This is a genomic window from Allobosea sp. 05T438 (assembly GCF_056396025.1).
This window is the reverse complement of sequence record NZ_JBFTKQ010000002.1, coordinates 164702-387383: the sequence shown is the minus strand read 5'-3', so window position 1 is coordinate 387383 and position 222682 is coordinate 164702. Positions and strand designations below refer to the sequence as shown.

General features: G+C 66.1%; 218 protein-coding genes, 3 tRNA genes and 4 pseudogenes (2 of these 225 cut by a window edge). 125 read left to right on the top strand and 100 right to left on the bottom strand.

All coding sequences use genetic code 11. The annotated features are described in order from the left end of the window. Together AC1DIN_RS05695 and AC1DIN_RS05690 are read left to right on the top strand one after the other, a co-directional pair. On the top strand, nt 1–896 hold the 3' portion of the coding sequence (locus tag AC1DIN_RS05695) for an MlaD family protein (RefSeq protein ID WP_441468665.1). 247 nt of this gene lie to the left of the window's left edge; 896 of the gene's 1143 nt are visible here — the last part of the coding sequence; its start codon lies off the left edge, out of view; its stop codon occupies nt 894–896. Nucleotides 897–899: 3 nt separating this feature from the next. Beyond that, nucleotides 900–1496 (top strand): ABC-type transport auxiliary lipoprotein family protein, encoded by a 597-nt coding sequence (locus AC1DIN_RS05690; protein ID WP_441468664.1) that lies wholly within the window; start codon nt 900–902, stop codon nt 1494–1496. Nucleotides 1497–1612: 116 nt separating this feature from the next. Here AC1DIN_RS05690 and AC1DIN_RS05685 read toward each other — a convergent pair whose 3' ends face one another. Beyond that, on the bottom strand, nt 1613–8008 hold the full coding sequence (locus AC1DIN_RS05685; protein WP_476809003.1) for an apolipoprotein A-IV repeat region-like domain-containing protein: 6396 nt from the start codon (nt 8006–8008) through the stop codon (nt 1613–1615). Between the two features lie 223 nt (nt 8009–8231). Between AC1DIN_RS05685 and AC1DIN_RS05680 the strand changes: the two genes are divergently transcribed. The 3 genes from AC1DIN_RS05680 to AC1DIN_RS05670 all read left to right on the top strand — a co-directional run bounded on the left by AC1DIN_RS05680 (nt 8232) and on the right by AC1DIN_RS05670 (nt 9543). Then, the gene (locus AC1DIN_RS05680; RefSeq protein WP_476809002.1) at nt 8232–8600 is read left to right on the top strand and encodes an Hpt domain-containing protein; all 369 of its coding nucleotides are present in this window, start codon (nt 8232–8234) and stop codon (nt 8598–8600) included. Nucleotides 8601–8684: 84 nt separating this feature from the next. Then, a complete protein-coding gene (locus AC1DIN_RS05675; RefSeq protein ID WP_441468661.1) occupies nt 8685–9005 on the top strand; it encodes a 2Fe-2S iron-sulfur cluster-binding protein in 321 nt (106 codons plus the stop codon). A gap of 115 nt (nt 9006–9120) precedes the next feature. After that, nucleotides 9121–9543, top strand: coding sequence for a universal stress protein (locus AC1DIN_RS05670; protein WP_441468660.1), 423 nt, complete (start codon nt 9121–9123; stop codon nt 9541–9543). A gap of 3 nt (nt 9544–9546) precedes the next feature. Here the strand turns inward: AC1DIN_RS05670 and AC1DIN_RS05665 are convergent, their stop codons facing one another. The 10 genes from AC1DIN_RS05665 to AC1DIN_RS05620 all read right to left on the bottom strand — a co-directional run bounded on the left by AC1DIN_RS05665 (nt 9547) and on the right by AC1DIN_RS05620 (nt 21438). Further along, nucleotides 9547–10143 carry a hypothetical protein gene (locus AC1DIN_RS05665; protein WP_476809001.1) on the bottom strand — a complete coding sequence of 199 codons (597 nt, stop codon included), beginning with the start codon at nt 10141–10143 and terminating at the stop codon, nt 9547–9549. Between the two features lie 11 nt (nt 10144–10154). Continuing rightward, complete coding sequence (locus tag AC1DIN_RS05660; protein ID WP_476809000.1) at nt 10155–11330, bottom strand: vWA domain-containing protein; 1176 nt, start codon at nt 11328–11330, stop codon at nt 10155–10157. A 143-nt stretch (nt 11331–11473) separates the two neighbouring features. Then, nucleotides 11474–11773, bottom strand: coding sequence for an HU family DNA-binding protein (locus tag AC1DIN_RS05655; RefSeq protein ID WP_441468967.1), 300 nt, complete (start codon nt 11771–11773; stop codon nt 11474–11476). Nucleotides 11774–12068: 295 nt separating this feature from the next. Beyond that, nucleotides 12069–13148 (bottom strand): BMP family ABC transporter substrate-binding protein, encoded by a 1080-nt coding sequence (locus tag AC1DIN_RS05650; RefSeq protein WP_441468657.1) that lies wholly within the window; start codon nt 13146–13148, stop codon nt 12069–12071. Nucleotides 13149–13181: 33 nt separating this feature from the next. Next, nucleotides 13182–14105 carry an ABC transporter permease gene (locus tag AC1DIN_RS05645; protein ID WP_441468656.1) on the bottom strand — a complete coding sequence of 308 codons (924 nt, stop codon included), beginning with the start codon at nt 14103–14105 and terminating at the stop codon, nt 13182–13184. Then, the gene (locus AC1DIN_RS05640; RefSeq protein ID WP_476808999.1) at nt 14102–15166 is read right to left on the bottom strand and encodes an ABC transporter permease; all 1065 of its coding nucleotides are present in this window, start codon (nt 15164–15166) and stop codon (nt 14102–14104) included. The genes AC1DIN_RS05645 and AC1DIN_RS05640 overlap by 4 nt, the downstream gene beginning before the upstream one ends. Next, nucleotides 15159–16706: an ABC transporter ATP-binding protein gene (locus AC1DIN_RS05635; RefSeq protein WP_476808998.1), complete on the bottom strand. Its 1548-nt coding sequence runs from the start codon at nt 16704–16706 to the stop codon at nt 15159–15161. The genes AC1DIN_RS05640 and AC1DIN_RS05635 overlap by 8 nt, the downstream gene beginning before the upstream one ends. Continuing rightward, nucleotides 16690–17532: a xanthine dehydrogenase accessory protein XdhC gene (xdhC, locus tag AC1DIN_RS05630; RefSeq protein ID WP_476808997.1), complete on the bottom strand. Its 843-nt coding sequence runs from the start codon at nt 17530–17532 to the stop codon at nt 16690–16692. Before xdhC ends, AC1DIN_RS05635 begins: the two co-directional genes overlap by 17 nt. Further along, nucleotides 17529–19871, bottom strand: a complete 2343-nt coding sequence (gene xdhB, locus AC1DIN_RS05625; protein WP_476808996.1) for a xanthine dehydrogenase molybdopterin binding subunit — start codon at nt 19869–19871, stop codon at nt 17529–17531. The genes xdhC and xdhB overlap by 4 nt, the downstream gene beginning before the upstream one ends. Further along, nucleotides 19864–21438 (bottom strand): xanthine dehydrogenase small subunit, encoded by a 1575-nt coding sequence (locus AC1DIN_RS05620; RefSeq protein ID WP_476808995.1) that lies wholly within the window; start codon nt 21436–21438, stop codon nt 19864–19866. Before AC1DIN_RS05620 ends, xdhB begins: the two co-directional genes overlap by 8 nt. A gap of 117 nt (nt 21439–21555) precedes the next feature. Between AC1DIN_RS05620 and guaD the strand changes: the two genes are divergently transcribed. After that, nucleotides 21556–22875 (top strand): guanine deaminase, encoded by a 1320-nt coding sequence (guaD, locus tag AC1DIN_RS05615; RefSeq protein ID WP_476808994.1) that lies wholly within the window; start codon nt 21556–21558, stop codon nt 22873–22875. A gap of 121 nt (nt 22876–22996) precedes the next feature. Here guaD and AC1DIN_RS05610 read toward each other — a convergent pair whose 3' ends face one another. The 5 genes from AC1DIN_RS05610 to AC1DIN_RS05590 form a co-directional block, all read right to left on the bottom strand. Beyond that, the gene (locus AC1DIN_RS05610) at nt 22997–23854 is read right to left on the bottom strand and encodes a D-amino-acid transaminase (protein WP_441468649.1); all 858 of its coding nucleotides are present in this window, start codon (nt 23852–23854) and stop codon (nt 22997–22999) included. A 187-nt stretch (nt 23855–24041) separates the two neighbouring features. Beyond that, a complete protein-coding gene (locus AC1DIN_RS05605; protein ID WP_476808993.1) occupies nt 24042–25643 on the bottom strand; it encodes a peptide ABC transporter substrate-binding protein in 1602 nt (533 codons plus the stop codon). Nucleotides 25644–25851: 208 nt separating this feature from the next. Next, nucleotides 25852–28152, bottom strand: a complete 2301-nt coding sequence (locus tag AC1DIN_RS05600) for an NADP-dependent malic enzyme (protein ID WP_441468647.1) — start codon at nt 28150–28152, stop codon at nt 25852–25854. A gap of 245 nt (nt 28153–28397) precedes the next feature. After that, nucleotides 28398–28634 carry an Lrp/AsnC ligand binding domain-containing protein gene (locus AC1DIN_RS05595; protein WP_066610093.1) on the bottom strand — a complete coding sequence of 79 codons (237 nt, stop codon included), beginning with the start codon at nt 28632–28634 and terminating at the stop codon, nt 28398–28400. A gap of 112 nt (nt 28635–28746) precedes the next feature. Further along, nucleotides 28747–29571, bottom strand: coding sequence for an alpha/beta hydrolase (locus AC1DIN_RS05590; RefSeq protein ID WP_476808992.1), 825 nt, complete (start codon nt 29569–29571; stop codon nt 28747–28749). 136 nt (nt 29572–29707) lie between these two features. Between AC1DIN_RS05590 and AC1DIN_RS05585 the strand changes: the two genes are divergently transcribed. After that, complete coding sequence (locus AC1DIN_RS05585; protein ID WP_476808991.1) at nt 29708–30706, top strand: asparaginase; 999 nt, start codon at nt 29708–29710, stop codon at nt 30704–30706. A 6-nt stretch (nt 30707–30712) separates the two neighbouring features. On the opposite strand, the gene AC1DIN_RS05580 is transcribed toward AC1DIN_RS05585, so the two are convergent. Together AC1DIN_RS05580 and meaB are read right to left on the bottom strand one after the other, a co-directional pair. Continuing rightward, a complete protein-coding gene (locus tag AC1DIN_RS05580) occupies nt 30713–32083 on the bottom strand; it encodes a TIGR03808 family TAT-translocated repetitive protein (protein ID WP_476808990.1) in 1371 nt (456 codons plus the stop codon). Between the two features lie 104 nt (nt 32084–32187). Further along, nucleotides 32188–33174 carry a methylmalonyl Co-A mutase-associated GTPase MeaB gene (meaB, locus tag AC1DIN_RS05575; protein WP_476809378.1) on the bottom strand — a complete coding sequence of 329 codons (987 nt, stop codon included), beginning with the start codon at nt 33172–33174 and terminating at the stop codon, nt 32188–32190. A gap of 133 nt (nt 33175–33307) precedes the next feature. On the opposite strand from meaB, the gene AC1DIN_RS05570 reads away from it, so the two are divergent. Continuing rightward, on the top strand, nt 33308–34456 hold the full coding sequence (locus AC1DIN_RS05570; protein ID WP_476808989.1) for an alpha/beta hydrolase: 1149 nt from the start codon (nt 33308–33310) through the stop codon (nt 34454–34456). Nucleotides 34457–34590: 134 nt separating this feature from the next. After that, a complete protein-coding gene (locus AC1DIN_RS05565; protein ID WP_441468642.1) occupies nt 34591–35595 on the top strand; it encodes an alpha/beta hydrolase in 1005 nt (334 codons plus the stop codon). A 12-nt stretch (nt 35596–35607) separates the two neighbouring features. Here the strand turns inward: AC1DIN_RS05565 and AC1DIN_RS05560 are convergent, their stop codons facing one another. Further along, nucleotides 35608–36078, bottom strand: a complete 471-nt coding sequence (locus tag AC1DIN_RS05560) for an Lrp/AsnC family transcriptional regulator (RefSeq protein WP_476808988.1) — start codon at nt 36076–36078, stop codon at nt 35608–35610. Between the two features lie 134 nt (nt 36079–36212). Between AC1DIN_RS05560 and AC1DIN_RS05555 the strand changes: the two genes are divergently transcribed. Then, a complete protein-coding gene (locus tag AC1DIN_RS05555) occupies nt 36213–37496 on the top strand; it encodes a cystathionine gamma-synthase family protein (protein WP_476808987.1) in 1284 nt (427 codons plus the stop codon). A 111-nt stretch (nt 37497–37607) separates the two neighbouring features. Here the strand turns inward: AC1DIN_RS05555 and AC1DIN_RS05550 are convergent, their stop codons facing one another. From AC1DIN_RS05550 to AC1DIN_RS05540, 3 genes are all read right to left on the bottom strand, one after another. Continuing rightward, nucleotides 37608–37931, bottom strand: a complete 324-nt coding sequence (locus AC1DIN_RS05550) for a type II toxin-antitoxin system PemK/MazF family toxin (RefSeq protein WP_476808986.1) — start codon at nt 37929–37931, stop codon at nt 37608–37610. Continuing rightward, a complete protein-coding gene (locus AC1DIN_RS05545) occupies nt 37928–38149 on the bottom strand; it encodes an antitoxin MazE family protein (protein ID WP_441468638.1) in 222 nt (73 codons plus the stop codon). Before AC1DIN_RS05545 ends, AC1DIN_RS05550 begins: the two co-directional genes overlap by 4 nt. Nucleotides 38150–38221: 72 nt before the next feature. Further along, on the bottom strand, nt 38222–38959 hold the full coding sequence (locus AC1DIN_RS05540) for a DUF3750 domain-containing protein (RefSeq protein WP_476808985.1): 738 nt from the start codon (nt 38957–38959) through the stop codon (nt 38222–38224). A gap of 195 nt (nt 38960–39154) precedes the next feature. Between AC1DIN_RS05540 and AC1DIN_RS05535 the strand changes: the two genes are divergently transcribed. The 5 genes from AC1DIN_RS05535 (at nt 39155) to AC1DIN_RS05515 (ending at nt 43673) form a co-directional block, all read left to right on the top strand. Next, nucleotides 39155–40267 carry a polyamine ABC transporter substrate-binding protein gene (locus tag AC1DIN_RS05535; RefSeq protein ID WP_476808984.1) on the top strand — a complete coding sequence of 371 codons (1113 nt, stop codon included), beginning with the start codon at nt 39155–39157 and terminating at the stop codon, nt 40265–40267. Between the two features lie 26 nt (nt 40268–40293). Then, complete coding sequence (locus AC1DIN_RS05530; RefSeq protein ID WP_476809377.1) at nt 40294–41463, top strand: ABC transporter ATP-binding protein; 1170 nt, start codon at nt 40294–40296, stop codon at nt 41461–41463. A gap of 148 nt (nt 41464–41611) precedes the next feature. Continuing rightward, entirely contained in the window at nt 41612–42514 is a 903-nt protein-coding gene (locus tag AC1DIN_RS05525; RefSeq protein ID WP_476808983.1) for an ABC transporter permease, read from the top strand. Next, nucleotides 42511–43299 carry an ABC transporter permease gene (locus AC1DIN_RS05520; RefSeq protein WP_476808982.1) on the top strand — a complete coding sequence of 263 codons (789 nt, stop codon included), beginning with the start codon at nt 42511–42513 and terminating at the stop codon, nt 43297–43299. The genes AC1DIN_RS05525 and AC1DIN_RS05520 overlap by 4 nt, the downstream gene beginning before the upstream one ends. Before the next feature lie 101 nt (nt 43300–43400). Beyond that, entirely contained in the window at nt 43401–43673 is a 273-nt protein-coding gene (locus tag AC1DIN_RS05515) for a hypothetical protein (protein ID WP_441468633.1), read from the top strand. Nucleotides 43674–43737: 64 nt separating this feature from the next. Here AC1DIN_RS05515 and scpA read toward each other — a convergent pair whose 3' ends face one another. From scpA to AC1DIN_RS05495, 4 genes are all read right to left on the bottom strand, one after another. Further along, a complete protein-coding gene (gene scpA, locus AC1DIN_RS05510; protein ID WP_476808981.1) occupies nt 43738–45906 on the bottom strand; it encodes a methylmalonyl-CoA mutase in 2169 nt (722 codons plus the stop codon). Beyond that, complete coding sequence (gene thiD, locus AC1DIN_RS05505; protein ID WP_441468964.1) at nt 45903–46727, bottom strand: bifunctional hydroxymethylpyrimidine kinase/phosphomethylpyrimidine kinase; 825 nt, start codon at nt 46725–46727, stop codon at nt 45903–45905. The genes scpA and thiD overlap by 4 nt, the downstream gene beginning before the upstream one ends. Nucleotides 46728–46741: 14 nt before the next feature. Beyond that, nucleotides 46742–48715, bottom strand: coding sequence for a methylmalonyl-CoA mutase subunit beta (locus AC1DIN_RS05500; protein ID WP_476808980.1), 1974 nt, complete (start codon nt 48713–48715; stop codon nt 46742–46744). A 181-nt stretch (nt 48716–48896) separates the two neighbouring features. Next, on the bottom strand, nt 48897–49283 hold the full coding sequence (locus tag AC1DIN_RS05495; RefSeq protein WP_476808979.1) for a DUF2267 domain-containing protein: 387 nt from the start codon (nt 49281–49283) through the stop codon (nt 48897–48899). Nucleotides 49284–49439: 156 nt separating this feature from the next. Between AC1DIN_RS05495 and AC1DIN_RS05490 the strand changes: the two genes are divergently transcribed. Then, on the top strand, nt 49440–50984 hold the full coding sequence (locus tag AC1DIN_RS05490) for a helicase HerA-like domain-containing protein (protein WP_476808978.1): 1545 nt from the start codon (nt 49440–49442) through the stop codon (nt 50982–50984). A gap of 141 nt (nt 50985–51125) precedes the next feature. Here the strand turns inward: AC1DIN_RS05490 and AC1DIN_RS05485 are convergent, their stop codons facing one another. Further along, a complete protein-coding gene (locus AC1DIN_RS05485; protein ID WP_441468629.1) occupies nt 51126–52469 on the bottom strand; it encodes an Nramp family divalent metal transporter in 1344 nt (447 codons plus the stop codon). A gap of 185 nt (nt 52470–52654) precedes the next feature. On the opposite strand from AC1DIN_RS05485, the gene AC1DIN_RS05480 reads away from it, so the two are divergent. Both AC1DIN_RS05480 and AC1DIN_RS05475 read left to right on the top strand, forming a co-directional pair. Continuing rightward, a complete protein-coding gene (locus tag AC1DIN_RS05480) occupies nt 52655–54037 on the top strand; it encodes a dipeptidase (RefSeq protein ID WP_476808977.1) in 1383 nt (460 codons plus the stop codon). After that, nucleotides 54034–54615, top strand: a complete 582-nt coding sequence (locus AC1DIN_RS05475; protein ID WP_476808976.1) for an LOG family protein — start codon at nt 54034–54036, stop codon at nt 54613–54615. The genes AC1DIN_RS05480 and AC1DIN_RS05475 overlap by 4 nt, the downstream gene beginning before the upstream one ends. Here AC1DIN_RS05475 and AC1DIN_RS05470 read toward each other — a convergent pair. Beyond that, nucleotides 54585–55070 carry a hypothetical protein gene (locus tag AC1DIN_RS05470; protein WP_476808975.1) on the bottom strand — a complete coding sequence of 162 codons (486 nt, stop codon included), beginning with the start codon at nt 55068–55070 and terminating at the stop codon, nt 54585–54587. The two genes, AC1DIN_RS05475 and AC1DIN_RS05470, sit on opposite strands and share 31 nt — an antisense overlap. A 55-nt stretch (nt 55071–55125) precedes the next feature. Here AC1DIN_RS05470 and AC1DIN_RS05465 point away from each other — a divergent pair, with 55 nt between their 5' ends. The 5 genes from AC1DIN_RS05465 (at nt 55126) to AC1DIN_RS05445 (ending at nt 59862) form a co-directional block, all read left to right on the top strand. After that, a complete protein-coding gene (locus AC1DIN_RS05465) occupies nt 55126–56415 on the top strand; it encodes a DNA-packaging protein (RefSeq protein ID WP_476809376.1) in 1290 nt (429 codons plus the stop codon). 120 nt (nt 56416–56535) lie between these two features. After that, nucleotides 56536–57717 (top strand): phage portal protein, encoded by a 1182-nt coding sequence (locus AC1DIN_RS05460; protein WP_476808974.1) that lies wholly within the window; start codon nt 56536–56538, stop codon nt 57715–57717. Continuing rightward, on the top strand, nt 57714–57914 hold the full coding sequence (locus AC1DIN_RS05455) for a hypothetical protein (protein ID WP_441468624.1): 201 nt from the start codon (nt 57714–57716) through the stop codon (nt 57912–57914). The genes AC1DIN_RS05460 and AC1DIN_RS05455 overlap by 4 nt, the downstream gene beginning before the upstream one ends. 172 nt (nt 57915–58086) lie before the next feature. Continuing rightward, complete coding sequence (locus tag AC1DIN_RS05450; protein WP_441468623.1) at nt 58087–58593, top strand: HK97 family phage prohead protease; 507 nt, start codon at nt 58087–58089, stop codon at nt 58591–58593. A 21-nt stretch (nt 58594–58614) separates the two neighbouring features. Then, on the top strand, nt 58615–59862 hold the full coding sequence (locus AC1DIN_RS05445) for a phage major capsid protein (protein ID WP_476808973.1): 1248 nt from the start codon (nt 58615–58617) through the stop codon (nt 59860–59862). Nucleotides 59863–59868: 6 nt separating this feature from the next. Here AC1DIN_RS05445 and AC1DIN_RS05440 read toward each other — a convergent pair whose 3' ends face one another. Both AC1DIN_RS05440 and AC1DIN_RS05435 read right to left on the bottom strand, forming a co-directional pair. Beyond that, a complete protein-coding gene (locus AC1DIN_RS05440; protein ID WP_476764964.1) occupies nt 59869–60714 on the bottom strand; it encodes a S1 family peptidase in 846 nt (281 codons plus the stop codon). Between the two features lie 59 nt (nt 60715–60773). Beyond that, the gene (locus AC1DIN_RS05435; RefSeq protein WP_476764965.1) at nt 60774–61550 is read right to left on the bottom strand and encodes a S1 family peptidase; all 777 of its coding nucleotides are present in this window, start codon (nt 61548–61550) and stop codon (nt 60774–60776) included. An 84-nt stretch (nt 61551–61634) separates the two neighbouring features. Between AC1DIN_RS05435 and AC1DIN_RS05430 the strand changes: the two genes are divergently transcribed. From AC1DIN_RS05430 to AC1DIN_RS05345, 18 genes are all read left to right on the top strand, one after another. Continuing rightward, entirely contained in the window at nt 61635–62204 is a 570-nt protein-coding gene (locus AC1DIN_RS05430) for a head-tail connector protein (RefSeq protein WP_476808972.1), read from the top strand. 2 nt (nt 62205–62206) lie between these two features. Next, complete coding sequence (locus tag AC1DIN_RS05425; protein WP_476764967.1) at nt 62207–62545, top strand: phage head closure protein; 339 nt, start codon at nt 62207–62209, stop codon at nt 62543–62545. Beyond that, nucleotides 62542–62952, top strand: a complete 411-nt coding sequence (locus AC1DIN_RS05420) for a DUF3168 domain-containing protein (protein WP_476764968.1) — start codon at nt 62542–62544, stop codon at nt 62950–62952. Before AC1DIN_RS05425 ends, AC1DIN_RS05420 begins: the two co-directional genes overlap by 4 nt. Nucleotides 62953–62971: 19 nt before the next feature. Beyond that, nucleotides 62972–63382, top strand: a complete 411-nt coding sequence (locus AC1DIN_RS05415; RefSeq protein ID WP_441468616.1) for a phage major tail protein, TP901-1 family — start codon at nt 62972–62974, stop codon at nt 63380–63382. A gap of 10 nt (nt 63383–63392) precedes the next feature. Further along, nucleotides 63393–63737, top strand: coding sequence for a gene transfer agent family protein (locus AC1DIN_RS05410; RefSeq protein ID WP_476808971.1), 345 nt, complete (start codon nt 63393–63395; stop codon nt 63735–63737). Continuing rightward, on the top strand, nt 63734–63931 hold the full coding sequence (locus tag AC1DIN_RS05405; protein ID WP_441468614.1) for a rcc01693 family protein: 198 nt from the start codon (nt 63734–63736) through the stop codon (nt 63929–63931). Before AC1DIN_RS05410 ends, AC1DIN_RS05405 begins: the two co-directional genes overlap by 4 nt. A gap of 36 nt (nt 63932–63967) precedes the next feature. Then, nucleotides 63968–64561, top strand: coding sequence for a phage tail tape measure protein (locus AC1DIN_RS05400; RefSeq protein WP_476808970.1), 594 nt, complete (start codon nt 63968–63970; stop codon nt 64559–64561). 9 nt (nt 64562–64570) lie between these two features. Then, on the top strand, nt 64571–65212 hold the full coding sequence (locus tag AC1DIN_RS05395) for a phage distal tail protein, Rcc01695 family (RefSeq protein WP_441468612.1): 642 nt from the start codon (nt 64571–64573) through the stop codon (nt 65210–65212). Nucleotides 65213–65221: 9 nt separating this feature from the next. Beyond that, nucleotides 65222–66103 carry a DUF2163 domain-containing protein gene (locus AC1DIN_RS05390; protein ID WP_441468611.1) on the top strand — a complete coding sequence of 294 codons (882 nt, stop codon included), beginning with the start codon at nt 65222–65224 and terminating at the stop codon, nt 66101–66103. Further along, complete coding sequence (locus AC1DIN_RS05385) at nt 66100–66531, top strand: NlpC/P60 family protein (RefSeq protein ID WP_476808969.1); 432 nt, start codon at nt 66100–66102, stop codon at nt 66529–66531. The genes AC1DIN_RS05390 and AC1DIN_RS05385 overlap by 4 nt, the downstream gene beginning before the upstream one ends. Then, entirely contained in the window at nt 66531–70448 is a 3918-nt protein-coding gene (locus tag AC1DIN_RS05380) for a baseplate multidomain protein megatron (protein WP_476808968.1), read from the top strand. Before AC1DIN_RS05385 ends, AC1DIN_RS05380 begins: the two co-directional genes overlap by 1 nt. A 63-nt stretch (nt 70449–70511) precedes the next feature. Continuing rightward, complete coding sequence (locus tag AC1DIN_RS05375) at nt 70512–70835, top strand: PepSY domain-containing protein (protein WP_476808967.1); 324 nt, start codon at nt 70512–70514, stop codon at nt 70833–70835. A gap of 39 nt (nt 70836–70874) precedes the next feature. Further along, a complete protein-coding gene (locus AC1DIN_RS05370; RefSeq protein WP_441468607.1) occupies nt 70875–71543 on the top strand; it encodes a response regulator transcription factor in 669 nt (222 codons plus the stop codon). A gap of 9 nt (nt 71544–71552) precedes the next feature. Next, nucleotides 71553–72929 carry a sensor histidine kinase gene (locus AC1DIN_RS05365; protein ID WP_441468606.1) on the top strand — a complete coding sequence of 459 codons (1377 nt, stop codon included), beginning with the start codon at nt 71553–71555 and terminating at the stop codon, nt 72927–72929. A gap of 68 nt (nt 72930–72997) precedes the next feature. Then, nucleotides 72998–74101, top strand: a complete 1104-nt coding sequence (gene ccmI, locus AC1DIN_RS05360; protein WP_476808966.1) for a c-type cytochrome biogenesis protein CcmI — start codon at nt 72998–73000, stop codon at nt 74099–74101. A 41-nt stretch (nt 74102–74142) separates the two neighbouring features. Then, nucleotides 74143–74613 (top strand): cytochrome c maturation protein CcmE, encoded by a 471-nt coding sequence (gene ccmE, locus AC1DIN_RS05355; protein ID WP_476809375.1) that lies wholly within the window; start codon nt 74143–74145, stop codon nt 74611–74613. 7 nt (nt 74614–74620) lie between these two features. Then, nucleotides 74621–76600: a heme lyase CcmF/NrfE family subunit gene (locus AC1DIN_RS05350; RefSeq protein WP_476808965.1), complete on the top strand. Its 1980-nt coding sequence runs from the start codon at nt 74621–74623 to the stop codon at nt 76598–76600. Nucleotides 76601–76604: 4 nt separating this feature from the next. Further along, a complete protein-coding gene (locus tag AC1DIN_RS05345) occupies nt 76605–77081 on the top strand; it encodes a cytochrome c-type biogenesis protein (protein ID WP_476808964.1) in 477 nt (158 codons plus the stop codon). Here AC1DIN_RS05345 and AC1DIN_RS05340 read toward each other — a convergent pair. After that, nucleotides 77071–77586 (bottom strand): hypothetical protein, encoded by a 516-nt coding sequence (locus tag AC1DIN_RS05340; protein WP_476808963.1) that lies wholly within the window; start codon nt 77584–77586, stop codon nt 77071–77073. The two genes, AC1DIN_RS05345 and AC1DIN_RS05340, sit on opposite strands and share 11 nt — an antisense overlap. 289 nt (nt 77587–77875) lie before the next feature. On the opposite strand from AC1DIN_RS05340, the pseudogene AC1DIN_RS05335 reads away from it, so the two are divergent. The 4 genes and pseudogenes from AC1DIN_RS05335 to AC1DIN_RS05320 form a co-directional block, all read left to right on the top strand. Further along, a pseudogene (locus tag AC1DIN_RS05335) lies at nt 77876–78931 on the top strand (trypsin-like peptidase domain-containing protein); the annotation flags it as partial. A gap of 339 nt (nt 78932–79270) precedes the next feature. Next, the gene (locus tag AC1DIN_RS05330; RefSeq protein ID WP_149130308.1) at nt 79271–79954 is read left to right on the top strand and encodes a response regulator transcription factor; all 684 of its coding nucleotides are present in this window, start codon (nt 79271–79273) and stop codon (nt 79952–79954) included. Next, nucleotides 79938–81440 carry a HAMP domain-containing sensor histidine kinase gene (locus AC1DIN_RS05325; protein ID WP_441468601.1) on the top strand — a complete coding sequence of 501 codons (1503 nt, stop codon included), beginning with the start codon at nt 79938–79940 and terminating at the stop codon, nt 81438–81440. The genes AC1DIN_RS05330 and AC1DIN_RS05325 overlap by 17 nt, the downstream gene beginning before the upstream one ends. Nucleotides 81441–81455: 15 nt before the next feature. Then, nucleotides 81456–84410 (top strand): bifunctional [glutamine synthetase] adenylyltransferase/[glutamine synthetase]-adenylyl-L-tyrosine phosphorylase, encoded by a 2955-nt coding sequence (locus AC1DIN_RS05320; RefSeq protein ID WP_476808962.1) that lies wholly within the window; start codon nt 81456–81458, stop codon nt 84408–84410. A gap of 3 nt (nt 84411–84413) precedes the next feature. Here AC1DIN_RS05320 and AC1DIN_RS05315 read toward each other — a convergent pair whose 3' ends face one another. The 3 genes from AC1DIN_RS05315 to AC1DIN_RS05305 form a co-directional block, all read right to left on the bottom strand. Continuing rightward, nucleotides 84414–86711, bottom strand: coding sequence for a PAS domain-containing sensor histidine kinase (locus tag AC1DIN_RS05315; RefSeq protein ID WP_441468599.1), 2298 nt, complete (start codon nt 86709–86711; stop codon nt 84414–84416). A 225-nt stretch (nt 86712–86936) separates the two neighbouring features. Beyond that, a complete protein-coding gene (gene pepN / locus AC1DIN_RS05310; protein ID WP_476808961.1) occupies nt 86937–89582 on the bottom strand; it encodes an aminopeptidase N in 2646 nt (881 codons plus the stop codon). Nucleotides 89583–89762: 180 nt separating this feature from the next. Further along, entirely contained in the window at nt 89763–91208 is a 1446-nt protein-coding gene (locus AC1DIN_RS05305; protein ID WP_476808960.1) for a cation diffusion facilitator family transporter, read from the bottom strand. A gap of 92 nt (nt 91209–91300) precedes the next feature. On the opposite strand from AC1DIN_RS05305, the gene AC1DIN_RS05300 reads away from it, so the two are divergent. The 6 genes from AC1DIN_RS05300 (at nt 91301) to AC1DIN_RS05275 (ending at nt 96104) form a co-directional block, all read left to right on the top strand. Next, complete coding sequence (locus AC1DIN_RS05300) at nt 91301–91750, top strand: VOC family protein (protein WP_476808959.1); 450 nt, start codon at nt 91301–91303, stop codon at nt 91748–91750. Between the two features lie 4 nt (nt 91751–91754). Then, a complete protein-coding gene (locus AC1DIN_RS05295) occupies nt 91755–92651 on the top strand; it encodes a PfkB family carbohydrate kinase (protein ID WP_476808958.1) in 897 nt (298 codons plus the stop codon). 139 nt (nt 92652–92790) lie between these two features. Further along, on the top strand, nt 92791–93114 hold the full coding sequence (locus AC1DIN_RS05290; protein WP_476808957.1) for a hypothetical protein: 324 nt from the start codon (nt 92791–92793) through the stop codon (nt 93112–93114). A 129-nt stretch (nt 93115–93243) separates the two neighbouring features. After that, nucleotides 93244–94128, top strand: a complete 885-nt coding sequence (locus AC1DIN_RS05285; protein WP_441468593.1) for a DUF1003 domain-containing protein — start codon at nt 93244–93246, stop codon at nt 94126–94128. 161 nt (nt 94129–94289) lie between these two features. Beyond that, on the top strand, nt 94290–95330 hold the full coding sequence (locus tag AC1DIN_RS05280; protein WP_476808956.1) for an ABC transporter substrate-binding protein: 1041 nt from the start codon (nt 94290–94292) through the stop codon (nt 95328–95330). Between the two features lie 108 nt (nt 95331–95438). Beyond that, complete coding sequence (locus tag AC1DIN_RS05275; RefSeq protein WP_476808955.1) at nt 95439–96104, top strand: urease accessory protein UreE; 666 nt, start codon at nt 95439–95441, stop codon at nt 96102–96104. A gap of 145 nt (nt 96105–96249) precedes the next feature. Here the strand turns inward: AC1DIN_RS05275 and uxuA are convergent, their stop codons facing one another. Together uxuA and AC1DIN_RS05265 are read right to left on the bottom strand one after the other, a co-directional pair. Next, nucleotides 96250–97446, bottom strand: coding sequence for a mannonate dehydratase (gene uxuA / locus AC1DIN_RS05270; RefSeq protein WP_441468590.1), 1197 nt, complete (start codon nt 97444–97446; stop codon nt 96250–96252). A 47-nt stretch (nt 97447–97493) separates the two neighbouring features. Continuing rightward, nucleotides 97494–98189 carry a GntR family transcriptional regulator gene (locus AC1DIN_RS05265; protein WP_476808954.1) on the bottom strand — a complete coding sequence of 232 codons (696 nt, stop codon included), beginning with the start codon at nt 98187–98189 and terminating at the stop codon, nt 97494–97496. 163 nt (nt 98190–98352) lie between these two features. Between AC1DIN_RS05265 and AC1DIN_RS05260 the strand changes: the two are divergent. The 5 genes and pseudogenes from AC1DIN_RS05260 to dusA form a co-directional block, all read left to right on the top strand. Next, nucleotides 98353–99477 (top strand): annotated as a pseudogene (locus AC1DIN_RS05260) (extracellular solute-binding protein); the annotation flags it as partial. A 69-nt stretch (nt 99478–99546) separates the two neighbouring features. Beyond that, nucleotides 99547–100614: an ABC transporter ATP-binding protein gene (locus AC1DIN_RS05255; protein WP_476809374.1), complete on the top strand. Its 1068-nt coding sequence runs from the start codon at nt 99547–99549 to the stop codon at nt 100612–100614. After that, nucleotides 100611–101501, top strand: coding sequence for an ABC transporter permease (locus AC1DIN_RS05250; RefSeq protein ID WP_441468587.1), 891 nt, complete (start codon nt 100611–100613; stop codon nt 101499–101501). The genes AC1DIN_RS05255 and AC1DIN_RS05250 overlap by 4 nt, the downstream gene beginning before the upstream one ends. 4 nt (nt 101502–101505) lie before the next feature. Further along, a complete protein-coding gene (locus AC1DIN_RS05245) occupies nt 101506–102336 on the top strand; it encodes an ABC transporter permease (protein ID WP_441468586.1) in 831 nt (276 codons plus the stop codon). A gap of 156 nt (nt 102337–102492) precedes the next feature. After that, entirely contained in the window at nt 102493–103491 is a 999-nt protein-coding gene (gene dusA / locus AC1DIN_RS05240) for a tRNA dihydrouridine(20/20a) synthase DusA (RefSeq protein ID WP_476808953.1), read from the top strand. 23 nt (nt 103492–103514) lie between these two features. Here the strand turns inward: dusA and AC1DIN_RS05235 are convergent, their stop codons facing one another. The 5 genes from AC1DIN_RS05235 to AC1DIN_RS05215 form a co-directional block, all read right to left on the bottom strand. Further along, complete coding sequence (locus AC1DIN_RS05235; protein WP_476809373.1) at nt 103515–103988, bottom strand: VOC family protein; 474 nt, start codon at nt 103986–103988, stop codon at nt 103515–103517. 215 nt (nt 103989–104203) lie between these two features. Further along, entirely contained in the window at nt 104204–106123 is a 1920-nt protein-coding gene (locus AC1DIN_RS05230; protein ID WP_476808952.1) for a methyl-accepting chemotaxis protein, read from the bottom strand. A gap of 362 nt (nt 106124–106485) precedes the next feature. Beyond that, nucleotides 106486–106788: a hypothetical protein gene (locus AC1DIN_RS05225; RefSeq protein ID WP_476808951.1), complete on the bottom strand. Its 303-nt coding sequence runs from the start codon at nt 106786–106788 to the stop codon at nt 106486–106488. Nucleotides 106789–106792: 4 nt separating this feature from the next. Continuing rightward, on the bottom strand, nt 106793–107800 hold the full coding sequence (locus tag AC1DIN_RS05220) for a flavin reductase (RefSeq protein WP_476808950.1): 1008 nt from the start codon (nt 107798–107800) through the stop codon (nt 106793–106795). A 30-nt stretch (nt 107801–107830) separates the two neighbouring features. Then, the gene (locus AC1DIN_RS05215; RefSeq protein ID WP_476808949.1) at nt 107831–108748 is read right to left on the bottom strand and encodes an SMP-30/gluconolactonase/LRE family protein; all 918 of its coding nucleotides are present in this window, start codon (nt 108746–108748) and stop codon (nt 107831–107833) included. A gap of 169 nt (nt 108749–108917) precedes the next feature. Here AC1DIN_RS05215 and AC1DIN_RS05210 point away from each other — a divergent pair, with 169 nt between their 5' ends. Genes AC1DIN_RS05210 through AC1DIN_RS05175 form a run of 8 tightly spaced genes read left to right on the top strand, consistent with a single transcriptional unit; the run spans nt 108918 to nt 116556 of the window. Next, a complete protein-coding gene (locus AC1DIN_RS05210; protein ID WP_476808948.1) occupies nt 108918–110210 on the top strand; it encodes an NtaA/DmoA family FMN-dependent monooxygenase in 1293 nt (430 codons plus the stop codon). A 28-nt stretch (nt 110211–110238) separates the two neighbouring features. Continuing rightward, on the top strand, nt 110239–111393 hold the full coding sequence (locus AC1DIN_RS05205) for an ABC transporter substrate-binding protein (RefSeq protein WP_476808947.1): 1155 nt from the start codon (nt 110239–110241) through the stop codon (nt 111391–111393). A 58-nt stretch (nt 111394–111451) separates the two neighbouring features. Then, nucleotides 111452–112423: a branched-chain amino acid ABC transporter permease gene (locus tag AC1DIN_RS05200; protein ID WP_476808946.1), complete on the top strand. Its 972-nt coding sequence runs from the start codon at nt 111452–111454 to the stop codon at nt 112421–112423. Between the two features lies 1 nt (nt 112424). After that, on the top strand, nt 112425–113309 hold the full coding sequence (locus AC1DIN_RS05195; RefSeq protein ID WP_476808945.1) for a branched-chain amino acid ABC transporter permease: 885 nt from the start codon (nt 112425–112427) through the stop codon (nt 113307–113309). Beyond that, complete coding sequence (locus tag AC1DIN_RS05190) at nt 113306–114103, top strand: ABC transporter ATP-binding protein (protein ID WP_476808944.1); 798 nt, start codon at nt 113306–113308, stop codon at nt 114101–114103. Before AC1DIN_RS05195 ends, AC1DIN_RS05190 begins: the two co-directional genes overlap by 4 nt. 25 nt (nt 114104–114128) lie before the next feature. Next, nucleotides 114129–114836, top strand: coding sequence for an ABC transporter ATP-binding protein (locus AC1DIN_RS05185; protein WP_476809372.1), 708 nt, complete (start codon nt 114129–114131; stop codon nt 114834–114836). Between the two features lie 35 nt (nt 114837–114871). Beyond that, nucleotides 114872–115852: an NAD(P)-dependent oxidoreductase gene (locus AC1DIN_RS05180; RefSeq protein WP_476808943.1), complete on the top strand. Its 981-nt coding sequence runs from the start codon at nt 114872–114874 to the stop codon at nt 115850–115852. Then, nucleotides 115849–116556 carry a 4-carboxy-4-hydroxy-2-oxoadipate aldolase/oxaloacetate decarboxylase gene (locus tag AC1DIN_RS05175; RefSeq protein WP_476808942.1) on the top strand — a complete coding sequence of 236 codons (708 nt, stop codon included), beginning with the start codon at nt 115849–115851 and terminating at the stop codon, nt 116554–116556. Before AC1DIN_RS05180 ends, AC1DIN_RS05175 begins: the two co-directional genes overlap by 4 nt. A 40-nt stretch (nt 116557–116596) precedes the next feature. Here the strand turns inward: AC1DIN_RS05175 and AC1DIN_RS05170 are convergent, their stop codons facing one another. The 15 genes from AC1DIN_RS05170 to AC1DIN_RS05100 form a co-directional block, all read right to left on the bottom strand. After that, nucleotides 116597–117403 (bottom strand): IclR family transcriptional regulator, encoded by an 807-nt coding sequence (locus AC1DIN_RS05170; RefSeq protein ID WP_476808941.1) that lies wholly within the window; start codon nt 117401–117403, stop codon nt 116597–116599. A gap of 342 nt (nt 117404–117745) precedes the next feature. Continuing rightward, nucleotides 117746–119521 (bottom strand): CopD family protein, encoded by a 1776-nt coding sequence (locus AC1DIN_RS05165; protein WP_476808940.1) that lies wholly within the window; start codon nt 119519–119521, stop codon nt 117746–117748. 1 nt (nt 119522) lies between these two features. Then, complete coding sequence (gene copC / locus AC1DIN_RS05160; RefSeq protein WP_476808939.1) at nt 119523–119876, bottom strand: copper homeostasis periplasmic binding protein CopC; 354 nt, start codon at nt 119874–119876, stop codon at nt 119523–119525. A gap of 36 nt (nt 119877–119912) precedes the next feature. Then, nucleotides 119913–120719: an ABC transporter ATP-binding protein gene (locus tag AC1DIN_RS05155; protein ID WP_476808938.1), complete on the bottom strand. Its 807-nt coding sequence runs from the start codon at nt 120717–120719 to the stop codon at nt 119913–119915. Continuing rightward, a complete protein-coding gene (locus AC1DIN_RS05150) occupies nt 120713–121732 on the bottom strand; it encodes an ABC transporter permease (RefSeq protein ID WP_476808937.1) in 1020 nt (339 codons plus the stop codon). The genes AC1DIN_RS05155 and AC1DIN_RS05150 overlap by 7 nt, the downstream gene beginning before the upstream one ends. After that, the gene (locus AC1DIN_RS05145; protein ID WP_476808936.1) at nt 121719–122738 is read right to left on the bottom strand and encodes an ABC transporter substrate-binding protein; all 1020 of its coding nucleotides are present in this window, start codon (nt 122736–122738) and stop codon (nt 121719–121721) included. Before AC1DIN_RS05145 ends, AC1DIN_RS05150 begins: the two co-directional genes overlap by 14 nt. A gap of 50 nt (nt 122739–122788) precedes the next feature. Further along, nucleotides 122789–123325: an OsmC family protein gene (locus tag AC1DIN_RS05140; RefSeq protein ID WP_476808935.1), complete on the bottom strand. Its 537-nt coding sequence runs from the start codon at nt 123323–123325 to the stop codon at nt 122789–122791. 470 nt (nt 123326–123795) lie between these two features. After that, nucleotides 123796–124809, bottom strand: a complete 1014-nt coding sequence (locus AC1DIN_RS05135) for a PLP-dependent cysteine synthase family protein (protein WP_476808934.1) — start codon at nt 124807–124809, stop codon at nt 123796–123798. A 179-nt stretch (nt 124810–124988) separates the two neighbouring features. Next, nucleotides 124989–125219, bottom strand: a complete 231-nt coding sequence (locus tag AC1DIN_RS05130) for a hypothetical protein (RefSeq protein ID WP_476808933.1) — start codon at nt 125217–125219, stop codon at nt 124989–124991. A gap of 62 nt (nt 125220–125281) precedes the next feature. Next, the gene (locus tag AC1DIN_RS05125; RefSeq protein WP_476808932.1) at nt 125282–125494 is read right to left on the bottom strand and encodes a hypothetical protein; all 213 of its coding nucleotides are present in this window, start codon (nt 125492–125494) and stop codon (nt 125282–125284) included. Continuing rightward, a complete protein-coding gene (locus AC1DIN_RS05120) occupies nt 125491–125652 on the bottom strand; it encodes a PLP-dependent transferase (RefSeq protein ID WP_476808931.1) in 162 nt (53 codons plus the stop codon). Before AC1DIN_RS05120 ends, AC1DIN_RS05125 begins: the two co-directional genes overlap by 4 nt. Nucleotides 125653–125809: 157 nt before the next feature. Further along, on the bottom strand, nt 125810–126256 hold the full coding sequence (locus AC1DIN_RS05115) for a host attachment protein (RefSeq protein ID WP_476808930.1): 447 nt from the start codon (nt 126254–126256) through the stop codon (nt 125810–125812). Nucleotides 126257–126537: 281 nt separating this feature from the next. Further along, nucleotides 126538–128454 carry a hybrid sensor histidine kinase/response regulator gene (locus tag AC1DIN_RS05110; protein ID WP_476808929.1) on the bottom strand — a complete coding sequence of 639 codons (1917 nt, stop codon included), beginning with the start codon at nt 128452–128454 and terminating at the stop codon, nt 126538–126540. 51 nt (nt 128455–128505) lie between these two features. Further along, nucleotides 128506–129216 (bottom strand): helix-turn-helix domain-containing protein, encoded by a 711-nt coding sequence (locus AC1DIN_RS05105; protein WP_476808928.1) that lies wholly within the window; start codon nt 129214–129216, stop codon nt 128506–128508. A gap of 333 nt (nt 129217–129549) precedes the next feature. Then, nucleotides 129550–131940, bottom strand: coding sequence for a phosphoketolase family protein (locus AC1DIN_RS05100; RefSeq protein WP_476808927.1), 2391 nt, complete (start codon nt 131938–131940; stop codon nt 129550–129552). A 333-nt stretch (nt 131941–132273) separates the two neighbouring features. Between AC1DIN_RS05100 and AC1DIN_RS05095 the strand changes: the two genes are divergently transcribed. The 9 genes from AC1DIN_RS05095 (at nt 132274) to AC1DIN_RS05055 (ending at nt 137175) form a co-directional block, all read left to right on the top strand. Further along, complete coding sequence (locus AC1DIN_RS05095) at nt 132274–132789, top strand: N-acetyltransferase family protein (protein WP_476808926.1); 516 nt, start codon at nt 132274–132276, stop codon at nt 132787–132789. Nucleotides 132790–133514: 725 nt separating this feature from the next. Continuing rightward, nucleotides 133515–133724 (top strand): cold-shock protein, encoded by a 210-nt coding sequence (locus tag AC1DIN_RS05090; protein ID WP_441468576.1) that lies wholly within the window; start codon nt 133515–133517, stop codon nt 133722–133724. A gap of 136 nt (nt 133725–133860) precedes the next feature. Next, nucleotides 133861–134124, top strand: coding sequence for a 30S ribosomal protein S21 (rpsU, locus tag AC1DIN_RS05085; protein WP_476809371.1), 264 nt, complete (start codon nt 133861–133863; stop codon nt 134122–134124). 14 nt (nt 134125–134138) lie between these two features. Beyond that, nucleotides 134139–134510 carry a DUF6481 family protein gene (locus AC1DIN_RS05080; RefSeq protein WP_476808925.1) on the top strand — a complete coding sequence of 124 codons (372 nt, stop codon included), beginning with the start codon at nt 134139–134141 and terminating at the stop codon, nt 134508–134510. 36 nt (nt 134511–134546) lie between these two features. Next, nucleotides 134547–134804, top strand: coding sequence for a transcriptional regulator (locus tag AC1DIN_RS05075; RefSeq protein WP_441468574.1), 258 nt, complete (start codon nt 134547–134549; stop codon nt 134802–134804). A gap of 20 nt (nt 134805–134824) precedes the next feature. Beyond that, on the top strand, nt 134825–135082 hold the full coding sequence (locus tag AC1DIN_RS05070; RefSeq protein WP_476808924.1) for a hypothetical protein: 258 nt from the start codon (nt 134825–134827) through the stop codon (nt 135080–135082). Nucleotides 135083–135459: 377 nt separating this feature from the next. Further along, the gene (locus AC1DIN_RS05065) at nt 135460–135663 is read left to right on the top strand and encodes a DUF4167 domain-containing protein (protein WP_476808923.1); all 204 of its coding nucleotides are present in this window, start codon (nt 135460–135462) and stop codon (nt 135661–135663) included. 8 nt (nt 135664–135671) lie between these two features. Beyond that, complete coding sequence (locus tag AC1DIN_RS05060) at nt 135672–136091, top strand: hypothetical protein (protein WP_441468572.1); 420 nt, start codon at nt 135672–135674, stop codon at nt 136089–136091. A 793-nt stretch (nt 136092–136884) separates the two neighbouring features. Further along, a complete protein-coding gene (locus AC1DIN_RS05055; RefSeq protein ID WP_476808922.1) occupies nt 136885–137175 on the top strand; it encodes an acyl carrier protein in 291 nt (96 codons plus the stop codon). A 355-nt stretch (nt 137176–137530) separates the two neighbouring features. Here AC1DIN_RS05055 and AC1DIN_RS05050 read toward each other — a convergent pair whose 3' ends face one another. Then, the gene (locus AC1DIN_RS05050; protein WP_441468570.1) at nt 137531–137800 is read right to left on the bottom strand and encodes a DUF1488 family protein; all 270 of its coding nucleotides are present in this window, start codon (nt 137798–137800) and stop codon (nt 137531–137533) included. 660 nt (nt 137801–138460) lie between these two features. Between AC1DIN_RS05050 and AC1DIN_RS05045 the strand changes: the two genes are divergently transcribed. From AC1DIN_RS05045 to AC1DIN_RS05015, 7 genes are all read left to right on the top strand, one after another. Next, entirely contained in the window at nt 138461–138670 is a 210-nt protein-coding gene (locus AC1DIN_RS05045) for a hypothetical protein (RefSeq protein WP_476808921.1), read from the top strand. Nucleotides 138671–138950: 280 nt separating this feature from the next. Continuing rightward, nucleotides 138951–139295, top strand: a complete 345-nt coding sequence (locus AC1DIN_RS05040) for an ArsR/SmtB family transcription factor (protein WP_476808920.1) — start codon at nt 138951–138953, stop codon at nt 139293–139295. 12 nt (nt 139296–139307) lie between these two features. Beyond that, nucleotides 139308–139742, top strand: a complete 435-nt coding sequence (locus AC1DIN_RS05035; RefSeq protein ID WP_476808919.1) for an SRPBCC family protein — start codon at nt 139308–139310, stop codon at nt 139740–139742. Between the two features lie 82 nt (nt 139743–139824). After that, nucleotides 139825–140577, top strand: coding sequence for a DUF899 domain-containing protein (locus AC1DIN_RS05030; protein ID WP_476808918.1), 753 nt, complete (start codon nt 139825–139827; stop codon nt 140575–140577). A gap of 94 nt (nt 140578–140671) precedes the next feature. Continuing rightward, entirely contained in the window at nt 140672–141388 is a 717-nt protein-coding gene (locus AC1DIN_RS05025; protein WP_476808917.1) for a DUF1428 domain-containing protein, read from the top strand. Nucleotides 141389–141751: 363 nt separating this feature from the next. Further along, complete coding sequence (locus AC1DIN_RS05020) at nt 141752–142585, top strand: sulfite exporter TauE/SafE family protein (RefSeq protein WP_476808916.1); 834 nt, start codon at nt 141752–141754, stop codon at nt 142583–142585. Nucleotides 142586–142601: 16 nt separating this feature from the next. Continuing rightward, nucleotides 142602–143075, top strand: a complete 474-nt coding sequence (locus tag AC1DIN_RS05015; protein WP_476808915.1) for an N-acetyltransferase family protein — start codon at nt 142602–142604, stop codon at nt 143073–143075. Nucleotides 143076–143152: 77 nt separating this feature from the next. Here the strand turns inward: AC1DIN_RS05015 and AC1DIN_RS05010 are convergent, their stop codons facing one another. From AC1DIN_RS05010 to AC1DIN_RS05000, 3 genes are all read right to left on the bottom strand, one after another. Continuing rightward, nucleotides 143153–143359 (bottom strand): DUF1289 domain-containing protein, encoded by a 207-nt coding sequence (locus AC1DIN_RS05010; RefSeq protein WP_476808914.1) that lies wholly within the window; start codon nt 143357–143359, stop codon nt 143153–143155. Between the two features lie 37 nt (nt 143360–143396). Beyond that, nucleotides 143397–143645: a hypothetical protein gene (locus tag AC1DIN_RS05005; RefSeq protein ID WP_476808913.1), complete on the bottom strand. Its 249-nt coding sequence runs from the start codon at nt 143643–143645 to the stop codon at nt 143397–143399. A gap of 143 nt (nt 143646–143788) precedes the next feature. After that, nucleotides 143789–144631, bottom strand: a complete 843-nt coding sequence (locus tag AC1DIN_RS05000; RefSeq protein ID WP_476808912.1) for an adenosylcobinamide-GDP ribazoletransferase — start codon at nt 144629–144631, stop codon at nt 143789–143791. A gap of 117 nt (nt 144632–144748) precedes the next feature. Between AC1DIN_RS05000 and cobT the strand changes: the two genes are divergently transcribed. Next, complete coding sequence (gene cobT / locus AC1DIN_RS04995) at nt 144749–145768, top strand: nicotinate-nucleotide--dimethylbenzimidazole phosphoribosyltransferase (protein ID WP_476808911.1); 1020 nt, start codon at nt 144749–144751, stop codon at nt 145766–145768. A 108-nt stretch (nt 145769–145876) separates the two neighbouring features. Here cobT and AC1DIN_RS04990 read toward each other — a convergent pair whose 3' ends face one another. Both AC1DIN_RS04990 and AC1DIN_RS04985 read right to left on the bottom strand, forming a co-directional pair. Further along, nucleotides 145877–146995, bottom strand: a complete 1119-nt coding sequence (locus tag AC1DIN_RS04990) for a D-alanine--D-alanine ligase family protein (RefSeq protein WP_476808910.1) — start codon at nt 146993–146995, stop codon at nt 145877–145879. A gap of 105 nt (nt 146996–147100) precedes the next feature. After that, entirely contained in the window at nt 147101–148618 is a 1518-nt protein-coding gene (locus AC1DIN_RS04985; protein ID WP_476808909.1) for a sensor histidine kinase, read from the bottom strand. Nucleotides 148619–148778: 160 nt separating this feature from the next. On the opposite strand from AC1DIN_RS04985, the gene AC1DIN_RS04980 reads away from it, so the two are divergent. From AC1DIN_RS04980 to AC1DIN_RS04960, 5 genes are all read left to right on the top strand, one after another. Then, the gene (locus tag AC1DIN_RS04980) at nt 148779–149252 is read left to right on the top strand and encodes a thermonuclease family protein (protein WP_476808908.1); all 474 of its coding nucleotides are present in this window, start codon (nt 148779–148781) and stop codon (nt 149250–149252) included. 120 nt (nt 149253–149372) lie between these two features. Then, nucleotides 149373–149984, top strand: a complete 612-nt coding sequence (locus AC1DIN_RS04975) for a glutathione S-transferase family protein (protein ID WP_476808907.1) — start codon at nt 149373–149375, stop codon at nt 149982–149984. Continuing rightward, nucleotides 149984–150451, top strand: coding sequence for a hypothetical protein (locus AC1DIN_RS04970; RefSeq protein WP_441468554.1), 468 nt, complete (start codon nt 149984–149986; stop codon nt 150449–150451). Before AC1DIN_RS04975 ends, AC1DIN_RS04970 begins: the two co-directional genes overlap by 1 nt. After that, on the top strand, nt 150451–150918 hold the full coding sequence (locus AC1DIN_RS04965; protein WP_441468553.1) for a hypothetical protein: 468 nt from the start codon (nt 150451–150453) through the stop codon (nt 150916–150918). The genes AC1DIN_RS04970 and AC1DIN_RS04965 overlap by 1 nt, the downstream gene beginning before the upstream one ends. After that, complete coding sequence (locus AC1DIN_RS04960) at nt 150915–151550, top strand: uracil-DNA glycosylase family protein (protein WP_476808906.1); 636 nt, start codon at nt 150915–150917, stop codon at nt 151548–151550. Before AC1DIN_RS04965 ends, AC1DIN_RS04960 begins: the two co-directional genes overlap by 4 nt. A 1-nt stretch (nt 151551) precedes the next feature. Here AC1DIN_RS04960 and AC1DIN_RS04955 read toward each other — a convergent pair whose 3' ends face one another. The 3 genes and pseudogenes from AC1DIN_RS04955 to AC1DIN_RS04945 all read right to left on the bottom strand — a co-directional run bounded on the left by AC1DIN_RS04955 (nt 151552) and on the right by AC1DIN_RS04945 (nt 153683). Continuing rightward, complete coding sequence (locus AC1DIN_RS04955; RefSeq protein ID WP_441468551.1) at nt 151552–151935, bottom strand: hypothetical protein; 384 nt, start codon at nt 151933–151935, stop codon at nt 151552–151554. 165 nt (nt 151936–152100) lie between these two features. Next, nucleotides 152101–152466, bottom strand: a pseudogene (locus tag AC1DIN_RS04950) (ABC transporter substrate-binding protein); the annotation flags it as partial. A gap of 131 nt (nt 152467–152597) precedes the next feature. After that, nucleotides 152598–153683: a TRAP transporter substrate-binding protein gene (locus AC1DIN_RS04945; RefSeq protein ID WP_441468550.1), complete on the bottom strand. Its 1086-nt coding sequence runs from the start codon at nt 153681–153683 to the stop codon at nt 152598–152600. A gap of 187 nt (nt 153684–153870) precedes the next feature. Between AC1DIN_RS04945 and AC1DIN_RS04940 the strand changes: the two genes are divergently transcribed. The 3 genes from AC1DIN_RS04940 to AC1DIN_RS04930 are packed head-to-tail and all read left to right on the top strand — an operon-like array spanning nt 153871 to nt 156229. After that, nucleotides 153871–154383, top strand: a complete 513-nt coding sequence (locus AC1DIN_RS04940) for a GNAT family N-acetyltransferase (RefSeq protein WP_476808905.1) — start codon at nt 153871–153873, stop codon at nt 154381–154383. Between the two features lie 23 nt (nt 154384–154406). Further along, a complete protein-coding gene (speB, locus tag AC1DIN_RS04935) occupies nt 154407–155459 on the top strand; it encodes an agmatinase (RefSeq protein WP_476808904.1) in 1053 nt (350 codons plus the stop codon). After that, complete coding sequence (locus AC1DIN_RS04930) at nt 155456–156229, top strand: hypothetical protein (protein ID WP_476808903.1); 774 nt, start codon at nt 155456–155458, stop codon at nt 156227–156229. The genes speB and AC1DIN_RS04930 overlap by 4 nt, the downstream gene beginning before the upstream one ends. A 37-nt stretch (nt 156230–156266) precedes the next feature. On the opposite strand, the gene AC1DIN_RS04925 is transcribed toward AC1DIN_RS04930, so the two are convergent. Then, nucleotides 156267–156941 carry a spermidine synthase gene (locus AC1DIN_RS04925; protein ID WP_476808902.1) on the bottom strand — a complete coding sequence of 225 codons (675 nt, stop codon included), beginning with the start codon at nt 156939–156941 and terminating at the stop codon, nt 156267–156269. A 179-nt stretch (nt 156942–157120) separates the two neighbouring features. Between AC1DIN_RS04925 and AC1DIN_RS04920 the strand changes: the two genes are divergently transcribed. The 4 genes from AC1DIN_RS04920 (at nt 157121) to AC1DIN_RS04905 (ending at nt 160819) form a co-directional block, all read left to right on the top strand. Continuing rightward, nucleotides 157121–158323, top strand: a complete 1203-nt coding sequence (locus tag AC1DIN_RS04920) for an MFS transporter (RefSeq protein ID WP_476808901.1) — start codon at nt 157121–157123, stop codon at nt 158321–158323. Nucleotides 158324–158529: 206 nt separating this feature from the next. Continuing rightward, nucleotides 158530–159303, top strand: coding sequence for a transporter substrate-binding domain-containing protein (locus AC1DIN_RS04915; RefSeq protein ID WP_441468544.1), 774 nt, complete (start codon nt 158530–158532; stop codon nt 159301–159303). Between the two features lie 74 nt (nt 159304–159377). Next, nucleotides 159378–160106, top strand: coding sequence for an ABC transporter permease (locus AC1DIN_RS04910; protein WP_441468543.1), 729 nt, complete (start codon nt 159378–159380; stop codon nt 160104–160106). Next, the gene (locus AC1DIN_RS04905; protein ID WP_476808900.1) at nt 160103–160819 is read left to right on the top strand and encodes an ABC transporter permease; all 717 of its coding nucleotides are present in this window, start codon (nt 160103–160105) and stop codon (nt 160817–160819) included. The genes AC1DIN_RS04910 and AC1DIN_RS04905 overlap by 4 nt, the downstream gene beginning before the upstream one ends. Before the next feature lie 16 nt (nt 160820–160835). Here the strand turns inward: AC1DIN_RS04905 and map are convergent, their stop codons facing one another. After that, complete coding sequence (gene map, locus AC1DIN_RS04900) at nt 160836–161588, bottom strand: type I methionyl aminopeptidase (protein WP_476808899.1); 753 nt, start codon at nt 161586–161588, stop codon at nt 160836–160838. Nucleotides 161589–161722: 134 nt separating this feature from the next. Between map and AC1DIN_RS04895 the strand changes: the two genes are divergently transcribed. After that, a complete protein-coding gene (locus AC1DIN_RS04895; RefSeq protein WP_476808898.1) occupies nt 161723–162589 on the top strand; it encodes an NAD(P)-dependent oxidoreductase in 867 nt (288 codons plus the stop codon). A 52-nt stretch (nt 162590–162641) separates the two neighbouring features. Here the strand turns inward: AC1DIN_RS04895 and AC1DIN_RS04890 are convergent, their stop codons facing one another. After that, nucleotides 162642–163559: a DMT family transporter gene (locus AC1DIN_RS04890; RefSeq protein WP_476808897.1), complete on the bottom strand. Its 918-nt coding sequence runs from the start codon at nt 163557–163559 to the stop codon at nt 162642–162644. 22 nt (nt 163560–163581) lie between these two features. Next, entirely contained in the window at nt 163582–164721 is a 1140-nt protein-coding gene (gene solA, locus AC1DIN_RS04885) for an N-methyl-L-tryptophan oxidase (RefSeq protein ID WP_476808896.1), read from the bottom strand. A gap of 234 nt (nt 164722–164955) precedes the next feature. Here solA and AC1DIN_RS04880 point away from each other — a divergent pair, with 234 nt between their 5' ends. Further along, nucleotides 164956–166653, top strand: coding sequence for a methyl-accepting chemotaxis protein (locus AC1DIN_RS04880; protein WP_476808895.1), 1698 nt, complete (start codon nt 164956–164958; stop codon nt 166651–166653). 45 nt (nt 166654–166698) lie between these two features. On the opposite strand, the gene AC1DIN_RS04875 is transcribed toward AC1DIN_RS04880, so the two are convergent. The 4 genes from AC1DIN_RS04875 to moaA form a co-directional block, all read right to left on the bottom strand. After that, nucleotides 166699–167463, bottom strand: a complete 765-nt coding sequence (locus AC1DIN_RS04875; protein WP_441468536.1) for a hypothetical protein — start codon at nt 167461–167463, stop codon at nt 166699–166701. A gap of 10 nt (nt 167464–167473) precedes the next feature. Then, on the bottom strand, nt 167474–168943 hold the full coding sequence (locus AC1DIN_RS04870) for a hypothetical protein (protein ID WP_441468535.1): 1470 nt from the start codon (nt 168941–168943) through the stop codon (nt 167474–167476). Beyond that, entirely contained in the window at nt 168933–169526 is a 594-nt protein-coding gene (locus tag AC1DIN_RS04865) for a hypothetical protein (RefSeq protein WP_476808894.1), read from the bottom strand. Before AC1DIN_RS04865 ends, AC1DIN_RS04870 begins: the two co-directional genes overlap by 11 nt. Before the next feature lie 84 nt (nt 169527–169610). Next, the gene (moaA, locus tag AC1DIN_RS04860) at nt 169611–170624 is read right to left on the bottom strand and encodes a GTP 3',8-cyclase MoaA (protein ID WP_476809370.1); all 1014 of its coding nucleotides are present in this window, start codon (nt 170622–170624) and stop codon (nt 169611–169613) included. A 154-nt stretch (nt 170625–170778) separates the two neighbouring features. Here moaA and AC1DIN_RS04855 point away from each other — a divergent pair, with 154 nt between their 5' ends. Continuing rightward, the gene (locus tag AC1DIN_RS04855) at nt 170779–171141 is read left to right on the top strand and encodes a gamma-butyrobetaine hydroxylase family protein (RefSeq protein WP_441468533.1); all 363 of its coding nucleotides are present in this window, start codon (nt 170779–170781) and stop codon (nt 171139–171141) included. A gap of 187 nt (nt 171142–171328) precedes the next feature. Here AC1DIN_RS04855 and AC1DIN_RS04850 read toward each other — a convergent pair whose 3' ends face one another. Further along, entirely contained in the window at nt 171329–171922 is a 594-nt protein-coding gene (locus AC1DIN_RS04850) for a DNA polymerase III subunit epsilon (protein WP_476808893.1), read from the bottom strand. Nucleotides 171923–172669: 747 nt separating this feature from the next. Here AC1DIN_RS04850 and AC1DIN_RS04845 point away from each other — a divergent pair. Then, on the top strand, nt 172670–173566 hold the full coding sequence (locus AC1DIN_RS04845) for a cell wall hydrolase (protein WP_476808892.1): 897 nt from the start codon (nt 172670–172672) through the stop codon (nt 173564–173566). 84 nt (nt 173567–173650) lie between these two features. Here AC1DIN_RS04845 and AC1DIN_RS04840 read toward each other — a convergent pair whose 3' ends face one another. The 3 genes from AC1DIN_RS04840 to AC1DIN_RS04830 form a co-directional block, all read right to left on the bottom strand. Next, complete coding sequence (locus AC1DIN_RS04840) at nt 173651–174559, bottom strand: DMT family transporter (RefSeq protein WP_476808891.1); 909 nt, start codon at nt 174557–174559, stop codon at nt 173651–173653. Between the two features lie 579 nt (nt 174560–175138). Next, nucleotides 175139–175717, bottom strand: coding sequence for a L,D-transpeptidase (locus AC1DIN_RS04835; protein ID WP_441468529.1), 579 nt, complete (start codon nt 175715–175717; stop codon nt 175139–175141). 177 nt (nt 175718–175894) lie between these two features. Then, entirely contained in the window at nt 175895–176824 is a 930-nt protein-coding gene (locus AC1DIN_RS04830; protein ID WP_476808890.1) for a lytic transglycosylase domain-containing protein, read from the bottom strand. A gap of 135 nt (nt 176825–176959) precedes the next feature. On the opposite strand from AC1DIN_RS04830, the gene AC1DIN_RS04825 reads away from it, so the two are divergent. Beyond that, the gene (locus AC1DIN_RS04825; protein ID WP_476808889.1) at nt 176960–178015 is read left to right on the top strand and encodes a hypothetical protein; all 1056 of its coding nucleotides are present in this window, start codon (nt 176960–176962) and stop codon (nt 178013–178015) included. 15 nt (nt 178016–178030) lie between these two features. Here the strand turns inward: AC1DIN_RS04825 and AC1DIN_RS04820 are convergent. After that, nucleotides 178031–178105, bottom strand: a tRNA-Val gene (locus tag AC1DIN_RS04820). Between the two features lie 36 nt (nt 178106–178141). Further along, on the bottom strand, nt 178142–178831 hold the full coding sequence (gene gph / locus AC1DIN_RS04815; protein WP_476808888.1) for a phosphoglycolate phosphatase: 690 nt from the start codon (nt 178829–178831) through the stop codon (nt 178142–178144). Nucleotides 178832–179029: 198 nt separating this feature from the next. On the opposite strand from gph, the gene AC1DIN_RS04810 reads away from it, so the two are divergent. The 4 genes from AC1DIN_RS04810 (at nt 179030) to AC1DIN_RS04795 (ending at nt 182046) form a co-directional block, all read left to right on the top strand. Next, nucleotides 179030–179383: a hypothetical protein gene (locus AC1DIN_RS04810; protein WP_476809369.1), complete on the top strand. Its 354-nt coding sequence runs from the start codon at nt 179030–179032 to the stop codon at nt 179381–179383. Nucleotides 179384–179492: 109 nt separating this feature from the next. Next, nucleotides 179493–180194 carry a ribose-5-phosphate isomerase RpiA gene (rpiA, locus tag AC1DIN_RS04805; protein WP_476808887.1) on the top strand — a complete coding sequence of 234 codons (702 nt, stop codon included), beginning with the start codon at nt 179493–179495 and terminating at the stop codon, nt 180192–180194. Nucleotides 180195–180310: 116 nt separating this feature from the next. Then, nucleotides 180311–180808, top strand: a complete 498-nt coding sequence (locus AC1DIN_RS04800; protein WP_476808886.1) for a DUF2059 domain-containing protein — start codon at nt 180311–180313, stop codon at nt 180806–180808. 194 nt (nt 180809–181002) lie between these two features. Further along, nucleotides 181003–182046 (top strand): SDR family oxidoreductase, encoded by a 1044-nt coding sequence (locus tag AC1DIN_RS04795; protein ID WP_441468523.1) that lies wholly within the window; start codon nt 181003–181005, stop codon nt 182044–182046. Here the strand turns inward: AC1DIN_RS04795 and AC1DIN_RS04790 are convergent. The 3 genes from AC1DIN_RS04790 to AC1DIN_RS04780 all read right to left on the bottom strand — a co-directional run bounded on the left by AC1DIN_RS04790 (nt 182027) and on the right by AC1DIN_RS04780 (nt 185085). Beyond that, on the bottom strand, nt 182027–183526 hold the full coding sequence (locus tag AC1DIN_RS04790; RefSeq protein WP_476808885.1) for a tripartite tricarboxylate transporter permease: 1500 nt from the start codon (nt 183524–183526) through the stop codon (nt 182027–182029). The two genes, AC1DIN_RS04795 and AC1DIN_RS04790, sit on opposite strands and share 20 nt — an antisense overlap. 14 nt (nt 183527–183540) lie before the next feature. Then, on the bottom strand, nt 183541–184020 hold the full coding sequence (locus tag AC1DIN_RS04785) for a tripartite tricarboxylate transporter TctB family protein (RefSeq protein ID WP_441468521.1): 480 nt from the start codon (nt 184018–184020) through the stop codon (nt 183541–183543). A gap of 99 nt (nt 184021–184119) precedes the next feature. Next, nucleotides 184120–185085 (bottom strand): Bug family tripartite tricarboxylate transporter substrate binding protein, encoded by a 966-nt coding sequence (locus AC1DIN_RS04780; RefSeq protein WP_441468520.1) that lies wholly within the window; start codon nt 185083–185085, stop codon nt 184120–184122. A gap of 222 nt (nt 185086–185307) precedes the next feature. On the opposite strand from AC1DIN_RS04780, the gene AC1DIN_RS04775 reads away from it, so the two are divergent. The 3 genes from AC1DIN_RS04775 (at nt 185308) to AC1DIN_RS04765 (ending at nt 189567) form a co-directional block, all read left to right on the top strand. Continuing rightward, nucleotides 185308–186570 carry an O-antigen ligase family protein gene (locus AC1DIN_RS04775; protein WP_441468519.1) on the top strand — a complete coding sequence of 421 codons (1263 nt, stop codon included), beginning with the start codon at nt 185308–185310 and terminating at the stop codon, nt 186568–186570. Further along, entirely contained in the window at nt 186563–187933 is a 1371-nt protein-coding gene (gene gor, locus AC1DIN_RS04770; RefSeq protein WP_476808884.1) for a glutathione-disulfide reductase, read from the top strand. Before AC1DIN_RS04775 ends, gor begins: the two co-directional genes overlap by 8 nt. A gap of 248 nt (nt 187934–188181) precedes the next feature. Then, a complete protein-coding gene (locus AC1DIN_RS04765) occupies nt 188182–189567 on the top strand; it encodes a class II 3-deoxy-7-phosphoheptulonate synthase (protein ID WP_476794634.1) in 1386 nt (461 codons plus the stop codon). An 83-nt stretch (nt 189568–189650) separates the two neighbouring features. Here the strand turns inward: AC1DIN_RS04765 and AC1DIN_RS04760 are convergent, their stop codons facing one another. Continuing rightward, entirely contained in the window at nt 189651–190520 is an 870-nt protein-coding gene (locus AC1DIN_RS04760; protein ID WP_476808883.1) for an outer membrane protein, read from the bottom strand. A 152-nt stretch (nt 190521–190672) separates the two neighbouring features. Between AC1DIN_RS04760 and gltX the strand changes: the two genes are divergently transcribed. Beyond that, nucleotides 190673–192013, top strand: a complete 1341-nt coding sequence (gene gltX, locus AC1DIN_RS04755) for a glutamate--tRNA ligase (RefSeq protein WP_476808882.1) — start codon at nt 190673–190675, stop codon at nt 192011–192013. 169 nt (nt 192014–192182) lie between these two features. Here the strand turns inward: gltX and AC1DIN_RS04750 are convergent, their stop codons facing one another. Continuing rightward, nucleotides 192183–193505: an MFS transporter gene (locus tag AC1DIN_RS04750; protein WP_441468514.1), complete on the bottom strand. Its 1323-nt coding sequence runs from the start codon at nt 193503–193505 to the stop codon at nt 192183–192185. Between the two features lie 191 nt (nt 193506–193696). Further along, a complete protein-coding gene (locus AC1DIN_RS04745; RefSeq protein ID WP_476808881.1) occupies nt 193697–194866 on the bottom strand; it encodes a DUF2865 domain-containing protein in 1170 nt (389 codons plus the stop codon). 260 nt (nt 194867–195126) lie between these two features. Here AC1DIN_RS04745 and AC1DIN_RS04740 point away from each other — a divergent pair, with 260 nt between their 5' ends. Next, nucleotides 195127–196077, top strand: a complete 951-nt coding sequence (locus tag AC1DIN_RS04740) for a phosphoribosylaminoimidazolesuccinocarboxamide synthase (RefSeq protein WP_476808880.1) — start codon at nt 195127–195129, stop codon at nt 196075–196077. A gap of 151 nt (nt 196078–196228) precedes the next feature. Here AC1DIN_RS04740 and AC1DIN_RS04735 read toward each other — a convergent pair whose 3' ends face one another. After that, nucleotides 196229–196726, bottom strand: a complete 498-nt coding sequence (locus tag AC1DIN_RS04735; RefSeq protein WP_441468511.1) for a MarR family winged helix-turn-helix transcriptional regulator — start codon at nt 196724–196726, stop codon at nt 196229–196231. Between the two features lie 19 nt (nt 196727–196745). Further along, on the bottom strand, nt 196746–197831 hold the full coding sequence (locus AC1DIN_RS04730; protein ID WP_476808879.1) for a TRAP transporter substrate-binding protein: 1086 nt from the start codon (nt 197829–197831) through the stop codon (nt 196746–196748). A gap of 62 nt (nt 197832–197893) precedes the next feature. Here AC1DIN_RS04730 and AC1DIN_RS04725 point away from each other — a divergent pair, with 62 nt between their 5' ends. The 3 genes from AC1DIN_RS04725 (at nt 197894) to AC1DIN_RS04715 (ending at nt 200117) form a co-directional block, all read left to right on the top strand. After that, nucleotides 197894–198904 (top strand): fumarylacetoacetate hydrolase family protein, encoded by a 1011-nt coding sequence (locus AC1DIN_RS04725; protein WP_476808878.1) that lies wholly within the window; start codon nt 197894–197896, stop codon nt 198902–198904. A gap of 8 nt (nt 198905–198912) precedes the next feature. Next, on the top strand, nt 198913–199491 hold the full coding sequence (locus tag AC1DIN_RS04720; protein WP_476808877.1) for a DinB family protein: 579 nt from the start codon (nt 198913–198915) through the stop codon (nt 199489–199491). Nucleotides 199492–199583: 92 nt separating this feature from the next. After that, nucleotides 199584–200117 (top strand): hypothetical protein, encoded by a 534-nt coding sequence (locus AC1DIN_RS04715; protein ID WP_476765944.1) that lies wholly within the window; start codon nt 199584–199586, stop codon nt 200115–200117. Here AC1DIN_RS04715 and AC1DIN_RS04710 read toward each other — a convergent pair. Continuing rightward, nucleotides 200098–200649 carry a GNAT family N-acetyltransferase gene (locus tag AC1DIN_RS04710; RefSeq protein WP_476808876.1) on the bottom strand — a complete coding sequence of 184 codons (552 nt, stop codon included), beginning with the start codon at nt 200647–200649 and terminating at the stop codon, nt 200098–200100. The two genes, AC1DIN_RS04715 and AC1DIN_RS04710, sit on opposite strands and share 20 nt — an antisense overlap. 106 nt (nt 200650–200755) lie before the next feature. Here AC1DIN_RS04710 and AC1DIN_RS04705 point away from each other — a divergent pair, with 106 nt between their 5' ends. After that, nucleotides 200756–201271, top strand: a complete 516-nt coding sequence (locus AC1DIN_RS04705; protein WP_441468505.1) for a CreA family protein — start codon at nt 200756–200758, stop codon at nt 201269–201271. Between the two features lie 12 nt (nt 201272–201283). On the opposite strand, the gene AC1DIN_RS04700 is transcribed toward AC1DIN_RS04705, so the two are convergent. Continuing rightward, the gene (locus AC1DIN_RS04700) at nt 201284–201613 is read right to left on the bottom strand and encodes a hypothetical protein (RefSeq protein ID WP_441468504.1); all 330 of its coding nucleotides are present in this window, start codon (nt 201611–201613) and stop codon (nt 201284–201286) included. A gap of 321 nt (nt 201614–201934) precedes the next feature. On the opposite strand from AC1DIN_RS04700, the gene cysS reads away from it, so the two are divergent. Both cysS and cimA read left to right on the top strand, forming a co-directional pair. Next, nucleotides 201935–203449, top strand: coding sequence for a cysteine--tRNA ligase (cysS, locus tag AC1DIN_RS04695; RefSeq protein ID WP_476808875.1), 1515 nt, complete (start codon nt 201935–201937; stop codon nt 203447–203449). A 103-nt stretch (nt 203450–203552) separates the two neighbouring features. Next, entirely contained in the window at nt 203553–205151 is a 1599-nt protein-coding gene (gene cimA, locus AC1DIN_RS04690; protein ID WP_476808874.1) for a citramalate synthase, read from the top strand. A 126-nt stretch (nt 205152–205277) separates the two neighbouring features. Here the strand turns inward: cimA and AC1DIN_RS04685 are convergent, their stop codons facing one another. Beyond that, complete coding sequence (locus AC1DIN_RS04685) at nt 205278–205619, bottom strand: hypothetical protein (RefSeq protein ID WP_441468501.1); 342 nt, start codon at nt 205617–205619, stop codon at nt 205278–205280. A gap of 173 nt (nt 205620–205792) precedes the next feature. Here AC1DIN_RS04685 and AC1DIN_RS04680 point away from each other — a divergent pair, with 173 nt between their 5' ends. From AC1DIN_RS04680 to AC1DIN_RS04665, 4 genes are all read left to right on the top strand, one after another. Continuing rightward, nucleotides 205793–207703: an ABCB family ABC transporter ATP-binding protein/permease gene (locus AC1DIN_RS04680; RefSeq protein ID WP_476808873.1), complete on the top strand. Its 1911-nt coding sequence runs from the start codon at nt 205793–205795 to the stop codon at nt 207701–207703. Between the two features lie 213 nt (nt 207704–207916). After that, nucleotides 207917–208405, top strand: a complete 489-nt coding sequence (locus AC1DIN_RS04675) for a hypothetical protein (RefSeq protein ID WP_476808872.1) — start codon at nt 207917–207919, stop codon at nt 208403–208405. Nucleotides 208406–208761: 356 nt separating this feature from the next. Continuing rightward, a complete protein-coding gene (locus tag AC1DIN_RS04670) occupies nt 208762–209463 on the top strand; it encodes a phosphatidylserine decarboxylase (protein WP_476808871.1) in 702 nt (233 codons plus the stop codon). Nucleotides 209464–209541: 78 nt separating this feature from the next. Beyond that, the gene (locus AC1DIN_RS04665; RefSeq protein ID WP_476808870.1) at nt 209542–210387 is read left to right on the top strand and encodes a CDP-alcohol phosphatidyltransferase family protein; all 846 of its coding nucleotides are present in this window, start codon (nt 209542–209544) and stop codon (nt 210385–210387) included. A gap of 71 nt (nt 210388–210458) precedes the next feature. Here AC1DIN_RS04665 and AC1DIN_RS04660 read toward each other — a convergent pair whose 3' ends face one another. Beyond that, nucleotides 210459–210842 (bottom strand): hypothetical protein, encoded by a 384-nt coding sequence (locus tag AC1DIN_RS04660; RefSeq protein ID WP_476808869.1) that lies wholly within the window; start codon nt 210840–210842, stop codon nt 210459–210461. 296 nt (nt 210843–211138) lie between these two features. Here AC1DIN_RS04660 and AC1DIN_RS04655 point away from each other — a divergent pair, with 296 nt between their 5' ends. From AC1DIN_RS04655 to yacG, 3 genes are all read left to right on the top strand, one after another. Further along, nucleotides 211139–211747: a Maf-like protein gene (locus AC1DIN_RS04655; RefSeq protein ID WP_476808868.1), complete on the top strand. Its 609-nt coding sequence runs from the start codon at nt 211139–211141 to the stop codon at nt 211745–211747. An 84-nt stretch (nt 211748–211831) separates the two neighbouring features. After that, nucleotides 211832–212653, top strand: a complete 822-nt coding sequence (locus AC1DIN_RS04650) for an SDR family NAD(P)-dependent oxidoreductase (protein WP_476808867.1) — start codon at nt 211832–211834, stop codon at nt 212651–212653. Then, complete coding sequence (yacG, locus tag AC1DIN_RS04645) at nt 212646–212849, top strand: DNA gyrase inhibitor YacG (protein WP_476808866.1); 204 nt, start codon at nt 212646–212648, stop codon at nt 212847–212849. Before AC1DIN_RS04650 ends, yacG begins: the two co-directional genes overlap by 8 nt. A 24-nt stretch (nt 212850–212873) precedes the next feature. On the opposite strand, the gene AC1DIN_RS04640 is transcribed toward yacG, so the two are convergent. Further along, entirely contained in the window at nt 212874–213080 is a 207-nt protein-coding gene (locus tag AC1DIN_RS04640) for a hypothetical protein (RefSeq protein WP_476808865.1), read from the bottom strand. A 125-nt stretch (nt 213081–213205) separates the two neighbouring features. Here AC1DIN_RS04640 and AC1DIN_RS04635 point away from each other — a divergent pair, with 125 nt between their 5' ends. Together AC1DIN_RS04635 and AC1DIN_RS04630 are read left to right on the top strand one after the other, a co-directional pair. After that, nucleotides 213206–213472 carry a hypothetical protein gene (locus AC1DIN_RS04635; protein WP_441468491.1) on the top strand — a complete coding sequence of 89 codons (267 nt, stop codon included), beginning with the start codon at nt 213206–213208 and terminating at the stop codon, nt 213470–213472. An 11-nt stretch (nt 213473–213483) separates the two neighbouring features. Next, on the top strand, nt 213484–213768 hold the full coding sequence (locus AC1DIN_RS04630) for a hypothetical protein (protein ID WP_441468490.1): 285 nt from the start codon (nt 213484–213486) through the stop codon (nt 213766–213768). 840 nt (nt 213769–214608) lie between these two features. Here AC1DIN_RS04630 and AC1DIN_RS04625 read toward each other — a convergent pair. The 3 genes from AC1DIN_RS04625 to AC1DIN_RS04615 all read right to left on the bottom strand — a co-directional run bounded on the left by AC1DIN_RS04625 (nt 214609) and on the right by AC1DIN_RS04615 (nt 215491). Further along, nucleotides 214609–214684 (bottom strand) — tRNA-Phe (locus AC1DIN_RS04625). A 155-nt stretch (nt 214685–214839) separates the two neighbouring features. Then, nucleotides 214840–215247: a hypothetical protein gene (locus AC1DIN_RS04620; protein WP_476808864.1), complete on the bottom strand. Its 408-nt coding sequence runs from the start codon at nt 215245–215247 to the stop codon at nt 214840–214842. 91 nt (nt 215248–215338) lie between these two features. Then, a complete protein-coding gene (locus AC1DIN_RS04615; RefSeq protein ID WP_476808863.1) occupies nt 215339–215491 on the bottom strand; it encodes a hypothetical protein in 153 nt (50 codons plus the stop codon). Between the two features lie 340 nt (nt 215492–215831). Here AC1DIN_RS04615 and AC1DIN_RS04610 point away from each other — a divergent pair, with 340 nt between their 5' ends. Genes AC1DIN_RS04610 through selD form a run of 3 tightly spaced genes read left to right on the top strand, consistent with a single transcriptional unit; the run spans nt 215832 to nt 218537 of the window. Continuing rightward, a complete protein-coding gene (locus AC1DIN_RS04610) occupies nt 215832–216311 on the top strand; it encodes a TlpA family protein disulfide reductase (protein WP_476808862.1) in 480 nt (159 codons plus the stop codon). Beyond that, nucleotides 216308–217402 carry a transglutaminase-like domain-containing protein gene (locus tag AC1DIN_RS04605; protein ID WP_476808861.1) on the top strand — a complete coding sequence of 365 codons (1095 nt, stop codon included), beginning with the start codon at nt 216308–216310 and terminating at the stop codon, nt 217400–217402. Before AC1DIN_RS04610 ends, AC1DIN_RS04605 begins: the two co-directional genes overlap by 4 nt. Nucleotides 217403–217460: 58 nt before the next feature. Continuing rightward, the gene (selD, locus tag AC1DIN_RS04600) at nt 217461–218537 is read left to right on the top strand and encodes a selenide, water dikinase SelD (RefSeq protein ID WP_476808860.1); all 1077 of its coding nucleotides are present in this window, start codon (nt 217461–217463) and stop codon (nt 218535–218537) included. 81 nt (nt 218538–218618) lie between these two features. Here the strand turns inward: selD and AC1DIN_RS04595 are convergent, their stop codons facing one another. From AC1DIN_RS04595 to selA, 5 genes and pseudogenes are all read right to left on the bottom strand, one after another. Then, nucleotides 218619–218999, bottom strand: a complete 381-nt coding sequence (locus tag AC1DIN_RS04595) for a hypothetical protein (RefSeq protein WP_476808859.1) — start codon at nt 218997–218999, stop codon at nt 218619–218621. Between the two features lie 103 nt (nt 219000–219102). Continuing rightward, nucleotides 219103–219198, bottom strand: a tRNA-Sec gene (locus AC1DIN_RS04590). A 105-nt stretch (nt 219199–219303) separates the two neighbouring features. After that, nucleotides 219304–221121: pseudogene (gene selB, locus AC1DIN_RS04585) on the bottom strand (selenocysteine-specific translation elongation factor); the annotation flags it as partial. Beyond that, nucleotides 221118–221879, bottom strand: coding sequence for a tetratricopeptide repeat protein (locus tag AC1DIN_RS04580; protein ID WP_476808858.1), 762 nt, complete (start codon nt 221877–221879; stop codon nt 221118–221120). The pseudogene selB and the gene AC1DIN_RS04580, both read right to left, overlap by 4 nt. Then, on the bottom strand, nt 221866–222682 hold the 3' portion of the coding sequence (gene selA, locus AC1DIN_RS04575; RefSeq protein ID WP_476808857.1) for an L-seryl-tRNA(Sec) selenium transferase. It continues 590 nt past the right edge of the window; the window shows 817 of its 1407 coding nt (coding positions 591–1407); its start codon lies off the right edge, out of view — the gene reads right to left on this strand; it ends in the stop codon at nt 221866–221868. The genes AC1DIN_RS04580 and selA overlap by 14 nt, the downstream gene beginning before the upstream one ends.

Sequence of the window (222682 nt, the reverse complement as noted above, 5' to 3'; positions counted from 1 at the left end):
TCCAGGTCGCCAGCACGACGCCGTTGCGCGAGGACACCCGCGCCCGCATCGAGGCGCAGGGCCTGGCCGGCGTGGTCGCCTTGCAGCTCATCGGCGGCGCTCCGGACGCTCCGGTCCTCACCGCCAAGCCTGGCGAGCCGATGCCGACGATCATCGCCGAGCGCTCGGAGCTGCAGGACATCATCGAGACCGTGCGCAACGTCGCGCAGAAGGCCGACACGATGCTCACCTCGCTCGACGGGCTGATCAAGCAGAATGCCGGTCCGCTCAACAACACCGTCCGCAATGTCGAGAAGTTCTCGGAGGCCCTGGGCAAGAACTCCGACGGGCTCGACAAGCTGATGGCCGGCTTCAGCAATATCGCCGAGACGATTCAACCGCTCTCGCAGCGGCTTCAGACACTGAGTGAGGAGCTGACCGGGGTGGTGCGCTCGGTCGATCGGCAGAAGGTCGCGGCCATCATCGAGAACATCGACAAGTTCACGGGCGCGCTCGGCGGTTCGAGCGCCGACGTTGCGAAGGTCGTCAAGGACGCCGCCTCGATCTCCGCCAAGCTCGACAAGGCGGCCGACCAGATCGAGGGCGTATTGAAGGCGGCGCAAGGCTTCCTCAACGCCGGCTCGGGCGGGGAGGGGCGCAGCGCCTTCCAGGAGGTCGCCGACGCCGCCAAATCGATGCGCGTGCTCGCCGACAATCTCGACAAGCGCACCGCCGAGATCACGGCCGGTATCACCCGCTTCACTGGGCCGGGGCTGCGAGATGTCGAAAGCCTGGCCGCGGACGGCAAGAAGACCCTGACCGAAATCAACCGGACATTGCGCAATTTCGAGCGCAACCCGCAGCAACTCATCTTCGGCGGCAAGCCGCCGCTCCCGCAATACAATGGATCCCGCTAAGCGATGACGATCGAGGCAGCGCTCTTCCCGGCGACGAAGGCTCGCCTCACGGCCCTCATGCTGGCGGCCGGCGCCATGCTTGCGGGCTGCGGCGGTACGACGCCGACGACCTTCGACCTCTCGGCGCCGAGCGGCTTCGGCAAGGTCGGAGGCTCGCGTGCTGTGATGGTCGTGGCCGAGCCGACCACGGTGCAGGCGCTCGATTCCGACCGGGTCATCGTCAGGGATACGAGCGGGGCCCTTTCCTTCGTCGGCGGGGCGCAGTGGGCCGACCGTATCCCCGCGCTGGTGCAGGCACGGCTCATCCAGACCTTCGAGAACGCCAGCCGTATCGGCTCCGTTTCGGCGCCCGGCCAACGCATTCAGCCTGACGTGCTGCTCAACACCAACATCCGCAGCTTCAACATCGATGCCGCAAGCGGGACGGCGGTGGTTGAGATCACGGCCCGCATCGTCGGCGATCAGAGCGGCAAGATCCAGCGCGCACGCCTGTTCTCCGCCCGCGTGCCGGCCAGCTCGGTCGACGGAGCGGGCGCGGCGCAGGCGCTCGACCGGGCGCTTTCGCAGGTGCTGATCGAGATCGTGCGCTGGGCGCGTTGAGGCGATCCTCGGCTCGCCTGGAGTGAGCCGCCGACATCCTGCGCAGACCCTTCCAATGCAGAAAGGCCGCCCTCTCGGGCGGCCTTTCTCGTTCCAGTCCGCAGGGATGCGGCAGCTTACTCGAAGCGGCCGCTGGCATGCGCCAGCATGGTGTAGACCTTGCCGGTTTCCGAGGTCAGGTAGGTTTTGGCCACCATCGAGTCTCGGTCGTCCTTGGCCGCTTCGCCGAGCAGGCGCTCGAACTCGTCGATGTAGCGGTCGACCGTCTCCTTGAACTCCGGGTCGCGCCGGTACTTGCGGCGGATGTCGTCGAAGGTCTGCTGACCCTGGAGCGTGTAGAGCCGGCGGGTGAAGACGTTGCGCTCGCCGCGCTTGTAGCGATCCCACAGCTCGACGGCGGCGTCATGGTCGATCATCCGCGCGATATCGACGGAGAGCGAGTCGAGCTTCTCGATCGAATGGGTCGTCGGCTTGCTGGGTTCCGGCTGCTTGTCCTCGCGCGAGGCGCGGCTGAGCAGGTCCGAGAGCCAGCCGGCCTTGGCGGGCTGCTGCGTCGTCGCCTCGGGCTGCCGGCGAGCGGCCTCCTGAGCCGGAGCCGGGCGGCTCGGCGCAGGAGTGGGCTCGCTGCGGGGCTCCGCGCGAGGCGTGGCGGCGCGCGCCGTCTCGGCCGAGGCATCGAGCGAGGGGCGCAGCAGAGGTTCCGCGGCCGCCGGCTTCGGCTGCGGCGCCGGCGTGAAGGCCGGAGCCGACTGCGGGGCCGGGGCAGGGGCGGCGGCGACCGTGGCCTTGCGGCTGACGACGGCATCGATCGGCAGCGAGACGTCGCCGCGCCGGCCGGAACGCGTCACGATCTCGGTGAGATCGTTCAGCGCCTTGATCTGCTCGGCCACGACACGGCGCATGGCAGAGGTCGATTCCTTTGCCTCCTGCGGCAGCTCGAGCACGCCGCGCTTCATTTCCGCCCGCGTTGCCTCCAGCTCGCGCTGGATGTCGCCGGTGATGCCGCGCATGTCCTGCGCCGCCTTCTGGAAGCGGTCGGTCACCTTGGCGAGCTCGCCGCTGATCTCGGTCGAGACCTGGGCATAGGCCGAGCGCAGGGCTTCCGCCGTGAGCTCGCGCTCCTTGCCGGTCGCAGCGCGGATCGTCTCGAACTGCTGGGCGATGGCGCTCGTCGTCGATTCGGCGGAGTCGGAGAGCACGGTGCCGATCTGGCGGGCCCGCGCCTCGGCGCTGCCAAGCGACTCGTCGATCAGCGAGGCGAAGGAGCGGGTGATCGCCTCGACATCATCGGTGCGGTTGGCGATCAGCCCATGGAGCTGCTCCAGCGCATCGCGGCGCTCGGCCAGCGCCTTGCCGACGCGGGCTTCGATCTGCTCGAGACGGCCGGCAACGGCGTTGAGCGCCGCGGAGCTGGCCTGCGTCGCCTCGCTGAGCGAGGTGCCGCGATCGTCGAGCTGCCCGATCAGCGCCGTCGTCTCGCGCAGCGTGCCTTCCGAGAAGCTCTTCAGCTCGGCGATCTGCGCCGTGACCTGCTGCGAGGCGTTGCCGGCCTCCGTCATCACGGTGCCGATCACGTTCTGCAGCTCGCCGACGCGGGTCGACAGGCTGTTCTCGACGGCGGCCAGGTTCTTGTTCGCGCCGTTGACGATCTGCTGCATCAGCTTGTTGGCTTCGCCGAGGCGTCCGAGCATGCCGCCCAGCTCCTCGCGCAGCTGCTCGTTCGTGCCGACCAGTGCCTCGACCGACTGCTTCGAGCCGGCTTCGAGCGTCTCGCGCAGCGCGTTGGACGAGGCCTCGACCGCATTGGCGATGGCCGCGCCGCGGTCTCGCAGCCCGGCGACGATGGCGTTGCCGCGGCTTTCGAGCGCACGCACCACCGATTCGCCGACCGTGGCGAACTCGGCAGCCAGCGCTTCACCACGCTCATTCAACGCCTCGACGGCACCATTGCCCTTGGCGTCGAAGACTGCGCGCAGCGCCTCGACCCGTTCGTCGAGCGACTGGGTCAGCGTTTCGCCCTGCTGCCCGAGGGCCGTCACGAGACCGGTGCCCTTCGCATCGAAGACCGCGCGCAGCGTCTCGACGCGCTCGTCGAGCGACTGGGTGATCGTCTCGCCCTGGCGGCCGAGCACCTCGACGAGGCCGTGGCCCTTGGCGTCGAATGCGGTCCGCAGCGCGTCCGTCTGCTCCTCCAGGGAGTGCGCGATTGCCACACCCTGGCGTTCGAGCGCGGTGACGATGCCGCTGCCCTGATCTTCGAAGATCGTGCGCAACTGCTCGGCCCGCTGGTCGAGCGCGCCGGAGATGGCGTCGCCGCGGCGGCCGAGCGCGGCCACGATGCCGAGTCCACGGTCGTCGAACAGCGTGCGCAGCTGCTCGGCCCGCTCGGTGAGCGCGGCCGCAATGGCTTCGCTCTGCTGGGCGAGCGACGAGACCATGCCGTTGCCCTGGTTGTCAAAGAGCGCACGCAGCTCTTGCGCCCGCTCGGACAATGTTGCCGCGATGGCCTCGGAGCGTCCCTGCAGCGTCGTCGCGATTTCATCGCCACGGCTGTCGAGCGTGTGCGAGACGGTGTCCAGCCGGTTGACGACGCGCTCCTCGAAGCGCGCGACGCTCTGGTCGAGCGTGTCGGCGATCTGCAGGGCGCGGCCACCGAGCGTGGCGTTGATGCTGTCGGCCTTGTCGCTGAGCGTGCGGGTCAGCGACTCGCTCTTCGAGGTGACGACCTCGCCGATCTCGTCCGCCTTTGCCGCGAGCRCCCGGGTGACCTCGCGGCCGCCCTCGGCCAGGACGCGGGCGATGTCGACCGTGCGCTCCACCAGCGCCTCGTTGAGGGCCGTGGCCCGCGAGCCGAGGCTGCCGTCGATGCGGGCGATCAGGCTGTCGAGCGTGCCGGCGATCTCGGCGCTCTTGGCGCCCGAGCGGTCCTCGAACAGCTTGATCTGGCCTTCCATCGCGTCCGCCGCCTCGCGGGTGCGGCTGGCGAGGAGTTCGGCGGCTTCGAGGGCGCGCGTGCCGACCTTGTCGGCCAGCGAGACGCCGTCCTCGGAGATCAGCTTCTCGACCTGGGCGATGCCGCTGTGCAGCGCTTCGGTCAGATCGCGGGCATCGCCCGAGATCTTGGCGGTGAGCGCACCGCCCTGGATGAGGATCAGGTCCTCGAAGGCGCTCAGGCGTGCGCCGAGCGCCGTCTCGACTTCGCGGCCCTGCGTGTCGAAGAGCGTGGCGAGGGCCGACAGGCGGGCGCCGAGCGCGGTGTCGATATCGCGGCCCTGCGTGTCGAACAGCGTGGACAGCGACGCCATGCGCGAGCCGAGAGCGGTCTCGATCTCCCGGCCACGCTCGTCGAAGAGGCGGGTCAGCGCGTCGTGGCGCACCGCCAAGGCTTCGGTCAGAGCCTGGGCGCGGCCCTCGACCGAGCGCAGCATCGACTCGGCGTTGGCGGAAAGGGCTTCGTTGACACGTCCGCCCTGCTGGGTGAGCGCCATCACGATCTCGCGGCCGGTGCCGGCGAGCATGGTGCGCGCGTCCTCGGCATGGACCGTGAAGGTGTCGCGCAGGCCCTGCGTCGCCTCGACGACGCGGTCGGCGACATGGCGGCCGTCGACATTGATCGTCTCGGTGAGCGTGCGGGTCGCCTCGGTCATGCGGTGGGCCAGATCCTCGCTCTGCTCGCCGAGCAGGGTGTGGACCTCGCGGCCGGCGTTGACGAGGTCGCGGACCATCGTCTCGCGCTGCTCGCCGAGCAGGGCGCCGACCTTGTCGCCGGTCTCGCCGATGCTGGCGAGGAAACCTGTCTGCTGCTGCTCCAGCGCGTTCTGCGCGGCTTCGACGCTGCCGGTGATGCGCTGGGCGAGCACCATGCCGCGCTCTTCCAGCTTCTGGTCGATGCTCTCGCCGGTTTCGGCGAGGCGGGAGATCAGCGCGTTGCTGCGCTCGGCCAGGATGCCGTGCACGGAACGGCCGACATCGGCGACGCGGCTCGCCAGAGCCTGGCTCTCGCTGCCGAGCAGATCCTTGATCTCGAGGCCTGCCTGCGAAACCTTCACGGTCATCGCGCCGGCCTGCTCTTCCAGCAGGGCGCTGACGCGCATACCGGTCTCGGAGAGGCCGGAGATCAGGCGCTCGCTCTGGCTGCCGACGACATTGCCGACATCCTGACCGGCCTGGGTCAGGCGGCCGACGAGCAGGTCGCTCTCGTCGCGCAGGCGGGTCTCGACGGTATTGACGGCACCCGACACGCTGGCGACCAGCGCCTCGCTGCGCTCCGAGAGCAGCCGGGCGACATCCGCGCCGGCATCGGAGACACGGGCGACCGTAGCATCGCCTTGTTCACCCATGAGCGCGGTCAGATTGCGGCTGGCTTCGGAGACATTGGCGACGGCCGCTTCGCTGCGTTCCACGAGCAGGCGCGCCAGCTCGCTGCCGGCATCGGAGACACGGGCGACCGTGGCATCGCCTTGTTCGCCCATGAGCGCGGTCAGATTGCGGCTGGCCTCGGAGACATTGGCGACGGCCGCTTCGCTGCGTTCCACGAGCAGGCGCGCCAGCTCGCTGCCGGCTTCCGAGACGCGGGCGACAGCGGAGCCGCTCTGCTGGCCGACGAGATTGGCGAGTTCGTTGCCGGCGCCGGAAACGCGCTCGACGAGTTTCTCCGCCTGCTGGTCGAGCAGTGCGTGCACGGTCTCACCGGTTTCGCCGAGACGATCGACCAGCTTGCCGGCCTGCTCGGTGAACAGGCCGTGCACCTGGCCGGCAACGTCGGTGATGCGGCTCGTCAGGCTGTCGCCATGCTTCTCGACGGCGTTGCTCAGCGTCTCGCCGGCGTCGTTGACACGCAGGATGATCGCCTCGCTGCGCTCGCGCAGCACGTCGTCGACGGTTCGCGCGGTGTCGTTGAGACGGCCGACCAGCGTGTCGCCATGCGTGCCGATGAGGGCATGGACGCTCTCGCCGACCTGGGTGAGCCGGCTGGCGATCGCTTCGTTCTGGCGGCTGAGCAGGCTGTTGACCCCGCGGCCGACCTCGGCGAGGCGGACGGTGACGCTCTCGCCCTCGTCGGAGAGCGCGCTGCGCAGAGCTTCGCCGGACTCCGACAGACGCTTCTGCAGGGCTTCGCTCTGGCTTTCGATCAGCGCGACCATGTTGCGGCTGCTGGTCTCGAAGCGCTCCGCCGCCTCGGTCCCGCGGGCGGAGATATCCTTGGCCAGCGTCTCGCCGGTGCTCTTCAGCGTCTCGTTGACGACATCGACGCGGGCGGTCAGCGACTCCGCGACCTGCATGCCGGTCTCGCTGATGGCACGGGTGACGCCCTGTGCGCTGGCGGTCAGACCGTCAGTCAGCGAGGCGCCGGTGCGCTCCAGCGAGCCGGCGATCTCCTTGGCGCGACCGTCGAGCATGGTCGAAAGATTGTCGCTGGCGCCGGCCAGCCGCTCTGAGACCTCGCCCGAGGTCACCTGAAGTCGCTCGACGAGATCATGTCCGCGGCCGCTGATCTCCTCGACCATCCGTTCGCCGGCCCGGCCGAGCGCCTGGGTGATCTGGTCGCCCTTGGCGCTGAGGGAGCCGGTGACGCGGTCGCCGGCCTGCGTGACCGCCTCGGCGATGACGCGGCTGGCGCTGTCGAGATCCTTGGCGAGGCCGTCATGAGCGCCGCTGATCGCGAGCTTGACGCGCTCGGCATTGCCGACCACCGCCTCGCGCTGGGTGACGAGTTCGTCGATCAGCGAGCGCAGCCGGATCTCGTTGTCGGCATAGGCGCGCTCGAGCGTCGAGATCTCGCCGCGCACGATCGTCTCCAATTCGCCGGCGCGCGCCACGGCGCGCTCGATGCCGTCGCCCATGGCGGCGACCTCGCGGCGGATGGTCTGGCTGAGCGACAGGACGGAATCCGCCCCTGCGACCTCGGGCTCGGCGAGGCGCAGCGCGACCTCGGTCATCGCGCGCGAGATCAGGCGCATCTCCTGGGTACGACGATAGAGCGCCGCCAGGACGAAGAAGAATACGACCGGCGCACCGATCGAGAGCGCGAGCAGCGTCCATTCGCCGATGCCGAAATTGGCGACCGGCTCGGGGAGGCCATTGCTGAACGAGCCGTAGCGGCCGAACAGCACGAAGGCGGCGCCGCCCAGCCAGGCGATAGAGGCAAGCGCAGCGAACCAATAGGGTTTGCGCGACGGGCGCACGGCGAAGGCCTGCACCAGGGAACTGGAATCGCGGCGGTCGTCATTGGCGACGCGCGTCGTGTCGGGCGCAAGCACGGCGCTGGCGCGCGGCTGCGCCGGGGGAGGGGGTACGGGCGCGGGCTGCGCCGCGGCCGGCGCAGGCTCGACGCGTGGCAATTCGAGCTTGAGATCGCTGTCGCTGGTGGCGGGAAGCCGTGGCTCGGCGCTGACCGGCGTTTCCGTCTCGCCTTTGGCGATGTCGGATTGGGGCTGGTCGAGTCGAAGCGCCTCCTCGATCGCCGACATCGCAGCTTCAGTGGGATCCTGGAGCTTCTTGGGTCGATTCATCGTTGCCGCCTCGCCACGCTACTGACGATGGACGCGAAAGCCCGTCCCCGTCGCCCCTTGCCGCCTCTGGCCGGGATGATCGGAGACACTGCGCCCATCATTTACCAATTGGAAGGGTAGTGGAGCCCCGGACCCTTGGAAACCCATTTGAGTGCTCGATTCACAAACGTCGTTAACGCCTCGTTCACCATCGGGGCGCTTCTTGGAGCGGGTGCGATCGCCCATGTGGCGGTTCGATATTCACGAGTTGCCCATGCCCCAGAATGCGATCGATACAGAGCATCTTCACCGCCAGACCGGCGGCGATCATGAGCTTGAGCGCGAATTGCTGACCCTGTTCGCCCAGCAGTGCGTCGTGCATCTGCGCACCATCCACGGCAGCGCCGACAGGCAGGCCCGCATGGACGCGGCCCATACCCTGAAGGGCGCAGCCCGCGCCATTGGCGCCTGGCAGGTCGCCGAAGCGGCCGACCGGATCGAGCACGGTCTCGGCGACGCGGAGGCGCGCTTGGCCGACAACGCCCTGGACGAGCTGGCGCTGGCCGCCGCGGAGGCACGGGCCGTGATCGCGCGCTTCGACTGTGCGGCCTGATCGGGGCGCTGCGGCGCAAAACCCCGTTCCTTGCCGCTTTGAAATGCTCTAAGCGGGGCCGTCATCGCCCCGCCGGAGTCTCTTATGCCGAACATCACCTTCATCGACGCTCACGGAGAAAGCCGCACCGTCGAGGGCGACACGGGCTCCACGGTGATGGAGACGGCGATCCGCAACGCGATTCCCGGCATCGAGGCCGAATGCGGCGGCGCCTGCGCCTGCGCCACCTGCCATGTCTATGTCGACGATGCCTGGATGGGAGCGGTTGGGCACGCCGAGCCGATGGAAGAGGACATGCTGGACTTCGCCTTCGACGTCCGTCCGACCTCGCGCCTCTCCTGCCAGATCCGGATCAGGGACGACCTCGACGGGCTGGTCGTGCGCACCCCCGCGCGCCAGGGCTGAGCGCCGCTGACCGACGCGCGCCCGGCGCCCTGCCGCATCGCGCATTTTGCGCTGGATCATGGCGCGCGTGCTGGCAAACTCCAGAATGGTTCTGCAACCAGCCTTGGAGCATGCGATGTATAAGTCGATTCTGGTCCCCGTCGATCTCGCGGAGGCCGACCTTGCCAAGCCCGCGATCGCGGCTGCCGTATCCTTTGCCAAGGTGTCGGGCGGTGTGGTGCGGCTGGTCTATGTCCGCTCGCTGGTTCCCGTCACCTACATGGAATTCGTGCCGGCCGATTTCGATACCGAGCAGCAGCAGGATGCTGAAGCGAAGCTCGCCGAGATTGCGGCGAATGTAGACCTGCCCGCCGATCACGTCTCGGCCAAGGTGCTGATGGGCTCGGTCCATGGCGAGGTGTTGGCCGAGGCGGATGCCGCCGGCATCGACCTCATCGTCATCGGATCGCATGAGCCCGGCATGCTGGCCTATGTCATCGGCTCGAACGCCTCGGCTATCGTGCGCCGAGCCAAGTGCTCGGTGCTGGTGGTTCGCTGACCTTCAGCCCGCCCGGCCCGGAACAAGGCTGTCGGGTACCTCGCCGGTCGCGAGTTCGCGCGGCCGATTGAGGCTGACGAGCGGCCAGACCTGCCAGAACGAGGCGGCGATCAGCAGGACGCCAAGCAATCCGGCATTGGTCGCGCCCTGCTGGAAGGCCCGCAGCGAGAAGACGGTCAGCATCAGCAACGACAGCGCCCCGACCAGGGCGACACCGAGCCAGAGCGGCTTCGGCCGCCCGGCGACGAAGCGGGCGCGGGGATTGGCCCGCGCGATCGCAGCCGACAGTGCCGAGACGAAGCGGTGATAGCGCGCATCGTCGCGGTCGAGATCGGTCAGAGAGCGCCACGAGAGGTTGCCGAAGGTCACGGTCCGGCCATCGCTGAGCCGCAGCTGCGTCTTGTAGCCTTTGGACGAGATGTTGCCTGGCGCATAGACGAAGCGCACCTGCTCGACGGCGCTGAGCCTGATGCTGTCGACGCGGCGTGTCCGGTCGATCTCGAGGCTGTCGCCGACGAGCTCGTAGCTGATCTCGAACCCAACCGGCTTCGGCCGCTGGCGCCAGCTTGGGGGAGGGGTGTCGTCCAGCTCTTCGTTCATGATCGTCATCGTCAACGCGCCAGAACCCTCATGGCACCGTCCAGCCCGTCGAGCGTCAGCGGGAACATGCGCCCAGCCATCAGCCCGCCGATCTGCCGGATCGACTGGGTATAGTTCCACAGGTGCTGCTGCACCGGATTGAGCCAGACCGATTTAGGAAACCTGTTCACCAGCCTGTTCATCCAGACCTCGCCGGCCTCCTCGTTCCAGTGCTCGACCGAGCCGCCGGGCATCGCGATCTCGTAGGGACTCATCGAGGCATCCCCGACGAAGACGAGGCGGTAGTCGGAGGGGTAGGTGCGCAGAACGTCCCAGGTCGGGATGACCTGATCATGCCGGCGGCGGTTCTCCTTCCAGACGCGCTCATAAGGGCAGTTATGGAAGTAGAAGTGCTCGAAATGCTTGAACTCGGCTCGCGCCGCCGAGAACAGCTCCTCGGCCAGCTCGATATGCCAGTCCATCGAGCCGCCAACATCGAGGAAAAGCAGCACCTTCACGGCGTTGCGGCGCTCGGGCCTGAGCTTGACGTCGAGATAGCCGTGCTTGGCTGTCTCGCTGATCGTGTTGTCAAGGTCGAGCTCGTCGGCCGCTCCGGTGCGGGCGAAGCGGCGCAGCCGCCTCAGCGCGACGCGCAGGTTGCGCACGCCGAGCTCGCGCGTGTCGTCGAAATCCTTGAACTCGCGCTTGTCCCAGACCTTCACGGCCCGGAAGTTGCGGTTCTTGTCCTGGCCGATACGGATGCCTTCGGGATTGTAGCCATAGGCGCCATAGGGCGAGGTGCCGCCGGTCCCGATCCATTTGTTGCCGCCCTGGTGGCGGCCCTTCTGCTCCTCAAGCCGCTGTTTCAGCGTCTCCCAGAGCTTGTCCCAGCCCAGCGCGTCGATCTGCGCCTTTTCCTCGTCGGTCAGGAATTTCTCGGCAAGCTTGCGCAGCCATTCGTCGGGGATGGCTGCCTGCTCGATCGCCTGGCCCAGTGTCTCCATGCCCTTGAATACCTGAGCGAAGACCTGGTCGAACTTGTCGAGGTGGCGCTCGTCCTTCACCAGCGTGGCGCGAGCGAGGTAATAGAATTCGTCGACCTTGTGCTCGGCAAGGTCGGCCTCGACGCCTTCGAGCAGCGTCAGGTATTCGCGCAGGGTCACTGGGACCTTGGCGGCGCGCAGATCGGTGAAGAGGCGAAGGAACATGGAGCCAGCGTCATTCTCGGGCGGAGCGAAGCGTAGACCCGAGAATCGCGTCGAAGAGATGCCGGGGTCAAGCCCGAGCATGACGGCGAGACTCAAGCAGCGTCCACGCGAAGCGCGAACGCCGCTCGATCCCGAACGTTGGCTTACGCCACCGCGTCGGCGAGGTCCTTGGTGACCTTGAACTTCACGACGGTCTTGGCCGGAACCTTGATGGTCGCGCCCGTCGACGGGTTGCGGGCCTCGCGGGCCTCGCGCTTGGCGGCGGAGAGCTTGCCGATGCCGCCGAGCGTGACGTCGTCGCCGCTCTTGAGGGTCTTGGCGACGGTCGTGCCGAGAGAGGCCAGGATGGCGGAGACGTCCGCCTTGGTCTTCCCGGTCTCGTCCGCGATGGCAGCGATCAGTTCATTCTTGGTCATGAAATCCTCCTTGAGAAGGTGCTTCAGGCGTCGCGTGCTGGATGACGGCCGTTCATGCTCGTTTCCGACACGAGCGACCGCGACACATGGATGCTATTCGCGGCGCGCAACTCACGCAGTTGCCACGGTTATCGAGGAAAGACGATGCCCGCGGCGGTAGATACGCACAGAAAACGGCTTCGTTCCGTCGATACAAGGGCTGATAATGCCGTTTTTTAGGGGGACGCGTCCCGACGCGGACTTGGAGGCAGGACGACGAGCGCATCGCGCGAATCGCAACGCCGGCGGATTGGAAGCCCGCCGGCGTTGATGGAAAGCAGGATCAGGCCTGGATGCCGTCGACGTACCAGTCCATCTTGGAGAGCATCTCGTCGCTGGCCGTCTCGCCGGCTTTGAGGCGAATTTCGCCCTTCTGGTCCTTCAGCTCGCCCGTGAAGGGGTGCAGCGTCCCGGCCGAGATGCCCTTGATCACTTCGTCGGCGGCTGCGCGTGCTGCGGGCGTAACGGCGTCGTTATAGGGCGCGAGCCTGACGAAGCCATCCTTGATACCGCCCCAGACGTCGCCGGTCTTCCAGCTGCCGTCCATGACCTCCTTGACGCGCTTGATGTAGTAGCCCGACCAGTCGTCGACGATCGCCGTGAGATGAGCCTTCGGCGCGAAGGCCTTCATGTCCGACGCCTGGCCGAAGGCGAAGACGCCGCGCTGCTCGGCCGCCTGGAGCGGGGCGGCAGAGTCGGTGTGCTGGGTGATCATGTCGGCGCCCTGGTCGATCAGCGCCTTGGCCGCGTCGGCTTCCTTGGCAGGGTCGTACCAGGTCGAGGCCCAGACGACCTTGGTCTTGAAGTTCGGGTTCACCTTGCGGGCGGCGAGGTGGAAGGCGTTGATGCCCATCACCACCTCCGGGATCGGGAAGGAGGCGACGTAACCGGCCTGGCCCGTCTTCGACATGTGGCCGGCGATGGTGCCGATCACGGCGCGGCCCTCATAGAAGCGCGCGTTGTAGGTCGCTACGTTCTCGGCGCGCATGTAGCCGGTGGCGTGCTCGAACTTGATCTTCGGGAACTGCTTCGCGACCTGGATGGTCGGGTTCATGAAGCCGAAGGAGGTCGCGAAGATCAGCTGGTTGCCGGCCTGGGCGAGCTGGCGCAGCGCGCGGGCCGCATCCGGGCCTTCCGCGACGTTCTCGATGAAGCTGGTCTTGATCTTCGCGCCGTATTCCTTCTCGAGCGCGAGCCGGCCCTGGTCATGCGTCCAGGTGTAGCCATGGTCGCCGATCGGGCCGACATAGATGAAGCCGACGCCGAGCGGCGCCTGCGCCGAGGCGCCGCGGCCGAGGATCGGCAGGGTGGAGGCGGCGGCCGCGCCGAAGGTCAGCCTGCGGCGGGTGATGATGCTGGTCATTGTCCTGTGAACTCCTCGTTGTCGGTTGCGGCGTCAGGACGCCGAGAAGGGTTTGCCGAGGCAGGCGGGCGCGTCGAGCCGGCCGGTCTTCCGTCCTAGCGACATCATGGTCAGAACCGCAATGGTCGCAAGGTAGGGGGCCATCGCCAGCACCTCCGGCGCGAGCCAGGTGACACCGGCTGCCTTGGCCTGCAACTCCAGCGTCATCACAGCGCCGAAGAGATAGGCGCCGAGCAGCAGGCGGCCGGGCTTCCAGGCCGAGAACACGACGAGCGCGAGCGCGATCCAGCCGCGTCCGGCCGTCAGACGGTCCGCCCACATCGGGGTCAGCGCCAGCGAGAAATAGGCGCCGCCGAGTCCGGCCAGCGCCCCGCCGAAGGCGATCGCGGCATAGCGGATCGCGATCACGGGATAGCCGATGGCATGGGCGGAGGCATCGTTCTCGCCGACAGCGCGCAGGATCAGTCCCGCGCGCGTGCGGCGCAGGAACCAGCTGACGCCTGCCACGAGTGCCAGCGAGAGATAGACGAGGATGTCGTGGCCGAAGATCACCCGCAGCAGCGGGTGTTCCGAAAGTGCCGCCGGGAACACCGGCTGCAGGCGCGTCACGGTGCGCCCGACGAAGCCTGCGCCGATCAGGGAGGAGGCGCCGATGCCGAAGATCGTCAGCGCGAGGCCGGTCGCGACCTGATTGGCCATCAGCGAGAGGGCGAGCACGGCGAAGATCATCGCGGCGGCGACGCCGGCGAATGCTGCGGCGAGGAGACCGAAGCCTGTGCTGCCGGTCGAGAAGGCGACGGCGAAGCCCGCAACCGCGCCGCACAGCATCATGCCCTCGACGCCGAGGTTGAGTACGCCGGCCTTCTCGGCGACGAGCTCGCCCAGCGCCGCGAGCAGCAGCGGCGTCGAAGCCGCGATCAGGGTCATCAGGATGGAGACGAGCATGGCCGTGGTCATGCCGCTCTCCGCTTCCAGACGATGCGCCAGCGGACCAGCACGTCGGTGGCGAGCAGCATGAACAGCAGCATCGCCTGGAACATGCCGGTCGCCGCCTGCGGCAGTCTCACCGTCGATTGCGCGATCTCGCCGCCGACATAGGTCGCGGCCAGCACGATGCCGCCGAAGACGATGCCGAGCGGATTGAGCCGGCCGAGAAAGGCGACGATGATCGCCGTGAAGCCGTAGCCGACCGGGAATTGCGGGGTGAGTTGCCCGAACGGCCCGGCCGCTTCGAACAGCCCGGCAAGGCCGGCGAGCGCGCCGCTGATCAGCAGCGTTGCCCAGGTCGTGCGCGCAGCGCTGAAGCCGCCATGGCGGGCGGCGGCGGGCGCGAGGCCGACGACCTTGATCGCGTAGCCCGCCGTGGTCTTCTCCATCAGCAGCCAGGCGACGATGGCGAGGATGAGCGCGACCGGGATGCCGAGATGGACGAGCGAGCCTTCGAGCACCGTCGGCAGCGTCTGGTCGGCGGTGAACATCCGCGTTTGCGGGAAGTTGAAGCCGTCCGGGTCCTTCCAGGGGCCGCGTACGAGGAAATACAGGAACTGCACGGCGACATAGGTCAGCATCAGGCTGGTCAGGATCTCGCTGACCTGCAGCTTGACGCGCAGGAAGGCGGGGATTGCGGCCCAGGCCATGCCGCCGAGGATGCCGGCCAGCACCATGGCCGGCAGGATCCACCAGCCGGTCATGTCGTAGGTCGCGAGCGCGACGCCTGTGCCGGCGATGGCGCCCATGATGTACTGGCCCTCGGCGCCGATGTTCCAGACATTGGCCCGGAAGCCGATGGCAAGTCCGAGCGCGATCATGATGAGCGGCGCACCCTTCACGCCGATATCCGCCCAGCGCTGCGGCTCCAGGAGCGGTGTCAGGAAGATGCTCCCGACCGCATGGAAACCGTCATAGCCCATCGCGGTGAAGACGATCATACCGAGCAGCATGGTGAGCGCGATCGCGATCAGCGGGCTCAAAGCCAGCATCAGCGTGCTCGGCTCGCGGCGGCGGCGCCATTCAAGCATGAACGGCTTCCTCCGCGCCGTGGACGCCGCCCATCATCAGGCCGATCTCGTCGATGCCCAGGCTCGCGACCGGGCGCGGGGCCGAGAGGCGGCCTTCGTTGATGACGCAGAGGCGGTCGGCGAGCTCGAGCAGCTCGTCGAGATCCTGCGAGATCACCACCACGGCCGAGCCCTTGGCGGCGAGGTCGACCAGCTCCTGCCGGATCGCGGCGGCGGCGCCGGCATCGACGCCCCAGGTCGGTTGCGAAACGACGAGCACGGCCGGCTGCTGGCCGATCTCGCGGCCCATGATGAACTTCTGCAGGTTGCCGCCAGAAAGCGAGCGTGCCAGCGCGGCATTGCCGGTGGTCCTGACGTCGAAGAGCTTGATGACGCCGTCGGCGAAACGCTGGACGGCGCCGCGGCTGATGATGCCATGCGGCGCCAGCGGCAGCCGGTGGCGCGCGGTCAGGACACCGTTGTCGGCGAGCGAGAAATCCGGCACGGCGGCGTGGCCGTTGCGCTCTTCGGGCACGCAGGCGAGGCCGAGCGCCCGGCGCGCGCCGGCGCCTTCCAGTCCGATGGCCTTGCCGTCGAGTTTGATCGCTTCGGCATTGGCAGCCAGCTGCTCGCCGGAGAGCGCGGTCAGCAGCTCCGCTTGCCCGTTGCCGGCGACGCCGGCGATGCCGAGGATCTCGCCGGCGCGCGCCTCAAACGAGACGTTCTCCAGATCGGTGCCGAAGGGCGGCTCGCCTGGCAGCGAAAGCCCCCTGGCCTCCAGCCGGACAGCACCGCCGCCGGCCGTCTTGCCATGCTCGATCTTGCGGAGCTCCGCGCCGATCATGAGCTCGGCCATGCGCTTGGTCGTTTCTGCCTTCGGATCGCAGGTCGCCACGACCCGTCCTGCCCGCAGGATGGTGGCACCGTCGCAGAGCGCTTTGATCTCATGCAGCTTGTGGGAGATGTAGAGGATCGAGCAGCCTTCCGCCGCGATCTGTCTGAGCGTCGCGAACAGGCGCTCGACCTCCTGCGGCGTCAGCACCGAGGTTGGCTCGTCCATGATCAGCAGCTTGGGCTTCTGCAGCAGGCAGCGCACGATTTCGATGCGCTGGCGTTCGCCGACCGAGAGCGTATGCACCTCCCGCTCCGGATCCAGCGGCAGCGAATAGGATTGCAGGATCGCGGCGACGCGGCGCTTCAGCTCCTCGCGGTCCACCGCCTCGTCGAGCCCGAGCGCGATGTTCTCGATCACCGTCATCGCGTCGAACAGCGAGAAATGCTGGAAGACCATGCCGATGCCGAGCTTGCGCGCGGATTTGGGCGATGGGATCGAGACGGGTGTGCCGTTCCAGGAGATTGTGCCTTCGTCGGCCTGCTGCACGCCGTAGATGATCTTGACCAGCGTCGATTTGCCGGCGCCGTTCTCGCCGAGCAGGGCGTGGATCTCGCCGGGTTTGACGCTCAGGCTGATGTCTTCATTGGCTTTGACGCCCGGGAAGCTTTTGGAGATATGGGCGAGCGCCAGCCGCGGCGGCACTTCCTGCTCACGCGGCTGATTCATGTTTCGAGCGTCTCCCTTTCGCCGGCTCCCGGCGGCCAAGCAAGCAACGCACCAGCTCGGCCGCCGTCAAGGCCGCGATCACCTCCGGGCGCTTGTCGTCCACATCCGAACCGCCGATCGGGCAGGTCAGGTGCGCCAGCGTCGCACGCCGGCCACCGGCACGCAGGAAGCTGGCCTCGAAACGGGCGCGCTTGGTGGCCGAGCCGATCATGCCGACATAGGCGGCGTCGCCGCGCGCCAGCGCCGACTCCGCCAGACGGTAGTCCAGCGCGTGGCTGTGCGACAGCACGACGAAAGCTGCGTTCGCCGGCGCGCTTGCGATTGCATCGACCGGGTCGGCCATGCGGATGCAGGTGACGGCCGGTGGCAGCCCGCTCATGACGTTGTCGCGATCGTCGATCAGCGCAATCGAGAAGGGCAGGGGCGCCAGCGCATGGGCCAGGGCCCTGCCGGTATGGCCGGCACCGAAGATCAGGACAGGGGGCCGCGCCGCCGCCTCCGCCTTCTCGCGGGCGCTGATCAGGGCGATTTCGGCCGCGCCGGCATGGCGCAGGGAGACACGCACCCGCCCACCACAGCACTGCCCCATCTGCGGGCCGAGTGGAATGTCGAGCAATTGGTCCTCGGCGCCCTCGCTCAGCATATGCCGGGCGATATCGATGCAGTGGAATTCGAGCTGCCCGCCGCCGATGGTTCCAGCGATGGCGACCGAAGTGACAGCCATGCAGGCCCCAGCCTCGCGGGGCGTCGAGCCTTCGGCCGCCTCGATCCTGACGAGGACGATGCCGTCGCGCTGATGGGCCGTGAGGAAGGCGGCGAGGGTCATCGTTCCGCCTCCGCCCGGACGCGCTCGACCGCATCCAGCACCCGCTCCGGCGTCGCGGGCGCATCGAGGCGCGGGCAAATCCGGTAATCGCCGACGCTCGCGACAGCGTCGGACAGAGCGTGCAGCACCGAGATCGCCAGCATCAATGGTGGCTCGCCGACAGCCTTGGAGCGATGAATCGTCGGCTCGCGGTTCGGCGCGTTCTCCAGCAGATGCACGTTGAAGATGCCAGGCCGATCCGACGCGACGGGGATTTTGTAAGTGGACGGCGCATGCGTCCAGAGCCGGCCCTTCCTGTCCCAGACCAGTTCCTCGGTGGTCAGCCAGCCCATCCCCTGCACGAAGCCGCCCTCGATCTGCCCCTTGTCGATCGCCGGGTTCAGCGATTGCCCGCAATCGTGGAGAATATCGACGCGCTCGAACTTGTACTCGCCGGTGAGCGTATCGATCGCGACCTCGGCCGCCGCCGCGCCATAGGCGAAATAGTAGAAGGGATGACCGCGCCCGGCCTTGCGGTCCCAATGGATCTTCGGCGTCGCGTAGAAACCCGTCGCCGAAAGCTGGATGCGGGCCAGGTAGGCGGCGGCGACCAGCTCCTTGAATGCGATCTCGCGGGGGCCGATCTTCACGCGCCCTTGCAGGAAGGCGATATCCTCCGGCGCAGCCTGCCAGTGCCTCGCAGCGAAGGCCGTCAGCCGCTGCTTGATCGTCTCGCAGGCGTCGAGCGCGGCCATGCCGTTGAGATCGGAGCCGGAGGAGGCGGCGGTGGCCGAGGTGTTCGGCACCTTGCCGGTCGTCGTCGCGGTGATCTTCACCTGATCGAGGCCGATGCCGAAGGCATGGGCCACTACCTGCGCCACCTTGATATAGAGCCCTTGCCCCATCTCGGTGCCGCCATGGTTCAGCGCAACCGTGCCGTCCGTATAGACATGCACCAGCGCCCCGGCCTGGTTGAACCATGTCGCGGTGAAGGAGATGCCGAATTTCACCGGCGTCAGCGCGATGCCGCGCTTGACGATCGGGCTCGTCTTGTTGGCTTCGCGGATCGCGGCCTTGCGCGTCTGATAATCGCAGCGCTGCTCCAGCTTGGCGATGACATCGGCCGCGATATTGTCCTCGACCGTCTGGTGATAGGGCGTGACGTCCCGGCCCGGGCCGCCATAGAGATTGCGTCGGCGCACCTCCAGCGGATCGAGCCCGGTGGCGTAGGCGACTTCCTCGATGAAGCGCTCGGCGCCGACCATGCCCTGCGGCCCGCCGAAGCCACGGAAGGCGGTGTTGGAGCAGGTATGCGTGAACAGTGGCTCGGAGCGGGCGCGCACCGCCGGGTAGAAATAGCAATTGTCCATGTGGAACAGCGCGCGGTCGGTCACCGGCCCCGACAGATCGGCGTTCCAGCCGCAGCGCGCGGCGTAGACAGCATCGAGCGCATGGATGCGGCCGTCATCGTCGAAGCCGATCTCGTAGTCGCAGACGAAGTCGTGGCGTTTGCCGGTGATCGCCATGTCGTCGTCGCGGTCGGGCCGGAGCTTGACTGGGCGCTTCAGTTTGTGGGCGCAGAGCGCGGCGACGCAGGCGAAGAGATTGGCCTGCGTTTCCTTGCCTCCGAAGCCGCCACCCATGCGCCGGACCTCGACCGTCACCGCATGCGAGCCGGTGCCGAGCACGGCGGAAACCATGTGCTGGACCTCGCTCGGATGCTGGGTCGAGACAAGGACGTGCATGTCCTCATCCTCGCCGGGGATCGCCAGCGCGATCTGGCTTTCGAGGTAGAAATGCTCCTGCCCGCCGATCGCCATCGAACCCTTCAGCCGGCGCGGGCTTTCGGCGAACGCGGCAGCGACGTCGCCGCGTTCGAGCTTGAGGGGCGCGGTGACGAGCTGGCTGCCGGCTCGCCGCGCCGCAGCGATCTCGATCAGCGGTGCTTCCTCGGCGTAATCCGCTTTCGCCAGTGTCGCGGCATGGCGCGCCTGCTCGCGTGTCCCGGCGACGACGGCGAAGAGCGGTTGGCCGTGGAACAGGATGGAATCGGTCGCGAAGACCGGCTCGTCATGCAGATGCGTCGAGGAGATGTCATTGGCGCCGGGAATCTCGGCCGCCGTCAGCACGGCGACGACGCCCGGCGCGGCGCGGACGGCCTCGAGATCGAGCGATATGAGCTTGCCATGGGCGATGCTGCTCGTGCCGAGATAGGCATGCAGCAGCCCTTCGGGCGCGGCGATGTCGTCGATATAGAGCGCTTCTCCCGCGACATGCTTGGATGCGGAATCATGCGGTTGGGCGGAGCCGACCGGCCCGGTTTCCGCCACGATATCAAGCTTGCGGCGTGCGTCAGCCATGGGCGGCCTCCGCCAGCAGGCCGGCGACCCGCGTTTCCGTCTCGGGCTGTGTCGTCTCGATCAGGAAGCGACGCAGCAGGTTGCCGGCGATCACCAGTCGATAATGCGCCGAGGCGCGCATATCGTCGAGCGGCGAGAAATCCTGAGGCAGGGCGGCGATGGCGGCGCTGACGGCCTTTTCGTCCCAGGCTCGGCCGACCAAGGCAGCCTCGGCCGCAGCCGCGCGCTTCGGAATGCCGGCCATGCCGCCATAGGCGAGGCGGGCCTCGCTGATCCGCCTGTCGTTCCCGAACGTCAGCCGGAAGGCGCCACAGACGGCGGAGATGTCCTCGTCGAAGCGTTTCGAGACCTTCGAGGTGTGGAACAGCATGCCGTCTGCGAGCTTGGGGACCAGCACGGCTTCGACAAACTCGCCCGGGCGCCGGTCCTGCTTGCGGTAGTCGAGGAAGAAGCTTTCGAGCGGGATGGCGCGGCGAGTCAGTTCATCCTCACCCGTCATCGCGAGCGCAGCGAAGCGATCCAGGCGCGCGCGCTCTACGACCCCCTGGATTGCTTCGTCGCTGCGCTCCTCGGAATGACGAGAGGTCAACACCAGCGTCGCGCCCAGCGCGATCAGCGCCGGCGGCAGGTCTCCGATCGGCGAACCGTTGGCGACGTTGCCGCCGATCGTGCCGGCATTGCGCACCTGCTCGCCGCCGAAGCGCCGCATCAATTCATCGAGCTGCGGCGACAGGGCCGCGAGCGCTTCGCGCACATCGATATGACCAGCCATCGCACCGATGCGCAGATGGTCGCCCTCGTCGGTGATGGCGCGCAGCGGCTCGATCCGTCCGAGATAGATCACCGGATCGAGGCACTTCATCGCCTTGGTGACCCAGAGTCCGACATCAGTCGCGCCCGCCACCAGCGTCGCCTGAGGATGCGCGGCGACGAGTTCGGCCAGCGCATCGACCGTCACGGGGGCGTAGAAGCGCCCGCCTTCGCCTTGCAGGGACAGCGTCTCGTCATCGTTCAGGGCGATGAGGCGGCCCGCAATGGCCTCGCGCTCCTGATGGAAACGATCCGTTTCGCGCGGGGCGATCTCGTCCATGCGGCGGCCTGCGGCGATGATCGGCTCATAGCCGGTGCAGCGGCAGAGATTGCCGGCGAGCGCATCCTCGATGCGCCCGACACTCGGCTCTGCTTCGTTAAGCCTGAGCGCCAGCAGCGACATCACGAAGCCCGGCGTGCAGAAGCCGCATTGCGAGCCGTGACACTCCACCATCGCCTGCTGGACCGGATGGAGGCTGCCGTCCGCCCCCTTCAGATGCTCCACGGTGAGGAGTTGGCAGCCATCCAGCGTCGGCAGGAAACGGATGCAGGCATTGATCGCCTCATAGCGCAGCCGCCGTTTGTCGAGCCGGCCGACCACGACGGTGCAGGCGCCGCAGTCGCCCTCGGCGCAGCCTTCCTTCGTGCCGGTCATGCGCTGGTCCAGGCGCAGCCAGTCGAGCACCGTCAAGGTCGGGTCGCAGCGGTCGAGTTCGACCAGCCTGTCGCCGAGCAGAAAGCGCAAGGTCTCACGCATTCCGCCCGCTCCGCTCGCATAGCCATTTCATGCCTGCAGATTAGGCATGATCCGGCCTTGGCCGGAAGCTTCGATTTGGTGCAGATGTGATGTGGAATTGTGCCGGAGCTGCCCGACGTGACCGCCTCCACCTCCCTCCGCGCCCTGCGCGGCCGCCTCTTCTGGTTCGTCGACGACCCTGAGATCGCAGGCGAGGGCGCGCATCGCTATGTCGAGGACGGGCTGCTGGTCGTCGAGAACGGGCTGGTCAAGGCGGCAGGCGAGGCGCGGGAACTGCTGCGGACGCTGCCGGCCGATGCCGAGGTCGTCGATCACCGTCCGCATCTGATCATGCCGGGCTTCATCGACGCTCACATCCACATGCCGCAGACTCAGGTCATCGCCTCCTATGGTGCGCAGCTGATGGAGTGGCTGAACAAATACACCTTCGTCGAGGAGCAGAAGCTCGCCCAGCAGGGGCATGCCGAAAAGCTCTCGCGCTTCTTCCTCGACGAGCTTCTGGCCAACGGCACCACCACGGCGGCGGTCTATTGCTCGGTCCATCCGCAATCGGCGGAGGCCTTCTTCGCCGAATCGGAGCGCCGCAACACCCGCATGATCGCCGGCAAGGTGATGATGGACCGGAATGCCCCGGAAGCGCTGACCGATACGGCCGAGAGCGGCTATCGCGATTCGAAGGCGCTGATCGCGCGCTGGCACGGCAATGGCCGGCAACTCTACGCCATCACCCCGCGCTTCGCGATCACCTCGACGCCCGAGCAGATGGCGGCGGCCGGGAGGCTGGCGGCCGAGCATCCCGACTGCCACGTCCAGACCCATATCAACGAGAACCGGGCCGAGATCGCCTTGGCCCGTGAGCTCTTTCCGCAGGCGGCTGACTATGCCGACATCTATCGGGGCTATGGCCTGCTCGGCCCCGGAAGTCTGATGGGCCACTGCATCCACATGACCCACAATGAATGGAAGGCCTTCGCCGAGACGAGTGCGGTCGCGGTGTTCTGCCCGACCTCGAACCTGTTCCTCGGCTCAGGCCTGTTCGACTGGGTCCATGCCCGGCAGCGTGGGGTGAAGGTTGCCGTCGCGACCGATATCGGCGGCGGCACCTCCTATTCGATGCTGCGGACCATGGCTGAGGCCTACAAGGTGCTGCAGCTGCAGGGCCAGTCGCTTTCGGCCTTCGCGGCGCTGCATGCGATCACGCGCGGCAATGCCGTCGCGCTCGGCCTCGATCATCTGATCGGGAGCTTCGAAACCGGCCGTGAGGCGGATGCGGTGGTGATCGATACGGCTGCGACGCGGGCTATGGCGCATCGCATGGAGACGGTGCGCGATCTGGCGGAGGAGCTTTTCGTGCTCGTCACGCTCGGCGACGAGCGCAATGTCGCTGCGACCTATGTGATGGGGGAGAGGGTGGGGCGCGTGGAAGGCGCTCCCTGACGCCAGCCGTCATGGTCGGGCTTGTCCCGACCATCCACGTCTTCCCTGACCGAGGCAGTGTTCAAGACGTGGATGCTCGCCACAAGGGCGAGCAGGACGCCAAGGTCGCGAGAGCTCTATCTCAGCCCAGAACGCCGCCCTTGCGGGCGTAGTCGATATAGATCTCGCGCAGGCGCTGCGCGGTCGGGCCGGGCGCGCCGTTGTGGATCGTGTGGCCGTCGATCGAGGTCACCGGCATCACCAGGCTGGTCGCGGAGGTGATGAAGGCCTCCTCGGCGTCGAGTGCCTCCTCCAGCGTGAATTCGCGCTCCTCGAAGGAGAAGCCCGATTCCGCCAGATAGGCGAGCACCGCCTTGCGGGTGATGCCCGGCAGCACCTTGTTCGAAAGCGGGCGCGAGATCAGCGTCTTGCCCTTGACGATCCAGGCTGTGGAGGAGGCGCCCTCCGTCACCACGCCGTCCTCGACCAGCCAGGCCTCCTGCGCGCCGCTCTCCAGCGCGAACTGCTTGGCGAGCACGGGCGCGAGCAGGTTGACGCTCTTGATGTCGCGGCGGGCCCAGCGCAGGTCCGGCGTCGAAACGACCTTGATGCCCGTCTTCGCAGTCGGCGCGTTCACGAAGTTGCGGGCCTGGGTGAACATCACCAGCGTCGGCTGGACATCCTTCGGGAAGGGGAAGTCGCGATCGGCTGCGCCGCGCGAGACCTGCAGGTAGATGCCGCCCTCGTCGAGATTGTTGCGCTTGATCAGTTCCTCGTGGATCGCAACCAGCTCGGCCTTCGACCAGGGCAGGTCGAGCCGGATTTCGCCGCAGGAGCGTTCGAGGCGGGCCAGATGCGCCTCGCAATCGACGAGCTTGCCGCCGATCACGGCCGAAACCTCGTAGATGCCGTCGCCGAAGATGAAGCCGCGATCGAATACGGAGATCTTGGCATCCTCCTCTGGGAGGTAGGCGCCATTGACATAGACGATACGGCTCATCGCTGCGGACCTGCTGGATGGAGAGGAACGCGCCCTTCCTAGCGAAGCTTTGCGCCGGTTGCGAGCCTCAAGGCGGGGAAACGGCCCGGCGTCTGGCGCAGGGCATCGGCAGATTTTCACAACCCATCCTTCGAGACGCGGACTTGCGTCCGCTCCTCAGGATGAGGGCTTCCTAACCAAACGAGTTTCAGGGCTTCAGGCTCAGGAACCGCGTCGGGATCGCGCCGCGCAGGTTCTGCTCGAAGCCGATGAGCTTCGGCGAGACGAGATTCTTCGTCGAATAGTGCAGCACCGGGATCCAGGGTTCCTCGGCGATGACGATGCTGTCGGCCTCGCGCAGAATGACGGCGCGTCTGGCGATGTCGAGCTCGTCGGCGGCGAGCTTCATCAGCGCGTCGAATTGCGGGTTGCTGTACTTGCCGATGTTGAAGCCGGCATTGTCGCTCTGGAACAGGAACAGGAAGTTCTGCGGATCGGAGTAGTCGCCGATCCAGCCATAGCGCGCCACGTCGAAATCTCCGCCCTCGCGCAGATAGGCGAAATGCGTCCGGTAGTCGGTCTCGACGAAGCGGGTCTCGACGCCGATCGCGCGCCATTGCCCGGCGATCGCCTCGGCCGTGTGCCGATTGTTGTCGGTCGTGTTGAAGCGGAACTCGACCTGAAGCGGGATGCCGCTGCCGAAGCCGGCCGAGGCCAGGAGGCGCCTGGCCTCCTCCTCGCGCTCCAGCACCGAGGCGTAGCGGAAATCGAGCTCGGCCCGCTCACCATAATTGCCGATATGGGGCGGTACCACGCCGTAGGCCGGCAGCATCGTCCCGCCCCAGACCCGGTCGGCGATGAATTCGCGGTCGATCTGGAGCGACAGTGCCCGGCGCACGCGGGCATCGTCGAAGGGCGGCTTGGCGCTGTTGAGGATCAGGAAATACGTCGCGAGATAGGGGCCGATCCGGACCTGATCGCCAAGTCTCTGGCGCAATTGCTTGAACTGGTCGGCCGGAATGTCGGTCGTCAGGTGCAACTCGCCGGCCTGGAAGCGCCGGGCTGCTGCCACCAGATCGGAGGCCGGATAGAAGATCACCGTGTCGATCTTCACATTTGCCGCGTCGTGGAAATGCGGGTTTCGTTCGAGCCGGATATGCGAATTCGGCGCGAACTCCTTCAGCATATAGGCGCCATTGGTGATCAGGTTCTCGGGTCGTCCCGGCTCCTGCGTCGCCCGGGCCGTACTGGCGGGGTGGACGGGCAGGGCGCTCTGATGGGTCAGCAATTCGAGCAGATAGGGCGTCGGCCGTTCGAGCTTGATCTCAAGCGTCCGCTCGTCGACGGCCGAAACGCCGAGACTGTCGAGCGATGAGCCTGCCGTCGCCTTGTGGATCGGCTCGGCATTCCCAATCGGATAGAGCAGGTTGGCGTATCGGGCGCCGGTTTCCGGGTTGAGGATGCGCCGGAAGGAATAGACGAAGTCGGCGGCCCGGACCGGGTCGCCATTGGACCATTTCGCATTGGCGCGCAGGTTGAAGCGCCAGAGCTTTCCGTCCGGGCTCATCGTCCAGCTTTCGGCGACGCCGGGGACGACCTCTCCCTTCATGTTGTGGATGACGAGGCCTTCGCGCAGGTCGCGCAGCAGATGGGCTTCGGCGACCGTCGAGGTTCTGTGGGGATCGAGTGTTTCCGGGTCGCCGTCATTGCCCCGGTGGAAGACGATCCGGCCCTGGACCGCATCAGCGCGGGTCGCGGCCAGGATGGCGGCGAACGCCAGAGGTGCGGTGCGGCGCGTGACGTCGAGCATGGCAACCTCCCTCGACCGGGCGTCGTTGCGAGCGATGCCCGACAAAGGAAGTAGAACCTGCCTGAGTGAGTCTGCCAAGCGGGAAACGGCGGCGCGGCCGCGGTTTTCGCCGCCGTGAAGGGTCTGCAAAATGGGCCAGCGGCTTCGGAGACCCAAGCAGGCTCGCCAAGGCAGGCCTGCTTGGGTTTGTCAGCAGCTGGCTACAGGCTCAGCGGTTGGCCGCCTTCGCGGCGCTCTCCTGCGCCTCGACCACCGCCACGGCGGTCATGTTGACCACGCCGCGGGCCGTGACCGAACCAGTGAGGATATGCGCGGGCTTGGCGGTGCCGATCAGGATCGGCCCGACCGGCAGCGCATCCGCCATCACCTTCGCGAACTGGTAGGAGATGTTGGCGGCGTCGAGATTAGGGAAGATCAGGATGTTCGCCATGTCCTTCAGTGTCGAGGAGGGCAGGACGCGCTCGCGGATCAGCGGCACCAGCGCGGTATCGGCCTCCATCTCGCCGTCGCATTCCAGCTGCGGCGCGCGCTCGCGGATCAGCTTCAACGCCTTGCGCATCTTGAGCGAGGAGGGCGTATCGGCCGCCCCGAAATCCGAATGCGAGAGCAGAGCGATCTTGGGCTCGAGGCCGAAGCGCTGGACATGGCTCGCGGCAAGCACCGTCATGTCCGCGATCTCCTCGGCGCTCGGATCGTGCTTCACATGCGTGTCGGAGAGGAAGAAAGCGCCCTTGTTGGTGATGATCAGCGTCATCGCCGCGATGTCGCAGACGCCGGGCGCCAGGCCGATGATGTCCTTGATGTGCCGCAGGCGCGACATGAACCGGCCTTCGAGACCGGAGATCATTGCGTCCGCGTCGCCGCGCGCCACGGCAAGCGCCGCGATCACCGTGTTGTTGGTGCGGACAAGCGCGCGCGCCGCTTCCGGCGTGATGCCGCGCCGGCCGGCGATGTCGAGATAGGTCTGGACATAGTCGCGATAGCGCGGGTCGTCCTCGGGATTGACGACCTGGAAATCGACGCCGGGCTTCAGCGACAGGCCGAAGCGCTGGATACGGGTCTCGATCACGCTCGGGCGGCCGATCAGGATCGGCACGGCAAGCCCTTCCTCGAGCGCAACCTGGGCAGCGCGCAGCACGCGCTCGTCCTCGCCCTCGGCGTAGATCACGCGCTTGGGATCGGCCTTGGCCTGCTGGAACAGCGGCTTCATCAGGAAGCCGGAGCGGAAGACGAAGCGCGAGAGCTGGTCGCGATAGGCCTCGACATCGACCAGCGGCTTGCGCGCGACGCCGGTGGCCATCGCAGCCTCCGCCACGGCCGGCGCGATGCGCATGATCAGGCGCGGGTCGAAGGGATTCGGGATCAGCGAGGTCGCGCCGAAGGTCGAGGTCTCGCCACCATAGGCGCGGGCCGCGATGTCGGAGCTCGCCTCGCGGGCGAGCGCGGCGATGGCGCGCACCGCGGCGAGCTTCATCGCCTCGTTGATCGTCGTCGCCTGCACGTCGAGCGCGCCGCGGAAGATGTAAGGGAAGCAGAGGACGTTGTTGACCTGGTTGGGATAATCCGAGCGGCCGGTGCAGATCATTGCGTCCGGTCGCACGGCGAGCGCGTCCTCCGGCGTGATCTCGGGATTTGGGTTGGCGAGCGCCAGGATCAGCGGCTTCGCCGCCATGCGCTTGGCCATCTCCGGCTTCAGCACCCCGGCGGCGGAAAGGCCGAGGAAGATGTCGGCATCACCGATGACGTCGCTGAGCGTGCGGGCGTCGGTCTCCTGCGCATAGACCTCCTTCCAGCGGTCCATCAGCGTGTTGCGGCCCTTGTAGACCACGCCTTCGAGATCGGTGACCCAGATGTTCTTGCGCTGCGCGCCGAGCTCGACGAGCAGGTTGGTGCAGGCCAGGGCGGCTGCGCCGGCGCCGGAGACGACGATCTTGACGTCGGCGATCTTCTTGGCGGCGAGGTCGAGGCCGTTCAGCACCGCTGCGCCGACGATGATCGCCGTGCCGTGCTGGTCGTCGTGGAAGACCGGGATCTTCATCCGGGCCTTCAGCTGCTCCTCGATCTCGAAGCACTCCGGCCCCTTGATGTCCTCGAGGTTGATGCCGCCGAAGGTCGGCTCCAGCGCTGCGACGACCTCGACGAACTTCTCGACGTTCTTCTGCTCGACCTCGATGTCGAAGCAGTCGATGCCGGCGAATTTCTTGAAGAGGACGGCCTTGCCTTCCATCACGGGCTTGGAGGCCAGCGGGCCGATATCGCCGAGGCCGAGCACAGCCGTGCCATTGGTGATGACGGCGACGAGATTCTGGCGCGAGGTGAGCTCGGCGGCTTCGGACGGGTCGTCGACGATCGCCTCGCAGGCAGCCGCGACGCCGGGCGAATAGGCCAGCGCCAGGTCGCGCTGGTTGCCGAGCGGCTTGGTCGCCTGGATCTCCAGCTTACCGGGCCGGGGCTGGCGGTGATAGACGAGCGCGCCCGAGCGCAGATCGGTGGAGAGCGTGCTTTTCATGGCGCGATGGTCCCTGCGGTCCGAAGGATGCTGGTCGCGCGAAAGGCCATGCGGCGTCAAGCGGTCAGGATGCCTCGGCGGCCGCAGCGCGCGCGAAGATCGGGCTGCGGCCGATTGAATCAATGTGTGAACGAGGTGAATCGCCTTGTGAGCCGGCGATGACAACCTGTTGGCGCGACTCAGGAATCGCGGCCTTGAACCAGAGGATGGGCCGGGTGAATCAAAAGCTCGGCCGCGGGCGCGGCTCAGAACGCCTTGAAGGTGATGATCGTGTGCGTGTCGGCGATCTCGGGGATCGACTGCACCTTCTGCGCGACGAAATGGCCGATATCGACATCCGCGCCGACATGGAACTTGGCGAGGATGTCGTAGTTGCCGGCGGTCGAGTAGATCTCGGAAGCGATCTCGCGATCGGCCAGTTCGCTGGCGACCTCGTAGGTCTTGCCGAGCTTGCATTTGATCTCGACGAAGAAGGTTTGCATCGCTCGCTCCGAAACTCTGATGCGGTCTGGATAAGGCATCGGCCCGAAAAGTGGAATGCGGTTTTCGGACAAGGCCGATGCCGAAACAAAGGCGATCCTCAGAGTGGTGCGATCAAGCGCCCGCGAGCGCCGCAATGCGCCGCGTCATCGCATCGTTTGGGTCCGTCAGCCCGGCGATGACGGTGAAATGGTTGGCGCCGGGGATTTCCTCATAGCGCGTCGTCACGCCTTCCAGCCCCCAGACATCGACGAGCCGGCGGCTCTGCTTGTGGTACTCGGCGCTCTCCTCGCCCCCGACTACGGCATCCATCGTCAGCCGCGACGGCGCCGACCAGAACAGGGGGCTTTCGAGCTCGGCCGCTTGCATGTCGAGGCCGAGCGCCGTGTTGATGCTCGTCTCGGTCAGGGGTTTGAGGTTGTAGAGGCCGGAGATGCCATAGGCCGCCGGCACCAGATGCTCCGGCAGGTCGGCACCGACATTCTTCCAGCCGGTGGCGAGCATGCAGGCGCTGAGGTGGCCGCCGGCGGAATGGCCGGTCGCGACCACCGGCAGGCCGAAGCGCCGCCAGAGCGCTGCCGTGGCCTGCTGCAACTCCCAGACGATATGGCCGAGCTTGACCTGCGGGCAGAGATCGTAGCCGACGACCGCGACGGGCAGGCCGAGCTGGTTCAGCCCGCGCGCCATATGCGAGAAGAAGCTCCGGTCGAGCGCCTGCCAGTAGCCGCCATGGATGAACATGACGAGCGCATTGCCGCGGATCGTTTCCGGCTTGAATACGTCGTAGAGCTGCCGTTCGCCCTCGCCATAGGAGACGCCGAGCTCGCACAGCGCCGCGGCGCGGTACGCCGCGGCGTCCGTCTGCCAGCCGGCAATGATGCCGGGATGCTCCGGCACGCGGGCGCGGTTGTTGTACTCGGTCTCATAGTCCGGCGACATTGGTATCCTGCTCGGGAAGGGCACGGCTGACGGGCCTACGGTGGCAGCCGTTGGCGGTTTCCGCCAGCGCTTTTGACAGGTGGCGCGCCCGGCGCCAAAAGCGGCAATCCGCAGCAAGCGGAATCTGGAGGTCGCCATGGAAAACCCCGTCCTCGCCGAAGTCACGCGCGGCAATGTCGTCGAATCGCGTCATCGGGGGTCTGCGATTGTCATCGATGCCGATGGCGGCGTCGTCTTCGCAGCCGGCGACATCGAGCGGCCGGTCTTCCCGCGCTCGGCGGTGAAGGCGATCCAGGCCCTGCCTCTGCTGGAAAGTGGTGCTGCCGACCGTTACGGCCTGACAGAGGCGGAGATCGCGCTCGCCGTCTCCTCGCATTCCGGCGAGCCGCTGCATGCCGAGACCTCGCTCGCGATGCTGAAGAAGGCCGGCCGCGACGCCGGCTGCCTGGAATGCGGCGCGCATTGGCCCATGAACGAGGCCGTGGCGCGGGCGCTGGCGAAGTCGGGCGCCGAGCCGAGCGCCCTCAACAACAACTGCTCCGGCAAGCACGCCGGCTTCGTCTGCCTCTCCTGCAGCCTGGACGAGGATCCGGCCGGCTATGTGAAGCAGGGTCATGCCGTCCAGCGGGCGGTGCGCGGCGCCCTTGAAGAGGTGACCGGCGCCGAGCATTCCAGCGAGCGCATGGGCATCGACGGGTGCTCGATTCCCTCCTACGCCGTGCCGCTCAAGGCGCTGGCGCTCGGCTTTGCGCGCTTTGGCACCGGTCGCGGCTTCGGTCCCGAGCGGGCCAAGGCCGCCGCGCGCATCCGCGCTGCTGCGGCCGGGCATCCCTTCATGGTCGCGGGCACTGGGCGTTACGACACGCGGCTGATGGGCCTGCTGGGCGCCCGCGCCTTTACCAAGACCGGGGCCGAGGGCGTCTACTGCGCCGCGCTGCCGGAGCTCGGCTATGGCATAGCGCTGAAATGCGATGACGGCGCTGGCCGTGCCGCAGAAGTCGCGCTCGGCGCGCTGATCGCCCGCTTCCTGCCGATGGACGAGGCGACGCAGACCGCCTTTGCGCCGCTGCGCGAGGCCGTCCTGAAGAACTGGAACGGCATCGAGGTGGGGCGCATCCGCGCCCCGGCGGCCTAGGATATCTCAACGCGCGGCGTTGTTCTCGATCCTGATGCCCGCCGCTTTTGCGTCGGGCGCCTTGGCGAGATCGCCGGTGACAGGCTTGCCGTATTCCGTGCCGACGATGGCGCCGTCGCGCGCCTCGTCGATGAGGTTGTTGGCGATCAGGGCGTTGCGCTCCTTCGGCACCAGCGACACCGCGATGCCGATGCCGGCCTTGCGCACGACATTGCCGGTCGCGACGAGATTGCGCATCCCCCAGGACCATCCGAGCGAGATGCCGATCTCGCTCGCATTCTCGATGACGTTGCCGGTCACGGCCGCTTCGGCCTCGACATGGACGCCGATGCCGCCGATCGGCTCCCTGCCGTTCGGCGCGATGGCGCGCCGGGCATTGCGGATGATGTTGTTGGCGAAAACCGCCATTCGCCCGCCATGGTCGAGATTGGTGATGTTGGCGCCCTGCGCGCAGTCCTCGATCAGATTGTTGGCCATGATCGCACCCTCGAAGGCGAATTCGGCGTAGAGCGCCACTTCGCCGCAGCGGCGGCCCTGATTGCCGAGGATCTGCACGCCGGAGCCGGAATTGTTGCGGATGAAGGTCATGGCGCAGTCGCGCAGCTGGTTGCCCTCGACGATGACGCCGCCGGCCCGGTAGAGACTGATGCCGTTGCCGTTCGGCCCGTCGCCGCCGGCATCGGCGCGAATACGGCTGACGCGATTGCTGCGCAGGATCGAGCGGTCGTCGCCGGGCTGGCTCCGCCAGATCTGGATGCCATTGTTGCCGCAGTCCTCGACATCGTTCTGTTCGATAACGAGGCCCAGCGAATCGAGCGAGAACAGGGCGGAATCGCGCATGGCGTGGAAGCGGCTGGTCGTGATGCGCCCGCCGCAGCGGTGCAGGGTCAGGCCGACCGAGCCGGCCTTGGCGAAGTCGCAATCCGAGACGGTGAGCGCGCCGATGTTGTTGCCGGTGACGAGTCCTCCGCGTTGTGGCGAGGGGATGTCGAGCCCGTCGAAGGCAAGACCGGTCAGGTTTGCGCGCGCGATATTGTTGGCGACAAGCAGCGGGCTGCCGTTTGCGGTCACTAGGCGGGTCTCCCCCGGCAAGCCGACGATGCTCGCGCCTTCCGGCAGCTGGACTGAGCCGAGACGATAACGCCCGGGCGGCACCATGAGCGGCGCATTGCGCTTCGCCGCTTCGTTTACCGCCGCCTGGAACCGCCCTGACTGATCCTCCGATGCGCCCGGCCGCAGCCCGAACTGGCTGGCGTCCAGACCGAGATGGCCGAGTGGGCCGCGGGGCGGCGAAGCCGATTGCACACGGGCCGGCAGGTGGAACACAGCCGGGCCGACCAGGCCGGCAGCCAGGAAACCGCGCCGCGAAAGCACCATGGAACCTCCCCTTCGGCTCCGCCACGATCAAGCGGCGCGCCAGCCTTGCTGTCCCGATTTGGAATCGCCGCCGCGAAGAACACGCAAGATGCGGCGGGCGTCGGCTAGAGCCCGAGCGCCCGGGCGATCTCCTCGGCGGCAAGCGTCGGGGCGAGCTGGCCGGAGGAGACCGCGGCCTCGAGCTCCGGCGTGCGCGCCTTCAGGGCCGGGTCATGCCTGAGCTTGGCCTGCAACCGATCCTGCACCATCGCCCACATCCATTTGACGTCCTGGCGCCGGCGTTTCTCAGCGATCAGGCCCTTGGCCTCGAAGCGGGCGCGGTGATCCCTGATCTTGGCCCAGAGCGCGTCGAGCCCTTCTCCGGTCAGGCCGGAGATCGTCACCACCGGCGTGCTCCACAGCGTCGAGGTGGGCGCAAGGATGTGGAGCGCGGCCTTGTATTGCGCTGCGGCCGCGCGGGCTGCGGTCGCACCAGCGCCGTCGGCCTTGTTGACCGCGATCATGTCGGCGAGCTCGATGATGCCCTTCTTGATGCCCTGCAACTCGTCGCCGGCATTGGGCAGCATCAGCACGAGGAAGAAGTCGGTAAGATCGGCGACTGCCGTTTCCGACTGCCCGACGCCGACCGTTTCGACCAGGATGACGTCGAAGCCGGCGGCCTCGCAGAGCAGCATCGTCTCGCGCGTTTTGGCCGCGACGCCGCCGAGCGTGCCGGAGGAGGGGGAGGGCCGGATATAGGCGTCGGGATCGACGGAGAGGCGCGCCATCCGGGTCTTGTCGCCGAGGATCGAGCCGCCGGTGCGGGTCGAGGAGGGGTCGACCGCGAGCACCGCCACCTTGTGGCCCTTGGCCGTAAGGTAGCTGCCGAGCGCGTCGATCGTCGTCGATTTGCCGACGCCCGGAACTCCGGTGATGCCGACACGGATGGCGCGGCCGGTGTGGGGCAGCAGCCGCTGGATCAATGCCTGCGCCTGCTCGCGATGGTCCGCGCGGCGCGATTCCGCCAGCGTGATCGCACGGGCCAGCGCGGCGCGTTCGCCGGCGAGGAGCGCGTCGCCGAGCGAGTCGGCAGGAGAGATGCGGTCGGCCATGCCGCCAGTTAGCAAGCCGCTGCCGAAGGCGACAAGGCATCGCCTGCGTCGTATCTGCTTCATCACTGTGTCATGCACGCATCTTGAAGATTTGCGTGGGCGGTGAGACGACTGGGCGATGATCGGCGCGGCAATGCGGTTTCGTGGTGTGGTTTTGGCATTGTTGCTGCCGCTCGCTCTCGCAGCCTGCGCGACGCCGCGCACCCTTGCGTTGAACCAGGCACCTGCCGCCGATATCGCCGGTACCGTCGAGATCTATGTCGCGACCACGCGCGAACCCTCGGCGCAGCCGGTCTATTTCAATGGCGAGCGGGCGCCCAAGCTCTCCTTCGCCCGGCTCGACATCACGGTGCCGCGCAGCCACAAGCCCGGCAATCTGGAGCTGCCGAGCTCCGGGCCGGGCGATCCGGCGAAGCATTTCACCGCGACTTATGTCCAGCGGCTCGACCTCGCGCCCGTGATCTCGGATGTGCGCAAGGAGCTCCAGAGCCGGCCGGCCGATCAGCGCGACGTGCTCGTCTTCGTCCACGGCTACAACACGAATTTCGCCGATGCGGTCTACCGCTTCGCCCAGATCGTCTATGATTCCGGCTTCAAGGGCGTGCCGGTGCTGTTCTCCTGGCCCTCGCGCGGCGAACTCCTCGCCTATCCCTACGACCGCGAGAGCGCCTACTACTCGCGCGACTTCCTCGAAGCCAGTCTGCGCGGCATCCCGCGCGATCTCGGCTCCACACGCATGGATATTCTCGCTCATTCCATGGGCACGCTGCTGACGCTGGAGACATTGCGCCAGGCCGCGATCCGCGGCGACGGGGCCTTCGGCGGCAAGCTGCGCGACGTCATGCTGGCCGCGCCGGATGTCGATCTTGACGTCTTCAAGACGCAGATGGCGCAGATCCGGCGGCCCGTCACCGTCTTCGTGTCGGCCGACGACAGGGCGCTCGACTTCTCGCGCCGCTTCGCGGGCGACAAGACGCGGCTCGGTGCCGTCTCTGCGAAGGATACGGAGATCATCGCGGAACTCGACAAGCTCGGCGCGCGGATCATCGACCTCTCGGAGGTGTCGTCCAGCGACAGCCTGAACCACGCCAAGTTCGCTTCCTCACCAAAGGTGGTTCAGCTCATCGGCGAGCGGCTGCGGCAGGACAAGGGTATCGGTTTCGCCGGGCCGCAATTCGGCGACCGAATCGGGGATATCGCCGGCGGCGTCGTCGGCACCGTGGGCTCGACGGTCGGGCTCGTCGTCAACGCGCCGGTGACGATCCTTTCGGGCGGGCGGTGATGTCACATGGCTGCAACGGCCGGCGATCCCCGCAGCCAGGCCGCGAGGTTGCCCCATTCTGGCCGCGTTAGCCTGCCCTTAAGGGCAGGTTGGCCATTCCGGCCTCTCACGATCGATTTTGGATGCCTGCCGCCATGCCTGTCACGAGGCGCGACTTTTCATGCCGCTCGCTGGCGCTCGCCGCGCTGCTGCCGCTCGGGCTCGCCGCCTGCGCCCAGAGCGAAGCGAGCGTATCGCCCTTCGCCGAGCCGGAGCGTGCGGACGCCTCGGCGCTCGGCAAGGATCCGCGCCTGCTGGTCATGACAACCCGCAGATCTGTGGGCAATGTCGCGCCCTATTTCGGCACCGATCGCGGACCGCTGACCTTCGCCGAGGTGCGCCTGTCGCCGCCGGGACGAGGTATCTCGGGGCGCGTCTCTTCCGCCGTCAGCGGCGACTGGGCCGTGCTCGGCGTTGGCCGCGAGGTGACCAACGACGCCCCGCGCGCCTTCTCGGATGCCGCCAATGGCCGCGATGTGCTGCTCTATGTGCACGGCTTCAACGAGACCTTCGAATCGGCTGCCCGCAGCGCCGGCCAACTCTCGCATTCGCTCGAGTTCCAGGGCCGCGCGGCGCTGTTCACCTGGCCGTCCGGCGGCAAGCTCTTCGACTATGCCTATGATCGAGAGAGCGCGCTCTGGTCGCGCGACGGGTTCGTCCAGAGCCTGCAGGCGCTCGTCTCCAACCCGACGGTCGGGCGCATCCATATCGTCGCGCACTCGATGGGGACCTTCCTCACGCTGGAAGGGCTGCGCGAACTGCGCGACTCCCAGGATGTCTATGCCCGTATCGGCTCCGTCGTGCTGGCTTCGCCCGATGTCGACATCGACGCCTTCGAGCAGACGGTGAAGAAGCTCGGCCCCCTGGCCCAGCGCATGACCGTCATCATCGACCCGGGCGACCGGGCGCTCGCGGTTTCTGCCCGCATCGCCGGCGGCGTCGCGCGTGCCGGCGCCGCCGACCGCTCGCGCCTCGATGCGCTGGGCGTGCGCGTCGCCGACACGTCTGGCCGCGGCTGGAGCATGCTGCGCCACGACCTCTTCCTGTCGAACAGCGAGGTCACCCAGGTCGTCCGCCGCGCCATGGATCGCGGCGCCTGACGAGGCCAGCCCCTAGATAGGCGGCAGGCCGGAGCGCTTCTTGATCGTCGCCAGCGCGAAGTTGGATTCGACCGACTGGATGCATTTCAGCCGCGTCGCCTTCTGCTTCAGGAAGCGCTCATAGCCTTCGATGCCGTCGGTGACGACGCGCAGAAGATAGTCCTGCGAGCCGGTCATGAGGTAGCATTCGGCAACCTCGCTCCAGCTTTCGACCGCCTTCTCGAATTCGGCGATCTGCTCCTGGTTCTGTTGCGTCAGCCTGACCGAGACGAAGACGCTGAAGGGCAGGCCGTAGGCCTTGGGATCGACGACCGCCGTATAGCCCTGGATGACGCCGGTCTCTTCCAGCCGCTTGAGTCGGCGCAGGCAGGGCGTCGGCGACAGTCCGACACGCTGCGAGAGATCCTGATTGGTGATCCGCCCGTCATCGCGGAGCACCGAGAGAATCCGACGATCGATCGTATCGAGCACGATATGCTCCATTGTGCAGGTTTGTGAGCAGGAAGATGCAATCGTGAGTTTACGGTGAGCTTCATCAACCAAGCAATGGCGCTCCGATGAGATTATTCTGAACGACAGGGATTCAGCGGCGCGGCCGGAAAAAAGGGAGACAGCCCATGAGCGAAGACAGCTATCACAAGGACCGGATCGCCAATCGCCGGCTCCATCCGGAGACGTTGATGATGGGGTTCGGCTATTCGCCGGCCATGTCGGAAGGCTCGCTCAAGCCGCCGGTCTTCCTGACCTCGACCTTCGTTTTCGAGAACGCCCAGCAGGGCAAGGATTTCTTCGACTTCACCTCGGGGCGGCGCCAGCCGAAGCCGGGCGAGAAGCCCGGCCTCGTCTATTCGCGCTTCAACCATCCCAACATGGAAATCCTCGAGGATCGCCTGGCGATCTGGGACGAGGCCGAGAAATGCGCCGTCTTCGCGTCCGGCATGGCCGCGATCGCCACGACCTGCTTCGCCTTCCTGCGTCCGGGCGACACGATCCTGCATTCCCGCCCGCTCTACGGCGGCACCGAGACGCTGCTCAAGAACCAGATGGGCGCCTTCGGCATCACGCCGTTCGGCTTCACCGACGGGCTCGACATCGAGCAGATGCGGGAGGTCGCCAAGGCGGCCGCCGCCAAGGGCCGCGTCGCGATGATCCTGGTCGAGACCCCGGCCAACCCGACCAATGGCCTCGTCGATCTCGCCGCCTGCAAGGCGATTGCCGATGAACTGGAGCAGTCGCAGGGCCATCGCCCGCCGGTCGTGGTCGACAACACCCTGCTGGGCCCGAAATATCAGAAGCCGCTCAAGCTCGGTGCAGACCTGACCTTGCTCTCGCTGACGAAATATGTCGGCGGCCATTCCGACCTCGTCGGCGGCTCGATCAGCGGTTCCGAGGCGCTGGTGCGGCAGGTGAAGGCCTGGCGCGGCTCGCTGGGCACGCAAGCGGACCCGAATTCCTGCTGGATGCTGATGCGCTCGCTGGAGACGCTCGACATCCGCATGAGCCGCGCCAACGAGAACGCCAAGCTGGTGGCGGAATACCTCGAAAACCACCCGAAGGTCGCCAAGGTCCACTATCTCGGCAACCTCAAGGAGGGTGATCCGCGCAAGCCTGTCTTCGACCGGCAGTGCACCGCGGCCGGCTCGACCTTCGCATTCGACGTCAAGGGTGGCGAGAAGGAAGCCTTCGCGCTGCTCGACAACCTGCAGATCATGAAGCTCGCCGTCAGCCTCGGGGGCACCGAGACGCTGGTCTCGCACCCGGCCGCGATGACCCATTCCGGCGTCGCCAGGGAGCTGCGTGAGGAGATCGGCCTCACCGACGCCCTGATCCGCATCTCGGTCGGTATCGAGAACATCGAGGACCTGATCTCGGATCTGGCGCAGGCCTTCGAGGCGGTTTGAGGGACAGTGCCGTCATGCTCGGGCTTGATCCGAGCATCTCGGAAACCAGAATCTTCTGGTCCCGAGATTCTCGGGTCGAAGCTATGCTTCGCCCGAGAATGACGATCGGGCTCAGCCGAGGCCGAGGAACAGCGCCAGAGACCGGTTCACCGTGATCATCGTTTCCGGATCGAGATAGCCGAAAACCTGGCCGAGCCGGTCGCGCCGCACGGTCATCGCCTTGTCGACCATGATCTGGGAAGCAAGGCGCAATCCGTTCGTCGCGTCAGGCTCGACCGTCAGTCGGATCAGCGGCGCATCGACGATGTCGCTGGACATCAACAGCAGGGTCACCGTCGCCGTCAGGTCGAACGGGTCGGCCTGGACGATCAGGGCAGGGCGGGGCTTGCCGAAATCGCCGCCGAGCGCAACGGTGACAAGGTCGCCGCGCTTCATTCAGGGCTGCCGTCGAGATCTTCCAGGGCCGCGTCAAGGAAGGCATCGAGCTCCCGATCAGTACTGTCGCTGAGGGAGACAAGGCGGGCCTGACGGCGGCATTCCTCACCGAAGCCGGGCCGCCGCGTATCGGGAATCCAGATTTGCACCGGGCGCAATCCAGCCGCCCGCAAAGCGTCGCGGCGCTTCTGGACGCGTCTAGCGGTCGAACTGGCCATGCGGGTCACTCCCGGGAATGTTACATGTAACGTTTGCCGCTGCGCTCTGCAAGGCTGGCGGATGCCGGAAAGCTAAACCCCGATCCGCCCCCAGCCCGGCAGCTTCAGCGCCGGGCTGCGCAGGTCGAGCCCGGTGACGAGGCCGAGCAGGTTGATCTCGATACCCTCGACCCAGCCGACGGTGACGCCGGCGAGCCCATAGAGCGAGGCCTGGATGCCGGTGCGGCTCGCGGTCAGCCCGGCGAAAAGGCCATCGGCGCGCCAATCCTTGCCGATGGCGGTCGGCGGCAGCGCTTGCGGGAACTCGGGCACCTCCGACAGCACATGCTGGACGAAACTGTTCGAGTTCGGCCCCGGCCAGGCGAGATAGCTGCCGGGGCTTGAATAGGCATAGCTCGTCACCGCCGCACGGATGCGCGGGATCAGGCGTTCGGCGGCTTTGCCCCGGATCTCGGTCACCAGCTCCGGCATGTTGCCGAACCAGCGCCCGTCGGCCTCGCGGTGGTTGACCCGGACCGGCGTGCCCCAGCCGACCACGTCGAAGCGTGTATAGGCGCTGGCGCCCCGTTCCTTCACCACGATCCAGGAATGATGCGCGAAGATTCCACGCCAACGCCCGACGCGGGCGGCGAAGAGATGGACTGTCGCTTCCGGCTCGGCCGCGGCAGCCGGCAGGAGCTTCGCGCTCGTCCAGTCTGCGCGCTGCCAGTCCGGGGCACGCGTCTGCCAGGTCCACCAGCCCGCATGGGTTGCGAGCGGCAGCAGGAAGGCGAGCGCGAAGAACAGCAGGAAACGGCGGAGGAGGCGCATTCGGCACGGTATGTGCAGGACCCTGCGAACCGGCAAGAACAACGCCGATCACGCTTGCGTCAGCCGGCCTCGACATGCTGCAGGGGCTTTCAGCAACCCTCGGCTGTGCGCGGGCATCCGGTCGCGCCTTATGCCGGTTGATGCGGGGGTGAAAGCTGGTAGCGTGCGCGCGCCTGAGCTTGATGGAGGGGCAGATTGGGTAGGACTGTGAAGCGACTGACCGAGGCCATTGCCGCCTGTGCGGTCGGACTGGGACTTCTCGCCGCGCCGGCGGCCGCGCAGGACAAGCAGCTGCGCATCTTCAACTGGTCGGATTATGTCGATCCGGAGGTGCTCGACGCCTTCAAGAAGGAAACCGGCATCACCGTCGTCTACGACACCTTCGACCAGATGGAGACGGTGGAGACCAAGCTTCTGGCTGGCAAGACCGGCTACGACCTGATCGTCGTCACGGCTTCCTTCCTGCCGCGCCACATCCCGCTCGGCCTCTACCAGCCGGTCGACAAGGACAAGGCGCCGAACCTCAAGAACCTCTGGCCGGAGATCCAGACCCGGTTGTCCAAGTATGATCCCGGCAACAAATACGCCGTGAACTACATGTGGGGCACCACGGGGATTGGCTACAACGTCGCCAAGATCAAGGAACGCCTCGGCCCCGATGCCGTGATCGACAGCTGGAAGATCGTCTTCGAGCCTGAAACGCTGAAGAAGCTCTCCAACTGCGGCGTCCATGTCCTCGACGCGGTCGAGGAGATGTTCCCGGCGGCGCTGCGTTATCTCGGGCTCGATCCGGATTCGAAGAACGAGGCCGATCTCAACAAGGCCGGCGAGCTCCTGCGCAAGATCCGCCCGCACATCCAGAAGTTCCATTCATCGGAATACATCAACGCGCTGGCGAATGGCGACATCTGCCTGGCCGTCGGCTATTCCGGCGACATCCTCCAGGCGAAGAAGCGCGCCGAGGAGGCCAAGAACGGCGTCCAGATCGCCTATTCGATCCCGAAGGAAGGCGCGCTGATGTGGTTCGATTCCTTCGTGATCCCGAAGGATGCCGGCAATGTAGACGCGGCGCTGAAGTTCATCGACTTCGTCAACAAGCCCGCGATGGCGGCGAAGAATTCGGACTTCATCCAGTACGCCAACGGCAACATCGCCTCCAAGCCTGTGCTCTCGGCTGCGGTGCGCGACAACCCCGGTATCTACCCGTCCGACGCGGTGATGGCGCGGCTCTATACGATCACGCMCTATGACCAGAAGGCGCAGCGGCTGGTGAACCGGCTCTGGACCCGCGTGAAGACCGGCAAGTGACCGGTTCCGGACAGGTCGCCAACCCCATGAAGAAGACCTCGCCCGGCAGCGTGCGCCGGGCTTTTCAACCCTGGAACGACCCTGCGGCGAAGCCGCTGGTGGAGTTCCGGGGGGTGACCAAGCGCTTCGGCGACGTCACCGCAGTGGGTGATCTCTCGCTCGCGCTTTACCCGCGCGAGTTCTTTGCGCTGCTCGGGCCGTCCGGCTGCGGCAAGACCACGCTGATGCGCATGCTCGCCGGCTTCGAGACGCCGAACGAAGGCACGATCCTGCTCGACGGGCAGGACATCACCGGCATCCCGCCGCATCTGCGGCCGATCAACATGATGTTCCAGTCCTATGCGCTGTTCCCGCATCTCAACGTGGCCGGCAACATCGCCTATGGGCTGAAGCGCGAGGGGCTGCCGCGCGCCGAGATCGACCGGCGCGTCGAGGAGATGCTGTCGCTGGTCAAGCTTTCGGGCCTTGGCGGGCGCAAGCCGCATCAGCTGTCCGGTGGCCAGCGCCAGCGCGTCGCGCTCGCCCGCTCGCTCGCCAAGCGGCCGAAGCTGCTCCTGCTCGATGAGCCGATGGCGGCGCTCGACAAGAAGCTGCGCGAGCAGACCCAGTTCGAGCTGATGGATCTGCAGAGCGAGCTCGGCCTGACCTTCATGGTCGTCACCCACGACCAGGACGAGGCGATGACGATGGCCGACCGCATGGCGGTGATGGATCACGGCAAGCTCGTCCAGATCGGTCCACCGGACGTGATCTACGAGGCGCCGGCCAACCGGCACGTCGCGGAGTTCGTCGGCGACATCAACATCTTCGAGGGCCGGGTCGAGGCCGTCGACGGCGAACTGGTGCGCGCGGACGTGCCTTTCGTCGGCACCGTCGAACTCGACGAGGAGGCGCCGGCGCTGAAGTTGGGCGACCCTCTCATCGTCGGTATCAGGCCGGAGAAGATCGAGATTGGCCATGACGAGCCGGCGCAGGCCGTCAACAAGGTCGCGGGCGAGATCTGGGACATCGGCTATCTCGGCGACTTCACCATGATCCAGGTCATGCTCGGCGGGCAGAATAATCAGGGGGAGGGCGGGCAACTCGTCAAGGTCGCGCTCGCCAACCGCACGCGCCGGATGGCTCGGCCCTTCGCCTGGGACGACAAGGTCTGGCTCGCCTGGGACGTCGAGGCCGGCGTGGTACTGCCGCCATGAGATGGGCGGGGAAAGCCCGGCGGAGTGGCGCGTCATTCTCGAGCGGAGCGAAGCGCAGACTCGAGAATCTCCGGCAGGCAGAGGCCCCTGCGCCATCTCCGACAGGAGATGCTCGGGTCAAGCCCGAGCATGACGGCGGAACGACGCCATGAGAGCGGTCGCTTCGCTGCAGCAACTCGGCCGACTCGTCGTGGCCGTGCCCTATCTCTGGCTCGCGCTGTTCTTCCTTGCGCCCTTCGCCATCGTCCTGCGCATGGCTTTCTCACATGCTGCGACGGCACTGCCACCTTATGCGCCGCATTTCGAAGGGCTGGCGCAGCTCGGCGAATTCCTGTCCCAGCTCGATATCGAGAACTTCAAGCTGCTCGGCGACGACCCGCTGTACTGGCAGAGCTATCTCTACTCCCTGCGCATCGCTGCCCTGACCACCGTCTTCGCCCTCGCGATCGGCTATCCGCTCGCTTACGCAATGGCTTCGGCGCCGGCGCGCTGGCGCGGCATCCTGCTCGTCTTCGTCATCCTGCCGTTCTGGACCTCCTTCCTGATCCGCGTCTACGCCTGGATCGGCATCCTCAGGCCGGACGGGCTGCTCGACGCGGCGCTCGCCTTCCTCGGCTTCGAGGCGGAGCCGCTGCGCCTGCTCAATACCGAGACGGCCGTACTGCTCGGCATGGTCTATTCCTATCTGCCCTTCATGGTGCTGCCGCTCTTCGCGACGCTGGAAAAACTAGATCGCGGGCTGCTGGAAGCAGCGGCCGATCTCGGCGCCACCCCGGTCACGGCCTTCTTCACGGTGACGCTGCCGCTCTCGCTGCCCGGCATCCTCGCCGGCTCGGCGCTGGTCTTCATTCCCGCGGTGGGCGAGTTCGTCATCCCCGACCTGCTCGGCGGCCCGGACACGGTGATGATCGGCAAGGTGCTCTGGAACGAGTTCTTCTCGAACCGCGACTGGCCGCTGGCTTCGGCCGTGGCGGTCGTGCTGCTCGTCGTGCTTGTGCTGCCGCTCGTTCTGCTCCAGCGGGCACGGCTGCGACGGGAGATGGCGGCGTGACGCGGCTCGGCCCCGGATTGATCCTCGCGCTGATCGTCGGCTTCGCTTTCCTCTACCTGCCGATCCTCACGCTCGTCGCCTATTCCTTCAACGCCTCGCGGCTGGTGACGGTCTGGGGCGGCTTCTCGACGCATTGGTACGGCGCCCTGATGGCCAACGAGCCGCTGCTCGACGCCGCCTGGCTTTCGATCCGCCTCGGCGTCGTCTCGGCGACGCTGGCGACGGTCATCGGCACGCTTGCGGCGCTGGCGCTCGCCCGCCACGGCCGCTTTCGCGGGCGAACATTGTTCTCCGGCATGGTTCTGGCGCCGCTCGTCATGCCGGAGGTGGTGACGGGCCTGTCGCTGCTCCTGCTCTTCGTGGCTGTTGATGTCGAGCGCGGCTTCTGGACCGTGACGATCGCGCACGCGACCTTCAGCCTCGGCTTCGCCTGCATCGTCGTGCAATCGCGGCTCGCGGGCTTCGACCGCTCGCTGGAGGAAGCGGCGCAGGATCTGGGCGCCACGCCCTTCGTCACCTTCTGGACCGTGACCCTGCCGCTGATCTGGCCGGCGGTGGCGGCGGCCTGGATGCTCGCCTTCACGCTCTCGCTCGACGATCTCGTCATCGCGAGCTTCGCGACGGGCCCCGGCGCGACGACGCTGCCGATGCGGCTCTATTCGGCGGTCAAGCTTGGCGTTTCGCCCGAGATCAATGCCGCCTGCACGATCATGATCGCGGCCGTGGCCGTGGTGGTGATCGCGGCGTCGCTGCTGTTGAAGCGCGAGCAGTTGTCCGGAGGTTAAACGGCGGCTGAACGGCGCCCTCAAAGCTCGTTCAGCCGGGTTTTGCGAATGTCCTTCTCACGGCCGGGGAATTCTCCCCGCCACGAGACAGGACAAGGATCATGTTCCGCAATCGCGCCCGCATCGGTTTGGCGGCCCTCGCACTGGGCGGCATCGTGCTCGCCGCTTCCACCTTCGCCGGAACAGGAAACGCCCAGGCTTTCGGCGACCGTTACGAACGCGCCTATGAGCGCCCGGCTTATGGCGCCGATTGGCGGCCTGCGCCGCCCGCCGTCCACGGCTTCTGGGGGCAGCGCCGCTGGCATCGCTACTATGACGGCTACGGCATGCGGCCGCCCCCGCCGCGTTCCAGCTATGGTTACGGCTGGCGGTAAGTGTCGCCACGCCGGCTGTGACCATAGGGCGGGCGCGGCCTGAGGGCAGCGCCCGCCTTTTCTGTCATTCGGCAGCGGCGGTGTGCTGGGCGTAGCCGAGGCGCTGGTTGAGCTCCTCGAGCAGCTTCTCGGCCGCATCGGCGATGACCGTGCCGGGCGGGAAGATCGCCGAGGCGCCGGCCTCGATCAGCGCCCCGAAATCCTGCGGCGGGATGACGCCGCCGACCACGATCATGATGTCCGGCCGGCCTGCCTTGGCGAGCGCCGCCTTCAGTTCCGGCACGAGCGTGAGGTGACCTGCCGCGAGCGACGACACGCCGACGATGTGGACATCGTTCTCAACCGCCTGCCGCGCCGCCTCGTCCGGCGTGGCAAAGAGCGGCCCGATATCGACGTCGAAGCCGAGATCGGCGAAGGCCGAGGCGATGACCTTCTGGCCGCGATCATGGCCGTCCTGGCCCATCTTGGCGACGAGGATGCGGGGGCGGCGTCCGTCGGCTTCCTCGAACGCCTGGCACATCAACTGGACGCGCGTGACGGCTGGGTTCATCTCGCCGACCTCCCGCTTGTAGACCCCCGAGATCGCCTTGATCTCGGCCCTGTGACGACCGAACACCTTCTCCATCGCCAGCGAGATCTCGCCGACCGTCGCCTTGGCGCGCGCAGCCTTGACCGCGAGGTCGAGCAGATTGGCATTGCCGGCCGCGCCATTGGTCAGCGCGGTCAGCGTCGCCTGCACCTCGGTCTCGTCACGTTCGGCCTTGAGGCGCTTCAGCTTGTCGAGTTGCTGGGCGCGCACCGAGGCGTTGTTGACCTTGAGCACCTCGATCGAAGCCTCGTTCTCCGGCTTGAAGCAGTTGACGCCGATGATCGCCTGCTGCCCGCCGTCGATGCGGGCCTGCGTCTTGGCGGCGGCTTCCTCGATCCGGAGCTTGGGGATGCCGGCCTCGATCGCCTTGGCCATGCCGCCGAGCGCCTCGACTTCGCGGATATGGCTCCAGGCCTTCTCAGCGAGTTCCGCGGTCAGCCGTTCGACATAATAGGAGCCGCCCCAGGGGTCGATGATCCGGGTCGTGCCGCTTTCCTGTTGAAGCAGGATCTGGGTGTTGCGGGCGATGCGCGCTGAAAAGTCGGTCGGCAGCGCCAGCGCCTCGTCGAGCGCGTTGGTGTGCAGCGACTGGGTGTGCCCCTGCGTTGCCGCCATCGCCTCGATCATCGTGCGCGGCACGTTGTTGAACACGTCCTGCGCCGTCAGCGACCAGCCCGAGGTCTGGCAATGGGTGCGCAGTGGCAGGGACTTCTCGTTCTCAGCGCCGAAATCCTTGACGAGCTTGGCCCAGATCAGCCGCGCCGCACGCATCTTGGCGACTTCCATGAAGAAGTTCATGCCGATCGCCCAGAAGAAGGACAGGCGCGGTGCGAAGATATCGACAGAAAGGCCCGCGCGCTGGCCGGCACGGATGTATTCGACCCCGTCGGCAAGCGTGTAGCCGAGCTCGAGATCCTGCGTCGCTCCAGCCTCCTGCATGTGGTAGCCGGAAATCGAGATCGAGTTGAACTTCGGCATATTGGCCGAGGTGAAGGCGAAGATGTCGCCGATGATCCGCATCGAGGGCGAGGGCGGATAGATATAGGTGTTGCGGACCATGAACTCCTTGAGGATGTCGTTCTGGATGGTCCCCGAGAGCTTCGCCTGCGGCACGCCCTGTTCCTCGGCCGCGACGATATAGAGCGCCAGCACCGGCAGCACCGCGCCGTTCATCGTCATCGACACGCTCATCTGGTCGAGCGGGATGCCTGAGAACAGCGTGCGCATGTCGTAGATCGAGTCGATCGCGACGCCGGCCATGCCGACATCGCCGGCGACGCGCGGATGGTCGCTGTCATAGCCGCGATGAGTCGCGAGATCGAAGGCGACCGAGAGGCCCTTCTGTCCCGCGGCGAGGTTGCGTCGGTAGAAGGCGTTCGAATCCTCGGCCGTGGAGAAACCGGCATATTGCCGGATAGTCCAGGGCTGGTTGACGTACATAGTCGGGTAGGGGCCGCGCAGATAGGGCGGCAGGCCCGGCAGGCTGTCGACGAAGGGCAGCCCCTCGCGGTCGGCGGCCGTGTAGAGCGGCTTCACCGGGATATCTTCCGGCGTCAGCCAGGGTTCGGCCGCCGCTAGCTCTGCAGAGGCCGCCGTCCGGGTGGCGGAGAAGGCGAGTTTCGTGAAATCCGGGATCGCGGTCATGGCTTGCTCCCGTCGGTCCTGTCCCACCAATGGTGGAAATGATGCACCGGTCCGTGGCCGTGGCCAACCGCAACCTCGTCGGCTGCGGCGATGGCGGCGGAAATATAGCTCTTGGCGTGGCCGATCGCCTCCGGCAGGGGCAAGCCCTTGGCGAGGTTCGCCGCGATCGCAGAGGATAAGGTGCAGCCGGTGCCATGCGTGTTGCGGGTCGCAAGGCGGGGGGCGTTGAAGTGTTGTCGCGCTCCCCCGGCGAGCAGGAGCAGGTCGCTGCTGAGATCGCCGCTGCCATGGCCGCCCTTGATCAGGACATTGGCCGCGCCGAGCGCCGCGAGCTTTTCTGCCTGTTCGTCGACCGCCAGTTCCGTTTCCGCGATGCTGGAGCCGAGCAGGGCGGCAGCCTCGGGGAGGTTGGGGGTGATCAGCGTCGCGAGCGGAAAGAGATGCTTGCGGATCGCCTCGACCGCCGACGCTTCCAGAAGCCTCGCCCCCGAGGCCGCGATCATCACCGGGTCTAGCACGACGTTCTTCGCTCCGTGACGCTTCAGCCCGGAGGCGACCGTCTCGATCAGTTCGGCAGTCGCCAGCATCCCGATCTTGACCGCGCCGACATCGAGATCCTCGAAGACGGCGTCCATCTGCTGGGCGACGAAATCGCGCGGCACGGCATGGATGGCGCTGACGCCCTTCGTATTCTGCGCCGTCAGCGCCACGATGACGCTGGCGCCGTAGACCTGATGCGCCGCGAAGGTCTTCAGGTCCGCCTGGATGCCGGCGCCGCCGCTCGAATCCGAGCCGGCGATGGTGAGGGCGATGGCAGTCAAACTCATGTCTCCGGTCAGGCGCTTGCGATGGCCTGCGCGCGTTCGAGCGTCTCGACAACGTCGCAGCCCGTGAAGATGAACGATGCTACGCCGGCCTTGTTCAACGCCTCGCTCTCGGCGGGGCGCCCGGCGAGCCACACTGTTGCGCCGGCTGTGGCGAGCGCTTCGGCAGCCGCCGCGCCTTCTTCGGCATAAGACGGGTCCGAGCCGCACAGGCAGGCGAGCTTCGCACCCGAGGCGCGGAAGGCGCCGACCAGCGCGTCGAGATCGGTGGCGCCGTCCGTGGCGAAGCCGTCGCCGCTCGGCGCGGCAAGGCCGCCGGCCTCAAACAGGTTGCGGGCAAAGCCGGCACGCGCGGTGAACTCGGCGACGGAGCCCAGCGTCGCCAGGAAGACGACGGGCCGCTGCGGCAGGGCATCGGCCTTGTCGCGCAAGGCCTCGAACGGCTCCGGCAATCTGACCGAGGGCAGCGCATCCGCGCGCAGGGCCGCACCCGGCGCGATCCGGGCATCGGCTCGGCCGGCGCCGCCGACGAAGGAGCGGATGATTTCGCCCTGGTTCCGTTCGGCGAGGCTGCCGGGAGGACGCCGTTCTCTGCGGGCGACCTGCGGGACTTCCAGCACGGTCACCGCGCCCTCGCCGATATTGGGGAACTCGCTGGTGCCGGTGATCGGCTCCCGGCGCGTCGCCACCGCCTTCATGCGCGCCGCCCTCTGCCCGGCGAGCGTCTTCTGCACGGAGCCGTTGGTGAGCCCGGCGACGATGCCGCGCAGGTCGCCGCTGTTGTCCCGTTCGATCTCCTGAAAGGCCAGCCAACCCTGCTGGCAGAGCGCCTGCGTCAGTGCCTCGAAGCCGCCGGCGCCGGCGGCGGGATCGGCGACGCGCCAGAGATTGCTTTCCGCCAGGAGGATGAGCTGCGTGTTGCGCGCGACACGGCGCGCGAATGCATCGGGCAGGCCAAGCGCGGCGGTGAAGGGCTGGACGCTCAACGAATCCGCTCCGCCGACCCCGGCCGAGAAGGCGGCGACGGTGCCGCGCAGCAGATTGACCCAGGGATCGCGCCTGGTCAGCGAACGCCAGGCCGTCTCCGCATGAATCCGCGCCGGCTTCGGTGACAGGCCGCAGGCCTGCTGGATGCGGTCCCAGAGCAGCCGCGCTGCCCGGAACTTCGCGACCGTCAGGAACTCGTCGGTATCGGCGACCAGCGTGAAGGCGAGGGTGTCGCGCGCCTCTGCCAGTGAAAATCCCTGGGCTTCAAGCGTGCGCAGATAGGCGACGGCGGTGGCAAGCGCCGCGCCGAGCTCCTGCGCCTCGCTGGCGCCGGCCTCGTGGTAGGGGCGAACGTCGACAGTGATGAACGGGCCGGAGAAGCCGTGGTCCTTGAGGGCGCGAATGGTCTCAGTGAGCCGGCGCCCGACCTCGGGCCATGAGACGGCAAGCGAGCCCAGCCCGGCGAAGGCGCCGATCGGGTCGAGGCCGAATTCCACGGAAAGCTCGGTCGGTGCATGGCCGCGCTTCTCGATCAGCGCCGCCAGCAGCAAGGCGTTGATGCGGCCCTCCGGCGCAGGGTCGAGCCGCAGCCGGATCAGATCGAGCATCACGCCGTCGAGCGCGGCATCGAGAGCCGCGACATCGTCGGCGACGAGGCCGTAACCGCGCGCCGCCGGCGCACCTGCAAAGCTGATCGTCAGCGTGTCGGCGCCGCCTTCCAGATCGGCCAGCGCGAGCGCCTGGGCTTCCTTCGGCTCGGGATGGTCGAGCCGGGCGGCGACATGCCAGCGCCCGGCTTCGGCGCGCAGGGCGCGCGCGGCCGAGGCGGCGGCGGGGTAGAGCGGCTCGATGCGGATGCCGTCGGCGCTGCGGCCGACGAGCCGCTTCTCGAAATCCGCGCCCTTCAGAACCTTGTCGACCGCCGCGCGCCAGACGTCATGCGACGGCGCCGGGAAGGCGTCGAGATAGGGAAGGTCGGATGGGGCAGCCGAGTTCATGCGCGCCAATGCTCCTCTTCCGCATAGTGTGCAGCCGTGGAGTGCTGATTGCCATGGGCGCGTGCGCACCGCCATCCCTACTTCGTCGCAGGGCAGGTGCAAGAATAGGGACAAGAATACGAAAATGGCGCCGCGGTTCCGCCCTAGGACGGCGCCGCGGCGGCATCAAATTCCGATTAAATCAGACGAACTGGCCGAGGCCGGGAATGGCGCCCACGATCGCGCCCATCGCGTCCTCGCCGGCCTTCTCGCGGCCGACGGCGAACATTTCCTTCGAGACGCTCTGGATCTGGCCCATCGAGAGGCCCGCGCCCATCAGCTGGCCGCCGAGCGCCATCACGCCGCCGCCACCGCCCATCAGCCCGCCGATCGCGCCGAGCATGCCGCCCTTGGCGCCGCCTTCGGCATCCGCGAGCGCCTGCGCGCCCGGCAATGCCGCCATCAACTGGCCGATCTCGGTCGCCGGACCTTCCTTCTGCAGGAAGGCGAGGATGATGCCGACCGCCTTGCGGGCGAGTTCTTCGTTGATGCCGGCCGACGCAGCAACCCGCGTGAGCAGTTCTTCCATGGTTCCAATCCCCTCGCCAAAACGGCTTCGCCGCGAAGCCCTCCAAAAATAGTTTACATATTTACGATCTGATTCCAACGGGCTCGGGCTTCCGCCTTCTGCGTCGTTTGGTTACACCCTCCACACAGGTTCTGAGAAATCTCATAGGCGGATGCGATGGCGGATGACGGCGCGATTCTGATCGGCAAGAGCGGCAAGCCTGAAAACTTGTTGCTCAAGCTCGCCAACCGCCACGGCCTCGTGACCGGTGCGACCGGCACCGGCAAGACCGTGACGCTGCAGGTGATGGCCGAAGGCTTCGCCCGCAACGGCGTCCCGGTCTTCGCGGCCGACATCAAGGGCGATCTCTCCGGCATCGTCGCGCCCGGCGATTCCAAGCCGGCCTTCGTCAACCGGGCCAAGGAACTCGGCCTGAAATACGAGCCGGACCAGTTCACCACGGTGTTCTGGGACGTGTTCGGCGAGCAGGGCCACCCCGTCCGCGCCACGATCTCCGAAATGGGGCCGTTGCTGCTGGCGCGCCTGCTCGATCTCAACGACACGCAGGAGGGCGTGCTCAACATCGCCTTCCGCATCGCCGACGAGCAGAAGCTCCTGCTGCTCGACCTGAAGGACCTGCGCGCGATCCTGACCTTCATCGCCGAGAACGCCCAGGAGCTGACCACCAAATACGGCAACGTCACCTCGGCGACCGTCGGCACGATCCAGCGCGCGCTGCTGGTTCTGGAGAACCAGAGGGGCGATCTTTTCTTCGGCGAGCCTGCCCTCGACATCAACGACCTGATGAAGACGGATCGCGATGGCCGCGGCATCGTCAACATCCTCGCCGCCGACAAGCTGATGAACAATCCGCGGCTCTACGCGACCTTCCTGCTCTGGCTGCTCTCGGAGCTGTTCGAGCAGCTCCCGGAGGTCGGCGACCTCGACAAGCCCAAGCTCGTCTTCTTCTTCGACGAGGCGCATCTGCTGTTCAACGGCGCGCCGAAGGCGCTGCTGACGGCGGTCGAGCAGGTCGTGCGCCTGATCCGCTCCAAGGGCGTCGGCGTCTATTTCGTGACGCAGAATCCGCTCGACATCCCGGATACGGTGCTCGCCCAGCTCGGCAACCGCGTCCAACACGCGCTGCGTGCCTTCACGCCGCGCGATCAGAAGGCGGTGCGTGCCGCCGCCGAGACCTTCCGGCAAAACCCGAAGATCAAGACCGAGGAGGCGATCAGCCAGCTCGCCGTCGGCGAGGCGCTGATTTCGATGCTGGAGGGCAAGGGCTCGCCGGAAATGGTCGAGCGCGCGCTGATCGCGCCGCCGATGGCGCAGGTCGGACCCTGTACGCCCCAGCAGCGCCAGCAGGCCATCAATGCCTCGCCCGAGAAGGGCAAGTACGACACCATGATCGACCGCGAGTCGGCCTATGAAGTACTGATGAAGCGCAAGAACCTCAATCCGGACGGCTCGCCGATCGAGGCTTCGACGGGTGGCAGCGGGGGCGGCGGTATCCTCGATACGATTGGCGGCTGGCTCGGCGGCGGCGCGCCTCAACAGCGCCCGAAGACGGGGCCGGGTTCTCGCGGCGGCCCGCTGCCGCAGAGCATGGCCGAGAAGGTCATCACCTCGGCCGCGCGCTCGGCCGCGACTTCGATCGGCCGCCAGGTTGGCACCGCCATCCTGCGGGGCATTCTCGGTTCCATGTCCGGGAAGCGCTGAGCCCGGTCGTCATTCTCGGGCGGATCGAAGCGCAGACCCGAGAATCTCAGCCCCGAAAGGGCACTGGCGCCTCTTTCGGCAGGAGATGCTCGGGCCAAGCCCGAGCATGACGAGTTCATTATAGGAACGCTGTCGCCGCCGTCACGCTCCGGTCGCGAGGTCGAACAGCAGCTTGATGTTCAGCAGGATGATGATCGCGGCGACGAGGCCAGCGGTCAGGCTGAGCCAGCGCGGCGCGACCAGAGCACCCATCTTGCCCTTCGATGCGGTGAACATGACCAGCGGCACCACCGCGAAAGGCAGCTGCAGGCTGAGCACGACCTGGCTCAGGATGAGCAGTTTCGCCGTCTGGCTCTCGCCATAGATCAGCGTGACGGCGATCGCCGGCACGATCGCGACGAGGCGCGTCACCAGCCGCCGCATCCAGGCTGGCAGGCGGATGCGCAGGAAGCCTTCCATCACGATCTGCCCGGCCATGGTCGCGGTCACGGTCGAGTTGAGGCCGCAGCAGAGCAGGGCGATGGCGAAGAGCGAGGGCGCGATCGAGGCGCCGAGCAGCGGCTGCAGTAGTTCCTGCGCCTTGCCGAGTTCGGCGACGTCGGTATGCCCGGCCTTGTGGAAGGTCGCGGCGGCGAGGATCAAGATGGAGGCATTGATCAGCAGCGCGAAGCAGAGCGCGACGGTGGAGTCGATCGTCGCGAACTTCAGCGCCTCGCGCTTCTCCGGCAGCGTGTGGCCATAGGCGCGGGTCTGCACGATGCCGGAGTGCAGGTAGAGGTTGTGAGGCATGACAGTCGCGCCGATGATGCCGAGCGCGATGTAGAGCATGTTCGGGTTGGTCACGATCTCGGTCGTCGGCGCGAAGCCGCGGATCACCTCGCCCCAGTTCGGATCGGCGAGCGCGATCTGGATGCCGAAGCACAGCGCGATGACGCCGAGCAACGTGATGATGAAGGCCTCGATCCAGCGGAAGCCGCGCGTCTGCAGCCACAGGATGATGAACACGTCGAAGGCGGTGATCAGAACACCGATCTCGAGCGGGATGCCGAAGAGCAGATTGAGACCGATCGCCGTGCCGATCACCTCGGCGAGGTCGGTTGCGCAGATCGCCAGTTCGGCCAGCAGCCAGAGCGGCCAGGCCATATAGGGTGGATAGGCGTCGCGGCAGGCCTGGGCGAGGTCGCGCCCGGTGGCGATGGCGAGCCGCGCGCAGAGCGACTGCAGGATGATCGCCATCAGGTTCGAGACGAGCGCGACGACGAGCAGCGTGTAGCCGAACTGAGCGCCGCCCGCGAGCGAGGTCGCCCAGTTGCCGGGATCCATATAGCCCACGGCAACGAGATAGCCCGGGCCGAAGAAGGCCAGGAACTTGCGCCAGGACGAGGAGGTCGGCGTCACCGCGACCGTTCGGAAGACGTCCGTCAGCGAAGGTTCGCCCCGAGACCGAAGCCAGATCGAGGTGGATTCCGGGGCGCCCTGCGACATGATTGGACCTTGCTGCAACTTGTTCGCAATAAGGAGTAGCTGCCGTTCCGGGTGCTGTCAATGCAGTTGCGAAGCGTTGTCAATTAGAGTTGCGGCCAGGCCGGGCGGCAATGCATGATTGTGGGCTGACGCCCGTGCGGGCTCTTGCCATGATGGTGTCACCTGAATCGCTTCCGATGGCAGCCATGACCAAGCTCCCCGCTATTCTCGACCGTCTCGACACCGGGCTCGACGGTTCCCTCGAACGCCTGTCTTCCTGGCTCGAAATCCCTTCGATCGGCACCGACCCGGCGTTCAATGCGCAGACGCGCGCCGCTGCCGAATGGCTGAGGGCCGATCTTGAATCTCTCGGTTTCAAGGCCGAGCTGCGCGAGACTGGCGGCCATCCCGTCGTCCTCGCCCATCGGCCGAAGCCGGGCGCGCCGCATGCGCTGTTCTACGGCCACTACGACGTCCAGCCGGTCGATCCGCTGAACCTCTGGGATACCGATCCCTTCAAGCCGACCGTCCGCGAGCTGGAGCCAGGCCGCAAGGTCATCTCGGCTCGCGGCGCCTGCGACGACAAGGGCCAGGTCATGACCTTCATCGAGGCCGTGCGCGCGACGCTCGCCGAGACCGGCGACCTGCCGATCGGCCTGACGATCCTCGTCGAGGGCGAGGAGGAGTCCGGCTCGGTCAACCTTCCCGGCTACATCAAGGCCAATGCCGCCGAGCTGAAGGCCGACTACGCGCTGGTCTGCGACACCGGCATGTGGGACCGCGAGACGCCGCTGATCACCTCGACCCTGCGCGGCATGGTCTATCAGGAGGTGACGCTGACCGCGGCCGATCGCGACCTGCATTCGGGCCTCTTTGGCGGTGCGGCCTGCAACCCGATCCATGTGCTGACGAAAATCCTCGGCGAACTGCATGACGACAGCGGCCGCATCACCGTTCCCGGGTTCTATGAAGGTGTCCACGAGCCGACCAACGCCCAGAAGGCCGAATGGGCCGATCTCAACTTCACGGAAGAGGAGTTCCTCGGACAGGTCGGCCTGAAGCATTCCATCGGTGAGAAGGGGCGCATGCTGATCGAGCAGATCCAGTCGCGTCCGACCTGCGACGTCAACGGCATCTGGGGCGGCTATACGGGGGAGGGCAGCAAGACCGTCATTCCCGGCAAGGCCTCGGCCAAGGTTTCCTTCCGCCTCGTCGGCGATCAGGATCCGGTCAGGATCGCCGAAGCCTTCCGCCAGTTCGTCCGCGATCGGCTGCCCGAGGACGTCACGGCCGAATTCATCAGTCATTCCGGCTCCCCGGCGCTGGCGGTTCCGACGGATTCGCCGGTGCTCCAGAAGGCACGCAAGGCGCTCGCTGACGAATGGGGTGGGCGCGTGGTCTCGATCGGCAGCGGCGGCTCGATCCCCGTCGGCGGCGATTTCAAGCGGACGCTCGGCATCGACACGCTCTTCGTCGGTTTCGGCCTCGACGACGACCGGGTGCATTCGCCCAACGAGAAATACGACCTGTCCTCCTTCCACAAGGGCCAGCGTTCCTGGGCCCGTATCTTGCAGGCTCTTGGTTCATGAGATCGGTTTGCGTCTTCTGCGGTTCGAACCCCGGCAATGATCCCATCTACGGGGCGGGGGCCCGCGCCATGGGCGCCGAGATCGCCCGGCGCGGCCTGACGCTGGTCTATGGCGGCGGCGCCGTCGGGCTGATGGGCATCGTCGCCAACGCCGCGATGGAGGCCGGCGGGCAGGTCCACGGTGTCATTCCCAAGGCACTGAAGGACAAGGAGGTCGGCCATGTCGGTCTCACCCGGCTCGAGGTCGTCGACACCATGCACACCCGCAAGGCGCGCATGGCCGAGCTTTCGGACGGTTTCATCGCCATGCCCGGCGGCATCGGCACCTTCGAGGAATTGTTCGAGATCTGGACCTGGGGGCAGCTCGGCATCCATGCCAAGCCGCTTGGCCTCCTCAACGTCGCCGGATTCTACGATCCGCTGGCGACCTTCCTGGATCAGACCGTCGAGGTCGGCTTCCTGAAGCAGAGTCATCGCGCCATGGCGATGACCGATACCGAGCCGGCGACATTGCTCGACCGGATGGAGAACTATGTTCCGGCCGCGACCTACAAATGGATCGAGAAGGAGCAGGCCTGAGTTATCCTCGCACTCTGTGTCTCCAGGTTGTAGGAATATTGTCTTGACATCGTGACGCTGATCGTGTAGAGATCAGGAACGCTCACGAAATCCGCCCGAATGAAGCCGCCGCGCCCCCAGCCGGCGGCTTTTTCGTGCCTGCCATCGGGAAGGGACGCATGGCTGAACAGGACGGCACCACGCCGCAACCGCCCTCCCAGTCGAAGCCAAAGCGGGCGACTGTCTCCCGGCGGGCGGTGGTGGGCCAGCTCTGGCGCGCCGCCAAGCGCCAGATCGATACGCATGAGGAGCATCTCGCCGACCTGCCGAAAGGCACCACTGCAAGCGAGGCCGACGCCAAGGCGCTGGCGGTCCTTGCGCGCACCGTGCGCGAGCTGGTCGCGATCGAGGAGCCCCAGGCCGCGAGGAAGGACAAGCATACGGATGAGCCTTCCGCTGCCGACGATCTGCGACATGTCGCACAACTCCGTCAGGATCTTGCTCGACGTCTTGAAGCGCTGGCCGCTCAGGATGCGGGTGAGCCTTCTCAAGAAGCTGATGCCGACGGCGACCGCGGATGACGTCGAACTCATTCGCTGTACCTGGGACATCTGGGCACGCCCCGATCAGTTGCCGCCCGAGCCGCTGAAGCCGATCTGGCTGGTTTTGGGCGGGCGCGGCGCGGGCAAGACTCGCACCGGCGCCGAATGGGTCAAAGGCATGGCTCTGGGCCATCCGCCCTTCGCGGAGATGCCGACGGAGCGGATCGCCCTCCTCGGCGAGACACAGGGGCAGGTCCGTGACGTGATGATCGAAGGCGTCTCCGGCCTGCTCGCGATCCACACGCGCTGGGAACGACCGACCTGGCAGCCTTCGCTGCGCCGCCTGCAATGGCCGAACGGCGCGATCGCGCAGGTCTTCTCCGCCGAGGATCCAGAGGGGCTGCGTGGCCCGCAATTCGGCGCCGCCTGGTCCGACGAGCTGGCGAAATGGCCGAACCTTCAGGAGTGCTGGGACATGCTGCAATTCGGCTTGCGCCTCGGCGACAGCCCGCGCCAGGTCGTCACCACGACGCCGCGTCCGGTGCCTCTGGTCAGGCGCCTGCTGGTCGAGCCGCATGTCGCGGTCAGCCGGGCGAAGACACAGGACAACCGCTTCAACCTTGCCGCGGATTTCGTCCGAACCGTCACCGAAACCTATGGCGGGACGCGGCTCGGGCGGCAGGAGCTCGATGGCGAGATCGTCGAGGAGAGCCCGGACGCGCTCTGGACCCGCGTGATGATCGAGTCGGCTCGCGAGCGGCAGCGTCCGCCGCTCGCCCGCATCGCCGTCGCCGTCGACCCGCCGGCTTCCTCTTCACAGCGGGCCGATCGCTGCGGGCTGGTCGTGGCCGGCATCGATAGCGACGGCATCGGCCACGTGCTGGAGGATGCGACGCTCGCCGGCGCGAGACCTCATGAGTGGGCCGAGAAGGCCGTCGCGCTCTATAATCGGCACGAGGCGGACGCGCTGGTCGTCGAGGTCAACCAGGGCGGCGAGATGGTCGAGAGCGTGATCCGCGAGGTCGATGCCGGCGTTCCCGTCGTTTCGGTCAGGGCGACGCGGGGCAAATACCTGCGCGCCGAGCCGGTCGCCGCGCTCTATGCGCAGGGCCGGGTGCGCCATGCCGGCACCTTCCCGGATCTGGAGGACGAGATGTGCGCCTTCGGGCCACGCGGCCTCGAAGGCGGCCGTTCGCCCGACCGGCTCGACGCGCTCGTCTGGGCGCTAACCCATCTGATGCTCGCGCCGAAGGGCCGGCCGCGGGTGAGGGGGATGTAAGGGCGTCATTCTCGGGCGAAGCGAAGCTTCGACCCGAGAATCTCATGACGAGACAGCGCTGGTTTCCGAGATGCTCGGGGCGAGCCCGAGCATGACGGCACGTCAGAAAGCGAGATTTCCATGTTCGATTTTCTTCGCAACCTGCGCGGCGGTGCCGCGCCGGACCAGAAGCGTTCGCGCGTCGGGCCGCTGATCGCGCTGCACGAGGCTGGGCGCGCCGTCTGGACCCCGCGCGACTATGTCGCCCTGTCGCGCGAGGGCTATGAGCGCAATCCCGTGGTGCATCGCTGCGTGCGCCTGATCGCTGAAGCTGCGGCGCAGACGCCGCTCGTCGCCAAGGTCGGGGCGCGGGAGATGCCGGAGCATCCAGCGATGGCGCTGATCGAGCGGCCCAACCCGCGCCAGTGCGGTATCGCTTTCCGCGAGATGCTGTTCGGCCATCTGCTCGTCGCGGGAAACGCCTATGTCGAGGGGGTGAGCACGGGCCGCGAGCCGCGCGAGCTCTATGCGCTAAGGCCCGACCGGATGCGGGTCGTGCCCGGCCGCGACGGCTGGCCGGAGGCTTACGACTACACGGTCGGCGGCGACACGGTGCGCTTCCGGCAGGACGAGGGAGAATTGCCCCCCATCCTGCACCTGACGCTGTTCCACCCGGTCGACGACCACTACGGCCTCTCGCCGGTCGAGCCGGCGGCGAGCGCGCTCGACATCCACAACGCCGCCAGCAACTGGCACAAGGCTCTGCTCGACAATGCCGCGCGGCCCTCCGGCGCGCTGGTTTATGACGGGCCGGAAGGCGCGACGCTGACCGAGGCCCAGTTCGACCGGCTGAAGCAGGAACTGGAGGATTCCTTCCAGGGCGCCCGCAATGCCGGCCGCCCGCTGCTGCTCGAAGGCGGGCTCGACTGGAAGCCGCTTTCGCTGACCCCGGCGGAGCTCGACTTCGTTGCGGCGAAGGGCGTGGCGGCGCGCGAGATCGCGCTCGCCTTCGGCGTGCCGCCGCTGTTGCTCGGCCTGCCGGGGGACAACACCCACGCCAATTTCGCCGAGGCCAACCGCGCACTCTGGCGCCAGACCGTGATCCCGCTGGTGAGGCGCACGGCGCAGTCTCTGGCGCAATGGCTTGGCCCAGCGTTCGGCGATGACCTTTTGCTGGAACCTGATCTCGACGCGGTCGAGGCACTGGCCGACGAGCGCGAGTCGCTCTGGCGGCGCCTCGGCGCGGCGAATTTCCTCGACGACGACGAGAAACGCGAGGCGGTCGGCTACGGCCGGCGCGCCTTCGGCAAGGAGCGATCATGAACCTGCTCGACCAGATCGTTACAGCCTTCATCGGCCGGGCCGATGTCGGCCATCTCGGCCTGCTGCTCTGGGCGGCGAGCGCCTCCGGCCTCGCCTGGCTCGTCCTGCGCGAACTCACGGCTGCGAACCGCCGCTTCGACGACTTCGTCCGCGAACTCAACCGCTTCAATGCACGCCACGAGGGGGACCAGTCATGAAGGGCAGTAGCGACGCGAAACCTCCGTCGAAGCGGCAGGGGGGTGGACGGGCACAACCGGCCAAGGCGCGTCCCCAAGGGGTGACGACGGAGACTTTCAGCAGCTTCGTCCGCAACCTTGCGAAGCTGGAGGGCGGGCGTCCGCGAGCCGGCAAAGGCGGGGAGGGCGGCCAATGAGCGGCTCGCATCGGCTCCCGCTCGAATCCAAGTTGCTGCCGCTGCAGCCGGCGCGCGTCATGCCGGACGGAGTCTTCGAAGGCTATGCCAGCCTCTTCCGCATCCCCGATCTCGGCAAGGACGTGGTCGAACCCGGTGCCTTCCGCGACAGTCTCGCCCGGCGTGGCCCCTCCGGCGTCAAGCTGCTCTGGCAGCACGACCCGGCCGAGCCGCTCGGCCGCTGGCTCAGTCTCGCCGAGGACAGCCGCGGCCTCTTCGTCCGCGGCAGGCTTTCGCTCGTCGTCACCCGGGCTCGCGAAATCCACGCCCTGATGCGGGAAGGCGCGATCGACGGGCTGTCGATCGGCTTCCGCCCCGAGCGCGCCCGCAACGAGCCCCGCACGGGCCTGCGCCGGCTTGAGCGCGTCGATCTCTGGGAGGTCTCGATCGTCACCTTCCCGATGCTGCCCCAGGCCCGGATCAGTGCCGTCAAGACGGCCTGGCCCCGGCCCGCTTTCGCCTGACCATCACCCCGAGGAGAACCCATGACCCATCTCGACACTGCTCCGGAGACCAAGGCCGCCGGCGCGGATCTCGCGCTTGCCTTCGAGGACCTGCGCTACACGCTGGAGAGCTATCGCGCCGCCAATGACGAGCGCCTCGCCGGCATCGAAACCCGCCACGGCGCCGATCCGCTGACCGAGGAGAAGCTCACCCGCATCGATGCCGCGCTCGACGACACCATGCGCCGCATCGACCGGCTGACGCTGGAGCGCGCCCGTCCGTCCCTCGGACAGGACGGTCCGGCCGGCGACCCGCTCGTCGCCGAGCACAAGGCCGCCTTCGCGGCTTATGTCCGCACCGGCGAAGCCGGCGGGCTGAAGCGGCTGGAGGCCAAGGCCCTTTCCGCCGGCTCCGGCCCGGATGGCGGCTACCTGGCTCCTTCGACCGTCGAGGGCGAGATCCTGCGCCGCCTGGCCAACGTCTCGCCGATCCGTTCGCTGGCGACGGTGCGGACAATCTCGTCGGGCACCTACAAGAAGGCCTTCTCCACTACCGGCCCGGCCTCCGGCTGGGTAGCGGAGACGGCAGCGCGCCCGCAGACGGGCTCGCCCACCCTGGCTGAACTCTCCTTTCCGGCGATGGAACTCTACGCCATGCCGGCCGCGACGCAGACGCTGCTCGACGACGCCATCGTCAACGTCGACCAGTGGATCGCCGAAGAGGTCGAGAGCGCTTTCGCCGAGCAGGAGGGCGCTGCCTTCGTCAACGGCGACGGCACCGACAAGCCCAAGGGGTTCCTCGCCTATCCGAGCGTGGCCGATGCGAGCTGGGCCTGGGGCAATATCGGCGTGCTCAACACCGGTGTAGCCGGCGCCTTCGCCGCCTCGAACCCGTCCGACGTGCTGGTCGACCTAGTCTATGCGCTGAAGGCCGGCTATCGCCAGAACGCTTCCTTCGTCATGAACCGCAAGACGCAGGCCGCCGTCCGCAAGTTCAAGGACTCCACCGGGAATTATCTCTGGCAGCCGCCGGCTTCCGCCGGTGCGCCGGCGACCTTGCTCGGCTTCCCGCTGGTCGAGGCCGAGGACATGCCGAATATCGCCAACAACGCGGTCTCGATCGCCTTCGGCGATTTCCGGCGCGGCTACCTCGTCGTCGACCGGGCGGGCGTGCGGATCCTGCGCGACCCGTACTCCGCCAAGCCCTATGTGCTGTTCTATACGACCAAGCGCGTCGGCGGCGGCGTCCAGGACTTTGCGGCGATCAAGGGGCTGAAATTCGCGGTCTGAAGTTGCTCAGTGCGAAAACCACCAGCTGAAGGCAGCGCGCGGCTGGGCCGCTTCGTTCGGTTGCGCTTCGCCGCCGAATGAAAGCAGCCGCGCGCTACCCTCGGAGATCCAGCCGCGGTAATCGCTGATCGGCGTGATGGCGGTGAAGCCGCCGCAAATGCGCCGGGCGCGCGTGTTGAGCGGTCCGCTCGACCAGCTCACGATTCCCACGAGGTCCCGCGACTGCGTCGAGCCGCGCAGCACCGGGCCGCCGGAATCGCCGCGGCAGGCGCCGGCGCCCGGCGCTTCGCCGCGCGCCTCGACATCCACCGCGACCTTGACCGTGTTCTGGGTCGTATAGTTGCCGGCGTTGAGCAGCGGCGTTTCGCGCAGGCGACGGGCGGTGCGCTTGTTGTTCTCGGCCGAGAGGCCGAAGCCCGCCATGGTGACGGTTTCGCCCTGCCATAGGCCGCCGCCCAGTGTGAGCGGCTCAATGTCCTGCGGCAGCGGCTGTGCCAGTCGCAGCAGGGCGAGGTCGGTGCCGGGCTGCGTACGCGGCGTGGTGCCGGGCACGAAGCTCGGATGCGGCAGGACCGCAACCACCATCTGCCGCCGCGCCCGGAAACGGGGATCGAGGCTGACGACGCTGATCGAGCCACCGCCCATCAGGCAGTGCGCGGCCGTCAGCACGATCTCAGGCGCGATCACAGCGCCCGAGCACAACTCGCCGCGGCTGGTCTCGACCCGCACGGTCCAGGCGCGGGCGCCATGGGCATCGCGCGAGTCGGTGCCTCCGACGACAGCCAGGGCGGGCTGCGCCGTTGCGGCAGCCAGAAGGGAAAACGCGAGAGCGGCAAGCGAGCGCAGGATCATGACGTGAACCAGTGGACGGCTGATCAATCTAGGAGGTGGCGCGGCGCAGTCCAGCGTTTTCACCGGCCCCTCGACCAGCGTGCCGCTTCGCCCCATCGGGACAGTGTCGCGTCGATCCAGTGTCGCTGCGGCGCGACCAGGATGCCCTGGGTGAGGAGTCCGCAATTGCGGCCTTTCGGACCGGTCGACCAGCTGGTCACGGCGCTGATGCCGCCATCGGCGAAGATCGGTCCGCCGGAATCACCCTGGCAGGCGCTGGCGCCCGGCTGCTTGCCGACACCGGCCGGATCCGCCGCCCAGAGCAGGATGCGGCTCGGGCCATAGGGCTCGATGGCTGCCAGCGTGGCGGATCGGTATGTACCCGTGCTGCGGGCCTCGCCTTCGCGGGCGACCCCGTAACCGGCGAGCGTCACGGAGCTTCCCGCTGGAGGCAGCGGCCCGTCGATCAACTCCGCCGGGGCGAAACGCGCCGGCAGAGGCTCGGCCAGCCGGATCAGAGCGAGGTCGATCGAGCGCCGCCGGCTGCGGATCGCACCGGCATCGAACTCGGGATGCAAGCTGACTGTCGCAGGCGCGATCAGAACGGGCTCTCCCGCCTCGCGCCAATGAATGCGCAGTTCCGTTCCGCCGGCGGCGCAATGAGCGGCCGTGAGAATGGCGCGCGCCGATAGCACGATCCCGCTGCACACACCGCCGCGGGCGTTGAGGACCATCAAGGTCGAGTCGGCGGCTGGTCCGCCTTCGCGGCCGCCGACCACGGCCTGCGCGGGCAGGGGGCCGAGCCCGCAGACCGCGCTGCCGAGCGAGGCGGCGACGATCCAATTCGCGATGCGCATGAGTGCTCCTTTCCGACGGAACGCTGATAGCGCGCCGCGCTCCGCAATTGAACCGTCCAGACGATCCTTATGAAGGGGATGAACATGACGCCGCTCGCCCTGGCTCCGCCGACGGCGGAACCGGTCACGCTCAACGAGACCCGGCTATTCCTGCGCCTGGACCATAGCAACGAGGATGATCTGCTCGCCACGTTGATCACGGCCGCACGGCTGATGATCGAGGCGGCGGCGGGCCGTTGCTTGATCGAGCAGCCCTGGCGCATCGTTCTCGATCGCTGGCCCGGCAATGGCGAGATCAGGCTGCCGCTGTCACCGATCGCCCGGATCGAGGCGGCACGGGTCTACGATGTGCTCGGGGCTCCGCAACCGGTCACCGAGGCGGCGCTCACCCTGGACAGAAATGCCGACCCTCCGCTGATCCGCGTGACCGGGGAACTGCCGGAGATCGGCCGCAATCACGGCGCGATCGAGATCGACATCGTTGCCGGATACGGGGCGACGGCCGCCTCCGTTCCCGCCCCGCTGCGCCAGGCGGTGCTGAGGTTGGCCGCCCGCTGGTTCGAGGAGCGGGGCGACGTTGCCAGCCGTGACGCGCGGGCCCTGCCCAGCGCGATCGCCGCGCTGGTGGCCCCATTCCGCCGTGGAAGGCTCTGAACATGGCGAATGCTGTTCGATCTGCGATCGGCCGGCTGAGGCGTCGGCTTATTCTGGAGGCGCCGGCCTCCACGCCGGATGAGCTGGGAGGATCAACCGAAGTCTTCGAGGCGGTCGCCGCCTTCTGGGCGCAGGTCGAATGGCTCTCGGGCACCGAGCAGTGGCGCCAGGGGCGCCCGGAGCAGGTTGCGACCCACCGCGTGACGCTGCGCTGGCGCGGCGATCTCGATGCCGGCAAGCGGCTGCGCGACGGCGACCGGATCTTCGACATTCGAGCCGTTGCCGATCCCGACGGTTCGCGTCGGCGCCTCCTCTGCCTGGTGGAGGAGGTGAAGCCATGAGCGACGTGGTCCTGGCTCTGCGGGCGGCGATTCAGGCTCGCTTGACGGCCGATGCGGCGCTGACGGCGCTGATCGGTCCCGGGCGCGTCCATGATGAGGCGCCGCGCGCGACGCGCGGTCTCTATGTCGTCCATGGCGATGTCGAGGCCCGCAACGGGTCTACCGGCAGCGAGCGCGGCTGCGAGCAGGAACTCGCACTCGTCGTGTGGGCGGCGCAGAGCGCTTCCTCGCGGCAGGCCTTGGAAGCGGCAGGGCTGATCGTCGGCGCGCTCGACGACGCCGAGCTCGCTCTGGAAGGGCACTCTCTCGTCAATCTGCGTTGGCTGTCGAGCCGGCTCGCCCGCGAACCGCGCAGCGGGCTCGGCCATGTGACGATCCGCTTCCGCGCGGTCACCGAAACACTCTGACATCGGAAGGAGAAGCCGCATGGCGGCACAGAAAGGCAAGGACCTGCTGCTGAAGGCGGCGGATGGCGCCGGCGCTTTCGTCACTGTGGCGGGGTTGAGGGCGAGGCAGATCGCCTTCAACGCCGAGACCGTCGACGTGACTCATTCGGAATCGGCTGGGCGCTGGCGCGAATTGCTGGCGGGGGCGGGAGTGCGCCGTGCCAGCATCAGCGGTTCCGGCATCTTCAAGGACGAGGCCTCGGATGCCCTCGTCCGGCAGAGCTTTTTCGACGGCGTCATCCGGGACTGGCAAGTCGTCGTGCCGGATTTCGGCACGATCGGAGGTCCCTTCCAGCTGACGAGCCTCGAATATCGCGGCGACCACGCCGGAGAGGTCACGTTTGATCTCTCGCTGGAATCCGCCGGCTCGCTCGCCTTCACGGCACTCTGAGGAGGGGACGATGGTCAATCGTCATCGTGGCGAGACGACGCTCATGGTTGCGGGGGATGCCCTATCGATGAGGCTGACGTTGGGTGCGCTCGCCGAGCTCGAGCACGCCTTTGCAGTCGACAGCCTGCCGGCTCTCGGTGAGCGCTTCGTGGATGGCCCGCTCTCATCCCGCGACATTATCCGCATCATCGCAGCCGGCTTGCGGGGAGCGGGCAGGGCAATCCGGGACGAGGACGTGGCAGGCCTGTCCTTCGACGGCGGGCTGAGCGGAGCGATCAAGGCCGCGATCGCCCTGCTCGAAGCCACCTTCGGGGAGGAGGACGCCGACCGCCCTCCGCAGCCGCCGGGGGGGTGAAACCGCCGGCGGCCTTTCCCTGGAACGACGTCATGGCTTTCGGGCTCGGGCGACTGGCCTGGCCGCCAGACCAGTTCTGGGCGGCGACGCCGCGCGAGATCGCAGCCGCTCTGAACGCGCATCGCGGTGTGGCGACCAGTGCCACGGATCGCGCGGCATTGTCGGCACTCATGGCTGCCTATCCAGACAGCTGACGGCAAGTCCTGAATCAATTTCTGAAGAGGATGATCATGGCCAGCGAAGATGGCGCCGATTCCGTCCGCCCGTCCGATCTGCGGACGATGGATACGCTGACTCAATCTCTGAACAGGTCTTCGGAAAGCTTTGGTAAATCGATCGTAAATGCCTTCTCTCGTGGCGTCGTAGAGGGCAAGCGCTTCGAGGACGTGCTGCGCAGCGTCGGCCGTTCGATGACCGACAGCCTGCTCAAGACGGCTCTGAAGCCCCTCCAGACCAGCCTGTCGAAACTACTCGGGACGGGTGTGGAAAGTCTTACGGGCCTGTTCAGCGGGGGCGTCGGCTCTTCCGGTGGGAGCGTTCCCGTCAAAGCTTTCGCGGAAGGCGGCATCGTTGCCTCCCCTTCCTATTTCCCGACGGGGCGCGGGCTCGGCCTGATGGGCGAGCGCGGTGCCGAGGCCATCATGCCCTTGTTGCGCGGCCCGGACGGCCGGCTCGGCGTGCGTGCCGCGGCCGGCGGCTCGGCGCGCCCGCTCAACGTCGTCGTTCAGGTCTCAACGCCTGACGCCGAGAGCTTCCGCCGTTCGGAAGCGCAGGTCTCGGCCGCGATCGCCCGTGCCGTCGCGCGCGGCAGCCGCGCGCTCTGAGCGGAGAGCGTGATGACCGATTTTCACGAAGTCCGTTTCCCGACAGATGTGGCGCGTGGCGCGCGGGGCGGGCCTGAACGTCAGACGCAGATCGTTACGCTCGCCTCGGGCCGCGAAGTGCGCAACAGCCGCTGGGCTCATTCCCGACGCCGCTATGACGCCGGGCTCGGTGTGCGCAGCTTCGACGCCCTGGCTGCCGTCGTCAGCTTCTTCGAGGAGCGGAGGGGCCGGCTTTATGGCTTCCGCTGGCGCGATCAGCTCGACTGGAAGAGCTCGTCGCCTTCGCGGGAGCCCGCCGCGACGGATCAAGCCATCGGGGTCGGAGATGGCGCCACGAGCGTCTTCCAGCTTTGCAAGTCCTATGGCTCCGGCCCGTCAGCCTATCGTCGCGACATCGCCAAGCCATGCGAAGGAACCGTCCGGATCGCGCTCGATGGCGTCGAACAGCCGACGGCGAACTTCGCCTGCGACACCGCCACCGGGCGCGTCACCTTTGTGCCGGGCTCGGTCCCACCACCGGATGCGACGGTGACGGCGGGCTTCGCCTTCGACGTGCCCGTGCGCTTCGACATCGATGCGATCGACGTCGATCTCTCGGCGTTCGAGGCTGGCGAGATCCCGCGCATCCCCGTCGTCGAGATACTGCCCTGAGGCTGCACCATGCGCGATATCCCTGCCGCTCTGGCCGCCCATATCGAGAGCGGGGCAACCACCTTGTGCCGCTGCTGGAGCCTGACGCGCCGCGACGGGCTCGTACTCGGCTTTACCGACCATGACCGGGCGCTTGCCTTCGACGGTCTGACCTATGCGGCGGCGACCGGGCTGGAGGCCGCGGAGGCGACGGCCGAGCTCGGCTTCGCCATCGGCGGCGGCGATGTCGCCGGCGCCTTCGCGGCATCGGGCCTGAACGAGGCCGACCTTGCGCGGGGGCTCTATGACGATGCGCGAGTCCGCATCTGGCTGGTCAATTGGGCCGTGCCCGAGCAGAGGCTGCTGCTCGAGGAGGGTTTCGTCGGCGAAGTCAGGCGCGGCGAGCACAGCTTCACGGCCGAGGTGCGCGGTTTCGCCAAGGCCTTCGATGAGGAGCGCGGGCGCCTTTACCTTCGCTCCTGCTCGGCGGATCTCGGCGATGCGCGCTGCGGCGTCGCACTGGCGCCGGTTTCTGCTGAAGTCACTGCGAGCGATGGCCGCCTGGCGCTCGCCGCCGAAGGGCTTGCTTCCTACCCGGATGGCCATTTCACCGGCGGGCGGCTCGTCTTCACCGGCGGAGCCAATGCCGGCTTCGCCACGGAGGTGAAGCGGCACGGCATCGAGGGTGATCGCGCTGTCTTCCAGCTCTGGCAGGCACCGGCCGCGGCGATCCTGGCCGGCGACGATTTCAGCGTCGCGCCGGGCTGCGACAAGAGCTTCGCCACTTGCCGGGCGAAATTCGGCAACGGCGTCAATTTCCGCGGCTTTCCGCACATGCCGACGACGGATTTCATCATCGGCGGCGTCCGCCCCGGAGACGGAGCGCTCGACGGCGGGAGCCTGTTCCGATGAGGCGGGACGAGATCGTCGAGGCGGCGCGTTTGTGGCTTGGCACGCCCTATCACCATCAGGCCTCGCTGCGCGGCGTCGGTTGCGATTGTCTCGGCCTCGTCCGAGGGATCTGGCGCGATCTGCTTGGTGATGAGCCCGAGGCGCCGCCGCCCTACACGCCGTACTGGGCCGAAAGCCTGCGGCAGGAGACGCTGGCGAGCGCGGCACTGCGCCATCTCGCGCCGGTCGCGATCGCGGCCGAACGACGGGGTGACGTGCTGCTCTTCCGCTGGCGTGAGCATCTGCCGGCCAAGCACTGCGCCATCCTGAGCGAGCCTGATCGCATCATCCATGCCCATGACGGGGCGGTCGTTGCCGAGGTCGCCTTCACGCCCTGGTGGCGGCGCCATCTCAGCCATGCCTTTTCCTTCCCCGGAGTGACCGACTGATGGCGACTCTTCTCCTCCAGGTCGCAGGTGCGGCGCTCGGCACCGCGCTGGGCGGACCGTTCGGCGGCGCGATTGGCCAGGCGCTCGGCGGTCTGGCCGGCGCGACGATCGATCAGGCCTGGCTCGGCAGCGCGGGCGGCAACAAGGTCGTCGAAGGGCCGCGCCTGAAGGAGGTGAACGGCCTCGCGGCGACCGAGGGTGCATCGATTCCGCGGGTCTATGGCCGGGCACGCCTCGGCGGCCAGCTCATCTGGGCGACGCGCTTCGAGGAGGAGGTCACCGTCTCGGTCAACCGCGGCAAGAGCGGTGGCAAGGGCGGCCGCTCGAAAAAGACCTATGAGACGACCTATAGCTACCACGCCCACCTCGCGATCGGCCTTTGCGAGGGGGCGATCGCCTTCATCAGGCGCATCTGGGTCGATGGTCGTGAGCTCGACGTCAGCACCGTCGCGATGCGCGTCCATCACGGGCACGAAACGCAAGAGCCCGATCCGCTCATCGCCGCGAAGGAGGCGGGCGACGCCCCGGCCTATCGCGGCCTCGCCTATGTCGTCTTTGAGCGTTTCCCGCTCGCGGATTACGGCAACCGCGTGCCCCAGTTCGATTTCGAGGTTGTCCGCGCTGTCGAGGGGTTGGGCGGCATGATCCGCGCCGTCTCGCTGATCCCGGGAGCTGGCGAGTTCGTCTACGATACGCGGCCTGTCGGCCACGAGCCCGAGCCGGGCGTCAGCGAGGGGCTGACACGCCACCAGCTCTATGGCGGGTCGGACGTCGATACGGCGCTCGGCCATCTCCTTGCGCTTTGCCCGAACCTACGCTCCGTTTCGCTCGTGGTGTCATGGTTCGGCGACGATCTGCGCGCCGGTTCCTGCAGCGTCGCGCCGCGCGTCGAGATCCCGCACAAGCCGACGGTCGGCGCCGAATGGTCCGTCGCGGGGCTGACGCGCGCTTCGGCGCGCGCCGTCAGCCAGATCGACGGCCGCCCGGCTTTCGGCGGCACTCCCTCCGACGAGAGCATCATAGCTCTGATCCAGCGCCTGCGCTTCGATTACGGGCTCGAAGTCGTCCTCTATCCCTTCCTGATGATGGACGTCCCCGTGGGAAATGCGCTGTCGGATCCCTGGTCGGGTGGGGAGAGCCAGCCGCGCTACCCCTGGCGCGGACGGATCACCTGTGATCCGGCGCAGGGCCGCCCGGGGAGCGTGGAAGGCACAGCCGCGGCTGCGTCGCAGATCGCCGCATTCGTCGGCACGGTCGGCCCAGCCGACATGGGCCTCGCGGGCAGCGTCATCGCCTGCGCCAAGCCCGACGAGTGGTCGTATCGCCGCCAGATCATGCATTGCGCGATGCTGGCGCAGGCCGCAGGTGGCGTCGAAGGCTTCGTGATCGGTTCCGAACTGGTCGGGCTGACGCATCTGCGTGGCGCGTCCGGCTATCCGATGGCCGACCACCTCGTCGGGATCGCTCAGGACGCCAAAACCATTCTGCCCACGGCAACCCTGACCTATGCCGCCGACTGGACGGAATATGGTGCCGATGTCCGTGACGGTGGCCAGGACATCGACTTTCCGCTCGATCCGCTCTGGGCCTCGCCGGCGATCGGCGCTGTTGGGATCGACTACTATCCGCCGCTCTCGGACTGGCGTGATTCCGGGGAACACGCCGATGCTGCCATCGCGCGCGGGCCTGCTGACCTCGCCTATCTCCGCGAACGGCTGACCGCGGGCGAAGCCTTCGACTGGTGCTATGCCGATGAAGATGGCCGCGCCGCGCAGGCGAGGTTGCCCATCACCGACGGTGCCTACGGAAAGTCTTGGCTGTTCCGGCCCAAGGACCTCCATGGCTGGTGGAGCAACGCGCATATCCGGCGCTCGGGCGGAGCCGAGACCAGTGCCACGCCTTTCGTGCCAGGCGCGAAGTCGATCTGGCTGACCGAGATCGGCATCCCGGCGGTGGACAAGGGCGCCAACGCGCCCAATGTCTTTCCCGATACCCGTTCAGCCGAAGGCGGCTTCCCGCCCTTCTCCAGCGGTGCGCGCGACGATCTGGTGCAGGCGCGCGGGCTGGAAGCGATCATCTCTGGCTTCGATCCCGACCGCCTCGGCTTCGATCCCGCGCGCAATCCGGTTCATCCAGTCAGCAGCATCCGCATGGTCGACCCGGCACATATTGTCGTCTGGAACTGGGACGCCCGGCCGTTTCCCGCGTTTCCCGATCTTGGCGGCATCTGGGCGGACGGCGCCAATTTCGAGACGGGGCACTGGCTGAACGGCCGCCTGGAAGGTACCCCCGTCGATCGTCTCATCACCAGGCTGCTCGCCGATTTCGGCCTGCCGCCCCCAAACGGCATGGCTGTCGACGGCTTCGTGGACGGCTATGTGCTCGACCGGCCGCTTTCCGCGCGCCAGGCGCTTGAACCGCTCGCTCAGACCTTCGGTTTCGACGCGGTGATGGGCGCGGGCCGCATGCGCTTCGAGGGGCGGGGCGGCAAGGTCTCGCGGCTGCTCGGCCATGACGATTTCGTTACGGATCGCGACGGCGAGCCCTTCACGCTGCGCCGCACCCAGGAGACTGAGCTGCCGCTGGAGCTGCGCCTCGGCTTCAGCGACAGCGAAAGCGACTATCGCAAAGCCGGAAGCCGCTCGCGCCGCCTTGCTGGCGCGGCGCGACGGGAGGTTGCGGTCGAGATGGCCGTCGTAACCCGCCCCGCCGAGGCCCATCGCCTGGCCGACCAGCGCCTGCAGGAGGCCTGGGCCGGGCGCGAGACGCTGGAATGCGAGCTGTCGCCGCGTTGCCTCGACCTGGAGCCGGGGGACGTCGTCTCCGTGCCGGTCGATACGGGCCGCCGCCTGTTCCGGATCACGCGTATCGCCGATGGCGCGACCCGGCAGATCAGCGCGCGTGCCGTCGAACCCGCGATCTACGCGAGCGCAGGCGCGAAGGGCGGGCCTCGCCCTCCGCGGACGCCGCCGGCCTTGCCCGGCCGGCCTCTTGTGGTTCCGCTCGCTCTGCCGATCGTTGCGGCACAGCCACCGGCATTGCTCTCGCTCGCGGCTTTCGCATCGCCCTGGCCGGGGGCGCTGGCGATCTGGAGCGCCGACGAGGCCGGCTTGTTCGATCTCGGCGGCTTCGTCGAGGCTCCCTCGATCATTGGCGAAACGCTGACCGAGCTCCCGCCAGGGCCGCTCTGGCGAACCGATCGGCGTGCCGCGCTCGAGGTTCTGTTGCGCGGCGGCGTCATGTCGTCCGTGTCGTCGGATGCAGCGCTCGGCGGCGCCAACGCGCTGGCTTTGATTGGCGAGGACGGCGAGATCGAGATCGTCACGGTGGCACAGGTCGATCTCATCGGTCCGCAGCGCTTCCGCCTCTCGCGTTTCGTCCGCGGAATGGCTGGATCGGAAGCGGCTGCTTCTCGCCATCTGCCGCCCGGAGCCCGTGTCGTCGTTCTCGATGGGGCGGCTGTGACGCTGACGACGGATCTGTCCGATATCGGCAAGCAGCAACGCTACCGCATTGGCCCGGCGCGCCACGATGTCGGCGACCCGACGATGACGCAGGTCACGGCAGAGGTGAGAAGCGACGCGCTGCTGCCGCTTTCCCCGGTCCGAGCGAAGGCTCGTCGTTCGGGAGCCGGCATCCGTCTCAGCTGGGTGCGGCGCACCCGCAGCGACGGTGATTCGTGGGATCTGGCCGAGGTTCCCATCGGCGAGGAGGGCGAGCGCTACGAAATCCGCGTTCTCGACGGCGAGCTGCCCATCCATGCCGAAATCGTGAATGCGCCCGAGTGGCTCTATCCGGCTGCGCAGGAGCTCGCGCATTTCGGTTCGCAGCAGGAGGAACTTTCATTGTCTTTGGCCCAGCTCAGCACAACCGTGGGGCGAGGGCGCGAATGGCGTGGACGGATCGCCATCGCGTGATCTAGTCTAGGTTGTGGTCGGGGTGATGCATTCATGGCCCATTCACGCGGATGGGATTAGCCCATGTCGATGATGCCGGTCGAACCGATCCTCGCTTTCGCGCTCATGACCTCGCCGCCGATGCCGATCATCCGGGTCGACGATGCGACGCCAATGTCTTGCCTTTCCTCGGATGAAACGCGCGACGCCGTTGCCGACGGCCGGGTCATGCAGCCGGCCGAAGCCTCGCGCCATGCCCGCCATGCGGCTCCAGGCGAAGTTGTCCGCATCAGGCTCTGTCGGCAGGGCGACGATTTCGTCTATGTCGTCACGACGCTGAAACGCGACGGGCGGGTCGCACGCGTGACGCTGGAAGGACAATCCGGCAAGATTGCCACCATCCGCTGACTGCTTGCCGGCATCTGCACAAACTGGAGCGAACCCACCGTGAGACTGCTCGTCGTCGAGGACGACAAGGACCTCAACCGCCAGATCGTGACCGCTCTGGAGAACGCCGGCTACGCCGTCGACAAGGCTTTCGACGGCGAGGAGGGGCTCTATCTCGGCGAGACCGAGCCCTATGACGCCGTCATTCTCGATCTCGGCCTGCCGAAGGTCGATGGTGTCGCGGTGCTGCAGGGCTGGCGCCGGGCTGGCAAGACTATGCCGGTGCTGATCCTGACGGCGCGCGACCGCTGGAGCGACAAGGTTGGGGGCTTCGATGCCGGCGCGGACGACTATGTCGTCAAGCCGTTTCATGTCGAGGAGCTTCTGGCGCGCGTCCGCGCCTTGCTGCGCCGCGCGGCCGGCCATGCCACATCGGAACTCGTCTGCGGACCGGTTCGGCTCGATACGCGGGCAAGCCGCGTGGTGGTCGATGGCAACCCGGTGAAGCTGACCTCGCACGAGTATCGGCTGCTCTCCTACCTGATGCACCATCAGGGGCGGGTCGTTTCGCGCACCGAATTGGTCGAGCACCTCTACGACCAGGATTTCGATCGCGATTCCAACACGATCGAGGTTTTTGTCGGCCGCTTGCGCAAGAAGCTCGGGGTCGACGTCATCGAGACCGTCCGGGGCCTCGGCTACATCGCCGCTGCTCCGGAAAAGGTCTGATCGCGGGAGATGGTCCTCAAATCCCATCGTTATTCGCTGGGAGCGCGGCTCTTTCTCTCGGCGGCGTTTTGCTGCGTCCTCATCCTGGTCCTGGCCGGTGTCGGCCTGACCACCTTCTACCGCCGCTCGGCCGAGCGCGGCTTCGACGAGCGGCTCTCGGTCTATATCAAGCAACTCGTCGCCGATCTCGCCGCGCCGCCCGAAACGGAGCGCCAGACGGTCGGTGATCTCGGCGAGCCGCGCTTCGACCTGCCGCTTACCGGCTGGTACTGGCAAATCACCCGCCTCGATGGCGAGCGGCCCAATGTGCGCGCGTCACGGTCACTGGTCGGTGGCCAGCTGCCGAAGCTCCTCGACCAGTCGATCGCGCCCAACAGCCGCGGTCTGCGGGAGAGCTACGTTTCCGGCCCGGACGATCGCCAGCTGCGCATTCTCGAGCGCGAGATCGATGTCGGCGAGGACGGTCGCTTCACCGTTGCCGTCGCCGCGCCGGCCGATGAGATCGAAGGCGATATCCAGGATTTCCGCTTCGCGCTGGCGATGACCTTCCTGCTGCTCGGCCTTGCGCTTGTCGCCTCGACGCTAGTCCAGGTCCGGTTCGGCCTGCGGCCGCTGGTGCGCCTGCGGACCGCCGTCGGTTCGGTAAGGACGGGCGAGAGCCCGCGCATCGCGGGCCAGTACCCGCCCGACCTCGCGCCGCTCGCGAGCGAACTCAATCAGTTGATCGACGCCAATCACGAGATTCTCGATCGCGCCCGCACGCAGGTCGGCAACCTCGCTCATGCCCTCAAGACGCCGCTCAGCGTCATGATGAACGAGGCAGGTTCGGGCGAAGGGCAACTCCCGCAGACCGTTCGGACACAGACCGCGATCATGCGGGATCAGGTCCAGTATTATCTCGATCGGGCGCGGGCCGCTGCGCTGTCCGGCGCGTTGGGCGGCGTCACCGAGGTGGTTCCGTCGCTTGAAGCGCTCCTGCGGACCTTCATGAAAATTTCCCAGGACAGGGAGATCGCCGGCTCGCACGCCGTTCCGAAGACGCTGCGCTTCCGCGGCGAGAAGCAGGATTTCGAGGAAATGCTCGGAAACCTGCTCGACAATGCCTTCAAATGGGCGTCGTCGAAAGTCGAGGTCTCGCTGGAGAGTGGCAAGGCCGATGACAATGAGAAGATGGCGTTGCTGATCGACGACGATGGTCCAGGCCTCCCGCATGGTGCCATGGCGGAAGTGCTGAAGCGCGGCCGCCGGCTCGACGAGGCGACACCGGGGTCCGGCCTCGGATTGTCGATTGTCGTCGATCTCGCCAAGCTCTATGGCGGCGAGCTGACGCTGCAGCGTTCGCCGTTGGGTGGGTTGCGCGCGCGGCTCGTCCTGCCTTCGATCTAGATCAAATCCAAGCCCGCGTGACCCTTTGTCGCCATGAACTCGACCGGCCGATTCGCTAAGAACACCCTATGATGATCTGGACGATCTTTGCGGCAATGACGGGAGCGGCGATCTTCGCCTTGCTCCGGCCGCTCAGTCACGGCCAGCTTCAGGATTTCGCCGATATAGCGGATGCCAAGAGCCTCTATCGCGCGCAGCTCAAGGAGATCGACCGCGATCTCGCGCGCAAGCTGATCGCCGAGTCGGAAGCGGAGGCGGCGCGTGCCGAGGCGGCGCGCCGTCTGCTGCGGGCCGCCAACGACGAGGTTGGCCCTTCGGGCGAGACCGAGCCGTCCCTGCGGCGCCGCCGTGCCAGCTCGGCCCTGATGCTGTCGGTCGTGCCGCTCCTCGCCTTGCTGGTCTACGGGCTCTACGGCTCGCCGGGCTTCTCCGACCAGCCGCTGGCCGCGCGGCTCGAGAAGGCCGGGCCGCAGCAGGATTTCGCCGTTGTCCTGGCGCGTATGGAGGCCCATCTTGCGGCCAATCCGACCGACGCCAAAGGCTGGTCCCTGATCGCGCCGATCTATCTGAGACAGGGACGCTACGACGAGGCAGTCAAGGCTTTCGCGGCGACAGTTCGCTACGGCAAGCCCGACACCGATCTGCTCGCCGGGCTCGGCGAGGCCCGCATTCTCGAAGCCGGTGGCATCGTGACGGCGGCTGCGCGGGAAGCCTTGGCGGAAGCGGTCAAGCTCGACCCGAGCAACGCGCGAGCGCGCTACTATCTCGCCGTCGGCAAGGAGCAGGACGGCGATGGGGAAGGCGCGTTGTCCGCTCTGCAGCAACTCCTCGCCGATGCGCCGCCGCAAGCGGAATGGGCCGCTGCCGTGCGCGCCCGTATCGAGCAGATGCAGGCCGATGCCGGGCGCAAGGCGGTCGCGGCTTTACCGGAAGCCGAACGTCAGCAGGCGATCAAGGGCATGGTAGACGGCTTGGCCGCGCGGCTGGCCGCTGGCGGCGGAACGCTGCCCGAATGGAGCCGCCTGATCCGCGCCCGCGCCGTCCTCGGCGATCGGGACGCCGCGGTGCAGGCGGTGAAGACGGCGCGCGAGCGGCTGTCGCAGGATCAGGCAGCACTTGCGGCCATCGATGCCCTGGCCGATGAATTGGCCTTGAAGGAAGCCAAGCCGTGAGTGTCGCCCAGCCCACCCGCCCCATGCCGGCCAAGCGCCGCCTGACCCGGAAGCAGCGGCGCCTCGCGCTGATCGCGGCGGCTGGCGCCGTGCTGGTCTTCGCGGCCGGGCTCGTGCTCTTCGCCATGCGCGACACGATCGTGTTCTTTTACGGCCCGACGGAGATCGTCGAGAAGGGCGTAGCTCCCGGCACCCGCATGCGCCTCGGCGGCCTTGTCGAGACGGGCTCCGTCCAGCGCGGGCCGGGCCAGCGCGTCTCCTTCGCGATCACCGACAGCAAGACCGCCATGAAGGTCAGCTATGACGGGTTGTTGCCGGATCTGTTCCGCGAGGGGCAGGGCGTCGTCACCGAGGGCGTTTTCGAAGGGGCAGGGCGCTTCAAGGCGGATTCGGTGCTGGCCAAGCATGACGAGACCTATATGCCGCGCGAGGTTGCCGACACGCTGAAGAAGCAGGGGCACTGGCAGCCCGGCGGCCCCGGCGCACCCGCCGCGCCTGCGGCCAAGCCATGAGCCGGTCATGATCGTCGAGATCGGTCATTACGCGCTGGCGCTCGCGCTCGGCGTCTCCGTCATCCAGGCGCTGGTGCCGTTCTGGGGCGTCGTGCGGCATGACAGGGCGCTGGCGTCGGTCGGCAGCAGCGCGGCGCTGATCAGCTTCGCGCTGGTCGCGCTGTCGTTCGCGGCATTGGTCGCATCCTATGTCCGCTCGGATTTCTCGGTGGCGAACGTCGTCGCGAACTCCCATTCGACGCAGCCGCTGATCTATAAACTCACCTCGGTCTGGGGCAACCACGAGGGCTCGATGCTGCTCTGGGTGCTGATCCTGACCCTGTTCGGGGCGCTGGTCGCGCTGTCGCGCAACTCGCTGCCGCCGCGGCTGCGGGCCGGGACGCTGGCCGTGCAGGGGCTGGTTGCCGTGGCCTTCCTCGCCTTTCTGCTGCTGACCTCGAACCCGTTCCAGCGCCTGATGCAGGCCCCGGCGGAAGGGCAGGATCTCAACCCGATCCTGCAGGACCTCGGGCTCGCGATCCATCCGCCGCTGCTCTATATCGGCTATGTCGGCTTCTCGATCACCTACGCCTTCGCCGTCGCCGCCCTGATCGACGGACGGATCGACGCGATGTGGGCGCGGGCCGTCAGGCCCTGGACGCTGCTGGCCTGGACCTTCCTGACGCTGGGCATCGCGATGGGCTCCTACTGGGCCTATTACGAATTGGGCTGGGGCGGCTGGTGGTTCTGGGACCCGGTCGAGAACGCCTCCTTCATGCCTTGGCTCGCCGGCACGGCCCTGATCCATTCGACCGTGGTGATGGAGAAGCGCGACGCGCTCAAGGTCTGGACGATCCTGCTCGCGATCCTGACCTTCTCGCTCTCGCTGCTCGGCACCTTCATCGTTCGTTCCGGCGTGCTGACCTCGGTGCACTCCTTCGCCAGCGATCCGGCGCGCGGCCTGTTCATCCTCTTCATCCTGGTCTTCTTCGTCGGCGGCTCGCTCGCGCTCTTCGCCTGGCGCGCACCTCTGCTGCGGCAGGGCGGTCTGTTCGCGCCGATCTCCCGGGAGGGGGCGCTGGTCGTCAACAACATCTTCCTCGCCACGGCCTGCGCTACCGTTTTCGTCGGCACGCTCTATCCGCTCGTCCTGGAGATGCTGACCGGCGACAAGATCTCGGTCGGCGCGCCCTTCTACAACGCGACCTTCATCCCGGTGATGGTGCCGTTGCTGCTGGTCCTGCCGATCGGCCAGTCGCTCGCCTGGAAGCGCGGTGATCTGCTCGGCGCCGCGCAGCGCAATGCTGCCGCCTTCGGGGTCGCGGTGCTGACCTCACTCGCCGTGATCGCCTTCACCCGTGGCGGGCCGGTTCTGGCGCCCCTCGGCGTCGGGCTCGGCGTCTTCCTGATCCTCGGCGCGGCCGTCGATCTAGGCGAACGTATCGTCACGCGAGCCAGCGGCTGGAAGGCGGTGCTGTCGCGCGCCAAGGGCCTGCCGCGCTCTGCCTGGGGCACGGCGCTGGCGCATGCCGGCATCGGAGTGAGCATCATCGGCATCGCGGCTGCCGCCTGGAGCAGCGAGGCGATCACGGTCCTCAAGCCGGGCGAGCGGCTGACGAGCGGGCGCTATACGGTCGTGCTGGAGGGTGTCACGCCCCGGACCGGGCCGAATTTCCGCGCCGAAGTCGCCCGCTTCCAGCTCTTTTCGGGTGATCGGGAGCTCGCGCCGCTTGAGGCGTCCAAGCGCGTCTATACGGCCCGGGGAATGCCGACGACTGAAGCGGGAATTCGGACCGACGGGCTGAGTCAGGCCTATGTCAGCCTCGGCGAGGCGCAGGATGGCGGTGTCGCCGTGCGGCTCTACGACAAGCCGCTGATCCTGCTGATCTGGATCGGCTCGATCATCATGGCCATGGGTGGCGGCCTTTCGCTCACTGACCGGCGCTTCCGGCTGGCGGCTCCGAAGCGTGCCGCGCCGGCCGTGGCGGCACCGCAGCCGGCGGAGTAGGGCGATGCGCCGGATCATCCTCGCCATCGGCATCGCATTGTTTGCGGTTACGGCTGCATTGGCTGTGCAGCCCGACGAAGTGCTGCCGAACCCAGCGCTGGAGCAGCGCGCGCGCGCCATTTCCGGTGGTCTGCGCTGTCTCGTCTGCCAGAATCAGTCGATCGACGATTCCGACGCGCCGCTGGCGCGCGACCTGCGCATCCTCGTCCGGGAAAGGCTCGTCGCCGGCGACAGCGACAAGGCGGTGGTCGATTTCGTCGTCGCCCGCTACGGCGATTTTGTGCTGCTGCGACCGCCGTTCAATGCGCACACGGCTTTGCTCTGGGCGGCGCCTTTTGCAATTCTGCTCTTCGCCTTCATCTTTGTCTGGCGCCTGGCCCGTCGACGCCCGGCTCCGGCCGTGGAACCCGTGCGGCTCTCGGCCGAGGAAGAGGCCAAGGTTGCGGCCTTGGTCGAGTCGGAGGACAGCCTTAGTAGGTGAGCCTGCAGGAACGCATCAGCTCCTGCGCAAACACATGCTCGCTCGCTCCGGATACGCCATACATGACTCGTCCGTTCTGGGACGGCTGCGTGGAAGCATAAACGGCATAGATGCGAGCAAAGCAGGCTGCATTGCTGCCCGAATAGCCGTGGCGGGCGGCCAGGCCGAGGCCAATACGTTGGGCAATGGCTGGGGAATGCCCGGTCCCGCCGCCGCCTCGGGCCGTTTGCCGCGCCGCCATATCCTGCAGCCGGTCGATGCCGCAGCGGGAGCGCTGTTCCGCATTGTAGGCGGGGGTCGAGGCTGCGTACCAACCGCGCCGGCCGTTCGGCTTCTCGACGCCCACCGCATGCTTCGCGAAGACGCGTGCATAGCAATCGGCGTTTTCATATCCCCGCGCCTGCGCCACCCGCAGTCCGGCACTATAGGCTGAGCCCTGCTGCGCGAGGGCCGGCCCACCGAGGCAGGCCGCGACAAACGAAATTCCCCTGATACGCATCGGCATCCCCCATCCCAGAGACAGGGGGCACCGCTGGGCCGCCGGCCGTCAAGACGGTGCGCGCGGTCTTGCAATTGAATCTTACGAAACCGTCATGTTCAGGCCAAAACCGCGTAAGGCGGCCGGCATCATGGTCCTCGTCACGAACAGGGGAGAAAACCCTGACGCTCACGAGGTTCAAATTATGACGACACAGAACGAGACCCGTAAGTCCATCCTCAAGCGCGGCGCCCTTCTCGCCGGCACCGCTATCCTGGGCATCGGCCTGGCCGCCGGCATCGCCGACAGCGCCCTGATGCAGAATCACAACGCTATTGCACAGCCGATCCAGCTCTCGGGCACGCAGAGCGCGCTGCCTTCCTTTGCCGATCTCGTCGACAAGGTGAAGCCCGCAGTCGTCTCCGTCCGCGTCAAGACGCAGGCCGCAGCGGCCAGCGACGAGCAGAATCTGGACGATCTGCCGCCGCAGCTGCGCCGCTTCTTCCGCGAGCCCGGCGAGAACGACCGTCCGAACAAGCCGCAGCCGCGCCAGGGCATGGCCCAGGGCTCGGGCTTCTTCGTCAGCCAGGACGGCTATGTCGTGACCAACAACCACGTCGTCGAGAACGCCGTGGAGGTCCAGCTCGTCACCGACTCCGGCAAGACGCTGGACGCCAAGGTCGTCGGCACCGATCCGCGCACCGATCTCGCCCTGTTGAAGGTCAAGGACGCCGGTGACTACGCCTATGTGAAGCTCTCCGACGGCAAGGCGCGCATCGGCGATTGGGTGCTGGCGATCGGCAACCCCTTCGGCCTCGGCGGCACGGTCACGGCCGGCATCGTCTCGGCCCAGGGGCGCGACATCGGCTCGGGTCCCTATGACGACTTCATCCAGATCGACGCGCCGATCAACCGCGGCAACTCGGGCGGCCCGACCTTCAACCAGAACGGCGAAGTCGTCGGTGTGAACACCGCGATCTACTCGCCTTCCGGCGGCAATGTCGGCATCGCCTTCGCGATCCCGGCCTCCACCGTCAAGCAGGTGGTGGACTCGCTGAAGAAGGATGGCACGGTGGCGCGCGGCTTCATCGGCGTGCAGATCCAGCCGGTCACGGGCGAGATGGCCGATGCCATCGGCCTGAAGGAAGCGAAGGGCGCGCTGGTCGCCGAGGCGCAGGGCAATGGCCCCGCCGCCAAGGCCGGTATCCGCCGCGGCGACACCATCACTGCGGTCAATGGCGAGGTGATCAAGGACGCACGCGACCTCTCCCGCAAGATCGCGACTTTCGCCCCTGGCTCCAAGGCCACGATCACCCTGTTCCGCGAAGGCAAGTCCCGTGACGTGACCTTCGAGGTTGGCCGCCAGCCCGCGGCGTAGAGCGGGATCCGGGCAGGTTGAAGCAACCTGCCCGGTAAAGCCGCCTCTAGGATTTGGGGAAACCGCGTAGTCCGGTCGGATTGTGCAGCAAGCCGACCGGCGCGGGGCCCCAGCGAAGCAGGCAGGTCTCTTCGGTTTTCTGTCGCCCCAGCCGAGGGACAAGCCGTCGCGGCGGCAGGCCGGATGCGTATCCTCCGGCCTGCCGTTTTTCGTTTTCGAAGCACTTGCGAGTGAAGTGAAAACCGGCTCGCCTGAAGAAAAAGCGATAAGCAAAAATACAGAGCGAAGGCCGGTCCGTTTGGATCGGCGTTTGCTCTGAGCTAGGTTCGACCCATGCGACTCCTGATCGTCGAAGATGATGCCGAGGCTGCGGCCTATCTGACCAAGGCGTTCCGCGAGGTCGGCCACGTCGCCGACCACGCCGCGGACGGCCTGCAGGGCTATGCCATGGCCGAGGGCGGCGGCTACGACGTGCTGGTCGTCGACCGCATGCTGCCCCGGCTCGACGGGCTTTCCCTGATCCGCTCCTTGCGCGAACAGAAGGATGAGACGCCGGCGCTCATCCTGTCGGCGCTGGCCCAGGTCGACGACCGGGTGAAGGGTCTGCGGGCCGGCGGCGATGACTATCTGCCCAAGCCCTATGCCTTCTCCGAGCTGCTGGCCCGCGTCGAGGTGCTGGCGCGCCGCCGTGGTGCACCCGCCTCGGAGCCGACCACCTACCGCGTCGGCGAGCTGGTGCTCGATCGGCTCGCCCATCGCGTCACCCGCGAGGGGCAGGAGATCGTCCTCCAGCCGCGCGAATTCCGCCTGCTCGAATATCTGATGAAGCATGCCGGGCAGGTCGTTACGCGCACCATGCTGCTCGAGAACGTCTGGGACTATCACTTCGACCCTCAGACCAATGTCATCGACGTGCATGTCAGCCGCCTGCGCGCCAAGGTCGACAAGGGCTTCGAGCAGCCGATGATCCACACCATCCGCGGCGCGGGATACATGGTCCGTGACAACGCCCGCTGATGCTCCCGCACGACGGCGCCAGAAGTTCTTGCCGACCCTGTTCCGCACGACGGCCTTCAAGCTGACGGCGGCCTATCTCGTCATCTTCGCACTCTTCGCCGCCTTCGTGCTCGGCTATGTCGCCTGGAACGCGCAGCGCCTGCTGACCGACCAGATTCGCTCGACGATCGATGCCGAGATCCAGGGCCTGGCCGAGCAGCAGCGCCAGGGCGGCATCCGCCGGCTGGTCAACATCATCGAGCGCCGCTCGCGCGGACCCGGCGCCTCGCTCTATCTCGTCACGACGCCGGTGGGCGAGCGCATCGCCGGCAATGTCGAGGCTATCCCGCCTGGCACGCTCGATCGCACCGGCGAGAGCGAGATCGAATACGCTCGCTCCAGCGAAACGGTCGATACGCCGAGCCATGCCCTCGTGCGCGTCTTCATGCTGCCGGCCGGGTTCCGCCTCCTCGTCGGCCGCGATCTGGAGGAGCGTGATCGGCTTGGCGCCGTGATCCGCCGTGCCGCCGGCTGGTCGGCGGCGCTGGTCTTCATTCTCGGCTGCTTTGCAAGCTGGTTTGTGGCGCGCCGCGTGCTGAAGCGCATCGACGGCATGAGCGAGACGGCGCATGGCATCATGGAAGGTGACCTGAAGGGGCGCCTCGCCATCACCGGCACGGGCGATGAGCTTGATCGCCTCGCGCTGAATCTGAACGCCATGCTCGATCGTATCGGGGAGCTGATGGCGGGCATGCAGCAGGTGACCGACAACATCGCCCATGACCTCAAGACACCGCTGACCCGCCTGCGCAACCGGGCCGAGGAGGCGCTGCGCAGCGCCAAGTCTCCCGATGAGCTGCGCGCTTCGCTCGACGGGGCGATCGAGGAAGCGGACAACCTGATCCGCGTCTTCAACGCCTTGCTGATGCTGGCACGGCTGGAGGCGGGCCGCGTCAGCGAGAACATGGCCGAGCTCGATCTTTCGGAGATCGTCTCGGGAATGGCGGAACTCTATGAGCCGCTCGCCGAGGAAGCCGGGCTCGCGCTCGTCGGAGAGGTCGAACCGGATCTGAGGATCGTCGGAAACCGCGAGCTGGTCGGGCAGGCCATCGCCAATCTGATCGACAACGCCCTGAAATACGGCGGCCCCGAACAGGGCGGGGACGGTACCGTGACCATCGCCGCGAGGCGCAACGGAGCCGAGATCGAACTTTCCGTGGCCGATCACGGGCCAGGCATCCCGGAAGCCGACCGCGGCCGCGCGCTCGACCGCTTCGTGCGGCTCGACACCAGCCGCAGCAAGCCCGGCTTCGGGCTGGGCCTGTCGCTGGCATCCGGTGTTGTGCGTCTGCATGGCGGCCACCTCAGCCTTGAAGACAATGCTCCCGGGCTGCGCGTCGTCATCACCCTGCCGATGGCCGAGTCCAAGTCTGTGGAAACGCAGCCGGCTCCCGAAGCTCAAAGCTCGACAGCCGTCGCAAACCCTGCTGGCGTGCCGTCCTCCTGAGGAGGAAGGTGTGTGATGGCTGAGCGGCTCTGTGACAGGCTGGATGCGGCGCCGGTCTTGCCGGCACGCGCCAAGGCCGAGGCGCTGCTGGCGCGCGAGCTGATCGAGCGGCTGCATGACGAGGCGGCGGCAGAGGCCCTCAAGGCTCATCTGGCCGGGCATCCGCGCAGCGCCGCGCTGGTTGCGGGCGTGCTGGCGCATTCTCCGTTCCTCTCCCAGGTCATGCGTTTCGATCCGGAGGCGCTGCTCGCCTGCCTGGTGCAGGCGCCGGAGGTGCGCCGCGACGCGCTGCTCGCCCGGATCGAAGCCTTCGCCGCGGCCGGGTGCGAGACCTCGGACCTGATGCGCGAGCTGCGCCGCTTCCGCCGCGCCATGGCGCTCCTGATCGCGCTCGCCGACATCGGCGGCGTCTGGAATGTCGAGACCGTGACGGCCGCGCTGACCGCGACCGCCGACATGGCCGTGCGCCTCGCGACCAACCATGTGCTGCGCCAGGCCGCCGATCTCGGGCGGATCAACCTGGCCGATCCGGCCAATCCGGGGCCCGGCTCTGGCCTCGTCGTGCTGGCGCTCGGCAAGCACGGCGCTGGGGAGCTGAACTACTCCTCCGATATCGACATCGTCGTCTTCTTCGATCCCGAGGCGGCGGAGGCCGCTGGCGTCGGCGAACCGTCGAGCTTCTTCGTCAAACTCACCCAGCAGATCGCCCGCATCATTCAGGAGCGCACGCCGGACGGCTACGTCTTCCGCGTCGACCTGCGGCTGCGACCCGACCCGGCCTCGACCCATGTCGCGATCGCGCTGCCATCAGCCTATTCCTACTACGAGACGGTCGGCCAGAACTGGGAACGCGCCGCCATGATCAAGGCGCGCCCGATCGCCGGCGATACCGAGCTCGGCCTGCGCTTCATCAAGGATCTCGCCCCCTTCATCTGGCGTAAATATTTCGACTTCGCGACCATCGCCGACATCCATGCGATGAAGCGCCAGATCCAGACGGTGAAGGGCCACGAGACCATCGCGGTCGCCGGTCACAATGTGAAGCTCGGCCGCGGCGGCATCCGCGAGATCGAGTTCTTCGTCCAGACGCAGCAACTCGTCTTCGGCGGCCGTCGCCCGGCGCTACGGGGGCCGCGCACGCTCGATATGCTCAAGGAGCTGACGAACGAAGGCTGGATCACGCCGGCGGCTCGCGATGAGCTTTCCGAATCCTATCGCTGGCTGCGCACGATCGAGCACCGCCTGCAGATGCGCGACGACGAGCAGACGCAGACCCTGCCCAAGCCGGCGGGAGAACTCGACGCCTTCGCCCGCTTCTGCGGCTATGCCAACGCTGCCGCCTTCGCCAAGGCGCTGACGGCCCATGCCCGGCGTGTCGAGGGTCACTATGCCCTGCTGTTCGAGGAGGGGCCCAGCCTCGCCTCGGAAGCCGGCACACTCAGCTTCACCGGCTCCGCGCCTGATCCCGAGACGGTCCAAACACTCGGCAAGCTCGGCTTCCGGGATGGCATGACGGCGGCGGAGACGGTGCGCGGGTGGCATTTCGGCCGCCGCGCTGCGGTCACCAGTGCTCGCGCCCGCGAGGTGTTGACGGAATTGACCCCGGCGCTGCTCGTCGCGCTTGGCCGCACTGCCGATCCCGACGGCGCGCTCGCCCATCTCGACAACGCGTTCGTTCGCATGCCGGCGGCAGTCGAATTGCTGACGCTGCTGCGCTCGCATGATTCCCTGCTGACGCTCTTCGCCGAGATCCTCGGCAGCGCGCCGCGCCTGGCCAAGGTCGCAGCCCTGCACCCGCATGTGCTCGACGGCGTCATCGATCCGGCTTTCGGGCAGGCGGTCCTCGATGTCGACACCCTGGAACGCCGTATCCGGGCTCATGTCGGCTCGCCGCCGCCCAGCGTCGAGGACGGGCTCGACCGGCTGCGCGACGCTGCCCGGCAGGAGAATTTCCTCGTCGGCGCGCGCCTGCTTTCGGGCGTCTACGCGGCCGAGGGGGCGGGACAGGCTTATTGCGCCGTGGCCGAAGCCTGCCTGCGCGTTGCCTTCGCCAATACGCGCTCATCCTTCACGGCCGATCACGGCGCGATCGAAGGGGCCGAGACCGTCGTGCTCGGCCTCGGGCGGCTCGGCGCTGGCGAGCTCACGCCGTCATCCGACCTCGATCTCATCCTGCTCTACGACCGGCCCGAGGATGCGGCGCCGAGCGACGGCGCCAAGAGCCTCGACCCGGTGACGTGGCATATCCGCTTCACCCAGCGCCTCGTTGCGGCGCTGACGGTGCCGACGCGACGCGGCACGCTTTATCAGGTCGACATGCGCCTGCGCCCGACCGGGAACAAGAGCCCCGCGGCCACGCAGTTTGCGGGCTTCGAGGCCTATCACGCGGGCGAGGCGGAGATCTGGGAGGAGATGGCGCTCACCCGTGCTCGCGTCGTCGCAGGTGACGCCGGGCTGGCGAAGCGGGCGGAAGCCTCGATCCGCGCGATCCTCTCCCGCAAGCGCGAGCCCGCCAAGGTTGCGGCTGCCGTGGCCGAGATGCGGACCCTGATCGCCAGGGAGAAGGGAGAAAAAGATGCCTGGGATCTGAAGCTGGCGGCCGGCGGGCTGACCGATCTCGACTTCCTCGCCCAATTCCTGCTGCTGGCCTATGCCAGCGACCATCCCGGGCTGATCGTCAACGATACGGCTTCGGTCTTCGTCGCCGCGCGCGCCGCCGGCCTGCTTTCGGAAGCGGATGCCGCGGCGCTTCTGGAGGCGCACCGCCTGATCGGCGACGTCCAGCTCTGGCAACGCTTCACCGTCGAGGAAGCCTTCGATCCCAAGGCAGTACCGCCTCGCGTGCTGCGGCGGATCGCGACGGCTGTCGGAAGACCAGACGCCAAGGTGTTGAAGGCGGAGCTCGACGAGGTCCGCTCCGGCGTGCGGGCGATCTTCACCCGCATCCTGTCGCAGGCGAAGGCCGGTTGAGCCTTACGCCGCCTGCGCGGTGACGCGCTCGGCACCGCCGTCGAGCGGCAGGTGGACCATGACGATCGTCCCGGCGCCCATCGCCGAGCGCAGCCTCAGCGAGCCGCCATGCAGCTCGGCCAGCGAGCGCGCGATGGCGAGACCCAGGCCCGAGCCCTTGTAGCTGCGCACCAGATCGCCCTCGACCTGCTCGAAGGGCCGGCCGACGCGGTCGATCTTCTCCTTCGGGATGCCGATGCCGGTGTCCTCGATGAAGATGTTGAGCGCGCCGGGCACATGGCGGGTACGCACCGCGATCCGGCCGCCTTCCGGCGTGAACTTGGCGGCGTTGTCGAGCAGGTTGCTGAGGATCTGGTAGAGCGCGTGCGGATCGGCCTCGAGATGGGTGTCGAGCGGGCCCTCGAGATTGACGATGAGCTGCTTGCGCTCGATCTCCGGCTGCACCTTGAGCAGGGCCTGATCCAGCACCGGGCCGATGGCGATCTCCGACTTCTCCAGCCGCATCTTGCCGGATTCGATGCGCGACATGTCGAGAATGTCGTCGATGATGCCGAGCAGGTAGCCGCCGCTGGAGCGGATGTCGCGGACGTAGTCGGTGTATTTCTCGCCGAGCGGGCCGAACAGCCCGTTCTCCATGATCTCGGAGAAGCCGATGATGGCATTGAGCGGCGTGCGCAGCTCATGGCTCATATTGGCGAGGAATTCGGATTTGGCGCGGTTGGCGCTTTCGGCACCGGCCTTCTGCTCGAGATAGCGTTCGGCGAGATCCGCAAGCTGCTGGGCCTGGGTTTCGAGTTTCTGGCGTGAGGCCTTGAGGTCCGTGACATGGGTCATGAGCTGGTGCTCGGACTGGGTCAGCCGCTCTTCCTGCTGCTTCAGCTTGGTGATGTCCGTGCCGACGGAGACCGAGCCGCCGTCCTTGGTGCGCCGGCCGTTGATCTGGAGCCAGCGCCCGTCGGAGAGCCGCGCCTCGTAGGAGGTGGCGCCGGCGGCGCCACGCTGGACGCGCATCGGCTCCTGGTCGATCTGCGGCTGGGCGGAGCGCGCCATGATCTCGTCATAGCTCATGCCGGATTGCAGGGCATCGGCGGGGAGCTGGTGGAGCTGTTGGTACTTGGCGTTGCAGAGGATCAGCCGGTTGTCGGCATCCCACAGAACGAAAGCCTCCGAGATCGCCTCGACCGCGTCGCGCAGGCGGGCATCGGCGGTTGCGGTGCGCTCGGCCATGCGGCGCTGCTCGGAGATGTCGACGACGATGCCGACGAGGTGGCGTGAGCGGGTGCGGCGGTCGATGACGAGCTCGGCGCGGGCCTTGAGCCAGATCCACTCGCCTGAGATGGCGCGAACCCGGAATTCCTGATCGAGATGGCTGGCCTCGCCGCGGCTCACCGCATCGGCGATGGCATAGAGGTCGACGTCATCGTGATGGATGAAGCTGCTGACCTCGCCGAAGGACATGTATTCGCCGGCGCGGTCGTAGCCGAGCAGGGCATACATCGAATCCGACCAGTAGATGCGGCCGCGGGCGAGATCCCAATCCCAGAGGCCGCAATGGCCGCGGTTGAGGGCGGTGTCGATGCGTTCGCGCACGCAGTCGCAATCCTCGTCGGCGGCACGGGCGCGCTTCGACTGCAGCATGAAGGCCAGCGTGATGACGCCGAGGACGAGCCCCGCCGCGCCGAACAGAATGGCGAGGCCGGAGCGGCGGATCTGCCAGACGGAGAGGGCGCGCGAGACCGGTTGCAGCACGGCGACCTGGCCGAGCGGGGCGGCGAGGTTGCGCACGCTGGCGAAGACGTCGGTGCCGTTGGGCAGGGTGATGCGCATCACGCCGGCGCGGTCCCCGAAGACGGTGAGCGGCTGGGTCTGGCCAAGGAAGTCGGTGAGCGTGCGCTGCGTCTGACCGATCACCGGCTCGCTGGCGATCACGCGCCCGTCGGCGCCGCTGACATGGACGATGCGGCCATGAGCGGCGAGGTGGCGGGCTGTGAGGCCGGCGAGAACCGCCGCCGGCTCTTTGCCGGCGAGCGTCGCCGTGTCGAGCTCGCGGGCGACCAGCGCGGAAACCAGATCCATGTCTCCGGCGGCATCGATCAGCGCGTCGTCGCGCATCGCAGAGGTCTGCATGATCGCGCCAGCGCCGAGGATGACGAGGAAGAGCCCGACGAGGACGGGGATGGCGGTCCGGAGCGCGGGCTCGAAACCCTCGAAGCGCTGATACAACGGATGGGTCAGCGACCTCGCTACACCCAGAATCGTATCGGCGCGCACGGATGCGCAATCCGCGTTGGCACGCGACATGCCCGTCCCCCTTCGGAAAACTTTACCGTCAGTAAGATCGGGAGACGTGCCGCATCCCCGCGAATCACCGTCAGTTGAATCCGAGAGGCCGATTTTGTCTAGCCCTGAGTTGAGTCAGTTGCTTCGAATTCTCCTTTAGGTTGTGCTGTTTATCCAATGAATCCTGTGCGGGTAATGAAACGTTAATAAATTGGACAGGTCGGCGTTAACCTTTGGGAAGATGGGTCACGCGAGGGCCCTTTCGGCGATGTCGGCGACATCCCGCGACAGGTTCGGCATCCGTGCGACGGTGCTCAAGGCCTCCTGTGCCAGCCGCTTGCGGCCGGGCTCCAGCATGCGCCAGCTCTTGAACGAGCCGAGCAGGCGCGAGGCGACCTGCGGGTTGGTCTTGTCCAGCGCGATGACGATGTCGCAGACGAAGTCGTAGCCCTCGCCGTCGGCGCGGTTGAACTGGGTGAGATTGGCTGCGAAGCCGCCGATCAGCGCCCGCACCCGGTTCGGATTGCCGAGCGAGAAGGCGGGATGCTGCATCAGTTGCTTAACCCGTTCCAGCGTCTCGGGCTCGGGGATCAGCGCCTGCGCCATCAGCCATTTGTCGAGGACGAGCGGCTCGCCCGCATAAGCCGCGGCGAAGCGGGCGATCAGGGCTTCGCGCCGCTCTCCGGGGATCAGTGTCATCGCTGCCAGTGCCGCAAGCCGGTCGGTCAGGTTGTCGGCGGTAGCGAATTGCTCCTCGCACAGGCCGGCGCCCTCGGCCGGGGTGGCGAGTGCGGCGAGCCCGAGCAGCTCGTTGCGAAGCGCGCGGTGCCCGGCGGAGGCGGCATCAGCCTTGTAGGGGCCCTTTGTCGCCAGCGCCTCCCGCAAGCCAGACAACTGCGGGAGAAGGGTCGTTCCGATCGCGGCCGATAGGCTGCGATGGGCTTTGAAGATCGCGTCCGGATCGACGTCGCGGCCGATCTCGCGCGCGATGTCGGCCGGTGCCGGCAGGCGCAGCACCTGCGCAGCAAAGGCGGGATCCGCAAGCGCTTCGGCCTTGAGGAAGCCGTCGAGCGCCTGGCCGAGCTCGCCGGCTGTCGCGGTCAGCGCGCTGCGATCCGCGCCAGGCTTGCCGGCGGCGACGAGGGCGCGGGTGGCGACGGTCTGCAGAGCCTGCCAGCGATTGAAGGAATCGCTGTCGGCCGAGAACAGCCGCGCGAGATCGCCGTCCGAGAGGTCGAGTTCCAGCCGCGCGGGTGCGGAGAAGCCGCGCAGCAGCGACGGGATCGGCGGCTCGGAGACGTTGTCGAAGGTGACGGAGAGCGCGGCGCTGTCGAGGATGACGAGGCCGTCGCCGGCATAGGCGTTCGATTGCGTCTGCAGCGGCAGATCGCCCCCGGCCCCGACAAGGCCGAGCTTGATCGGCAGGACCACCGGTTGCTTGTCGTTTTGGCCGGGCGTCTGCGGCGTGCTCTGGGCGAGGTCGAGCGTATAGCGCCGGGCAGCCGCGTCGTAGCGGCCCGAGGCGACGATGGTCGGCGTGCCGGCCTGCTCATACCAGCGCGCGAAATGGCTGAGGTCCTTGCCGGAGCTTTCCGCAAAGCAGGCGAGGAACTCCTCGATCGTCGCTGCCGTGCCGTCGCAGCGCTCGAAATAGAGGTCCATGCCGCGCCGGAAGGCGTCGTCGCCGATCAGGACCTTCAGCATGCGGATGACCTCCGCGCCCTTCTCGTAGACGGTCGGCGTGTAGAAGTTGTTGATCTCCTTGTAGGCGCGCGGCCGCACCGGATGGGCGAGGGGGCCGGCATCCTCGGAGAACTGGGTCGAGCGCAGGGTGCGGACATCGGCGATGCGCTTGACCGGGCGCGAGCGCTCGTCGGAGGAGAATTCCTGGTCGCGGAAGACGGTCAGCCCTTCCTTCAGGCAGAGCTGGAACCAGTCGCGGCAGGTGATGCGGTTGCCGGTCCAGTTGTGGAAGTACTCATGCGCGATGATCGCCTCGATCGAGGCATAGTCGCCGTCGGTCGCGGTCTGCGGGTCGGCCAGGACGTATTTGTCGTTGAAGATGTTCAGGCCCTTGTTCTCCATCGCGCCCATGTTGAAGTCCGACACGGCGACGACGTTGAACACGTCGAGATCGTAGTTGCGGCCGAAGACCTTCTCGTCCCAGCGCATGCAGCGCACCAGCGAATCCAGCGCCCAGCCGGCCCGTCCCGCCTTGCCCGGCTCGACATAGACGGCGAGCTCGACCTTGTGGCCGTCGGCGGTGACGTAGTCCTGCCGGACATGGTCGAGCGCACCGCCGACCAGCGCAAAGAGATAGGCCGGCTTCGGATGCGGGTCGTGCCACATCGCGAAATGCCGGTCCGTGCCCGGCACCTCGCCGGTGGCGATGAGGTTGCCGTTGGAGAGCAGCACCGGCGCCTCGGCCTTCGCCGCTTCCAGCCTGACCGTGTAGACGCTCATCACGTCGGGCCGATCGAGGAAATAGGTGATGCGGCGGAAGCCGTCCGCCTCGCACTGGGTGCAATAGACCTTCGACGAGCGGTAGAGCCCCATCAGCTTCGTGTTGGCGGAAGGATCGACCTCGGTCTCGATCGTGAGCGTGAAATCATGCGGCGGCGGGCTCGGGATCGTCAGCGCCTGCGGCGTCACCGTATAGGCGGAAGCATCGAGCGGCTTGCCGTCGAGGGCGAGCGATTTCAGCGTCAGCTCGTCGCCGTCGAGCTTGAGCGGTGCGCCGGGCTGCCCTTCTGGATTGGGGCGCAAAGCGAGCAGGGCGCGCACGCGCGTCTTCTGCGGTTGCAGGCTGATATCGAGATCGACCGTGTCGATCAGCCAGTCGGAGGGACGGTAATCCTCGAGACGGATCAGCGGAGCATCGTCGTTGCGCATGGAAACCCTGATGGCGAAGGTCAGGGAGCGTTTCTAGAGCATGCCGGCTTGGGATGGAAACATGCCGTCATGCTCGGGCTGGACCCGAGCATCTCGTGACGAAGGAGATTCCGATGCATCTTCCGGCCAGAGATTCTCGGGCCTGCGCTTCGCTGCGCCCGAGAATGACGGCGGGAGCGCTCACACGACTGGCGAAACCGCCGGCTCGGCATGGCTGACCAGCCGGCAGACCTGGGGGCGCGCGATCCGAACGGCCCGCTCGATTGCGTCGACGGCGTCATGCACGGCCGCCACGTTCAGGGTCGGGTCGACGCGGCAGTGATAGTTCACCACCAGCCCCTTGGCGGTCTGGCGCACGCGCACGCTGTGGATGTCGTGGATCGGGCCGTCGAGCTTCGCGGCCTCGCCGGCGAGAGCCTTGCCGATGTCCTCGACCGTCTCCCAGGCGGCGTTGTGTCCGTGGGGTTGGCCGGTCTCCATCGGCTCGATATGGGTCTCGACCTCCGTCTCTCCGCCGAATTCGGCCCGGATCGCATTTTCGAGCCGGGTCGCGATCTCGTGCGCCTCGCCAAGGGGCAGATTGGCATCGACCTCCATGTCGAGGCTGACCGAGAGCTTGTCGCCGATGCTGTGGACGGTGACGTGGTGCACCGGGATCTTCAGCTTGAGCGCGATCAGGAGCACGCGTTCGAGCACCGTCTCGTCATCGACCTGCACGGGATCGGCAGTGATCGTGATCTCGGAATCCGGCTCGGCTTTCAGCAGCGCTCCGCCAAGTTCGGCCTTGATCGCGGTGACGCGCTCGAGCGGCAGCGTCCGCGAGACGCTGATGCCGATCTCGCCATGGACGCGCCCGCCGGCGGGCCGGACCCGGAGCCAGTTGATCCCGACCACCCCCGGCACGCGCCGCGCGGCCTCGCGCAGCTTTTCGCCGACTCCTTCGGGGGCGGCGTCCATCAGCGTGTCGAGGACGCGGCGGGCCAGCCTAAAGGCCGAGAAGGCGGTGTAGGCAGCGATGGCGAAGGCGGCCGCCGTGTCGGCGCGCTCGAAGCCGTACCAGACGCCGATGAGGCCGGCGAGCACGAGTGCCGAGCCGACGAAGTCGGCCGAGAAATGTGTGGCTTCACCGGCGAGCGCCTCGCTGCCGGTCTCCTTGGCAACCCGGGTGAGCGAGCGCCAGCGAATGGCATCGACCGTCATCGAGAGCAGCATCACGCCGATGACCAGCGGCGTCACCGCGACATGCTCGATCAGGTTGTTCCACAGCCGGCTGCCGGCCTCCCACAGGATCGCGCCGGCCAGCGTGAACAAGATCGCGGTCTCGACCAGCGCCGCCAGCGCCTCGACCTTGCCATGCCCGTAGTGATGCTCGTCGTCGGCGGGCTTGTCCGAGGCGCGCACGGCGAACCAGGTGAACAGTGTCGAGCCGACATCGACCAGCCCCTGAAGCGCGTCGGTCAGCAGGGCGAGCGAGCCGGAAATGATGGCGCCGACGATTTTCGCTGCGGTGAGCAGGATGGTCGCCATCACCGAAAGGATCGCGGCGCGCTGCTTGATCTGTGCGATCTGGGCGGGCGTGGCGCGCTGAGGCGGCGCCGTCACCGGGCCGTCTTGCGTTGTCGTCATGGCTCGTCCTGCTTGGCGTACCTTGGAACGCGGCAGCTCTTGCCCGAATTAGGGAAAGGATCAACCCTGTTCCCGCACAACGAGGATGAACGATGCGATATCTCCACACCATGGTCCGCGTGACCGATCTCGATCAGGCGCTTGATTTCTACGTCAACAAGTTCGGGCTGGTCGAAACCCGCCGCATCGAGAACGAGAAGGGCCGTTTCACCCTGGTCTTCCTCGCCGCGTCGGACGATCTGGCCGAGGCCAAGGCCGGCGCCTCCCGCGGCCGCCCGACGCTCGAGCTGACCTATAACTGGGACCCTGAAGCCTATACCGGCGGGCGCAATTTCGGCCATCTCGCCTATGAGGTCGACGATATCTACGCGACCTGCGAGAAGCTGATGAAGGCCGGCGTCACCATCAACCGGCCGCCGCGCGACGGCAACATGGCCTTCATCCGCTCGCCCGACAACATCTCGATCGAGCTGCTCCAGAAGGGCGATCCGAAGGCTGTGGCCGAGCCCTGGGCCAGCATGCCGAACACCGGGGCCTGGTGAGATCTTGGCCGGCGTCTTCTGCCTCGGGATCGCCACGCTCGACTATGTCTACAGCGTCGAGACCATGCCGACCCGCGGCGAGAAATACCGCTCGCGCGGGCTTGCCGTGGTCGGCGGCGGCTGCGCCGGCAACGCCTCCGTCGCGATTGCGCGGCTAGGCGGCGCCTGCTGGCTGGCGACGCGCCTTGCCGACGACCTGACGGGCGACCAGATCGTCGCGGATCTGAAGGCAGAGGGTGTCGATGCCAGCTTCGCCCGCCGCGTCGCCGGCCTGACCTCGCCGGTCTCCGCGATCCTCGTCGATGCCGAAGGCGAGCGCATGGTGATCTCCCATTCCGACCCGGCAATGCCGGAGGATGTCGACTGGTTGCCGCCGCGCTTGCCGGAGGGGGCCGACGCCGTCCTCGCCGACACGCGCTGGGGCGAGGGGGCGCTGGCGGCGCTGAAGCTTGCTCGCGCCGCCGGTGTTCCCGGCGTGCTCGATGGCGACCGCAGGCCGTCTCATCCCGATCTCGTCGGAACGGCGAGCCACGTCGCCTTCAGCCAGCAGGCATTGCGCGAGCTCTCCGGTGAGGAGGATCCGCGAGCCGGGCTCGCCAAGGTGGCTGCGGGCGTCCCCAGCTGGCTGGCGGTGACGCTCGGCAAGGAGGGCGTGCTCAATGTCGAGCGGGGCGAGGTTCGTCACAGCCCCGCCTTTCCCGTCGAAACCGTGGATACTCTGGGGGCGGGGGATGTCTGGCACGGCGCTTTCGCCCTGGCGCTTGCGGAGGGGCAGCCGGAAGCCGCGGCGATCCGATTCGCCTCCGCCGCGGCCGCCATCAAGTGCACGCGCTTCGGCGGCCGCAGTGGTGCGCCCCGTCGCGACGAGGTCGAGCTCTTCTTGGCCCAGGCGTCGCGATAACCCGATTGCCGGTGGGCGCTTCTGCGCCCGAGCTGCTGTTCGCCCGGCGACGCCCTTGGGGCGTCGCGTGCTCGTCACGCAGCTCGGGCATCTGACCGATGCGCAGCCGCGCATCGGATCAATCTCAGGAGAGAGCATCATGCTGGCGATCCAGGGTCTGAAATGCATCTACGACACCACCGGGCGGGGCTGGTCGATCGAACTCGTTCTCAAGGCCGCTGGCGAGGAAGCGGTGCGCCGTTTCGACGTCGATGGGCCCGATGATGCCGAAATGTTGATCGAAGCCTTCGAGGATTCCTCGGTCAGCGCCTTCGATCCCGAGACCGGCGAGATCGTCTTCGGTTACGAATATCTCGACCTCGATACCGACGAAGAGGACGAGGAAGGCGAAGAGGCCGCCGAGGATGACGAGGACGACGATTCGGCGGAAGATGCCGAGGATGACGAGAAGGTGAAAGCCTGAGTCTGATACCGGCTGAGAGCAGCCCGGAGGAGTCCGCTCCTTCGGGCGTTTCTGGGTCGCAAAGGCGCCCGTAGCAAATGACCGGACGCGGCGCCAAGGGCCGCGACGGGGAAGAGGCATGATGCACGCATGACGGATCTGGAGAGCGAAATTCCAGCCGTGCCGCCGGTCCCCGTGATCGAGCCGCCGGCTTCCCACAGCCCGCTCAGCAAGAAGCGCGGCATCTGCGCCATCAGCGGCCAGGAGATGGCCCGCAGGAACCTCGTCGAGATCGGTACGTTACGCCCGGCGCTCGTTGATCACATTCGCGCCGACTTCCCGGATCTTTCAGACCATGCGCTCATCAGCCTGAAGGAGCTGGCGCGTTATCGGACGCGCTATGTCGAGGAGATCCTGCGCGAGGAGCACGGCGAATATTCCGACCTCGATCGGGAGGTGGCCGAGAGCATCGCCCGGCAGGAGACCATCGCCGAGAATGTCGAGGACGATTTCGAGGAGCATCGCACGCTGGGCGAGCGCCTGTCCGACAATCTCGCGAGCTTTGGCGGTTCCTGGGCCTTCCTGATCAGCTTCGGCGTCGTGCTCGTCATCTGGATGGCGATCAATGCCGCGATCGGGGAGGGCAAGGCCTTTGACCCCTATCCCTTCATTCTGCTCAATCTCGTCCTGTCCTGTATCGCGGCAGTGCAGGCGCCGATCATCATGATGAGCCAGAAGCGGCAGGAGACGAAGGACCGGCTGCGCTCGCTCAACGACTATCAGGTCAACCTGAAGGCCGAGCTCGAAATCCGGCACCTGCATGAGAAGATGGACCATCTGATCACGCGGCAATGGCAGCGCCTCGCCGAGATCCAGCAGGTCCAGCTCGAGATACTGCAGGATACGCAGCTGCCGAAGGCCAAGCCGAAGCGGCGCAAGAAGCCGGCGGCGAAGAAGAAGCGGGCGATCTCGGGGGAGGGGCCTGCCGGATCGACTGCTGCCTCCTCACCGGCCAAACCGGAGGGCGACGGCTAGAGCTCGCGGCGTTTTGACGGCGTGGGCTCCGTGCGAATTGAGCTTGGCCTGGCGGGTGCTGATCGAATCGTGAGCCCGCGCGACAAGTAGCCGGCGCTTTCGCTTGACTCCCCATTCCACGACCGATTTCTTCGTCGGCAAACGAATCCGATGGGAGGAAAATGGTGTTCGCTTCGCGTTTCGCGCCCGCTGGTGCCTTGTTCGCAGGCCTCACGCTTTCGGTCGCTGCCCTGCCGGCCTTCGCACAGGGGCAGGTCACGGTTTATTGCTCGATCCTCGAGGAGCAGTGCCGCGAAGGCGCGGCGATGTTCGAGAAGGCGACCGGGATCAAGGTCTCGATGGTCCGCAAGAGCACCGGCGAGGTCTATGCTCAGGTCAAGGCCGAGGCGAGCAATCCGCGTGGCGACGTCTGGTGGGGCGGGCCGGGAGAGCCGCACCTGCAGGCGGCGGACGAAGGGCTCCTGGACGAGTACAAGTCGCCGAAGCTGCCGGAGCTGCATGACTGGGCGCAGCGCCATGCCGAGCAGGCGAAGTTCCGCACCAACGGCATCTATCTCGGCGCTCTCGGCATCGGCTACAACACCGAGGTGCTGAAGAAGAAGGGCGTCGCCGCGCCGAAATGCTGGGCCGACCTGCTCGATCCGAAGCTGCACGACGAGGTCCAGATCGCAGATCCCAGCTCCTCCGGAACGGCCTATGTCTTCCTGGCGACGACGGTGCAGCGCCTCGGCGAGGACAAGGGCTTCGAGTTCCTCAAGAGCCTGCACAAGAACATCAGCCAGTACACCAAATCCGGCATCGCGCCGGTGAAGGCTGCCGCGCTCGGCGAGACGGCGGTCGGCATCGCCTTCATCCATGACATGTTGACGCAGAAGCTGCAGGGCGCGCCGATCGAAACCGTCGCCCCCTGCGAGGGGACCGGCTACGAAACCGGCTCGGTTTCGATCATCAAGGGTGGCAAGAACCCCGAGGCCGCGCGCAAATTCGTCGATTTCACGCTCTCGCCCGATGCGCAGAACATCAATGCGAAGCTGAAGATCAACTCGATCCCGTCGAACAAGAATGCGCTGCTCTCGCCGGATGCGCCGAAATTCGCCGAGATGAAGCTGATCGACTACGACACGCCGCGCTGGGGCTCCCCGGCGGAGCGTTCGCGCCTGCTCAAGAAGTTCGACGCCGAGGTCAAGGCGCTGCCGCGCTGACCTGCCACGATCCCGAGAGCTTGGTAGCGCGCCCCTCGGTTTATGCTACTAAGCTCCGGTCCGGGCTTGGAGCCTCGCGCTCCAGCCCCAGCCATGGGATCGCCGCATATGCTTCGCGCCACTTCCGTCCTTCGCAAGGCCGCCGTCCGCGCTGAGCGCGTCGTCGATACGCTCAGCCTTGGATATCAGGACCGCAACGGCAACGGCGTCGCCGTGACGGCTGCAGGCGGGCTCGAATTCGCGATCGATCTCGACAAGCCGGCGATGCTGAACGACGGCGACGCGCTGAAGCTGGAGGATGGCCGCCTCGTGCAGGTCAAGGCCGCTCCGGAAAGCCTATTGGAGGTCCGTGCCGAGAACCCGCTGCGGCTGGTGCGCCTCGCCTGGCATCTCGGCGGACATCACGTCCCGGCGGAAATGACGGCCGACGCGCTTTATGTCCCCAGCCATCCCGCTTTGGCCGAGCTGGTGCGCGGCCAGGGCTGCTCGATGGCGGAAGTCGAGCGCCCGTTCCAGCCGGAGCAGGAGGTTCACCATCACGCTCACGGCGATGACTGCGGCTGCGGGCACGACCATGATCACCACAATCACGATCATGGGCATGACCACGGCCACGGGCATCATCAGCACGACCAGCACGCTCACAACCATGAACATGGGCACGAGCACCACCATCATGCGCATGGCGAGGGTTGCGGCTGCGGCCATGATCACGACCACGGTCACGGCCATGGCGCGGCGCATGGCCACAAGGGCCATTCCCATGACCACTGACGTAGGAATGCCGCGTCATGCTCGGGCTTGACCCGAGCATCTCCGGATCGAGATTCTCGGGTCCTCGCTCTGCTTCGCCCGAGAATGACGGCTTGGGACTGCCCCGAGCTATTGCCAAGGCGGGCTCCAGCCCGCCTTTCGCGTCTCAGGCGGCGTAGCCCTTGACCTGCGCCAGCGCGGTCATCACGCCGCGCAGTTCGGCCAGCCCGCGCAGGCGCCCGACCGCCGGATAACCCGGGAAGCTGCCCTTGCCGACATCGTCGAGCAGCTCGTGGCCGTGGTCCGGACGCATCGGGATCTGCCAATGCGGGTGACCGGCAACCTTGCGGCGCTGCTCCTCGGCCATCAGCGCATCGACCAGCGCGACCATGTCGGTATCGCCGCCGAGATGTTCGGCCTCCATGAAGGAGCCGTCCGGGTCCTTGGCGACGTTGCGCAAATGCGCGAACCAGATCTTGTCGGCGAAGCGGCGCGCGATCCCCGGCACGTCGTTCTTCGGATTGGCCCCGAGCGAGCCCGAGCACAGCGTCAGCCCGTTCGCGGGCGAGTCGACCGAGCCCAGGATGAAGGCGATATCGTCCTCGGTCGAGCAGATCCGCGGCAGCCCGAAGAGCGAGCGCGGCGGATCGTCCGGGTGGATGCACATCCGGATGCCGACTTCCTCGGCAGTCGGGATGATCGCTTCGAGGAAGCGCTTGAGATTGGCCCTGAGCTTCTCATGCGTCATGCCGCTGTAGCGCTCGAGGATGCCGGCAAGGCCGGGCAGGTCGTAGCGGTCGAAGGCGCCGGGTAGCCCGGCCATCACGCTGGAGAGCAGCCGGTCGCGGTCGGCTTGCGTCGAGCCGTCGAACCAGGCCTTGGCCTTGTCCATCACCTCGGCGGAGTGCCCTTCGTCGGCGCCCTTGCGCTTCAGCATGAAATGGTCGAGCGCGACATATTCATGCAGGTTGAAGCGCAGCGCCGTGCCCCCGCCGGGCAGCTTGTGGGCGAGTTCCGTGCGGGTCCAGTCCAGCACCGGCATGAAATTGTAGCAGATCACCTCGAGCCCGCAGGCCGCGAGGTTGCGCATCGACTGGCGGTAGTTCTCGAAGACGGTTTCGAGGTCGCCCTCGCCGATCTTGACGCTCTCATGGATAGGCAGGCTTTCGACCACCTTCCACTCCAGGCCGAAGCTTTTGTCGGAACGGATGATCGCCTGGCGCTTCTCGATCTCCTCGACGCTCCAGACCACGCCATAAGGGATCTGATGCAGCGAGTTCACGATGCCGGTCGCCCCGGCCTGCTTGGCCTGGGCCAGAGTCACGACATCGTCCGGCCCGAACCAGCGCCAGCATTGTTCCATTGTCTGTAATCCTTCGAGAAAAGTCGCTTTACCGGGGAAGACGGGCCTCAGGAGCCGTCGTGGGCGAGGCGGGAATCGTCGAACGCATCCGCATGGTCCTTCGCGATCGTGTCGATCGTCGCGAAGACGGTGCGCAGATGCGCGCGCATCGCGGCCTCCGCGCCGTTTGCGTCATGTTTCATGACACAGGCCGCGATGATCCTGTGCTCGTGCAGGATCACCTCGGACCAGGACGGTGTTTCGAGGGAGAGGCAACGCACCCGGTCCATCTGTGCCTTCACGCCCTCGATCATGCTCCAGACGGCGCGGTGGCCGGCGATGCGCGAGATTTCGGCGTGGAACACCTCGTCGAGGCGGAAGATCTCGGTCCGGTCCTGCCGCCGCACGGCCTCCGCCTGCTCCTCGATCTGGGCTTCGAGCCGGTAGCGGTCGGCGTCGCCGATGCGCTGGGCGGCGAGCACCACGGTGCGGCATTCGAGCGTCTCGCGGACGAACTGGCTGTCATGGACGGCGGCGAGGTCGATCGGCGCGACGAAGGTGCCGACCTGCGGTACCGCAACCAGGAAGCCTTCGTCGACCAAACGCTTGAACGCTTCCCGCACCGGGGTGCGGCTGACGCCGAAGCGCAGCGCCATGCGCGCCTCGGACATCGATTCGCGGGGCTTCAGCGCGCCGCTGATGATGTCGGTGCGTAGCACGCTGTAGATCTGATCCGTGCTATGACGGGCTGCAGGGTGGGCCATTGCCAAGCTCTTGACGACTAGTATACTAGGATACCGATCAACCGGGGGCCGCGTCAACTTGGCAGGTTCCGCGGGGCAAGGGGCGGGTTCCGGATGGCGGCGGCCGGACCGTCAGAACATAAAAAAGCTGAAGAAGCGGGCATCCGCATCTGGAGGAGAAATCATGGCTCAGGACAGCATCAACCGGCGTCATTTCATTGGTGGCGTTGCCGGTCTCGGCGCAGCGATGCAGGCGCCGGGCGTCTTCGCGCAGCAACTCAAGCTGCCGGCATCGCCRCTCACGATCAGCATCATCGACGTCGGCGGCGCCTTGGCGCTGGTTCAGACGCCGCTTGAGAATTACGCCAAGGCAAACCCCAAGGCCGTCTCGCGGATGGTCTTCACCAAGGCTCCGGCGCCCGAGCTGCCGGCCAAGCTGAAGGCCCAGCAGAACGCCGGCCGTTCCGACATCGACTTCGTCATCGGCGGTCTCGACGTGCTCTCCGCCGGCATCGACCAGAAGCTCTGGATCGAGCTGTTCCCGCGCTTCGCCGCCGAACTGCCGAAGCCCGAGGACGTGCTCCTGAAGCCGGCGCTGGCTATGCACAATCTCGGGCAGGGCCAGGCCATGGCGATGGTCTATTACCCCTCCGGCCCGCTGCTGGAATACATGCCGGACAAGGTCAAGAACGTGCCGACCACGGCCGAGGAACTGCTGGCCTGGACGAAGCAGAACAAGAACCGCTTTCTCTATGCCCGCCCGGCCAATTCGGGCCCCGGCCGCACCTGGATCATGGGGCTGCCCTATATCCTCGGCGACAAGGACCCGAAGGATCCGGAGAAGGGCTGGGACAAGACCTGGGCCTATCTGAAGGAACTCGGCGAGAACATCGAGTACTATCCGGGCGGCACTGGCGCGACGATGAAGGAGCTCGGCGACGGCTCGCGCGACATCATCGTCAGCACGACGGGCTGGGACATCAATCCGCGCGTGCTGGGCATCGTGCCGAAAGAGGCCAAGATCCAGGCGCTCAAGGGTTTCCACTGGGTCACCGACGCCCAGTATATGATGATCCCCAAGGGCGTTTCCGACGAGAAGCTCGCCGTTCTGCTCGATCTGGTCCGCCACATGCTGACGCCCGCGCAGCAGGCCTTCACCTATGACGAAGGCTACTTCTATCCGGGTCCGGCCGTGAAGGACGTGCCGCTCTCGATGGCGCCCGCCTCCAGCCAAAAGGCCATCGCGGAGTTCGGTCGTCCCGAATACGAGAAGCTGATCGCCGACAACCCGATGGAAACGCCGCTCGATCGGCAACGCTCCGAAGCCCACCGCCCGGCATCCTTCGACACCATTCTCAAGATTCCGGAAGCCATGACCATCAACGCAGCTTCGTTCCGCGAGCTTCGGCTCGATCGCCTGAGCCGTGACTTCGGCACCCACAACGCGCTCAAGGACGTCTCGCTGACGATCGGCAAGGGCGAGTTCATCGCTTTGCTCGGACCTTCGGGCTGCGGCAAGTCGACGACCTTGAACCTGATCGCCGGCCTGCTGCCCGCGACGGGCGGCGGCATCTGGCTCGACGACAAGCGGATCGACCCGCTGCGGCCGGAAGAGCGCGGCTTCGGCATGGTCTTCCAGAACTATGCCCTGTTCCCGCACATGACGGTGAACAAGAACATCGGCTTCGGCCTCAAGATGCGCGGTGTGTCCAAGGCCGAGATCGACAAGCGCGTCGCCGAAGCGGCTGCGCTGGTGCGGCTTCAGGGCCAGACCGAGAAGCTGCCGGGCCAGCTTTCGGGCGGCCAGCAGCAGCGCGTCGCCATTGCCCGCGCCATCGTCGTCGAGCCGCCGCTCGTGCTGATGGACGAGCCGCTTTCCAACCTCGACGCCAAGCTGCGCCTCGAGATGCGCGCCGAGATCCGTCGCATCCACAATACGCTCGGCGCCACCACGATCTACGTCACCCACGACCAGGAGGAGGCGCTCTCGCTCGCCGACCGCATCGTCGTGCTGCGTGACGGCCAGGTTCGCCAGGTCGGCACGCCGGAGGATCTGTTCTCGCGGCCCGACCATCTCGACGTCGCCGAGTTCATGGGCTTCCGCAACAAGGTGAAGGGCAAGGTCGTCTCGGCCGGCGAGGGCAGGGCGACCGTTGCAGTCGGCGATGCGCAGCTCTCCGGCCGTGCCCGCGCGGCGGTCTCTGCCGGTGCCGACGGCACCCTGGCTATCCGCCCGGAGGATTTGCACCCCGTGGCATCCGGCCAGCCGGGCCTCAAGGCCCAGGTCATCTCGACCGAGTTCCGCGGTCGCGAGTTCGTCGGCTTTGCCCGCATGGCTGATGGCACCGACCTGTCCTTCCTGGCCCATGACAAGCTGTCGCCGGGCGAGACTGTCACGCTCGCGGCCGATCCTGACCGCGTCCTCGTCTATGGGGGCGCCGCGTGAGCACGGACGTCTCCTCCATTCCGCTGAAGCAGAGGCTGGCCGCGCGCGGCTTCGACGGCCTGACTCTGCTCGTCGTGCCGGCGATCCTGTTTCTGCTGGCGCTGTTCATCTACCCGTTCCTTTACGGGCTCGTGCTCTCCTTCGAGCCGAAGGCCGGCGGCGTCTTCGCCAACTACCAGCGCTTCTTCTCCGATCCCTTCCTCTACGGCACGATCGCGACGACGCTCTGGCTCGCTCTGCCGGTGACGGTCGCGACGCTCCTGCTGGCGATCCCGATCGCCTTCCGCGTCCGGCTGATGCAGAACCAGCGCCTGCTGACGACCATCCTGGTGATCCCGATCACGCTGGGCACCGTGCTGGTCGCCCAGGGGCTGCTGAACTATCTGGGACCGCAAGGCTGGTTCAACCGCACGCTGATGACGCTCGGCCTCATCTCGACGCCGGTGAAGCTGTTGCACAACTACTGGGGCGTGATGCTGTCGCTGGTCATCACCGGCTTCCCCTTCACCTTCCTGCTGACGCTGTCCTACCTCTCTGGCATCGATCCGGCGCTGGAGCAGGCGGGCGCGACGCTGGGCGCCGGCCCTTGGGAGCGTTTCAAGCACATTCTCATGCCGCTGCTGCTGCCGGGTCTCGCCATCACCTTCTGCCTGAGCTTCGTGCAGGCCTTCTCGGTCTTCCCCTCGGCGGTGCTGCTCGGCGCGCCGGCGGGGCCGACCCGCGTGATCTCGATCGCGGCCTATCAGGCGGCCTTCGAGGAATACGATTACTCGATGGCGTCAGCCGTTGCGATGATCATGGGGCTCGTGCAGCTCGCCATCGTCGTCGTGGTGCTGGCGGCGCGCGGCCTGCTCTATCGCGGCCCTGCCGGCGGCGGAAAGGGCTGATCCGATGGTCAAGGATACCCGTCTCTCGACGAAGCTCTGGGCGGCCGCCAACTGGACGCTGATCGGCTTCTTCATCGTCAACCTCTTCGCGATGATCGCGACGGTGGTGACGTCTTCCTTCGCCACGCGCTGGCTCGGCACCTGGCTGCCGGCCGGATGGACGACGCGCTGGTATTCGGCCGCCTGGGCGGAGTTCCAGCTCCACGACGTGCTGCTCGTCACCTTCCAGATCGTCTTCCTGGTGGTCGCGCTCTCCGGGTTGATCGGCGTGCCGGCGGCTTATGCGCTGGCGCGGCGAGATTTCCCGGGCAAGAGGCTCGTGATGCTGCTCTTCCTGCTGCCGCTGCTGGTGCCGCCGATCACCTTCGGCATCCCGCTTGCAACCGTGCTCTACCAGACCGGCTTCGCCGGCCAGATGTCGGGCGTGGTGCTGGCGAACCTGGTGCCGACTGTGCCCTTCGTCATCCTGGTGATGATACCCTTCATCGAGCAGATCGACACCAAGATCGAGTCGGCGGCGCGCGTCTTCGGCGCCAACACCTTCAAGCTCTTCGTGCATGTGCTGCTGCCGCTGCTGATGCCCGGCATCCTCGCTGCGCTGCTGCTGGTGCTGGTCAGGACGCTCGCCATGTTCGAGCTGACCTTCCTGACGGCCGGTCCGACCAGCCAGACGCTCGTCGTTGCGCTCTACTATGCGGTCTTCGCCGCCGGCGTGCGCGCGGTGCAGTCGATCGACGCCATGGCGGTGATCTACATGATCACGACGCTGATCTGGCTGATCATCGCGCTGCGCTTCGTCAACCCGACGCAGATCGTCGCCCGCGCCAAGAAGTGAGGGCGGCGGCTCGGGCGTGCAAAACCGGGCCGAATGCATAGATCGCCGTTATCGCGTCCCATCGGACGCGATAACGGCGATATTCCATTGTTGTCGCATCGGATGCCTCCGAAAAGTGGATTCCACTTTTTGGGTCCGATGCTATAGGGAGCGGCCATGAACTTGCCGCTTCCCGGAATGCGCTTCTCCGTGGCGCCGATGATGGACTGGACAGATTCCGCCTGCCGGATCGTCCATCGCCTGATGTCGCGCCATGCGCTGCTCTACACCGAGATGGTGACGGCGCAGGCGGTGATCCGCGGCGACCGCCAACGCCTGATCGGCTTCGATGAGACAGAACACCCGGTCGCGCTGCAGCTCGGCGGCAATGATCCGAAGCTGCTGGCCGAAGCGGCGAAGATCGGTGCCGATTTCGGCTATGACGAGATCAACCTGAACTGCGGCTGCCCGTCGGACCGCGTGCAGGGCGGGGCCTTCGGCGCCTGCCTGATGCGCGAGCCGGTGCTGGTCGGCGATTGCGTCGCGGCGATGAAGGCGGCGGTTTCCATTCCCGTCACAGTGAAATGCCGCATCGGCGTCGACGATCAGGACCCGGAGATCGCCCTCGATGCGCTCACTGCTTCGGTGCGGGCGGCAGGCGTCGATGCGGTGATCGTCCATGCCCGCAAGGCGTGGCTGCAGGGTCTCTCGCCCAAGGAGAACCGCGAGATCCCGCCGCTCGACTATGAGCGCGCCTATCGCCTGAAGGCGGCCAACCCCGACCTGCCGATCGCCATCAATGGCGGCATCAAGGCGCCCTTCGAATGGCTGCGGCATCTGGAGAAAGTCGACGGCGTGATGATCGGCCGCGAGGCCTATCAGAACCCGGAGGTCCTGCTGCAGGTCGATCCGCTGCTTTTCGGTTCGGATGCGCCGGTGCCCGATGCCTTCGCCATGCTGGAAGCGCTGGAGCCGCACATCGCCGCGCATCTCGAACGGGGCGGGCGGCTACATGCCTTCACCCGCCATCTCGTCGGACTGTTTCCGGGCCGGCCGGGCGCGCGACTCTTCCGCCGCCATCTCGCGGAGCGCTGTGTCGGATCGGATGCGACGCTGGGCGATCTGCGCACCGCGGCGGCGCATGTCTCGCGCCACGAGGCTGCCGCAGCGGCCTGATAGCCGCTGGAGCGGATTCTTCCTCAGCCGCGCCGTGCCGCCTCTATTGCGGCGACATCGATTTTCCGCATCTCCATCATCGCGGTAAAGGCGCGCTTCGCTTCCTCGCCGCCGACAGCCAGGGCCTCGCTCAGCACGCGCGGCGTGATCTGCCAGGAGATGCCCCATTTGTCCTTGCACCAGCCGCAGGCGCTCTCCTGTCCGCCATTGCCGACGATGGCGTTCCAGTAGCGGTCGGTCTCCTGCTGGTCGTCCGTCGCGATCTGGAACGAGAAGGCTTCGCTGTGCTTGAAGGTGGGGCCGCCATTGAGGCCAAGGCAGGGGGTGCCGAGGACCGTGAAGGTGACGGTAAGCACGTCGCCGGCCTTGCCGGACGGAAAGTCCGTGGGCGCGCGGAAGACTGCGTCGACTGCACTGTCGGGAAAGGTCTCGGCATAGAAGCGGGCCGCAGCCTCGGCGTCCTTGTCGTACCAGAGGCAGATCGTGTTCTTGGCAATCGCCATCACGTTTCCTTCCTTTGCTGAAGTGGCACTGGCTCCCGGCTGCTCCGGTGGGCGGCTGGCTCCGCCGAGGCCGGCGCATCACCAACACGAAATGCGCCGGCCGCGCCGACGTTCCGCCCGGCATGTTTCCGGGTGTCGCGCCATTGCGATCCTCCTGCCGCCCCAAGACATAAGTGATGGTAGTCAGTACGGCAGGGGGCGGGGCACGGCTAAGCCGCGTCGAGCGTCCCGAAGAACTCGCTAACCTTGCTTCTGATCCTGCGTGCTTCGCCGTCGAGGTCGCGAGCCAGTGCCATCACGTCGATTGCGCTGGTGTTGGACAAGTCGGCCGCCTGGCGCACGGCACTGGCGCTGGATAGAACACCCTGCGCATCGTCTGCCGCCGCCCGGATGGTAGCCGCGATCTGGGCGGTCGAGCGGCTCTGCCTGGCTATCCCGTCGGAGACGCCCTGTCCGATCGACTGCGCGTCCAGCATCCGGTTCCGGATGCTCTGGAGCGCCTCGATGCACCGATGGCTCGCCAACTGGATCGCCTCGATCTGGCGGCCGATCTCGCTGGTTGCGCCGCTCGTCTGCGCGGACAGCGATTTGACCTCGGAGGCAACGACCGAAAAGCCACGGCCGGCCTGGCCGGCGCGGGCCGCCTCGATCGTGGCGTTGAGCGCCAACAGATTGGTTTGGCTGGCGATCTCTCTGATCAGCGCCGAGACGTTGTCGATCTGGTTCGTCGCCTCCGCCAGTTGCGCGATGGCGAGGTCGGTCCGGTCGGCTTCTGCGATCACGTCGGCGGCGGTGCTGACCGAGGCCGCCACGCGCGCCGCGATCTCGTGTCCGGCGCTGGAAATGCTCTCGGCATCCGCAGCCACGCTGGCGACATGGTCGGCGGCACGGCTGGAAGCGACCTCGGCCCGCTCGCTGCCTTCGCGGGCGTGCCCGGCCGCCGCCGTCATGCTCTCCGACAGGCTCGCCACACTTTCGATCATCTGGCCGAGCCGGTCGAGCGAGCCGCACAATTGCGCGTCGAAGGCCGTCACGCGGGATTTCATGGCAGCGTCGCGCCGCAGCAACGCCTCGCGTGCATCGCGGATCTGCAGCTCCTGCATCTGGTCGGAGGCGGCCTTTTCGGAAGCCGCAAGCTCGGAAAGCATGACGCCGTGCTGCCGCAGCAGTTTGGCGATCCAGAAGGTCAGGAGGCCGATCATGACGACGAAGAAGGCGACGATGCCGCCGAGGATCAGCGCGCGTTTCCTCCAGTAATGAAAGACCAGCTCTCCGGGCGCCGCGATACTGATCTGGAGCGGGTAATCGCGAACAGCCTGCACCGAAATCAGCCCCTCCTCGCTGTCTTGGGGGCCGGCAATGTGGGTTCCAACGAACATGGCGCCGGCGGATTCGGCCGCCTCGGGCAGGTCGCGGAACAGGGCGGAACGGCCGGCGAGCGGGGGAGCGCCGGCGTCGTCATTGTTCGGCAGGCTGGCAAGCAAAACACCATCGCGGCGAAACAACGCGACATGGACGAGCGCATCGATCCGCGCTTTGTCGTAGAGGGCATTTACGAAGCCCGTCTCGATTTCGATCATGGCGAGGCCGACCACGGCCCCGCTCCTGTTCTTGATCTTGCGGGACAGGTCCATCGTCCTTCCTGCTGCGCCGGGGGCGGGCGCGGCCAAATGCAGCGCAAGCGCAGGATCGGCCATACGGGCCAGGAACGATTCCCTGTCCTTCAGGCTGGCTGGGGGCGGCGGGAAGGACCGTGTCGAGTTCACGACTTCGCCTTGGACGTCGACGATCGTCACCGCCGCGATCTGCGGGATAGCGCGGGAGCGCTCAATCAAGGCTTCGAAATGCTGGCGCGTGCCGAACTTCGCGCGAAAATCGTCCGGCGAGGCGATATCGGCCCCACTGCCGGCTTCGGACCAGCCGCGCAACGCCAGATCCGCAGTCGCGAGCGTCTGGTGGGTCTGTTCGGAGAGCAGCGCCGCGAGTGTACTGAGTTGCTGCCGTGATATGTCGATTGCAGTCTGGCGGCCCTGCCAGAGCGCAAACCCGGCAGTCACGGCAATGATGGCGGCCGCGACCAGGCCGCTCCAGGCCGTCAGGCGGGCGCGTCTCCCGATGGTTTCGCGCATGTCGGGCGCCAGGAACTGGCCAGCCGGCCTTGCAGCATCCGTCTTCACTGGCGCGAACTTTTGTCCAATTGAGCCCCAAGGCGCGACGCCCGGGTCCGTTGAATGTGGCGGAGAATGGTAACTCTCGCATTAAGGCTCCGTGTGCCTCGAGAGCTCGCCATCCCAGGCGGTTCGAACGGCTGCAGCGGCTTGGGGCCGATAATTCGCTCGAACTCCGACGCCCGGTGCTGCAAAAAGGGCGCGGGACGAGGTGCAGCGCCACTATCGGACTTTCATCCATCGCCACAAACCGGACACCGACTTGACGGGAAACGTCAGCGCGGACGCGGCTAGGCAATAAATGCGGTGTGGCGGCCAGTTCGTTACCCCCTTGCTAGCCTTGTTTCGACCCGCAGAGATGCGATCGAGGGGTGTCGGGCTAAGCGTACCCGCATTGCCAAAAGGTCTTCCTCAAGTCCTACTTCGAGCGCCAATCGTATCGTCGCGCTATATTGATCCGCCTGATCGGCTGCAGCGCTCAGCAGCTTAAAGTTGAAGCGTTGCGCATCAGCGAGCAATCGCTGGATTGCATCGAAAAGATCGCTCACGTCAGCGATGACGAATACGGACTGCATCTGTTCGGCGGGACGGCACGGCAGGCCTATGAGCGGTTTGGGCAGATCCATGACGCTACTCGGCAGCGCTGGTGCACACCTGATTGCCTGAGAGGGAATTCGCCTCTCCCCGTGCGATCAGATACGAAAGTGCTCGTCGGCAACTGGCAATCTCAGCTTTCGGAAGGCCCAAAAGGTTGCGCTCCTCAATCGCACGGGCGCGAGCCAAAAGCGCCTTGTTTCGCTCGACACCATAGGGCGAGAGAAATAGGCCTCCCTCGGAGGTCGACTCAACGATGGCCATCGATTTCAACTGATCGAGCGTCCCCTGGGCCGCATTGGACCCGAGATAGAGATGCGGCAGAAGCTCCTCGAGAGTCTTGCCAGGCAAGGTCTCGATCGTCGACATCAAGCGCGTTTGCAGAAGCGTCAGCCCCTCGGCGCGGCGCCCTTCTTCGAGGGCTTCCGAGAGCGCGCCGTGCGCACGGTACAGGAGCGATGTGAGAAACTCGTTCATCGGCCCGACAGGCTGGTCTGAATGTGTTGGAGGTGCGCTCGCAGCTTCCGGATGCTCTGCAGCAATGCTGTAGCGGCCCTGGGCAAACAGGAGTGCTTCCCGATCATAACGCGCGAAGCGCTCTACCTGACCCACGAAGATCCGGTGATCGCCGCCGGGATGGCTCGCGACGCGGCGGCACTCGAAGCTGGCAATCGCACCTTTGAGGATTGGCGCTCCACCCGATCCCGGCTCCCACTCGATGTTATCGAATTTGTCCGGGCCGGATTTACCGAAGTGCTTAGAGAGCTGCACCTGGTCGCGGGCCAGCACATTCACCGCAAAGTGCGAGGCCGTATCGAAAGCGATGAAGCTCGGACTACCTACCTTTGCAGACCAGAGTACGAGAGGTGGATCGAGCGATACCGATGAAAACGAGTTTGCCGTCATCCCAACAAGGGTCGCATTCGAACATGCGGTGATAACGGTGACGCCGGTTCCGAACTGCCCGAGACAGCGCCGGAACGCTGCCGCGTCCAGTGCGGGATCGCCCGCTTCGATGGCTTCGAGAATGAAAGATTGGCTCATGGAAGCTCCCTGCGTGGAGTCGTCCGAGGATCAGGCGTGGTGAGAGAACATTTCTCGCCCGGCGACAGGCATCTGAGCGGTGAGGATCGTGCCGCTCTTCGACTCCGTGATGAAGAGCGTCTTCCTTTCCGAGCCGCCGTAAGCACAGTTGGTCGTCAAATGCCCGTTTGGCGAGCGAACTCGGAGCATCGGCTCGCCAAGCGCACTGAAGAGCCACACACTCCCCAAGCCTACGTGACAAACGGCGAGGTTATCGTTCTCATCAATCGCGAGACCGTCCGGACCGCTACCGCCAGACATCTGGATGAAAGTCCCGACCTTGCTTGCGGAGCCGTCATTCATCAGAGGCACGCGCCAGATGGCGTTTGCGCGGGTTACGGCGAGGAAGATGGCGGATTCGTTCTTGTTGAGCACCAGGCCGTTGGGGCTCGGAATACGATCCAGGACACAGTCCAACTGACCGCTCGCGCGGAGCCGATACAGGCGTCCGCTGGGGTCGTGGTGTCCAGTCTGCCCTTGGTCGGTGAAGTACATGTCGCCATTCGAGGCGAAGACCAGATCATTCACTCCCTTAAAGCTCTGGAGATGAACGCGCTCCAGGAACGGCTCGACCGTTCCGTTGTGAGGATCCAGCACCATGATTCCACGACGGTGGTCGGTGATGAATCCACGCCCATCCTTGTGGAATTTTAGGCCGTTCGGCTCGCCGTCGTATTCCGCGCCAACAGAGATCTCCCCTGCAGGACTAATGCGGAACAGCCGGCCCCAAGGGATGTCGACGACCCAGAGAAAACCATCGCGGTCAAAGGATGGGCCTTCGAGGAAAGTTGGCGTCGGTGCCCCGTTGAACTGGACGTGCGCCCATTCAGAGCGTTGACCGGTCTTGAAGAACGACGCGGGGATTTCCGTGAACACGGTCGCGTCCACGCTCGGCGGTGCAGGATACATCACTCTCTCCCTAACGGCCCTTGACATGGCTCAATCCTTATAGTCAGTTCTTTAATAGGAACCAATGTTCCGATACAAGAACAAAATTTGGGTGGAAATGACGACATGCGGAACCGCTCTGGCGGCGGCCTGTCGCGCGCCGAGAGGATGGAGAGCAGTGCCCAGCGGGATGCATCTGATCAGTTTCCTGATCAATTCGCCGATCAACCACACCGTTCTGTCATGGGCGGATCCGCGCGATCAGCGGCTCGAAACGCTCGGGAATCTCAAGCTCTGGCAGGATCTGGCGCGCACCCTGGAGCGCGGACTCTTCGATGGCATCTTCTTCGCCGATACCCCCGGGACATTCGACCGGTACAAGGAGCGTACCGACGAAGCCGTCCGGTACGGCGTCTGCTGGCCTTCCCACGACCCGGTCGTCCTTCTTAGCGCGCTGGCGGCCGCGACGGAGAATCTGGGCCTTGCTGTCACCCTGTCGGTGTCGGCAATTCAGCCCTACACCGCCGTGCGGACGCTCTCGACGCTCGACTATCTGAGTGGTGGGCGCGTGGGTTGGAACGTGGTGACCGGTCACCTGCGCGGCGAGTATCGCGCGCTTGGCCTTGAACAGCTCGAACATGACGTTCGTTATGATCGCGCGGACGAGTTCATGGACGTCTGCTACGCGCTGTGGAACGGCATCAAGGACGGAGCAATTCTGGCCGACCGCGAAAGCGGTATCTTTGCGAACACTGACAAGGTCGACATCGTCAAGCACGACGGCACCTACTTTCGCTGCCACACGACATCGCCGACCCTCCCTTCGCCCCAGGGCCGGCCGGTCATTTTTCAGGCGGGTTCGTCCGGGCGCGGGCAGCGCTTCGCTCTCAAGCACGCAGACGTCGTCTTTGCCATCCAACCGCACATGACCGGCATGAAGACCTTCATGCAGCAGTTGCGGAACGCTGCTATGGAAGCGGGAGCAGAAGCTCCGCGGGTCACGTTCGGGATTCAGCCCATCATCGGCAGCACCGAAGCGGAAGCTCGCCGGCAACTCGAAGAACTCGTCGAGCGCATTCCTCTCGATGCGGCTCTCAGCCGGCTGTCCGGTTCGCTGGGCGTCGACTTCAGCAAAATGGAACTCGACAAGCCGCTAGACGAAATGGACACGCAAGGGTCGCGCGGCTTGATGGCGGCGATGTCTGCGAGCTTCGACAACAGGCGCTTTACGCTCCGGGAAGTCGCCCAGCGATGGGGCCTCGCCGTCGGTATCCCACAGCTTGTCGGAACGCCGGAGCAGGTCGCCGACCAGATGGAGCAGATCTGGCGCGAGACCGGATGCCACGGCTTCAACATCACACCGACGGTCACACCGACGACCATTGAGCAGTTCGTCGACGAAGTGGTGCCCATTTTGCAACGCCGCGGCGTGTACCGGACGGAATATAAAGGCCGGACGTTCCGCGAGAATCTGTTGAGCTAAGCAAAAAAATACATCCGGGGAGGAAGTAATGAATCTGAAGAATGCACTGAGTGCGTCTGCTTTTGTGTTTGCGGGCTCGCTTCTGATCGGGCCGCCTGCGTCGGCTCAGTCAGGCGACTGGAAGTTCGCGACACTGCTGCCGGTCACTGGCCCGTATGCGAACTATGCCGTTGAATTCAAGCTCGGGATGGAGATTGCGCGGGACGAGATCAATGCGGCCGGCGGGATTGCCGGCCGCAAGATCGACCTCGCGATCCTCGATACTCAAAGCAACAATGGTCAAGTTGTCAGCCTGATGCGCCAGGCCTGCCAGGATGCATTCGCGGTGCTGGGGCCAAGCATGTCGAACGAGGCGCAAGTCGCATTTCCGATCGCCAACAAGATCGATTGCCCCGCGATCTCCTCCTCGGCGGCAGCGAGCGGCCTGACGGACAAGAACCGGCCCTGGACCTTCACTTATGCCAGCCCGGCCTCCGTCATCACTCCTCAGGCTGTGGAATTGCTCGTCCAGAAGCTGAAGCCGAGCCGTGCCGTCGTCGTCATCGACCGAGGCGACGCAGCAGCGAACGACCAAGGAGCCGTTTCGCAGAGCGCGCTCAAGGGAAAAGGCGTCCCCACGGAAGTTCTGACCGTCAGCAGCACCGACCTGGAGTTCGGCCCGATCGTTACGCGGATTGCAGGCCTCAACCCGGACCTGGTGATTTTGTCGACGACCGACAAAGGCGCTGTTGGCGTCATGAAGGAGATGAAGCGCACGCATTCCAAGGCGGCGATCCTCATCACCCAGTCGGCCTTCACGCCGCTCGTCATGGCAGCCGGCCCAGAAGCGCTGGAAGGCGTCTATCGCTACACGGAGTTCGACCCAACATCCTCCGATGATCCGCGCGTGAAGCGCTTTGTCGAGACGTTCTCCAGCCGAAACAACGGCAGGGCGCCGACACAGCTCAGCACGCAGACATACGACCTGATCTTCCTGGTCAAGTCGCTGGTCGAGAACGCCGCAGCAACGGGATCCGTGGACAGGCGCGGAGCTGAGCGCCAAGCCTTCACGGATAAGCTTGCCGCGTTGAAGGATTGGCCGAGTATCTCAGGTGCGATGTCAATCGCCGCCGGCGGCTACGCGATAAAGCCCGTCACGGTGGTGGTTTTCCGAGACGGGAAGCCGACGCGGGTCGCGAACTGATCCCGCAATGCCCGCAGGGCGCACGGCGCTCTGCGGACCTCGGAAACGTCGCTCCGCCATGCGTTTCTGCATGGCAGAGCGAATCCATCGACACAGCGTCGTCACACGCTCTCGGCCCGCAGGGATCCAAGGCGCTCGGATGCAGATCTTTCTCCAACAAGTCGTAAACGGCCTGACGATCGGTGGCAGCTATGCCCTCGTGGCAGTTGGCTTTACGCTGATCTTCGGCGTTCTCCGCGTGGTCTATCTCGCCCACGGCGCGGTGCTGGTCAGCGGCGCGTACATCGGACTTTTTGCTCTGCAGTGGTCAGGCAGCGTCCTCGTCGCGCTTGTACTGGGCAGCGCTGGCGCGGCTATTCTCGGGCTGGCCGTCGAACTCGTCGCGCTCCGTCCCGTACGCGATCAGAACCATCTGATCGCGCTGGTGACGACGATTTCGATCGCGACGATCATTCAGGAAGTCCTGCGCCTGTCGGTGCAACAGGGCCAGCCGATCTCCTATCCCGACAGCATCGCATCGATACTCCTGCGCGGTGAGTTAGCCGGGATGACCTTGCACATCAGTGTCGGCCAGGCAGTCGTCGTCGTCGTGGCCTGCGTCCTGGTCATCGCGCTGACGCTTTTGATCCAACGCAGCTGGCTGGGTCTTGCGATCAGGGCGGTCGCGGATGCGCCCCTGATTGCCTCGCTCCTGGGTGTGCGCGTCAATGCTGTCTCCGCCCAGACAGTGGCCCTCGCTTCTGCCTTTGCGGGCGTTGCCGGTGTCCTTCTGGGTTTGACCATCCCCGCGATCGATCCTTATGTCGGCGAGCACCTGCAATTCAAGGCGCTCGCAATTGTCCTCTTTGGAGGACTCGGCAGCATGCCCGGCGCGATCGTCGGCGGTCTGCTGCTTGGATTGGTCGAGGCCATCGCCGCGGGCTACCTCGCGACATCCTATCGCGACCTTTTCGCCGTCATGACCATGGTCGTGATCCTGTTCTTCCGCCCGGCCGGGTTGCTCGGCCAGAAGTCAGCGGAGCGCGTCTGACATGAGCTCAAGTGCCCTCGAGGCCTTTACGATCATCCAACTGATCTACCTCATCGCTGCGCTCGGGCATTATCTGCCGCTGTCCATGCGCCAGCTTGACGTCGGCATCGCAGGGTATTTTGCGATTGGCGCTTATGTCAGCGCCTATCTCACACGCGATTGCGACATGGCCTTTCCGATCGCCTTGGCCGTGGGCTCGCTGGCCGCCGCAGCAGGTGCTTTCATCGTTGATGCTCTTGCAACGCGTGTGCGCCTGACTGGCTTCGCCTATGCGATCTTCAGCCTCAGCTTTGCGGAATCGCTGCGCATCATTCTCAACAACGTCGAGCTCGTAGGCGGTTCCGGCGGCATGGTCGGTATTCCCTCTCATACCACTCTCGGCATGGTCGCCACGATCGCGGTGATCGTGGTGATCGGCTTCTGGTGGCTCGACCGAAGCAGGCTCGGCCAACTCAGGACTGCTATCGCCGATGACGAGTTCATCGTCCCTGTTTTTGGGGTTCGTCTGATAGCGACCAAGCTGACGGTCTTCGCTCTGGGAGGTGCGCTTGGCGGCTTGGCGGGAGGTCTCTACGCCCACTACGTGCTCTTCATCCGGCCAGACGATTTCGGCTTTGCCCTGCTGATCGCTCTGCAACTCCCCATCGTTTTCGGCGGGCTCGATCGCTTCTACGGGGCCATCCTCGGTATCCTGGTGCTCGGATATGTTCCCGAGCTTATTCGCGGGCTTGCCCAGTATCGATTGATCTTCGTGGCGGGCGTCACGCTGTGCGTCCTGCTCCTGCGGCCTTCCGGCCTGATCACACATGCCACGATTGCTACCCTGAAGGACGGCGTGCGCCGGCTGTTAGGGCGCGGCTCGCGGGCTGCGAGGACGGTGCCATGAGCCGTGCACTTTCGAACCCCGTCCTCCCGGACACGGCGCCTGTCCTGGCACTCAAAGATGTTCATGTCCGCTTCGGCGGGGTGACGGCCCTGAACAATGTCAGCCTCGAAATTCCGCCAGGCCCGGGCGTCAGTGCGATCATTGGCCCGAACGGCGCCGGCAAGACGACGCTGTTCAATGTGTTGACCGGCATCGTCAGGCCGACCGAGGGGCGGATTCGGATAGCCGATCGCGACGTAACCGGTATGCGCCCCGACGAGATATTCCGGGCGGGCGTTTCGCGAACCTTTCAGGGCGTGCGCCTGTTCGCGCATTTGAGCGTGCTTGAAAATGTCGCTTTGGCTGCACGGTCCGCGCTCCCCTCAAATGCCCGAGCCTGGATTTCAGGAGCATCAGAGGCGCAGGCGCGGGCCAAGACTTATCTGGAGACTGCGGGCGTCGACCAGAGGCTATGGTCGCTTTGGCCGGACCGGCTGACATTGCTTGAGCAGCGTCTTGTCGAAATGGCGCGAGCGATGACGGCCAATCCACTCGTCATGCTGCTCGACGAGCCGGCAGCGGGCCTCAACACCGCTGAGAAGCAGCGGCTTTGCGCATTGTTCGAGACACTCGCTGAAACCGCGGGATGCCGTGTCGTCGTGGTCGAGCACGACATGAAGCTCGTCATGTCGGTCGCCAAGCGGATCTGGGTGATGAATTTTGGGCGGCTTTTGGCGCAGGGCACGCCCGCAGAAATCCGGACGAACGAGGCGGTGATCGAAGCCTATCTCGGAGCTCAAGCGCATCATGACTGAGAGCAGCGCGATATCTCCACAACCCATCCTGGCTGTAAGCGGATTGCGCTGTGGCTATGGCCGCAGCGAGGTCATTCATGGCGTGGACCTCAGCGTCAGCCAGGGTGAGATCGCCTGTCTGATCGGAGCGAACGGAGCGGGCAAGACCACCCTCATCCGAGCCATCCTTGGTCTCGTTTCCGCACGCGAGGGATCCGTCCGGTTCCGCGGCGAGGATATAACCTCGCAGAGCACGGCTTCGAGGATCGAACGCGGGCTAGCTGTCGTCCCAGAGGGCAGAGGTGTCCTTCCCCGGCTTTCGGTCAACGATAACCTACGGATGGGCGCTTATGTCCGTCGGAGAGATTCCTCTTTCGCGGGCGATATCGACCGCATCTTTTCCTTGTTTCCGATCCTGGCCGAACGGCGCCAGCAGGTTGCGGGAACGCTCAGCGGTGGAGAGCAGCAAATGCTCGTCATAGGCCGGGCGCTGATGAGCCGGCCACAGCTGCTTATTCTCGACGAGCCTTCGTTCGGCCTGGCGCCAAAGATCGTGCAGTCCATCTTCGAAGTCATCGCCGGACTGCGCGAGACCGGTCTCACCATCCTTCTCGTCGAGCAGAATGCCAGCATCGCCTTGCAGGTCGCACAGCGCGGCTTCGTTCTCGAAAACGGATCGTGCTTGCTTTCGGCCGAAGCGGCGAAGCTCCGCGGCGATCCAATCGTCCGCGACATCTATCTCGGCGCCGGCTGAGCGCGATCAACAACTCCATCTCTAGGACGCCTGATATGAAACCCGACCAAGGTTCCAGACCTGTCGCCGTCATCCTCGATCCGATCCATCCCGCCGGCATAGAACGGTTGGCACAGGCATTCGACCTCATTTTGCCGGGTGCTTCGGCTGACGATCCGCGGCATGGCGAAACGAGTATTGCTGTCGTACGTACTTGTCCGATTATCAAAGACTGGATCGCGGCGCGGCCCAAGCTCAAGCTCATCGCGAAGCACGGGGCGGGCATCGACAATATCGACATTCCGAGCGCGACGGAACGCGGCGTTCTCGTGGCCAATACCCCCGGAGGAACGAACTCAACCGCGGTGGCGGAAGGCGCGGTCACCCTCATGCTCGCGGTTCTTCGCCGCGTCCGGGACATGGACGCGCTTATGCGCGACGACCGGTTCGACCAACGCTGGTCGATCGAACTGGGCGATCTGACAGGCGGTACCCTCGGGCTGTTGGGCTTCGGTCAAATCGCGCGGCAGGTCGCGAAGATCTGCGGTGCAGGGTTCGGCATGGCCGTCAGCGCCTATGATCCGTTTGTCCCTGCAGAGGCGATGAAGGCCGCCGGTGTCCGCAAGGTCGAAGAGCTATCGGAACTCATGCGGAACGACGTGATCTCGGTCCATGTGCCCTTTAGCGAGAAAACCCGGCACATCGTTGGCGAGAAGGAACTGGCAGCCATGTCCGCTTCCTCGATCATCGTCAACACGGCCCGTGGCGGGTTGATCGATGAGGCGGCCTTGGCGCGGGCGCTGATCGACGGCCGCATTCGCGGGGCTGGCATCGATGTCTTCGAAGCCGAGCCGCCGCCTCAGGACAACCCTCTTCTGGCGCTGCCCAATGCGGTGCTCAGCCCGCACGTGGCTGGGGTCACGAGCGGCAGCATGAAAGGCATGGCGCTGGCCGTTGCCGAAGTCGTCGAGACAGTCCTCGCCGGCAACCGTCCAGCCACACTCCTCAACCGCGAAGTCTTGGGAGAAACGCGATGAAGCCTGTCATCTATACCCTGATCCCCGAACCGGATCCGGAGTTGGTCGCTGAGGCCGCGAAGTTCGCTATTGCGGATTTGCATGAAGCTCTTGGACCCGTGGCTGGGCGGATGTCGCTGATGGGCCCGCGTATGCGGCCCTTGCTGCAAGGTAAGCGCATCAGCGGCGCTGCCGTTACCGGGTACAATTATCCCGGCGACAATCTGATGATCCACGTCGCGCTGAATGTCGCCAAGCGCGGCCAGATCCTGGTCTTGACCAATGGCGGCGGTAGCCAGGGTGCCCTGTGGGGCGACGTCGCCTGCACCTTCGCAGTTAAGAAGGGTATTGCCGGCGTCGTCGCTGACGGAGCCGTACGCGATGTCGAGGCCCTGCGTGAACTCGACTTCCCGGTTTGGGCCACGGCCATTTCTCCTGAACACCCCGAGAAGCGAGGGCCGGGTTGTGTCAACGTTCCGGTCGTCGTCGACGGCGTTCTCGTTGAACCCGGCGACGTCATCGTCGCTGATGACGACGGCGTTCTCGTTATCCCTCAGGCGCAGCTGAAACGAGCTGTCGAAGGCGCTCGCGAACGCGCCAACAAGGAAGTTGCCATTCGCGACAGGATCAAGTCCGGTGAATCTCTGTTCGAGATCCTCAACATGGCCGCAGCGGTGAAAGCGGCCGGTATCGAGCAACACGATAAAACCTGGCGCGACGCCTAGTGCCACGAACGCTCATGCGAGCGACCGGCTCGCATGAGCGTTATGCGGGCCACTTCGCCGGATATGCGCCGCGATAGCCCAAACGCTCGGAAATCTGGCGACCAGCCTCCAACGCCAGGCCTTCAAAACGATCCCGTTCAGTCAGAAGACGGGTCGTTGGTCCAGCGATCGATATCGCGCAAACAACCTGGCCTGAACTGTCGAAGCCGGGGCTGGCAGCCGCTCCGGTTCCATCGATAATTCCGTTTGCATCCAGGACAACGCCTCGACGCCTCACCTCTGGCAAAAGCGCGATCAGGGTGTCGCGATCAGCGGTGTCATCTGTGAATTTAACGAAAGTCGTTTCAGCGATGTATCGTTGCTGAAACTCAAGCGGCAGAAAGGCGAGCAGCGCCAACCCTGCTGCCGCGCAATAGAATGGCCGCCGGTTCCCGATCCGCACGGTAAACTGTTGCGGATGGCCAGCATCGACTACATCGACATAGCTGAGTTCTCGCCCGTCTGGTGCTACAACCGCCAGGAGGATTGTCTCTTGCGTTTCGGATGACAGCCACTCGACGATAGGGCGAATATGCGGAGCGAGAGAGCTCGGTTGTTTCAAGCTGATCCCAAGGTGGAACGCTTGTATTCCGAGCACGTATTTTCCGGCTCTCTGGGTGATGTAGCTGCCGCCCTCCAGCGCCTTTAACAGGCTGAAAGTGCTTGTCTTCGGCAGTCCCAGATTTACGCAAAGCTCCGTCAGAGTCGCGCCTTCAGGCTTGGCCGCGATCATCTGCAAGATTTCGAGGACACGAAGTACGGAGCGGGGTCCGGCGTTTTGTTTGGCCTTCTCAGTGTCTTGAATCATTCCGGTATTGCTAACTCGCCATCGAATCTACCAGAAGGCCGCCGAAAAGCTGCGCCAATGCATCTCAAGTGGTGTGTAGCACCATAGCCAGAGCATTTCACCATTTGCGCGATGCCGAACGAGCTTGCCCGTTCTTTTCCGATCGCAGGGTTTTCGGCAGAGAGCGCGCATCCAAGCTTCCTCAGCCCGCCAGGATTGGAATTTGGCGCGTCGCCGAGAAGCGGACGTTCAGGATCAGCGAGCCCGATTCAAAAATGCGATTTGCGGCATGTCCGGAAAGCGCCGCGAACAGGCAAAGGTGCCAGCTTTTCCAGTTGCCTTGCCGCCAAGCCTGAAGGGAGATCAGTGGTGTAGCGAGGAGCCGTCCAAGGGGCGCTGGCGAATGAGCGCGAACTCGGATGCGACGATATCCGGCGGAGCATCGCCCTCGGCCCGGAAGGCGCGCCGCAGCCAACCATTGGCGTCGACCAGAACCTGTGACGGCGGCGAAGGGCTGCCGCTCACCTCCGCCAGAGCCGCAGCCAATGGCTGGGGATCCTCGACAAGGCACCGCTGGGTGGTGCCGTCGGCCTGGACCAGCGCATTCGCACCACGCTCGTCGCTCCCAATCCACAATCGCAGCGGCTTGCCGTCCCCCGGCGCGACGACGGTGCCGTCACCGCAGCGGGCGACGAAGCCCGGCATGCGCACCGCTCCGGACCAGCGCATGTCGGAAGGCGAGAAGATGCGGGCGCCGGCTCGCAGCCGGATGAAATCGATCAGCGACCAGATCGCCGCATCCTCGAACTGCGTCGCCGGCGGCATCGGGCCGATGCCATGGCGGATCGACCAGAACAGTTCGCCGCCTGGGCGCCCGGAGATCAGCGGCGCGGAGAGATCGGGCGGCCAGACGGATTGTGCGACCGCCACAGGCCCCCGACCGCGGGCATCCTGGCCATGGCAGCTTGCGCAGTCCCGCTGGAACAGCTCGCGACCGGTCGCGATCGAGCGCGCACCATAGCCCGTCGGGGAAAGCTGGAAGCTCGTCGGAACCGCAGCGACGACATAGGGGCGCCAGGGCGGGATTTGGACATAAGCCAGCACGACCGCTCCGGCGAGAAGGGCGGGCCAGCGCAGCTTCCGAGCCATGGTGGCCAGAGCGAACAGCGCAAGCGCGATGACGACAGGAGCCAGCAGCCGGAAAAGGCCGTCGCGTAGATATGCGTCGTCCCATAACGCCGGAACCGGCCTTAAGGCGAAAGGCCAGATCGGCTGCTCATGGATCGCGGGAGGCACGCTGGCCAACGCGGCCGCGACTGCCACGGTGGCGAGTCCCAGGCCGGTTTCCGCAGTGATCGACAGGGCAAGGCCGCTTGCCGAACCACTGGTTTCGGCTGAAGGCACGAAGCAGCAGCGGTTCGCGGCTGCCAGCAGCAGGAGCGCGCCGAACAAAGCGAGCTTGGCGAGAGTGAGCTTGCCGTAATGCGTGCCGAGCGTCGCCGGCAGCGTGCCGATCAACGCCTGCGCCTGAACAAGCGAGGTGGCCGCGAGTACCGCCACGCAGGCCAATCCGAGCGGCGTGAAACGTCGTGCGAGCGCCGGCGCCTGTGCCGGCAGAAGCCGGCAGGCCGCAAGCAGCGGCGGTAAGGATCCGAGCCACAGGCCGGCGGCCAGGACGTGAAGGCCCAGAGCCGCCGTGATCCATGGATCGGTGGCGGCGCCATGCCCCAGCCAGCCCTGCAGCAAGGCCGCAGCCGCCAGCGCGAGCAACGCTGTCGGTCCGGCGCGTCTGTTCCCGCGCCAACGCCAGATCGCAAGGACCAGAAACCCGGCACGCAACAGCAGCGCCTCGCCGAAGCGAGTCCCGGCGATGGTCCGGGCCGCCTCGATGCTGTCGACGGGCCCTCCCAGCATGACGCTGCCCTGCAGCCAGAACCAAGCCGCGCCGCTGGCGAGGGCGACGACCACGGAGAGCCGGGAGTAGGAGGCGATGCTGCTGAGCAGCGCTGCGCCTGCCGGAGTGGCGGCGAGGGTGCGCCGCGACAGGAGGCGAAAGGCCTCGCTGCCGAGACCGGACAACAGGGCGGCGAGGTGGAGCCAGCGGATCGCCGGCAGCGCAGCCCCGATCAGGGCATCCACATCAAGGCCTGACGGTGAACCGATATTGCCCGGTTACACGGTGGGTGTCGACCGAGGTCGCGGCCCATTCGACTGTGTAGGCGCCCGGCGCGATCGGCTTGAGCCGGACCTTGAGGGCCTTGCGGTCGCCCGATACGGCTTCGGCCGACGCGGCGTTGATAACCTCGCCGCGCGTGTCCTTGACGATGATGCTGCTGAGCTTGACCTCCAACTCTTCCGTGAAGCTGAGGATGATCTCGGCCGGCGGCGCGACCGTCGCGCCATCCGCCGGTGAGGCGGTCTTGAGATGCGCATGGGCGAAGGCCTGCGATGCGGCGAGGGCGAAGGCAAATGCCAGCCCGAGACGTCGAGACATGGACTGATCCTGTGATTGATAAGGGGCGGTGCGGGCTCACCAGCTCGCGCCGAGGCCGAGATGTGCGAGGGCCTGTCCGCGCAGCTCCGCCAGGCGCGGGTCGCCGCGATGGCGCGGATAGGGAAGGTCGTTGACGATCTCGGCCTTGATCCGGGCAGGGCGCTCGCTCAGCACGATCACGCGCTGGGCCAGGAACAGCGCCTCCTCGACATCATGGGTGACGAGCAGCGTGGTGAAGCCGCGCTGGCGCCAGAGCTCGGCGATTTCGGTCTGCATGGCGATCCGCGTCAGCGAGTCGAGCTTGCCGAGCGGTTCGTCGAGGATGAGCACGCTGGGATCGTTGACGAGGGCGCGGGCCAGCGCCGCACGCTGGGCCATGCCGCCGGAGAGCTGGCGCGGGAAGGCGCGCTCGAAACCCGCGAGGCCGACCGTCTTCAGCGCATCGTCGACCCGGCCCTTCTGGCTGGCGAGCAGGCCGCGCGCCTCGAGCCCGAGCGCGACGTTCTTCCAGACCGTGCGCCAGGGATAGAGCGTCGGGTCCTGGAAGACGACGACGCGGGAGGGATCGGGCGCGTTGATCTCCTCGCCTGCCGCTGCGATCCGGCCTTGCGAGGGCTGTTCGAGCCCGGCGACGAGCCTGAGCAAGGTCGACTTGCCGCAGCCGCTCGGCCCGAGCAGGGCGACGAATTCCCCAGCCTGGATCTCAAGATCGATATCGTTGAGCACCGGCAGCGGGCGGCCTTCGAGATCGAAAGCGTGCGAGACGCCGGCGATCGAGAGTTCGGCACCGCTGGACGCGGGAGCGCCGGATGACAACGAGACAGCAAGCTGAGCGGCTACCATTTCACCACATCCTTCTGCCAGCCGAGCAGCCGGTCGCGCACCGCGAAGAGCAATGTGATCAGGCTCGAGAAGATCAGCGCCATGACGATCAGCGCGCCGTACATGTTGGAATAGGCGGCCCAGCCCTGCGCCCATTGCAGGTAGTAGCCGAGGCCGGATTTGACCCCCATCATCTCGGCCGCGACGAGCACCGAGAACGAGGCGCCCAGCCCCATGAACAGGCCGACGAAGACATGCGGCAGCGCAGCGGGGATCGCGACATTGAAGATGAGGAAGGCGCGGCCGGCGCCGAGCGTGCGGGCGACGTCGTAATAAGCCTTGTCGACGCTGGCCACGCCGGACCAGGTCAGCACCGTGACCGGGAACCAGGTGGCGAGCGCGATCAGGAAGATCGCCGCCGAAAAGCTCGACGGAAAGAAGAAGAACGCCATCGGCAACAACGCGGTCGAAGGGATCGGCCCGAGGAAGCGCAGCACAGGATGAACCCAGTAGCCGAGCCCGCGCGACCAGCCGATCGCGACGCCGGTGACGAAGCCGGCGGCCGTGCCGAAAAGGAAGCCCAGCGCCAGCAGGCGCAGCGAATGCAGCACGCTCTCGCCCAGTCGTGGCCAATCCTCGGCATAGACTTCGACGAGCGAGGAGGGCGGAGCGAAGAAGGGCACGGGCAGCAGGCCGAGCTTCGCCGTCAGCAGGTCCCAGACGCCGACGAAGAGCGCGAGCACGACGAGCCAGGGCGCTGTCCGGCCGAGACGCTGGCCCAGTGGGGCCCAGAATGCCCCGACTACCGTTGCCAGCGCCAGCGCGACAGCCCAGCCGATGAAGCCGGTATTGGTCTCGCCGACATAGAGCGGATCGGCGAAGCCGACCTTCTTGTTCGCGAGCAGCGTGACGGAGGCCGCCACGGCAGTCCAGGCTCCCGTGGCCAGCGCGCCGCGTGCCAGGACCGAGCCGTCGATCTGCAGGCGCGGCCGCTCGAAGTTCGCTGCCGAACCAGTCTGTTCAAACGGGGACATTGGGCACGATCTTCTGCGCGAAGGCCTTGGCGTCGGTGTTCTTGCGGATCACGTTGACGAGCTTGAGCTGTTCGGTGAACAGCGCGACGTCGTCGCGCAGCGCCGCTCCGGTGGAGTGGTGGTCGTGGGTGTGGCTTCGCAGGATCGCGGCCACCGTCTCGGGTGTGACCTTGGCTGGGACGAAAGGCGCGAAGATCTCGGCCGTCTTGTCGGGGTTGGCCGCCGTCCAGGCCTGCGCCTCGACGATGGCGCGGGAGATCGCGCCGGCGACCTCGGGCTGGTCTCGGATCAGGGCGCCGCGCAGGCCCAGCACGCAGCAGGTCGATTTCGCGTACTGGCCCTCGAGATTGGTGGCGAGCTCGACGAGCTTGTCACGCTCGCGGATGAGGTAGAGATGCGGATCATCGCCCGCGAGCGCTTGAACCTCGCCCTTCTTCAACGCTTCGCCGAACAGATCCTGCGGATACTGCACCCAGCTGACGTCCTTCTCGGGATCGAGCCCGATCTCGGCGAGGCGGATGGCGAAGAAGTTTCGTACCGGGCTCGCCGGATCGGTGACGGCGACCGACTTGCCCTTCAAATCCTTCAGGCTGCGGATATTGGCCGCCTCGGGAACCAGCAACCGCATACAGCCGCCATGGGTGCCGACGGTGAGGCCGACGTCGAAGCCCTGCTCCAGCGGCTTCAGCCAGCGCAGCGCCATGCCGATGCCGCCATCGGCATGGCCGGTTGCGATCGCCTGCAGCAGGGCGTCGGTCGGGCCACTGAAATTCACCGGCTCCACCGCGAGGTTGTATTTCTCGAACAGGCCCTGCTTCAACGCGATCGAGATCGGCGACTGGCAGACCGCGGTCTGACCCCAGGCCAGCTTGATCGTTTGACGGCTCTTGAGCGGCGCGGCCTGGGCGAAGGCGTGATGTCCGGCCAATCCGGCGAGCGGCGCGGCGGCGAGCGCGGCAGCTCCGCGCAGCAGCGTGCGGCGCGAGGGGAGGGTGGTCTGGGTCATGGTTGCTCCTTGCCGCTCCAGTCGCGGCTTCATGCTGGCTCGAGACAGGGTCAGGCCGCGGCGCGGCTGGCGGGAACGCGCTCGACGGTGCCGCGCACCGGGACGCCCTGCCGGAGCAGGTTGAGGATCGGGCAGAAGCGCTCGACGGCGGCGTTGAGGGCGTCGAGTTCGGTATCGTCGGTGGTAAGCCTGACCGTGTAGGACAGCTCGTGCGGGTAGATTGGTGTGTTCTCGTGGCCGGGCGTTCCGGCGCGCGGATCGAGCTGGCCGTGAACCTCGACCGAGACATCCTGCAGATCAATCTGCTGGTCGGCGGCCTGTATGAGATAGGTATGCGTCAGGCAGCTCGACAGCGCACCGAGCAGCAGTTCCGGCGAGCTCGGCCCGAGATCGTAGCCGGCGAAATCCGGCGGGCTGTCACTGATCACCTGGAAGTCGCGGATGTGGATGCGCCGGACGCCGCTGCGCCCTTCGGCATGGGCCTGCGCCTGCAACTTCAGCGGGCGGGCGTCACCCGAGCGGGCATGGGCCTTGCGGCGCAACAGGGCGTCGCGCTTCTGGGCGAGATATTCCGTGAGATTGGACATGGCGGCGTCCCGGTCTGGCTTGATGAAGGGATCTGGACAGGCGCGCGTATCCGGTCGCGCAGCCGCCATTGCGGCTGGCGCGAGATCGCGTTGCCCGGACTGTGAATGGGATTAAGGCGAGCGCGGAAAGGTGGTCCGACTTCGGGTTCCGAAGGTCAAAGCCGCCGGTGGAAGCGCTGATCTGCCGCGGATTCTGCTGTACTGAACGTCATGGACATTCGCGTCTCCAAAATAGAAGGAGCCCACGAGACATCGTGGTGCTTTTAGCGTTGTTGGCGCGGCGCAAGCTGCTCCAGCAAATCCCGCGGCGAAGACATCAGAAATATCTTTCACGACCAAGATTATCGCTTGGGTTATTATTTATAGCAATGAAACAAACTATGCGTTTTGAGCGGAGACAGGCGATGAATCATTCCGGCTTCGGGCCGAAGGCGAGGTGATCGAATTCTTCAAGCCACCTTGCCCATGTCTCAGGCGGTCGCGGCGACATCCAGAGACGATGAGGAGCCTGCTTGCTTCTGCGCGGCGCTGGGGCCGAGTTTGGGCGGGCTGAGATAGCGTTCGCCACTATCGGCAATGATGGCGACGATCGTCTTGCCGAGGTTCTCGGGGCGCCGGGCGAGCGCCGAGGCTGCGAACAGCACGGCGCCCGACGACGTTCCGGCGAGGATGCCTTCCTCCTGCGCCAATCTCCGGGCGAGTTCGCGGGCCTGGGCCGTCTCGGTCACGATCACCTCGTCGACCACGGCAGCGTCGAAGTTCTCCGGCAGGTAGCCGGCGTCGACGTCGGTCACCTTGTGGACGCCCTCGATGCTGTCGGGATAGGGCACTTCTGGGGAGGGAACCGAGGCCGGGCCGGGCTCGACCACGACGACCTTCACGCCGGGCTTCTGCGCCTTCAGGAAGCGACCCGTTCCGGAGATCGTGCCGCCGGTTCCGACCGCTGCCACGAAGATGTCGACCTCGCCCTTCGTCTCGCGCCAGATCTCGGGGCCGGTCGTTTCGAAGTGGACGCGCGGATTGGCCGGGTTTGCCCGCTGGTTGGTGTAGTAGGCGCCGGGGTTCTCGCGCCGCACCCGGTCGATGATCGTGTGGATCGCGCCCGCCTCGAGGAATTCGCTGTTGTCGATCAGGACGACTTCGGCGCCGTAGTGCTGAAGGAGCTTGATCTTGTCTTCGCTGATCGTGTTCCGAAGGTAGAATTTCGAGCGATAGCCACGCGCCGCTGCCAGGGCAGCAAGGCCGATGCCGGTGTTTCCGCTGGTGAGATCGACGATGCGCTGGCCCGGCTTCAGATCGCCGCTCTCTTCAGCCTCCCGGATGATGCCCCAGGCCGTCCGGTCCTTGATGCTACCGGCGGGGTTCAGATACTTGATCTTGGCAAGGATGCGCGAGCCGAGCTTCAGCGCTTCGGCAAAGCGCCCTAGCGCGAGCAACGGGGTGTTGCCGACCAGAGCTGCGAAATGATCGTTCCTGGGTGCCATGATGTGCTTTCGGGAGGGTTGAGGCCGTCGCGACGTGCTCAGCCTTCAGGAGACGGTCCGCAGGCAGACTTCGTGGGGTCGGTCCCGAGCGGCAGAGCGGGAGCGTGCCATCTGCGCCTCGGGCTGCCGCGGCGCGGTGTGCAGCCAGCGTGCCGCAATCTTGGCTTCCTGCCCGGCCTTCACCCAGCAGCAGGAAATCCCCCGAGCGGCGGGGCGAAAGCCTCTGGCGGATAGCGCAGGATTTCCGAACGCGCCCCGCCCGGCCTGCTGTTGATATCGTATCGGCCATCATACTCGGCGATGAGACCTTCGAGCAGAACCTCCGTCTTCGGGTCGGGGGACACGATCGCACGATCAGAACAGGCATGATACGATTCCAGCGAATGTTGTTCAGCAAGAAGGTTCGCCAATGACATTCGTATCCGTGCATGTCGCGCAATCAATACAGATCACAAAATAAGTATATTTGCCTCTATTGAGAGGGGATTAGTGTTTTGTATTTTCGACAACGGCGGGCGCGATGGATGAAATTCGCTCGCTTCGAAGCGGCGGGCCTTGTTCGGGCCGCCGGAATCGCGCCGGCCCAGAGCGCGTCGAGCGCTTCGGTGAGGTCATCGAGGATGTCGTCCACGCTCTCCAGCCCGATCGAAAGACGCAGGAGCCCGTTGCCGATGCCTTGCTTCAACCGGTCCTGCCGGCTGACGATGGCATGGTCATGCCGGCCTCGGCGCCTTCCAGGCTCGCCATCCGTTCCTCGAGGATGGTCTGGGTCGGGTTCTTGGAGCGGCCATAGACATAGCCGGGCCGCTCGCCCCTGAAGATCTCCGCACCCTGCTCGGCCATCGGGGTCGCTTGCGGGCGGTGCCGAGTTGACCGCGCCGCAAGATCCCAGCATCGCGGTCGTATTCGCTGACTCGGCTGCCCACGCGATGAAACGCGGCAGACTAAATTCGCCCTGGCGGGCCCGGCGTCGATACCCTTCTGAGCGTGGCCGTCGATTCTATGCGCCCGTCAGCAACCTTTCAATTTCGTGGGTCGGATGCTTCGTCAGATCCTTGTCGACTTCTGCGAGGATGCGGGAGCGCAAGTCATCGTCGAGATTTTGCCTGATTACCGCGAGTATACGCGGCGGCGCCACGAGCACGATGTCACCCGGGCGGCCGGCTCGATTCACGAGCTTGAGGGCCGCGACCGTGTCGCGCGCGAACTGCTTCTCAGCCAGTTCATGCCAATCGGTTCCCTCGGTTGCGCTGGTGGGCGCAATGGCATTTTGCATACGACCGGGTCGATCCGTGCCTTGTTCGGAGCTAGGTGGATTGACGGCAGCTTGCTTGACCTGCTCGACCTTCAGCTTGGGCAAGTTTGCATCTCCTTCGTTTCGGAGAAACATCGCCTTGCGAGCGTCACACACGACCACCCAGCCGTTATGGGGAATGCGTAGGTTCATGGCTCGTCCTCCCGGTTGGGTACGCTGACGTCGCTCGATCCAAGCTTTCCCCCTGATGCCCCGTCTCACATTGATCCAGCGCAACAAGCAGTGTCTGCAGCGAAATTGACCGGTCTCAAACTGCGGCCCGGGGGATCGTGTGCCAGCAGGATGCCGGCTCCCGATCCGCGAACTGGATCCTTGTCACCTTGTCGAGGATGACGGCGGTGGTCCATGCAATCTTCGCGACCTTGCTGCTGGTCCCTACTGTATTCGTCTTGATGTTCTTGGCCAGGAGGCTCTCAATCGAGCAGCATGCGCAAGCGCGCTGCCAGTTCCTTTGATGTATATGGCTTCTTCAGCCAGCTCCCTTCGGCCAATTCCCGTCCGGCGAGTCTGGGCTCGGCATATCCGGAGGTGAAGAGGATCTTCAGCTCAGGGCGCAGGAGGCGCGCTTCTCTGGCGAGTTCATCGCCGGACATTCCGCCGGGCATGATGATATCGGTGAAGAGCAGCCGGACTTCGGGGTGAGAAGCGATCAGGGAAAGCGCGCTGTTGCCATCGACAGCCTGGATGACGCGATATCCTTCCTCTTCGAGGCGGGCAACCACGACCCGCCGTACGCGCGCATCGTCCTCAACCACAAGAATGCATTCCGCCGCGCGTGGCTTGGCCGCGGGGGCGGGCGGATCGGCACCGCTACGGCCGGCAGTGACATCCGGACTGGCGGTCGGAAGAAACAGCCGTATGGTCGTTCCCCCGCCGGGCTCGCTGTCGAGCCGGACATGGCCACCGGATTGCATGGCGAAGCCATAGACCATGCTCAGACCGAGCCCGGTGCCGGCGCCGACACCTTTCGTCGTGAAGAACGGCTCGAATGCCCGTTCTTTGACCTCTTGGCTCATCCCGGCGCCGGTATCGGAGACGCTGACGAGCACGTAGTTTCCAAGCCGCGTCTGCGGATACATCCGGGCATAGTCGGCATCGAGACGGATGCGCGAAATCTCGACCTTGAGCCGGCCGCCGCGCGGCATGGCATCACGCGCATTCAGGACGAGGTTCAGCAGGGCGTTCTGCAGTTGCGTCGTATCGACAAGTGCCAAGAGCGGTTGACCTGTGACGACGGTCTGCAAATCGATCGTTTCGCCAAGCGTTCTGCGGAGCAACTCGGCGAAGTTCGAGACGAGTTGTCCGATATCTGTCAGCTTCGCGTTGAGCGCTTGCCGCCTGCCGAAGGCGAGAAGCTGCCCGGTAAGCTTGGCGCCGTCATCGGCCGCGTCCTGCGCCTCCCGCAACAAATCCCGGAGCCGCCTGTCTTCGAGGCGTCTTTCGATCATCTCGAGGTTCCCGCTGATGACCGTCAGCAGATTATTGAAATCATGCGCGATTCCACCGGTGAGCTGCCCAATCGCCTCCATCTTCTGAGATTGGCGCAGTTCCTCTTCCATCCGGTGCCGACTGGTCAGATCGCGGATAAATCCGGTGAAGATGCGCTTGCCGTTGGCCGCGGCCTCCCCAACCGCTAGCTCCATCGGAAAGGTCGTGCCGTCCTTGCGCTTTCCGGCTACGACGCGTCCGACCCCGATGATGCGCCGCTCGCCTGTCGTCAGATAGCGGCCGATGCATCCGTCATGCCGGTCACAATATGGATTGGGCATGAGAATCTTGACGTTCCGACCGCAGACTTCGTCGGCGGAATAGCCAAATAGCCTCTCAGCGGCCTTGCTGAACGAGATCATGATGCCGGCTTCGTCGATCACCACCATCGCTTCCGGCACGGTCTCAAGGATCGAGAGCAGGTGCGATTGGCGAGCGGCGAGGTCGGCCTGTGCATATTTCAGATTGCTGATGTCGATATTCGTCGCCAGGACGACCTGATCGTCGGGAGCCTGCCTGGTGACAACCACCCAGCGGCTGACCACAAATATAGGGCGTCCATCCCTGTGACTTTGCGTCAGCTCGCCTTTCCAGGTTCCATCCCGCCGCAGGCCCGTGAGGATTTCGTCGAAGGGTTGCGGAAATTCTGTCTTCAGGAGGCGGCCGACGTCCTGATCTAGCGCTTCCTGCGCGCTCCAGCCGTAGAGGTCTTCGCAGCCTCCACTCCAACGGATAATCTTGCCGTCGAAGTCATAGACGACGCTGTTCGCATCATCGAGAACCTGAACGATCTCGTCCAGGCTTTGCTGGCTGATAGCAATTGGCCCGCGCGCTACCGTCACCCGCCACCCGTCAATGCGGTCGCATGGCCTGCCGGCCGGGAGAAGTGCCGTTCAGATATCGTATTCGTCGCTGCCATCGACAAGGCTTCTCAGGAGCGCCGGCTTGCAAATGACGAAACGGTAGCGTGCGAATGACCGAATGACGCCTCGATTGATCAAGTTCGTCATCGTCCTCGATACCGTTTCAATCGTCAGGCCGAGGTAATCTGCCATGTCCACGCGGCTCATCGGGATGTCGATCACCTTGGCGGGCTCGCTTTCGTCGCCACCTCGGCGTGCAAGCGCGAGCAGGAGATCGCAAACGCGCTCTTCGGCATTCTTGCGGGCGAGCAACACCGTTCTCGCCTGTGCGTTGGCCATCTCCCGGCAGAGCCAATTGACGAATTGGGGGCGCAGTTGTTCGGAGTTATCGACCGCCTGCCGAAAGCGATTCCGGTTCAGCCGGCGCAGTTTCACTGTGCTGACGGCCTCGGCATCGCCGAGATAGTGCTCATCGGGGGAAATGCCGAAGATGTCGCCGGGGTAGAAGAAGCCGGTGATGACGCGGCTGCCGTCGCTGAGGATCTTTGCGATGCGGACGATCCCGGCCACGATCTTGAAGACATGCGTAGCCGGATCGCCTTCCCGAAAGATCGTCTCGCCACGCCCGAATGTTTCCAGCGGCCGCGGGCTGAAGAGTCCCAGCAGACCCGGTGCCGATTGATCGTTCGCGACCACCGGGAGCCGGGCAGGAATTTGAGAGACCGCATTCGCAGCAAGCATAGCTCTGTCCTCCGCACCAAACTCACGGAAGGGAGGAAAGCGGCGTCGCATGGCGCTGCTACGGTCTGCTTGTTCGCATGTGTGGAAAATTGTCACCGATTGTAACATCCGGCTTGTGGCCCCACGCACCATGGCCGAACCGATATCCCGCAATGCCCGCTGGTAGGGTGCGACGCTGCGGGCGGGATCGTCGGATTGGAAATCGGCGCGGATGATGCCAATCGCGAGGCCGTTTCATCCGCGAGAGGCCCCGGCAACGTTATGCACCGCGCTGCGCCGGCGCCATCCCAGTCAGCTTCAATGATCCATTGCCGAAGGCGCGGAGGTCATCAGTCACGCCGTCGCGGTCCAGCGCCAGTCGCGCACCTCTGGCATATCAATGCCGTGCTCGCGGATGTAGCGCCCATGTTCGATCAGCTTGTAGCGGATTGCCTGCTTGGCGTAGGCGGCGCGCGATCCCAGCCCCGGTACCCGGTCGATGACATCGCCGACAAGGTGGAAGCGGTCGAGCCGGTTGCGCACGACCATATCGAAGGTCGTCGTCGTCGAGCCTTCCTCCTCATAGCCGCGCACATGCATGTTGGCGTGGTTCGTCCGTTTGTAGGCGAGCCGGTGGATGAGCCAGGGGTAGCCGTGATAGGCGAAGATCACCGGCTTGTCGGTGGTGAACAGTGCATCGAAATCGGGATCGGTCAGCCCGTGGGGATGCTGGGTCTTCGGCTGCAGCGTCATCAAGTCGACGACGTTGACGACCCGAACTTTCAGATCGGGGAGATGGTCGCGCAGCAGCGTCACCGCCGCCAGCGTCTCCAGAGTCGGCACGTCGCCTGCGCAGGCCATCACCACGTCGGGCTCTCCGCTACGGTCGTTGCTGGCCCAGTCCCAGATACCGATGCCCTGGGTGCAGTGCTTGATCGCCGCATCCATGTCGAGCCATTGCGGCGAGGGCGCCTTGCCGGCGACGATGACGTTGATCCGGTTCCAACTCCGCAGGCAATGGTCGGTGACGTGGAGCAGCGTATTGGCATCCGGCGGCAGATAAACCCGCACGATATCGGCTTTCTTGTTCACCACGTGATCGATGAAGCCGGGGTCCTGATGGCTGAAGCCGTTATGGTCCTGTTGCCAGACATGAGAGGTGAGAAGGTAGTTCAGAGAGGCGATCGGCCGCCGCCAAGGCACTTCCTTGGCCGTCTTCAGCCATTTCGCATGCTGGTTGAACATCGAATCGACGATGTGGATGAAGGCCTCGTAGCAGGAGAAGAGGCCGTGGCGGCCGGTCAGGAGGTAGCCTTCGAGCCAGCCCTGACAGAGATGCTCGCTCAGGACCTCCGTCACGCGCCCGCCCGGTGCGAGATGCTCGTCCTCGGGAATCGTCGCCGCCTGCCAGGCTCTGTCCGTTACCTCGAAGAGAGCCTGCAGGCGGTTCGACGCCGTTTCGTCCGGACCGAAGACCCGGAAGTTCCGGCTGGTTTCGTTGGCCTTCATGACGTCGCGCAGGAAGCTACCCATGACGCGGGTCGCCTCCGCCTTACCGTCTCCGGGATTTTCCAATGGCACGGCATGGCGGGTGTAGTCGGGTATTCTGAGGGGGCGGCGCAGCGCGCCGCCATTTGCATGCGGGTTGGCGCTCATTCGCTTCTCGCCAGAGGGCGCCAGCGCAGCGATCGCGGCATGCAGCCGCCCGGCTTCGTCGAACAGCTCTTCGGGGCGGTAACTGCGCAGCCAGTCGTCGAGCAGTTGCAGCCGCCCGGGCTTTGACATGTCGCTGAACGGCACCTGGTGAGAGCGCCAGAATCCCTCGGTCTTCAGCCCGTCGACGGTCTTCGGCCCGGTCCAGCCCTTGGGGCTGCGCAGTACGATCATCGGCCAGCGCGGATAGCCGCTTCCAGACCCTTCGCGCGCGTCCTTTTGGATCGCCGCGATTCCGGCAAATGCCGTGTCGAGGGCTGCCGCCATCGCCGCGTGCATTGCCTCCGGCTCCTCGCCCTCGACGAAGAGCGGATCGTAGCCGTAGCCGCGCAGCAGCGCGTCGAGTTCGTCCGAGGAGATGCGCGCCAGCACGGTTGGATTGGCGATCTTGTAGCCGTTCAAATGCAGGATCGGCAAAACAGCGCCGTCCGCCGCCGGGTTGAGGAACTTGTTTGAGTGCCAGGACGCCGCGAGCGGCCCCGTCTCGGCCTCGCCGTCGCCGATGACGCAGGCGGCGATCAAGTCGGGATTGTCGAGCACCGCTCCGAAGGCATGCGCGAGGCTGTAACCGAGTTCGCCGCCCTCATGGATGGAGCCCGGCGTTTCGGGTGCGGCATGGCTCGGAATGCCGCCGGGGAAAGAGAACTGCCGCACGAAGCGCCGCAAGCCCTCCTCGTCTTGCGATATGTCCGGATAGAGCTCGCTATAGGTTCCTTCGAGATAGGTGCTCGCCACCACGCCCGGCGCACCGTGGCCAGGCCCGGCGATGTAGAGGATATCGAGGTCCCGCGCCCTGATGATGCGGTTGAGATGGAGATAGATGAAGTTCAGCCCTGGCGTCGTCCCCCAATGGCCGAGCAGCCGTGGCTTGACGTGCTCGATCCGCAGCGGCTCGCGCAGCAGCGGATTGTCCAGCAAATAAATCTGCGCCACGGAGAGGTAGTTCGCGGCCCGCCACCAGGACTGCATCAAGACCAACTCATCCGGGCGAAGAGCTGTCTGCGCCACCGTATCGATAGCCCTCGAGATCATTGCTGCGCTCCCGGAAGCGGGTCGTCAGGAAGGGAGGCCGATTTTATCGCGCTGTCCTGCGCACTTTGATTTACGGCAAAGAACTTCAGAGATTCTGCGGGTATTGAATAGCCGACCACAGCAAGGATGATTGAAAACGATCATGGCGTCGATCTGTTCGTGGCCCGCGCAGGAAGCGGTCATGAAGCGGGTTGTCGGTCCGCCGAAATCCCGGGCACTCCGTCCAACGTTCTTACGGCCGAAGCATGGTGCACTGAGGACGAAGCAGGGGAGGGAATTCGGAGGAGAATCGGAGCTCGCGCGATTGCGCGGCGATTGGAGGAGAATCGGATGATGACCGACGATCTCAACCGGAGTTTGACCACGAGAACGGGCTTCAGGTTTCATGTCCGGCCTGCTCGTCCCGAAGATGAAGCGGGGCTAGCGGAGTTCTTCACGCATGTGACGCCCGAAGATTTGCGCTTCCGCTTTCTCTCTACGGTCAGGGAGGTTGGCCATGATCGTCTGGCGGCCATGCTGCAGGTCGATCATCGACAGGCCGAGACCTTCATAGCCTTTTCCGAAGACGGAAAAGCGATCATCGCCACCGGCATGTTGGCTTGTGACGCTGCTTTGGACAGAGGCGAAGTGGCGATCTCAGTCCGAAGCGAACACAAGCATAAGGGGGTGGGATGGGAATTGCTCAGACACGTTTCCAAATTTGCCGAAGCGAAGGGAGTGAAAGTGCTCGAGTCACTCGAAGACCGCCAAAATCATGAAGCGATCGAAATCGAACGTGAGCAGGGTTTCGAGGTCGATGAATGCCCGGACGATTTTCGTTTGGTAATACTAAGAAGGAGATTCAAATAGGATTGCCGAGCGATAAATTATTGATATTTATTAAAGTATATCACTCTGATGTAGTTTTTGTAATGCCGTCTTAGCGATCGATTTCAAGATTTCGCGCAAGAGTTATGGGTGTCCGTTAGCTGTCTCCAGGACGGGGATGGCATTGCAGGCGACCTCGCACCCGTGCCGGAAGATGCCGCCGGGGCGTGCAGCGCCGCGCCATCGGCGGTAGTCCGCCTGCTTTAGATGGCCTCGCCATGCAGCATTCGTCCGTCGACCAATTTCGTCGGTCCATCGGGAGAAGCGCGGGATACTCCAATGAGGGACCGAAGGTCCATTCCAAAGGGGCGACGAGCCAACAAGCTCAGCTTGGAGTGGTAGCGATGGCTGATCGTGGCTCTCGACGGCGCGGGCGCTAGCGCGGAATTGAGGCCGCACCTCGCCTCTGCCTGAAACCAGCCCAGCGTAATCTCAAGGTGGCTAGCACGCTGAACGAGACCGGCGCGAGGCTGGCTACACAAGCGGCGGCACCTGCCGGTTCAGTCGCTCAATAATTTTCGAAAAATACTGAGAAGAATTTTACGTCATTTGACAATGCGCTCTGCAAGTACCATGTTAGAAAAATCGATCTAGGCCGAACGAATTGGCCCCGCGCCTTATGGCGCTCTGCTGACGAATTTCCTGCTCAAATCGAGACATGCGCTGCGTCCGTGGCGTGTGAGCGGTCGCTTTTACAGGAGGTCAGCATGGCCAGCGGCACTGTCAAATGGTTCAACACCGATAAGGGTTTCGGCTTCATTCAGCCGGAGGACGGTGGGCAGGATGCCTTCGTCCATATCAGCGCCGTAGAGCGAGCAGGCCTGCGCACGCTCCGGGAAGGCCAGAAGGTCTCTTACGAGCTGGTGCAGGACAAGCGCTCCGGAAAGGTCTCTGCGGATAATCTGCAGGCCGAGTGAGTTGAGACGCCGTTCGGCGTGGCAATGGAGATATGCGGCGACCGCGGATGTACCGGCGCCGTCTCGATTGAGCGACGAATGGCCACGGAGGGTCGGGATCAGCCCGGCCCTTTTTTTCACCAGAAGGGAAGTTCGAATGCAGGTTCTCGTCCGCGATAACAACGTCGATCAGGCGCTCCGCGTTCTCAAGAAGAAGATGCAGCGCGAGGGCGTGTTCCGCGAGATGAAGGCGCGTCGCTCCTACGAAAAGCCGTCCGAGCGGCGCACCCGCGAAAAGGCTGAAGCCATCCGCCGCGCTCGCAAGGCGGCACGCAAGCAGGCGCAACGCGAAGGATTGCTGCCGGCGCCGAAGCGCGCAGAGCGGCCAGCTCGTCCGGCCCAGCCCGCGCAGGCACGATAAGCGAGGTTTCAGGCTTGAGCTTCAATCCGCAGAATTTCGCCGACCGCCAGGCCAGTTCGGCCAACGCCAAAAAGGCGCTGCTGGAGCACTTCAGGGCGCGTCCCGGGGCCGATGATCCGGTCATGATCCAGCGCCGGACCGAGCGCGAAGCCGTGGCGAAAGCCCGAGCCGAGCGAGAGGCGGAGAAGACCGCGAGACTTGCCGAAATGGAGCGCCTGGCTGCGGTTGAACGCGAGCGCTTCGCCGAAGAGAAGCGCCAGGAGGAGCTTGCTCGCCAAGCGGCCCGCCAGGCTGAACTGGCGAGAGCCGAAGCGGAGCGTCCCCGCAAGGTTCTGCTCGAAGCTGTTCAATACATGCGGGAGCGCGCGGCAGGAAAACGACGCTGATGCTTCGGCATCGTCCGTTCGGGAAGGAGTTCGCCGATGCCCGGTAACAGGATTTCGCCCGAACAGTCTCAGTTGCGGGCACAGAGCAGGGCCACGCTGGCCGCGCAACGTCGCGCCGAAGCGGAAACCGTGTTGGAAGCGCTGCGTATCGAGCAGGCTGCCGTCCGCGAGCGCACGGCAAGGTTGCGGGCGCTGCGACTCGCCAAAGAGGCCGCCGAAGCCGAGGCAACTCGCGAAGCTGCAACGCAACCGAAGGCAAAGGGCAGCGCTCGGACGAAACGGACCTCTCCCTGATCGCGAAACAGGAGGTGGCTATGGATACGACGGTTCGGCCAAGTCTATCCAACCGATGGGGTGTCACCGATCTGCTGGAGCGTTCGGTCTGCTCGATCATACGCGGCCCTCACGACCAGTTCTGGATCGTCCTGACAGCCGACGAGCTTCCACGGATGGTTGAAGTGCGGCGCGGCCCCTTCAAGGCGATAGACGGCGCGATGAAGGCCATTGAGAAGACCCTGCACGGGTCTTGTCTGCATGGCGCTGCCATGGTGCCAGCCGATTATTTCCCCTGACGGGGTACCGGCAACTTCAAACGGCCACAATGGCGCGCTATTGGTGCTCGATCGACCGAGCTAATCGGCAGGCCTCGCCGCTACAGGCGCGTTGCCCGACTTTCCAACTCTTTCGACAATTGAACGCCGCTTCGCGGCACGCTGCCGCCGGCATTCCGCCCGGCAGCCTTACAGGCAGCGCGGTCAAGCCGCGCGCCCTTGGACCGATATGAAAAGCACAACAGAATACGAACATCCGACGACGCAGTGCCTTGGCGCATCTGCCTCGCTGCCGTTGCCCCCGAAATCCTCGCTGGACTGGAAACCCGAACCTTGTGGCCTTTCCCGCGAGGAGCTGCGCAAGATCGTCGCGCGGATCATGGGCTGAGGAGGGAACCATGAACCTCAATCATCGCACGTCGCGGGATGCCGATAGGCGCAGCCTGACGGATAGATGGACGGGTTCGGACCTTCGGGCGCGTTACGACAGTGCCGTCACCCGTGCCCAAGGGTGCGAAGCGACAGGCGACAAGGTCGATGCCGAGCGCTTCTATCAGCAGGCCGATCACTTTCGCCGCTTGTTGAACGGCAGAGCCGCATAGGAGGCACCATGCTGGACCTGACAACGGTCGATGCTGCCCTTATCGAAAACGTCGAGTGGATCACACCCGCGGGTCGGCAGCATGTTGCCTTCAAGTTCTCCGCACCCGGGCATAGCCAGGTCTTCCTGCTGGATCGGCTTCAGGCTGAAAAGCTGGCAGCCGGTCTCATCGCCTACATGCCCGCCCCCGCCGGTGACGAAGTTCTGATCGATATACCCGCAAGCCTTGAGGGAGAGCATGAGGTGATGGCGACATCGATTGATGCTGACGAGCCGCGTTTTGATGGGGTAACGCAAGCCAAGTTTCATCTGAGACTGACGGTCGGCGACCACAATGTAACGATGACGATGTCACACAGCGAATTGCTGCGGCTCGTCACGCAGATGCAGGCCAAGCTCCAAGAACACCGCGTTCGTACCGCGAACTGAAAGCTCGATCTCGGAACCAGCGTTCGCGCCGGTCCTGGGCCGACGTTCCGGTAAGAGCGAAAAGGCTAGGCTTCGCCAAAGCGCGACCGAGCGAAGGGGGCAGCCATCATCCGCGCGACGGCTTCACCATTGCCATTGCGCCAACGGAGCGCGTGCTCCTCGCTGTTTATGCGGGGCTGCCCGGCGGCAAAAGACCTCTGGGGCGCGGTTCTTCGGTAACCGGGAGGCGTTCACGCCACCCGGTCGAACTCCGGCAACGGGCGTCCGACGACCGCCATGTGCCGTTCTGTCCAATCGGCAACGGCAAGCTCGACCGCTGTTCCGCCCTCACAGTGAAGGAGGATTCTGTAAGTGAACTCGCTTGGGTCGGCGGACCCCGTGTCACAGATCAAATACCCGACCCAATGATGTTCCTGATGAGTGCCGAACTAGTATTTGGCAGACAGTCTCCGACCACTGCGCAAGGTGACAAAGCCGGCTCCGTTGAGCATCATGGGTATCTCCGCTTGGCGGCGTCATGAGCGCCGCGACGGTCCTTTCCAGAAGCTGTATGGAGACAACTCAGCGGCATCCGCGCACTCTCACTGGAGAGCGCAAGTCACGTTCACGGGCATAATGGTGAAATGAACTCACTGTGCTCAGCCCTCAAAGCAGCGCCGCCTGATCGATTAAAGTGGATTGCTGCAATTCGATCGATCGAGCTGCAGATGCCGCCTCACCCGCATCCGCAGAGCGTATAAGCGCGGGGGGCAGCCAACTCTCGCATATCCAATGGAGCTTGAAGGGGGCGCCAATGTCCAATTACGCAGCCAGTGAAGCGGCTCTTGCTCAGCGGCTTCTGGAAATCATCGCACGTGAAGGGCTCATCCATCACGGAAAGCTCGATCCCGCCGCGACGGTGGAGGGCGATCTGGGGCTCTCGCTCGATGACTTGACGCTGATCGGGAACGCGATCGAGCGCGAGTTTGATTGCGACATGATCCCGGACGACGAGATGCGAGCCTGCACGACGGTTCGCCAACTTGTCGTGCTAATTGCCCATCGCATCGCCACCAACGCGGAAGTGGGCGAATCCGAGGAATAGGGCCCGGACTTCGGCAGCGGGGCCGTCCCGGCCAACTGGATTTCTGTGTTGGCAATCGTTTGGCCGCTCTGATTGTGCGGTCGTGCGGCAGCCGAGCACGAAATCGCCACCGCCCTTGCGGGTAGTTCTCGATCCTTCAATCGATCAGGAAAAGACGCCGAGCCACCCACGCCATGGGAGGGGAAATGGCGGCAGCTCGGCGCCACGCCGCATCGAAGGCGCCTTGAGAGCTTGGCTCAAAATAGTGAACGATAGGCGAATGTGAGTCTGTTGATGCAGGGTACGCTTCAACGGAAGCGCCCAGCCCAAACGAGAGAGGGGGCCTTCGTAACATGCCCCGCCATCGTGCCGAGAGCTAACGGAAGTTGGAAGGCGAAAGTCGGTGATAGCTGTCCCGCTTCTTCAAATAGGCAGAACGCGCCGCCTGCAATATGGCCGATCGGTTGAGGTCGAACGCAGCGAGGAACGAAGCTTCGCTTTCATCAACGATGCTGGGGCTTAAGGTCCGCAATACCCCCAGCTCGATCTGAAACATGACTTCCAACGATGACGCGGAGCCCCAGAAGCTCACGCAACCGCGGCCAGGTTCGTATCGTCGGATGGAATTGGGAAAGTTGATACTCATGACGGGGACTGCCCGCCAAGCCCAGTGAGCTCAGCCTGATAGGCGTGGACGTAGCGCAGCCTCCGCCTCCTCCGTAGCCAAACTCCCAGACAGAAAGCGACAGCCGAGCCAGCGACGAGCAGTGCCCATTGCGGGAGCAGGCGCACGTCATAAAACGCGGCTGCACCCCATATCCCGACGCCGAAAAGCGTCATCCCGACAATTCCATAAACGAGCGCCGAAGCTTCCGGGGCCGGAGCATAGGCAGCGGCTGCTTGCCGAGCCTTCTCTGCGCGAAGTTTCATGAGAAGCTCATTTCAATACGAGTGTGAAGGTAAGCGTGAATTCGGCGACAAGGCCAACGTGCCCGGCACACACAGATGGGATCGACCGCCTAAATCGGTAAATATCCCGGTGCGCCGGTAGATTCGACATGACGGCGATCCGTTGTTTTGGTCAAAAAGCGGGAAATTTCGAAATTTAGGAAAAGAACAATCAGAAGAAAATCTCGCAGTTTTGAATATTGCTCTGCTGACGTCATCTTACAAGGCGCGATAAAAATTAATCCTCGTTTTCAAATTATTCATTTGAAGCCGTCGGTCGAATGCCCCCGTCATTTGAGCGCGCCCCGGAACGAAAGGGCTCTTCGGTTGTTAGGGTTGTTTGGATCGAGGAACTGTGATGACCCAGATCTTGACCGTGTGCCGCCTCGGTACGGACTGGGCTGTCCGAGACGTCACGGGTGAGCACTACGGCAGGTCGAGCGACATTCATGCGGTGATCGAATATGCAAGAGGGCTCGCCAGCCGCACTGGAAGTCATGTTGCGTTGAGCGATAGTGCTCAGGAATGCATGAATTCAAAGGTAACGCTCGATCCGCGCAGTAGCTGACATTGAATCTTTGAGTTTGTCGGTAGAGCAATCTCAGGGCGGGCCGCAGGCTCGAAACAATCGTTCGCCGCGACACTTCCAATCAATGCGCGCCCTTGCAGTCCATCGACCCTCGCGTCCGCTGCAGCGGCCCGTGGGTTGCTATAGGTACCGTGGTGAAAACAACAGCGCTTGCGCCCGCTACGGCTCGGTTTTTCATATAGGTTTTCCCTACACCTGCCTGCCCATCAAAGCGGGTGGGGCTTGACGGCGTGCAAAATTCGCTTCTACACTTAACTCAATGGTTAAGTTTCAAGAAGCGCAGCTCGACAGGACGTTCTCCGCGCTGGCGGATCCGACGCGGAGGGCCTTGCTGGCGCGGCTGGAGCGGGAAGACGGGCTTTCGGTCAGCGAGCTGGCGAAGCCGTTTCCGGTCTCATTGCCAGCCATCATGAAGCATCTCGATGTCCTGTCGGACGCCGGGTTGGTCGAGCGGACGAAGACGGGGCGCACCGTGTCCTGCCGCCTCAACGCCGAGCCGATGGAGGAAGCGATGGGTTGGCTGGCGCATTATCAGCGCTTCTGGACCCAAAGGCTCGATGCGCTGGAGGCGCTGCTCGAAGCGCGGCGCAAGGGCGAAGGCTGAAGGGACAGGCGCATGGATCAACAGGTGACACCGAGCCTCACGATGAAGCGTCGTCTCAATGCGCCGCCGGCCGAGGTCTACAAGGCCTGGACCGATCCTGAACTGCTGGTGCGCTGGTTCGGGCCCGAGAACGTCGTGGCGCAGGAGGCCGAGATCGATCCGCGTGTCGACGGCGCGTATCGCGTTGTGATGATCGAGGACACGGGCCAGCGCCACGAGGTGTCCGGGCGTTACCTGGAGGTCGTCGAGAACGAGCGTCTGGTCTTCAGCTGGTCCTGGGTGACGACGCCGGAGCGCGTCTCGCGCGTCACCGTCACATTGAAGCCGGATGGTGGGGGCACGATCCTGACGCTTCTGCACGAGAAGCTGTTCGACGATGCGGCCGTGCGCGGCCACACCCATGGCTGGACCGGAACCATGGAAAAGCTCGAGGCCTACTTCGCCTGAAGGCGGAGAGCGGCGCTGCTCTGTCCGGCAGCGCTTGAACGAGCCGCCGGCGTGGGCCGGCGGAAACACAGGAGAGGAGACGATGGAACACAGGATCGTATCCCGTGAAGAATGGCTTGCGGCCCGCAAGGCCCATCTCGCCCGTGAAAAGGAGTTCACCCGCCAGCGCGATGCGCTCTCGGCCGAGCGGCGCGCGCTGCCCTGGGTCAGGATCGACAAGGACTATGCCTTCGAGGGTTGGGATGGCGGGCTGACATTGGCCGATCTCTTCGCCGGCAGCAGCCAGTTGATCATCTATCACTTCATGTTCGGCCCGGGCGCCAGGGAAGGCTGCCCGAGCTGCTCCTTCCTCGCCGACCATTTCGACGGCGCCAACCGGCATCTGAAGCACCATGATGTCAGCCTGGTCGTGGTCTCGCGGGCGCCCTATGCCGAGTTCCAGGCCTTTCGGCATCGCATGGGCTGGGATTTTCCCTGGGTGTCCTCGGCCAACAGCGACTTCAACTACGACTTCCACGTCGCGCCGAGCCCGGAGGAGAGGGCGGCCGGCCGCTACGAGTACAATTACGAGATGCATGACGGGCAGGGCGGCGAGATGCCGGGCTTCAGCGTCTTCTATCGCAACGACGCGGGCGAGATCTTCCACACCTACTCGACCTATGCCCGCGGCGGCGACCTCCTGATCGGCGCCCATAACTTCCTCGATATGACTCCCAAGGGGCGCAACGAGGTCGGGATCATGGACTGGGTCCGCCATCACGACCGCTACCAGAGCAAGCCAAAGGGAGCGGCGAGTTTCCAGCCCGAATTGGCGGCGGGATCCTGCTGCGGCTGAGAGTGGATTCCTCGCATCGCGGTGCGGGGGGTATTGTTGATATCAACATTTTTTGGGCATGGCCGCTTGGGCGGCCGCAAGTGAGGAGAACGCAATGGCTTATGTCGATGGTTTCGTCGTCGCGGTTCCGGCCGCGAACAAGGACAGTTACCGCAAGCATGCGGCCGATGCGGCGCCGCTGTTCAAGGAATTCGGCGTCAAGCGCCACGTCGAGGCCTGGGGCGACGATGTCCCCGATGGCAAGGTTACGGACTTCAAGGGTGCGGTGAAAGCGACGCCTGACGAGGTCGTCGTCTTCTCCTGGTTCGAATATCCCGACCGGGCGACGCGTGATGCTGCCAATGAGAGGATCATGAGCGATCCGCGCATGAAGGAGATGATGGGGCTGCAGATGCCCTTCGACGGCAAGCGCATGATCTATGGCGGCTTCGCTTCGGTCCTCGACGAAGGCGAGGGCGGCCGGGCGGGCTATATCGACGGCATGCTTTCTGCGGTGCCGGATGGGCGCAAGGCGGATTTCCAGGCTTTCGCAGCCAAGGGCGCGGCGCTCTTCGAGGAGCATGGCGCGTTGCGCGTCGTCGATGCCTGGGGCGATGACGTGCCGGATGGCAAGCTCACCGACTTCAAGGGGGCGGTGAAAGCCGAGCCCGGCGAGACGGTGGTCTTCTCCTGGATCGAGTGGCCGTCGAAGGCGGTGCGCGACGCCGCCTGGGCCGGTTTGATGCAGGACCCGCGTATGAAGGCCATGTCCTTGCCCTTCGACGGCAAGCGCTCGGTTCATGCCGGCTTCGCGCCGCTGCTGGATATGTGAGGCGCCGTGACGCGGCCGTCATTCCGGGCTTGACCCGGACTCCATCGTGGCATGCTCCGCTCTTCGATGGACACCGGATTGGCGCCGCCAAAGCGGCTGGTCCGGAATGACGGTGTCGGATCCGGGCCGGGCCATCAGCCCGGCCCGGCGCCTGCTTCGCGAGATGGAGCGCTTAGATCGATTGGCTTGCGGCACTGAACAGGCGGGCCCGATCACCTTTCCAGTGGCGTTGAACACCATCACGCCGTCAAGGCGGCGATTTGCCCGGCGTCATGATTTCTCGCAGCGGTCATGCGGGGCGGCATCTTGTCCCGGTCGCGCAAATGGCCGAGAGATCGGGCTGCTTCACCGGATCGAATATCGATGCTTGCTGGCATTCCTCTTGGCGATCTCGCCTTCCTCGCCGTTTCCCTCGTGCTCGCCGGCGCGGCCACGGGCTTGCTGGCCGGCGTCTTCGGCGTCGGTGGCGGCGCGGTCATCGTGCCGGTGCTGTACGAGGTCTTCCGTGTCATCGGCGTGGCCGATGAGGTTCGGATGCCGCTGGCCGTCGGCACCTCGCTCGCCGTCATCATCCCGACTTCGATCCGCTCCTTCAACGCGCATCGCGCGAGGGGCCTTGTCGATCTCTCCATCCTGAAGATCTGGGCCGCTCCGGTGGTGATCGGCGTCATCGTCGGCAGCTATATCGCCCGCTATGCACCCGCTGATCTGTTCAAGATCGTCTTCGTCATCGTCGCAACGATCTCGGCCATCCGCTTGCTCTTCGCCKCCGACCGCTGGAAGTTCGGCGAGGACATGCCCGGAAAGCCGCTGATGATCGCCTATGGCGGCATCATCGGCGTGCTCTCGGCGCTGATGGGCATCGGCGGCGGCCAGCTTTCCAGCCTGTTCATGACCTTCTACGGCCGTCCGATCCATCAGGCGGTCGCGACCTCGTCGGGCCTCGGGGTGCTCATCTCGATCCCGGGTGCGCTGGGCTTCATCTATGCCGGCTGGCCGAAGATGGACATCCTGCCGCCGCTCTCGCTCGGCTATGTCTCGCTGATCGGCATGATCCTGTTCATCCCGACTTCGATCTGGACGGCGCCGATAGGCGCAAGCCTGGCTCACCGGCTCTCGAAGCGGCGGTTGGAAGTGGCCTTCGGCCTGTTCCTGCTCGTCGTCGCCGGCCGCTTCATCTGGTCGCTGCTGCACTGAGCGGGCGGGGCGCCTGATGAGCGAGACTGCGATCCGGCTGCTCCAGCCCGCCGATCATCCGGCGCTGGCGGCGCTGATGGTCGAGATGCAGGGCCACTACCGGGTGCCGTGTCCGCCGATCGCAGAAATTCTGGCAGGCCTCGCCGCCTTGCCGGCTGGCGTGGACATCCTGGTCGCGGTGAGGGGAGGGGCGGTGCTGGGCTTTGCTTCGGCCTGCAATCTCTATCCGGGGCCGGGGCTGAAATCCGGCTTCTTCCTGAAGGAGATCTACGTTGCCGATGCGGCGCGTGGCATGGGGCTCGGCCGCTCACTGATGACCGCGCTGTCGGAGCTCGCGCTGGAACGCGGCCACCTCCGCATCGATTGGACGGCGGATGCTGACGATGCGGCGCTGCTGCGCTTCTACGAGGGGCTCGGCGCCGTCGCATATCCGAAGAAGGTGTTCTATCGCCTGACAGGAGATGCGTTGGCTGACTTGGCGAAGGCCTAGCCGTCATTCTCGGGCGCAGCGCAGCTTCGGCCCGAGAATCTCATGACAAGATGGCGCTGGTTTCCGAGATGCTTGGGTCAAGCCCGAGCATGACGTGGCGGTTGCTGGGAAGCTCCTTGGGCCAACCGCTCCGATAACACGGCCATGATCGCCAGCCGCTCGGCCTCGCTCAGGCGGCCCCACTGCGCGATTTCGGCGAGCGTCCGCCCGCAGCCCTCGCAGAGCCTGTTCTGAGGGTCGATGATGCAGACCTTGATACAGGGCGTCGAGATGGCGCTTATCAACTCAACCGTCCAGTATAGGCGTTACCTGATGCGCTGCTTACCAGGCGACGCAGCGGCGCACGCCGCCGACGACACCATAGCGTCGGMACACCGCGCCGTGCGAGCGCGGAGCAACATAGCCGCGCCTGGCGACGACGGCGCCGTTCGGCCCGACGCATCCCGCCCGATAGACACCCTTGGCACAGACCACAGCGGAGGCGGTGGAGGGAAGAACGAGGCTGGACACGGCATAGGCGAACGCGACTGCAACCAGTCCGGCCGGGAGACTGAAAATAGCTTTGCGCATGGCAGCGTTACCTAACGTAAGCAGGTTGGAAGCGATCTGAGCCAGCGCCAAAGAAGCGTTCCCGTCAAGTCGCAACAGGCAACGGTGACCTTCCATCTCGAAACGCGATGCCGGTTCGGAACGGCGCGCGGCCGGCCGAGCGCTCAGATGCCCGGCCAGAGCATCAGGGCGATTCCGAGATAGATCGCGATCTCGGCCAGCTGCTGCGCCGCGCCGAGGATGTCGCCGGTCTGCCCGCCGATCAGCCGCCGCGCCAGCCGCGACAGAACGGCCGCCGCGCCATGCGCCAGCGCAAAGCCTAGAAGCAATCCCGCGACAGGCAGCTGCGCGGCCAGTGCGATCCCGGTCGCGAGGAAGAGGCTCAGGGCGAGTGCGATTCGCGCCGTGACGATCGTCGGCTGGCCGACAGCCGCCGCCGCGCCGCTGCTGCGTGCAGCCGGTTGCGTTGCGAGCAGGAACAGGGCCTCGGCGCGGGACCAGGGGGCGGCGACCAGCAGCACCGCCGCTGCGGCCCAGGCGCCGGAGCGGTCGAGGATCATCGCGATCAGGCTCGCCCGCAGCAGCAGCGACAGGCCGAGCGCCAGCGCGCCATAGGAGCCGATGCGGCTGTCCTTCATGATTTCGAGCCGACGTTCCGGCGTGTGCCCGCCGAACAACCCGTCGGCGGTGTCGGCGAGCCCGTCCTCATGGAAGGCGCCGGTGGCCAGCGCCAGCGCGGTGAGCGCGAGCGCGGCGACGACGAAACCGCTCAGGCCGGCCAGCCCGGCGCCCAGTGCGACGAGCGACGCCGGCAGCGCGATGACGAGCGCTGCGAAGGGCAGGGCGCGGGGCACGCTGCGGAAGTCGGGGATCGCGTGGCTGTCGGCCTCGCCCGGCAATGGCGGGACCGGCAGGCGCGACCAGAAGCGCAGGCAGATCGCCGTCGCGATCTTCCAGCCCGGCCAGTCCGGCGGGGTGGTCTCCGTCGTCGTGTCGGCCTCAGCCATGCCTGCCGCGCTGCTCTGCTCGATTGTCTTCCCGAGCTTGACCCTATAGCAGCAGCGCAGACCTCGCCGCCACGCCTGCGCGCGTCGGCGCAAGCCCCTTTGCTCGACGGAACAGCCATGGCCGCCTCCGGATTGCCCTTCGACGATATCCGCGAACTCATCGCCGCGATGCCCGGCCCCGATATGGCGGCCGCGAACGCAGTGCGTGCCCGCGATGCCAACCTCACGAAGCCGGCCGGCAGCCTCGGCCGCATGGAGGAGATCGCCGAGTGGCTCGCCGCCTGGCAGGGGAAGGCGCCGCCGCGCGTCGACCGCCCGCTGGTCTGCGTCTTTGCCGGCAACCACGGCGTGGTGGCGCAGGGCGTCTCGGCCTACCCGCAGACGGTGACGCGCCAGATGCTGGAGAATTTCGCTGCCGGCGGCGCCGCGATCAACCAGATCTGCGCGGCCTATGATCTCGGCTTCAAGGTCTTCGATCTCGCGTTGGACCTGCCGACCGGCGACTTCACTCAGACCGATGCGCTCGACGAACGCGCCTGCGTCGCCACCATGGCCTTCGGCATGGAAGCGCTCGTCGGCGGAACCGATCTGCTCTGCCTCGGTGAGATGGGCATCGGCAACACTACCTCGGCTGCGGCGATCTACGCTGCTCTCTATGGCGGCGACGCCGCGCACTGGTGCGGCCATGGCACCGGCATCGACGAAGCCGGCTTCAAGCGCAAGGTCGCGGCGGTGGAGGCGGGGCTTGCTTTGCATCGCGCCCATCTCAAGGATCCGCTCGAAGTGCTGCGCCGGCTCGGCGGGCGAGAGGTCGCGGCGATCTGCGGCGCGATCATCGCTGCGCGCTCGCAGCGTATCCCGGTGATCCTCGATGGCTATGTGGTGACCGCCGCCGCGGCGATCCTGCATGCGATCGAGCCATCCGCGATCGACCACTGCATCGCCGGTCATCTCTCGGCCGAGGGCGCCCATGCCGATGTGCTCGCCCGTCTCGGCAAGGTGCCGCTGCTGGCACTCGACATGCGGTTGGGGGAGGGTACTGGGGCTGCGCTCGCCGCCGGCCTCGTCAAGGCGGCGGCGGCGGTCCATTCCGGCATGGCGACCTTCGAGCAGGCGCAGGTCGCGCGGAAGGGGTAGGACCCCGCGCCGTGCTGGGGCTTGACCCGAGCATCTCGGAAACCAACGCCTTCTTGTCATGAGGTTCTCGGGTCGAAGCTGCGCTTCGACCCGAGAATGACGGCACGCCTAAACCGCGTAGTCCGTCTTCAGCCCGGCACGCTCGGCGTGGCGCTCCTGCGCCAGCTCGATCAGGCGGGTGATCAGCGCCGGGTAGGGCAGGCCTGAAGCCTCCATCATCTTCGGATACATGCTGATCGCGGTGAAGCCTGGCAGCGTGTTGATCTCGTTGAAGTAGAAGGCGCCGCTCTGGCGGTCGAGGAAGAAGTCGACCCGCGCCAGCCCGCTGCATTCCAGCGCGAGGAACGCGTCGATCGCGAGTTGCCGCACGCGGGCCATCTGGTCGGCATCGAGTTTCGCCGGCAGATCGACGGTGGCGCCGTCCTGATCGATGTACTTGGCCTCGTAGGAGTAGAACTCGTGCTGCGGGCCGGCATTGAGCTCGCTCGCGACGCTCGCCACCGGCGGATCGCCGTCGAGAACGGCGACTTCGATCTCGCGGGCATCGATGCCCTGTTCGATCAGCACCTTGGTGTCGTACAGGAAGGCGTCGGCGAGCGCGGCGCCGAGGTCCTCCCAGTGCTTGACCTTATGGACGCCGACGCTGGAGCCCATGTTGCAGGGCTTGACGAAGACCGGGAGCGTCATTGTCTCGTGCGCTGCCCTGGCCGATCCCTCGGGATCGCGACGGTAGTCGCGGCGCGACAGCGCGAGATAGGGCGCTACCGGCAAGCCGGCGAGCGCGGCGAGGCGCTTGGCGATGTCCTTGTGCATGCCGACGGCGGAAGCCAGCACGCCTGAACCGACATAGGCGGCGCCGGAGAGCTCCAGCAGACCCTGTACCGCGCCGTCCTCGCAGAGCGGGCCATGAATGACGGGAAACACCACATCGACCGGCTCGATGGCCGGTGCCGCGTTGTCGGCCGGCAGGATGGCGGTGCGCTCGCCCTGCGGTTCGAGCCGGATCGCCGGCGAACCCGCCGGGATCGGCAGGCTGTCGCCGTTCGTGCCCTCGATGAGGCGCAGGTCGTGGCATTGCCAGCGGCCCTGCTTGTCGATGCTGACGGGCACGGGTTCGAAACGGTCGCGGTCGAGATAGCGCAGGACGGAGGCCGCCGACTTCAGCGAGACCTCGTGCTCGCCCGATTTTCCGCCATAGAGCACGGCGACGCGCGTTTTCCGGTTCATGATGCGATGGTCCGAGAGGAGAGTGTGAGCGCCCCGAGCGAGGCGGTTATGGATGTTGCCGATCGATGGGGCGAGATTCGGGCGTTGCCGCCGCGGAGATGCAGTTCATGCCGCCCGCGATTTCGGCTCCGGCAGGGCGGCGAGCGTGTCCATCACGCGCTCGGCCGGCAGGGTGACCGTCACCTCCGTGCCGCCGCGCGGCTTCGACTTCAGGTTGAAGCCGCCGCCGTGCAGGTCGATCAGCCCCTTCACGATCGGCAGACCCAGCCCCGAGCCCTGCTCGGCGGTCTTGATGGCGAGCGAGCCACGCCCGAAGCTCTGCATCACGATCGGGATCTCGTTCTCCGGGATGCCGGGCCCGGTATCGGCGACCGAGACATATTGTCCGCCCGTCGCCGTCCAGCCGACCTTGATGGTGATCTCGCCACCCTGCGGCGTGAACTTGATCGCGTTTGACAGCACGTTGAGGACGACCTGCCGGATGGCCCGCTCATCGGCCCAGACCCGTGGCAGGTCGGGCTCGGCGAGCGAACTGATCGTCTGGCCCTTGGCCTTGGCACGCAGCGTCAGCATGTGCCGGCAGTCCTCCACGATCTCGACGAGTGACAGCGCCTCCTCATTCAGCTCGTATTTGCCGGCCTCGATGCGCGACAGGTCGAGGATCTCGTTGATCAGGTTGAGCAGATGCTGGCCCGAGCCGTGGATATCGGCCGAGTATTCCTTGTAGGCGGCATTGGCGTGCGCCCCGAAGATTTCGCTCTTCATCACCTCGGAGAAGCCGAGAATGGCGTTGAGGGGGGTCCGCAGCTCATGGCTCATCGTTGCGAGGAAGCGCGACTTGGCGAGATTGGCTTCTTCCGCCTTGCGGCGGGCTTCGTCGGAATTCGCGTTGGCGGTTTCGAGTTCGGCGATCAGCGCGTCCTTCTCGGCGCGGAAGCCGATCGAGTCGACCGAGCTGGCATAGAGCCGGTTGGCGAGGAAGATGAAGAAAAGCTGTGCCGAGGCCGCCATCAGCGCCATCGTCACGCTGTCCATGTCGCGGCGTTCCCAGAAGAACGCCATGATTCCGGCGATGACCGGCATCAGCCCGGCATAGACCGCCATCGGAATCGTGGCGGAGAGCATGACCGTGAGGGCGCTGACGATGAGCAGCGCCGTGGTGACGAAGACCTTCGCGCCGGGAGCCTCGACAGGCGCGAACAGCATGAGGAGCAGCGCCCAGGACAGGCCGTGTATGCCTTCCGCCAGGGTGAAGAGCCGCCGCCAGCGCTTCAGCCGGACCGTATCGGCGGGCTTGCGCAGATAGCGGCGCGACAGGGCGACGATGACGAGCGTGCTCGCGAGCACCGCGCCGCTCCACAGCGCGACATACATGGTCGGCAACCACAGGCAGGCGGCTGCGGCGATGCCGATGACCAGCACCAGCGTGCCGGCGGAGCCGGTAAGGCGGTATTGGGCGAAGACGCGCAGCAATTCGGAATCGAAGGCGCGCTCGAGCCCGGTCGAGGACGTCAGGCGCTCGCGCACGGATTTCACCTCCCGCGAAACGTGCTTTCGGCGCGCCACGACGGAAGGATCGGGCCCGCGCCCGCGCTGCACCTGTTCGGCCGTCACTTCCGCCATGGTCGGGAGCGTGTATCCTCGTTCCGCCGCGCGGCGTGCGCGGACGGCTCGCCATCATGGACACCAAATCGTTAAGCTCTTCCTGATGGCTCCCTTCGGATTTAGCTCTCGCTATGGACCTTTCGGCTGGCGCCGTGTTGGCCGCGTCACGGATTTCGTCGTGGCGCTCGGACTGCTGGGCTTCCTCGCGCTGGCTGGGGCGATCCTGCAGTACCGCCTCGGTCCGGCCCGGAGCCTCGTCGGGCCGGCGCAGGCGATCGATGGCGATTCGCTACGGCTCCTCGGCGAGGAGTTGAGGCTGGAGGGGATCGACGCTCCCGAATATCGCCAGAGTTGTACGGATAGAGCTGGCCGGCAGGTCGCCTGCGGACGCGAGGCGCGGCGTGCGCTGCAGGCCATACTGGCGGGCGGGATGGCGAGTTGCGAGATCGGCAAGATCGATCGCTACGGCCGTGGGCTTGCCCGATGCCGGATCGGCGAGGCGGACATCAATGCCCGCATGGTCCGCGATGGCCATGCGGTCTCCTACGGCGCCTACCGGGCCGAGGAGGAGGAGGCGCGGGCCGCCGGGCGCGGGCTTTGGGCGCTGCAGTTCGAGCGCCCTGAGGCCTGGCGCCGCGCCCATCCGCGCTGAACCCGCGCCATCCCGGCCGGATGCGGCATCGCTCGCCATGCTGGCGTCACGAAGCGGCAGCATGTGGTTGACCTTCCGGCGCGGGCCGTGATCCGGTGCGCCGGAGACGGAGAACATCTGATGAAGCTCTATGACGGTGGCCGGGCGCCGAATCCGCGACGGGTCCGCATCTTCTTCGCGGAGAAGGGCGTGTCGCTGCCGGAGCTGGTGCCGGTCGATATCGCGAAGAAGGAACATCGGAGCGAGGCCTTCACCAGGATCAACCCGGCGCAGCGTCTGCCGGTGCTCGAACTCGACGACGGCACCGCGCTCGCCGAGACCGTCGCGATCTGCCGCTACATCGAGGCCCTGCACCCGCAGCCGGCACTGTTCGGCCGGGATGCGAAGGAGCAGGCCATGATCGAGATGTGGAACCGGCGCGTCGAGCTCGGTCTGTTCGCCAGCGTCGCCGCCGTCTTCCGCCACAGCCATCCATCGATGGCGGCGCTCGAGGAGCAGGTCCCGGAATGGGCGGAGGCCAACCGCGACCAGATGGACGACCATCTCTGGCTGCTGGAACTGCAACTGGCCGGCAGCGCCTATATCTGCGGTGATGCGATGACCGTGGCCGATATCACCGCCGGTATCGCCATCGACTTCATGAAGCCGTCGCGCATTCCGCTATCCGAGGATTTCGTCCATATCCGCCGCTGGCATGGCGAGCTCTCGTCGCGCCCGAGCTGGAAGGCGTGATGCTTCGGTTTTTTCCGTTCCTGCTTGCTCTGCTGGTCCCGGTGGCTGCTGCGCAGGCGGCCGAACGCCTGAGCGGGGAGGCGATCGAGCGCGCCTTCCGGGGCAACACGGTGTCCGGGCGCTACACCAATGGCGGCTTCTTCACCGAGTATCACGACCCGGACGGGCGAGCGCTCGGGCACAATGGCTGGCAGCCCAACACCGATGCCTGCTGGATCACCAAGCCGGACCGCATCTGCTACTATTACGGCCCGCCGAGCGACCGCACGGTGCATTGCTTCACCGTCGAGATGAGCGGCGACCTTTATGTGCTGCGCAATACCGGCAACGGGATCGTCAATGCGCTGGCCAAGGTGGAGCTCGGCAATCCGCGTAATCACACCGATAACGGTACCCCCTGGTATTGCGACGGCCTGATCTCGCGCGCGCCGATGCCGCCGATGAGCCGGAAGCTGGCGCAACGCTGATGCCGCACTGTGCAGGCATCGCGGCTGTCGTCCTCGGGCTTCTTGCCACGGCCGAAGCCGGCGCGGCCGAGCGGCTGAATGGCGAGCAGATCCGGCGCCTCTTCGAAGGCAACACCGTCTCCGGGGTCTATACCGGCAGCAACCTGCCGTTCAGCGAGTATCATCACCCCGATGGGCGTGCGAGCGGTCACAATCGCGGCGTGCAAAACAAGGATGCCTGCTGGACTACGACGGAGGATGCCGTCTGCTACTACTATGGCCCGCAGGAGACGCGTCGGACCTACTGCTTCACCATCGAGGTCAGCGGCGATCTCTATGTCATCCGCAACCGCCCGAGCGGGCGCATCAACGGTCTTGCCCGGATCGAGAAGGGCGACCCGCACGACTATGCAGGGAAGCAGCCCGCTTGGGTCTGTGACGGACTGATCTCGCAGGCTCCCGGACCTTCCAGGCTGGCGAACCGATGAGCGAGGCGGAAACGCTCGACGAGGTGCTGGCGGAACTGCGCAGCTGCCGTATCTGCCGGGATGCACCGCTCTATCCGCCGCCGCTGCCGCACCAGCCGCGACCGGTGATCCAGGCCGCAGCGACGGCGCGGCTCTGCATCGCCGGGCAGGCGCCGGGCACGCGCGTCCATGCCAGCGGCCGCCCGTTCACCGATCCTTCCGGCGTGCGGCTGCGGAGCTGGCTCGGCATCGACGAGGCGGTCTTCTATGATGCCGCGAAGGTCGCGATCGTGCCGATGGGCCATTGCTTCCCGGGGCTCGACGCGAAGGGCGGGGATAAGCCGCCGCGCCGGGAATGCGCGCCGACCTGGCGCGGACGCGTCTTTGCGGCGCTGCCGCGCATCGAGCTCGTGCTTGCGATCGGGCGCTATGCCCAGGGCTGGCATCTCGGCGCCAGGGAGGCCGCCAATCTCTCGGCGACGGTTGCGAACTGGCGCGAGATCCTGGCCAGGCCGGTCCATCCGCGCGTGTTGCCCTTGCCGCACCCGTCCTGGCGCAACAATGCCTGGCTCAAGCGCAATCCCTGGTTCGAGGGAGAGCTGGTTCCGGTGCTTCAGGCGGAGGTCGCGCGGCTGTTGAAGCCGCCGGACTAGCTCAGTAGCGGAACGGCCCGGAATCCAGCCCGCGATCGACCCCGCCGCGAACGCTGAGGACCGAACGAACCGGCCCGATTGCGCTCTGCCCGCGGCTTTCGAGATAGACCATCCCGTCGGCGCGGCTACCGTAGCCGTTGCGCGAGCTCTTCCCGAATTCGGCGCGGACCGAGCCGCCGGCCCGGACGCAGAGCGAGGAGCCTTCGAGCTTGATGAAGCCGGCGCCATACTCCGGGCACGGGCGGGCGCCCTTGCCCGCGGCGGGGGCCGACTTGCTGAAGGATTCGCGAGGAGCGGCGCGCCCTGGCAAGGGCTCGCCGATCGACTGCGCTGCGGTTGCCGTCGCGAGGCAGGACAGGAGCAGGGCGAGTGCGGTGCGGGGCATGGCGATTTCCGAACTATGGTGCCTGCTAACCCTGAAGCAAGGCGCGGTCGTGGCATCCGACATCTTGATAGCATGGGGCGCATCGCCGGGGGAGTGGCGCAGCGCCCATGAAAAATCCCGGCTTGCGCCGGGGTAAGTATCGCTTACGCGAGACGCTCCGTTGGGTCAGAGCAGATTCGAAACGCGCGAGCGGATCAGGAAGTTTTCGTAGGCATATTCTGCGATCTGGAACCAGAGATATTCGCCGCAGCGGAAGGCCGCCATCGATTCGTAGATCGTCTTGAAGTCCGGGTTCTTGGCGCTGGTTTCGGCATAGACTTCCTTCGACGCCTTCAGGCAGGCTTCGAGGATCTCCTGCGAAAACGGGCGCAGCTGCTCGCCGGCGGCGACAAGGCGCTTGAGAGCGGCCGGATTGCGGGCGTCATACTTCGCCTGCATGTCAGTATTCGCCTGCGCGGCCGCCGTCGTGAGCAGTGACCTGTAGACCTTCGGCAGTTCGTTCCACTTCGCCGTGTTGATGAAGAAGTGGAGCGCGGCGCCCCCCTCCCATCAGCCGGGATAGTCGCAATACGGCGCGACCTTGTTGAAGCTGAGAGACCAGTCAAGAAAAAAGGCCCGGCAGGATGCCGGGCCTTGAAACAATCGCGTCTGGCCTTCGCCGGTCAGCGCGCGCGCGTGCGGACCTGGAAGACGTCGAAGCTGAGCTCCGCCACCTGCCACCAGAGATACTGGTCTGAACGGAACGCGGCCATCGTTTCGATCGCCTTCTTGAAGTCCGGGTTCTTCGCCGAAATTTCGGCGTAGAGCTCGTTCGAGGCCTTGAGGCTCGCTTCCAGCACGTCCTGCGGGAAGGGGCGCAGCTGCGTGCCTGCCGCCACCAGGCGCTTCAGCGCCGGCGGGTTCACGACGTCATAGCGCGCCGCCATCTGCGTGTTGGCATAGGTGCAGGCGGCGGTCAGCGCGGCCTGATAGGTCTTCGGCAGGGAGTTCCACTTCTCCAGGTTCACGAAGGCGTGGACGGTCGGTCCGCCCTCCCAGAAGCCCGGATAGTAGTAGTAGGGCGCGACCTTGGCGAAGCCGAGCTTCTCGTCGTCATAGGGGCCGACCCACTCCGCGCCGTCGATGGTGCCCTTTTCGAGCGCCGGGTAGATGTCACCGCCGCCGAGCTGCTGCGGCACGACGCCGAGCTTCTGCAGCACGGAGCCGGCGATGCCGCCGATGCGCATCTTGAGGCCCTGGAGATCGGCGGTCGACTTGATCTCCTTGCGGAACCAGCCGCCCATCTGCGCGCCGGTGTTGCCGCAGGGAAGGCCGTAGGCATTGAACTTCTTGTAGAATTCGTTGAACAGCTCGTTGCCGCCGTGCTGGAACAGCCAGGCGTTCTGCATGCGGGCGTTGAGGCCGAACGGGACCGAGGCGGGGACCGCGAAGGTCGGGTCCTTGCCGACATAGTAATACGAGACGGTGTGGCACATCTCGACGGTGTTGTTGGTGACGGCGTCGAGAGCCTGCAGGGCCGGGACGATTTCGCCGGCGGCGAAGACCTGGATCTGGAACTTGCCGTCGGTCAGCTCGGAGACCATCTTGGCCATGATCTCGGCGCCGGCATAGATCGTGTCGAGCGACTTCGGGAAGCTCGAGGCCAGACGCCACTTCACCTCGGGATTGGACTGCGCGACTGCCGGCATAGCAACGGCGGTGGCCGCGGCGCCAGCCGCCGCGGTCTGGATAAACTGACGACGCTTCATCTAGCGATTCTCCTCGGACATCTGGGGGTGCGAGCGTTTCGAAATCGGTTCTGTCGCTCGGCGTTCGAAAACGCGTTGTAGCGAATGGATTTTCGAAGTGCGAGGGATTTCATCGACGATTATTGCGACTTTCGGCTAGTTCCGAGGCATGTCTTGGCTCGCTCCTGCGGCGATGCTTAAAGCGGTCATGATCGAGACCGAAAACCTGCGCCTGCGCCGCCCGGAGATCGACGACCTCGACGCGATCCACGCCATGCGCAGCAACCCGGATGTCGTTCGCTACCTGGGCGGCCGGATGCTCAGCCGGGAGGAGGCCTGGCATCGGCTGACCCGCATCGCCGGCCATTGGGCTCTGCGCGGATACGGCATGTTCGTGGCGGTCGAGAAGCGCAGCGGCGCCTTTGTCGGCGAGATCGGTCTGTTCGACGGCTGCCGGGGGCTGTCTCCGGATTTCGACAATGCTCCGGAGGCCGGGTGGATTCTTGCCGCGCCGGCGCATGGCAAGGGCTATGCGACCGAGGCGGCGGCTGCTGCTCACTATTGGTTTGCCGCAACCCATGGCTCACGGCGCAGCGTCTGCATCATCGCGCCCGAGAACCTCGCCTCCCTACGCGTGGCACAAAAGCTCGGCTACAAGGGCTTCGGACAGGTCGAATATCAGGACCACCCGGTGCTGATGCTCGAACGCATTCCGGGCTGAGGAACGTCCGCAAGGAGACAGGCATGGATCAGGACAAGCTCGACCGGTTGCGGCAGCGCTATGCCGGCGCCAGCGGCGGCGACATTCACGATCCGCGATTCGCCAAGGTCGCGGCCGGCCAGTTCACCGGCGATCGGCGCAAATGGCCTTTCGCGGACGTCGCGACCTTCGTCGGTGCGCCATACCGCCCGGATGCGCTGGCCAAGCCCGATCTCGGCGGGCTCGACGTCGCGATCATCGGCGTGCCGATGGATCTGGGCGTGACCAACCGGGCCGGCGCCCGTCTCGGCCCGCGCGCCGTCCGCGCCATCGAGCGGATGGGGCCCATGGATCACGTGCTCGGCACGGCGCCCTTCACCATGATCAAGGCTGCCGATATCGGAGACGTGCCGTTCCGCTCGCGCTACTCGCTCGAAAGCTGCCACGAGGATATCGAGGCGACCTTTAGCAGCATCGTCGAGGCTGGTGTCTCGCCGCTCGCGGTTGGCGGCGATCACTCCATGACCTATTCGATCCTCAAGGCCGTCGGCGCAAAGCGCCCGGTCGGCATGGTGCATATCGACGCCCATTGCGACACCTCCGGCCCCTATGAGGGCTCGAAGTTCCATCATGGCGGACCGTTCCGCCAGGCCGTGCTCGACGGCGTGCTCGATCCCGAGCGCGTCATCCAGATCGGTATCCGCGGTGGTGCGGAATACCTGTGGGAGTTCTCCTACGAGTCCGGCATGACCGTGATCCACGCGAATGAGGTCGACGATCTCGGCCTTGATGCGGTTATCGCCAAGGCGCTGGCCGTGATCGGTGAAGGGCCGACCTACGTCTCCTTCGATGTCGATTCGCTCGACCCGGGTTTTGCGCCTGGAACCGGCACGCCGGAAGTCGGTGGCTTGACGCCGCGCGAGGCGCTGGCGATTTTGCGCGCGCTCAAGGGGCGCGACATCGTGGCGGCTGATGTCGTCGAGGTCGCGCCGCAATACGATGCGACCAGCAACACGGCGCAATGCGCGGCGCAGGTCCTCTTCACCGAGCTCTGCCTTCTGGCGGAGGCTCGCGCCGCAGGAAAAGGAAGACCATGACGAGGTTCGGTTCGATCGCACGGCTCGCCGCTCTGGGCGGGGCCTGCCTCTTGGGGTTCGCTGCTCGCGCCGAGGTGCCGCAGAACGGATCGGCCTATATGGACGCCGCCTTCGCCTCGGTGGAGACGATGATCAAGGCTTCGGAGGGCAGGCCGACCCTGCCGCGCCTGGCAGATCCCGTCGAAGGCAAGGTGCTGGCTGATGTCTGGGACGAGCCCGCCATTCTCGGGAAAAAGCCCTATACGGGGGCGGACATTCCGGCGCTGCTCAACATCGTCCAGAAGCAGACCCGGATCCTGCAGGCCTACACCCTGTTCTCGCCCGATCGGAAGCCGCCGGACACGGCCAGGAACGTCGTCGATTTCCAGGATGAGCTGACGCGGACCCATGCCTTCCTGCTGAAGGCCGTTGCCGCATCGCTCCAGGCGATCAACAATTTCGGCGCGCATCTGCAGGCCGACGAGAAGACCGAGGCTCGCTTTCAGGGCATCCGGCAGATGCGCCTCGGCCTGCAACAGATCGTGGCCGGAGCGTCGCTGGCGTTGCGCAATCCGGCGCTGAAGCCTGAGAATCAGCTTCTGATCGCGCGCAGCCTTTCCGAAAACGCGGCCGATATCGCCGCAGGCGTGGCGCCTGCGGATCGGCAGGCGATGATCGCGGCCCTGCAGGCGGCTCAGCCGGTTCTGAAGCCGGATGCGAAGAAGGCGGTCGGCGAATTCATCCAGACCGTTTCGGCGGCGCCCTGCGACGGGCTCTGCCGGCTCAACTGAGGTGATCGGCCGGTATCCCGGCCGTTCATCGGTGTCGTCAGCGCCGCGCCGCCAGCCAGATCACATGCCGCGCCCCGCCGCCCGTCCGGCGGGCGCGCGCCGTGATCTCCTCGGTAACGAAACCCGCGCTGCGCAGGCGCCGGGTGAAGCCGTGGTCCGGCCCCGATGACCAGACCGCCAGGATGCCGCCCGGCCGCAGCGCCTCCTTGGCGGCCTGCAGCCCTCCTGCAGCATAGAGCCGGTCATTGCCGGCGACTGTCAGCCCTTCCGGCCCATTGTCGACATCGAGCAGGATCGCGTCGTAGCGGCCCCTGGCGTTGGCGATGACGCCGGCCACGTCGGCAACGGTCAGCTGTGCGCGCGGATCGTCCAGGCAGCCGGCGAAGACCGCCGCCATCGGCCCGCGCGCCCAGTCGACGACGGCGGGGATCAGTTCGGCCACCTCGACCTCCGCATCCGGCGGCAGATGGGCGAGGGCGGCCCGCAATGTGAAGCCCATCCCAAGCCCGCCGATCAGCATTTTGATCCGGGAGCGCTCAGCCAGCCGCTCGCAGACCAGCTTGGCCAGCGCTTCTTCCGAGCCGTTGAGACGGCTGTTCATCAGCTCGTTGCTGCCCAGCATGATCGAGAATTCGCTGCCTCGCTGCTTCAGGCGCAGGTCTCCGCTGCCGTCGGGCAGGGGGGCGCTGTCGAGGACTGTCCAGGGAATCACGTTGCTCTCACCATTGTTGGAAGCGGTCTTATAGCCGCATCCCAGCGAATCATGCGGTGCGGATCGATATGTCCGTGACGCATGAGATATCGTCGTTTCTGCTGGTGTCTTGGCGTCCTGGGAATGGCTATTTCATGCTGCGGCGCAGCATTGTGCCGCCATCCCTTCGAAAGCCGACCATGAGCCTCGCCGCGCACGATCGCAGCCTGAACGCAGGCACGTCCGCCTTTCGCACGACCTCGGTCGGGCTGGTGCTGTTCGCGCTCGCCATGGGCGGTTTCGCGATCGGCACCACCGAATTCGCGGCGATGAGCCTGCTGCCCTATTTCTCGGCCGGCCTCGGCATTGACGAGCCCACCGCAGGGCACGTCATCAGCATCTATGCGCTCGGAGTCGTGGTCGGCGCGCCGCTGATCGCCGTGCTGGCCGCGCGGGTGCCGCGCCGCACGCTGCTGATTGGGCTGATGACCGTCTTCGCCATCGGCAACGGCCTGAGCGCGCTGGCGCCGAATTATTACTGGATGTTGGCCTTCCGCTTCCTGAGTGGCCTGCCGCACGGCGCCTATTTCGGCGTCGCGGCATTGGTCGCCGCCTCGCTCTCGCAGCCGAACCGCCGGGCGCAATCGGTGGCGCGGGTCATGCTTGGCCTGACGATCGCGACGATTCTCGGCGTTCCCGCCGCGAGCTGGATGGGGCAGGTGCTGGGCTGGCGCTCGGGCTTTGCCATCGTCGCAGGGCTGGCCCTGCTGACGGTCCTGCTGATCGCCCTCTACGCGCCGCGCGACAAGGTTCAGCCGGGCGCGAGCCCGCTGCGGGAGCTCGGAGCGCTGAAGCGCCGGCAGGTCTGGCTGACTCTCGCCACCGGCGCGATCGGCTTCGGCGGCCTCTTCGCGGTCTACGCCTATTTGGCCTCGACCCTGATGGCCGTGACCGGTGCTTCGCCCGCACTGGTGCCGGTCGTGCTCGCCGTTTTCGGGCTCGGGCTGACGTTCGGCACTCTCTTCGCCGGTTGGGCGGCGGACCGGGCGCTGGTTCCGGCAACTGCGGGACTTCTGCTGTGGAGTGCCTTCTGGCTCGCGGCTTTCCCCTTCGCTGCCGGTAACATCTGGGCGGTGTCGCTGGTCGTCTTCATGGTCGGCAGCGGCGGCGGTCTCGGCGCCATGCTGCAGACTCGCCTGATGGACGTTGCGGAGGATGCGCAGACGCTGGCCGCCGCGCTCAATCACAGCGCCTTCAACACCGCCAACGCGCTCGGCCCCTGGCTCGGCGGCATGGCGATCGCTGCCGGCTACGGCTGGACCTCGACCGGCTGGGTCGGTGCTGCGCTGGCTCTGGGCGGCCTCGCGATCTGGATCGTCGCGGTCATCGACGCCCGCCGCTAGGCGCGCGGCCCGGGCGGAGTTCCCGCGCCGGCCCGCCTTCGTCTTTGGCAGCATTGACGCCGTTGCCGGTGCTTTGCGCGTGGGCGGCTGCGAAAAGCTGCGTCGATCCCTCTTGCGGGTGGCACGAAACTGCGCCCAATCTGTCGCAACGGAGCCGGACCGGGGACAAGGGTAAATCCGGCGGTTCCGAAACTGCGGGAGGTTCCATGCAAGGTTTCGTTCGTTTCGTCGCCGCTGCGGCGCTGACGCTGGCTGGTGCGACAGGCGCTCTCGCCCAGGCCAAGGAGTGGAAGGAGATTCGGATCGGCACGGAAGGTGCCTATCCGCCCTACAACAACCTCAACGCCAAGAAGGAGCTCGAAGGCTTCGAGATCGATTACGGCAATCTGCTCTGCGAGAAGATGAAGGTGAAATGCACCTGGGTGGTGCAGGATTGGGACGGCATCATCCCGGCGCTGCTCGCCAACAAATACGACGTCATCTTCGCCGGCATGAACGCGACCGACGAGCGCAAGAAGCGGGTCGATTTCACCGCGGTCTACAGCAAGACGCCGATCTGGGCGATCGGGCCGAAGAGCACCAAGTCGGACGACATCTCGCCGGCGGCACTCAAGGGCAAGTCGGTCGGCACGCAGGGCTCGACCATCCACGCCAACTATCTCGAGAAGTTCTACAAGGATTCCGACATCCGCCTCTACCCGACGCAGGAAGAGGCCAATCTCGATCTGATCAACGGCCGCCTCGACTACATCGTCGCGGACGCGCTCGCGCTTTCCGATTTCCTGCGCGGCAAGGGCAAGGATTGCTGTCGCAAGATCGCCGAGGTGAAGCGCGACGATGCCATCCATGGCCCCGGCGTCGGCGGCGCAGTGCGCAAGTCGGACCCCGAGCTGAAGGAGAAGATCAGCAAGGCCATCGCCGAGACGATGGCCGACGGCTCGCACAAGAAGCTCGAGGACAAGTGGTTCAAGTACGACTGAGCCGGCCGTCCTGAACCGTTTCCGCCGGCCCGGCCGGGCCGGCGGGCATAAGCTTCTCCTGCTCCGGCATCTCCATGCTCGATAAATTCGCGCTGCTCGGCTTCGGCCCCGAAGGCTGGGGCTGGGCCCTGCTGCAGGGCGCCGCCGTCACGATCTCCATCGCGCTGGCAACGCTGCCTTTCGGACTTGCGCTGGGGCTCATCGTCGCGCTCGGCAAGCGCTCCGACAATGCGCTGTGGCGTGGTCTCGCCACGCTCTACACCACGATCTTCCGTGGCGTGCCCGAGTTGCTCACGCTCTACATCATCTATTTCGGCATCCAGATCCTGCTTCAGCAGCTCTGGCAGAGCCTCGGCCTGCCGGGTTCCTTCAGCATGCCGCCCTTCGTTGCGGGCATGGTCGCGCTCGGCGTCGTGCTCTCGGCTTTCTCCAGCGAGGTCTGGGTCGGCGCGCTGAACTCGATCCAGAAGGGCCAGCGCGAGGCGGCTGCGGCGCTCGGCCTTAGCAAGGCCCAGGCCTTCCGCCTCGTCGTGCTGCCGCAGCTCGTTCGGGTGGCGCTGCCCGGTCTCGGCAACAACTGGATGGTGCTGCTCAAGGAGACCTCGCTGGTCTCGGTCATCACCCTGCCGGACATCATGTTCATCACGACCCGCGCCAATGTCGTCACCAAGGAACCCTTCCTGTTCTTCGGCGCGGCGATGATGATCTACCTGATCTTCTCGCTCGTCTCCGCACGGACGATCGACGGGCTGGAACGGCGCGCCAATCGCGGCTTCGCCGCCTTCGGAGGCGCGACGCGATGAACTGGTGCGAATATCCCGGCTGGTTCTTCGGCAGCGAGGTCCTGCAGAACTACGGCTGCCGGATGGCGTCGGGCCTGTGGATCACCGTCGAGCTTGTCTTCTTCTCGGTGCTGCTCGGCTTCGTGATGGCGTTCGGGCTCGCCGTCGCAAGGCTTTACGGCACGCGTTGGGTAGCCCGGCTGGTCAGCGGTTACACCACCTTCTTCCGTGGTACGCCGCTGCTCTGCCAGCTCTTCCTCGTCTATTACGGCCTCGGCCAGTTTCGTCTGTTCTGGCAGGATATCGGGCTGTGGTGGTTCTTCCGCGACCCGTTCTACTGTGCGCTCCTCACCTTCACGATCAACACGGCGGCCTATCAGGCCGAGATCCTGCGCGGTGCCATCCAGTCGATCCCGCCCGGGCAGTTCGAGGGCGCGCTGTCGCTCGGCTTGCATCGCTGGGCGACACTGCGGCTCGTCGTGATGCCGCAGGCGATGATTCTCGCGCTGCGCCCGCTCGGCAACGAGCTGATCGTGATGATCAAGGCCAGCGCCATCGCCTCGCTGGTGACGCTGTTCGACCTGATGGGCGCGACGCGGCTCGCCTTCGCCCGCTCCTTCGACCTCTCGATCTATCTCTATGCGGCGCTGATCTATCTGGTGCTGGTCGAGATCATCCGGCGCGTCTGGGACCGGGTGGAGCTCAGACTCAGCCGGCATCTGGCTCTGCGCTGAGCCGGGTGTAGCCGACTCAGCCGGGCAGGGTGAGGACGACGGCGCCGCGCGGGGTCGCGACCACGGTATGCTCGTACTGGACGGTGGGCGCGCGAGGCTCGCTGTAGAGTGTCCAGCGATCGCCATCTTCTTGTTCCGCCCAGTCCGCACCCAGCGACAGGAACGGCTCGACGGTGAAGACGAGCCCGTTTGTCATGGTCCGGCGTTCCCGGCGGTCGGGCCAGGTCGCGATCTCGGTCGGCTCCTCATGGAGCGAGCGGCCGACGCCGTGGCTCGCCAGGTTGCGCACGAGCGTATAGCTGTTCTTGTCCGCGAAGCGCCCCACGGCCTGGCCGATGCCGGCGAGAGGCTTGCCGGCGCCGACCTGCCCGATGCCGGCCCAGAGTGCGCGCCGGCCGTCGCGGCACAGTCGCTCCAGCTTGGGCTTGACCGGCGGCACAGCGAAGGAAGCGCCGGTATCGGCGAAGAAGCCGTCCTTCTCCGCTGAGACGTCGATATTGACGAGGTCGCCCCCGAGAATGCGCCGTTCGCCTGGAATGCCGTGGGCGATCTCCTCGTTGACGCTGATGCAGGTCGCGCCGGGGAAGTCGTAGGCCAGTTCGGGGGCCGGGCGTGCGCCGTGCCGCTCGAGGAAATCGCGCCCGATGGCATCGAGCTCCGCCGTGGTCATGCCGGGCTCGAGCGCCTTGCCCATGGCGGCGAGCGCGCGGGCCACGATCCCGCCGATCTCCTTGAGCGCCTGCAGTTCGTCGTCGTTCGATATGGTCATGGACCCGAGCTAAGCTGCCGGCGTCCCGGCTGCAACGGAAAATGCCGCATGGGCCGCTGGCGCGCATCCTCCTTCCCGGCTCGGCAACGGCGCGCTAAAGCGTGTCAGTCTTCAAAAAGGAGCGGGAGCTGCTCATGGCCAAAGTCGCGTTCATCGGTCTCGGCGTGATGGGATATCCCATGGCGGGCCATCTCAAGGCCAAGGGCCATGACGTCACCGTCTACAACCGCAATCCGACGAAGGCTCAAGGATGGGTCGCCCAGCATGGCGGCGTCTCGGCGGCGACGCCGGCCGATGCGGCGAAAGGCCAGGAAATCGTCTTCGCCTGTGTCGGCAATGACGACGATCTGCGTTCGGTGACGACAGGCGAAAACGGCGCCTTCGCCGGGATGGAGAAGGGTGCGATCTTCGTCGATCACACCACGGCTTCCGCCAATGTCGCGCGCGAACTCGACGAGGCGGCCAAGCAAGGCGGCTTCGGCTTCGTCGACGCGCCCGTCTCCGGCGGACAGGCTGGCGCCGAGAACGGCGTGCTGACCGTGATGTGCGGTGGCGACCCGGAGGTCTATGCCCGCGCCGAGCCGGTCATCGCCAGCTTCGCCCGGATGTGCCGTCTGATGGGCCCGGCCGGCTCCGGCCAACTCACCAAGATGGTCAACCAGATCTGCATCGCTGGCCTCGTCCAGGGCCTGTCGGAGGGCGTGCATTTCGCCAAGCGCGCCGGGCTCGATGTCGAGACCATGCTGGAGGTGATCTCCAAGGGGGCCGCCGGCTCCTGGCAGATGGAGAACCGCGGCAAGACGATGAACCAGAACAAGTTCGACTTCGGCTTCGCCGTGGACTGGATGCGCAAGGACCTCGGTATCGTCCTCGACGAGGCCCGCCGCAATGGTGCGCAGCTGCCGGTTACCGCGCTCGTCGACCAGTTCTATGCCGAGGTGCAGAAAATGGGCGGCAATCGCTGGGATACCTCCAGCCTGATCGCCCGCCTGGAGCCGTAAAGCGGCGCTGCCCAACGAAATCCTGAGACGGGCCCTCGTGGCCCGTCGACCGTCAGGCGGGTCCTCTCGAAGGATTGGAGCGGCGGTCCAGCTTCAGCCTGGAATCCGGCCGCACGCGCTGCCTGTGCATGGTGTAGAGCCCGCTGCCGACAATCAGCCCGATGCCGAGAAAGGCGAAGAGATCGGGCACGTCGCCCCAGACGAGATAGCCCAGCAGTGTCGCGAAGACGATGATGGCGTAGCGGTACTGCGAGATGACGCCGACATCGGTGCGGCGGAACGCGCTGATGATGAAGAAGGTGCCGACCGTGACCAACACGGCAGCCAGGGCGACATAGACCGTCTCGAGCCGCCAGACCGGTAGCCATTGCTCGGTCAGGCCGTAACCGAGCGCGACGGTGCCGACGAGGACCGTCGTCGTGAGCGAAACGACTGTCGAGGGCACGTCGTCGCCGATGGTACGGGTCGCGAGATCGCGGCAGGCAACAAGCAGGGTGCTAAGCAGGGCGACGAGCGCTGCGGAATTGAAGGAAGCGGCGCCCGGCTTCACCACGAAGAGCACGCCGATGAAGCCGACGGTCAGCGCCAGCGTCCGTCGCCAGCCGACGCGTTCCATGCCGAATACGACCGCAAGCGCCACGATGAGCAGGGGCGAGGCCATGTTGATCGCGGTGATGTTGGCGAGCGGCAGCAGCCCGAGCGACCAGCCGAAAGTCAGCGCGCTGAAGGCCTCCAGAACCCCGCGCAGCAGCACGCGCGGCCGGAAGGCCATTGCGAGGCGGTCGCTCTCGCGGGCGAGGAAAACAAGCCCGAAACCGACGACGATCGCGAAAGCCGTCCTCAGCGCGATGGCTTGGCCGGCCGGGTAGGTTTCGCGCGCCAGCTTCATCAGCGTGTCGTTGACGACGAAGAGCGACATGGCCGCGAGCATGAAGATGATGCCGCGGCGATTTTCGGCTGCGCTGGCCAAAGGGGTATCCTGCTGGAAAGGCTCAGGCCGCGAAGCGGGAAAGCGAGAAGGGAGCGAGGTCGAAGGGTGAATGGCCGGTGGTCGACAGATCGGCGAGGATTTCGCCGATCGCGCTGGCGAATTTGAAGCCATGCCCCGAGCAGGCCGAAGCGAAGAGGGCCTGCGGCACCCCCGGCACCGTGTCGATGATGAAGTCCTCGTCCGGTGAGACGGTGTAGACGCAGCCTTTGACCGTCAAAGGCTCGCCCGCAGCATCGGGAAGATAGCGCGTGAGGCACTCCCGAATGAGCCTGACCTGATTCTCGCTCGGTGTCCGGTCCGGCTCGCGCGGATCCATCGGCTCGCGCCCGAAATGCGGGCCGCCCAGCTTGAAGCCGGGGTGCTCGTAAAGCGGGAAGCCGTAGAAACTGCCTTCCTCGACGGTGAGGATGAAGACGGGGAAGGCGCCTTCGCGGAAAAGCTCCGGCCGGCGCGTGGTGAACCAGCCGATCGCCTGCTTCACCGTGTTGACCCGCTGCGACAAGGCCGGCACCGCGTCGGCGATCCAGCCGCCCGAGGTGATTACGAGGCGGCCGGCGGAATAGGTCCCGCGCTCGGTACGCACGATCACGCCGCCCTGTGCGGTCGGCGTCCAGTCCAGGAGGGGCTCGTTGGTGCGGATGTCGGCGCCGTGCGACTGCGCCAGGCCGACATGGGCGTAGATCGCCTTCTCCGAGGCGACGAAGCCCCCATCCGGCTGCCACAGGCCGATATGCCCCGCCGGCAGCTGGAAGCCGGGAAAGCGACGCATCACCTCGGCGCCCTCCAGCACCTCATGGGCCAGCCCGTGGTCGAGGCAGGATTGCAGCGAGGACTCGACCGGTCCGCCGCCCTTCGGCGCGAGGTCGAGCGAGCCGGTGACATGGAGCAGCTTGAGCCCTGCCTGCCGGCCGGTCTCGGCCCACAGCTCATGCGCCCTGCGCACGATCGGGACGTAGTGCGAGCCCTCGAAATAGGCGAGCCGGATGATCCGGCTCAGGCCATGGGAGGAGCCCATGGCGTGGCCGAGGTCGAAACGCTCGAGCCCCAGAACCTTCAGGCCGCGCTGGGCGAGGTGCCAGCACGCCGCCGACCCCATGGCGCCGACCCCGGCGACAATGACGTCATAGCTGTGCTGGCTCATGGCTCGTGCCCGTCAGACGTGGAAGGCCAAGCCATACAGGCCCCCGGGATGACGGTCCAATGCTTCTGCGGCACACGAGCCGTGCAGGCGCCGAGGAAGCTTTTTGTTAACGCTCGCCACCCATAACCGGATGCAGGGCTGACCTTAGGTGAGACTGGGCTGGGGATGCAGGGCAGGATACGACGCTGGCTGAGCGCCCGAACTCCAGCGGGCAGCGAGGCTTTACCTGACCCGGTGACGGTCGAGCCAGCCGAGACGACCGCTCTGCAGATCGCCCCCCGCGACCTTTCCGTTCGCGACGCGGTGGATGACATCGAGCGCGATATCCTGTTCGCGATGAATCGGCTCACGAAGGAGTTGGGCGAGGTCGAGAAGCTGTCGGCCGATTCCGAAAGCGGTTCGCGCACCATTCTGGAGAGCGCCGGCAGCATGCGCATGGCCGTTGGCGCCGCAAGCGAGAACGCCTCGGTCCTGGCTGCGGCGACGCAGCAGGTTTCGCAGTCGGCCGAGCAGGTCGACAGCGCCATGGCGAGCGTCCGCGACCGGCTCGACGCCGCGGTCGCGCGCGCGGGCCAAGCCACCTTGATGCTCGATGGGCTGGCCGAGGCGACCGGCGAGATCCGCGGCATCGTCGATTCCATCGCAGAGATTGCCCGCCAGACCAATCTGCTGGCGCTCAACGCGGCAATCGAGGCGGCCCGCGCCGGCGAGGCCGGGCGCGGCTTCGGCGTCGTCGCCCATGAGGTGAAGACTCTCTCCATCGCGGTGAGCGAGGCCGTCGAGCATATCCGCAGCCGGGTCGATCGCCTCACCCACGCAGCGCAGAGTTCGACCGGCATCGTCAACGAGGCGCTGCAGATCGTGCGGGACGTCAATCCGCTTATGAGCACGATCAGCCAGGCCTCGCAGGAACAGGCGTTCTCGACGGCGGAGTTGTCGCGCAACGCCGTTGAGACCGCGCTTTTCGTCGAGGACGTCGCACTCCGTGCAAATGAAATCGACCGGATTGCCCATGCCACGGTCGCCGAAAGCGAAAGGGCCCGCCGCGCTTCGGAAAAGGGGAGCCGGCTGGTCGGTCGCATGCTCCGGCGCTTCAAGCCGGTGCTGAGGCATTCGGCTTTCGCCGATCGGCGGCGGTTCGATCGCTTCCCGACAGTCCGCCGCGCGCAACTGAAGCTCGGCGATATCGATCTCTCGAGCCGCATCGTCGATGTTGGCCGAGGCGGAGCCCTGCTCGCCGGTACCCAGGCCGTCCGCCTCGGCGGTGAGGCCGGCATGATCACGATCGACGGGCTGCCACCGATTCCCTGCCGCATGGCGGGGCAAAGCGAGCATGGATTGCACCTCGCCTTCGACCCCGATGCCGTCGCCGGCAGCGACGCGCTGGCGCAGATGATCGAGGACATCGAACGTTCCTATCGGCCGCTGATCGAGCGCGCCCAGGACTTTGCCCGGGAAGTGGCTGCGGCAATGGAAACCGCGATCGAGAAAGGACTGATAGCGGAGGAGGAACTGTTCGAGGCGAACTATGCGCCGGTTCCCGAGAGCGAGCCGCTCCAGTATCTGAGCCCGAGCCTGCCGGCTCTGGAAGTCGTCCTGCCGCCCTTGCTGGAAAGGACGCTCGCCAGCGACCCTCGCCTGGTCTTCGCCGTGCCGAGTGATCGCAATGGTTACGTGCCGGTGCATCATACGGGGACGTCGCAGCCGCAACGCAGCTACGATCCGGCGTGGAACGCGGTCCATGCCTGCAACAGGCGTATTCTCGATAGCCGCTCCGGAATCAGCGCGAGCCGCTCGGTGCGTCCGTTCATGGTCCAGCTCTGCCACCATGACTTCGGTAACGGGTGCAGCGAGGCTCTCAGCGAGATCAACGCGCCGTTGCGGGTGCGGGGGCGCCACTGGGGCGGTGTCCGGATGGCCTACAGGCTCTGACGCGCGCCGCGCGCAGTTCGAACGGGGCAGGCGGGTTGATTGAGATTACAGCCTGTCCCAGGTCACCGAGATGTTGAGCTTCTGAAAAGCCTGCTTCCACAGCGAAGCAGCCTGCTCCAGCCGGTTAGGGTCGTAGACGCCCTGGACCTGGTGGATGCTGAGAGACCACGTTTTCGCGCCCGAATCCTGCCAAACCTTGTCGAGCAGGCGCCGCAGCCGCTCCGGGTCGCGTGCGCCGGCGGCGTTGCCGAAGACGGTGAACTGGCCCGAGTTCTGCAGCATGTCCGAGACGAGGACGAGCGAGCGGTCGCCGTTCGGCACGCGGTTCTCGCGGCGCGAAACCACGTCGCCGATGGCCTCGACGATCGGCGACTGGTTGCCCTTCGCCGGCTGGGTCAGAACGGTCAGGGCATCGTCGAGCGGGCGGCCGAACTTCTCGACCCATTTGACGTATTCGCGGCGCGGATTGCCGATCAGCTCGCTTGCGGTCTTGCCGGGGTTGCACAGCGAGATCAGGGCCGGGAAGCCGGGCTCGAACACGTCGTTGAAGACGTAGATCGACAGCATGCGCTCGGCTGGCAGTTCGTCGCCGATTTGCTTGACCAGCTTCTTCAGCCGCCCGGCCTGCACCTCGCTCCATGGATCCGTCTTGTCGACGAGGATCAGCGTATGGCCGACGGGGCCGGTCTTAGGGCAGAGCGTTTCCTGGTCGCGCGGCGGCCCGCGCAGCAGGGAAGGGGCCGCGAAAAACCCGACGAGCGCGACGCCCGCGAGCAGGGAGGCGACGATGGCCAGGTTCTCGGTCTTCATGCCCAAGCCTTTATCGCGGCATTGCGGCGAAATCCTCCGCCGCCTGCTTCTGGGCCGCCTCGTCGCGCTCGAAAGCTTCGCGTCCGGCCTGCGCCGCGCGCAGCTTCACCTGCTCGATCTCGCCGGCGAGATCGACGCCGCGCAGCAGCATCAGCCGGTCCTTGAGCTTGGCTTCGATGAGCCCCGGCATGCTGGCGAGCTGCTGCTCGAAATCCTCGATCTGCCGACGTGCTGCGACATATTCCGGAAGCTCTCCCGGCTGGTCGATCTCGGCGAGGTTGAGCGACTGCCCGAAATAGGCCGGGGGCAGATCCGTGCGGACGCGCAGATTGGCCTCGCGGTACTGCATCATCGCTGCGTCCTTGGCCGCGCGCAGCTGCCCGAGTCGGGACTGATAGAGGTCGCGCGCCTTTTCGGCGGCTGCCTTCATGCCCTGCAGCTTGCCGAGTTCGTCACGGCAATCGGCGCGAAAACCGTCGATCTGCGTGCGGATTCCCTCCAGCTCCGGCAGCAATTCGCCATCGAGCCGGCGCCGCTCCTCCTCGACGGCACTCCAGCGCTGGCGCCAGCGCTTGTAGGCGGCGGCATGGCCGGGATAGGTGCCGAAAGCAGTAAAGCCCTTTGTCGCGGCGACAAAGGCGACGAGGCAGCCGATGATGACGAGCGCGACTGATTTGATGTCGTAGATCGCGAAGGGGTTCTCCAGCATGCGCGGCATCACCTGATAGGAACGCGCATCCGGATTGGCGATCAGCATCTCCCGATAGTGCCCGACCGCGAGGTTGAACAGCACGATGAGCGCGATCATCCCGGCATAGGCCGGCAGCGCCCAGAACAGATGCGAGCTCTTCACATGCTGGCAGTAGCGCGCTGGCCCGATCCCCATGAAGAAACCGAGCGCGATGTTGAGTGCCGAGATGATGACGGCGGTGGCCGCGCCGCCGACCAGGCCGAAATCGCTGGCTTCTGCAAAGAAGTTGCCGTTGAGCAGGCTCTCGATCACCAGCGGCACGACGAGGAAGAACAGAATGAACTGCCACTTGTCGAGCTTGGGATCGGCGCGGCGCTTGTTCTCGTAGTTGAAGAAGGCGTATTCGCGCTTGGCCCTGAGGGCATCGTAGATGCGCTGCTCCAACTCGCTGCCGTGCTTGTTGAGCATGGCCCGCATCGTCGCCTCGACGCCGCGTACCCGTCCTTCGAAGCGCTGCTGCGTGAAGAGTTCCCGCCGGCTCACGATTTCGGCTTGGATCGCGTTGAGCCTGGCCGCCGCCTCCTGCCGCAGCGCGGTGTAATGCTCGCGCGCCCTGGCGATCAGCGTTTGCTCGGTCTGCGACAGCATGGTGGCGTCGGCCGGGGGCAGGTTCTCGACCGCGTCGCTCGCGCCGTTGTGCCCGGCCCTAACCGATTCCGCGAGATGATGCGCCGTCATTGCCGGGGTGGCGCCGTGACGCGTGGCCGTGTGGCCGTTCTCATTCGCCATGGGCGGCTCGTGTCAGGAACAGGCGGGCATCGACGACATCGACCCAGAAATCGCGGAAGCCCGGATAGGCCGGCCGCAGATAGGCGCGCTCGAACCAGATCGTCAGCGCGACGAGCCCGGCTCCGCCCAGCATGGGCAGGATCGCGGCCAGGGACAGGGGCGCCCGATCGAGCGCGGCCAGCCGCCAGCCAAGTCCGGCCAGCACCAGGGCGCAGGCGATCGCGAGCAAGGCGAGCACGCGATGGCGGCCGGTGTCGTAGGCGAGCTGCAGCGCCGCGCTCATCAGCGTGATCGCGAACGCCGCGCAGAGTTCGAGCACGGCGAGCCCTGCCAGGGCGCCCGCGATACCGGCCCCGATGCCGGTCGGCGAGGCGGGAGAGAGTACGAAGAAGACGCCGCGGCCGGAAGACCAGCCCAGGAACAGGCAGAAGAGCAGGATGGTCGCGATCAGGATAGCAAGAAGCGGCAGGGGGCGTCGCAAGCGCGCGGCCATGATCGCCAGCCGCGCCGCATGGGTTTGCCGCACGGCGTCGTCGATTGCGCTTGCCGCCGCCTTTACGCGGCCTGCGATCGCTTTGAACATGACCCGCAGCAACTCCACCCGTCAGCTGACGGTGACCGCATTCGCCGGGCCGGTCAAGCGAGCGGCGGCCGTCATCCAGGCCGATCAGCCGCCGGTGACGCTCATATGCCGGCCTACGGCCGGGCGCGCATGGCGCCGGTCGATGACGAAGTCGTGGCCTTTCGGCTTGCGGGCGATGGCCTCGTCCATGGCGCGGTAGAGCAGGGCGTCGTCCTGCGAGGAGCGGACGGCGGCGCGCAGGTCGGCAGCATCCTCCTGGCCGAGGCACATATAGAGCGTGCCGGTGCAGGTCAGCCGCACGCGGTTGCAGCTCTCGCAGAAATTATGGGTCAGTGGCGTAATGAAGCCGACAAGCCCGCCGGTTTCCTTGACGCGGACATAGCGCGCCGGCCCGCCCGTGCGGTAGGGGTCGTCGACCAGCGAGTACTTGTCCATCAGCCGCCCGCGCACCACCGAGAGCGGCAGGTACTGGTCGATGCGGCCCACCTCGATCTCGCCCATTGGCATGACCTCGATCAGGGTGAGGTCCATGCCGAGGCCGTGCGACCAGAGCATCAGCTCTTCGATCTCGTCGTCGTTGACGCCCTTCAGCGCCACCGCGTTGATCTTGACGCGCATGCCGGCCTTGCGCGCCGCCTCGATGCCGGCGAGCACGACCTTGAGGTCGCCCCGGCGCGTGATCTCGCGGAACTTGTCGGCATCGAGCGTATCGAGCGACACGTTGATGCGGCGCACGCCATAGCCGGCGAGCTCGTCGGCATAGCGCGAGAGCAGCGAGCCATTGGTCGTCAGGGTCAGCTCGTCCAGCGCACCGGAGGCGAGGTGGCGCGAGAGCGAGCGGAACAGGCTCATGATGTCGCGGCGCACCAGCGGCTCGCCGCCGGTGAGTCGCAGCTTGCGCGTGCCGCGGCTGACGAAGGCGGTGGCGATCCGGTCGAGCTCCTCCAGCGTCAGCAGCTCTTTCCGGGGGAGGAACTGCATGTTCTCGGCCATGCAGTAGACGCAGCGGAAATCGCAGCGATCCGTTACCGAGATGCGCAGATAGGATATTTTCCGGCCGAACGGATCGACCAGTGGCGACCGCGTCAGCGGCTTCATGTCGTCGAGCAGCACGTCTGCCTCAACTCCCAACGCCCAGCCCGCTCCGCCCAGGATGCGGACTGGTTTGCACATTGCTATAGCAAGACATTGGCACCACTGCGGCCAAGGTCAAGCGCATGACTGCCGCAGCCTGCGAGGGACGTACACGATCATGTCATCCTGGCCGACCGAAATCCGCCTGTCGAAGGACCGTCGCACCCTGCACGTCGCCTTCGAGGACGGGGCGAGTTTTGCGCTGCCGGCCGAGCTTCTGCGCGTTGAAAGCCCCTCGGCCGAGGTCCAGGGTCACCATCCCAGCCAAAAGACGATCGTCGCCGGCAAGGCCGCAGTCGAGATCCTGAGGGTCGAGCCGGTCGGCAACTACGCCGTCAGGCTCGGCTTCGACGACATGCACGAGACCGGCATCTATGCCTGGGATTATCTGCGCGAGCTCGGGGAGCAGGCGCAGGAGAAGATGAAGGCCTATGAGGCCGCGCTGGCGGAGAAGGGGCTCTCCCGCGATCGGCAGCGCTAGGAGCCGTTCCGATCCGCTGCAGGAGTCGGCGACTTCGACGAAGCGAAGCCGCAGCGCCAGGGGCCACGCAATCCGCGCTGGAGCGCGGGTACGGAGGATCGTCGCCTGGCTCGCCTCCCGCCGCGGTGCCCTCGTTGTCTCGGCTGAACCTCGGAATGGGATGGAAGGCGGACCTTGCTCTTGGCAGCTAAAGGTCGCGGCTGGCTTGCCGGCCGAGGGCCACGAGTTTCAGGAGATTTGCATAGCCCCGAGCGTCGTCAATTGCGCGGTGCGTGTGTTCGATGGAGCCAAGCCATTCCGGCGGATAGTGCTCGACATCACATTGCCAATGTCCTCGCCCCGTGCTGCCAGCGACCATCGACATGATGCACAGAGGCGGATGCCTGAAGAGCCGGTCGGGCACCCAGGGGCCTTCAAATAGTGGCCGTCCGGTAAATCGTCTCAGGTAGAAGTCGATCCACAACCCGTCGAGGACGACCGGGTGGGCAGCGAAAATGGGCTCGCCATCCAGCGATTTGACCCAATCGACAAATCGCTCGATGCCAGCCCCTGCTGGTTCCGGGTTGCTTGTCGCGGCCGCCCATGCCTCAGCCTGCGTCTGCCAGAAGGCCATGGTTCCCGCGTCTTGTTCAGCGCCGTCGAGAGGCTCCAGAACAGCCTCGAATTCGCCGAGGATCCTGCCGGTGCTTGATACTGCCACTGAGCCGAACGACAGCATCGAATTCGCGCCCGGTATCGGCCCATCGAATTCGCAGTCGGTCACAACGTAGAAATGCGGCATCGATCCCCCTGGTCTCTTCTCGCTGTGAACCTGCGCATATCCGACTGACTCCGAGGCAAACGGTCGCTTCGAGCGGCGAGGCACGGACCCGGATCGCCGCTGGCCGAATATACCCAAGAAGTCGAAATCCGAGCTTCATCCACATTCGGACTGCATGCGGGGGTGCCCGAGCGTGCCGGGCGTCCGCGGCGAACGGCGGTTGTTGATTTCGGTGCCAGGTAGATCAGGTCACAAAGCTGCCGAAGTCTCTCTTCATAGGGCGCGTAGATCGATCCGTAGCGTCGTTAATGTGGAGTTAATGGACCGTTGAGTGAAAGTAATATCGGCGCAGATGTCTGCGAAGAGAATAGGATTAATTTCAGGTATAGGCAGGGCGTTCGCTCGTGCAGGTAGGGGCGTATTTCGGAAGGCTTTCGTCCTGCGCCGCAAGGCGCGCAGTCATCGCTCATGGCGCCGCGATGAAGCCGAAGGCCGACGATGCGACAGAGCATATCCCTGGCATTCTCCTGCCGTGGCAAATGGCCTGCGAACCACTGCAGTCTTGCGGCTGATCCGAGTATCGACCGACGACCAAAGCCTTCGACTAGCCCCGCCATCCAGCCCCGCCTGATCCCCGCAAGGGCGGAACGCTAGCTCGTCACCCTTCCTGTTTCCCAGCAAGTTCCAGTCAAACGAGCCGCTGATCTCGCCGCCGATCGATCGGTGCTGCGCCTGCTCGGCTGACCCTATATTTCCGGAGCGTACTCCATGAAGCGCATCGTCCCGCAGGCGCTGCTCGCGCTCGCGGCTCTCGTCGTGCTGCCTACCAAGACCTTGCCGACGACGTCGCCCGCCCTGTCGCATGTCCCGCTCGGCGTCGATGAGCGCACACTTGGCTTCCATCCGAAGGCGCTTGCCTCAAGCCGTCTCCTTGCCGATGATTTCGGAATGTTCGGCAGGCCGGACAGTTCGTTGCTGGTGCTGTCGATCGTGCACGAGCCGGGGGGCAAGTGGCGCAACAGTCTCGCGCGCGCCTTGCACGACAGCGAGAAGAGCGAGCAGGCTCCGCCCGGAGCAGCGCAACGCTCGGGCGAGGGCCCGGGGAAAAATGATGGAACGACCCCGCGCCCTGCCGCGAGCGCAGCGCAAACCTCGGTGACGCCGACGAGCGAAAGCGCGACGATCGCCTGGGTCACGCCGACGGGCTTTATCGTCGTGCCGGGGAAAGAGCCTGAGCCACGGCAGGTCTATGTGGGGCTGATCGAGCCCGAGCATCTGGAGCGCGAAGAGCGCTGCCTGGCCCAGGCCGTCTATTTCGAGGCGCGTTCCGAAGTGGAAGAAGGGCGCGCTGCCGTTGCCCAGGTCGTGCTCAACCGGGTCAAGAGCGGGGTCTATCCGGCCACGATCTGCGGCGTGGTCTTCCAGAACCGCCACCGCAAGCTTGCCTGCCAGTTCACCTTCGCCTGCGAGGGCAAGGCCTTGCGGATCACCGAACCCGAGGCATGGAAAGCGGCGATGCGCATCGCGCGCGAGGTCTACGAGGGCAAAACCTATCTCGTGGAGGTGGGAGCCGCGATGCATTATCACGCCGACTACGTCCAGCCCGGCTGGGCGAAGAAGCTGAAGAAAATGGACGTGATCGGCCGGCACATCTTCTACAGCTGAAGATGAGGCGGGCTGCGCTGGCCCCTGCGATTGCTGAGCCTACGGCACAGCTTGGATCGCTAAACGCTTTTGCGTCCGCGAATGTCAGCGGCGGGTCCTGCGGAGCGCCAATGCGACACCGCTGAGCGCGACGCCGATCGCCAGGATTTCCCGCGCCCCCAAAGCATCTCCGAGCAAAGGGACGGCCGATAGGGTTCCGACGATCGGGACAATCAGCATGCCCGTTGCCGCAGTCGTCGTCGGCAGGCGTTTCAGTGCCCCGAACCAGGTCAGATAGCACAGCGCCATCGGGACGGCCGCCATATAGGCCAGACCGACCAAGCCTTGGCCGGACAAGGCAAGAAGATGTGGTCGTTCCAGAAGGAGGCTGAGCGCGACCATCGGCAAGCAGCCGAGAGCCACCTGCCATGCTGTCAGCGCCGTGAAAGGCATCGCAATGGGCTTGCGGGCCATGACGGTGCCGACCGCGAAGAGAATGGCGGCGGCGAGACCGAAGAGAACGCCCGGCAGTTTTTGGACGGCAAGGTTGGGCCCGCCCATCAATATCGCGATGCCGGCAACGCCGAGCGCCAATGCGAGCAGGCTACGGCGATCAGGGCGCTCTCCGTGCAGAGGCCATGCAATCAGCATCGCCCATATCGGCATCGAATAGGCGATGAGGGCGCCCTCGGAAACCTTGAGCCAATTCAGCGACAGGGCCGTAAAGCCCATCCAGGCGAACACGTTGATTCCGGCTGCTAGGATCAGCGGGAGGCGGAATTCGCGCGGTACCCTGAGCGTTTCGCCGCGGTGCCATGCCAAAATAGCCAGGCCGGCCGCGCCGAGGAGGCCAGCCATGCCGCGAGCAAACAGAGGCGGCCAGTCGAGCAGGACGAATTTCAGGACCGACCAGTTCAGGCCCCAGCCACATGCCGTGATGACAAGCAGGATTTGACCGAGTTTCCGGTTGGCTGCCTCAGTCGCCGCCCCTTGGCTTTCGATCGTGGTCGTCACGGCTCAGCGAGGCCCGGCTTTCGGCGCCCGGACGGGAAGGGCGCGCTTGGTCCAGTCCTTTGGAGCCATGACTATGTTCCGATGCTTTCTGAGCCGCTTCGCCCGGCCTGGGGGGCCGGCGCGCGTAAGCATCGTTGTTGAAATCGAGCGGCCGTGTTCGCGAATTTTGACTGCTGGATGGCGAATTTGGCCGATGATTTCGGATCATCTGACGAAAATGGTTGAGCCTGATGAATTCGAATGCACGGGGCTGGGGGCGGTCGACATCAGATGTCCGGGCGGCAAAGCGAGCTGGCAGCTCCCGGCGCTCTGCTATCCTCACTTCCCAGGGCGTTGCGTTTTCACGGAACCACGCGGTCATCCCGGCCGGATCGGAAAGGTTCTAGCAGTGATCCCCGGTCAAGCCCGGGATGACGGCGTCATTTGGTGAAAACCAGCAGCCCAGCATCCGCGTCACTGGCGTCGCAGGTGCCTTTGCGTCCCGAGAGGCTCGCCAACGGGCGATCAAGATGGGGGTGGGCCAAACGAAAAAAAGCCGGCGTTTCCGCCGGCTTGTCTCGGTAGTGAAGCGTGAGCCGCTCAGCGCGCGACGACGACGCGGGTGCCGACCTTGGTGCGCTCGTACAGATCGATCACGTCCTCGTTCAGCATGCGGATGCAGCCCGAGGAGACGGCCTGGCCGATCGTCTCCGGCTCGTTCGAGCCGTGGATGCGGTAGAGCGTCGAGCCGAGATACATGGCACGGGCGCCGAGCGGGTTGTCCGGGCCGCCGGGCATGAAGCGCGGCAGGTCGGGACGGCGCTTCAGCATCTGCGACGGCGGGGTCCAGCTCGGCCATTCGGCCTTGCGGGTGATGCTCTGGCTGCCGGCCCAGTCGAAGCCCGGGCGGCCGACGCCGACGCCGTAACGCATCGCCTTGCCGTCGGGCATCACGAAATAGAGGCGCCGCTCGGCGGAATTGATCACGATCGTGCCGGGCCGCTGGTTCGTCGGGTAGCTGACGATCTCGCGCGGAATGGCGGTGGCCTGCGCCTTGGCGGGGTCGACATACTGGACGAGCGGCTGGCGGGTCAGCGGATCGATTTCGGCCCGGGCGGCGGAGCCGAGGGCAAGCAGGCCAAGGCCGGCGAGCATGGCCAGACGGATGGAGCGGATCATCGAGAACCTCGGGCGGTCGGGGCGGCGTGTGGACACGAAGTTGACACGGAAAAGTCAACGTCTCCTCAACGTCCTGTCAGCTTCCCGGGTCCGCCGCAATCGGGCTTTTATCACATCCCTGAGAGCTTCCGAGCTTTGCCATTCCGCGTTGCGCACATGCAACATGGCCGCAATGCGTCAACTCCTCAGGACGACGCAGGCGCCGCGATCGACCTGGATGCGCCGGCATAGCGCGGTTGCCTCGGCGCGCGTCGCGGCGGGGAGCCGGACCCGGTAGAATGCCCGCGTACCGCGGCTGCGCAGGCGCGTGCCGATGATCATAGGCTCAAGCTCGCCGATGACCGTGCGGTGGAGAGCGCTGGCGCGTTGGAAACTGGCGAGTGCGCGGGCCTTGGAGAAATTGCCGGCGAGCTGCACGCCCCAGGGCGCGAAGGGCGCCTCCGCAATGACGGGCAGGGCCGGGCGCGCCTGCCGGATCGCAACCAGCGTCGGCGCGCAGGCGGCCAGCTGATCGCGCGTCGCCGGTCGCGCCGGCGGCGAGCGCCCGTCGCCATTGGCGCTGTTGCGCGCATCCTGAGCCCAGTCCTCGACCGAGGCGCCGGTGATCAGCAGGACGTAGTTCTCGGTCTCCGTCGGCAGGAACCGGGTCTGCCCCGCCGCGCGGGCGGCGATCCAGCCGGCAACACGGTTCGGGCCGCCATTATAGGCTGCCGCCGCAAGCCCCCAGTTGCCGAAGCGGTCGCGCAGCTCGGCCAGGAAATGGGCGGCCTTGGGCACGGCCTGCTCGGGGTCGAACGGATCGAGGAGGCCGCGCTCGCGCGCCGTGCCGGGCATGAACTGCGCCACGCCCTGTGCGCCGGCCGGGCTGGTGACGTGCGGGCGGAAGCTCGATTCCTGGAAGATCAGGCGGGTCAGGAAGGCCGGCGGCACCGAGTGTTGCTGCGCGGCGCCGTCGATCAGGCGGCACAGCGCATCCTGGATGCCGGAGGAAGGCGGCAACGGCTCTTCCGCAGCATGCCCGGGCCCGGGTAGCAGGCAGAGTGCAAGCAGGGCGGCGATAAGCCGCGGCGCGGGGCTGGCCAGACGGCGGAAGACGCCTGAGATCATGTGGCCTCTCTCGCATGTTCGCGCGCCGGCTGCCAGCTGCGGCGCCTTCCGCGTTGTGACGGAGGCATCGCCTGTGCGAAGAGGGCGCCGGCCGGCCAACCGGTCAGGGTCATGAAATTGGAGTACAGGGCCAGCATGGAGAAGGCCTGGATCGTCTGGTCGCGATGGTTCCTGGTGGCGGCGGCGGGCTGCGCCGGGCTGCTGTTCGTCTTCATCGGAGCGCTCGATCCTTTCGGTATGCGGGTCGGAGCGGGCCAGCCGGCGCGGCCGATCATGGATATCAACCAGCGCTTCATGTACCCGCAGCTCGTGCGCTCCGGGCGCTTCGACGCGGCGGTGCTGGGCACCTCGACCATGCGGCTGCTCGATCCGCAGACGCTTTCGCGGGGGCTCGATGCGCGCTTCGTCAACCTCGCGATGAATGCGGCGACGCCCTGGGAGCAGTTGCAGATGGCCGGACTGTTCCGGGAGCATGTCCGCGTTCCCAAGCGAATCATCTGGGGCCTCGATGTCACCTGGTGCGAGCCCGACGCCACCGATGCGGCGAAGCGCCTGACGCCGCGGCCGATGCCGGACTGGCTCTCGCGAGAGGTTCGCTGGACCGATTGGCCGAAGCTGCTCAACCTGACCAATCTGGAGATCGCCGGCCGTCTGATGGCCTATCGTCTCGGCTGGTCGCGGGAACGCATCCGCGGCGACGGCTACGAGGTCTTCACGCCGCCGGAGGCGAGCTACGATCTCGCTCGTGCGCGCAGCCACATCTACATGAGCAGTGGCGGCCTGCCTCTGGATATGACGCCCTTGCCGCCGGTGCCGGTGCCGGCCGCCGAAAGGGCGGCCTGGCGCTTTCCGGCACTGGCCTGGCTGGAGGAGGCGATCGCTGCCTTCCCGAAGGAAACGCAGGTGATGCTCGTCCTGCCGCCCGCACATCTGATGGGCTACCCCCGCGAGGGATCGGCGGGATGGCAGCGTTATGCCGCCTGCAAGGCTGGGATTGCTGCTCTGGCGCGGCGGCACGGCGCGACAATGGTCGATTACGCGCACGCCTCGCCGATCACGGCGCGGGATGAAAACTACTGGGATCCCCTGCATTTCCGCCTGCCCATCGCAGCCCGGTTCGCTGAGGAGCTGGTCGGGGTTGCCAAGGGCGGCCAGCCGCTGCCGGATGGCGCGGCACGCGTTCTGCGCTGACGATGTCGGAGAAAATGGTGGGCGGCACAGGGATCGAACCTGTGACCCCTCCCGTGTGAAGGGAGTGCTCTACCGCTGAGCTAGCCGCCCGGACCGGCCTTCTCCTAGTCGGCGCGCTTCACGCCGTCAAGGACGTGCCGGCACCAGATTGAGCGCACGATCCACAGCATTCGGCAGCTCGTCGAAGTGCTGGATGATGAAATTCGGTTCCAGTGTCTCGATCGGCACGTCGGTATAGCCGAAGGGTACACAGATAGACGGGATGCCCGCCGCGCGCGCCGTCGCTATGTCGGTGCGGGAATCGCCGATCATCACGGCGCGCGAAGCGTCGGCCTTCGCCGCCTCGATGGTCATCGTGAGATGGCGCGGATCGGGCTTGAACCAGGGGAAGCTGTCGCGCCCCGCCACGGCGGCGAAGCGTTTGGCGATGTCGAAATGGTCGAGGATCAGGCGCGTGTGCAGGATCGGCTTGTTGGTGCAGACGGCGAGCGCGTAGCCCTCGTCGGCCAGTGCATCGAGCGCGCCCAGCACGCCGTCGAAAAGATGGCTGTGGGAGGCGACGTCGTCGGCGTAGATCGCGAGAAAATCCTCGAAGAGCCGCTCCAGGGTTTCAGTATCGAGCGGCTGGCCCGATACCTTGAATCCGCGTTCGATCAGGGCGCGCGCGCCCGCGCCGACGAGCTCGCGTGCCCGGTCCAACGGCAATGCGGGCAGGCCTTCGCGCACCAGGATGACGTTCAGAACCCGCATGATATCCGGTGCGGTCTCGGCGAGCGTTCCGTCGAGATCGAAGACGACGATCGGGGGCAGGCTCATGGCGTGGCTTTCCGGGCAATGCGACAGACGACCGGCTTAAAGGGCTTCCCGCGCCGGCTGGCAAGTGCTTCGCCTTGGAAGGACAGTCTTCACCGCCTCCCCAAATTCGCCGCGCATGATGGTATCGTTCGCTCGATTCGTCGCCCCGCGGCAGGGAACCATGTCATGTCGAAGTTCATCGCAATCCGGCCCGGCGTGATGTGCCTGGGATTGGCAGCCTGCCTTTCGCTGTCGTGCGCGCTCCCGGCGCTCGCCGGGCCGTTCGAGTTCGCGCCTGCGCCGCAGACCGATCTCAACCGCGTCTACCGCATCGACAAGGCGACGGGAGAGGTCGGCGCCTGTCAGTTCCAGCTGAAGGAGGGCGGGGTCGGCCTCACTGTGTGCTTCCCGACGGGCGAGGGGGCCGGGCCTCAGGCGCCGAGCGACTACGGGCTGATGCCCTCGCGGCATGAGCGCGAAGGCGGCATCTTCCGCGTCAATATCCGCACCGGGGAGATGAGCATCTGCTACGTTTTCGACGACAAGACGGTGTGCACGCCGCAAGCGAAATGATGCCTGGCGAGCTGCGCGCGCTGGACATGGAGCGCGCGGCGCGGCAGGAGAGCGGCGCTATCTTCCGTGGGTAGCGGCCGGTCTCGATAACTCCATCCGGGCAAGTCCTATGAACGCCGATGATCTGAAAAAGCAGGCTGCCGCCCGCGCCCTCGAACTCGTGCGGCCGGGCATGCGGCTCGGTCTCGGAACCGGTTCCACCGCGAAGCACTTCGTCGATCTGCTCGGTAAGAAGGTCGCGTCGGGCTTCGAGGTGATCTGTGTCGCCACCTCCGAGGCAACGCAGGCGCAGGCCGTCTCCTTGGGCATTCCGATGTCGACTCTCGACGAGACGCCCGAGCTCGACCTGACGGTCGATGGCGCTGACGAGCTCGATCCGCAGATGCGCCTGATCAAGGGCGGCGGCGCGGCGCTGCTGCGCGAGAAGATCGTCGCCGCCGCTTCCGCCCGCATGATCGTCATCGCCGATGACGGCAAGCTGGTGCAGAAGCTCGGCCGCTTCCCGCTGCCGATCGAGGTCGTGCCTTTCGGGTTGGAGGCGACGCGCCGCGCGGTGGCTGAGGCCATCGCCGCTTCCGGCTCCGCCGGCAAGATCTCGCTGCGCCAGCGGGCCGACGGCTCTACGCTCGTCACCGATGGCGGCCATTTTATCCTCGACGCTCATCTGGGCGCCATAGAGCGGCCGGAATTATTGGCTCAGGCTCTGAACATGGTGCCAGGGGTCGTGGAGCACGGCCTGTTCATCGGTCTGGCGTCGGGAGCGATCCTCGCCGGTGCCGACGGGCTCAAGCTGCTCGGCAAGATCGAATGATTCCATTCCTGCGCGATCCACGCTAAGGAACGCGCGAAACAACGGTCGGCTCGGCAGGGCCGGCGACGCTGCCGGGCTGATCGGCGGCTCGTCAACGATGAAGGGGTTTTGACCGCATGATCCGCCATATTCTCGCCAGCCTGGCCCTCGGCCTCGCGCTGCTGGGCGCCGCTCCTGCCTTTGCCCAGGTGCCGACATTGACGCCGAGCCATCTCCAGGCGGCGCGCGAGGTCATGGAGCTGACCGGCGTCACGCAGAACATCAACAACATCTATCGCGAATTCGAAGAGAGCGCGAAGGGCTTCGTGGCGACCCGGCCGGAAATGGCGAAAGACACGGACACCGTTCTTGGCGAGCTGAAGGCCGAGGCTGACAAGCGCTCCGAGGAGATGATCAAGACTTCTGCTGCGGTGTTCGCCAGCAAGATGACGGAATCTGATCTGAAGGCGGTCGCCGGCTTCTTCAAGTCTGACGTCGGGCAGCGCTATACCAGCCTGCGTGCCAAGGCGATGGAAGAAATCTTCCCGCTTTTGCAGCCCTGGAGCGTGCAGACCAGCAACTATCTCTTCGATCGCTTCTCGCAAGAAATGCGCAAGCGCGGCCATACGCTCTGACGCTGCCGATCTGGTAACGCACAGCCATCGACGCCTCCCCTTCGCCGGAAGGGGAGGCGTTTTCATATGGCGCGCCAGTCAGCCGGGCCGGTGCCGCCGATGTCCTCCATCGGCGGTTCGCTGGCTCGCTGGTGTTTGCCCGAAGCCCGACCTATCTGCGTGGTCTCGCCGTTGCAGTTTTCGGAGCCCGGATCATGACCCGCGACCTCGTTTTGGTGACCGGAGGCTCCGGCTTCGTCGCCGGGCATTGCATCCTGAAGCTGCTTGCGGCGGGCTTCGATGTTCGCGCCACGCTGCGCTCCTCGGCGCGGGAAGGCCGCCTGAGGGAAGCCTTGAAAGGGGCGGGTGTCGATGCGGGCGAGCGCCTGCAGATCGCCGCCGCCGATCTGATGCAGGATGAAGGATGGGATGCGGCGATGACCGGCTGCTCCCATGTGCTGCATGTCGCATCGCCGCTGGCGTCAGCAGCCCCCAGGGACGAGGATGAGCTGATCCGTCCGGCGCGCGAAGGTACGTTGCGTGTTCTCCGCGCGGCTCGCCGCGCGGGAGTGAGGCGTGTTGTGCTGACCTCGTCCTTCGCGGCCATAGGTTATGGCCGCGCGCTGAAGCGGCCCTATGACGAGCGCGACTGGACCAATCCGGCCGCGCCGGGCCTCGCCGCCTATCCGAAGTCGAAGACACTGGCCGAGCTTGCCGCGTGGGATTTCGTCGACGGGGAAGGGCAGGGGCTCGAACTCGCCGTGGTCAATCCGGTCGGCGTCTTCGGCCCGCTGCTCGGGCCGGATCTTTCCGCCTCGATCCTGCTGGTGAAGACCATGCTGGAAGGAAGGCTCTGGGCGGTTCCGCGCCTGATGTTCGGTGTGGTCGATGTGCGCGACGTGGCCGACCTGCACTTGCGCGCCATGACCGACCCGGCTGCGGCGGGCGAGCGCTTTCTCGCGACCGCCGGGGATTTCATGACGATGCAGGCCATTGCCCAGGCGTTGAAGGACGGGCTCGGCGAGCGCGCGGGCGGCGTCTCGACCCGCGTATTGCCGGACTGGCTGGTGCGCCTCGCCGCGCGCTTCAGCGCCACGGCGCGTCAGGCGGCGACGCCGGAGCTCGGCCGCGTCAAGAACGCGACCAGCGCCAAGGCGCAGGCCATGCTGGGATGGCAGCCGCGGCCTGCCGCCGAGGCTCTCGTCGCGACCGGCGAGAGCCTGCTGCGGCTCGGCCTCGTCAGTCCTCCGAGGCCTTGAAGCGGTTCAGCCCCTTCATCGCGAATGGCGCTACCAGAGCGAGGAGGGCGATGCCGAGCAGTGTCGCCGAGATCGGATTTTCCAACAGGATCATCGGGTCGCCGAGGCTGATCTGCAAGGCACGGCGCAACTGCTGCTCCGCCATCGGCCCGAGGATGAGGCCAACCACCATCGGCGCGACCGGGTAGTCGTAGCGGCGCATCAGGTAGCCGAGGAAGCCGAAGACGAAGAGCATGGTCAGTTCGACCGCCGAGCCGTTGACCGCGAGCGTGCCCATCGTCGCGAAGACGAGGATGCCGGCATAGAGCCAGGGCTGCGGTATCGCGAGCAGCCGGACCCAGAGCCCGATCAGCGGCAGGTTCAGGATCACCAGCATGACGTTGGCGATGAACAGCGAGGCGATCAGGCCCCAGACCAGATCCGGCTTCTCGGCGAAGAGCAGCGGGCCGGGATTGAGACCGTATTGCTGGAAGCCGGCGAGCATGATCGCCGCCGTCGCCGAGGTCGGCAGGCCGAGCGTCAGTAGCGGCACCAGCGTGCCGGCGGCCGAGGCGTTGTTGGCTGCCTCCGGCCCGGCGACGCCCTCGATCGCGCCCTTGCCGAACTCGTCCGGGTATTTGCAGAGCTTCTTCTCGGTCGAGTAGCTCAAGAAGGTCGGGACTTCGGCGCCGCCGGCCGGCAAGGCGCCGATCGGGAAGCCGAAGGCGGTGCCGCGCAGCCATGGCGCCCATGACCGCTTCCAGTCCTCCTTCGTCATCCAGAGCGAGCCCTTGATAGGGATGATCTCTTCCGGCTCGCGGAAGCGCTTGGAGGCGACGTAGAAGGCCTCGCCCACGGCGAAGAGGCCGACCGCGAGCGTCGTCACTTCGACGCCGTTGAGCAGCTCCGGCACGCCGAAGGTCAGGCGCGCCTGGCCTGTCAGCTTGTCGATGCCGACCAGTCCCAGCGTAATGCCGAGAAACAAGCTGGTGAGACCGCGCAGCGGCGAGTCGCCGAAGGTCGCCGACACTGTGACGAAGGCGACGATCATCAGGGCGAAATAGTCCCAGGGACCGAACTTGACCGCGACCTCGACGAGCCAGGGCGCGAGGAAGGCGAGCCCGATCGTCGCGATCAGGCCGGCGACGAAGGAGCCGATCGCCGAAGTCGCAAGCGCGGGGCCGCCGCGGCCGGCCTTGGCCATCTTCGAGCCTTCGAGCGCGGTGGCGAGAGAGGCGCTTTCGCCCGGCGCATTGAGCAGGATCGCAGTGGTCGAGCCGCCATACATGCCGCCATAGTAGATGCCCGCGAACATGATCAGCGAGCCGGCAGGGTCGAGCTTGAAGGTGACCGGCAGCAGAAGCGCGACGGTCAGCGCCGGGCCGATACCGGGCAGAACGCCGACTGCGGTGCCGAGAAAGACGCCGATGAGGCAGAACAGCAGCTTGGAGGRCTCGAGGGCGACGCCGAAGCCGCTGATCAGCGAGAGCAAGGTATCCATCGTTCAGCCCCGGCTCAGAGGAAGAGTTGCTCGAGCGGTCCCGACGGCAGGATCAGCGTCAGGAGCTTCGCAAAGACAAGAAAGATGATCAGGCCGAGGACGAAGCCGATCGCCGCATCGACCAGCAGGGCCCGCCGCCCCATGCCGCGCGCGGTGCAGGCGAAGACGACCGAGATGGCGATGATGAAACCGCCGCCGAGCCCGATGCACGCGATCAGGAAGACGAGGCCGCCGGCGATCCACAAGAGGGCCTTGTTGTCGGCCGCCTCCGGCTCGGGCAGGCCTTCGCGGAAGGCGACGACGAAATGCGCCAGGCCGAGGATGACGAGGCCGACCATCACGACATAGGGCATGGCCGTCGGCCCGATGCCATAGGTGGAGGTAATGGTCTGCTGCGACGCGTCGTAGCCGACGAAAAAGGCGACGATCAGCAGCAGCACACCCACGATCAGGGCCGGCTTGTTGGCACCTTGCGTCCGAGTCTCGTTCGTCATGGCGTTCCCGCTATGCAGGCCGGCGCCTTCGCGGCGCTTCTGGCGGTGAGAAAAGGGGCCGGTTTCCCGGCCCCCGTGTTTTTGTCGGCTTTGCCCGGCTTACTTTACCAGGCCGACTTCGGTCATCACCTTCGAGACGCGTTCGATCTCGGCCTTCAGGAAGGTGTCGAAGGCAGCGCCGGCGAGGAAAGCGTCATCCCAGCCGCGGGCCTTGAGGATTTCCTGCCACTCCTTCGACTTGACCATCTTCTCGACGGTGTCGGTCAGCGCCTTGGTCTGATCGGCCGAGAGACCGGGAGGAGCCACGACCGAACGCCAGTTCAGCAGTTCGAGGTTGATGCCCTGCTCCTTCAGCGTCGGGGCGTCCGGCGCGTTCTCGAGGCGCTTGGGCGAGGAGACGGCGAGCACGCGCAGCTTGCCGGCCTTGATCTGGCCTTCGAACTCGCCATAGCCGGAGACGCCGGCAGTGACGCGCCCGCCGAGCATCGCGGCCAGTGCCTCGCCGCCGCCCGAGAACGGGATGTAGTTGATCTTCTTGGCGTCGGCGCCAACGGCCTGCGCGAACAGCGCGGCGAGGATGTGGTCGGTGCCACCGGCCGAGCCGCCAGCCCAGGTCACCTTGGCCGGATCGGCCTTCAGGCGCTCGGCCAGGTCCTTGGCGGTCTTGAGCGGGGATTCCGTCGGGACGACGATGACCTCGGCTTCGGCGGTGAGGCGGGCGATCGGCGTCACCTGCGTGAGATTGACCGGCGACTTGTTGAGCAGGATCGCGCCGACCATCACGAAGCCGTTGACCATCAGCTGGTGGCCGTCGCCCTTCGCGCCGATAAGCTGAGCGAGGCCGATGGTGCCGCCGGCGCCGGTGACGTTGTTGACCTGCACGCTCTTGACGATTCCGGCTGCGGTCAGCGCCTGCTGCATCGAGCGCGCGGTGCCGTCCCAGCCGCCGCCGGGCGCTGCAGGGGCCATGATCTTGAGTTCGGCGAGCTGGGCGAAGGCAGCCGTCGAGAGAGCGGCGAGAGCCACCGCGGTCAGGGCCGTACGCTTCAAGATAGATGTCAGCATGGATTTCCTCCGATTACGGCCCCCGCCGTGCTTTTTTGGGCAGTATCGGCTGTGACACCTTGCCACGCAGGGCGTCAATTGCGCCTGATTGAATAATGTCTTGACAATAATCGGCGTACTTCTCCGCGTTCGCTGCGGCTCTTGCTCCTTTAGTTCTACGACTCTGGCCGGCTTCCGGATAAGGCGCTGGCGACGTTTCCCGCGATCGCGTAAGCGCAATTCATGAGTCAGATGCGTTTCGCCGATCGCCACGAACATGCGCCCAGCTCCGGGAGGTTTCCGTCACGCCTGACCGTGATCGGCGCGGCGCTTATGGTGCTGATGCCGCTGGCGATGTGGCTTGCCAATCGCTCCGCCCCGCTCATGCTCGGCTTGGCCGTCATTCCCTTCATCGCCGCGGCCGTCGCTGCGGGCCAGGCGGGAGGCGTCGCCGCGCGCCTGCGGAGCCTGCTCGCGACACCGCTGGGACTGGCCCTGACCGCCTTCCTTGCCTGGGCGCTGATCTCGATTGCGTGGAGCCACAAGCCGGGCGCCTCCCTGCGCGCCTGGGCGGAGCTTGTTCTGCCCATCGCCTTCGCGTTTGCGATTGCCGCCTCGGGCCGGTTCAGGCCGCGGCCGGCGTGGCTGCGCGCGCTCGCATTCGCGCTGATCCTCGCCTGCCTGCTGTCGATCGTCGAACTGGCCTCGGGCCTCTCGCAGCGGGCTGCGCTGGGTGTCGGCAAGGTGATGACCTTCGTCTTCAACCGGCCCGCTATCACAGCGCTGACGCTGGCCGTTCCGACGATCCACGGTCTCTGGAATGCGCCGGCCGCACGCCGGTCCGACCGGATATTGGCGGTGATCCTTGGTTTGACCGTCGCCGCATTGGCGCTGCGCTCGGAGAGTGCGTCGGCGCGGCTGGGAGTCGCGGTGTGCGTTGTCACCTGGGCGTTGTCGGCCTGTTGGCCGCGCCTGACGCTGACGGCTGCCGGCCTGGCCTTCGTCCTCGCCATGGTGATGGCGCCGGTGCTCGGCATCGCCGCTCACAATTGGCTGCCCTCGATGATCCTGAACCGCTTCGCCGTGATGACCGGGCAGGCCCGCATCGATATCTGGCAGAGCTTCGGCGAGGTCGTGCGGGTGCGGCCGATCGCAGGCGCCGGCTTCGGGACCTCGGCCAGCATGGACCAGCACCCCGTGGCGGCCGAGGTGGCGCCGGAGCACAGGACGCTGCTGGGAGTCGGACATCCTCACGACATGCCGCTGCAGGCATGGGCCGAGACCGGGGTGATCGGAGCGGGCATTCTCCTGCTCGCGGGCTTGTTACTGCTCGTGCAACTGCGCCGGCTGCCGGCGCGGGAGATGGCGCCGCGCCTGGCGATGTTCGCCGCCGCTTTCGCAATTTCCGTTGTCGGGCACGGAGCCTGGCAGGGCTGGTGGATAGCCCTCCTGGGAGCCGGAATCCTCTGGTTCGGACCGGGACGCCAAGGAGAAGATCATGGCTGAATTCGACGTCGATCTCTTCGTCATCGGGGCGGGCTCCGGCGGCACGCGTGCTGCGCGCATCGCGGCCGGACACGGCGCCCGTGTGATGATCGCGGAGGAGGACCGCATCGGCGGCACCTGCGTCATCCGCGGCTGCGTGCCGAAGAAGCTCTTCGTCTATGCCAGCCGCTTCACTGACGATTTCGAGGATGCAGCCGGCTTCGGCTGGACGCTTCCCGCAAAGCCGTCCTTCGACTGGCCGACGCTGCGCGACGCCGTGGCGAACGAGGTCACGCGCCTCTCCGGCCTCTATCGCAAGGGCCTTGACGGCGCGAAGGTCGAGATCCGTGAGGAGCGCGCCATCATCGAGGGGCCGCACAGCGTTCGGCTGGTCAAGAGCGGCCTGACTGTCACCGCCCGGCATATTCTCGTCGCGACGGGTGGTTGGCCGGCCTTCGACCCGCCGATCCCCGGCGGCGAGCTGGGCATCTCCTCCAACGAGGTCTTCCATCTTCCGACCTTGCCGAAGCGGCTTCTGGTCGTCGGCGGCGGCTATATCGCGCTCGAATTCGCCAGCCTCTTTGCCCGGCTCGGTGTTGCCGTGACGCTGCTCCACCGCGGCGACAATATCCTGCGCGGCTTCGACGAAGACATCCGCAATCGCCTGCGCGATGCGCTGGTCCATGCCGGCATCACCATGCGGCTCGGTTGCACCATCGAGCGCATCGAGGAATTGGCGGACGGCGCCCGTCGCGCCCATTGCGCACATGGAGCGCCGATCGACGCCGATGTCATTCTGGTCGCGACCGGCCGGCGGCCGAACACGAAAGGCCTGGGGCTGGAGCGGGCTGGAGTGGAGCTCGGCCCGCTCGGCGAGATCGCCGTTGATGCAGCTTCAGCCAGCAGCGTTCCGTCGATCCATGCGGTCGGCGATGTCACCAACCGCGTCAACCTGACCCCGGTCGCCATCCGGGAAGGGCATGCCTTCGCCGACAGCACCTTCGGCAATCGCTCCTGGACAGTGGATCACGCCACGGTGGCCTCAGCGGTCTTCACCACGCCTGAGATCGGCACGGTCGGCCTGTCGGAAAACCAGGCGATTGCCGCCGGCCATGAGGTGCGCATCTTCGAATCCGGCTTCCGCCCGATGAAGGCGACCATCTCCGGGCGGCATGAGCGCACCTATATGAAACTCGTCGTCGATGCGACGACCGACAAGGTTCTGGGCGTCCATATCCTCGGACATGACGCTGGCGAGATTATCCAGGCCGTTGCCATCGCCGTGACGATGGGGGCGACCAAGGCGGATTTCGACCGCACTGTCGCGTTGCATCCGAGCGCCGCCGAGGAACTCGTGACGATGCGCACACCGCGGGCGGTCTAGCGTCGCGGGGAGGGCCGCTTCCGTCGCGGCAGACCCGATCTGCGAAGCAGCCGTGCAGCCGCCCGCGAAGGGCGGCATCCCGCTGACATGAGGCGGCTTTCCGGCTCTCGTTTTGATATGCCGAAACCCGCGGCCGTGACGACGTCGCCGACTGGTGGCTATTATCGTGCCTTGGGTGTATAGCCGCCCCTTCGCGCTACCAAGAGGTTAACAACGCGCGATCTCGAAGGTCAGGAGCAAGTAGTCCCATGTCCGAGCGGTGGACGCCAGAGAGCTGGAGGGCCAAGCCCGCCCAGCAGATTCCGGATTATCCGGACCAGGCAGCCTTGAAGGCGGTCGAGCAGCAGCTCGCCGGCTTTCCGCCGCTCGTTTTTGCAGGCGAGGCGCGCAAGCTCAAACGGGCGTTGGGCAAGGTTGCGGCCGGTGAGGCCTTCCTCCTCCAGGGTGGCGACTGCGCCGAGAGCTTCGCCGAGCATTCGGCGGACAACATCCGCGATTTCTTCCGGCTGTTCCTGCAGATGGCGGTGGTGCTGACTTTCGCCGGCGGCTCGCCGGTGGTGAAGGTCGGGCGCATCGCCGGCCAGTTCGCCAAGCCGCGTTCGGCGCCGACGGAGAAGGAAGGCGGCGTTGAGCTTCCCAGCTACAAGGGCGACATCGTCAATGACATCGCCTTCACGGCCGAGGCGCGCATCCCCGATCCGCGTCGCCAACTCGAGGCCTACCGCCAGTCGGCAGCGACGCTGAACCTGATCCGCGCCTTCGCGACCGGCGGCTACGCCAATCTCGACAACGCGCATCGCTGGATGCTCGGCTTCGTCAAGGATAGCCCGCAGTCGCATCGCTATCAGGAGGTTGCTGAGCGCATCACCGAGGCGCTCGACTTCATGCGCGCGATCGGCATCGACCCGGAGACCCATCCGGAGATGCGCACGACCGATTTCTACACCAGCCACGAGGCGTTGCTGCTCGGCTACGAGCAGGCGATGACCCGCACCGACTCGACGACCGGCGAGTGGTACGACACCTCCGGCCACATGGTCTGGATCGGCGATCGCACGCGCCAGCTCGACCATGCCCATGTCGAGTTCTTCCGCGGCATCAAGAACCCGATCGGCCTGAAATGCGGTCCCTCGACCACGGTCGACGGCCTGCTCAAGCTGATCGAAGTGCTCGACCCGCAGAACCAGCCGGGCCGCCTGACGCTGATCGCCCGCTTCGGTGCCGACAAGGTCTTCGACAACCTGCCGGCTCTGGTGCGCGCGACCAAGCGCGAAGGGCGCAACGTTGTCTGGTCCTGCGATCCGATGCACGGCAACACGGTCAAGGCGGCGAGCGGCTACAAGACCCGGCCTTTCGACCTGATCATGACCGAGGTGAAGAACTTCTTCGCCGTCCATCAGGCCGAGGGCACCCATGCCGGCGGCCTGCATCTGGAGATGACCGGCAAGAACGTCACCGAATGCACCGGCGGCGCGCGCGGCATGACCGACGCCGATCTCAACGACCGCTACCACACGGTCTGCGATCCCCGCCTCAATGCCGAGCAGGCGCTGGAACTGGCCTTCCTCGTCGCCGAGCTCGTCAAGCGCGAGCGGGCAGGGCGGACCCGGCCCGAGGTCGAGGCGGCCGAGTAAGGCTGGGCCGGATCGGCTGACCAAACAAAAAGGCCGGGACGTTTCGTCCCGGCCTTTTTTTGTTGCTGCGACTTGTGGTGTCGTCAGAACTTGACGCCGACCGCGGCCCGCGCGGTGTTGACCGTCGTCGTCGTGCCCTCGACATCCGCGAAGCGGATGAGCTGGTATTCGCCACGCAGGAAGATGTTGTCCGCCAGCGCCCAGTCCAGACCGCCGCCGACCGAAAGGCCAAAGCCGTAGACGTTCTTCTTGGTGGCGCCGACGGTAAGAGGATAGCCGCTCGCGACGACATTGTTCTCCAGAGCACCGGTGACCGGATTCGTCCGCGTGAAGCGCCAAGTCGCGTCGACCGTGGAGGTGGTGTTGAAGCGCCCGACCGCGCCGCCGATCGTCGCGAAGGGCATGAAGTTGCCGAAGGCCCAGCCCATGCGCAGCCGCGCTGTGCCGTAATCGTCGAGCTTGGCGCCTTGGTTGGTCGTCAGAGAGTAATCGTTGACGGTGCCGTTCGAGGTGACAGCGCGGCGAGCGATGAAGTCGTCGATCTGATAGCTATGCCCGGAGCGGGTGTAGTCCGCCTCCAAGCCGAGAATGACGTCGCCGAAGGCCCAATTGTAACCGACGAAGCCGAAATAGGTCGCGCCGCTGTCGCGCTTTTCGGGAAGATTGTTGACCAGTGCCCCCATATCGTATTCGGCGCCGAGTAGCGTGTTCCGGAAGGCGAAGCGGGCGAGATCCTGCAACCCGGTGCCGGGCTCGAACTTCGTGTCGGAGACGCCGGCGCCGCCGCCGAAGTAGAAGCCGGACCAGTTGATGCCACGGTCGATGGTCGGCGGTTCCGGAGCCTCGATGACCTGCGAGCCGCGCAGGTAATCCGCCGCGAGGGCAGGGACGGCGAGAAGGCTTGTCGCGAGGGCTGTGGCCGCGAGCGCGTGCTCGATGGAACGGATACGCATCCTGATCTCCCCGAGCAGCCGTCCGGCTCCACCCGTTTCGCCCTGCTCGAAGACAATTCATGCCTTGGTAACCCTAATGTGGGGTTAACGGTGCGGAAGCGGCGTCAAAGACGCGATTGTCGGGCGCCCGCAAAAGCGCCATAAGCCGCGTCATGACCTCGCCCCTGGTTCGCTTCGCGCCGTCGCCCACCGGCTATCTCCATATCGGCAACGCCCGGCCGGCGCTCTTCAACTGGCTCTTCGCCCGCCGCCACGGCGGCCGCTTCCTGCTGCGCTACGACGACACCGACATCGCCCGCTCGAAGCCGGAATATGCGCAGGCCATTGCCGAGGATCTCGGCTGGCTTGGCATCGTGCCCGATCTCGTCATCAAGCAATCGGAGCGGCTTGCGGTCTATGATGCCGCGGCCGAGCGCCTGCGCCAGGCGGGGCGGCTCTACGCCTGCTACGAGACCGCCGACGAACTCGACCGTCGCCGCAAGCGCCAGCTCGCCCGCGGCCTGCCGCCGATCTACGATCGTGCTGCATTGAAGCTTACGTCCGAGCAAAAGGCGGCCTTCGAGGCGGAGGGGCGCACGCCGCACTGGCGGTTCTTGCTGGAGCCGCGCGAGGTCAACTGGGACGATCTCGTGCGTGGCGCTTCGCATGTCGATTGCGCCTCGCTCTCCGACCCGGTGCTGGTGCGGGAGGACGGCAGCTATCTCTATACCCTGCCGTCGGTTGTCGACGATATCGAGACCGGGGTGACCCATGTCATCCGTGGCGAGGACCACGTCACCAATACGGCGGTGCAGGCGCAGATCTTCGAGGCGCTCGGCGCGAGCTTGCCGGCTTTCGGCCACCACAACCTGCTGACCACCGCGAGCGGCGAGGGGCTTTCCAAGCGCCTCGGCCATCTTTCCCTGCGCGGCCTGCGCGACAGCGGCGTCGAGGCGCTGGCGGTCGCGGCGCTGGCGACGATGGTCGGCACCTCGGATGCGGTGCGCCCGGTTTCGAGCCTCGACGAACTCGCGACCTTGGTCGAGCTTGCCCATGTCTCGCGGGCGCCGGCCAAGTTCGACGAGCACGAGCTGGCGGCGCTGAGCGCCCGCACGCTTCATCAATTTCCGTTCGCGGCCGTAGCGGACCGACTCTCGGCGCTCGGCATCCGCGGAGGCGAGCCCTTCTGGCTGGCGGTGCGGGGAAACCTCGCGAAGCTGGATGAGGCGACCTTGTGGTGGCAGGTCGTTCAGGGACCGGCCGTGCCCGTGATCGCGGATCAGTCCTTTGCGGCTGCGGCGGCCGATCTGCTGCCGCAGGAGCCCTTCGACGCCACGACCTGGAAGAGCTGGACGCAGGCCGTCTCGGCAGCGACCGGCGCCAGGGGCAAGGCACTGTTCATGCCGCTGCGGCAGGCGCTGACGGGTCTGGATCACGGCCCGGAGCTGGCGGCGCTGCTGCCGCTGATCGGGCGTGAGAAGGCGCTGAAGCGACTGGCCGGCGAGAGCGCCTGAACGATCCCCTCTCCGCTGCGGGAGAGGGCCAGGGTGAGCGGTCTCGCGGCGCCGGTCGCGAACCGATTGCCGAACTATCTAGGCGTGGCCCCTCATCCGTCGGCGTTTCGAGCCGCCACCTTCTCCCGCAAGGGGAGAAGGTGTGTGGGGCGACCGGGCAGCCCGCTGCTCACTCGTGCCGCTCCATCGCCGAGGCGTGCTTGGTGTCGCGCATGGTCGAATAGACCAGGAACGACAGGAAGATGACGCCGGCGAGGTAGTAGTAGAACCACTCCTCATGGCCCTGCTGCTTGAAGAACAGGGCGATGGCCGGCGCCGTGCCGCCGAAGACCGAGACCGTGACCGCATAGGGCACGGCGACGCCTGTGGCGCGGATCGCGGTCGGGAACAGCTCCGCCTTCACGACGGCATTGATCGAGGTGTAGCCGGCGGTGAAGATCCAGGCGCCGCAGATCAGCAGGAAGGCCATCCACGCCGATTTCGTGCCGGCGAGCGTCGTCAGGATCGGCACAGTCAGGAGCGTGCCGGCGAGGCCGAAGAACATCAGCATCGGCTTGCGGCCGATCTTGTCCGAGATCAGGCCGTAGATCGGCTGCAGGATCGCCGCGAAGATCAGCGAGCCCGCGATGACATAGGTCGTCACGATATCGGAGAGTCCGACCGTCTGTCTGACGAAGGTCTGCATATAGGTGGTGAAGGTGTAGAAGGCAGCCGTTCCGCCGGCGGTGAGGCCGACCACGATCGCAACCTCGCGCGGATACTTCATCAGGCCCTTGAGCGAGCTCTCGCGCTTCATCGTGCCCTTGGCCGCCTCGAAGGCTTCGGTCTCCTGCATATGCCGCCGCATGAACATCGCGGTGATGGCGAGGAACGCGCCGATGACGAAGGGGATGCGCCAACCCCAGGCGACGAGCTGCTCATGCGTCAGGAAGACATTCTGAAGCAGCAGCAGCACGAGGATGGCGGTGAGCTGGCCGCCGATCAGCGTGACGTACTGGAAGCTCGAATAGAAGCCGCGATGCTCGGGGTCGGCGATCTCGGTGAGATAGGTGGCGCTCGCGCCATACTCGCCGCCGAGGCTCAGCCCCTCGATGATGCGCGCCAGCGCCAGCAGGGCAGGGGCCGCGAAGCCGATCGTGGCATAGGTCGGCGTCAGCGCGATGATCAGCGAGCCGAAGCACATCATCACCACCGACAACGTCAGCGACAGCCGCCGCCCGTAGCGATCCGCCAGATGCCCGAACAGCCAGCCGCCGACCGGCCGCACGATGAAGCCCGCGGCGAACAGGGTCGCGGCGTTCAATTGCTGGACGACCGGATCGTGCGAGGGGAAGAAATGTGGCGCGAAATACAGCGCGAAGGCGGTGTAGGCGTAGAAATCGTACCACTCGACGAGGTTACCGACGGAGCCGATGAAGATCGCCTTGAGGCGCCGCCTGGCGTCGTCGAGTTCGATCGGATGAGGGTGCGGGGTGGTCGTCGTATCGGACATGGCGGCCTGCTGAGGCTGGGGAGCGTCAGATGGCGAGCGCGCGGCCTGGTAGGCCGTGGAGGCGGTCTGGCGGGCCTCCCGGAGGGCGGCTGGGCGGCCTCTTTATGCGTCGGTTTTTGGCATGCGTCCAGCGGCCGGCGCGCTGAGTTTCCGCCAGCCCATCTGCGCATGATGCATGGAACTTTGCCGGATCAGGGCCGAACGAGCTGCGGGCTCAGATTGGGCGCGAGATTGGGGGCGACGATCCGAACGGAGCGGCGTTCGCCGGTCACGCTGCGCGACTCGCTCTTCAAGCCATCCTTCTTGTCGAGCACCTGCTCGCCGACGATGTCGGGGCCGACGCCGGCCGACTCGGTGCCTGAAGTCGGCGAATTCTCGGACGGCATCGGCTTATCATCCGCGGCCTCGGGTGCATTGGCCGGCGCTCCAGACACCGGCTGTTGCGCGGCGCTCCGCCGCTTGGCCTCGGCCTTCGGATCGAGCTTCGGGCGCGAGAGCTCGGCGGCGCGCTGCTCGGTGAGGATGACGTCGCCCTTGCGCTTGTCGAGCAGATACTCGGCGTTCTTGAGCGCCGCCGACCAGCTCTCGCCCTGGCCACGGCAGGTGCAGGCTGCATCGAAGCTGCGCGTGTATTTCAGCGCGTTCGGCAGGGAGGAATAAGGCTGCCCGGTCGAGCGGGAGGCGGCATTCTGAACGTCGCCGCCAGCACTCATGCCGTAAGCGAGCGTTTCGACGCCCGGGCAGAGCGCCTGGCACATCTCGTCGGGATTGCCGGTGTTATTGCTCAGCGGGAAGAAGAAGCCGTCGCAGGTTCTCACGCAGACGGTCTGCGGGCCGCCAAGGCGCGGCTTCGCCGGTTCCGTGGATTGCTCGGGGTCGAGCTCCGGCAGGGTCGAATCGACCTCGCCGCGGCGCGGCTCCAGCCCGAAGATCGTCTCGAAGAAGCCGCGCGGCTGCGCCCGGCAATTGTTGTTGATCGCGGCGGCGAGCTGGGCGCGACGCTGCTCGACCCCGCCACCCTGGGCCTGCCGCTGCAGCGCCGTATATTGCGACTGCAACTGGCCGAGTTGGGCGCGGATCGCGCCGCATTGCGGCGGGCCCGAATCGAAAATGCCGAAGGTGCGCTCGCAGCCCATCGCGCGATATTGCCCGTTGAGCTGCGAAAGCTGGGCGCCGACACGTTCGGCCGCCTGGGCAGCACGCGGGTCGCCGCCGCTGCGACCTTGTAGGGTTTCAAGTTCCGAGCGCCAGGCGTCGCAGGAAGGCGATTGCGCCGCGGCAGGCCCGCTGAGAGCTGCCAGCGCCAGCAGCGCCATGCCAAAACGTCTGGAAAGTCGCAGGATCATCGCAGGTCGGGTCACGCCATCCATTGTCGAAAGCCGGTTGCCGGCTCCGTCCAACAACACCCGCCAAACACGACGGAACTATGGAGCGGCCCGCGTCGGTGCGCCGCGGACCTGGCTCCCGCTGGACGCTTCGCATGCCATATTCGGGCCGTTGCAGCAATCCGGGGAAGCGCGCGCCGCCGCGGTGGTGGAAAACGCGCGCTTTCGCTAGAAGGGCTGCCTGAATGGCGCTCCGGCGCCTCTCCGCGCGCTCCGTCAAAGAGGCAAGCTCCGCCATGTCCGATTATCTGCCTCTTCACGAAGCCGTCATCCCGGAGCTGCCGAACTACTACCGCGGCAAGGTCCGCGAGAACTACGATCTGCCGGACGGCCGGCGCATCCTGATCTCGACCGACCGGCTCTCCGCCTTCGACCGCGCGATCGCCTCGATCCCCCTGAAGGGGCAGGTGCTGACGCAGACGGCGCGCTACTGGTTCGAGCAGACCGCCGACATCTGCCCCAACCATGTGCTGGAATATCCCGACCCCAACGTCGTGGTCGGCAAGCGCCTCGAGATCCTGCCAGTCGAGATCGTCGTGCGCGGCTATCTGGCCGGAACGACCGGCACATCGGTCCTGACGCTCTACAAGCAGGGTCAGCGCGACATGTACGGCATCACCCTGCCGGACGGCCTGCGCGACAATCAGGAGCTGCCGCAGGCGATCATCACGCCGACGAGCAAGGCTTTCGACGGCGGCCATGACGAGCCGCTGTCGCAGCGCCAGATCGTCGAGGGCGGACTGCTGACGCAGGAGCAGTGGGACACCGTGTCCGGCTATGCGCTCGCGCTCTTCGCACGTGGACAGAAGCTCGCCCGCGAGCGCGGCCTCATCCTCGCCGACACCAAATACGAGTTCGGCACCGACGCCGAGGGGCGCATCTTCCTCGCCGACGAGATCCACACGCCGGATTCGAGCCGCTACTGGTTCGCGGAGAGCTACCCGGGACGCTTCGCTGCCGGCGACAAGCCGGAATCCTTCGACAAGGACTTCGTGCGCAACTGGGTGGTCGCCCGCTGCGACCCCTATAAGGAAGCGCTGCCGCCGATCCCGCAGGAGCTGATCGACCAGACCTCGGCAGTCTATGTCCGCGCCTTCGAGACGATCACGGGCAGCGACTTCGCCTATCCACCGAAGGGCGAGGACCCGGTGCCGCGGATCAGGCGCAATCTGGCGCGGTATTTCTAGGCGGATATTAATCCAGCCCTCATCCTGAGGAGCCGCGAAGCGGCGTCTCGAAGGATGGTCCAGGGCGCGACAGAACCGTCTGGAGCATCCTTCGAGGCGCGCTTCTGCGAAGCGCTCCTCAGGATGAGGGCTGAGTGCTTGAAATCTGCACTTAAGCCCCGTCCTCGTCCCGATAATTTCCGGCGAGATGGCGCCCGCGCTCGGTCAGTGTCGAGAGCACGCGCTCGAACACCTTGAGTTCGTCGGGGGCGATGCCCTCGACCCAGCGCGCCTCGAAGCCCAGCGCCAGCGGCACGATCTGGTCGTAGATGCGCTTGCCGGCTGCGGTCAGCGTCACGAAGGACTCGCGCCGATCCTGCCGGTTCTCGGAGCGCGAGACGAGGCCGCGCTTCTCCAGCTCGCCGACCGCGCGCGAGACCTTGGTCTTGTGCATCTGGGCGAGCTCGCCGATGTCGCGCGAGGTCAGCTTGCCGAACTCGCCGAGCTGCGCCACCACGCGCCATTCCGGGATGCCGATTCCGAAATGCTCGCCATAGATGCGCCCGAGGGCGCGGCCGCCCAGCGTGCCCACGACGTTGAGGCGGTAGGGCAGGAAGCGCTCCAGATGGAGGGCCTTGGTCTCGGGATCGGCGGGCGGTTTCGTCGTCATAGCGGTGAACAGGCGCGCCTCAGCGCGCCTTCAGCCTGTTCATGAAGGAATCGTAGGACAGCTCCGCAACCTGCCACCAGAGCAAGTTCTCGCCGCGGAAGGCGACCATCGAGTCGTAGCCTTTCTTGAAGTCCGGGCTCTTGGCTCCGGTCTCGGCATAGTACTCCTCGGCCGCCTTGAGAGCTGCTTCCATGACCGGCAGCGGAAAGGCCTTGAGTTGCGCGCCCTGCGCCACCAGCCGGCGCAGGCCGCCCGGGTTCACGAAGTCATATTTCGCCAGCATCCAGTTGTTCGCGGCTTCGCAGGCGTTCTGGACGATGGCCTGATAGTGCTTCGGCAGCTTGGCCCAGGCGTCCTTGCCGATGATGAGGTGCAGCATCGCGCCGCCCTCCCACCAGCCGGGGTAGTAGTAGTATTTCGCGACGCGGATGAAGCCGAGCTTCTCGTCGTCATAGGGGCCGACGAATTCGGCCGCGTCGATCGTGCCACGCTCCAGTGCCGGGTAGACGTCGCCCGGCGCGATCTGCGTCGGGACGACGCCGAGCTTGGCCAGCACCGCGCCGCCCATGCCGCCGATGCGGAACTTCAGGCCCTTGAGATCGTCGAGGCCGCCGAGTTCCTTGCGGAAGAATCCGCCCATCTGGCAGCCGGAGTTGCCGCAGGGGATGGAATAGGCGTTGAAGCGGTCGAGCACGCCGTTCACGATCTGCTCGCCGCCGCCGAAATACCACCAGCTATGCTGCTGGCGGGCATTGAGGCCGAAGGGAATGCCGGTGCCGAGACCCAGCGTCGGGTCCTTGCCGATGTAGAAATAGGTCGGCGAATGCGCGCATTCGACCGTGCCGGAAGAAACGGCATCGAGCGCCTGCAGGCCGGGAACGATCTCGCCGGGCGCGAAGACCTGGATGTCGAACTTGCCGTCCGTCGCCTCGGATACGTATCTCGAGAACTGCTGCGCCGTGCCGAAGATGGTGTCGAGCGACTTCGGGAAGCTGGACGTCAGGCGCCATTTCACCTCGGGCTGCGACTGCGCGATCGCCGGCATCGCGACGGTCGTCGCGGCGGCGGCGAGGGCCCCCGTTTTCAAAAAGCTGCGACGTTCCATATGGTCTCCTCCCGAAGGCTTGTTGCGTCCTTATTGGCGCGTCCGCGAAGGAATGAAAAGAGATGAAGCTTGCCTCTCTCTCGCATGGCCGTGATGGCCGCCTCGTCATCGTCTCGCGGGACCTGACGCGAGCGACCGACGCCTTCCCCGTCGTCGCGACCCTGCAGGCCGCGCTGGACGACTGGCAGCGGCTCGCGCCGCGCCTGGCCGATCTCGCCGAGGGGCTGGAGCACGGCTCGGTGCCGTCCTTCCGCTTCCACGAGCATGACTGTGCCGCGCCGCTGCCGCGCGCCTATCAGTGGCTCGACGGCTCTGCCTATGTGAACCATGTCGACCTCGTCCGGAAGGCGCGGGGGGCTGCGATGCCGGAAAGCTTCTGGACCGATCCGCTGATGTACCAGGGCGGCAGCGATGCGCCGCTCGGTCCGCGCCAGCCGGTGCTTGCGCGCAGCGAGGAGGACGGCATCGATTTCGAGGCCGAGGTCGCGGTCGTCACCGACGACGTGCCGATGGGGGCGAGCCGGGAGGAAGCGCTCGCCCGGATTCGCCTCGTCATGCTCGCAAACGACGTGAGCTTGCGGAATCGGATTCCGAGCGAGTTGGCGAAAGGCTTTGGATTCGTTCAGTCAAAGCCGTCTTCGGCCTTCTCGCCGGTCGCCGTCACGCCTGACGAACTCGGCGCGGCCTGGCGGGACGGAAAGCTTCATCTGCCGCTACTGGCGCTGGTCAATGGCAGCCTCTTCGGCAAGCCCGACACGGGAGTCGACATGACCTTCGACTTCGGCACGCTCGTCGCCCACGCCGCCGCCACGCGCCGGCTCTCGGCCGGCACGATCGTCGGCTCCGGCACGATCTCGAATCGCGATGCCGGCGGCGGCCCGGGCCGGCCGGTAGCGGACGGTGGCCTGGGCTATGCCTGCATCGCCGAGCAGAGAATGGTGGAGACGATCCTCCGGGGCGAACCGAAGACGCCCTTCCTGCGTTTCGGCGACGCGGTCCGCATCGAGATGAAGGACGCCGCCGGGCATTCCATCTTCGGCGCGATCGAACAGGAGATCCTGCCTCATGCCTGAGCCGAGCGATGTCTGAGAGCGCGGGCCGCCGGGGGGCGCTCAGCGCCCATTTCCGCAAGATGGCGCACAACAACGCCTGGGCGAACTGGCGGCTGCTTTCGGCCTGCATGCGACTCGACGACACCGCCTTCAAGGCGACGCGCACGAGCTTCTTCCCCTCGCTGCATGAAACGCTGAACCACAACCTGATGGTCGATCTCTACTACATCGACGCGCTCGAACGCGGCGGGCTCGGCCGGCAGGTGTTCGAGCGCTTCCGGCCCTTTGAAGCGCCCGCGCTGTTCCATGCGCAGAGCGCCACCGATCGCCGCCTGATCGCGGTCTGTGACGGGCTGTCGGATGCTGCCCTCGATGCCACCGTCACCACCGATCGCGGCAAGCATGGCGCGATCGAGGAGCGCATCGACGATCTGCTGGCGCATCTCTTCCAGCACCAGATCCACCATCGCGGCCAGGCCCATGCGATGCTGGCCGGGACAGACATCGCGCCACCCCAGCTCGACGAATATTTCCTGCTCTACGATTCCCAGCAGACGCGCGTCGAGCTACGCCGCCTCGACCTGCTGCCGCCGGAAGAGCTGCTTTGAGCAGGGATGGGGTTTGCCGTGCTTGGCGGCAGCCCGCGCGCCGGATAACCTGACGACGAAGCGCCGATGCCTGCCGCGAGAAACGAGCCGCCATGATCGAGACCGTGCCGTTCTATTCGACCATCGTTCCGCTCGCCTTCTTCGTCTGGGGGCCGGTGCTGGTGGTGGTGCTGTTCTGGGCGGTCGGCTTCTGGTCGAGCCGGCAGGGCGTGCCGCGCATGCTGGAGAGCGATTGGGACGGCTACAATGTGGCGGATGTCGAGAAGCTGTTCTCGCTCTATGGCGAGCAGACGCGGGCGCGCTATCGCAACCGCGTGCTGCCGGCCGACGTCGCCTGTGCCTTCACCTATGCGATCGTCGGCGCGCTGCTGATCGCCGGCCTCGCGATGCGCGGACAGCCCTGGTGGGTGGCGGTGCTTTGCGGCGGCGGCTGGTTCCTCGGCGGACTCTGCGATGTCGCCGAGAATTTCGCGGTGGCCCGCTTGCTCGATCGCTATCCGCAGGTCGATGCCGGCAACGTCGCCTTCGCCAGCATGATGACGCGGCTGAAGCTCGTGTTGTTCGCGCTCGGCGTTGTCGGCGCGCTCGCCGCCGCCTATCTCGTCTTCAAGCCTCTGGCTGGGTGAGACTGCGCCACGCGGCGCGTCCGAGCCATAGCCGCGCCGCCGGCACCGGCGGATCGCCGATCAGGATGCGGGGATCGGTCGGTGCGGCCTCGAAGCCCAGCCGCTCGGCCAGACGCAACGAGGCAGCGTTGAGCGGATGAGTCGTGATGCCGACCATGGGGAAGCCGAGCGTGCCGAAACCGTAGTCGAGCAGGCGGGCAGCGGCTTCGCCGGCATAGCCGTTGCCCCAGTGTCGGACCTCGAAGCGATAGCTGATCTGCACGTCGTCCACGGCATCTCCGTCGGGAATGAGCCCGACATAACCGATGAACTCCGTCGGAGCCTCCTTGGTGAAGATCGACCAGTAGCCCAGCCCGTACGCGACATGGTTGAAGCTGCGCGCGGCGACGGCATCGTGCCCCATCGCCGGGTCGCCGACGGGTGCGATGTGGCGCATCACCTGCGGGTCGGTGTTAAGTCGCACGATGGCGTCGAGATCGTCGAGCCTGCGCGGGCGCAGCAGCAATCTCTCGCTTTCCAGTTCCGGTAGCACGCAGCGATCCTCTTCCCGGCGGTTGCACTGCAAAACTCTGGTGCAGCGGCCGCATGCTTCCCATATCCTGCCGGGCGCCGAGCTGAAACGCGCCGGGAGAATGGGAATGCTGCTTCGTCATGGGGTTCTGGCTGCGCTGGCCGTCACTCTGGCAGGAACGACGCTATCGCCGGCGATGGCACAAGAGGATCTGATCTTCCGCAAATCGACGGTCTGGAAGATGCTGACCCCGAACGACAAGCTCGCCGTCTACGGCGTCGACGATCCCATCGTCGAGGGTGTCGCCTGCCACTATACGGTGCCCGAGAAGGGCGGCGTCTCCGGCATGTTCGGTGTGGCCGAGGAGGTCTCGGAGGTCTCGCTCGCCTGCCGCCAGGTCGGCCCGATCAAGTTCAAGGAGAAGGCGGAGCAGGGCGATGTCGTCTTCCGCGAGCGTCGCTCGCTGGTCTGGAAGAAGATGCAGATCGTGCGCGGCTGCGACGCCAAGCGCAATGTGCTGGTCTATCTGGTCTACACCGACAAGCTGATCGACGGCTCGCCCCAGAATTCGACTTCGACCGTGCCGATCATGCCCTGGGGGGCTTCCGGCGAGCCGCCGAAATGTTCGGAATGGATTCGCTGACCGGCGCGCAGATCAGTCGCTGCAGGTGATGCTCAGCGGCTGCTCGGCCACCTGCGCCGGGCTCGGCCGGGCGACGGTGCCGGTGAAATCGGCGCGATCGGCCACGCCGAAGGCTACCGCCTTGCCGAAGCCCTGGGACTCGCACCAGGCGTTCGCGACGATCTTGCCGCACTCGGCCTTCGTCGAGATGCAGTCGGCGACGCCATAGCCGTCGCTGGCCGGGATCAGGAAGGTGCGCGGCTCGTTCGCGGCAGCGTTCGAACGGCTGGTCGGCATGATCGAGAGCGAGATGCCGGCGGCGACGATCCCGAGCAGTCCGACGAAAGCCACGGCGCGGCGCATGAAATCTGATTCCTGATGAAGGCGGGCGGAGAACCCGTGAATCGGGAGGATGGTTCCGGCCGGTTAAATTTGCGTGAATTGCGGCCGAAATGTTGCGGCGCAACAAACAGGGCGCCCTCTTGACGCAAGCCCTGTGGACAGGCAATCACTTTCCGTCATGACGCGAGCCGCCATCAACAGCCCTTGCATTATTTGCCGCTAGCTTTCGCTGGCCGGCTGCTCACGTCCTCGTCCTGAAAACGAACCGACAAAAGCGCCCCGGCCAGCGGCCAGGTCGTTTTTCGTATTCCGCAGTTTCGTTCGTTCCAGGATTTAGCCCCGATGTCGCCGACCCTGAGGCTCTACAACACGCTGACGCGGACGAAGCAGGACTTCGCGCCGATCGATCAGTCGAATGTCCGCATGTATGTCTGCGGCCCGACGGTCTACGACTACGCCCATATCGGCAATGCCCGCCCGGTCATCGTCTTCGACGTGCTCTACCGGCTGCTGCGCCACGTTTACGGCGCCGATCACGTCACCTATGCCCGTAACCTCACGGATGTCGACGACAAGATCAACGCCCGCGCGGCGCGTGACTTCCCGGGCCTGCCGCTGAACCAGGCGATCGCGAAGGTCACAGAGACCACGACGGCGCAGTTCCACCATGATGTGGATGCTCTCGGCAATCTGAGGCCCGACGAGGAGCCGCGCGCCACCGACCACATCGAGGAGATGAAGGCGATCATCGAGCGCCTGATCGCGCGCGGCGTCGCCTATGTCGCCGAGGATCATGTGCTCTTCCATGTCCCGGCCGTCGCGCATCTCACGAAGGCGCCGAAATACGGCACGCTCGCCCGTCGCTCGCTCGACGAGATGCTGGCCGGCGCGCGCGTCGATGTCGCGCCCTATAAGCGCGACGCGATGGATTTCGTGCTGTGGAAGCCGAGCCGGGAGGGCATCGATCCCGGCTGGCCGTCGCCGGCCGGCATGGCCACGCCCGGCCGCCCCGGCTGGCATATCGAGTGCTCGGCCATGTCGATGGCGAAGCTGCTGACGCCGTTCGGCGGCGGGCTTTCCTGCGACGATCCCATGAAGAACGTCTTCGACATCCATGGTGGTGGCATCGATCTCGTCTTCCCGCACCACGAGAACGAGATCACGCAGTCCTGCTGCGCCTTCGGCGGAGCGGAAGGGCAGCCGCTCATGGCCAATATCTGGATGCATAACGGCTTCCTGCAGGTCGAAGGCGAGAAGATGTCGAAGAGCCTCGGCAACTTCGTCACGATCCATGAGCTGCTGGAGACTGACGCGTTCGGCGGCCGCAAATGGCCGGGCGAAGTGCTTCGGCTCGCGATGCTGAAGACGCACTACCGCCAGCCGATCGACTGGACGGTGAAGGCGCTGGAGGAGGCGGAGCGTAAGTTGCGCCAATGGGTAGCGCAGATCGAGTTCAACGAAATTTCGGAGGATCAGATCGCTCTGCCGCCGGAATTCGTCGAAGCGCTTGCGGATGATCTGAATTTTGCCGAGGCAATGAAAGCAATCGAGGGGGCGCTCAAGGATGGAACTAGCCAGCGCACTCTTGTCGCGATGCTGGAACTGATCGGGATCGATATCTGGAAATTCGCTCGCGAAGAGGCAGAGCGAAACACCGCAGCCCTGCGCGCAGAGGAAGAAGCTGCTGGAGTGGACGTCGAGGTGCTGATCGCCGCTCGCCTCGACGCCCGCCGCGCCAGGAATTTCGCCGAGTCCGACCGCATCCGCGACGAGCTCGCTGCGATGGGCATTGCGCTCAAGGATGGCAAGGACCCCGCCACGGGCGAACCGACGACCAGCTGGGAGGTGAAGCGATGACCCCGAAGATCCGCCCTGCCGGCTCGCTCTCCCTCGCCATCAAGCTGGTCATGCTGGCGATGGTCGTGCCGCGCGTCGTCCGCTTCAAGCTGAGGCGGGAGCGATGAGCGCGGCCCGCGTCCATCTCTTCGACACGACGCTGCGCGACGGGGCGCAGACCACCGGGGTCGATTTCTCGCTCGACGACAAGCGCGCCGTCGCGGCGCTGCTCGACCGGCTCGGCGTCGATTATGTCGAGGGCGGCTATCCCGGCGCCAACCCGCTCGATACCGCCTTCTTCGAGGAGAAGGCGACGAAGCAGGCGAAATTCGCCGCCTTCGGCATGACCAAGCGGGCAGGGCGCTCGGCAGCGAACGATCCCGGCATCGCCGCGCTGCTGGCGGCGAAGGCCGATGCCATCGTCTTCGTCGCCAAGGCCTGGGACTACCATGTCCATGTCGCGCTCGAGATCTCGCTGGAGGACAACCTCGCCGGCATCGCCGAGAGCGTCGCCGCGGCGAAGGCCGCCGGTCGCGAGGTGATGCTCGACTGCGAGCACTTCTTCGATGGCTACAAGGCCAACCCGGACTATGCGCTCGCCTGTGTCCGCACCGCTTTTGAAGCCGGCGCCCGCTGGGTCGTGCTCTGCGATACCAATGGCGGCACGCTGCCGGACGAGGTCGGCGCGATCGTGCGCGAGGTCGCGAAGGTCGTTCCGGGCGAGCATCTCGGCATCCATGCCCATGACGATTGCGGCTGCGCCGTCGCCAATTCGCTCGCGGCGGTCGAAGCCGGCGTGCGCCAGATCCAAGGCACGCTCAACGGCCTGGGCGAGCGCTGCGGCAATGCCAATCTCGTCACGCTGATCGGCGCGCTCAGGCTCAAGGAGCGCTTTCGCGACCGTTTCGAGCTCGGTGTCAACGACGCTCAGCTCGCTGAGCTGACCCATGTCTCGCGCGCGCTCGACGAGATGCTGAACCGCGCGCCGAACCGCCACGCGCCCTTCGTCGGCGCCTCGGCTTTCGCGACCAAGGCCGGCATCCACGCCTCGGCCGTCCTGAAGGACCCCCGCACCTACGAGCACGTCGCGCCGGAAGCGACCGGCAACACCCGCAAGGTCCTGATCTCCGACCAGGGCGGCAAGTCGAACCTCGTCGCGGAGCTGGAGCGCATCGGCGTCACGCTCGGGCGTGACGATCCGCGGCTCAATCGCGTGCTCCAGGAGGTCAAGGACAAGGAAGCGCAGGGTTACGCTTTCGAGGGCGCCGATGCCTCCTTCTTCCTGCTGGTGAAGCGCATCCTCGGCGAGGTGCCGGACTATTTCGCGGTCGAGCGCTTCGCGGTGAATGTCGAGCGCCGCTACAACGCGCTGGGCGAGCTCGTCACCTTCTCCGAGGCGATCGTGAAGGTGAGGGTTGGCGATGACCTGCTGATCTCGGCGGCCGAAGGCGATGCCGGGCCGGTCAATGCGCTCGATATCGCCTTGCGCAAGGATCTCGGTCGCTACCAGTCGCTGATCGAGGGGCTGCGGCTGGTCGACTACAAGGTGCGCGTGTTCCAGGGCGGTACCGACGCCGTGACCCGCGTGCTGATCGAGTCGGGTGACGAGACCGGCGAGCGCTGGACCACGGTCGGCGTCAGCGCCAACATCATCGACGCCTCGTTCCAGGCGCTGGTCGACTCGATCACCTACAAGCTGGTGAAGGCTGGTGCGACGGCTTGAGCGCGGTCGCTCAGTCATGCTCGGGCTTGACCCGAGCATCTCTCGCGGGAGGAGCTTTCTGCCTCCTGGTGCCGAGATTCTCGGGTCCAGGCTACGCTTCGCCCGAGAATGACGGTCTTGTGCCTGTCACTCTGTCAGGCGGATGACGCGGTCCCGGCACAAATCCATGTCGGCGTCGCTGTCGGCCTCGTCTTCGAATTTCCCCTGCACCGTATAGGCGCAGCCCTGCGGCTTGTTGAGCTTGAGTGCGACGCTCTTGCCGGGCGCCAGCGGCTTGGCGAGCTTGGCGACGAGGCGGGGCTGTTCACCGGCGGTCGCGATCTCGAAGCTGTTGAGCGGAACGCTGCGCTGGTTGGTGATGGTGATCTGCGCATGCGGTTTGCCGGACTGCGCGGCGGCGGGCAGCGCCGTCAGCGCGAGAGCGGCGGCGGCGCCGAGTGCCATGGCGACAAGATACTGATCTCTCATGGTTGTTTCTGTCCCCGATCCTGAGCGTCCTGCGCTCTGACCGGATCAGACACCGGGCTTTCGACGAGAGCAAGGCGGGTTTCGGGCGAGACCGTCGCTGCTTTCGGAGCAATCCCACATGCATCGGCGCGCGATTGCGTCTATACGGGCACGCCAACTGGAATCGTGTGAAAATGTCCGCGCCGTCAGCGCCGCCCCCGGCGCCGAGCTTCCATCGCTCCGCCGTGATCCAGCCGGGTTCCGGCTTCTTCGCCACCTTCCGTGCGCTCTGGCCCTATCTCTGGCCGGCGGAGCGTGCCGATCTGCGCAGCCGCGTCGTCGCGGCCTTCGMGCTGATGGTGGCCGGGCGGCTCGTGCTGATGGGCGTGCCTTTCACCTTCAAATGGGTGACGGACGCCCTGGCCGGCACCTATTCGAACCTCGAGAACTGGCTGCCCTGGCTGGTCGGGGCGCCGCTCGCGCTGACCGTGCTCTACGGCCTCGCCCGCGTCGGTTCTGCTGCCTTCGTGCAACTGCGCGACGCCATCTTCGCGCCGGTCTTCATGCATGCGGTGCGCACGCTGGCGCTGCAGACCTTCGGTCACCTGCATCATCTTTCACTGCGCTTCCATCTCGAGCGCAAGACCGGCGGCCTGACCCGCGTGCTGGAGCGCGGCCGCAACGGCATCGAGGAGATGGTCCGCCTCGGTCTCAACCAGCTCGTGCCGGTGATCATCGAGGTCGTGCTGATCATCGCCGTGCTGCTCTACCTGTTCGACTGGCGCTATGTTGTCGTGCTGGTGGCGATGGTCACGACCTACATGACCTACACCATCAAGGCCACGGAGTGGCGCATCGCCATCCGCTCGGCGATGAACGAGTCCGACACGGACGCCAACGCGAAGGCAATCGACTCGCTGCTCAACTACGAAACGGTGAAGTATTTCGGCGCCGAGGCCCGCGAGACCGCCCGCTACGACCAGTCGATGGCGCGCTACGAGCGCAATTCGGTCAAGTCCTATACCTCGCTCGCCTGGCTGAACTTCGGCCAGGCTGCGATTTTCGCGGTGGGGCTGACACTGTCGATGGTGATGGCGGTGCGGGGCTTCCAGGCCGGCACCAACACGGTCGGCGATCTCATCCTGATCAACTCCATGCTGATCCAGCTCTATTTGCCGCTGAATTTCATGGGCACCGTCTACCGCGAGATCAAGCAGGCGACGCTCGACATCGCCCAGATGTTCTCGCTGATCGGACGCGACCCCGAGATCCAGGACAAGCCCGGCGCGAAGCCGCTGCAGGTCCCGGCCGGGGAGGTCTCCTTCGAGAACGTGCAGTTCGCCTATGTGCCCGAGCGGCCGATCCTGCGCGGCGTGTCTTTCAAGGTTCCGCCCGGCCGCACCGTCGCCATCGTCGGTCCCTCCGGCGCGGGGAAATCGACGATCTCGCGCCTGCTCTTCCGCTTCTACGAGCCACAGGGCGGTCGCATCCTCATCGACGGCCAGCCGATCGCCGATGTTCAGCAGGTCAGCCTGCGCGCCGCGATCGGCATGGTTCCGCAGGATACGGTGCTGTTCAACGACACGATCGAATACAACATCCTCTACGGCCGCCCGGAGGCGACCATGGCGGAAGTCGAGGAGGCCGCGCGCCTCGCCCAGATCGATCGCTTCATCCGCCTGTTGCCGGAAGGATACGCCACCTCGGTCGGCGAGCGCGGCTTGAAGCTCTCCGGCGGCGAGAAGCAGCGTGTCGCCATCGCCCGCACCATCCTGAAGGGGCCGCCGATCCTGGTTCTAGACGAGGCGACCTCGGCTCTCGATTCCTTCACCGAGAAAGAGATCCAGGACGCGCTCGATCGGGTCAGCGAAGGTCGCACCACGCTGGTGATCGCCCACCGGCTCTCCACCGTCGTCAACGCCGATGAGATCATCGTGCTCGACAAGGGCGTCATCGTCGAACGCGGCGATCATCGTGACCTGCTCGCCGCGGACGGCGTCTATGCCGCGATGTGGAACCGCCAGCGCGAGGTCGATGAGGCCAAGGCCACGCTCCAGCGCGCCACCGAGGCGGAAGGCGAGAGCGTCAGGGTGAGCCTGACGTAGAAACTGGATTAGCCGCGGGCGTCATGCTGGCCCTTGTGGCGAGCATCCACGCCTTGAACACCGCTCTTCATCAGTGAAGACGTGGATGGTCGGGACGAGCCCGACCATGACGGCAAGGGCGCCGGCGCCCGGCCAGCTTAAAACCGCTCGCAACTTCGGCGCGTTTCCTGCATGCTCCGGCCGCAGGGCAAAGGCACTGGGGGAGCGGCTGCCATGTTTGATCCGACGACATTCGTAGGTTTTCACACCTGGCTCAGCCTGATCGCGATCGTGGCCGGGTTTCCGGTCGCGGCCGGCTTGCTCCATGGGCATACGCGCCCGGGCTGGACCGGGGTTTTCCTGTCTACCGCCTTCGCCACCAGCGCGACCGGTTTCGGCTTTCCCTTCAGCGGCGTCCTGCCCTCCCACATCATCGGCGCGATCCACATCGCGCTGGTCGGGATCGCGGCCTTCGCATTGTATGGGCGCAGACTGGAAGGAGGCTGGCGTCGCACCTACGCGATCACCGCGATGCTGTCGTTCTACCTGCTGGTCTTCGTGCTGGTGGCGCAGATGTTCGGCAAGATCCCGGCCTTGCGGGCGCTGGCCCCGACCCAGTCGGAACCGCCCTTCGCGATCGCCGAGGCGTTCGTGCTGTTTGCCTTCGGCTTCCTGACCTGGAAGGCGGCGGTGCGCTTCGTCCGGATGCCACGGATCGCCTAGACGCGGTGCTGCCTTCGAAGGTTCAGTGCCCGCCTGTGATCAGCGCCACCTGCCTCCGGGGGGCACCGCTGCTGGACTGCGGCCGATGCACTTTTCGACGCCCCGGCGCTCGCCGTGGCCGTCGCCATGCCTCTCTCCCGCGTTGGATCGGTTTCCTCGCAGGTGAACCGGGGTGGACCACGTGGATTCCGGCTCGAAGAGCGTTTGAGCGGTGAATCGGCGGCAATGTCGCAGCTAACGGGCTTTCCCTGGCGGGCAGAACGCCCTAAATCAGCGCAACGCCTGTGGCTGTCCATGCTAGGGCATCGTCATTCACGCGCGCTCGGCGCGCCGACACGTTCAACGGATACCGCCTCATGTCTCTCGTCGATTCCGTCCGCAAGGTGATCGTGCCCATCCACAAGGAGGGCTATGTCTTCATCGCCATCGGGCTGGTCGCGACCATCGTGCTGGCCAATCTCTGGTCGCCCTTCGGCTGGGTCGGCGCGATCATCACGGTCTGGATCTGCTATTTCTTCCGCGATCCCGTCCGCGTCACGCCGCAGCGGGAAGGGCTGGTGATCTCTCCCGCCGACGGCCGGATCAGCCAGATCGCCCAGGCGCTGCCGCCGCCGGAGCTCGAGCTGCCGGCCGAGCCGATGACGCGCATCTCGATCTTCATGAACGTCTTCGATTGCCACGTGAACCGCGCGCCGGTGCCGGGCCGCATCGCGAAGATCGCCTATACGCCGGGTCTTTTCCTCAATGCCGAGCTCGACAAGGCGAGTGACGACAACGAGCGCAATGCACTGGCCATCGAGACGACCTCCGGCATTGTCGGCGTCGTGCAGATCGCGGGCCTGGTCGCGCGCCGCATCGTGCCCTTCGTCAAGCAGGGTGACACACTGGCGACGGGCGAGCGCTTCGGCCTCATCCGCTTCGGCTCGCGCGTCGACGTCTATCTGCCGACGCACATCGCGCCGCTGGTCGGCGTCGGACAGACCGCGATCGCCGGCGAGACCGTGCTGGCCGATATGAGCGGCAACGAGCCGGTCGTGCGCAGTTTCCGCGACATCTGAGGGTAGGGTGGGGACGACGTACCCCGCCTCGACCTCCGCTGCTAGCGCGGATTTGAGAAACCGCGTATTTCGGCAGACATGAGCGACCTGTTTCCTCCTTTCGAGCCCGAGCGCGCCGAGTCAAAGCGCGCTCGTTTCAAGCCGATCCCCTTCCGGCTGCTGGCGCCCAACGTCATCACGCTGCTGGCGCTCTGCCTGGGCCTGACGGCGATGCGCCTCGTCGTCGAAGGCAAGCTCGAAACGGCGACGATCTGCATCCTGATCGCCGCTGGTCTCGATGGCGTCGACGGGCGTCTGGCGCGCCTCCTCAAGGGCACCTCACGCTTCGGTGCCGAGCTCGATTCGCTCTCGGACTTCGTCAATTTCGGCGTCGCCACCGGCTATGTGCTGTGGATCTTCGTCTTGCACGATCTGAAGTCCTTCGGCTGGATCATCGTGCTGACGCTGGCCTGCGCCATGGCGCTGCGCCTCGCGCGCTTCAACGTCATGATCGACGATCCTGACCGGCCTGAGTGGCAGAAGGACTTCTTCGTCGGGATGCCCGCCCCGGCGGGCGCGATCACCGCCATGCTGCCGGTCTATCTGCACATCATCGGCGTTCCCGTGCAGGAATATGGCGCGCTCTTCGTCGGCATCTACATTCTGTTCATCGCCTTCCTGACGATCTCGCGCATCCCCTGCTATGCCGGCAAGACGATCGGCACGCGTATTCCGCGAACCCAGGTGCTGCCGATCTTCGTCGCCGTCGTGATCGTGGCTGGGCTGCTCTTCGCCTACACCTTCGAGGTGCTGACGGTCGTGGTCGTGGGCTATCTCGCGCTCATCCCGGTGAGCGTGGCGCGATACCGCAAGCTTGAGCGCGAGCACAGCCTGCTCGCGCCGGCCGCCGTTGTGGCCGGCGACACTCCGCAAGAACCAGTCTGAGCTGCAAGCCGGAGCCCGTTCCGATCAGGCCGAATCGACCTGCTCGGTAAAGCGGTCTGCAGGCGGGGCCTTTAGCGCCGACCGCCGCTGAGCCGGGCGGCGTTGGCGCGTGTGCGCCGCGCAAAGGGCTCGAGCGTGCTGTCGGCGACCCGGACAGCTGCGGCCGCCAGGTCGAACTGGCCCGGCAAATGGAGCGCCAGACCCCACCAGAGCGCCGTGGCCGCCTGGGTTGCGGCCACGCTGCTCTCGACCACAGCCGAAACCTTCTCCAGCACGGCGTTGGTCGCCTCGCGCTGGCCGTGGCTGTCGCCGAAGGCGCCCTTCATCAGAATCGGCATCCGCATCGCGATGGTGAGGCCGGCTTCGGCCTGCATGGTCAGCACGCGCGCGGCAAGCACTTGTGCATCGGCTCCCGTCGCGATGGCGGAGCGCGATGACTTGCGCGTGCTCGGCATGGACAAACTCCCAAAACGATGCGGCGTAATGCCGAGGGGAAACGACTCTGCCGCTGCAAGCCGAGCTTGGCAATCGATAGTATACCAATTTTCCCGCCCTGCTTTTATGCAGGACGCGCAGAATAAGCGTCTCCAATGACGGTTGACGCATGTGGTTCGCGCCGCGGTTGCGGATTTATCGCTGCGCCGAAATGCTCTAAGGCTGGTCGTGCGCCGGCCATTTCTCCGGCGACGGAAAAGCGTCGGGCTGTCTTTTGAGTTTTTTCTCCACTCCCAAACATCCTGGCTGGCGCCCGATGCTCGTGCTGGCCTCGGCTTCCCCGCGCCGCCTCGCATTGCTCGAGCAGGCCGGGCTGAAGCCGGATGCGCTGTTGCCGGCCGATCTCGACGAAACCCCGCGCAAGGGTGAGCGCCCGCGCGATCTCGCCCGCCGGCTGGCGCGCGAGAAGGCGGAGGCGGCGCGCGAGGGCGCGAAGGCGCACGCGGATCTGGAGGGTTGCTACATCGTTGCGGCCGATACGGTGGTCGCGGTCGGCAGGCGCATCCTGCCCAAGGCCGAGATCGTGGACGAGGCGGCAGCTTGCCTGCGCCTGCTGTCCGGGCGTGCGCATCGCGTCTATACAGGCGTCGCACTGGTAACGCCCTCGGGAACGATTCGAGACCGCATCGTCGAGACGCGGCTGCGCTTCAAGCGCCTCTCGACGGAAGACATCGAGCACTACCTCGCCTCCGGCGAATGGCGCGGCAAGGCGGGCGGCTATGCCGTCCAGGGCATCGCCGGCTCCTTCGTCATCAAGCTGGTCGGCTCCTATACCGGCGTCGTCGGCCTGCCGCTCTACGAGACGGTCAATCTGCTCGGCGGCGAGGGCTTCCCGATTCGCTTCGGCTGGATGAACGCAGCCTGACGGGGTTGCCTCTCCGCACACGACGTCTGATCCTCGCATGACAGCTGCGCCGCTCGGACAAGGCGCGCGAGGGAGGATGAAGAGATGGCGGGGCGTCTGAGCGGCAAGGTCGCGATCGTGGCCGGAGCGGGGTCGATCGGACCCGGCTGGGGCAATGGCAAGGCGACGGCGACGGTTTTTGCTCGCGAGGGAGCGCAGGTCGTCTGCGCCGACATCAACCGCGATGCTGCTGAGGAAACCGCCGGGATCATCCGCAACGAAGGCGGCGAGGCCTTCGCGATCCAAGCCGACGTCACCAGGGCTGAACAGGTCGCCGATCTCGTTGCCCATGCGCTCGGCCGCTATGGCCGCATCGACATCCTCGACAACAATGTCGGCATAGCCGAGGTCGGCAGCGTCGTCGATCTCCCGGAGGAGGTCTGGGAGCGCGTCTTCCGCGTCAATCTCACCGGTGCCTTCCTGGCGATGAAGCACGTCATCCCGGTCATGCAGCGCCAGTTCGAGGAGACGGGCGAAGGGGGCTCGATCATCAATATCTCGTCGATCGCCTCGATCCGCCATACTGGCGTACCCTATGCAAGCTATTCGGCGAGCAAGGCGGCGCTGAACCAGCTGACCCGCACGACGGCGGTCCAATACGCCGCGCAGAAGATTCGTGTGAATGCGATCCTGCCCGGGCTGATGAAGACGCCGATGGTCGAGCATTCGGCAGGTCTGGCCAAAGCCTATGGCGAAGGTGACGTCGAGGCGATGTGGGCGGCGCGCGCCGCACAGGTGCCGATGGGGCATATGGGGGAAGCCTGGGACGTGGCCAACGCCGCGCTCTTTCTCGCCAGTGACGAAGCGCGCTATGTCACCGGCATCGAACTGGTCGTCGATGGAGGCATCACGCTCAAATATGACTGAAATCGACAAGCCGGCGCCGGCCGCGAAGCCCTGTGCGATCTGCGGCAAGCCCGCGGTGGCGCGCTTCAAACCGTTTTGCTCGGCGCGCTGCGCCGATATTGACCTCGGCCGCTGGCTGAAGGGTAGCTACGTGATTCCCGGCGAGGCGGTCGAGGAGGCCGAAGAGGCTCCGCCCCAACCGGAAAGCGAGGGGTGAGCCGCGTCCTTCGCCCGGACGGCCTCACTCCTCGGGCGAGCCATATCCCTGCGGTGCGCTGTAGCTCTGTCGATCCGCCTGGCGCTCATCGCGCTTCTGCCGGTCGCGGGCGGCGGTCACGACGCAGTTCGCGTAGGCATCGCAGCGCGACCTGTCTTCGACAATGGGATCCGGGGTGCTCGCGCAGGCGCTGAGAACCAGGGAGATGGCTGATGGGGCGATGATCCTCATGGCCATCAGCATGAGATGCCGGGTGGCCGTTTCGCGGCGAGAACTGGGCGCGGCGGGAATATGTGGGTTGCAACTGCCGCCCGATCGTTTGCTGCAAGCCGGACTTGGAACTGCTAGGTTATGGAATGACCGATTTTCCCGACATCATCCGCTCGCCATTGTCACAGAGCTTCACCGAGGACGGCGTCACCGTCCAGGTCGAGATCTTTCGGGTCGACGGTACCGAGGGCTGGACGCTCGAACTCATCGATGAGGAAGGCGGCTCGACAGTCTGGCAGGACAGCTTCGCTACGGACGCCGAGGCCTTTGCGGAATTCACCGACGGCGTCGAGCAGCTCGGTCTGGCGAAGCTGATCGACCCCGACGAGGACGATCTCGCGACAGTGCACTGAACGGCGCTATCATGGCCTATACCGACGAGCTCGACGCGGTCATCGCCTGCGAGCAGCGGCTTCGCCGGCAGATTGCCATTCGCCTGGCGGAAGAGTCCGGGATTCCATCGGGCCGCGGCCTCTCCGAGGAGGCGCGGGCCGCAGCCGATGCCGCGATCGAGGCATGGTGTGCCGAGGGCGAGGAGCAGCAGGATCTGGCGGCCTTCAGGCCGCTTGGACCTCTACAGGAGCTGCTCGCGGAGCATCGCAGCATCGTCGAACGAATCGAGGATATGCGCGACAGGCGTCTGGGGTAGAGCGGCCGGAGCGACGGTTTGAGGCTCCGTTGAGGCGCGGGCGATGTCCGCAGAGCCTCCGAGCTGTCCTCCCTCAACCAGATCGGGGTAGCGATTCGACATTGAAACGCCGGTTGCCGCGGCGTTCGGCCTGTGTTCGTGTTCGATCAACGAACAAGAAATGCAGGGAGGTTCAGGTGCTGTTCAACAGTCGTTTCCTCGCCGTCTGGATGAGGACGGTCATTGTCGCTGCCATCTTTGCCGCCGTCGTGGTGCCGATGGTGGTCGCGCATTAGCTTCAGCGTGTGACCCCGATTTAATCCGGCCGTAACCGCCGAGCGGGTTCGTTCCCTTTAAGAGCATAGCCACTCGTCTTTGGAATGGGCCCGCCAGACATGGCCCTCGAAGGCGAGCCCGGCGCCGGCGCCTGCGGAGAGGGAGCGCGCCGTTGGGAGGCGGCATCGCTCCCTCTCCAACATACCGAAGTCTTGCAGCGCCAGTCGAGCACAGGCGCAACGTTCCGGCGCAATCATCCGATCGAATGACGAAGGCGTCACACTCCAACGCTAGGTCATAGCGAGGCCTGACCAGTCTCACGCCGCGCCAGCCCCTGCGGTTGGCCATTCGGCTTGGCGGTCGGCCGGTTCCTAGCTGGCGAGGTCGATATGGATCGTCTGATTGGTTCGCTATATCTCGCCGCCATCACACTCACGATGACCGCCTGGATCGGACTGATCGGCTACGGCGCCTGGCACTTCCTGTTCTGAGAATCCCAGGGCTGCTCCCCGTTTGCCGGGCAACGACACGAGCCCGCGGTAAGCCAGCGTGGCGGAAAAGCTAAGTCAACGTCTGGAAAAGGAATGGTGCCCAGGGGCGGAATCGAACCACCGACACTGCGATTTTCAGTCGCATGCTCTACCAACTGAGCTACCTGGGCGCCCCGGGGCGCGCCGCGCCTTCCGTGTTGGTGGGGGCGATATAGAGGCTGTCGTCAGGCCTGTCCAGTCACTTCAGCCGGCTTTCTACAGTCCGCGTTCGCATGTGGAGAAATCCGGCCCTGCGGCGGGACAAACGGTGGGATTAATACCGGGCTCAGGCGGGTATTTGGGCCTCCTCCCGCCACTCTGCGTGGTCGATCACTCTCGCGAGGCGGTCGACCGCCGCCAGCGCTTCGCGTCGTGCCTGCTCCGATTCGGCGATCGCCGCCTGGCCGTAGAGGAGCCGGGCGAAGGCGATGACCCGGTTGACCACCAGGAACGACGCATCTTGCAGAGCCTGGGATTCGCGTAGGACCTCATTGAGATGCGCCACATGGGTCTCGGCGCTTTCCTGCAAGGCCTTCGCATTGAGAACGCCAGCCTTGAGCACATCGGCGCGCAGGGTCTCGACATCGCGCGCGAGTAGCTCCTTCACCCTCTCAGCCATGGTTCCTCCACTGAAGGAGATTGTTATGTCGGCCAGATCGAAAATAGCACCGAAGTCAGTGCCGATCAGCGCCAAGCGTGACGCTTGGTTACTTACCTCTCTACGGCGACCATTCAGCTTGCGGTAAATTTGAAGCGAGCTGGGAGGCGCTCGGACCTCTGCTACGTCAATCCTCGGAATCGTGGGCGATCGGCGCTTCCGCTGGCCGGAAATGCTTGCCGTTGACGATGGGCACGAGCGTCCGGACCAGAGCAGCCACGACGATGACCAGCGGGAGCGCCATCACGGCGTTTCCCTCCAGCGCCAGCCACATCGCCAAGCCACAGCTCACGGCGTCCCATGACAAGCAGGAGCTTCATCACGGCGCAGGACGATCCTGCTTCGGGGCAGGGGCAAGAGGACGGTGCGAAGCGGCTAACTTTTTGGTGTCGGCGGCGCAGCCACGCACGTTCGACGAGGTCGAGGCGGGTTGGCCCCAGCTGACGGACAAAAGGCTCTATTGACGCTTCGGATCAAGCGGGAAAGGATGGCGCGTGCTTGCCGTCGCAGCTCCCGCGTGCCGGGGCGCTCACCGACCGGATCGACAGCGAAGGCGCTTTCTCCTGGCGCTGGCGGGTCTTCCGTTCTGCCTCGCAGCAGCGCGGGCGATTGCGGGAGAATTGCTGCCTTGGTCCGACGAAGCGTCACCTGAGCTCGCGCTCGGCCGTCTCGACGGCCCGGCGATCGATCTCGCCGATCTGCGCGGTCGGCCCGTCATCGTTCATTTCTTCGCGACATGGTGTGCGCCCTGTGTCGAGGAATTGGCTTCGCTCGATGCGCTGGCCGAGCGGCTCGGTACAGGCGCGACCATCCTTGCCGTCGATGTCGGTGAGGTCGAGGCACGGGTGCGCAATTTCATTCGTCAGCGCCCGGTGCGTTTCCCAATTCTGCTCGACCGTGACCGGGCGGCGATGAAACGCTGGCGGGTGGAGGGGCTGCCCTCGAGCTTCGTGCTCGATCGCGATCTGCGCCCCGTATCGCTCACCGCCGAGCCGCTCGACTGGACCAGCCCGCCGGTGCTGGCGGCGCTCGAAGCCGTGGTCGGCGCCGAGCCTGACGCAGTGAAAACCGACGACAACGGGGGAAGGAGCACACCATGATCAGCAGGCGCGATATGCTCACGACCGGTGCCGCCGCGAGTGCGGCGCTTCTGCTGCCGCGCGCAGGCTTGGCGCAGGCGCCCGCCTTCGCCCCCAAGCCCGGCAAATGGCGGGATTTCGAGGTGGTGACACGGCTCGATCTCGCAGGGCAGGGGAAGGCGCAGGCCTGGGTTCCGCTGCCTTCCCTCGCGGAGGCCGAATGGATCAAGCCGGGCCGCAACGACTGGCAGACCAATGCGGCCTCAGCCGAGATCGTCAGCGATCCGAAATACGGCGCGCAGATGCTGCATGTCGTCTTCAAGGAAGGCGAGACGGCGCCGGCCGTCGAAGTCCGCAGCCGCTTCTCGCTGCGCGATCGCGCCGAGGATTTCGCTGCCGGGCCGGCGCCGGCGCTGGGCGCGGACGAGCGCAAGCTCTTTCTGGAAGCGACCGAATTGATGCCGACCGACGGCATCGTCAAGGAAACCGCCGAGAAGGCGGCGGCCGGCAAGACGAGCGACATCGACAAGGCGCGCGCTATCTACCAATGGGTTGTCGCGAACACCTTCCGTGACGCGAAGACGCGCGGCTGCGGCACCGGCGACGTTGCCTCGATGCTGCGCAGCGGCAATCTCGGCGGCAAATGCGCCGATCTCAACGCGCTCTATGTCGCGCTCGTGCGCTCCGTCGGCATCCCGGCGCGCGACATCTATGGCATTCGCGTCGCGCCCTCCCAGTTCGGCTACAAGAGCCTGGGGGCGGGGTCCGAGGTGATCACCAAGGCCCAGCACTGCCGCGCGGAAGTCTGGCTAGACGGCCATGGCTGGGTCGCGACCGATCCCGCCGATGTCCGCAAGGTCGTGCTCGAGGAGCCGCCCGGCAACAACGCCGTCGACGACGCGAAGGTGGTCGCGGCGCGCGAGGCGCTGTTCGGCGCCTGGGAAGGCAACTGGCTCGGCTACAACATGGCGCATGATGTCGCGCTGCCGGGCTCGAAGCACAAGGTCGGCTTCCTGATGTATCCGCAGGCGGAGATCGCCGGGGCGCTGCTCGATTGCCTGGATCCCGACACCTTCAAGTACACGATCAAGGCAGTCGAGATCACCGCCTGAAGACGCCGCTTCGGCCGGGGCCTCCTCGGCTCCCGGCCGCTCTATCCGGAGACCGATGATGAGTGACATGATCGAACGCGCCGCGCCGGCGAAGCCCGCTGCACCACGGCTGACCAGCCTGGCGCATGGCGGCGGCTGCGGCTGCAAGCTGGCGCCCTCGGTGCTCCAGCAGCTTCTGGCCGAACACCCGGCGGCCGGCCCTTACAAGCAGCTTCTCGTCGGCACCGAGACCGGTGACGATGCGGCCGTGTGGCAGGTCGATGAGAATACATGCGTGGTCGCTACCACGGATTTCTTCATGCCGATGGTCGACGATCCCCGTGACTTCGGCCGCATCGCCGCGACCAATGCGATCTCGGACGTTTATGCGATGGGTGGCAAGCCGATCATGGCGCTGGCGATCCTCGGCATGCCGCTCGACAAGTTGCCGATCGAGACGACACGCGAGATTCTGATGGGGGGCGCCTCGATCTGCGCCGAGGCCGGCATCCCCGTCGCGGGCGGCCACTCGATCGATGCGCCCGAGCCGATCTACGGCCTGGCGGTGATAGGGCTTCTGAAACCACGAAACCTGCGCCGCAACAGCGGGGCAAGGCCCGGCGATGCGCTGATCCTGACCAAGGCGCTGGGCGTCGGCATCTATTCGGCCGCCTTCAAGAAGGAACAGCTCTCGCCGGCGGCCTATGACGAGATGATCGGATCGGTGACCTTGCTCAACCGCATCGGTGCCGAACTGGCAGAGGATGACGATGTCCACGCCATCACGGATGTCACCGGCTTCGGCATTCTCGGCCACGGGCTGGAGATGGCGCGCGGTTCCGGCGCCACGCTGCGGCTGCAACTGGCCGATCTGCCATTCCTTTCGCAGGCAGAACGGCTGTCGCAAGAGGGCAGGGTGACCGGCGCATCGCACCGCAACTGGGCGAGCTATGGCGAAGGCGCCGAATTGCCGGCCGGATTGCCGGATTGGCGCCGCCATCTGCTGACCGATCCGCAGACCTCCGGCGGCCTTCTGGTCTCCTGCAAGGCGGAGCGGGCGCAGGACATCCTCGCGCGGATCAAGGCGGCGGGCTATCCGGCCGCACGGATCATCGGCGCGGTCGAGGCGGGACCGGGGCGCGTGGTAGTGACATAGCCTGCGTCGCCGTTCTCGGGCGAGTTCTGCGGCGACGCGAGAATCTCTTGCCGGAAGGGGCGCCGGAGCCTTCTCGCCGCCTCACGCCTCCTGAACCTCCAGATTCCGCCCCCAGACGTCGAAGAAGGCGCCCTTGTTGAGGACCAGTCGGTCCTCCCGCAGGGCGTCTTCCAGCTCGCGCAGTCGTTTGCGGGCGAGTTCATCGGGCACCAGCCCGCCATCCTCGTCTCGCGTCGGGAAGAAGGCCGCTCCGTCCCAGCTCACCCCGGCACCGCGCAGCATCAGGACGATATCGCCCCAGTCGATCTCGCTACCGACGACATGCACGAAGGTGGAGCGCAGCGGCTCGACCTTGGGCGCGGCGATCTTCACGAGCACGATCAGCGCGGTGAATGGACCCTTGCGGAAGAGCTTGCCGAGCCAGCGGTCGAAATCCGTTCCGAGGCCCCTAGAAGTCGACACGCGGTCTATCCTCGGTCGGTCGTGCCGCGTCGGCGGCGCGTTCGAAATGCACGGTCGGGTCGAGGGCAGGGGCTTGGCTGTCGATCATGCCGCCTCAGTGAACTGGCGGAAGAGAATGGGAGTCGAACCCACCAGAGACCGTCTGACGGCCCCTCCCGGATTTGAAGTCCGGACGCCCCACCGGGGACGCTTCTCCTCCATCGGGCATCGCCGGCTGCGGGCCGAACAGATCGAGCCTTTGCCGGTTGATGCGCCTGAGATCGCCGCGGCGGATGGTGACGCCATGGCGATCGAAGAACTCGAGTATCTGGATAGCGACCTTTCGGCCGTTGTCGAGCTTGTCGCGGAACTGCGCGGCGTTGAAGCCGGCCGGATCGGCGCCCGCGAGTTGCACGGCGATGCCGACCATCTCGGTCAACGTCGCCCGCAGGAAGAAATGATCGAGCGCGATCTCGTGAACATCCCCGCGCCGGCCGGCCAGCCGGAACAGCCGGCGGATGTCCTCTTCGCGGCGCCCGAGCAACTGGCCGATATCCCGCACGCGCGGCGGCCGGAACCGTTCCTGCGCGTCGATCAGCGGTGCGATTTGTGCCCAGAGCGCCTCGTCCTCCGGCGACAGTCGGACTTCGTGTCCCGGCCGCCTGGCCCATGAACCGGCCATGACGACCAGGCCGCCATCGGCGAGACGCCCCAACGCCGTGCGGAAGAGCGGCGCGGGCAGGCGCGGCGCGATCGCGAGGCGCAAACGCTCCAGCCCCATGCCGGGCAAGTCGGGATGTTCGGCATGCCAGGCGTCGAGGCGCTCGACGGTCGCCTGCGAGAGTTCCTGCCAGTTTTCCGGCAGCATCGCGAGCGAGCCGATCCGGACCAGACCTAGCCTGGCCGCCAATTCTCCGGTCGCCTCGCCGCCCAACGCGCGGTCGCGGACGAAGCCGTCGATGTCGGCGTGATGCGGCGGCAGGGACAGGAGCGCGCGCAGCGCCTCGGCTGGGTCGGACAGCCCGAGCGCCGCGAGCTGCGCCAGCCGCTCCGGGCTGCGGCGGCGGCGCTCGGGGGCGCGCAGGTCGAGGATGCGCCCGCCGCCGATCGTGCGTGAAGCGCTGGTGTCGCGCAGGACGAAGCGGTCGAGCACTGCGGCGGCCAGAGGATCATCAAGAACCAGTTGGACCGGAGCGGTGGTGCCGGCGGCGATCTCCTCGCCCAGCAGCACGATGCGGGCTCCGACCTCCGCCGCGGCATGGTGCAGCCGCACTGGCTGCCACATCGTCAGCGGCCTCGCCTCCGAGGCCAGCACCGTCACCTCCGCATCGATCCGTAGCGTAGGTGCATGAAGGGGGGGCGCCAGCACCATGTCGCCATGCCGGATCGCCTCCTTCGAAATGCCCGGCCCGGCGAGGTTGAGCGCGCAGCGATCTCCCGCTGTGCCGGACTCGGCCGGGCGGTTCTGGGCGTGGATCGAGCGCACGCGCGCAGCGATCCCGGCGGGCGAAACGATGACGCTGTCGCCAAGGGCGACGCCACCGGACAGCACCGTGCCGGTAACGACGGTGCCCGCGCCCTGGAGGGTGAAGCAGCGGTCGACCGCGAGCCGGAAAGCGCCGTCGCTATGGCGCAATCGGGTTTCGCGTGCCTTCTCGGCGAGGAATGTCGACAGCTCGGCGATGCCGTCACCTGCCACGGTCGAGACAGGCAGGATCGGTGCCCCGGCGAACGGTGTGTCCGCGAGCAGGTTTGCGATCTCGTTCGTGACCGCGGCCAACCGATCCGGATCGGCTAGGTCCGCCTTGGTCAGTGCCACGACGGCCTGCTCTATCCCAAGCAGACGGGCGATGGCGACATGCTCGCGTGTCTGCGGCATCACCCCGTCATCGGCAGCGACGACAAGCAGCAGCAGGTCGATGCCCGAGGCGCCGGCCAGCATCGTATGGACGAATTTCTCATGGCCGGGCACGTCGATGAAGCCGATGACGCTGCCGTTGACCTGCGGCCAATAGGCGAAGCCGAGCGCGATGCTGATGCCTCGTGCCTTCTCCTCCTTCAGCCGGTCGGTATCGACGCCCGTCAGCCTCCTGACCAGCGAAGTCTTGCCGTGGTCGATATGGCCGGCCGTGCCGATGATCATGACCCGGCCTCCGCCGGGGAGGCAGCGGCGCGCGCGGCCTTGATGAAGGGGGCGGCCAGCAGGCTGCCCTTGCCCTCGGCCGCGAGCAGGAGGGCGAGCGCGCGGCCGGCATCCTGCGGCACGCCCTGGCCGAGCAGAGTTGCGGCGCCGAGCATCGCCTCCGAATCCGGGTCCCCCGCTTCCATGCCGCGCTGCCACCATTGCGCGGCCAGCGTCGCGTCGCGTTCCACGCCGAGCGCATCATGATGCATCATGCCGAGCCGGGTCATGCTGGTGGCGACGCCGGCCTCGGCCGCGGCCTGCGCCCAGCGCAGCGCCTCGGCGCGATCGGTGGCGCGCCCGCCTTCCAGCAGCATCCAGGACAGCATGTCCTGCGCCGGTGCGTCGCCCTGCTCGGCGGCGAGACGATAGAACCGCAGCGCCTCGTCATCGCTCTGCTCGACGCCATCGCCCTTGAAATGCAGGGCCGCAAGATTGCGTTGCCCGACCGGATCGCCGCCTTCGGCTGAAAGCGTCAGCCAGCGCAGGGCCAGCGCCGGATCGCGCTCGACGCCGAGGCCTTCGGCGAAGCAGGCGCCGATATTATTCTGGGCGCGGCCTATACCGGCATGGGCAAGCGGCCCCCAGATCGCGAGCGCAGCCGCATGGTCACCGCGCTCGGCCGCGGTGGCGGCTTCGGCCATGGCCGTCGCCACGTCGTGGCGGCCCGCTTGCCCGGCCGCGGGCTCCTTGCGGAAGAAGCGTTCAAGCCAGCCCATCGCTCGGCTCCGCTTTCAACGCAGCGAGCTGCGCGGCGAAAAGCACCTCATCCTCGAGGCAGCGCAGGTCGAAGATCAGCGCGCCCTGCGCGATCCGGCCGATGATCGGCACCGGCACGGCCCGAAACGTCGCAGCCAGCCTCTCGATGGCGGAGCCGGTCGCCTTGCCGGCCGGGCGGATCGCGAGCCCGGCGCTTGGCAATGTCTCCAGCGGCAGTGCGCCGGAGCCGATCTGGCTGGCGCAGTCGATGACCTCGACCGTCCAGTCCGATCCAAGCCGATCCGCGACTTTGGGCTGCAGGCGCTCCGCCACGGCCCGTAATTCCGCCGCCGGCCGGGTGAACAGCCTTAGCGTCGGCAGGCGCTGCGCCAGGCTGTCGGGATCGCGATAGAGCCTGAGCGTCGCTTCCAGTGCCGCCAATCGAAGCTTGTCGAGGCGCAGCGCCCGTTTCAGCGGGTTCTTCGCCAGCCTGGCGATCAGATCCTTGCGCCCGGCGACAATGCCCGCCTGGGGGCCGCCGAGCAGCTTGTCGCCAGAGAAGGTGACGAGATCGGCGCCGCCCTTGAGTGCATCCTGAACGGTCTTCTCCTTGCGCAGCCCCCAGCGCGCGAGGTCGATCAGCGTGCCGGAACCGAGATCGTCGACGAAGGGCAGCTCATGCTGGCACGCCAGCTTCGCGAGTTCCGACGGTTCGACCTCCGCCGTGAAGCCCTGCACCACATAGTTCGAGGTGTGCACCTTCATCAGCAGTCCGGTCTGCGGGCCGATGGCTTCGGCATAATCCTTGAGATGCGTGCGGTTC

Bases quoted from the DNA above. Each gene is read 5' to 3' on its own strand.
- AC1DIN_RS05690 (WP_441468664.1), top strand. From the start codon at position 900: ATGACGATCGAGGCAGCGCTCTTCCCGGCGACGAAGGCTCGCCTCACG.
- AC1DIN_RS05680 (WP_476809002.1), top strand. From the start codon at position 8,232: ATGTGGCGGTTCGATATTCACGAGTTGCCCATGCCCCAGAATGCGATC.
- AC1DIN_RS05675 (WP_441468661.1), top strand. From the start codon at position 8,685: ATGCCGAACATCACCTTCATCGACGCTCACGGAGAAAGCCGCACCGTC.
- AC1DIN_RS05670 (WP_441468660.1), top strand. From the start codon at position 9,121: ATGTATAAGTCGATTCTGGTCCCCGTCGATCTCGCGGAGGCCGACCTT.
- AC1DIN_RS05665 (WP_476809001.1), bottom strand. From the start codon at position 10,143: ATGAACGAAGAGCTGGACGACACCCCTCCCCCAAGCTGGCGCCAGCGG.
- AC1DIN_RS05660 (WP_476809000.1), bottom strand. From the start codon at position 11,330: ATGTTCCTTCGCCTCTTCACCGATCTGCGCGCCGCCAAGGTCCCAGTG.
- AC1DIN_RS05650 (WP_441468657.1), bottom strand. From the start codon at position 13,148: ATGACCAGCATCATCACCCGCCGCAGGCTGACCTTCGGCGCGGCCGCC.
- AC1DIN_RS05645 (WP_441468656.1), bottom strand. From the start codon at position 14,105: ATGACCACGGCCATGCTCGTCTCCATCCTGATGACCCTGATCGCGGCT.
- AC1DIN_RS05640 (WP_476808999.1), bottom strand. From the start codon at position 15,166: ATGCTTGAATGGCGCCGCCGCCGCGAGCCGAGCACGCTGATGCTGGCT.
- AC1DIN_RS05635 (WP_476808998.1), bottom strand. From the start codon at position 16,706: ATGAATCAGCCGCGTGAGCAGGAAGTGCCGCCGCGGCTGGCGCTCGCC.
- xdhC (WP_476808997.1), bottom strand. From the start codon at position 17,532: ATGACCCTCGCCGCCTTCCTCACGGCCCATCAGCGCGACGGCATCGTC.
- xdhB (WP_476808996.1), bottom strand. From the start codon at position 19,871: ATGGCTGACGCACGCCGCAAGCTTGATATCGTGGCGGAAACCGGGCCG.
- AC1DIN_RS05620 (WP_476808995.1), bottom strand. From the start codon at position 21,438: ATGCGTGAGACCTTGCGCTTTCTGCTCGGCGACAGGCTGGTCGAACTC.
- AC1DIN_RS05610 (WP_441468649.1), bottom strand. From the start codon at position 23,854: ATGAGCCGTATCGTCTATGTCAATGGCGCCTACCTCCCAGAGGAGGAT.
- AC1DIN_RS05605 (WP_476808993.1), bottom strand. From the start codon at position 25,643: ATGCTCGACGTCACGCGCCGCACCGCACCTCTGGCGTTCGCCGCCATC.
- AC1DIN_RS05600 (WP_441468647.1), bottom strand. From the start codon at position 28,152: ATGAAAAGCACGCTCTCCACCGATCTGCGCTCGGGCGCGCTCGTCTAT.
- AC1DIN_RS05595 (WP_066610093.1), bottom strand. From the start codon at position 28,634: ATGCAAACCTTCTTCGTCGAGATCAAATGCAAGCTCGGCAAGACCTAC.
- AC1DIN_RS05590 (WP_476808992.1), bottom strand. From the start codon at position 29,571: ATGTCGCCGGACTATGAGACCGAGTACAACAACCGCGCCCGCGTGCCG.
- AC1DIN_RS05585 (WP_476808991.1), top strand. From the start codon at position 29,708: ATGGAAAACCCCGTCCTCGCCGAAGTCACGCGCGGCAATGTCGTCGAA.
- AC1DIN_RS05580 (WP_476808990.1), bottom strand. From the start codon at position 32,083: ATGGTGCTTTCGCGGCGCGGTTTCCTGGCTGCCGGCCTGGTCGGCCCG.
- meaB (WP_476809378.1), bottom strand. From the start codon at position 33,174: ATGGCCGACCGCATCTCTCCTGCCGACTCGCTCGGCGACGCGCTCCTC.
- AC1DIN_RS05570 (WP_476808989.1), top strand. From the start codon at position 33,308: ATGCGGTTTCGTGGTGTGGTTTTGGCATTGTTGCTGCCGCTCGCTCTC.
- AC1DIN_RS05565 (WP_441468642.1), top strand. From the start codon at position 34,591: ATGCCTGTCACGAGGCGCGACTTTTCATGCCGCTCGCTGGCGCTCGCC.
- AC1DIN_RS05560 (WP_476808988.1), bottom strand. From the start codon at position 36,078: ATGGAGCATATCGTGCTCGATACGATCGATCGTCGGATTCTCTCGGTG.
- AC1DIN_RS05555 (WP_476808987.1), top strand. From the start codon at position 36,213: ATGAGCGAAGACAGCTATCACAAGGACCGGATCGCCAATCGCCGGCTC.
- AC1DIN_RS05550 (WP_476808986.1), bottom strand. From the start codon at position 37,931: ATGAAGCGCGGCGACCTTGTCACCGTTGCGCTCGGCGGCGATTTCGGC.
- AC1DIN_RS05545 (WP_441468638.1), bottom strand. From the start codon at position 38,149: ATGGCCAGTTCGACCGCTAGACGCGTCCAGAAGCGCCGCGACGCTTTG.
- AC1DIN_RS05540 (WP_476808985.1), bottom strand. From the start codon at position 38,959: ATGCGCCTCCTCCGCCGTTTCCTGCTGTTCTTCGCGCTCGCCTTCCTG.
- AC1DIN_RS05530 (WP_476809377.1), top strand. From the start codon at position 40,294: ATGAAGAAGACCTCGCCCGGCAGCGTGCGCCGGGCTTTTCAACCCTGG.
- AC1DIN_RS05525 (WP_476808983.1), top strand. From the start codon at position 41,612: ATGAGAGCGGTCGCTTCGCTGCAGCAACTCGGCCGACTCGTCGTGGCC.
- AC1DIN_RS05515 (WP_441468633.1), top strand. From the start codon at position 43,401: ATGTTCCGCAATCGCGCCCGCATCGGTTTGGCGGCCCTCGCACTGGGC.
- scpA (WP_476808981.1), bottom strand. From the start codon at position 45,906: ATGACCGCGATCCCGGATTTCACGAAACTCGCCTTCTCCGCCACCCGG.
- AC1DIN_RS05500 (WP_476808980.1), bottom strand. From the start codon at position 48,715: ATGAACTCGGCTGCCCCATCCGACCTTCCCTATCTCGACGCCTTCCCG.
- AC1DIN_RS05495 (WP_476808979.1), bottom strand. From the start codon at position 49,283: ATGGAAGAACTGCTCACGCGGGTTGCTGCGTCGGCCGGCATCAACGAA.
- AC1DIN_RS05490 (WP_476808978.1), top strand. From the start codon at position 49,440: ATGGCGGATGACGGCGCGATTCTGATCGGCAAGAGCGGCAAGCCTGAA.
- AC1DIN_RS05485 (WP_441468629.1), bottom strand. From the start codon at position 52,469: ATGTCGCAGGGCGCCCCGGAATCCACCTCGATCTGGCTTCGGTCTCGG.
- AC1DIN_RS05480 (WP_476808977.1), top strand. From the start codon at position 52,655: ATGACCAAGCTCCCCGCTATTCTCGACCGTCTCGACACCGGGCTCGAC.
- AC1DIN_RS05475 (WP_476808976.1), top strand. From the start codon at position 54,034: ATGAGATCGGTTTGCGTCTTCTGCGGTTCGAACCCCGGCAATGATCCC.
- AC1DIN_RS05470 (WP_476808975.1), bottom strand. From the start codon at position 55,070: ATGTCGCAGATCGTCGGCAGCGGAAGGCTCATCCGTATGCTTGTCCTT.
- AC1DIN_RS05465 (WP_476809376.1), top strand. From the start codon at position 55,126: ATGCGGGTGAGCCTTCTCAAGAAGCTGATGCCGACGGCGACCGCGGAT.
- AC1DIN_RS05460 (WP_476808974.1), top strand. From the start codon at position 56,536: ATGTTCGATTTTCTTCGCAACCTGCGCGGCGGTGCCGCGCCGGACCAG.
- AC1DIN_RS05455 (WP_441468624.1), top strand. From the start codon at position 57,714: ATGAACCTGCTCGACCAGATCGTTACAGCCTTCATCGGCCGGGCCGAT.
- AC1DIN_RS05450 (WP_441468623.1), top strand. From the start codon at position 58,087: ATGAGCGGCTCGCATCGGCTCCCGCTCGAATCCAAGTTGCTGCCGCTG.
- AC1DIN_RS05445 (WP_476808973.1), top strand. From the start codon at position 58,615: ATGACCCATCTCGACACTGCTCCGGAGACCAAGGCCGCCGGCGCGGAT.
- AC1DIN_RS05440 (WP_476764964.1), bottom strand. From the start codon at position 60,714: ATGATCCTGCGCTCGCTTGCCGCTCTCGCGTTTTCCCTTCTGGCTGCC.
- AC1DIN_RS05435 (WP_476764965.1), bottom strand. From the start codon at position 61,550: ATGCGCATCGCGAATTGGATCGTCGCCGCCTCGCTCGGCAGCGCGGTC.
- AC1DIN_RS05430 (WP_476808972.1), top strand. From the start codon at position 61,635: ATGACGCCGCTCGCCCTGGCTCCGCCGACGGCGGAACCGGTCACGCTC.
- AC1DIN_RS05425 (WP_476764967.1), top strand. From the start codon at position 62,207: ATGGCGAATGCTGTTCGATCTGCGATCGGCCGGCTGAGGCGTCGGCTT.
- AC1DIN_RS05420 (WP_476764968.1), top strand. From the start codon at position 62,542: ATGAGCGACGTGGTCCTGGCTCTGCGGGCGGCGATTCAGGCTCGCTTG.
- AC1DIN_RS05415 (WP_441468616.1), top strand. From the start codon at position 62,972: ATGGCGGCACAGAAAGGCAAGGACCTGCTGCTGAAGGCGGCGGATGGC.
- AC1DIN_RS05410 (WP_476808971.1), top strand. From the start codon at position 63,393: ATGGTCAATCGTCATCGTGGCGAGACGACGCTCATGGTTGCGGGGGAT.
- AC1DIN_RS05400 (WP_476808970.1), top strand. From the start codon at position 63,968: ATGGCCAGCGAAGATGGCGCCGATTCCGTCCGCCCGTCCGATCTGCGG.
- AC1DIN_RS05390 (WP_441468611.1), top strand. From the start codon at position 65,222: ATGCGCGATATCCCTGCCGCTCTGGCCGCCCATATCGAGAGCGGGGCA.
- AC1DIN_RS05385 (WP_476808969.1), top strand. From the start codon at position 66,100: ATGAGGCGGGACGAGATCGTCGAGGCGGCGCGTTTGTGGCTTGGCACG.
- AC1DIN_RS05380 (WP_476808968.1), top strand. From the start codon at position 66,531: ATGGCGACTCTTCTCCTCCAGGTCGCAGGTGCGGCGCTCGGCACCGCG.
- AC1DIN_RS05375 (WP_476808967.1), top strand. From the start codon at position 70,512: ATGTCGATGATGCCGGTCGAACCGATCCTCGCTTTCGCGCTCATGACC.
- AC1DIN_RS05365 (WP_441468606.1), top strand. From the start codon at position 71,553: ATGGTCCTCAAATCCCATCGTTATTCGCTGGGAGCGCGGCTCTTTCTC.
- ccmI (WP_476808966.1), top strand. From the start codon at position 72,998: ATGATGATCTGGACGATCTTTGCGGCAATGACGGGAGCGGCGATCTTC.
- AC1DIN_RS05350 (WP_476808965.1), top strand. From the start codon at position 74,621: ATGATCGTCGAGATCGGTCATTACGCGCTGGCGCTCGCGCTCGGCGTC.
- AC1DIN_RS05345 (WP_476808964.1), top strand. From the start codon at position 76,605: ATGCGCCGGATCATCCTCGCCATCGGCATCGCATTGTTTGCGGTTACG.
- AC1DIN_RS05340 (WP_476808963.1), bottom strand. From the start codon at position 77,586: ATGCCGATGCGTATCAGGGGAATTTCGTTTGTCGCGGCCTGCCTCGGT.
- AC1DIN_RS05330 (WP_149130308.1), top strand. From the start codon at position 79,271: ATGCGACTCCTGATCGTCGAAGATGATGCCGAGGCTGCGGCCTATCTG.
- AC1DIN_RS05320 (WP_476808962.1), top strand. From the start codon at position 81,456: ATGGCTGAGCGGCTCTGTGACAGGCTGGATGCGGCGCCGGTCTTGCCG.
- AC1DIN_RS05315 (WP_441468599.1), bottom strand. From the start codon at position 86,711: ATGTCGCGTGCCAACGCGGATTGCGCATCCGTGCGCGCCGATACGATT.
- pepN (WP_476808961.1), bottom strand. From the start codon at position 89,582: ATGCGCAACGACGATGCTCCGCTGATCCGTCTCGAGGATTACCGTCCC.
- AC1DIN_RS05305 (WP_476808960.1), bottom strand. From the start codon at position 91,208: ATGACGACAACGCAAGACGGCCCGGTGACGGCGCCGCCTCAGCGCGCC.
- AC1DIN_RS05300 (WP_476808959.1), top strand. From the start codon at position 91,301: ATGCGATATCTCCACACCATGGTCCGCGTGACCGATCTCGATCAGGCG.
- AC1DIN_RS05290 (WP_476808957.1), top strand. From the start codon at position 92,791: ATGCTGGCGATCCAGGGTCTGAAATGCATCTACGACACCACCGGGCGG.
- AC1DIN_RS05285 (WP_441468593.1), top strand. From the start codon at position 93,244: ATGACGGATCTGGAGAGCGAAATTCCAGCCGTGCCGCCGGTCCCCGTG.
- AC1DIN_RS05280 (WP_476808956.1), top strand. From the start codon at position 94,290: ATGGTGTTCGCTTCGCGTTTCGCGCCCGCTGGTGCCTTGTTCGCAGGC.
- AC1DIN_RS05275 (WP_476808955.1), top strand. From the start codon at position 95,439: ATGCTTCGCGCCACTTCCGTCCTTCGCAAGGCCGCCGTCCGCGCTGAG.
- uxuA (WP_441468590.1), bottom strand. From the start codon at position 97,446: ATGGAACAATGCTGGCGCTGGTTCGGGCCGGACGATGTCGTGACTCTG.
- AC1DIN_RS05265 (WP_476808954.1), bottom strand. From the start codon at position 98,189: ATGGCCCACCCTGCAGCCCGTCATAGCACGGATCAGATCTACAGCGTG.
- AC1DIN_RS05245 (WP_441468586.1), top strand. From the start codon at position 101,506: ATGGTCAAGGATACCCGTCTCTCGACGAAGCTCTGGGCGGCCGCCAAC.
- dusA (WP_476808953.1), top strand. From the start codon at position 102,493: ATGAACTTGCCGCTTCCCGGAATGCGCTTCTCCGTGGCGCCGATGATG.
- AC1DIN_RS05230 (WP_476808952.1), bottom strand. From the start codon at position 106,123: ATGCGCGAAACCATCGGGAGACGCGCCCGCCTGACGGCCTGGAGCGGC.
- AC1DIN_RS05225 (WP_476808951.1), bottom strand. From the start codon at position 106,788: ATGGATCTGCCCAAACCGCTCATAGGCCTGCCGTGCCGTCCCGCCGAA.
- AC1DIN_RS05220 (WP_476808950.1), bottom strand. From the start codon at position 107,800: ATGAGCCAATCTTTCATTCTCGAAGCCATCGAAGCGGGCGATCCCGCA.
- AC1DIN_RS05215 (WP_476808949.1), bottom strand. From the start codon at position 108,748: ATGTATCCTGCACCGCCGAGCGTGGACGCGACCGTGTTCACGGAAATC.
- AC1DIN_RS05210 (WP_476808948.1), top strand. From the start codon at position 108,918: ATGCATCTGATCAGTTTCCTGATCAATTCGCCGATCAACCACACCGTT.
- AC1DIN_RS05205 (WP_476808947.1), top strand. From the start codon at position 110,239: ATGAATCTGAAGAATGCACTGAGTGCGTCTGCTTTTGTGTTTGCGGGC.
- AC1DIN_RS05200 (WP_476808946.1), top strand. From the start codon at position 111,452: ATGCGTTTCTGCATGGCAGAGCGAATCCATCGACACAGCGTCGTCACA.
- AC1DIN_RS05195 (WP_476808945.1), top strand. From the start codon at position 112,425: ATGAGCTCAAGTGCCCTCGAGGCCTTTACGATCATCCAACTGATCTAC.
- AC1DIN_RS05190 (WP_476808944.1), top strand. From the start codon at position 113,306: ATGAGCCGTGCACTTTCGAACCCCGTCCTCCCGGACACGGCGCCTGTC.
- AC1DIN_RS05180 (WP_476808943.1), top strand. From the start codon at position 114,872: ATGAAACCCGACCAAGGTTCCAGACCTGTCGCCGTCATCCTCGATCCG.
- AC1DIN_RS05175 (WP_476808942.1), top strand. From the start codon at position 115,849: ATGAAGCCTGTCATCTATACCCTGATCCCCGAACCGGATCCGGAGTTG.
- AC1DIN_RS05170 (WP_476808941.1), bottom strand. From the start codon at position 117,403: ATGATTCAAGACACTGAGAAGGCCAAACAAAACGCCGGACCCCGCTCC.
- copC (WP_476808939.1), bottom strand. From the start codon at position 119,876: ATGTCTCGACGTCTCGGGCTGGCATTTGCCTTCGCCCTCGCCGCATCG.
- AC1DIN_RS05155 (WP_476808938.1), bottom strand. From the start codon at position 120,719: ATGGTAGCCGCTCAGCTTGCTGTCTCGTTGTCATCCGGCGCTCCCGCG.
- AC1DIN_RS05150 (WP_476808937.1), bottom strand. From the start codon at position 121,732: ATGTCCCCGTTTGAACAGACTGGTTCGGCAGCGAACTTCGAGCGGCCG.
- AC1DIN_RS05145 (WP_476808936.1), bottom strand. From the start codon at position 122,738: ATGACCCAGACCACCCTCCCCTCGCGCCGCACGCTGCTGCGCGGAGCT.
- AC1DIN_RS05140 (WP_476808935.1), bottom strand. From the start codon at position 123,325: ATGTCCAATCTCACGGAATATCTCGCCCAGAAGCGCGACGCCCTGTTG.
- AC1DIN_RS05135 (WP_476808934.1), bottom strand. From the start codon at position 124,809: ATGGCACCCAGGAACGATCATTTCGCAGCTCTGGTCGGCAACACCCCG.
- AC1DIN_RS05120 (WP_476808931.1), bottom strand. From the start codon at position 125,652: ATGGCCGAGCAGGGTGCGGAGATCTTCAGGGGCGAGCGGCCCGGCTAT.
- AC1DIN_RS05115 (WP_476808930.1), bottom strand. From the start codon at position 126,256: ATGAACCTACGCATTCCCCATAACGGCTGGGTGGTCGTGTGTGACGCT.
- AC1DIN_RS05105 (WP_476808928.1), bottom strand. From the start codon at position 129,216: ATGCTTGCTGCGAATGCGGTCTCTCAAATTCCTGCCCGGCTCCCGGTG.
- AC1DIN_RS05100 (WP_476808927.1), bottom strand. From the start codon at position 131,940: ATGATCTCGAGGGCTATCGATACGGTGGCGCAGACAGCTCTTCGCCCG.
- AC1DIN_RS05095 (WP_476808926.1), top strand. From the start codon at position 132,274: ATGACCGACGATCTCAACCGGAGTTTGACCACGAGAACGGGCTTCAGG.
- AC1DIN_RS05090 (WP_441468576.1), top strand. From the start codon at position 133,515: ATGGCCAGCGGCACTGTCAAATGGTTCAACACCGATAAGGGTTTCGGC.
- rpsU (WP_476809371.1), top strand. From the start codon at position 133,861: ATGCAGGTTCTCGTCCGCGATAACAACGTCGATCAGGCGCTCCGCGTT.
- AC1DIN_RS05075 (WP_441468574.1), top strand. From the start codon at position 134,547: ATGCCCGGTAACAGGATTTCGCCCGAACAGTCTCAGTTGCGGGCACAG.
- AC1DIN_RS05070 (WP_476808924.1), top strand. From the start codon at position 134,825: ATGGATACGACGGTTCGGCCAAGTCTATCCAACCGATGGGGTGTCACC.
- AC1DIN_RS05065 (WP_476808923.1), top strand. From the start codon at position 135,460: ATGAACCTCAATCATCGCACGTCGCGGGATGCCGATAGGCGCAGCCTG.
- AC1DIN_RS05060 (WP_441468572.1), top strand. From the start codon at position 135,672: ATGCTGGACCTGACAACGGTCGATGCTGCCCTTATCGAAAACGTCGAG.
- AC1DIN_RS05055 (WP_476808922.1), top strand. From the start codon at position 136,885: ATGTCCAATTACGCAGCCAGTGAAGCGGCTCTTGCTCAGCGGCTTCTG.
- AC1DIN_RS05050 (WP_441468570.1), bottom strand. From the start codon at position 137,800: ATGAGTATCAACTTTCCCAATTCCATCCGACGATACGAACCTGGCCGC.
- AC1DIN_RS05045 (WP_476808921.1), top strand. From the start codon at position 138,461: ATGACCCAGATCTTGACCGTGTGCCGCCTCGGTACGGACTGGGCTGTC.
- AC1DIN_RS05040 (WP_476808920.1), top strand. From the start codon at position 138,951: ATGGTTAAGTTTCAAGAAGCGCAGCTCGACAGGACGTTCTCCGCGCTG.
- AC1DIN_RS05035 (WP_476808919.1), top strand. From the start codon at position 139,308: ATGGATCAACAGGTGACACCGAGCCTCACGATGAAGCGTCGTCTCAAT.
- AC1DIN_RS05030 (WP_476808918.1), top strand. From the start codon at position 139,825: ATGGAACACAGGATCGTATCCCGTGAAGAATGGCTTGCGGCCCGCAAG.
- AC1DIN_RS05025 (WP_476808917.1), top strand. From the start codon at position 140,672: ATGGCTTATGTCGATGGTTTCGTCGTCGCGGTTCCGGCCGCGAACAAG.
- AC1DIN_RS05015 (WP_476808915.1), top strand. From the start codon at position 142,602: ATGAGCGAGACTGCGATCCGGCTGCTCCAGCCCGCCGATCATCCGGCG.
- AC1DIN_RS05000 (WP_476808912.1), bottom strand. From the start codon at position 144,631: ATGGCTGAGGCCGACACGACGACGGAGACCACCCCGCCGGACTGGCCG.
- cobT (WP_476808911.1), top strand. From the start codon at position 144,749: ATGGCCGCCTCCGGATTGCCCTTCGACGATATCCGCGAACTCATCGCC.
- AC1DIN_RS04990 (WP_476808910.1), bottom strand. From the start codon at position 146,995: ATGAACCGGAAAACGCGCGTCGCCGTGCTCTATGGCGGAAAATCGGGC.
- AC1DIN_RS04985 (WP_476808909.1), bottom strand. From the start codon at position 148,618: ATGGCGGAAGTGACGGCCGAACAGGTGCAGCGCGGGCGCGGGCCCGAT.
- AC1DIN_RS04975 (WP_476808907.1), top strand. From the start codon at position 149,373: ATGAAGCTCTATGACGGTGGCCGGGCGCCGAATCCGCGACGGGTCCGC.
- AC1DIN_RS04970 (WP_441468554.1), top strand. From the start codon at position 149,984: ATGCTTCGGTTTTTTCCGTTCCTGCTTGCTCTGCTGGTCCCGGTGGCT.
- AC1DIN_RS04965 (WP_441468553.1), top strand. From the start codon at position 150,451: ATGCCGCACTGTGCAGGCATCGCGGCTGTCGTCCTCGGGCTTCTTGCC.
- AC1DIN_RS04960 (WP_476808906.1), top strand. From the start codon at position 150,915: ATGAGCGAGGCGGAAACGCTCGACGAGGTGCTGGCGGAACTGCGCAGC.
- AC1DIN_RS04955 (WP_441468551.1), bottom strand. From the start codon at position 151,935: ATGCCCCGCACCGCACTCGCCCTGCTCCTGTCCTGCCTCGCGACGGCA.
- AC1DIN_RS04945 (WP_441468550.1), bottom strand. From the start codon at position 153,683: ATGAAGCGTCGTCAGTTTATCCAGACCGCGGCGGCTGGCGCCGCGGCC.
- AC1DIN_RS04940 (WP_476808905.1), top strand. From the start codon at position 153,871: ATGATCGAGACCGAAAACCTGCGCCTGCGCCGCCCGGAGATCGACGAC.
- speB (WP_476808904.1), top strand. From the start codon at position 154,407: ATGGATCAGGACAAGCTCGACCGGTTGCGGCAGCGCTATGCCGGCGCC.
- AC1DIN_RS04930 (WP_476808903.1), top strand. From the start codon at position 155,456: ATGACGAGGTTCGGTTCGATCGCACGGCTCGCCGCTCTGGGCGGGGCC.
- AC1DIN_RS04920 (WP_476808901.1), top strand. From the start codon at position 157,121: ATGAGCCTCGCCGCGCACGATCGCAGCCTGAACGCAGGCACGTCCGCC.
- AC1DIN_RS04915 (WP_441468544.1), top strand. From the start codon at position 158,530: ATGCAAGGTTTCGTTCGTTTCGTCGCCGCTGCGGCGCTGACGCTGGCT.
- AC1DIN_RS04910 (WP_441468543.1), top strand. From the start codon at position 159,378: ATGCTCGATAAATTCGCGCTGCTCGGCTTCGGCCCCGAAGGCTGGGGC.
- AC1DIN_RS04905 (WP_476808900.1), top strand. From the start codon at position 160,103: ATGAACTGGTGCGAATATCCCGGCTGGTTCTTCGGCAGCGAGGTCCTG.
- map (WP_476808899.1), bottom strand. From the start codon at position 161,588: ATGACCATATCGAACGACGACGAACTGCAGGCGCTCAAGGAGATCGGC.
- AC1DIN_RS04895 (WP_476808898.1), top strand. From the start codon at position 161,723: ATGGCCAAAGTCGCGTTCATCGGTCTCGGCGTGATGGGATATCCCATG.
- solA (WP_476808896.1), bottom strand. From the start codon at position 164,721: ATGAGCCAGCACAGCTATGACGTCATTGTCGCCGGGGTCGGCGCCATG.
- AC1DIN_RS04875 (WP_441468536.1), bottom strand. From the start codon at position 167,463: ATGAAGACCGAGAACCTGGCCATCGTCGCCTCCCTGCTCGCGGGCGTC.
- AC1DIN_RS04870 (WP_441468535.1), bottom strand. From the start codon at position 168,943: ATGGCGAATGAGAACGGCCACACGGCCACGCGTCACGGCGCCACCCCG.
- AC1DIN_RS04865 (WP_476808894.1), bottom strand. From the start codon at position 169,526: ATGTTCAAAGCGATCGCAGGCCGCGTAAAGGCGGCGGCAAGCGCAATC.
- moaA (WP_476809370.1), bottom strand. From the start codon at position 170,624: ATGAAGCCGCTGACGCGGTCGCCACTGGTCGATCCGTTCGGCCGGAAA.
- AC1DIN_RS04855 (WP_441468533.1), top strand. From the start codon at position 170,779: ATGTCATCCTGGCCGACCGAAATCCGCCTGTCGAAGGACCGTCGCACC.
- AC1DIN_RS04850 (WP_476808893.1), bottom strand. From the start codon at position 171,922: ATGCCGCATTTCTACGTTGTGACCGACTGCGAATTCGATGGGCCGATA.
- AC1DIN_RS04845 (WP_476808892.1), top strand. From the start codon at position 172,670: ATGAAGCGCATCGTCCCGCAGGCGCTGCTCGCGCTCGCGGCTCTCGTC.
- AC1DIN_RS04835 (WP_441468529.1), bottom strand. From the start codon at position 175,717: ATGATCCGCTCCATCCGTCTGGCCATGCTCGCCGGCCTTGGCCTGCTT.
- AC1DIN_RS04830 (WP_476808890.1), bottom strand. From the start codon at position 176,824: ATGATCTCAGGCGTCTTCCGCCGTCTGGCCAGCCCCGCGCCGCGGCTT.
- AC1DIN_RS04825 (WP_476808889.1), top strand. From the start codon at position 176,960: ATGGAGAAGGCCTGGATCGTCTGGTCGCGATGGTTCCTGGTGGCGGCG.
- gph (WP_476808888.1), bottom strand. From the start codon at position 178,831: ATGAGCCTGCCCCCGATCGTCGTCTTCGATCTCGACGGAACGCTCGCC.
- AC1DIN_RS04810 (WP_476809369.1), top strand. From the start codon at position 179,030: ATGTGCCTGGGATTGGCAGCCTGCCTTTCGCTGTCGTGCGCGCTCCCG.
- rpiA (WP_476808887.1), top strand. From the start codon at position 179,493: ATGAACGCCGATGATCTGAAAAAGCAGGCTGCCGCCCGCGCCCTCGAA.
- AC1DIN_RS04800 (WP_476808886.1), top strand. From the start codon at position 180,311: ATGATCCGCCATATTCTCGCCAGCCTGGCCCTCGGCCTCGCGCTGCTG.
- AC1DIN_RS04795 (WP_441468523.1), top strand. From the start codon at position 181,003: ATGACCCGCGACCTCGTTTTGGTGACCGGAGGCTCCGGCTTCGTCGCC.
- AC1DIN_RS04785 (WP_441468521.1), bottom strand. From the start codon at position 184,020: ATGACGAACGAGACTCGGACGCAAGGTGCCAACAAGCCGGCCCTGATC.
- AC1DIN_RS04780 (WP_441468520.1), bottom strand. From the start codon at position 185,085: ATGCTGACATCTATCTTGAAGCGTACGGCCCTGACCGCGGTGGCTCTC.
- AC1DIN_RS04775 (WP_441468519.1), top strand. From the start codon at position 185,308: ATGAGTCAGATGCGTTTCGCCGATCGCCACGAACATGCGCCCAGCTCC.
- gor (WP_476808884.1), top strand. From the start codon at position 186,563: ATGGCTGAATTCGACGTCGATCTCTTCGTCATCGGGGCGGGCTCCGGC.
- AC1DIN_RS04765 (WP_476794634.1), top strand. From the start codon at position 188,182: ATGTCCGAGCGGTGGACGCCAGAGAGCTGGAGGGCCAAGCCCGCCCAG.
- AC1DIN_RS04760 (WP_476808883.1), bottom strand. From the start codon at position 190,520: ATGCGTATCCGTTCCATCGAGCACGCGCTCGCGGCCACAGCCCTCGCG.
- gltX (WP_476808882.1), top strand. From the start codon at position 190,673: ATGACCTCGCCCCTGGTTCGCTTCGCGCCGTCGCCCACCGGCTATCTC.
- AC1DIN_RS04750 (WP_441468514.1), bottom strand. From the start codon at position 193,505: ATGTCCGATACGACGACCACCCCGCACCCTCATCCGATCGAACTCGAC.
- AC1DIN_RS04740 (WP_476808880.1), top strand. From the start codon at position 195,127: ATGTCCGATTATCTGCCTCTTCACGAAGCCGTCATCCCGGAGCTGCCG.
- AC1DIN_RS04735 (WP_441468511.1), bottom strand. From the start codon at position 196,726: ATGACGACGAAACCGCCCGCCGATCCCGAGACCAAGGCCCTCCATCTG.
- AC1DIN_RS04730 (WP_476808879.1), bottom strand. From the start codon at position 197,831: ATGGAACGTCGCAGCTTTTTGAAAACGGGGGCCCTCGCCGCCGCCGCG.
- AC1DIN_RS04725 (WP_476808878.1), top strand. From the start codon at position 197,894: ATGAAGCTTGCCTCTCTCTCGCATGGCCGTGATGGCCGCCTCGTCATC.
- AC1DIN_RS04720 (WP_476808877.1), top strand. From the start codon at position 198,913: ATGTCTGAGAGCGCGGGCCGCCGGGGGGCGCTCAGCGCCCATTTCCGC.
- AC1DIN_RS04715 (WP_476765944.1), top strand. From the start codon at position 199,584: ATGATCGAGACCGTGCCGTTCTATTCGACCATCGTTCCGCTCGCCTTC.
- AC1DIN_RS04705 (WP_441468505.1), top strand. From the start codon at position 200,756: ATGCTGCTTCGTCATGGGGTTCTGGCTGCGCTGGCCGTCACTCTGGCA.
- AC1DIN_RS04700 (WP_441468504.1), bottom strand. From the start codon at position 201,613: ATGCGCCGCGCCGTGGCTTTCGTCGGACTGCTCGGGATCGTCGCCGCC.
- cysS (WP_476808875.1), top strand. From the start codon at position 201,935: ATGTCGCCGACCCTGAGGCTCTACAACACGCTGACGCGGACGAAGCAG.
- cimA (WP_476808874.1), top strand. From the start codon at position 203,553: ATGAGCGCGGCCCGCGTCCATCTCTTCGACACGACGCTGCGCGACGGG.
- AC1DIN_RS04685 (WP_441468501.1), bottom strand. From the start codon at position 205,619: ATGAGAGATCAGTATCTTGTCGCCATGGCACTCGGCGCCGCCGCCGCT.
- AC1DIN_RS04675 (WP_476808872.1), top strand. From the start codon at position 207,917: ATGTTTGATCCGACGACATTCGTAGGTTTTCACACCTGGCTCAGCCTG.
- AC1DIN_RS04670 (WP_476808871.1), top strand. From the start codon at position 208,762: ATGTCTCTCGTCGATTCCGTCCGCAAGGTGATCGTGCCCATCCACAAG.
- AC1DIN_RS04665 (WP_476808870.1), top strand. From the start codon at position 209,542: ATGAGCGACCTGTTTCCTCCTTTCGAGCCCGAGCGCGCCGAGTCAAAG.
- AC1DIN_RS04660 (WP_476808869.1), bottom strand. From the start codon at position 210,842: ATGCCGAGCACGCGCAAGTCATCGCGCTCCGCCATCGCGACGGGAGCC.
- AC1DIN_RS04655 (WP_476808868.1), top strand. From the start codon at position 211,139: ATGCTCGTGCTGGCCTCGGCTTCCCCGCGCCGCCTCGCATTGCTCGAG.
- AC1DIN_RS04650 (WP_476808867.1), top strand. From the start codon at position 211,832: ATGGCGGGGCGTCTGAGCGGCAAGGTCGCGATCGTGGCCGGAGCGGGG.
- yacG (WP_476808866.1), top strand. From the start codon at position 212,646: ATGACTGAAATCGACAAGCCGGCGCCGGCCGCGAAGCCCTGTGCGATC.
- AC1DIN_RS04640 (WP_476808865.1), bottom strand. From the start codon at position 213,080: ATGAGGATCATCGCCCCATCAGCCATCTCCCTGGTTCTCAGCGCCTGC.
- AC1DIN_RS04635 (WP_441468491.1), top strand. From the start codon at position 213,206: ATGACCGATTTTCCCGACATCATCCGCTCGCCATTGTCACAGAGCTTC.
- AC1DIN_RS04630 (WP_441468490.1), top strand. From the start codon at position 213,484: ATGGCCTATACCGACGAGCTCGACGCGGTCATCGCCTGCGAGCAGCGG.
- AC1DIN_RS04605 (WP_476808861.1), top strand. From the start codon at position 216,308: ATGATCAGCAGGCGCGATATGCTCACGACCGGTGCCGCCGCGAGTGCG.
- selD (WP_476808860.1), top strand. From the start codon at position 217,461: ATGAGTGACATGATCGAACGCGCCGCGCCGGCGAAGCCCGCTGCACCA.
- AC1DIN_RS04580 (WP_476808858.1), bottom strand. From the start codon at position 221,879: ATGGGCTGGCTTGAACGCTTCTTCCGCAAGGAGCCCGCGGCCGGGCAA.